We start from the raw sequence: 230686 nt of genomic DNA, 5'->3' as shown, positions 1-230686 counted from the left end.
TTCAAGCTTGGAGAGCCCGATCACAACATGTTTTTGTCTGGGATTATTTAACACAGTTTACCAACTACCTAGCCCCATTTCCAGTTCAGGGGACTTTGCAGAAAAATTTGGAATATTTAAAGGGAAATGGTGTTGAAGGCCTTTTTTTGCAGGGCGGTGGTTCAACGTATAGTGATATGGCAGAATTAAATTCTTACGTCCTCGCTCATTTGTTATGGGATAGCAATGCCTCGGAAGAAAAACTTGTTGACGAATTTGTGCATGGTTATTACGGAAAGGCTGGTTCGCTCGTAAAAGATTACCTTATCGAAAGGCGAAAAGCTTTACCGCCACCCTCGTCAGCATTATCAATCTACGGAAATCCTATTGATAATAGAAAGGATTTTTTAAGCCCATCCGCTATGGATCGGTATAGCACGATACTCGAAAAAGCAGAAATCTTGGCGGAAGGTAATTCTCAGTTGGCACAGCGTATTCGTAGGATAGGCCTAGGTCTGGATTACACGTATTTACAGCAAGCAAAGTTCTATGGACCACATAAGCACGGCATCTTTGAGAAGGTCGATGGACAATGGTCGGTAAGGCCAAGTGTTAAACGTAAAGTACAGCAGTTTGTTGAAGACACAAAAAGAATGGGCATTCTCGAACTGGCGGAGGGCGGACCTAGTCCTGATCAATATGAACGAGAATGGGAGGACATCTTTAGGGCTGGCGTAAGGATAAATAAAGCTTCTGGCGCGAGGGTGAGTATAAAGCAACCTTTTGACACATCCTTTCCCGCCAATGGAGCACAAACACTCACTGATTGCGTGCCGGGATACCTGGATTATAGCTATAATTGGTTGTTGTGGACTGGCACCTCCTTTGATGTTAGCATTGATTTAATAAAAAAACAACATATAGATACCATAGAACTTAATTTTCTGCAGGATGCACGGCATTGGATATTTGCCCCTAAACAGGTCCGAATTCGTATTTCGGAAGACGGGAAAAATTATAAGGAAGTGTTGGCGTACCATGGTGAATCGCTTGATGAAGATTACAACGTTCAAAAGGTACGGTTTAGTGCTCCCGTTGGATCGCCGGTGATGAACATACAGATTGTGGCTGAACCATTTCCAGAATTGCCTGAATGGCGGTACCATCCTACACGCAAGCTGTCCATAGCCTGTGATGAAATCTGGTTAGACTAACTTGGCCTGTACTATGATACCTACGTAGATATTGTTCTACAATAATTTATTCGTTTTTCGTCTTTTATACGGAAAATGATTAAATTAGAGTTAACTAAATTATAAACAGATTCATATGGAAATTAAAACATCTTCAAAATTTGTGGCTGAATTAATCGGCACATTTGGTTTGGTTCTATTTGGCTGCGGGGCTGCTGCAATTGCTGGCGCTAATACCATGGGCGGGCTTTCTGGTCTGGGACTACTGGGCATAGCCGTGGCTTTCGGCCTTTCAGTGGTTGTATTCGCGTATGCTATCGGCGGTATTACAGGCTGTCATATTAATCCTGCTGTAACTGTAGGAGTATTATTGGCGGGCAGGATGTCTGCTAAGGATGCGGTGGTCTATATTGTAGCGCAATTCATTGGAGCTCTCTTGGGCGCCTTTGTGCTGCAACAGCTTTTAAATGGTCAGTTGGCAGGCTTTACAGCAGGTGAGTGGGCTTACGGATCCAATGGCTGGGGAGCAGGCTACCAGAATGAATATGGAACTGCCTCTGCTTTTCTTATCGAAGCTATTTTAACATTTCTTTTTTTATTTGTCATACTGGCGACGACTTCAAAAGTAGGAAATAGCACGATGGCAGGCTTAGCGATCGGTTTTACCCTGCTTCTGATCCACCTTGTTGCCATCCCAGTTACGGGTACATCTGTTAATCCTGCCCGTTCCTTCGGACCAGCTATCCTTGCAGGCGGCAAAGCGTTGTCGCAGTTGTGGTTGTTTATCGTTGCGCCAGTAGTCGGTGCTGCTGTGGCTGCGATTGTGTGGCGCGCTGTCGAACCAAAGGATTAGTCCACTCAGCGAGATAGCAGAGCGTGCCGGGAAATACCCTCCGGTGCGCTTTGTTGCTATATGCTATTTCCTCTATAACAGTGCTATCTTTTGACAACTAGACCCCATTTAAATCCTCAATAAAGGCTGTGACCATCTCTTCATCAGTGGCCCAGGACGTAATAATGCGAACTGCTGCGCGGTCCGAATCGATAGATTTCCAGATGTAGAATTGATACTTTTGATTTAAATGCTCAATCACCTCATTGGGCAGTATGGGGAAAATCTGATTGGTCGTGGACTCCGTTAGAAAGCTGTACCCTTTGTCGCTGACGGCCTTCGCGATACGCGCGGCTAATGCATTTGCCCGTTGCGCCAGATCAAAATAGAGATTATCTTTGAAGAGCTCTAAAAATTGAATGGAAAGCACACGTCCTTTAGCGAGCATAGCCCCTTTTTGCTTAATGGCATAATCAAAATCAATAGCCAGATCCGCACGGTTAAAAATCACAGCTTCACCCAAAAGTGCGCCGTTTTTGGTGCCTCCGATGTAAAAAACGTCCGTGAGGTGCCCGAGTGCTTCCATGGTGAGGTCATTATTTTTGGCCGCAAGTGCGTGCCCTAAGCGGGCTCCATCCAGATAAAGCAGCAGATCATGGGCATGGCAAAACTTAGAGAGCGCTTCGAGCTCTCCAAGGCTATAAATGGTACCAATTTCTGTGGAATTGGAGATGTAAACCATTTTTGGCTTTACAACATGTGGTGCCAACATGTGCGCCTTTAAGACATTTTCAATATCCGCTGTCCGCAATTTACCATCTGCGGTTTCAGCGGTGATCACTTTATGCCCTGTTGCTTCGATGGCTCCCGTTTCGTTTGCTGCAATATGTCCGGTCTTTGCGCTGATTACAGCTTCATGTACCCGCAAAAGAAAGGAGATAACCAACAGATTTGTCTGCGTGCCGCCCGAGACAAAATGAATTGCGGCATCCGGATTTTGAAGCCTGTCTCTCAAAATTGCCTTAGCTTGCTGTGCATATTCGTCTTCACCATAGCCAGCCTGCTGCACCAGATTGGTCTGGATGAGTTTATCTAGAATCCTTGGATGTGCACCTTCGGAATAATCGTTTTTAAAATTATACATATTTATTATTTCTTATTGCTGCGTTCTTACTTCACATTTGTCGCCGGATATGGCAGAGCCTGCTGCTATGTTTCAAAAATAGGTATACAGACTTAATTTCTTACTTGGTGTATGTAAAAAAGTGGTATCACCATCGATGTACTTTTAGCATATGAAAAAACGTGAAGGACGCACCTTTCAGAATCAGATATCTGAAATGAAGCTGTAGATAAACGGTAGAGTTGCTTAAAAACGGGGCTATCGAACTTTTTGGGCCCCGTGTCGATGCCGGAAATTACCTTAAAAGCTCGTACACGCGTACATGGTCGATTTCAAAAATAGCGGGAAATACCGAGTCGTCCACTCCTTCTTTTCCACCCCAGTTGCCGCCCACGGCCAAGTTGATCAGCAGGTGAAACTTCTGATCAAAGGGCCATTCGCTAAAACTTTTATGCTCATTGTCAAAGTGGAAGATCTCAACATTATCGACAAAGCCCTTGATATAGGATGGGGTCCAGTCCACGCGATAAAGATGGAAATTATCGGTAGCACCCAGTACGCGCTTATTTCCCGTTTTTTGTGTATTTATACCATGATTGTAAGCTTTGCTGTGTGTAGAAATATGCACCATATCCTGATCGTATCCGACATGCTCGATTATATCAATCTCGCCAGAGTTGGGCCAACCTCCGTAGGTACAGTCTGTAGGCAGCATCCAGACAGCTGGCCATGTTCCGCGGCCTTTAGGGAGTTTGGCGCGGACCTCAAATCTGCCGTAAGTGAAGTCACCTTTATTTTTGCTGACTAATCGGGCTGATGTATATGCCTTACCTTCTCTGCTTTCTTTGATTGCCCTTATTTTCAGCACGCCGTTCTCCATGATCGAATTTTTGAGTGAAGCGTCCATATAATATTGCAGTTCATTGTTTCCCCAGCCGTTGTGTAACGATCCTACGTCGTATGACCATTTGGTCTTGTCAGGCAAACCTTTGTCATTGAATTCATCAAACCATACAGGAGAGTCCGAAAAGCGGAAGACGAGAGCCTTGGTTTTGGTCGTATCACCGGTGACGTAAAAGGGGATGTTGGCGGTAGCTACGTTATTGTGACCATCGCTTGTATACACAAAGATGCGGTAGGCTCCTTCTTGTAGGGGACTTGTTAAGATGGCCCTCTGTCCGGACTGTTTTTTGATATGTCCTCCGAGCGAGTCAGGGCGTTCCTCACGGTCGCCTCCTTCTTTTAAGTCGGTACTTTCATGGAGCAGTTCCCAGCGTGTTTGCAACTGATCGCCATCAGGATCGCTGACAAATACCTCCAATGGGTAGTCCCTGCCGGGCTGCAAATAGATGAAGTCTTTCGCCTTTCTATTATCCAGAATGAGAGAATCCAGTCTCGGAGCTTTATTGGCAGGCCATTGGCCAGACCAAAGAAATTGCATCACATCCACTACTTCATTTTCTTCCCCAGCTTCTGTAAATAGACCGTACCATGTGGGTGTACGTTCCTGTTTCTGCCCCCAGAGGAAGACGTAGGCCCCTAGACAATTCTTGTCCTTGCCTACAGAAGTCTCATATCTATTCTTATAAACGGTGGCTTTCTCGTGGCTGCTCTCCTCTATGGCGGCACCCCAAGGGGTTTGTATGCTTTCCCAATGCCCAGTAGGCCCCCATTCGGTTACAATATAAGGCTTGTCCCAGCCTGCTCTTCGTAGCTGCTGAGGTACAGCAGCGAGTCCACCGTAGACCTGTACGGCGATCAGGTCTAACTCGGGACATTTCTCCTTGATATAATCGATTTCTTTTTGATTGACCCCAGCCAGCATTGTAGTAATCAGATGATTTGGATCGATCTCGCGAATCATTTTCGCAATTGCATTGACAGCGTCCCAAACTTTGGGATTGCTGTAGTGCAGGTTGAGCTCATTACCGATTCCCCATGTCAACAGTGCAGGGTGGTCCTTATATTGGCCAACTACGGTACGCAGGTATTCCAATTGCCTGGCGACTGCGACTTCATCGTTATAGTCAAAACCATGCCGTTCGGTTTTTACATCAAGCCCCAAGGTCACAGTGAGTCCCAGCTGCTGCGCCTTGTTCAGGATTTCTGTGCCATTTTGTGGGCTCCAGGTGCGTATGGAGTTTCCTCCATACGCTTTCAGTTTTTCCATGTTACTGGTACCGCCGGCACCTCTAATAAAGTACGGCTGTCCGTCACGCATGATGGTGTAGCCCTCCTTCAGTTTGACAATTTCTGTCTTGACTGCCTGTTGTTCCTGCGCCCATGTCCAGTTTAGCAGCAAGAGCTGTATCGCTGCAAAAATTAATATTCTTCCAGATATCATCATTTATCTAAAATTAGGGTTAGCATCAATCTGTGTTTGTGGAATAGGCAAATATTCACTTACGCCGGGTATAAATTTACCGCCGAATACATCTTTTGCACGCCCTGTGCGCACGAGATCATTAAAACGTTCGCCCCACCATTCGCAGGCGAATTCAGCTCTGCGTTCGTCTAAAATCTGGGAGAGTGTAACGTTGTGTATCGGTGCTAACTTGGCCCGCTCCCGGACCAGTCCAAAAGGTTCGTCGCCATTTTGCCCTTTTCTGACTTTCGCTTCGGCGTTGAGCAGCAACACATCTGCATAGCGCAATATACGGACATTATTGTTGGCCCCATACTCCATCCTTCCGGGCGTCATCTGCGATTTTGGCAGATAGGCTTTGCCATTAAAATATTTGATGCCAAAGGGGTTTCCATAGACTACATCTCCGCTCGGAGTTGTGGCGGTCGTTGCCGGATTGCCATTGATGCCACAGTGGAGAATAGTCGTCTTTAAACGTTCGGTCTCGCCACGGCCGGTCAGAAAATCCACAACATCCTGCGAAGGAGGCACCCAGCCGGCACCAGAAATCGGACTGCCTTTCTGATCCCCGGATGGACCTTGCCATTTAAAGAAGGTGCCCCAATCCACCCCCGGCCGTACGATGTCACCGGCCCCTAGTCCGAAGTCCGAATATTGTAATTCAAATAATGATTCATTGGCTAATTTCCCTGGTATTTTGAAGAGTTCATAATAATTAGGATACAGTGAAAATTTGCCGCTTCCTATAATTTTGTCTGTTGCATCCAATACCTCATTCCAGTAAACACTGCTATTGTCATTAGCTGCCAGATCTGCAGCAGCTTTCGCTTTTAACAGTAACGCAGAATATTTTGTGACAGCGCCAGCATGCTTGGATTGGTTGGGACGGGCATCTTCGAGATCTTCTGCACAGCTGTTCATTTCATCAATGATAAACTGTCGGACTTCCGCTGCGGTACTTTTGTTGATAGTAGCCAGACGTCCTATATTGTCACTGTCGGTCAGTATTGGGACATTCCCAAAAAGACGCGAAGCCATCAGATGAGCGTAAGCTCGAAGAAATCGCACTTCGGCTTTATACTGTTTGTTGAGCTTAAGATCCGCTGTATTTGTTGCTGGAATTTTAGCGGCAAACTGATCTAGTTCAATTAAGGCGTTGTTGGCCGCGATGACTAAACTATAATAGCTGATCCAAGATTGATTGAGTCCCCAGTAGGACTGTACGGTGACATCATTCTGAAAATTCTTGATGGCCATCAGTTCAGGATTATCGTTCGGACTTGGAGCGCCCTGCTGATAGTCGTCGTCTCGCATGCATCGGATGGAAAGATCGATCCACTGAACGAGGTTATCATCGGCAGCAGAACGGTAGACACCTGATACAGGACCATACATCAGTGCGGTGTTGCTGTAATCTATTTCTTCGGAACGCTGTTGATTTTCCAACGGTTTATCTAAAAAGTTACTGCAGCTGTTCATGCACAATGAAAGGCCTAAGCAACTTGCGATCAAGATATATCTGAAGTTTTTCATATGATTAAATTTAGGGTGTAATTAAAAAGACACTTTTATACCAACACTATACGTTGACGCCACTGGATAGACGTTAGCATCGAATCCCATCCCTCTGACGTCAGGAGCTAATCCAGTAGCGTTAATTTCAGGCGTAAATCCATTATACTTGGTAAAAATAAAGGGGCGGTCAGCTGTTGCAAAAATACGAACTGGTATTTTATTGAGATCAAAGCTATACCCGAGCTGGATATTCTGTATCCGCAGATAGGCACCACTTTCCACAAAAAATGAACTCGCTTGCAGATTCCAGGAGGCCACCGAACCTCCGGCAGAAGGATGTGTATTGCTGCTGCCTTCGCCTGTCCAGAGACTTTCGATAAACGCAGCGTCAGCATTCATCTGATTATACTTTCGGCGCATGGCGCGGTTCAGGTTGTGGATCTTATTGCCAGCTACGCCCTGAAAGGCAATACTAAGGTCAAATTTCTTGTAATCAAATGCAAGATTAAAGCCGTATGTGATTTTCGGAAGATAGCTACCAAGGTTGACCCGGTCTTTTTCATCCAGTTCACCATTATTGTTCTGATCCTTGTATTGGAGGTAGCCCGGCAGGATGGGTGAATTGGGGTTTTGCTGATTGTATTTTTTGGCAATGGGGTCAGCGTCAATCTGGGCCTGATTTTGATACACACCCGCTACTTCGTAGCCATAATAGAAGTTGATTGGTTGGTTGAGCTCGATGCGCGCTGGAAATTCAGCTGACCATTCGGGGTAACCATTCATGATATTTTCCAGTCCTCCTAGATCCTTGACGCGATTCTTGAGCGTCGTTGCATTGGCTGCGATCGCATAGCCGAAATCACCGGTTTTGTCTTTCCATTGTAGCCCAAATTCCCAACCACTGTTGGCCACACGTCCCCAGTTACCATAAACACGGTCCCAGGAGAATGGGATCGGCCTGCTGAAAGCGAGATCATTAGTTGTACGGTGATAGTAGTCTATGGTACCGTTCAGGCGATTGTTGAACATTGCAAAATCAATACCACCATCCCATTCTTCAACAACTTCCCAGCGTACTTGTGTGAAAAAACGGCCGATACGATAACCCGGTACACGGGTTCCATTTGTTGTGCCCTCGCTTCCAAAAATTCCGGAGAAATTATTGCCAGAATACACGGTCGCGTAACCTGCATTGGGCTGTATGCCGTCATTACCCAGTTTACCCCAGCTCCCGCGAATCTTCAACTGGTTAAAAAGATGCTGATTTTCCATAAACTTTTCACGGGTCAGCACCCAACCTAAACCTACCGATGGAAAATAGCCCCATTTAGTTTGGTATTTTGAACTTCCATCGGTACGGAAAGTGGCCGTTAGCAGATATTTGTTGTCATAATCATAAGTGCCTCTGGTAAAGTAGGAAATACCGGCATTCCGGGAGCCGTTTTCACCATAGCCAGTCGCAGATCCAATACCTTGAGCGCCTACACCCACATACCAGAATTCTTCCGATGCCGGAACGTCATTAGCTTGTACCCACGTTTCGCGCCAGCGTTCCTCACGGGAGGATTGCCCCAGCAGTACGGACCAGTGATGCTTGCCGGACTGATCTTTGTACGTCAGGAGATTGTCTAGTATATAGTTGTTGTTGCGTGCCTGGGCGGAGCGTAAGAAGGAGCGATCATTGCGTTGGTCATTATCAATATAATAGACGGGATCGTAATTAATGTTATGGGTAGACTGGTAACGTTGGCTAAGCTGTGAACGAAATGTGATCTTGTCTTTCCACAATGCGGCTTCTAGGTAGATGGTAGGCAAAATCTGAAAGCCTCTGGTCTGATTTGTGTTATAAAATGCCGTGGCAATGGGGTTGTTGTACCAGAATCCCGACTGCATACCGATCGCTGTACTGGATCCAAATTTCTCCGGTTTAGCGAGTTCAAGTGACGGATCGTAGACTGGATAGAGGGGCGATGCAAAATAGGCCTGTCTAAAAGCGGCATTGTCGGGCGAGTAAGTCTTGAAATTGTTAAAATGTGCCGTAAATCCTGCTTTTAGCCAATCGGTTACTTTAGCATCCATCTGCATTCGGATATTGTACTTTTGATTCATATTGCTGGCATCCATAATTCCTTCCTGCTTGCTATAGTTGAGCCCCATGGAATAGCTTATTTTCTCAGCACCGCCCATGATGTCGAGGTTATGGTTAGTAAGGAGAGCTTTACTGCGCAGCAGTTCTTTAAACCAATCTGTATCCATTGCTGGATGGGATTCGGTGCCCCCAAACTTTTCCACCGAGCTTTTGACAAAAGCTTCATTTCCTGTCGCGACTGCGTAAGCTGCATACTGCTGTGCGTTCGCCATCTTTAGAACATTGGTGGGCGTCTGAAAACCGGCAAAACCGTTGTAGGTAATTCTGGGTTGCATATTTAGGCGGCCTTTTTTGGTGGTGACCAGGATAACGCCATTAGCTGCTCGTACACCATAGATCGCGGCACCGGATGCATCTTTCAGAATGGAGATATCAGCAATATCATTTGGATTCAAAAAATCGATGTTATCCATAAACATGCCGTCAACGACATATAACGGACTATCATTATTAAACGATCCAACACCGCGAACACGCACGGATGGACTCGATCCGGGGGCTCCGGAACTGACAATCTGGACGCCGGTGACTGCTCCCTGGAGAGCGTCCATAGGATTTGTAACCGTTCTTTTGCTCATCTCTTCCATATTCACAGTGCCGATGGGTGCTGTCAGATCTCCCTTGCGTTGGGTGCCATAGCCTACGACTACCACTTCCTCCAAGTTGAAATCTTCTTTAGGTTTCAGCTCAATGTTCAAAATATCGCCACCGATGGATACTGTTCTTGTTTCGTACCCTAATGAAGAGATGACAAGATAGCCGTACTGCTGAGCAAGCGACAGCGTGAACTCCCCGTTTTCGTTGCTGCTTGTACCAACTTTGGAGTTGCCCTGTACAATAATACTGGCCACGACAGGTGCCCCCTGTTCGTTGGTAATCCGCCCCCTGATCGTCCTGCTCTGCGCGTTTACATTGTTGGTCAGGCAGGAGAATAGGGCAGCACTGGCAATAATACTGATTGTATTTCTCATGTGTAACGAATTAAAATTTAGGAATTGTTTATAATTATCAATTTCAAAATTAAGTGTAGTGGCTGCAATATCGAATTTTAGTGGTACTTCAACACTACATCATATCTTGGTATCTCTCAAAAATCAATATATTTGGGGTACGTCAAGTTTACGTCAGCCAATTGAAGGGAATTATTATGAAGTATTTTGTCATCCTTTTTTTCATCCTCTCGACTTTGTTTTCATGCCGGCTCTGGGGCCAGGATCTGCTTGGTCTTCCCCTTGTCTATAATTATGGTAAATCTGTCTATCAGGGAGGGAGCCGTACTTGGGATATTAAACAGGATAGTCACGGTATCATGTATTTTGGCAATAGTGAAGGTCTGCTTACCTTTGATGGAAGATATTGGAAGACTTTCCCTCTGCCCAATCATACGAACATCCGCTCGCTATGGGTGGATGACAACGATCGCATTTATGTTGGAGGGCAGGGTGATTTTGGGTACTTTGAGCGCTCGGCACAAATGGGGCTGAAGTATACTTCACTAAGACATTTGGTCCCTCAAAAGTATCGTAACTTTGCCGATATCTGGAATACGGTTGGGTTGGGGCAATCTATTTTTTTTCGGGGTACAGATGTTATTTTTGAATTAAAAGGGCAAACAATACAATGTCATCCTGCTGCTGCTGAATGGTTCTATATCGGGAGGTCCGGAGACAGGTTATTTGCACAGGACAGGCAGCATGGTATTCTGGAATACCATGAGAATAAATGGATTCCTTATCTGCCGGATCTACCGTTTAAAAATACTAAAATAGCATCTATATTACCTTCGACAGCTAACCGTATGCTATTGTCGACTTTAAATAATGAGAGCTATGCCCTTCAAAATGGAAAATTAACTCCTCTCAATTTGTCGTCCTGGGATGGTAGTTATACACCATCCCTGGCGAAAATAGATGATTCTACCTTTGTATCCGGCAATGCGAAAGATGGTTGCCATATTCGAGATGTTCATGGCCATACCCTACAACGGATCGGTATTCGCGAAGGCCTGCACAACAAGAATGTCACAGCAGTCTTTGTCGACCGGCAAAAAAATATCTGGGTGGGGACAGATAACTTCATTTCCGTTATCAGCCATGGTAGTGCCATACGTTATTTCAGACCAAATTTGGAGAACGATGTGACTGGTTATTCGTCCCTGATTTTTAATCAACGGCTTTATCTTTCTTCTTCAAATGGCGTTTATCATGCAGCGATAGAACAGGGGATATCGGATCATAGCCGGTCTCCGGCCTCATTTTCGCTGCTCCAGCGGAGTGACGGGGGTGAGGCCTGGCGCCTCGAACAGCTTAATGGACGTCTGCTTTTGGGGCATAACAAAGGCCTTTTTGAGATCAGGGAAGGACATCTGCTACCGCTCTCACAGGACATAGGCACTTGGAGGCTTTTGCCCCTTAGCATGGTTTATCCTGTTGAAAATACATTGGTTGGCACTTATCAAGGGCTGGGATTACTGGGGTTTAAAGAAGGAAATTTTTTTTCAAGTGGACTGTTGAAAGGATTGTCAGACTCATTTCGTTTTCTTGAACAGGATGAACATGGAACAATTTGGGCTTCACATCCTTATAGAGGAATATATCGTATCCTGCTATCGTCGGACCGACGGTCGTATCATACCAAGCTTTATACAAAGAAGCATGGTCTGCCAGCCGACTACCAAAATTATGTATTCAAAGTTAAGAATCAAGTTGTGTTCGCGACCGAGAAAGGCCTATATCGATATGACTATGACCAAGAGAAATTTGTGCCTGCGGAACACTTTGCCGCCTTTAAAAATTTGACGATACGGTATTTGCAGGATGATCAGGATGGTAATGTTTGGTTCTGCACAAAAAAAATGGTGGGCGTTGGGAAATTTGACTCCAAACGTGGAAATTACCAGCTGATTAATTTTCCCGAAATTGAAGGTATGAACACCTCCGGATTTGAACATATTTATTGTTTTAATAGAAACAATATCTACATAGGTGCTGAAAAAGGCGTTATTCATATCAATTTTGATAAGTATATTAAACAGCCTTCTAAACCAGTGGCGATGTTGTCACGGGTCGTGGCGACCGGCAAGAAGGACAGTCTTATTTTTGCCGGCTACTTTTCGGAAGCGTTAACTACAAACGTAGAAAAATCTCCGGAACTGCCTTCTGAATTTAACGCTTTCCGATTTAATTTTTCTTCGCCGAGTTATGGGATTTATCAGCACCTGGAATTTAGTTATAAGCTTGTCGGTTATGATGAGCAGTGGTCCTCCTGGTCGTCCCAATCTGATAAATCCTATACGAACTTACAGGAAGGTCAATATACGTTTCTACTCAAGGTGCGAAACAATCTGAATCAGGAGTCAGCAGTTACATCTTACCGCTTTGTCGTACTACCACCATGGTACAAGACCATATGGGCAAAGATGCTGTACGGTCTACTTGCCGTTCTCTGTGTTATTGGACTTATGCGCTGGCAGCAACTACGGTGGACCAGACAACAACAGAAGCATGAGCAACAGATGGAACAGCTTCGTTATATCCATCAGCTGGAAATAGAAAAAAATGAAAAAGAGATTGTGAAACTGAATAACGAGAGGCTGGCAAACGAAGTGATCAATAAAACCAAGGAATTGGCAAGTACCAGCATGCAGCTGCTTGAAAATTCAGGTGCCCTAATCAAAATCAGGGATGAGCTGGCAAAACTTGATACTGGAGATGACGAGGATTCTAATTTGAGGCGCATCAATAACCTGCTCAAAGATATTGATAAAAACAGTGCGAACTGGAATCAGTTTGCCTCTCATTTCGACGAACTCAACGACGGTTTTTTGAACAAATTAAAGGCGAGACATCCTGGCTTATCGCGAAATGATCTTAAAGTATGCGCTTACCTCAAGCTTCATTTTACTTCCAAACAGATTGCGCAATTGCAGAATATTACTGTCAGAGGAGTTGAGATCCACCGCTATAGACTTCGAAAGAAACTGCAGATCGGTACGGAACTGTCTTTAAGTGATTATCTGAACACGCTTTAAGGATATGGGATATGGATGGAGCAGCAATACCCAAAAAGGAACTTTAGGAAGGAATCTTAGGATAGTTATATAAACTAATAGCGTCTTTGGCGTATTTAATGATAAGCAAAAGCTGCGCGTTATTTTAAAAAATCAGCATACCAGCGTCCGGAGGACTTTAGTATACGCTGTTGGCTTTCAAAATCTACATACACGAGTCCAAAACGTGGTCTATAGCCTTCTGCCCATTCAAAATTGTCTAAGAAAGTCCAAACGAAGTAACCGTCTACTCGTACACCTTCCTGTTTGGCCCTGTAAACCTGTTGGAGGGCCTGTTGTAGATATGCTGTTCTTCTGGGATCATTGACGAGGCCATTTTCAACGGTATCTGCAAATGCGGCACCATTTTCCGTAATGATGAGGGGGGGCATATTAGGGTAGGCGCCAAACTTTTTTAACACTTGATAAATCGATTCGGGATAGACTTCCCAGTTCATCTCTGTCATATCGACTTTCCGTTCTTTGGCGGATACAATCTTTGCCTGAAGGTAGGGGACAAACAGAGCATAGCGGATGATTTCGCGGGTATAATTTTGGATACCGATAAAATCCATGTTAAATCGTAATTCCTTCTCATCGTTTGGCTTCATATATTTTTCAATGCGGCGAAGAATGCTGATCTCCTCGGTTGGATACCCGAGCCCCAATAAGGGCTCTATAAATAGTCTATTGAGGAGTACATCCGCCTTTTTTGCTGCCACGATATCTTTACTTTTGTCGGAAAAGGGCTCGACATGAGAACAGGAGAACGTTGTACCTACATAGCTATCCGGCAATATAGATTTGATTATATGGCCTCCATAAGCCTGTGACAGCGCTGCATGATGCGTAGCGGCCAGAAAGTTGCCCAAGCCTTTCCGCTCCGGTGCATGTACACCAAAAAAATATCCTGCCGCAGTGAATACGGTGGGTTCATTCAACACCATCCAATGCTTCACACGATCGCCATAAGCACGGACGCACTTGGCGACAAATTCCCCAAACCACTCTTTCACATCGCGGTTTACCCAGCCTCCTCTTTTTTCGAGTGCATGCGGGAGATCCCAATGATAAAGGGTGACCCACGGCGTGATACCCAGTTCAAGCGAAAGATCAATCAGCCTATCGTAAAAATCTAACCCATAAGCGTTAATAGCTCCAGTCCCCTGTGGAATTATGCGACTCCAAGAAAGTGAAAACCGATAATTCGGGATATGCATATTTCGCATCAGCGATAGATCATCGCTGTACCGATGATAAAAGTCGCACGCTATATTGCCATGCTGATTCTGAAATATACGGTTCCTTTTTTGTACAAAGACATCCCAGATCGAAGGCCCTTTCCCATATAGATCATGTGCCCCCTCGATCTGATAAGCCGCGGTAGATACTCCCCAGATGAAATCTTTGCCAAAGGCATCTTTGGTTAAATGCATTTATCGTTAAAATAATTGCCGAATTACTTATCCAGCTTGATACGTTTACGTTTTATGGAATCGAAGCGGTGAATAGAAAGAACTGAATCGGCGTAAGAACATCCGTAATATCATCCGCTGGAAAAAATAGCTGATCGTCTTCATTTGTTTTTAATTATTTCCTGACTATATGAATTCTCCTATAATAAAGAAACGAAAACGGTATTACTTGGATATGAATTAATTATTAAAAGTAAGTAAATTCACTTTATATGCAATCAATACGCGGTCATGAAAAATTGGATTATTTTTGTACTTGCCCTTCAACGGCAGGTAGAAGCATGTCTCACAAGGTCTGTAACATAGGTTTCCCAAAAGAAAGCAAGGCGTTTCCCATCTGAACGCCCTGCTTATACTATAAAATCTTACCCTATTTAGAATATGCTTTTTGAGTACGTCTTGAGTTGCTTCTGAAGGGATTTCCGGGCCATATGTATACGTGTTTTCACTGTTCCTTCCGGAATCTGCAAGTGCTCGGCAATCTCATAGTATTTAAAACCTTCCAAAAACATTGCAAATGCGTTGTAGTGATCTTTAGGAAGACAATGGAGCGCATGTTGAATATCAGAAGCAACAAAATTGTTCTCACCTCTATTGCCGGTAATTTCGTTAGCATAGCCCATACTTATATATTCATTTCGGTAATTTTCCAGCCGTTTGTTGCGCGTATACTGATTGATATAGGTATTCTTCATGATGATATAAAGCCAGGACATCAATTTTGGGTGCTTCAAGAACTTTTCTATGGAAGATAGCGATCTCACCATGGTCTCCTGTACCAAGTCCTCTCTTTCGTCTGGATCATTGGTAAACTGCGCCGCTAAATATTTTAATGCAGGTCTTTTTTCTTTAAACAGTTGATCGATTGTGATATTTTCCATATGCTCTAATTTTAGTGTATATCAGTGCGTAAGTAACTACAATTAAGGTGCTAGAAAATTCAGCAAGCACCCACTGGACAAACTATAAAAAACTCAGCCAACTGAGTGCTTGAACTGTGTAAATGATTGTGTGACAATTTATTAATGGTTTGTTTCTTGCTCGTATGAGCATGAGGTTAAATCCGAATTAAGGTGTTTTTTACTTTAACAACAAGTGTTTTCCCAGAGTTTTATCCCCACCTTAATGGAGGCGAATACGTATTTATACGTAGTCCTTTAAAGGAGACAACTTTATGATTTTTTAAAAACAGTTGCTGCATGAAAACGGTTATTAGTTATAACATGAAAGCGAAATACTATGGGGGACGATAACAAAGGTATCTATATAGATCCGTCGCGGGCAGAACAGCGTCTGCAGGATACAAATCAACTATGGGAGGGAAGCCAGGAAGATTTTTATAAATCTATTATACGCAGTCAACAGGATGATCTGGGCCGGATAGGTCGTTACTTTCGTGATGAGCTTGCCCAAGAATTATACGGAATGCGGATCTCATTGCAAAATTTTACCAATAGACATGGTGACTTTGAAGAATTACGTTGCCTTCGGGATGCGTTGACCACGCTCGTAATAGAACTGCGCAACAAAGCTGTTTTACTGTATAATCCGATTTTGAATGATCTGGGGATCTTTCATGCAGTAGACGAGGTCGTGGCGTCTTACAAGCAGCGACTGGGTTTATCTATTGATATCCTGCTTGATCCAAACCTTAAAGAAATGCCACATTATATGCAAGTTCATCTTTTCAAACTTCTGACTACATTGTTTGAATATCTGAAAGATGAACTTACCGTACAAGCCATTTCCTTATCGGTTCAGCTTATCGATTTTGCAGTCATTATCAAAGTACTTCCTTATTTTCGAAAGGATGGCTCAAGAGCTAGTGCCAAAACGAGTAGTTCTCCTTTGCGATTACGAAAAATCGCGGAGCTATACAGCGCAGATATCCTCAATGAAACGGTAGAAACAGGTATTTTATTGAAATTAACGATTTAAAAAAACAATGATAAAAATCTTATTGGTGGAGGACCACATGGTGGTACGTAACGGCATTAAGTTACTACTGGAATCGCAAGACGACTTTGAGGTAGTAGGAGAAGCGTCAAACGGTCGTGAAGCACTGAACTTCTTGTATACCCATACTTCTCCCGATATCGTTTTAACAGATATCAGTATGGAGGAGATGGACGGCATGGAACTTTTGCAGCAGTTGAAAGAGGCTTATCCGGATGTCAAAGTCGTTATCCTATCTATGTTAAACCAAATTAACTATGTGATCGAGGCGTTTGAATATGGCCTTGCGGGATATTTGGTCAAGAATGTCGGTTATAACGAGCTACTATTTGCTTTGAAGCACATTGCCACCGGAGGGCGTTATATGAGTGAGGAGATTTCGATGTTGTTGCTAGAACAAGTGCGTTCAGGGCAAACGTATATACAATCATCTACGGTTTTACAAATGGACTTCGATATTTCCGAACGTGAACTGGAAGTTCTGAAATTAATTGCCGAAGGATACACGAATATAGAGATCGCCGATAAAATATTTTTGAGCAAGCGCACCGTCGAAGGACATCGCCAGAATTTAATAGAAAAGGCTGGGGTGAAGAATACAGCACATTTGGTAAAATTTGCTTTTGAACACGGCATTTTAAATTAAAAGTCTATTCGTATTGGTTGTCTAAGATAATGGTGCTACGTCAGTAGTTTGTTGCAGGCAATTGCACAAGCCTCACAGGCCTTGGCACAGGCCTGACAATGGATATTCTTGTGTTGGTAACATTCTGTTGCACAGTTGGAACAGATCTCAGCGCAAATGCTCAGCAGCTTCTTAGCATAGAAACTTTCCATGGACATCAATTGTGCGAGCATGGAACAAATGGTTGAACACTCCATACTCAGGGCAATGCATTGGGCCAGGACCGCGATATCTTTTTCCGCTGTGCATCTCATAACACAGTGCTGACACGCCGTTAAACACCTCCAGCAAGCTTCGATGCAATCCTGATGTAATTGTATATTCATGACTGTCTTTAGTTATAGATAAAAGCTAACGTGTCGATTGCGCAGCCACAAGGCAGTCAGCAAGATACTTCCGTATCTGATCAACATCTTCCTGCGTGATTTTTCCCGATTGCAATTTATTTAATAGCTCGTTTTTAATGTCAGTGATTGCGTGCTCTTTATCCATTGCTTCCGCGGCTGTTTTAACGTTAATACGGTCCACAATTGTGCGTCCCAGCTTTCTGTATAGTTTTTTTGCTTCCTCATTGGACAGTACCGGTGCAGGTATATTAGCCACAGCCTCATTGGCTGCAGCGATATTCGCGTAAACAACGGCCTCTGTGTTTTTTGCAGCTGCGTCTTCAGCCGTCGCCATTGCATCTTCGGAGGCTAGGGCAGCTTTTTCTTCAGCATGTTGCATCCGGTCTTCAGCTTTCTGTTGTGGAGTCTGGTTATCACATGCCATTACCAACACGATGCTGGTGACAAATGGAAGAATCATAGAAATTCGTGTCATAACACATGCATTTAAAGTTTTATAAATAGTCCATATTATTTTAAATAGAACAGGTGTAGACAGTAAAACGTTTTTTATTTTAGTCCAACTAACATCGTCCGGCTATGGTTCTTTGGGTAAATATTGTTTCATATTTAAAAATCAGCTCATGAAAACACAAACTAATTTCAAGACTACACGTACTGGTAAAGGCAATACGGTGCTCAATAAGAATAATCTTGATAGCAGAGAGTCGACCGAAAATATGTTTAAAGGCGAGGATATAACACACAACAAAAAAGAAATCAGAAGCGAAAACAAGAAAAAAGATACAAAATGATTATTAATTGATACGATTGTACCCCGTGCTACTGAAATAATTTAGCCAATTTAGGGTATGACTTATATCCTTCAGCAAATAAAAAAGATCGTTCCATTGCTTTTCATTGGTTACGCACTGGTGTCCTTGTGCTCTTCAAAAGATGCTCAGCCGTTTGACTTTGCCACATCGCATGTGTCGGGACTCTCTTCTGAAAAAGAAAACGGGATTTTTCAGGCAGATCCCACCATTTTCTATTACAAAGGCTATTATTACCTTTATGGTACAAATGGCGACGCTGATAGCCTTAAAGGATTCAAAGTCTATCGATCAGCAGATCTACACCATTGGACTGGTCCAATAGGAGCGAACGCGGGTTTCGCTTTAATTAGTAAGGATGTATTTGGGACAGTAGGATTTTGGGCTCCGCAGGTTTGGGAGGAAAACGGACGGTTCTACATGGCTTATACCGCAAATGAAAACATTGCGATTGCAGAAAGCGATTCACCGATCGGCCCCTTTAAGCAAGAGACAGCCAAACCTATTATTGCGGAAGGCAAGCAGATTGATCCTTTCGTATTTGTAGACAAAGATGAAAAAAAGTATTTATTCCATGTCCGGCTCACTGATGGAAACCGAATATTTATAGCCGAACTAAAAGATGATTATTCAGGTATTAAGGAAGAGACGCTTAAAGAGTGTCTTCATGCGGAACATGGCTGGGAAAATTCAGCCGCTGTGACGTGGACCGTGAGTGAGGGACCTACCATACAACGTTTCGGTGAACTATACTACATGTTCTATTCAGCTAATGATTTTAGGAATCCCGACTACGCTGTGGGCGTGGCTGTTGCGAAGCAGGTTTATGGGCCATGGACCAAGCTCGAAGGAAATCCTTTCCTAAGCCGAAGGAACAGTGGTTTTTCTGGAACTGGTCACGGTGATTTATTCCGAAGCGGAGAACAGTGGTATTATGTTTGCCATACCCATTATTCGAATTCTCTGGTAGCCCCTCGGCGGACCGCGATCATACCAGTTGATTTTGTGGCAAATAGTAGAAACCTATTGGTGCCGAAGTTTAATGGTGAAAAATTTAGACTGTTGGAAGCCGAGGACCGTTGAACTCTCAAAGATTCCACGCTGCTATTACCAGATGAAGAGCAGAGAAATTCTAATTGGAAAAATATTATTCAACAATGGGACTGGGGTGATTTCGAAGAAACATCCAATCATCCCCGAACTGCCCCGCAAGACCGAAGCTGAGGTACAATCCACCGGATAATAAATGAGTTTGTCTTCCAATTGTTAGATCAGGTAGACAGAGATCCGGTCTATGCGGCTTAGATCGGAATATGAATCCAACTAAGGTAAGCTAATCAGTCTTTTTGGGAATTGCCGGATTTTCGACATTTTCGTCCCAATCCAAATCATCGTCTTGACGATTACGGCTGGCCTCCTGAGGCGCCTCGCGCTCCATTTTCCCGGGCTTGGAGTTCTCGGCTTCTTTGTCATTTGAGTCCTTTGTTTCAGGTCCGTTGAATAATCGCTTTCCAAACCACCTATTGCTGAAATAGTATGCAATAATTAAACCTTGTTTTACTATCGTATGCTTTACAATGCTTTCCATCTGATATTGAATTTTGATAGGGGTGCGCTTGATGCAAGCCTTCACTTATCCATAGAACAACTTTGATTGGCGATTGGTTTAACGTAGTCGTGTCTGATAACGGCAATTTTACATATTCATAAAAACCACATAGCAGGAACGGCGGTGCTCATACTGATGTTCTGAAACGGAAGAAGTTATGCAAGTAAGACTTATATTGAGTGTTATCGCGCTGATTGTTGATGTACAAACAGAAAAAACGACCGAAGCGCTGAATACTGGTAATTCCAATGAATGGTATACAGAGCCAGGGGTGTGGCTTTTTGTATTCATTTTTATTTTTGTCATGACACTGGTAATTGTAAGAAAGTACCAGAAGAAAAAAGAGTGATGTAAAATAGAGGATCAAAATCCATTTTGCTGTTTATTATAAGTCATTCAGCATATGATCCGGAAAAGGTTTGACGATAGGAAAGTAAAGGTGTACTATTGTGCCTTCGTTTACTTGGGAATTAATTTCTATACGTCCACCCAGCCGTTCCATGATGCGTTTGACAAGGGACAGACCGATTCCTGTTCCCTGTATATTACCCACATTATCGGCTCTCGAAAACATCTCATAGATATGTGGCAAATGTGCAGAAGGGATGCCGATGCCATTATCAATAACACAGTAATGGGTGTGTTCATCCTCAAGGATACTTTCGATTCGGACAGTGGGATTGTCTGCCTGAGCTGAGTATTTAATGGCATTCACAATCAGATTGGTGAATATTTGATAAACCGCACTTTTTTCACCCCACACTGGGAAGAGCTGTCCGAAAGATGGCTGACAATTGGTAGCGTTGTAAAGGGTTTTGTTTTCCTGAAAAATCCGCTGAATGGTATATGAAAGTGGCAGAGGCTCCTTGTCCAGAGCATTGGCACGGTGCTGGCTGAGCTGGACCATATTGTTGATAATGTCTTCAATATTACTGATGCTGCGATTAAAATTCTGATACCATTTATTGGATTTGGTCCTGTCCATATTGTCAGTATGCTGTTGCAAAAACTGTATACCCATTTTCAGAATCGAGAGTGGATTTTTTAAATCATGTGATAGCGTATAGGTAAACATTTCCAGTTCGTTGTTTAAGCTGAGTAGCTCTTCATTAAGGAGCTGTCGCTCTTTAAGCTTTCTGAATATCGACTCTTTAATGATGTGGTTGAGTCGAAGCACAAAATTGATTTCGGCATCATTCCACGGTCTGGCTGTATCATATTGGATATCTTCCGAAATTCTGAGCCCCTGACTGTCCTGCATTTTGAGTTGAATGACACGGCTCTCCTCTTCTTTTCTGAACCAGACCAGATAATAATCATTTTCCAAACCTATTTTAAGGTACATTAGACCAGCAAAATTCAGTTTTTCACGAAACGTAGGCTGATGGTTTAGTCTGAAATTATAGTCTTTAAATAGTGCTTTATCTGTATGTTGCTGTAGGAAATGGACGATTTCATAAAATTGTGACTTCGGAGGTACCTGTCCGTAATGAAATACATCCCCTTGGTTGAAAATCGCCAGTCCGTCGGCATGAACAAGCTGGGTCAGGATATCCATATGCTGTACTAGTGCGCAGTTGACCATCATATTTTCTGACAGACTTTTCTTTAATTCATCCTCAGCAATTTTGAGCAGCTCTGATCGCTCGAGTAGATTTTGTTTGATATGGCTTTCATACTTGCTAGCCGCTGCTTGTATCGCGAAAGCGCAGAGTTTACGTTGTTGTAAGTCGATCTGTTTTTTCTTCGTATGCCGTGCGATGACCAGGCCCCAAAATTGCCCATCGATACAGATGCGGAAAAAGAGTGCACTTTTGGCATTGATCTGCTGGAGGAAAAGCTGATGGAGAGCGGGGATCGGCTGGAGCAAACTCGAAACTGTGTCTAGATCTTCTTCTATATAAATAAAGTTCTGTTGATTTTCGTCGATATGCGGGACATAGCGATAAGAATAAGCGCTGTAATATGCTATCACATCAGGAGGCATAAAATCACGGGAAAACGCCTTATTTCTATAGCAGGCAGTGCCGTCTGCTGTGTGTTCTGCAATGACTTTGCTGAAACCAGTTTCTTGGATCTGTAAAACGAAAACATGGTCGTAACCTAATAGTTTATTGATTGCGAAACATACGCGCTCCCAGCTATCAGGATGAATTGTATCGAGCAGAAAGTTGAACTCGTTTATCTTTTTGGCTGATATGTATTTTTTATGTTGCCTTTCCCATTCAACATATAGAAAACTCTGATGGTTTCGAAATTTAAAATATAAACGTTCGCCATCTACCTTTAATGGTAAGATATGCCGAGACTGGCCGCTTTCACGGAACTCGTTAATAGCGTTTTGGATTTTTACAGCATTGTCACCAAATACATTTGAAAAACCAGCCAGGAACTTTCTGCCTAATAGCGCAGTACTAGCGAATTTTGTTTTCTTTGCCGCTTGGTCACTAACACCGACAATATGGTCATGTTGGTCTAAGACCAGGAGACAGCCGAAATGCTGAAGTTTGATGGTCTTAAGATCGCAAGTTTGAAAAATAGTCTCCATATTCGCCAAAAACTCCTTGTACTATCATAAATGTACAAAAAAATTACAACAATACCGGATTATTTTCCAACCAGTTGTCGTATTTTTTATTATAATGGGGAATAATTTGACGTCAAATTAAAATCAGCAGGCAGCGCCTGATAGTCTAACAGCGATGTGAAAACTATCTTTGACTGACGCTATTGGCTAGACCTTTAACCAGCGATTTCCATTGCGGATATGATGCGCCAACTTTAGCCCCCAAACCGATAATAAAGTTTCTGATGTTGTCTGTCAGATGGCTATTTTCAACATTAACAATTTCATTTCTTCCTGCATATTGTATGAGAATACTGTTTCTCCGCTGCTCGATTAGAAAGGTGGACGAAGAAACTCCTTCAAAAAAGTGGGCTGTATCTCTATTGTCGGGATGTCTAGGATCCGGGCATGGTTTGAGTGTTAGCGCATAAAGCTTTAATTCTTCGGTACCCTCATCGACAATATTGACCACAGTTACCCAGTCGTAACCATCGCTGCTCGGTAATCCAGGGCCAGGTATATCTAACCGGATATAGTCATGTAGTTGGATAGGGCGGTCTATAGGCTGCCCGCTTCGGTCGGTCAGTTGAAACGTAGTGGCTGGGATTTCTGCCAGTTCATACCACTGGTTGACACGTGCGAGATGTGCGCAGACAGTGTCAAAGGCATGGCTTGCTGCCGCTGTACTCTCAAAATCGACAGTTTCAAAACAGTCGAGCTTTTTACCTTCTTTTTGTTCCGGGATGATATTTTTCATGTTTTTTGTAGAGAACATAGCTCGCTTAGATTTAGTTTGGCGGAGAATCGCCAGTGTTGTATTAATCATACACTCTTTGTGTAGATCCCACATCAGGAACCAGAAGCTTTATCATTGGGATTCCAATAGATTGAGGTTTTCTCAGTACGTTAACCTAAACTAGCCCGTAACTTTGCAAGCAAATCGTCTGCCTTTGTATTTTCGACTTTAATTTTTCTGATTGTCGGTCGCTTACCTTTATCTTTTTGTTTGATGATCTTCATCAGATCTTCCATGTATTCATTTTTGTATTTGCTGATATCAAAACTAGAACTGTGCTGCTGGATCAATTGTGTAGCCATATCCATTTCCGCTTTCTGAATTTTGACTGAGGTGGGCAATTTAAGTTCATCGAGCTCCCTGATTTCTTGTTGATATCTTATCTTATTGAGGACAAGTGCATTCTGGTATGGTTTGATGATAGCAAGATGTTCGACATTGCGCATGACAAAAGCTCCGAGGCCCGCGGTCTTTGTTTTGTCCAGAGCTTTGACCAGCAGCTGATAGGCTTTTTCACCGCCCTTTTGAGGCTCTAGATAATATGGAGTCTCGAAATAGATGCTATCAATATCTGACAATTTAACAAATGTATGCAGATTGACCATCTTTGTTTTTTCTGGACTGGCATCTTCAAAATCAGCGTCCTCAAGGACCACATAATGATCTTTCATAAAATACCCTTTGACGATATTATCCCATTTTACTTCCTTACCTGTCTGTTCGTTTACCCGTTTGAATTTAATATTGGCCAGATCTTTACGGTCGAGCATATCAAGATCCAAACTGCTGCTTTCCGTTGCGCTGTATAATTTTATTGGAATGTTTACCAAGCCGAATCCGATTGCTCCTGTCCAAATTGCTCGCATATTTAGCTTCGATTTTAGTTAATAAATCTTTGATAGTGATGTTTAGACTAATAACTCGTATAAACCCCGAAAAGTTTAGACTTTGAAAAAAAACTTTTCCGTTGTGAAGTGGTTATAATGACGATTGCTGAATTTATTATGGACTTGAAATCACATGAACCATTTTGGATGGTTAAAAATGGCCTGTTGGCAAGCTACCCCTCGTTGCATGAAAACAAATCCTGCGATATTCTGATTGTGGGCGGGGGCATTACCGGTGCTTTAATTGCCCATCAATGTGTGTCAATGGGCAAAAAATGTATTGTTATTGATAAGCGAGAACTTGTAAACGGAAGTTCTGCCGCCACAACATCGATGCTACAGTATGAAATCGATATGCCACTTTACAAATTGAAGGAGCTCATCGGCGCAACTGGAGCACTCGCCAGTTACAGGGCATGCAGCGAGGCTATCGATACCCTCGGACAGCTTTCGAAAGAGATCGGATCCAAAGCAGGCTTCCGCAGAAAAGATTCTCTTTATTATGCCTCTCGCAAGAAGGATGTCGCTTGGCTAAAGACAGAATTTGAAGCGCGGAAAGCTGCCGGATTTGATGTGCAATGGTTATCGGAAGAGCAGATCAGATCTCGTTATGACCTGACGGGAGCCTATGGCGGAATTATATCCAAGCAGGGGGGCAGTATGGATGCGTTTTGCTTTGCCCATGAGCTATTCCGCCATAATGCAGAAAAAGGTCTAGAAATTTTCGATAAAACAGAGCTTTTGTCAGTCCAATGTAATGCACGCAGCAATTTGGTCCGTGTGTCTACCGGTGTGGAGATCAGTGCAAAAAAAATCGTCTATTGTACCGGTTTTGAGACAGTACAATTGATTCCGGAGCGATTTGTGAAGTTGCTGAGCACTTTTGCTATTGTCTCTGAGGTCGACCCTATATTGTATAAACAGTATAATGATTTGTTGGTCTGGAATACCTCAGACCCGTATTTATATATGCGGACAACGGATGACTGTCGATTTTTGATAGGAGGTGAAGATGAGGAATTCCAGGACGCAAAAAAAAGAGATGCATTGATTGAACAAAAGTGTTTAAAACTGGAGAAGTCTTTTCATAAGATTTTTAACAGGGATTTTTATCGCGATTTTAACTGGGCGGGCACTTTTGGTGCGACGAAAGATGGTCTACCATATATTGGAGAGCACAAAAAATATAAGAACAGCTATTTTGTGTGTGGCTTTGGCGGAAACGGTATTACGTTTTCCGTTGCTGCGATGGACATGGTGTGTCACTGGATAAACAACAAAAAACATCCGCTTTCTGAATGGTTTCGTTTTGGTCGGTAGTGCTAACTATATTTGAGCAGGAAGCGAAATAGCTTAAATTCAAGCTTTTCCAAAGGAATCTCTTTGTTTATTACTGGAAATTTACTTTCCATGTAAACCCGTTGGATTGTTGGATGGACATAGTATTTTTCAGAAACAGCTTTGGTGTTGCCCAATTCCTTCGCGACGGCTTTTATGACAGAGTTTAATTGTCTTTTGCGTGCCTTAGGCTCATCAGGCTGTTTAGCTTTGCAAAGTAGTTTGAATGCTTCCCTGCTGGCCCCCCATATGCGGATGTCCTTGCAGCTGATATTTCCGGGACAATGTGTACGCAGGTAACTGTTGAAGGTGCGCCCGCAAAAGCGGCCTTCACAATTTGTTTTGTCAAGACAGAAGACCGTTTTCCCCTTAATTTGCATCAGTTGTCCTAATAAACACGCGAGTTGTTTGTTACGCCAGGTCTTCTCCTGAAAGACACCTTTCTTTCCTTTATAGGCGAGCGTGATGGTGTTACCGCTGATTTTAACGTGTCTTTTTTCCAATGTGCTCAGGCCATATGATTTATAAGCCAACGTATAGCGTTTGTTGCCTATGCGGATGAGGGTGCTGTCCATTATTTTGAAGGCTACAGCACATAGCTTTTCCATATTCCAGGTCTCCTGTTTGAGCTGGCGTGAACTGATCTTCCGCAATTCCTGAAGATACTGACCCACGTATAGAATCTGTTTAAATTTTTCGGATTGCTGTTGGTTGACAAACTTTGGATGATAAATGTATTGTTTACGGCCCTTTTGGTCGTAACCATAAGCCTGTAAATTACTACGCGGGCTTCTAGAAATCCAGACCTCCTTCCAGTTGGGCGGGATGACAAGGGCACCAATCCTTTTTAAAATCTTGGCATCCTCGATCACCTGACCCGATGGATCGTAATATTTGAATTTATTTCTGATTTTTCGTCTTGTATAACCTTCGGTATGCTTCGTCTTCATAAGGCAGGGTAACGTTATAATAGTATAGAAAGTCAAGTTGACCGTTAAGCGTTGTCCCGTAATGTCTTGATATACTCATGTGCTTCGAGCTGTATACCGAGCTGTTTTTCGATCAGTAGCAAGAGATCATGGGTAATTTCCCAGTCTTCATTGTCCACGACGTCCTTATAAGTCTTTTTAAAAGCATCTTCACCTTGTTCGCAGCTAGCCAGTAAGCTTTTTGCATCGTTGCCGGAAACCGCAACTCTAATTTCCATCCAGATTCTAAATAATTTCCCGCTGATCATGGTTCCGTCTGTAGCTGCTTCGGACTGCTGTTCGAGATAAGGTGTAAGTTCTTCAATAAACATCTGAGATTGGTTTATATAGGATGAGAAAATGTTATTCAAGCCCCCCTCGAGGTGATGACGGTTCGCAATCTCTATTGCTTTTTGGTAACCGGCAATTCGGTCATTGTTGATCTGGATTAGATCGTTGATCAGGCTGCTGTCATTTATTGTAGTGGATTCCATGGTTCTATTTTTTTGTTTTATATTATTTTCAGATTTCAATATGTTGTTCAGGGAAAGAACCTGTGTGGTAAGCTTTCAGTTTACCAAGGACTGGAAAAATGTGTTCCTGAAAAAAAGAATGGGCTGTCCAATTTTTGAACAGCCCTAGCGACCTGACGGGCCTGATTATCTTAGCTAGCTATTTGGTCTTGACTGCTAAAGAAGGCTTTTTTTGTTTCTCGTTATTGCCTTCCATTTGTTTCTTTGTTATTGAAGTCACCGCTGCGTCCCGGGGAATTTCTTTGTTGCTATTTTTTCCAATAGGTCCGCCGCAGATTATTAATAATATCGGCATGTGCCCGGCATTGCGTATTGTTATTTCGGATTTCATATATGTGTTATTTTTTGATGTATGTTGTTAGATCTTTAGTAAAGTAACGTTAGCAGTAGCATTTTGGTTTTAATCAAGTCGATATACTTTTAATTGCCGTTGCAGCTTCTTGCGTAGAATATGTATTCGTGTTTTGACAGTGCCTTCAGGCATCGCTAAATGAGCGGCTATTTCGTGATATTTATAACCATCAAGAAACAACCGGAAGAGCTGGTAATTTTCGTCGGACAGACTACACATCGCTTTTTCGATATCATCAGCGATAAACCTATTCTCTGCTTTGTTATTTTCAATGGTATTGCTTGATTCAAGATCAATATAGGTGTCATGTATTTCACTACCGCGCCTCGCTTTCCGATACCGGTTGATATAAACATTTCTCATGATGACATACAGCCATGACATAAGTTTCGGGTGCTTGACGAGGTCATCTATAGATCGCCATGCTCGGATCAGCGTTTCTTGGACGAGGTCTTCCTTTTCATCAGGGTCGGCGGTAAACTTGCTCGCAAAATGCTTCAATAAACATTTTTTTTCTTCGACAAGGATGTTTATTACTGGAATTGTTCATAATAGCATTCATTTTTGTAGGATGTTCTCTCCTTGAGCTTACCACAATTAAAATGCTAAAATTGTATAGCGAAATAGAGCTTAAACTTGTTTAGACACTTAAATGTGGAAAATACGTGGCACGGAAACTTGGCTATGTCATCGCTAAAGCGCTGCAGAAATGACTTGTTCAAGACCTATCTTTTAACCCTCAGAAAATTATACGCTTACAAAAAGGGTATTTAACTCTGGATAAACGTCTGAATTACGGGTGTGGCGATTTCTTGGCGGTGAAGCACTTTGCTCAGTTTTTTAAACAGTAAAAGAGTATTTTTAATTTTTTTGAACGAAAGATATACTAGATCCGTTCCTTCTATAAAATGAACACAATTCAAATTACTATGAAACAGATAAATAAAGTTTTACTGGCAGTTTGTCTGACTGTATCCTCTGGCGCGTCGATGTTATCTTGCACAGATTCAAAAAATAATCCTGAAAAAAGCACTCAGTCCGATAATATTCCACCAAGTGATGTTGACGAGACGAGATACAATTTGAGCGAACAACAAAAACTGAGTATGCAGAAAGATACCACATTGGTAGATACTGCCAACAACAAAGATAGTATATCCGGTCCGACCCGCTAATTGATATAACATTCGCTGAAATGTCCACCGACTACAGGCAGGGCAATATGATAATCAGGATTGAATAAAAGAATTAAGGGCCATTAATAAACGGCCCTTAATTCATGTTACAGACCTCGTTCCTCAACGTCTTCGTCAGGATCAGATTCTGGCGTATAAATATCTTCATCAAGATGATCAATCTGCCCATGATCTCTTTCGTGATCTGGATCTATGTCTTCAAGCTGATCTCTGTCCCGTTGTTCCTCTTCAGTAGGGTCCGGACCTTCGGCATTTTCGGGATAGTACCGATCAGGTGTGACTTCATCCAAGTCCGGAACTTTAGGCGGCCTGCGTGTTGGAGCGCCATCATCGGTACCGGGATTATTGCCTAAAGGGTCTATTTCGTTTAAAAGTATGAATGCATCCTCCATTGTTAAAGGCATGCCGCTTCGAAATTGGATTGTCGTTCTCATAATCTTTTTTAAGGTGAACAGTTGGCAAAGAAATTTGGTTGTTTTTTTTTATAAAATTGACGGCCTTTACTATATCTATCGAAGACAATTGAATACACACTGAATCACAGTAATTAATAATAAATTCAAAACTTTTCTGCTATTAATCTTGTTGTTAAGTTAAAGTAATTATTAAACAGTATATGATGAAAAAACTAACGCTATTTTTATTAATTGCCACTGGTGTTGGACACGCCAGCGCCCAGAAAATTGAGACGACACCACAAATGGTATCCGAGGTGGGTATCGAACCGATCCGCCAAGGAAATTGGATGGTTGGTGGATCAATCGGTAGTATCGGATATAGTTTCGAAGGTAAGTCGTTCAACGCCGCTCTACAGCCAAGGGCAGGATATTTTGTCTCAGACGGCCTTGCTATTGGTGCACAAGCTAACGTGGGGCTTATCACAGTGAAGGATGCTAAAGACAACTGGACATATGGTATAGCTCCATTTGTGCGTTATTATTTCCCTAATGCAGGCTCATCGACTGGCCGTTTTTTTGGCCAGGGAGACATTGGTATATCTGGGAGCTCTGTCGGTAAGGGTGCATCGCTAGCGGTTGGAGCGAATCTCGGCTACGCTCATTTTATCACCCGTACGGTCGCATTGGAAGCTACCTTCGGATATAATTATAGTAAAGCGAATATCAATACCGGCAGTGGTGCAAGTGGTCTCGGCGTAGGTGTCGGATTCCAGATTTACTTACCTGGACGCCGGTAAGCTGTGTATGCGTCCGTATAAATACGGAATCCGGAAAATAAACACTGATTCCGTGGAGGAGAGTGGTGAAGGTCGAAACTTTTGTATGTCCAAAACTGTTTTTATTTAAAAGATCAGGAAAATGAGAACGAGAAAAGACATTGGGTTGGTTCTACGGGACCGCATGGGGAAATGGTCTTCTTACAACATTCCCTTGTTGAAGGAGTGCCGCTTGCAGGATAAGGTCGTCCGAAGTAATGAGCATGAAGGTATCTTCGTCATCGGAAGTCTTACAACGGGGATGTATATATTCTCGCTTTATAAGAACAAATTCATTGATCTAATGGGCAAACGGATTGGTATGGAAGAGGTATGTGAGCATTTTGACAGGTATAAACAAACTTTAATTTAATTATATAATTCACTAAAACAAAGGAGTATTATGAGTAATTTAACTTGGAAAGGACGTTGGAACGAATTAAAAGGAAAGGTGAAACAACAATATGCTGATCTGACCGATGATGATTTGCTCTATGCCGAAGGCAAAGAAGATGAGCTATTGGGCAAGCTGCAACAAAAGACTGGTAAGACAAAAGACGAGGTGGAAGATTGGTTAAACAACATGTAAGCAATTCCACTAATTAAACTTAAATAGGAGAGAAGCGATCAATATGAATTATTGATCGCTTTTTTTATGAATTCTTACAAAGAAAAGATGGGCTTATCCAGTTTGATTGCGAGGCGATAGACGGCGTTCATAAGACCCACATGACTATATGCCTGCGGGAAGTTGCCCCATTGGCTACCATTATCCTCGGTGACATCCTCACTAAATAAGCCCAAGTGGTTGCTGTACGTCAGCAGGCGGTCGAGTATTTCCTGCGCTTCGCTGACTCTTCCGACGCATGCAAGGGCTTCCACGTACCAGAACGCACATACAAGGAAAGTAGATTTCGGTTTGCCAAAATCGTCCTGATGTTTGTACCGATAAAATAATCCGTTTTCACCTTTCAGTTCTTTTTCCAGCATTGCTAAATGGGCCTGTGCCCGTTCCGACTTCGGATCCAGATAATCCATGACAATCAGTTGCAGTGTACTGGCATCCAAGTTTTTACTGTCAAGTGCATTTTGGTATACTTTCCGTTCTTCATCATAGCATGCTTCGATATAAGCCTCGGCTTTTTTGAGCAATACATTGGCCCGTTCCTCCATATCTTGATATCCATTCTGACGAGCAATCAGCAAGGCTGCTTTACAACCGACCCATTGAAATAGGTTGGAATAACAATGATGGTTGGCAAAATTTCTGAACTCCCAGATTCCCGCGTCTTTTTCATCAATAGTCGCTTCAATCTTTTCCAGAATAAAGTTTACCCAGCCTAAGACATTCTTATTTTCATGAATCTTGAAACGCTGGTCCGTAAATAAGGGAAGAAGAGCTATCATCGCCTGACCATAGACGTCGTTCTGGATATGTTCAAATGCCTGATTTCCGATGCGTACAGGTCCATTATCCAGATAGCCTTTTAGATACGGCAGTATCTGCTCGGTGAGTTCAGAAGTGCCCAAAATGCCATAAAGCGGTTGCAGTCTTCCGGGATTGTGGTGGGTAATACCAGCAATATAATTAGCGAAACTCTCCATCTCTTCAAATTGACCGATATGCGCTAATGCGGTCAGGACGTAATAACTGTCGCGTACCCAACAGTATCGGTAATCCCAATTTCTTCCAGAGCCAGGATGTTCGGGCAAGCTGGTGGTTGATGCCGCTATAATGGCGCCAGTGTCTTCATATTGGTGCAATTTAAGCACTAACGCAGAACGAATAACTTCAGCCTGATAGATGTTGGGGATACTGCAACGCTTAATCCAACGCTGCCAGTAGCTGAGTGTCTTTTGTAGGAAGTCCTCACAGGTAGTGGCGATAGCGGATTCAAAAGCAGCGTCGTAGGTGAGAATCAAATATTTGTTCTCACTGATAATTGTCCAGCTGTCCAGCTGAAAAAAATGTGATATCGGAACATCGGTTGTCAGACGGATACGGTCGCCGATACCATCGCTACTATACATTATATGATTGCTCCCACGAGTAGCTTTTAGACTTTTGCGTCCATAATCCGCAGTCGGCTGACAGCGGATATTAACGCTAGGTGCACCGCGCAGCGGTTCAATTTTGCGGATTAACATTAACGGTTTAAAGTACCGACCAAATTGTTCAAACCGGGGAGCGAAGTCAGTAACGCGATATGCAAAGGACTCGGTGTGAATTTCTGTACAGAGGATATTAGAGTTTTTGATGTAATATTGTTTTGTTTCGACTACCGCTTCTTCGGGGCGTATAGCAAATGAGCCGCCACTGTTTTGATCAATTAAACCACCAAACACAAAACTATCTTCAAAAGAGGGCCAGCACAGCCAGGATATATTTGTATCAACGCCGACGTGCGCAATATAGGAGCAATTGCCGATGATACCTGTTTGGTATACGTGCCTATTTGTTTTCATATTTTCCGCCATTACTTTAGTATAAGTTGATTTAAAAATTGAATGACATCCTCCTGTTGGTCCAGGTAATATTTTGCTGCCGACTTGTTGCTGCCCACCTTAATGCTTATTGTCGAGGCGGGAAGATAACGAAAGAGATCTTCATCTGTGACATCGTCGCCGATGGCCAGTAAAAAATCAGCTTTGATATGGCCTGCGATTTCGAGTGCGGCTTTGCCTTTATTAACCTCAGTATTCTTTACCTCAATGACAGCATTCCCATCGAGAAGTTGCAGTCCATAATCGTTCAACATCGGATTCAGGCTTTCCTTTAGTGCGGCCGCTTTCAGTTCGCCGAGACCGAGTTCTACCTTCCTGTAATGCCAGGCCAGAGAGTAGGGTTTAGCTTCAATATAGGCGCCGGGCGTCTGATCGGCTAATTTCTCCATGAGTTTTTTGACTTCAGGCATCCAATGTAAAGCCAGTCCTTTTTTATAAGACCAATTGAAGTTTGGAAAGTTGGACCAGATTCCATGCTCTGCGACCAGGTAATAAGACCGGCCATCGAACCAAGAGGATAGACTTTCCTGTGATCGTCCGCTAATGATTACTAATGTGTTGAGCGGATCGGAGATAATATTGTCCAGCAAGTTATATAAGACAACAGTTGGACTTGCCTTTTGGGCGTGGTTCTGAAATTTGACAAGTGTCCCATCATAATCTAGAAAGAACAGCCTATTATGGCTTTTTCGATAGCGGTCTGCAATACTATTGAAGACCTTGTCGGAAATACGTCTAGCCCATTCATCACGTTGAATGGCTTTGGTTTCAGCAAGTCTGCTGGTAAACAGCTGTACCCAGTGCTGTATATTAAATTTACGTATTATCTGAAGGTTGGCTTCTGTGCGTTCACGAATTTCCTCGGGCGACATCCGTAGCGCATGGAAGATGCTGTCTGCTGTTTCCGCCCTGTTAAATGGGTTAATGATTAGGGCGTCGACTAGTTCCTTTGATGCGCCGGCAAACTCGCTCAAGATTAACACACCTTCTGAGGCTGTTTTACAGGCAATATATTCTTTGCTGACCAGGTTCATGCCGTCCCTGGTTGACGTAATCATACAAACGTCCGAAGCCACATACAATCCGACCAGTTCCTCGAAAGGAAGTGATTTGTAGAAATACAGAACCGGTGTCCAGCTTAGATTACCATAAATGGAATTGATTTCACTTACTTTGCGGTTTATTTCATCTTTGAGTTTTTTATATTGAGAGACTTTGTCTCTTGAAGGAACTATCAGCATATAAAGGACGACCTTACCATGCCATTCAGGGTATTTTTCCAAAAAAGTCAAGAAGGCACGCAAACGCTCCAGAATGCCTTTGCTGTAGTCTAGACGATCAACGGAAATGATGATTTTTTGATGCGGAAAATGACTTCGAAACTGTTCGGCAATCGCCGTCACTTTGGGTTCAACACTGGCGGCAACAAATTTGTCATAATCAATCCCCATAGGGAAGGACTCGATAAATATATGCCTGTCTTGATATTTTAATTGGTTGTGACCGGTGGGAACGTTCAATATCTTTTTACAGGCGTTTAGGAAATTCTGACTGTCAGCAAACGTATGAAAGCCGACTAGATCCGCTCCCAGCAACCCTTCTACGAGCTCCCGTCTTTGGGGGATATTCATGAACAGTTCTTCGGAAGGAAAGGGAATATGATGAAAATATCCGATATTGAGATCCTTATCTTCTTGTCGAAGGAGCTGGGGGAGAAGCATCAGCTGATAATCTTGCACCCAGATAAAGTCTGATGCTGCACGGATAGCTAACGCAGCTTCGCAGAACTTTTTGTTGACAAATACATAGGTTGACCAATATTCGCGGTCAAAGTGAATGTAGCTAGGCTGATAGTGGCAGATGGGCCAAAGTACTTCGTTGGAGTACCCTTCGTAGAAGTTCCGTATCTCCTCCTTTGAAAGAAAGACGGGTACAAGGTTCAAGGGTTCGAGCAACGCAATTATCTTGTGCTTCTCGGCTTCGTCTTTTGGAACAATGCCTGGCCATCCGACCCAACGGATTTCGTTCGAATCAAAAGCTGAATTTAGCCCTGTTGCCAGGCCTCCCGCACTTGGTCTGATGATCAGTTTATCTTTTTTTCGTTCTATTTGTATCGGCAGTCTATTTGAAATTATTATTTTCTTTTTGTTCTTCATAAAACTATTAGATCGATTTACTTGTAGTGGAAGAGTTATATAAAACTATAACGATGGGCTTGCAATCCATATAGTTGAACAACTACTGATGGGAATAGTTTTCATTAATTCAAATTAACACCGGACTAGGGCTTCAGTGGAGAGCGTTATACTTGCTGGAAAAGGAGATCACCGTCGTACGCAAGAGGGGAGAATATGGATACAAAAAAGACCTGTAATTTTTACAGGTCTTTTTTGTATCCATAATGAGTCTTAGGAAATATTAAAGGTGCTTAATTTGGCAGCCCCAAGTCTTTCTTTCATAAATTTGTCAAGAATGATTCCTAGGCGACCGGAAATCTCAAAAAGAATGCTCTCCCAATCTTTCACTGTCCCATCACAGTTGTCGGATACTATTTTAATGCTATGAAAAGACAGATTCTTATGGAAGCAGAAGCTGGCCAGCGCATAAGACTCCATGTCGAATGCCAATGGATTAAAGTGTTTAATATCTTGATAAAAAGGGGTATTGATATTGACAAAGCGATCCGAAGTTAATATGGCGTCTTCGTAGCGAAACTCATCACGAGGGACTGATTCTATCTTTCCCTGCCCTTTTAAGAATAAGGTATTTTCCAAAAAGAAGCCGTCTGTATACGCATCACCCTGCGCATAATAGGCGGGGTACAACACATGGCCAATGGGATGTCTGGTACAACCTACAGTGCCAACATTGAGTAGCACCGGATTGATACCCAGTGTTTTGATTTCTTCATATAACGTAGCAACTGACAATAGTGCGTTCACCTTGCCTACACCTATTTCATAAACCAGAGAAGAACTGTCAGTAGTAGCGAAAGCCAATTCGTTCTTATTTGCTACCAGGATAATCGTTTCAATATCTTTGTTTAGGATCATCTAGTTTTCTTCAATGTAAGGGTATTCGAAATCAAGCTGGCCCGCATTGATCAGCTGCAGGAAGTTAGTACAAGCTTGCTTTGAAGAAGCGAAATCCATAAAGGTATAGTTACCACAGCTTACCGGATTTTGGAAAGGCACCTCGTAACCTTCAGTTAGAATGATCTCGAGCACCTCTTTCATTAGTACAGCGATATCCTGTGGTGTTTTGTCCGTCCCTGCCAATACCACATAAAAACCTGTACAGCATCCCATCGGACCAACATAAATTACCTCGTCGCCCAAGATCGTCCTGATTTCCGTTGCAAAGCAGTGCTCCAGCGTATGCATCACTTCGGGTGACAACATACGTTCTGCCGAATTAGGCCTGATCATACGAATATCATAGGTGGTATAGTTGTCTAGATGACTAGTATTGGTACTCGAAGTTTTAGCGTAAATCCCTTGTTTTAGCTTGGTATGATCTACCGTAAAACTGTTTACTTTTGCTTTTTCTTTTGTATACATCTTATTTTGTTCATTGCTCCAGTGAGAGAGACCCTAGAGCAGGTTAAAAGTTGCGTTTAAATTTCTACAAAGATAGTAGATATTCGGAAAAAAGACGGATAAAACTGCTATTTTAACAATTCATAGTGTTCGACGGTCGGGAAAGGATCGTAGTAATGATGTAAAAGCTTTTCCCATTCTTTGAATAGTTCTGACTCCCTGAAGCCTATGGTATGGTCCTCCAGTGTCTCCCACTCCACCAATAAAATGTACTGATTGTCTTTCTCAATACATTTGCGCAGTGAATGTGTGATATAACCTTTGCTGGCGCTTATATACTGACAGGCGGTTTTATAATCACGTTCGAAATTCGATTGTTGACCTTCAATAATTTGTAATACAGCGACTTCTAAAATCATAATTTATTCTTATTTATATCTATTAGTGTAAGTAAATATATTAATAATTTTCACCGAAAAAAAATTAGTCAGCGTGCAGCCGTCCAAGGAGCCGATGTAGCAATAATGTCGAGCACATGGGGTATACCGGGGTTGCGGTTTTCAGCGTTCCAGGCCAAGTAAAGTGTAGTGCGCTGAGGCAAATCGTCCAGCTCAAGAAAAGCGACGTCAACATGATATCCATTTTTAAGGGAGGAGGGAACTATGGCCACGCCGAGCCCCTGTTTGACCATGTTAAAAATCGTCAGGGCATTGACTGTACGTAGCGTTACCTTGGGTATAAACTGATGATCCTGAAAAATACTCATGACCAGATCAAAATAGGAGTGGCTGTAATTTTTGGAGAATAAGATAAAGGATTCGTGCTTTAGCTGGTCCAGACTGGGCTTGGCACTCTTCAATATGGGATGCTCTTTAGGGACAACGAGACTAAAATGTTCGGTATGGATAGGTAGCCCGCACAGCCCAGGCGGAACCTGAGACGTGCGCACGAAACCAAGATCGAGTTCTTTTCGCTGCAACAGTTCCAGTTGCGTTTCGTTACCCAACTCATGGAGGGAGAGTTCGATATCAGGCTGCTGCTGTTTGATGCGGACGAGCAGCTGTGGAAGTATAGTCTGTACGGCAGAACCTATGAAGCCGAGGCGAAGTGTACTTATCTTGCCATTTGCCAAGCTCTGTAGCTGAACTTCGATCTGGTCCAGATAGCGAAAAAGTCGGGTTACTTCTTCAAAGAGATATTTTCCTGCCTCGGTAAGAGACACGTTTCGTTTATTACGCTCCAATAGCCTTACCCGATAATACTCCTCCAGCTGTCTGATCTGACGGCTCAATCCGGGCTGGGCGATGTAAAGGCGTTCGGCTGCTTTGCGAAAATGCAGTTCTTCGGCCAGTACTTTGAAATACAAAAGGTGTCGGAGTTCTATTTGATAATTCATAGTTATCAATTGATGATCAAAATGGTATTTCTAATTATTAAATGTAGCCAGTAAATTTGAGAAAAGCTTACGACGATGGAAAAATTTTTATATGGCAGTGGATATTTAACGTGTTCTACTGCTTTGGCAATAGCAGCAGGAAGGGTACGTGGCGAAATATCGGACTCAGTGAAGGCTACGATAGAAAGAAGTGCGGGGTATGTTCGACACATTGTCGAGAAACGGCAGGTGGTCTACGGTGTAAATACCGGTTTTGGCCCCTTGTGTACGACACTGATCGATGCCGACCAGACGCAGCTGCTACAGGAAAATATTCTGAAAAGTCATGCTGTTGGCATGGGTGAACCGATTGCCAATGATTTGGCCAAACTCATGCTGATATTGAAAGTTCACGCGCTAGCCAAAGGTTTCTCGGGCGTTCAATACCCGACTGTTGAGCGTATTATTTGGCATATTGAACAGGATATAATACCCGTAGTGCCCAAGCAGGGCTCAGTAGGTGCCTCGGGCGATCTTGCTCCGCTATCACATCTCTTCCTACCGCTCATCGGCTTAGGCAAGGTGCAAGTAAAAGGAGAGATATATCCAACTGCCGTCGTATTAGAAGCGCATGGACTACGACCGCTACAATTGGGTGCTAAGGAAGGACTTGCTTTGATTAACGGAACACAATTTATGGCCGCCCATGGGGTAAAAGCGGTCATCGAGCTCTATCGTGTGCTGCAGAACGCGGATATCATTGCAGCTTTGATGATCGAAGGATTAAACGGTTCAATTAAACCATTTTTTCCTGAGCTTCATCAGCTGCGAGCGCATGCTGGAAACCGGTTTGTGGCGTCCAATATTTATGCCCTGTTAAATGGGTCGGCTATCTTGAATAGCCATAAAGATTGCTCACGTGTGCAAGATCCCTATTCGTTGCGCTGTATCCCACAGGTGCACGGTGCGTCTCGGAATGCTTGGCTCCACCTGAAAGAAACGATGGAAGTGGAAATTAATTCGGTAACTGACAACCCAGTCATCATTAATGATCAATTAACCATAAGTGGCGGTAGTTTTCATGGACAGTCCATTGCTCTACCTATGGACTACGCGACGCTGGCGGCTTCGGAGATCGGCAACATATCAGATCGCCGCGTTTATTTATCCTTGGAGGGGCAAACCAATGGTGTCCCTAAGTTGTTAATGCAATCGACCGGCCTCAATTCGGGCTTTATGATCCTCCAATATAGCACGGCAGCGATTGCTAGTGAGAATAAAGGCTTGTGTTTTCCAGCTAGCGCTGACAGTATTCCCACCTCATTGGGGCAGGAGGACCATGTCAGTATGGGATCTATCTCCGGACGCAAATTGTTACAGGTCATTGATAATGTTGATAAAATTCTGAGCATTGAGCTCTTGTGTGCGGCGCAGGCTAAGGACTATCATCATCCATTACAGTCTACTGATGCGCTTGAAGCTATACATCGTCGTATCCGGCAGTCAATCCCCCACATTGAGCAAGATCAGCCCATGGAAGCCTTGTTGACCGATGCACAGATGCTGATAAAATCGGGAGAACTGATTTACTTAAGACAGCAGTTCAATCCGCAGCTTCATGTCGCCGATCAACTTGCCACCGCGTTCGAAACTTATTAGAAGCAGTCATATGGAAAAAAAATTAAAACTCATAGGGCCATTTAGCCAGTTGTTGTCCATGGACAATTTGCCATTGAAAGGAGCATTAAAGGATGTGCAACTTGAAATTGTCGAAAGGGCAGGACTGCTCGTTTCGGACGGTCTTATTCAAGAAGTGGGGAACTTTGACAGTTTATATAAACGATGGCATCATGAAGCAGATTATATTGCCCAGAACGGAGATTATGTTGCTTTACCCGCTTTTGTGGATTGCCACACACACATTTGTTATGCGGGCAACCGGGCAAATGATTTCGCGCTGCGGAATGCAGGTTCATCCTATCTTGAAATAGCCGAGGCAGGGGGGGGTATTTGGAATACAGTCAGCCATACACGCGACTGTGAAGAGGCTGAATTAGCTCGCTTGACTGTCGACCGCTCAAACAGTTTGCTTCGACAGGGTGTTACAACTATCGAAGTAAAAAGCGGTTATGGGCTTCGAATTGAAGAAGAACTTAAAATCTTACGAGCGATAAAGAGGGCCAACAGCGACACAGCGGCAGATCTAGTTCCAACCTGTTTGGCCGCTCATATGCTACCGAGGGACTTTGCAGGATCAGAAGATGAATATCTTGATCTTATGGCGGAAGTTCTTCTGCCACAATTAAAAGCCGAGCAGCTTGCAGCACGCGTAGACGCTTTTGTGGAAAAGACGGCTTTTCATGCCGGATCCATAAAACCTTATCTGCAAAGAGCGCGTGCATTGGGCTTTGATCTGACTGTGCATGCCGATCAGTTTAGCACATCAGGAAGCCGGCTTGCTGTTGAGCTGGGCGCAAGATCTGCAGACCATCTAGAAGCTTCCACAGCAACTGAGATCGCACTTCTTGCAGCCTCTGATACCATTGCCGTTGCCCTACCAGCAGCTTCGATAGGTATAGGTTGTGCATTTAGTCCTGCACGAAAGTTGCTCGATGCAGGTGCCTCTTTGGCAATAGCCAGCGATTGGAATCCGGGCTCGGCACCAATGGGACAGCTACTGACCAGTGCATGTGTATTGGCCACCATGGAAAAGCTGAGTAACGCGGAGGTTCTTGCGGCAATGACGTTTCGTTCGGCATATGCGCTAAACCTCAGGGATCGTGGAAAGTTAGCAAGCGGCATGCGCGCCGACTTTATTTTATTTCAAACAGACAACTACCAAAATATCACCTATTATCAAGGAAGCATGCAGCCTTCTGCTGTTTGGAAGAACGGTAATAAGGTGTTTTCAATCGAATAATAATGGATAATACGTTCAAGACTGCAATTACAGCCGGAATTCCGGCAAAATTGCCAAAAAAAATGGAGCGGGATGAGAATGTAAGCCATGCGCCAAAGCGTAAAAATATACTTTCGCTTCGGGAAGAGAAGCTTGCCCTGCGGAACGCCCTCCGGTATTTCCCCAAAGCATGGCATGCTACGTTGGCTCCTGAGTTTCTCGAAGAGCTACGTGATTACGGACGAATCTACATGTATAGGTTTAGGCCAAATTATGCCATGTACGCACGACCAATAGAGGATTATCCAGCAAAAAGCAAACAGGCAGCAGCCATCATGCTGATGATACAGAATAATCTGGATCCCGCTGTTGCCCAGCATCCCCATGAGCTGATCACGTATGGTGGTAATGGGGCGGTATTTCAGAACTGGGCACAGTATTGTCTAACCATGAAATATCTCTCGCAGATGAGCGATACACAGACCTTACATATGTACAGCGGTCACCCTATGGGACTGTTTCCCTCCTCCGAGCTAGCCCCAAGAGTAGTAGTCAGCAACGGCATGATGGTTCCGAACTACTCCAAACCCGATGATTGGGAACGTTATAATGCATTGGGAGTAACCCAATACGGACAGATGACAGCGGGATCCTACATGTACATTGGGCCCCAGGGCATTGTTCATGGTACGACAATTACAGTTATGAACGCGTTCCGCCGACACCTAAATAATGGGGAGGATATTAGCGGAAAGGTGTTTCTGACATCTGGGTTGGGGGGTATGAGTGGTGCACAGCCAAAGGCAGGCAATATTGCGGGTTGCATCACCGTATGTGCGGAAGTCAACCCTGTGGCTGCAAGGAAACGGTACGAGCAGGGCTGGGTGGATGTGCTGATTGATAATATGGATCAGCTGGTTAAGGAAGTACGCCAGGCAATTGTGGCAAGGGAAGCGATTTCTTTTGCATTTATTGGGAATGTCGTCGAGGTATGGGAGGCCTTTTACCGCGAGAATATCCACGTTACTGTAGGATCTGACCAGACCTCGTTGCATAATCCTTGGTCAGGAGGTTATTATCCAATGGGCCTTACGTTTGAAGAAGCAAATGATTTGATGGCGTCGCAGCCGGACAAATTTAAAGAATTTGTGCGTGCCAGCTTGGTCCGGCACGTGCAGGCGATCAACAACCATGCTGCCAGAGGCACTTACTTTTTCGATTATGGAAATGCCTTCTTGCTGGAGAGCAGTCGAGCTGGAGCAACTGTATGGAATGATGCTGGAGACAAATTTCGCTATCCATCTTATGTGCAGGATATTTTGGGCCCCATGTGTTTTGATTTTGGTTTTGGCCCATTTCGATGGGTTTGTACCTCTGGTAAGCCTTCCGATCTGGAAAAAACAGATAAGCTGGCGATCGCTGCCCTGCGCGAACTGCAAACGATTGCACCTGAAGAAATACAGCAGCAGATGCGTGACAACATCCAATGGATTCAGGAGGCCGGTAGAAATAAATTAGTTGTTGGATCACAGGCTCGTATTCTATATGCGGACTCGAACGGACGTATTGCTATCGCAAAAGCATTTAATGAAGCAATCCGGAAAGGGGAGCTAGAAGGCCCTGTTGTCCTTGGACGTGACCATCACGACGTTAGCGGAACAGATTCTCCCTATCGGGAAACGAGCAATATTTACGACGGAAGTCAATTTACGGCGGATATGGCTATTCACAATGTCATTGGAGACAGTTTTAGAGGTGCCACGTGGGTATCCATTCACAACGGTGGAGGTGTTGGCTGGGGCGAAGTCATCAATGGTGGATTTGGAATGCTTTTGGACGGGTCAGTGGCCTCTGATGTAAGGTTGGAAAGCATGCTATATTTTGACGTTAACAACGGTATCGCTAGGAGGGCATGGGCGAGAAACAAGGAAGCAAATCATGCACTGGATAGGGCGATGGCGGCCAATACATCGCTTATGGTAACTCGGGCGCAGCTGGTCGACGATACGATCATTGATAATTTATTTAAGGAATTGGAATGAGCCATTTGTTTAAACAAAAACAGTTATATGTTGCCGCAGACCGTTTCCGATGGAAAGGACGTGTAGACGGTGAAGAAAAGGACTGGATGCGCTGGCACCAATGGGTCAGCTGCGTTGATCTGCTGACAGTGCCAGATCTGGCTGGCGCATACAGCATTCTGGGCTTTTGCAGTGACGAGGGCGTGTCCCGTAACCAAGGACGGGCAGGCGCAAAAGATGGACCGGCTACGCTCAGAGATGTTCTTGCAAATTTACCTGTGTATTTTTCAGATGAAGTAAAAGTAAAAGATTGTGGCGATATTTTGGTGATGGATAGTGATTTAGAATCTTCTCAGGAAGCATTGGGTCAAGCGTTGGCGACAGTGCTTCGTAGCGGCGGATTTCCGATCGTCTTTGGTGGCGGGCATGAGGTCACTTATGGACATTATCTTGGTATAAAGCAACACTTAGGGGGGAGCAGCCACAAAATCGGCTTTATCAATTTAGATGCGCATCTTGACATGCGCCCACTGCCTGGCGGTTTTGGGAACTCGGGCACTGGGTTTTATCAAATCGAACAGGATCTGAGAGCTATGGGAGCATCGTTTCATTATTTAGCGATCGGAATACAGCAGATCAGTAACACCAGAGGACTTTGTGACTATGCACAGACTAAGGGCGTACAGCTGATCCGGAGCGATGATCTGATTCCATCCAACTTGGAAAAACTACAAAACCAGGTACGAGCATTTGCTGCCGAAGTAGACTATCTTTACTTGACAATCGATCTGGACATGTTTGCTGCTCCGTACGCTCCAGGGGTGAGCGCACCGGCGTTCAATGGCGTTGTTCCGAACGAAATTTTTTTCGGTTTATTTGAAACACTCATCAAGCTGCCCAATTTAAGATCACTGGATATCGCAGAGTTAAATCCGCGCTATGATATTGATGGACGTACAGCTAAACTAGCTGCGGATCTGCTTTTTAAATTTGTGAACGGCGCCACTGATCGGCTATAGCATGAAGTACCAGTAATCTAAAATCGACAAACGCCGGTAGGGACAGTATAGTGCTTTCACGGCGCTTGTCGGTTTGTTTAGCTGCCCAGTTAGCAGCTACTTTTAGAAAAGTACGTCTGCAAGGTCGGCCTCCTTATCAAAAACGGACTTTGCAAAAGGACAGAGTGGGAGTATTTTTAACCCTTTCTCTCGGGCGAAGTCAACTGCTGCAGAGAGCATTTGCCTACCTAGCCCTTTGCCGGTATAGTTCTCACTAACCTCGGTATGGTCAATAATAAATTTTGTGGGACCAGCCCAGGTATAGGTCATCTGGGCCACAGATCTTCCTTGATCCGTTACTTCGAAACTCCCATGTCTCTCCCCATCTTTTTGTATGACTTCCATTGATTATAATTTTTTGGTGTATCTATAGTTGATACAAATTAAGTAAATTCTGCTTAACACTTTCCCATGGCGTCGGCATTTTAATCGATATTACGTAGAACTGACCGAGTTGTAGCTTTTCCGTACTCCCTTTTGGCATTATTTGGTGGTATATTGTGACGTTCTGAAATTTTGTTGGTAGACCTTTGTTTCGCTAAGAAAATTAGTATATTTGTTCAAGAAGTACTATGAATGAAAGCAAAAGACAAGAATTTGCCATTGTAGATATAGAAACTACAGGGGGCAATGCAAAATCGAGCCGCATTACCGAAATCGCAATCGTGGTACACGACGGCAATCGGGTGCTGGAACGCTGGGAAACATTAATAAATCCAGGTAAGGAAATCCCCAATTCTATTTTTGCGCTGACCGGTATCAATAATGATATGGTGAGGGATGCGCCATTGTTTGAAGACGTGGCATTACAAGTCTACACACTGTTGAAAGATCGTATTTTCGTGGCACACAATGTAAACTTTGATTATTCTTTTGTCCGCTTTCAATTGCAGGAAGCAGGGATAGAATGGTCGGCTATTAAACTGTGTACGGTACGTTATGCCCGAAAAATTAAGCCTGGGCTTTTATCCTATAGTTTAGGCCGTTTGTGCGACTATCTGGATATACCAATCCAAAACCGGCACCGTGCAGGTGGCGATGCTGATGCTACCGCAATTCTTTTTGCTTTTCTTCGGGCATTGGACACCGAACAGGTGTTTCAGGAGATGATTAAACATAAAGCAATCGCGCAACGCTTTCCGCCACATCTGGATTTAAAGGAGTTCGAACAGTTGCCAGATTCGCCAGGGGTATATTATTTTCATAATAAAGAGGGCAAAGTAATTTACGTCGGAAAAGCAATCAATATAAAAAAACGAGTACAATCGCACTTCGCTGGCAATAATATTCAGGCACAACGGCAAAATTTTCTGAAAGAGATTTACCACATCAGTTTTGAATGTTGCGGTACAGAACTGATGGCACTGCTGTTGGAGTGCGCAGAGATCAAACGGCTCTGGCCTAAATTTAATCGCGCCTTAAAGCGGTACGAACCTAAATTTGGACTATTTTGCTATGAGGATCAAAATGGTTATTTACATCTTGCTATAGGCAAAATAACTCGACAACAAGATTGTATTCAGTTATTTCATCGGGAATACGATGCAATTCAATTACTGCAGTCATTTATACGAAAAGGCGCCTTAAATCCCCGTTTTTGTCAATTTGGCAGTGCAGGTATGGCGGGTCGGATAGCGCCATTAGGAGATCTGCCAGACCGCGAACTGCATAATACGCATGTAGAGCGCTGTGTGGCCGAATGGTTAAAGCTACGGCCTTCCTATGTCTTGGTGGATAAAGGTAGGAATGCAGAAGAGAGAAGCTGTATCGTAGTCGAAAATGGACGGTTTTATGGCATGGGATACATTGATGAACATAGTCAATGTAATGATCTGGAAAGTGTCAGAACGCAGGTAAAAGTATATCAGAGTAATTATTACATGATGGAATTAATCAGCCAGGCGGCAGAAAGGTATCCTGATAAAGTTTATCCGTTAACTATGTCGGCCTCATTGTCAGTGGCAGCAAAAGGTGACAGCGAATATGACAAACTGACTTCCATGCGTCTTTTTTGATTTCTAGTTGCGTTGAATTTGAATAAATATCATCCAACATAGAGCATTCGTCATAATAATCTCACTAATGTGTTAAATAAATGTGAAATGGATAGTAGTCATTTTTTTTGGTCCAAAAGTTGAAATACTCTGTACGTAGAATATTAGATAGACTTTTCATAATTTAGGTTAATAATTGGTTAGTTTAGACCTGGGGCTCCCAACCTCAGGTCTTTTTTGTGAATGAAAAAGTCCTCTCGCCACAATTCTCGACCAAAAATGCGCAAACGAATTATACAGTTATTTTAAATATGTGAATTTTTCTCTGCTGTATTTTTATATATCAATTTGCTCGTTATCAGTCGGGTATGATTTGTCCCTCTTTTGTCCCCCCTTTCGTTTTTTCTCTGTGGAGTTAATTTATGTATTTTAGTCGATACATACTGTAACAGCGGAATTAGCAAAACGGGTATGGGGTGTTTTCTAAGAGTAGCTACGGTATATCTTATCCATATCTTTATATAAAAAGGGCTTAGGCCCTTTTTTTGGATATATGCAGCCCAAACTACGCCGCTGATTGCAATCAGTATTGGTACAGGACGATCAACAGGCCGGATTGTATATCCATAAAAAAGAGCGTACAGAGTTTTTCTGGACGCTCTTTGAGCATATCAGTTTTCAAGCTAATTAAAAATTTGGCTTCAGCAGATATTTGTCGTAAAAACGGAATATATGATCAGCAGCTTCTTGTGCAGTATCAACAATACGATATAGCTTTAGATCTTCTTCGCTGATATATTTGTTGGATAACATAGTGCTCTGTACCCAATCCATCAGCCCCTTCCAATATTCGGAACCGACCAACACGATTGGAAAGCGAGCGATTTTTCCTGTCTGGATCAAGGTGATCGCTTCAAAGAGTTCATCCATTGTACCAAATCCTCCCGGCATAACAATATATCCCTGAGAATACTTCATGAACATTACTTTTCGTACAAAGAAGTACTTAAATTCCAGTAACTTGTCCCTGTCTATATATTTATTGTGAAATTGTTCAAAAGGTAATTCAATATTGAGACCTACTGATTTTCCGCCGGATTCATAAGCCCCTTTGTTGGCTGCCTCCATAATGCCGGGGCCGCCACCAGATATTATACCATAACCACGCTCAGTTAACAAGGCCGCGATATCGGTGGCCATTTTATAATATTTATGTTCTCGGGGTGTTCTTGCGGATCCAAATATAGATACACAGGGACCTATTTTAGCGAGTTTTTCGAATCCATCTACAAATTCTGACATGACCTTAAAGATCTGCCAAGAATCTTTTACTTTGATTTCCTGCCACGTTTTGTTCTCAAAGGCACGGATGATTTTATCTTCTTTTGTAATGTCCATAAATTACTTTATACATTAGTTTCTAAACCCTATTTTTTTCAAAAGGAATACAAGATAGCTATTTTTTTAAAACTAGCTACTTTTTGCGATTATTCTTACATTTGCATTATGAATTTTTCTTCGAAACTTCTTGAAAACGCGGTCGCGGAATTTGGTAAACTTCCTGGTGTGGGACAGAAGACTGCTTTACGGCTGGTGCTCCATTTATTAAAGCAGCCGGATCCAGACGTAGCACGTTTTACAGCGTCCATAGACCGTCTAAAGGAAGATATTCAGTATTGTCAGGAATGTTTTAACATTTCGGACCAAGCGATTTGTGACGTTTGTACGTCCTTCAAACGCGATAAGAGTTTAATTTGTGTGGTGGAGGATACGCGTGACGTAATGGCTATAGAAAATACGAATTCTTATCAAGGTGTCTATCACGTCTTGGGCGGGCTTATCTCGCCGATGGACGGGGTCGGCCCTGCCGACCTGAAAATAGAGGGATTGCTCAACCGTTTGCAGCGGGGCGGAGTGGAAGAGGTGATTTTAGCCTTGTCCGCTACTATGGAGGGAGATACAACCATATTTTATCTTTATCGTAAATTACGGGAATTTAATATCAAAATCACAACGATCGCACGCGGCATTGCTTTTGGTGGCGAATTGGAATATGTTGATGAACTGACTTTGGGAAGATCTATCGCCACGCGGGTGCCCTACGAGCGTCATGTAGGCTGATCATTGTAGTTCAGATAGATCTGTTTGATATCTTCGTGCACTTTTCTGCCTTTGTCAATCTGCAGCCGTCTATATGCTCTATCTAGTATATGACTATTGGTTCTTCTATTTTTTAGTAGTTTAAGATAAGCTATTCTCCCAATTAGTGTTTTTTTGAGCCCCAAAAGCTTGCAAGAATAGCTGCCCAGCAAGTAATTATTATAATATAAGTGTATTTCACGCATCAGTGCTCTCTTAAATTTGCTTCTTGGATAAGCGGCATCGACCGGTTCTTGCATCAGCGCTCTAGCTAACGCTATGCTATCTTGGTCACCTTCTTTTTGTGTCATCGTCCAATAGTAAAGTGATTGGATGGCTTCTTCTTCTGTATCAGGTAATAAGGCCGGCGGTATCCCTAGCAATGTTCCAATATATTTCCATAGATGAAATACACCTTCGGTTTCATTATTTAAAACACTGAATTTCATTATCTTCAATCCAGTTATATAAACTAATGAAAAACCTAAATTTGTTGCGAGCATATCCCAAGTGTTTAACGGAATACCCCATTTGTCGATCGACCAATTTTTTTGCTTTACAATGAGCAACCGCGAAAAAGAATGAATGCAGCGAGTCATTAGGATAGCTTCAATACCGATACCGCCCGGCTTTAAAGCATTGTCGCCGGTGATGTCAACCCAGAACCTCACTGTCTCCGTCAGCCGTTTTACAGCACCCTTTTTTAACGCGCCCGTAAAAATGAGCGGCTTATTGATCGCACTCGACTCATAACCACCCATTAAGCAGTAATCTCTTAATACGATAAGTCCTGAGAGTCCTGAGCGTTGACATAGTTCGATGCCGTGTTGGATTTTTTTCCAGTCTAGCCATTTAGGTTCAAAAACCACGGTATCCAAAAATTCTGAGATCAACGTCCGATAAAGACTATCAACAGGTTTACCACGAAGATAATCACGGACAAGCTGCTGTCCTTTCGCAAAACCTATTTGCAAATGCAAGCGTTCGACAAGCTGGTCACAGACCTGGTCTCTTTGGTACAGGAGCGGTACAAGTTTATTTGCGTCGGAAAGAAGAGGTTTCACTTTCAACTTGCTTAGCAATTCTCTCCCTGTACCTTTGGACCAGTAGAATGCAAAAGATGTAGTATTGATTTGATAACGTTCGGGTTTTTTCATCCAAAGAATTGTTATTTCTATTGAGTGCTCCAGTAGGTATAATTTCCTGTTAAATAGATTGTTTTGCTTGACTTTGTAAATTTAAAATCGATATAATCAGTTTGACAGGAAATACTATCGCTGCAACAGAACTGCCGAGCAACCACAAAATGTAAACGGAAGGAACCTGTGCCAGAAGCTTCGTCATATTGCATATTATTTATACGGTAATCAGTCAGCATCGGAGCTCCATCTTTGTCTATGTACGCGATGACATGGTCGGCAATCTTGTCCGATTGTGTGCTTGTCAATAACCGCAGAAAATACGAATGATCCGATAGGTTATTAACCTCTTGGTCAATTTGAAGTCTGAGTTGTAGAGCTGTAGTCGTCATTAGTATATTTAGGAGAGGATAAGCGTTTTCCACTTTGGAATATATAGATTCAAAATGGCTTCCGTTTCTCCCTTCGTTTTTTTGGAGAATTTACAGAAAGCTTTTAAAATAATCAAATGCAACTGTCCGCTATCCGCGTCAATGAGGCAATTTGAAAAATAAAGTTCGGTACCCACAATTTTATAATGACGTTTGCTCATCCTACTGATATGTATAGCGGTAATTGCATAGCAGTCTAGCTGTTCTTCCCAAAAAGCGACACGTTTGCTGATTTCCTGATATAGTTGTTCCTCGCTCCACTTTCTGAGGAGTTTATAAGTGTCAGCATTTTTACGCTGATAAATGCAGATACTGCTCGACTTGAGTTGCACATGTGTGTTACTTTGTCCGTGATACACTTTCACGAAGTACGACTTTCGGAATAATTGGTATGGAGCGTCGAGATAGAAATAAGGAATATCTTCGTCTTTATGTTTTGGCGGATGCAACCTGATATATTGTCTTAACGAATCGATATCCTGATAAGGCGGTGCAAATACCTGGTATGGGGCGCCACTGCCGGTAATCTGAATGTAATCCCTGTCCCAGCTAACAATTTCATAATAACGATGATCAATTTCGATCTGCATGGCGATGTAAAGCTATTGTCAAGTTTGATGTTGTTTTTTTTATCACAATTTTTCGATCCTGCTTCTGACAACAGGAAACAATTCTCGATCTTTTGCACGAAGTCAAAATAGCTATATTTTTGCTAAATACCTCGATAAGTTTACAATTAATAAAAACTTTAGTTTCGGTAGTCGAGCCGGTTCTGCGACGAAGACCTTGTCATTTACCTTCGCCACCATATTTACAAATGTTGTGATAATATTTACAAGCTTAGCAACTTCGAAACGACTAGTTTTGAAAAAATGAATGTCAATATGAAAGAATTGAATGATAAGACTAGCTATACGCTTAAAAATGTCCGGCTTGAGACAGGGTTCCAGTACGATGAGGGAGAAGTAACGGGGACGCATACCGAATTATTTGACTTATCGATAGAAGCTGGAATAATAAACGCGATTCAGCCAGCTCATAGTACAGGAACTGGGGCAGTTTCGGAGTTCGACGTAGGTGGTAGATTGGCTCTGCCATCATTTAGGGATATGCACATTCACCTCGATAAAACCTTATATGGTCTGCCCTGGAAAGCGGTTTACCCCAAAAACAGGACTGTAAAAGATATGATTGCCCGTGAACAAGAAATTATTCCCGAATTACTGAAGACTTCGGTTGCACGGGCAGAACAATTGATTATGCTTTTACAGGGCTACGGCACAAATTTCGCGCGTACGCATTTCAATGTGGATCCGACATCTGGCATACGATCATTGGAACATTTATTGCAAGCAATGCAACATGTCAAGGACACATTTGCCGCTGAGCTGGTGGCGTTTCCGCAGCATGGTTTATATTATACGGATTCGTCTATGCTGATGCGCGAAGTCGCCGCTTGGGATCAAGTGGATTATATTGGCGGTTTAGACCCTTATACGATCGACGGAAGTATCGAAAAACCAATCGATTTTACTGTACAGCTCGCATTGGAACATAAAAAAGGAATTGATATCCACTTGCATGAGAGCGGGCAGTCTGGGTACAAAACGATCCACTATCTGGTCGACAAGGTCCTTGAGAATCCGCAGCTGCAAGGACGTACATTTATCAGTCACGCTTTTGCGCTGGCGCATATGTCAAAAAAAGAATTACAGCATACTGCTGAACAGTTGGCGGCTGCTAAGGTTGGAATAGTGAGTTCTGTTCCTTTTAGGAATATACTGATGCCATTTCCGGAGCTGATGCGAGCCGGCGTAAAAGTACTGACCGGGAATGACAACGTACAGGACCATTGGGGAACTTTTGGTAGCGGCAATATGTTGCAAAAGGCTAATCTTGCGGCGCAGCTTTATGGCTATGAAACAGAATTTGAGTTGTCTCGTTGTCTGCAGTATGCCACGAATGGCCATATGCCACTGGACGATAACGGCAGCAGGACATGGCCAAAAGTAGGCGATGAGGCCAGTTTGATTTTGACTGATGCCATCTGCTCTGCTGAAGCTGTATCGCGCATCTCTAATATCGAAGCTTTATTGCATCGGGGAAATATCGTTACATGGCGCAATACTGCTAAACTATGAATGAAGGGCCTGTTTTTCTAAGCAAAAAAAAGGCCCTTCATTCAGCTTTCTGTAAATGTGGTTCGGCAATAATCGATTTTAAACCGGCCGTTCACAAAAACTAACTGTACCTCGTTTCGTGTTTTTATGCCCTCGCCATAGTCAATATTAACCATATACCTATCAGACGATATCTTTGAAATGATCACGTCTTTGATACTGATAGCATCATCATTTCCGCGGCCAAATAGCCATACTTCCTGCGTAAGGAGCGGATAAATGCTTTTCCATTTTGCTTTATACGCCGATTCCGCCACTGCCAATTCAGCTTCGCTTAGATTTGATGGTCCATAAATAGCATTTGCGTCTTCCAGAAATGCTTTGAACCTTGCTGTACATATACTGTCCTCTTGGTCTAGGTAATAGCAATAAGGGCCGGTCTCACTTCCATGACACTGGAACAGGCTTTCCAGCCAATCTTTACCGGGGTCACTTCTTTTGGATAACAACAGCTCGGTGTCTTTGGCGAGCCCAATGGATTCACTATGTACAGGATTGCCGTGGGCAGTTGTTTCCTGAATATGGCCGTGCCGATTGTTTGTACAGGCTGAAGCAGTTATGGCGACGATACATAAAGAATAAAGCGGGGTGGTATTCATCATGTTATGTAATATAATATTTAAAGCGTTAAATTAGCTCTTTTTGTTTTCGGTCCATATAGCGGAATATAGTGATATTTTCTGATGTTAGCTAAAGAGAAGTGAAGATGTTCTCTTTTCGAAACTTGGAAAATGATATCAAAAAAAATCGTATAACGTAATGTATACGCAATCTAATTGCGTACATGGCTTGTTTACGATATGAGCTGATCGTGAATTGTGAATTTTAATACTTATAATCAGATTATTATAGCTTACTTAAGAACTTTTTCTTCTGCTTAATGTATTACGCAGATTACTTGCGTTATGAGGTCACGATCTTTGTCATGTCAATGATAACAATTCTTTGATGGCACATATGAATATCTGGCCATCATGAGATGTTGGCTAAAAAGAGGCGCAGGCGGTAATGGTAAAGAGGTATTGCCGCCTGCTTTGGGAACTTAGGTTTTCCCCTTAATTTTAAACGTTGAGAAATATGGAAAATAAACGAATTAATGGTAATGATATTGTTGCTTTGGGCTACAAAGAAAATCATACAGTAGGTATTGCGTTAAAAATCAACAGTAAACGTCATGGTTTCACCCGTACGGAAATGCTCGCGAAGTTTAAGGCCGTACTTGACAACCCTTCGGAATATCTTGAGGATGCTATCTTTCAGGTACTTGCTGCAGCCATTTTGGATGAAGAGGCTATTGATGCTTCGTTGATACCGCTCAATGAACGCCCGCTGGCCTTCACAATATATGGCGAATCAGCGATAGAAACGGGTGCCAAGGATCAGATGCATATCGCCATGAAGCTACCTGTCACAGTGGCTGGCGCATTGATGCCCGACGCCCACCAAGGATACGGGCTTCCGATAGGAGGTGTGTTGGCCACAAACAATGCCGTCATCCCTTACGGAGTTGGCGTGGATATCGGCTGCCGTATGGCACTTTCGATCTTTGATCTCCCAATAGGCTTGTTAGAGACGCATCAGGCTTTTTTAAAGGACGTCATTATGAAGCATACACGGTTTGGAGCGGGCAATGGCTATCTGAAACACGAGCGCGTGGACCATGTCGTTTTGGAGGACCCCTTATTTAAGGAGAATTCTTTGCTGGCGTCCCTGAAAGATAAGGCGTGGACACAATTGGGATCTTCGGGTGGAGGCAATCACTTTGTCGAGTTCGGTATCGTCGAATTTACTGAGCGAGATGAAAGGCTCGATATTGAAAAGGGGCAATATTTGGGTTTACTTACCCATTCGGGATCGCGTGGATTGGGTGCGACAGTTGCTGCACATTATACTAAATTAGCAAAAAGCTTGTGTAAACTACCCTATAAGGCGGAAAACCTAGCTTATTTGGACTTAAACAGCGCGGAGGGGCAGGAATATTGGTTGGCCATGAACCTTGCAGGTGATTATGCGTCAGCTTGTCATGAGGTCATCCACGAAAAGATCAGGCTGGCGTTAGGGGCGGGGTTACTTGCCAAAGTAGAGAATCATCATAATTTTGCTTGGAAAGAAAAATGGAACGGACAGGAGGTTATCGTTCATCGTAAAGGAGCTACCCCGGCCGCCAAAGGTGTCCTGGGCATTATTCCCGGGTCCATGGCTTCGCCTGGTTTTTTGGTCCGTGGAAAAGGCGCGACCGCGTCGATTGCATCTGCATCACATGGCGCGGGCCGTTTGATGAGCCGTACACAGGCGGTTAAAACTCTTTCTGTAGATGACCTTAATAGATTGCTTGCTGATGAAGGAGTTACACTACTTGGAGCTGGGATGGATGAGGCGCCAATGGCATACAAAAATATCCATGAGGTGATGGCTGCTCAGAAAGACTTAGTGGATGTAGTCGCACAGTTTGCTCCTAAAATGGTACGAATGGCTGACGACGGTAGCCGAGAAGATTGACGACGATGTCATGCAGCGCTGCGTCCCCAACTTCGTCCCTCAGTAAGCTGGGGCGGAGCGCTATATTCAGATTCGGATGTTTAGCTGTGAGCAACTTCTTTATAGGTATATACGTTGTACGGGTAAATCCTTTTGGCGAGTACTTTCGCAATAAGGCTTGCGACCAAGAGCGGAATAAGTAGTAAATGCCCTGAAGGAACAATACTTGCTATAATAAATATGGCTGTAAAAGGAGCGTGGATAGCAGCTGAAAGCATGGCAGCGGCACCAAATAACGCAAAATTGATCACAATCAGATGGCTTCCTAAGTAATGGTTGCACAGCTGTGCGAAGCAAATACCTAAAAAAGCTCCGGTCACAATGCTCGGAGCGAAAACACCTCCATCACCACCTGCACCTAAAGTCAATGAAGCAGCAAGCGGCTTTAAGAAAATCAATAGAACTACAGGGACAAAATAGACGAGCTTGTCCGGCGTATGCATTCCCTCTTCTAGTATTTTGCCGAGACCATGATAGCTATCTCCATATAACGCGGGTAAGAAAAAAATAAGTAAACCTACAGTAACCGCACCCAAATTGACCCGTATAAAATTGTTTTTTATACCACCGAAAAACGTTTTGGCGTAAATAACGATTTTAGTGAAATAAAGCGCAAACACACCACCTATTACACCTAAGATAATCACGTAAGGCGTAGTCTCCCACTGCCATTGCTTCACCTCAAACCCAAATAGCGGGCTGGAATCCACGTAGTGCACAAATACAGATGCAACAAGCATCGAACTTATTCCGCTGATTAATAAGGTTCTATTAAGCTTTCTGGCGATTACTTCGAAGGCAAACAGTAGGCCGCCTAGCGCGCTTCCAAACAGCAATGTCACTCCAGCGATCACTCCCGCACAGATCAACTCGGTCTTATAAGCCCAGGAGGTATGCAAACGTTTGTAAGCCTGGTTGCCCACAGTAGCGGTGGCAACAACAGTAGAAACTTCGACGCCAGTGGAGCCTCCAAAAATCACGGTCAGGAAACCGTTGATGTAATGTGAGGGAATTTTGAAGAAGGGCAGATGGTCCTTGCGCGTTTCCAGTGTCGTGTAGATCTCTTTGATCCCTTTATTTTTTCTATTCTGGAAGACGTATTTACGTAAGAAATAAATTGCTGTGACGCCTATACTCGGAAAGATAATCAGAAGATAGCGGTCCCATGAGTTTACCCATTCGAATAGCTGATCCTCTACATGCCCTGTGAAATGTTTTAAAGAATAAGCAAGTACACAGCAAATTATACTTACAAAAATTGAACTTCCGATAAGTTTTAAATAGCTATATTGAATAATTTTTTTCCGATGTGCGGTATTGCCCTGCATAGTATATTCGTTTTAGACCGCCACAAAGGTAAGTGTTATTTTATTTAAAATAAATGCTCCATCGCTATGACTTAAGATTTGTTGCTCAATCGCCCCTAGTACGCAACATAACGCCAAGGCGACGCGTCACGTCACCTTGGCGGAGAAGAAAGGGTATATTATTCCTCAATAGCGATGAAAATATCAACTTTCGCATCCTTTGGATCTTTTGAGTCTGATCCGTAAACTTCGAAATCTGCGGTATAAGCACGAGGCAAATCTGCCGTCCATATTTGTTGCCATGTTTGGTACACCGCACCCTGTTGTAGATTTCCTATTGCCTCGAACCGCTTGTAATGGCTTTCTAAAATGCGGATTCCATCCATATCTTCTGGTACGTCGTCCAATGAGGCTACTTTACAGCCAAGTATTGTCGTATACGGCGCCGTGTGGTCTTTTTCATATTCAGTGTATACACAATACACATCATCGCCGATCCTATTGGGAATCCTGTGTATCAAATTGTTTTGGAAGAACTCGTTCCAAAGCGCAGCGATATCGCTGGCTGCTTGTTCGCCCTGATTCCAGGTGCGAACCGAAATACCGATGATGTTAAAAGAAGGGATAAGCGTATTTTCCATATATATTAAATGATTGTTGTCATGACGGGTACTGACATCCTTGCCGGTATTTGCCGTCTGTCTAATTGCATCAAAAATAAACCCTATCAATGACAAACCTATGTCATCAGTGGGAGGCAATCAATTAATTTAATACATGAGACTATCTCTTCCTCAAACCGGTCCTCCCGGCTTGATAAATAGAGAGCGGTGAAGACCGTTGTGTCGACAGAACAGGCCTACAGAAACTTAAAAGCTGGCTAAGCTCATTTGCCATATACAATTTCCTGAAATGAGGTGTATATGGACTACACAAATAGTATAGCCCTAAAACCCCTAGCCGCATAGTAAGAAGTAGCACCGTTATGATAGGTGAAGACATGATCATAGCGTCGATCACAGAAAAGAGCGCCGCCCAGTTTACGAATGTCCGGTGGAGTCAAAATCCAGCTTGACGTTTTGAGATCGAAATTTCCTAAGCTCTGCAGCTGACGGTATTGTTGTTCTGTAAGCAATTGTACGCCCATTTTTTCTGCAATTCCCAAAGCACTATCGTCGGGCCGATTTTCCTTTCTTTCTTCCCAGGCCCGCTGGTCATAACATAGGCTACGGCGCCCTTTGGGACTTTCCGGAGCACAGTCCACAAAAAGGTATTGACCGGTATCATTATCTATACCGATGACATCTGGTTGTCCGTCAGTATCTTCCATTTGTTGCAGGCTCCACAGTTTGGGTGGGGCCGCCTCCAGCCGTCGCTGAATGCTATCCCATTTCAGTCCGACATGTCTGGAAAGGTTCGCTTCGAATCTTGATCTTAGCGTTAGGAGTAAGGCTAATTGTTCTTCAGTGGAAAGGTTTTTTTTCATACGCGGTCTATTTTATCTCTAAAATACGCAATTATAGCCAATCTATTCGAAGCTAATTTTTAAAGTTTAATTAAATCGTGAGTTCAAAATTGGATTTAATTTATATTTTTACGTTCAGAATTTTAACATATATGGCTTCAGGAATATTTGCAATTTTAGATGATATTGCCGCACTCATGGATGATGTTGCTGTGGCGAGCAAGATCGCAACCAAGAAAACCGCTGGAATACTGGGGGATGATCTCGCTGTAAATGCGGAGAAAGCGACCGGTTTTTTGGCATCACGTGAGCTACCGGTCCTGTGGGCCATTACCAAAGGCTCGCTTGTCAACAAACTGATCATTGTGCCGATTGCCTTATTATTGAATGTCTTTTTCCCCATAGCCATCAAGTATATTTTGATTTTGGGAGGATTTTACCTGGCATTTGAAGGTGTAGAAAAGATCATAGAATATCTATTTCACCGCAAGCACCATGAGGGCGAGACCAAAGTAGAGGAAGTAATCGAGGAGAATACGGCGGAGGCGGAGAAAGCAAAAGTTAAATCAGCCATTACCACCGATTTTATACTATCCGTGGAAATCGTCATTATTGCTCTTGGCACCGTGCTGGATAAGAGTCTCACTTTACAGATTATTACCGTCTGTGTAGTGGCTCTTTTAGCAACAGTGGGGGTATATGGCATTGTAGCGTTGATTGTCCGAATGGATGATGCCGGATATAAATTGATTAAGACCGCGAATGAGAAAGGGCCAGTGGCCAGTGTGGGAAGGTTGCTGGTTCGTGCTTTGCCATTAATTATAAAGCTGCTCGCTGTCGTAGGGACGATTGCACTGATCTTGGTTTCTGGTGGTATTTTCTCCCACTATATTGATTTCCTTCACCATGTGCTGCCCAGTTTTCCAGGAATAGTCAAGGAATTATTATTTGGTCTTGCCGGTGGTATTATTGCCGTCGCATTATTCACAATCGGTAAAAAAATAGTCGGTAAAAAGAATGTGGTGAGCCCGCATTGATCGTGCCGCGCATTCTTGGGATATGGGCGGGCATATCGTCTGCCCGCCTACCATTAATCAACTTCTTCCTCGGCAGAAGCATCTATTTCCACTTGCTCGCCTTTGATATTAATCAGGATCACATCATCGGAGCCTTCGACGGTAACAGAGGCCAATCCGTCATAAAATGCAGTGGCACCTTCGTAAATAAAGGGGATAGCAACTTGTCCCTGTCCATCTAGATAACCATACTTACCATCTTTGCTGGCTAGAAAACGTGTCGGTTCGTCAGTGATGGAAATAAAATCGTAGGTAGAGGCAACGACTTTATTGGATTTCAGTTCGACCAGGCTGTATAGATCGTTGTCAATGCTGATAAAATGAGTACCATTGTTTTCAGAGATATAACTATAGTGGGCCGGAACAATAATTTTACCAGATTGGTTTATTATCCCATATTTTTCCTGTTGCTGGAATACTGCATATCCGTCTTTGATAAAAGAAATCATATCATATTTTGCTGGAATAATGGTTTTGCTGTCGTTGCCAAGTATGCCGTATTTTTCATTTATCCCAAAAATATATTGTCCTGTATTGTCATCATAAGCTAAATAATCATATTCAAAGGGGACGGTTACTTTACCAGCAACATCGATAGCACCATATTTGTTATCTTCAGATTGCGCAATGCCGGTCGCTCCGACAAATGGAGCAATATAACGGTATATAGCTGGCACAATGATATCCTGCTTACCATTTTTTAGGCCGACGCGACCTGACTCGTCTTCATATAAAAATCGATCTTCTGCGACCTGATTATCTGTCAGATCGCTCTGTGCATCCTGAGAAGTGGATTCAACCTGAACGTAATCCTCTGGTATAATAAAGTCCTTATCGTCTAGCTGGCTACTCTCAACACTTTGCGCGACGAGATCCGTGCCAAAGGGCGTAGTGACCTGCAATACGGCACCAGGAATTTTTTTGAAAATATCGGCTCCTTCCCAATAGGTGACAGGAAGTTTATCACTATACCAGACCGAAAGGATCGTATTGTCTTCAGCATCGTTAATATTTGTTAGCTCAAGTTGTGCCAGCTTGCAGGGATACTCTGCGATAGTTTTCGTTTCGCCATCAATTAATTTCAGTTTATATGACACGGCCTGCTCTGCATTCACGATATACTTTGACAATGCAGGGTAGACAACGATAGATTTGTCTTCTTTCTTTTTCGCGAGAAAAATTGATTCTTGTGCAAGAGAGATGACTTTGATCTTTTCAGTGTTTACATATGCTTCAAATAGGGTAACGGGCGCCTCCTCACCACGTTCTTGACTACCCTCAGTCAAGACAAACGCATAATTGATTTTAAATGCTTTTTGGATTTGAGCAAATGATAAATTATTTGCTGCCAATAGAACCGATAGGGATAGAAGTGTTTTTTTCATCAGAACAAGTTTTGTGAGCAATCAACTTTGAGTGGCAAAGATGCACATTCATAGTAGCCTCTTTTATCCCTGAAATCCGTTATTTAATAAGGCTAGCTGGCTGACAAAGATCGGATGGGCAGCATGTCCGAAATGAAATTGTTCAATGGCTATGGGGCTACCGTTGGCAAAGGGAGTACCTTATACCTCTTTTACATGGCTTCAAAGAGCGATCTTTAAAAAATGGCGGTTTTCAGGGAGTAAATATAGTGGTTGGCAATACTATTTTTGTGCAGCCATACAGTAATATATAACAGATATATGTCCATAGCATGCTGGAATACTGTCTGATGAGACTCTGGTAGGTTTATATAGGTTATAAGGGGCGCTACTGTGTATAGCGCCCCATTTTCTATTTATATCGGAGGTGCTCCGTGTTAATTATTTTTCAAATATTGTCGCAGTACATATTGCAGGATTCCGTCATTTTTAAAATACTCAATTTCTATCGCTGAATCCAATCGGGCTTTAACTTGGAATTCCGTAGTCTTACCATTTTCGTGTGTCGCTTTTACCTGCAACAACTTGTGTGGTGTCAGATCTTCTGCGAGGCCTGTAATATTATATTCTTCAGTTCCATCAAGCCCAAGTTTCTCTGCATTTTCACCGTTGACAAAAACAAGCGGCGCCACACCCATGCCCACGAGATTGCTTCGGTGGATACGTTCAAAACTTTCGGCAATTACAGCACGTACACCGAGCAAGAATGTGCCTTTGGCAGCCCAGTCCCGTGATGACCCCGAACCGTATTCTTTGCCGGCTAATACGATCAGTGGTGTGTTTGTTTTACGATACTCCATTGCCGTGTCGTAAACAGTTTTAACTTCGTTGGTCGGCAGGTAACGGCTGAATCCACCCTCGCGATCGCTAATTTTATTTTTGATTCGTACGTTAGCAAAAGTACCCCGCATCATAACTTCGTGATTACCACGTCTAGATCCATAAGAGTTGAAGTCTTCCTTGTCTACCTGATGGGCTTTAAGATACTGTCCCGCTGCAGTATTCTCCTTAAATGAACCGGCAGGAGAAATATGGTCCGTCGTTACCGAGTCACCGAGATAAAGCAATACCCTCGCATTCTCGATGTCCTGGATTGGTTTTGGAACCGCTTGAAGGTTTTCAAAAAACGGCGATTCCTTGATATACGTTGAGGCCGGATCCCATTGGTAGTTTTGGTCCAAATTGACCTGAAGTTCCTGCCAATCCGTAGAGCCATCAAAGATGACATCATAGACTTCCTGAAAGTCCGACTGTTTAACACAATCGGCGACAGTTTTTTGAATCTCTTCGCGGCTGGGCCAGATATCCCGAAGGTATACGGGCTGGCCATTTGGGTCGTAGTCGAGAGGTTCTTCCAATAAGTTGACGTCAATGCGACCGACAAGCGCATACGCTACGACGAGCATTGGGGACATCAGGAAGTTCATTTTTACTTGTGGGTGAACACGGGCTTCAAAATTGCGATTGCCTGAAAGTACCGAGGCGACGATCAGTTCGCCCTTCTCCACAGCTTCAGCAATTTGAGGGGGCAATGGTCCGGAGTTTCCAATACAGGAGGTACAGCCATAACCTACCGTATGGAATCTCAGCGCATCAAGGTCTGCACTAAGCCCTGACCTTTCCAAGTACTGTGTAACCACCTTTGAGCCAGGAGCCAGAGACGTTTTAACCCAAGATTTGGTCCGTAAGCCACGCTCTATAGCATTTCTCGCCAACAGACCCGCCCCAATCATAACAGCAGGGTTCGACGTATTCGTACAGCTCGTGATGGCCGCGATCGCAATGCTGCCATCACTGACGACATATTCTTTATGATTGTGTTTTATTCTCACGGCATGTATCGATTCGGCAATCACTTCATGCGGTGATGCATGTTCGACCGGAACTTTCCCGAAGGTAAATTCTGTGCCAGAACCGCCTTCCAAAAGCCAGGCAGACTCCGATCGTTGAGGGATAGGCACATATTGCCTATGGTGCTCGCTATCCAGCAGTTCTGAGAACTTGTCTTTTAGCTCGCGTACCAGAATTTTATCTTGTGGCCGCTTTGGACCCGAAACTGTAGGTTCCAGAGTGGATAAGTCAAATTCTACAACCGACGAATAGGTGATCTGCTCGTGCCCCGTACGCCAAAGGAGGTTGCGCTTACAATATTCTTCCACGATTTTGATCTGCTCCGCGGTTCGGTTTGTACTGTGCATATATTCCAATGTACGGTCATCTATGGGAAAATAGGTGACTGTACATCCGAATTCGGGTGACATATTTGATATGGTAGCCCGATCCGTTACAGACAAACTGTCCAGTCCATCACCAAACACTTCTACAAATTTGCCGACAACACCCTTATCGCGTAGGATTTTGGTAATTGAGAGCACCATATCCGTGGCAGTGCACATCGCCGGGATTCTACCCGTGAGCTTGAGTCCGATGACCTCTGGGCAGGTAAAGAAAACGGGCTGCCCAAGCATAGCGGCCTCAGCCTCGATACCGCCCACACCCCAGCCTAAAACGCCTATTCCGTTGACCATCGGTGTATGGGAGTCAGTACCGACGAGGGTGTCTGGAAAAAGCCAGTTGTCTCGTTCAATAACCCCCTTCGCTAGATATTCCAGATTTACCTGATGACATATGCCCATACCGGGAGGTACCACCGTGAAATTTTTTAGTCCTTTTTGCGCCCATTTGAGCAGTTCGTAACGTTCGCGGTTACGCTGATATTCGAGCTCCACATTTTTATCGTAAGAATATTCTGTTCCAAAATAGTCAACCTGTACAGAATGGTCAATCACCAAGTCAACAGGTATGGCAGGATTGATTTTCTGTCCGTCTTTGCCATGACGGACAAATTCGGCACGAAGCGAAGCCATGTCTACAACTGCTGGTACGCCTGTAAAGTCTTGCATCAGGATACGCGCCGGTTTGAATGGAATATCTTTGTCAACAGGTTGCGGAGACCAATTGATTAAGGTGCTAATATGTTCATCAGTAATACTGAAGCCATCATGATTACGTAATACATTTTCCAATAGTATCCGAATACTGAAGGGGAGGTGGTCAATCTTGCCCTCAGAAAGATCTTTGATGGAACTGTATTGATAGACATGTCCATTAATTTGCAATTCACGGATCGATTTTTCTTTGCTCATATTGAATAACTTGTTTTATTTATATAATACGATTAGGGGCGAATTTGTTTGTAATAACTTTTTCACAGGCCGGTCTCGGTGCTTGAGAACTTACCGATAAAGTCCGTGATAGAGGATTCCAAAACGATTCTGGATGATCTGTATTTCGGATAGAACGGAATTTATCTTATTTTTGATCCACCCAATGGGATCGAATAATAGGATAATTCAATGAAACATAAGTTCAGGTGTGTTGTCGGCACGATCTTTTTCTCTTTGCATTGCTACGTAGGCGGTCATGCGAAGCCGACTGGCGCAGCGGCAGCTATAACAGCGCCGGTATCTAAAAAATATGAATTGAGCTTTAAGAACAGCAGGGGGCATAAGGTGAGCTTAGCGCAACTACGAGGTAAAGTTGTCGTCATCAACCTTTGGGCAACCTGGTGTCCGCCATGTTTGGCCGAAATGCCATCATTGGATCAGTTGTACAAAGACTTTCAGTATAATAATCATATTGTATTTCTGGCCGTAGATATGGATGGTAACCTAAAAAAATCAGCTAAATTCTTAAAAAATAGAGGGTTTAGCCTTCCGTTGTACCAGCTGCATACCGGCCTGCCGCAAGAACTGAATACTCGGAGCATACCGACGACGATTATTCTTGATAAGGCGGGGAAACTGGTCAATAAGCATGTGGGGGTGATGGACTTTGGTTCGAAGAAGTTCAGGAAAGCTCTTCAGCAGCTAACAAATGAGTGAGTGTGGCAATAATAAAACGTAAACAAATACCTTGTTAATTTAAGGTTTTGTTTAATTTTCTGTTATATTCTTGCTAATTTTGTACATCATTGTACAAGGAGAAATTATATATGCCAGTCAAACTTCCTAATAATCTTCCCGCGATTGAGCTTTTAAAAAAGGAGAACATTTTCGTCATGAGTGACCTTCGGGCCAATGAACAGGATATCAGGCCGCTTCGTGTCCTGGTCCTTAATTTGATGCCATTGAAGATCACGACGGAAACCGATTTTATCCGTCTGTTATCCAACAATCCTTTGCAGGTCGAGATGGAGTTTCTGCGACTGGAAACGCACGTTTCCAAAAACACTCCAGAGGAACACCTAGAGATGTTTTATAAAAGTCTTAGTGAAGTAAAAGAGAATTTCTATGACGGAATGATTATTACTGGAGCTCCAGTAGAGATGGTCCGGTTTGAAGAAGTGACCTATTGGGATGAAATTCGGACTATTTTTGACTGGGCCAGGACGCACGTGACTTCGAGTTTATACATTTGCTGGGCGTCACAGGCAGCGTTATATCATTTTTACGGAGTGGAGAAGAAACCATTGGATGAGAAACTTTTTGGTGTTTTCAAGCATACTGCACTCGATAAGCGACATCCTTTGTTCCGTGGGTTTGATGATGAATTCTTTATTCCTCACAGCAGACATACCACTGTCGAAAAAGAAGATTTATTGGCAACGGAGGGCATAGAAATTCTCTGCGAATCTCCCGAAGCGGGGATTGCCATTGCTTCTTCCCGTGGCGGTAGGGAATTCTATTTAACAGGACACTCAGAATATGCTCCGTTCACGCTTGATGAAGAATACAGGCGGGATCTGGAAAAAGGACAGAAAATTCAGATGCCAGTCAACTACTATACTGACGATAACCCGGAAAACAGACCGTTGGTCCGTTGGACAAGCCATGCTAACCTGTTGTTTAACAACTGGCTTAATTATTTTGTTTATCAAGAAACGCCATTTGATTTAAAGGATGTAGTGCACTTAGGCGAGATCCGGCAAAATAATTAAGCAGGTATAGACGCTGCCATAAGTCTTGCTCATAAAATCCACTTCCTAAAAACAAAAATAGTTAGAAAGGTATTCTAACTAATAAATCTGGAGTGATATGGAAAAGATATTATTAGTATGTTGTTTGTTGCTTCCTCTGTTTCAGCTGGAAGCGCAGGTGCCGATTAAGGAAGAACAGAAGCTCAAAGAGGCCAGCGGCACCTTATGGTATGCCAACCCTTGGCTGTGGATCGCCGGTGCAACGTTATTTTTAGTTGTCTTTCTCCTCATCCTACGTAGAGCTACCAGAAACCGGAGAGAAACCTAAACCGGATGGACAAAGGCGTTATCCGCAAAACAATATTTTTGTTGCAGAAACTATCGCAGAACTTTTCTTAAGTTTGTACCGATTGATAACAAACTAATATTATACATGAAGAGAAATATACTGTTAGCCGCTTTGCTGGCCTGTAGTGCATTGTCAAGCCAAGCCCAACATCAGGCTATCAATGTCAGTTACATGGATAAAAGCGTCCGTCCTCAGGACGACTTTTACAACTTTGTAAACGGTCAGTGGATGAAAACCGCCAAAATACCATCTGATAAAGCGCGCTGGGGTTCGTTTGACGAACTACGTGAGAATACGGACATCGCTACATTGAAGGTATTGCAAGAGTCGCTGACCGGCAAGTTTGAAAAAGGTACTGATAACCAAAAAATTGGTGATTTGTATCGTTCTTTTGTCGATATGAAAACCCGTGATCAGCTTGGGTTGGCACCTGTGAAGCCTTATCTAGAAAAAATTGCGGCGATTAAAAACTTCGATGATCTCTATAGCTACCTCGTTGAAGCTGCACCTAGGGGAGGTAATCCTTTCTTCGGCGGTTATGTATCGGCGCATCTTAAAAATTCTGATGTGAATACTGTCTACTTAGCTGCTGCCAATCTTGGACTGGGGCGGTCTTATTATCAGGTTAACGATCAGAAGAATGAAGAGACTTTAAGAGATTATTCGGATTATATCTCCGCATTGTACAGTAAATCCGGCCAACGCACAAAGGATCTGAAAGGACCGGCTATCGTTGCTTTTGAAAAGCAGGCTGCTGCCCATCTTAAGACTGTTGAACAGTCCCGTGATGCCAACGGTCGCTATAATCCGGTTGCGGTAGCCGATTTGAAGAGAATGGTAAAAAACATTGACCTGGCGAAATATCTACAGGATGTGGGTTTCAAAGCAGACACCGTCATTATATCTGAAATAAAGTACTATCAAAATCTCGATGCTTTTTTCAATCCTCAGAATCTTCCTATTATCAAAGATGTATTGACCTTCCATGTGTTGAATACCGCAGCCTCTTATACGACACAAGAGCTCAATGATTTGTACTTTGACTTTTGGGGCCGCAAGCTGAAAGGACAGAAGGAGCAGAGAGCATTGGATAAACGAGGTGTAGAATTTGTCAACTCCATTGCGGGCGAGCTCCTCGGGAAGTTATATGTTAAACAGAATTTTCCGCCACAGGCCAAGGCTGATGCGGAAGAACTTGTCCGCTATCTGATTAAAGCCTTTGGGCAGCATATTAATGGTCTTGCGTGGATGTCTGCTGATACGAAGGTGAAAGCACTTGAGAAATTATCGAAATTTAAGGTGAAGATCGGTTATCCGGACAAGTGGAAGGATTATAGCAAACTCGATATTGGCACTTCGTTATATGGTAATGTAGTTGCAGCAAGCAAGTGGTCATTTTATGAAAATCTTGCAAAGCAAGGGAAACCTGTGGATAAATCCGAATGGGGCATGACACCACAGACCGTAAATGCTTATTATAGTCCACTTTTCAACGAGATTGTATTTCCAGCCGCCATTTTACAACCTCCTTTTTACGATTACAAAGCTGACGCTGCTGTTAATTTTGGTGGAATTGGCGCTGTGATCGGTCATGAGCTTTCACATGGCTTTGACGATCAGGGAGCAAAATATGATGGGAACGGTAATTTAAACAATTGGTGGACAGACGCTGACAAAGCAAAATTTGAAGCGGCTGCAGATGCGTTGGTGAAACAGTTTGAAAGTTATGAGCCTGTACCGGGAGTCTTTGTGAACGGGCGCTTTACACTCGGTGAAAATATCGGTGATCTAGGAGGGTCATCGGTAGCGTTCGATGCGTTGCAGCTTTATTTAAAAGATAAAGGGGATCCAGGCCTGATCGACGGATTTACGCAGAATCAACGCTTCTTCCTTTCGTGGGCTACGATCTGGCGCACGAAAACAACGGATGAATTTGTGGTCAATCAGGTAAAAACCGATCCACATTCTCCGGCGCAATACCGGGCATTTGCACCTATCATCAATCTGGATGCTTTCCATGAAGCCTGGAATACAAAGCCTGGCGACAAGATGTATGTGCCAATGGACAAAAGGATCAAAATCTGGTAATCAGTTGCTGACATTTAAAGGGCTTTGTTCTCTTGTGACAAAGCCCTTTTATTATCGCATCCATTTCAATACCACGTAGAAACCCAAGGCTGTCAGTGATAAGGTAAGTGCAGTTGCCCACCAGAGGGTAGTGAAGCCAAAGGAATCTACAATTGAAGTGCCAAGGATCGGAGAGAAGATGTTTGCAGCAGAGAATGCCAATGAATTGAATCCCATATATGCTCCCTGCGTTTTTGGGGTAGACCGGTTGACCGAGACCGTCGCCATAAAAGGCAGGGTAAGCATTTCGCCAAGACCAAAAATAAGAAATGTAAAATATAGCCAGCCCAGCCCACCCATATAATTAAGCATGGCATACGAACTTGCGCATAAAAATGTTCCGAATACCAGTGTACTGATCAGAGAGAATCTTTTTTCGGCGATGTGAACCACGAACATTTCCAAAAGTACGATCACAAAGCCACTCCAGCCCAACAGAAAGCCAATCTGATGATCATCTAAATGATGCACCTGTCTATAAAACAATGGTAATGTTGTAATAAGCTGAAAGAAGCAGAACGAGAAGATGCAACAGAAAATGTTAAACAGGATAAATGGGATGTCGGTATAGGGGTTTCTGCTCTGCACGGTATCAGTCGCTGACAGTATTTCCTTGTTTGTTTTGACGACTGTCCGTTTCTGTCTTTTATGGAAAAACATAAAGAAAATAATTGCGGCGGACATAACGGCAAAGGAATTTCCATAGAAGATCCAGTCGAACGAGATGGTAGCGAGAAATCCCGCAACTGCCGGGCCAATGGAAAATCCCAAGTTTATCGCCAGACGGTTAAGGGAGAATGCACGTGTAATATTTTCTGGTTTGGCGTAGCTTGCGACAGATACAGAATTCGCTGGCCTGAATGCGTCAAATATAAGGCTGAGCGTGAAAATCATTGCCGATAAGGACTGAACCTCCTTAAACCAGGGAATCAACAGGAACAGTGGGGCAGCCAGGACCAAGCTACCAAACTGTACCTTAAAGCTGCCAATGCGATCGGTAAGCCAACCACCGATATAGGACCCACATACGGAACCGATGCCGTAACTCATCAGAACTATTCCGATCTGCTTGATGTTAAAATGAAGGACCTGCGTCATATATAAACCCAAAAAAGGGATAACCATACTCCCCATTCTGTTGATCAGCATAACAACAGCCAAAAGCCAGGCTGCTTGTGAGAGTCCTTTAAAGGAGTCTAGATAAATGGATATAATTTTCTTCATCCAAATGATGTTTTTGCGCTAGTGAACAATCTTCCCTTATACATCTGATACGTATTGAAAACGGTTCCAGGAATAGTTGGTTCAATTTTCAGAAAAATGCCAAATTGATTTGGTCAATTTGGCATCTGTTATCTGCAATACTTATTATTAAATAATCCTATGCCAGCAGCGTATCCTGTATTGTTGGATCAACCTGATATGTAGTGGCTACCATCTGTTTTTTACGGGACCCAGCCTCCAAAATAAAGTCAATACGTCCCAAGTTGATACCAGCGAAGCCCACTTGGTTAACGACAGTCTGTGCGCCTTTGAGATTAGTGACCAACGTTGGTTCTTTAAGGAAAGTGTGTGTGTGCCCGCCGATGATTAAGTCAATATCTGCTGTTTTGGCTGCCAGTATCAGGTCCGAGACCTTGTCATTTTCATACTTGTAACCTAGATGCGACAGACAGACGATAAGGTCACAATGATGCTTTTCTTTCAGGATTTTGACGATTTTGTTAGATACCGCTATAGGGTCTAAATACTTCATCCCCTTATAGTTGTTGGGGTCCACCAAACCTTCAATATCCACCCCGAGACCAAATACTCCGATTTTGATCCCTCCCTTATGGAATATCGTATAATCCTGGGTTTTTCCTTCGAGCACCGTGCCTTTAAAATCGTAATTTGCGGTAAGGAAAGGAAACTTGGCATGGTCCAGATATTTTACGAGTCCATCCAGTCCGTTGTCAAACTCGTGATTGCCAAATGTGCCGGCGTCATAGCCCAGTTTGCTCATCAGGTCCAGCTCTAATTTTCCACCGAACAGATTAAAATATGGGGTTCCCTGGAACATATCTCCTGCATCCAGCAATAGCAGATGCTCTTCTTCATTGCGTATTTTATTGATCAATGTGCTACGCCGTGCCACACCGCCCAAACCCTGATATTTGCCGCCGTCCATAGGAAAGGGCTCGATTCGGCTGTGCACATCGTTGGTATGCAAAATGGTCAGCCTTATTTTTTTACTTCTGGCCTCCGTATCGAAAGGCAGCGAGCTCAATGCAAGAGCCGTAGACAGCGCGCCAGCCTGCTTAATAAACGCTCTTCGATTAATTGATTTTAATTCTTCCATCTAATACCGCATTTACTTCTTTACCTTCTTTCGTTAATTGACTCACATATTCGATCAGTCCTTCGCGCATCCGCTGTGGATAGTTTATCCGTGACACTGATTGCGTCAACAGGGTAAGGTTGTCACCACCGTTGGCAAGGTAATCATAGGTTACCAGCTTGTATAGCTTATTATCATCGATAGGTTGCCCTTTGATTTTGATATCCTGCGCCCCGTTAGCTGAGATCATCAACGTCATACCCGCTATAGGCTGTCCATGTGTCTTTGCGATATAGTCAGCAAGTTGACGTATTTGGCTTCCTTTTAGCTCAATGACCGTCAGCGTATTTTCGAACGGCATTACTTCAAAGATATGTCCAACCGTAATGTCGCCCGCTTTAAGATCATTACGGATTCCGCCTTTGGTTGCAAAAGCCAGATCAGCCGGATTGTGTGCAAAGTGATCACTCATCCATAACAATGCTTCACAGAAGAAGTTTCCCATCAAGGTTTCGGGAGTTTTGTCTTTTGTCAGCGCTTTACCTGCGTGACCGATGACACGGTTCATCTCAGCTTCCATTTTTTGTTTAAAAGGCTCATATATCGATACCACTGTGGGATCTGCTTGCACCTCGCTATTGATGGAGTATTGCCGAAAATCTTTTTGCGTAGGATAAAGCTGTTTTGAGCAGCTTGAGGCCATCAAAACTGAGATAATCCCGATACTACCTATAAAGGCAATTTGTTTTGATAAATTCATATAGTTAGTTAACAGATATGCTGGCAAAGTTAGCCATTTAAAAATGAAGATATCTTATCGGCGAGTGGTAATTTCGCAGAAAACATAAAAAAAACAAAAGCTTAACATAAATCTACATTAAGCTTTGTCATATAATTAGAAAAATAACAACCTAAGGCACGAGCTCTGCTTCGGGAAGATGATCCAGAGATCTCCGATCAGCATTATTAGGTGGAGTATCCGGCATTGCTCCATCGAGCTTCTTCTTATTTTTGTTTTTGTCAGCCAATTTGCTACGGTATGCCTTCCAGTTCATCAACAATACAGAGAATAAAATTACGGTTAGCCCGATTATCTGTAATGAAGTGACCGCATGAGAGGTGAAAAAGTGACTGAGTATAAGTGCAATGATGGGATTTACATAGGCGTATGTACTCACCTCCATTGCCGGTCTGACTTGCAGAAGCCAGATGTATGAGCTAAAGGCCAGGATAGAACCGAAAGTAATTAGGTAACCCAGATTAAACCAGTCCACAGGCGCTACATTTCTTACCTCAAACGATGCATATTCACCCGTAAGGAGGGCGGTCACATTAAAAAGGATACCTGCTGTAACCATTTGCCAGGCCGTTTTAACCATGACGTGTAAATCTTCTTTTTCTCCTTTTGCAGGTTTCTTGAAATATTTGGAGACCAGCGACCCTACCGTCCACGCAATAGAACCCAGAACAAGGATGCATAGCGCAATTACTCTTAAAGTGCCGTTTGCATTATTTTCGGAAGCGACGATCTGTTCGGCGAACAACATCACAACACCCAGGAATCCCATAACGACGCCGGCGACTGTGGTTAGGCTACTGAAATTCTCTTTCCATTTTGGTTTGTCTAAGATAATAAACCAAATGGCAGCCGCTGCTGCAATAATTGCCGCAATACCGCCGGAAACATATTGCTCTGCCCAGATCACACCAGCCATATCAATAAATAGGAGGAGGAAGCCAACAAATGCCGCCTGCAGGATGGAGCGCTTATTAAACAGTTTATAACCTTTTAGCGCGCAGATCGTCATCAGTATAGCACTGGCAGTTATAAAACGGAATGAACCTAAGATAAACGGTGGAAAACTATGAAGGGCTTTTTCTATAAAGAAAAACGTTGAACCCCACACCACATAAATAATAAAATATGCAATAATAACCATTAATGGGTTTGCAGACCTCTTTTGTCCTTGCAACATAACTAAACCTCCTTTCTGTTATTCAGGTATAACAACCTGCTGATCTTCTTTTACTGTTTGAAGTACGATGGTAGTACGAGTAGAAATAATTCCCTCAATTTTACTCAAAGTGTTTCGCATCAAGTCCACTAAGCCTGTTGAATCGGCGGTTCTCACTTTAATAAGATAACCATCGTCGCCGGCGATATCATGAACCTCTTGTACCTCAGGGATTTCAGCAAGTGCCAGGCCCACGCGTTGCTCGCCGATAATATCATTGGCTTTAATAAATATAAACGACAAAAGTTTTTGATCGACCGCTGCCGGATTGATCCTCGCACTGTACTTTAATATAACATCCTTCTGTTCAAGCTTTTTCACCCGCTCTAATATAGCAGAAGGTGCCATTCCAAGTTCTCTCGCAATGTCAGCGTTGTTGATTCGTCCGTTATCCTGCATTAAACGCAGAATTTTGTAATCAACTTGATCCAAATTATATTCTACCTTTGTCATTTCGAGTGCAAAGGTAATAAATATTGTACAATATTCAAAATATTTTTATATATAATGAATATTATTCTGACTTACTAGGGTTGATACAAAATTATGTTCTGTCTAAGCTAATTGATAACTGAGGATAGGCTACTAAGTTGCTGATCAAAAGAGATTTGTTTGATTGATTCCCTGGAACAATCAACAATTATACCTATTTCTGAGCTGTATGATAATATTTCGCGTCGAAAGGATGACTGCCAGTCCGATGAGACAACCAACGCATACACAGCCGAATCGATCTAAAGCAGCAAAATATGATCGGCTTTCCTGCTCGTGCAGATAGACTATAATTAGTGCAACCATGGATGTGCGAGCTACAGCCATGATATTAAGTGTTTTACATATGATTAACGAAGCGATAATGCCGATGATCATGGCATATAGCTGCGAAATAGGAACAAAATATAAGCTAAGGCCAATAGCTGATCCAATAAAATTAGATTTAGCTCGGTCGATCGCAATTTTTTGGGATTCGTTCTCCTGAGGAGAGATCACCAAGATGATGGAGATAAGTGTCCATGAAACGGAATATTCTGGAAATGAAACGAAAAGAATATAACCCAGTAAGAAACCGATGAGCACCCGTATCGTATAGATGATGAAGTCCGAATGTAATGTGTACCGCAGAATAAGATTACGCATATAAAAGAAATCAAATTAATAATCACTTCCCCGCAAAAATACATCCAATCATTGAACACAAAAAAACTAAAATGAGGTTTAACTCTATGTTTTTGCGCTTTTATGCGTTTTTTGTATTTTATACTGCATGTTTCTTGCAAATAATGCTTCTCATGAATGATAAATTTAACTAAATTTGTTTTCTACTTTAAATGCAAATTCAGTGAAAGATAACAATCAATTAGCCTTATTGGCAACTCAACTGAAAGGTGAGTTGTATTATCGTGATACCGCTTCAGACCAGACGATGTTGCTAGCATATTCGACGGACGCTTCTGTTTATCAAGAAAAGCCATTGGCGGTGGCCATTCCATCTGATATCAATGATCTCAAGTATCTAATTGACTTTGCACGGGAATACGAGACGACTTTGATTCCGCGTACAGCCGGTACTTCCCTGGCCGGACAAGTGGTGGGAAACGGTATCGTCGTCGATATCTCTCGTCATTTTAATCGCATTTTGGAACTGAATGTAGAGGAAAAGTGGGTACGTGTACAACCTGGAGTCATACGCGATGACCTGAATAATTACCTCAGGCCATTCGGACTGATGTTCGGGCCCGAGACTTCAACAGCCAGCCGGGCCATGGTAGGTGGAATGATAGGTAATAATTCGTCGGGTCTGCATTCAATCGTATGGGGTGACACTCGGCACAATCTGATTTCGGCCCATGTGATTCTGGATGATAAATCTGAGGCTATTTTTGAACAATTGGATGAAGCGGCTTTCTTTAAAAAGCTATTACAATCTGGTCGTGAAGGTGATATCTACCGGCAGTTGAATGAACTGTTGACAAATAAGCAAAACCAGGCTGATATTAATTCTGGTTATCCCAAACGGTCTATCACACGTCGTAATACGGGATATGCTCTCGACATCCTCAGCGACCAGTCCCGGCCGTTTAATTTGTGCAATATCCTTGCCGGCTCCGAGGGCACGCTCGCCGTTGTAACGGAGGCCAAACTGAGGTTAATGCCGTTGCCGCCTCAGGAGCTCGGTCTCCTATGTGTGCATTTTGCGGATATGGTTGAGTGTATGCAAGGTAATATTGTAGCTTTAAACCATCGGCCGGAGGCCTCCGAACTGGTTGACAAATATATCTTGGATTTTACGGTAGGGCACCCAACCTATAAATATAACCGTTTTTTTATTGAGGGTGACCCACAGGCGCTATTGATTGTCGAATTCCGTGGACGCGACGCTAACGAGGCTGCGGCGAAGGCAATGGCCTTGAAGGCGGAACTTATAGCAAAAGGCTTAGGCTATGCTTATCCTTATATTACAGGAGCTGAAGAGACAAATATGGTCTGGGATGTTCGAAAAGCAGGACTTGGACTTATCCGTAACCTTCCCGGGGATAGCCAGCCGGTCAATTTGATCGAAGACTGCGCGGTGTCGCCTGAAGATTTACCTGCTTATGTCAGCGATATCCAGCAACTACTAAAAGAGGAGGGAGTACATGCCTCTTATTATGCTCATGCTGGCGCTGGCGAGCTCCATATTGAACCTTTTGTAAACCTGAAGACAGAAGCTGGTAAACGTACTTTCCGTTCTATACTTGAAAAGACCAGCAGTCTTGTGTTAAAATATAATGGATCACTTAGTGGCGAGCATGGGGATGGACGTCTGCGTGGAGAATTTATTGGGAAAGTGCTTGGAGAGAAGGTGTATAAACTTCTGGAAAAAGTAAAATTTATCTTCGATCCCAATGGAATATTTAACGCCAATAAGATCGTGAATACCCCCCCAATGGATGCTAATTTGCGGTATGATAACAATCACAACCGAGCAGAGATCAAGACTTATTTTGATTTCTCCAAAGAGGAGTCGATCCTGCGCCTGGCAGAAAAGTGTTCAGGCTCGGGAGATTGCCGGAAAAGTGAAATTACTGGTGGTACTATGTGTCCCTCTTTTATGGCTACACGGGATGAGAAGGATACAACAAGGGCCAGAGCCAATATCCTGCGACAATTTCTGACTAATTCAACCCAAAGGAACCGTTTTGATCATGAAGAAATCAAGGAGGTGATGGATCTTTGCTTAAGCTGCAAAGGTTGTAAAACCGAATGTCCATCGAGTGTGGACGTAGCCAAAATGAAGGCAGAATTCTTACAGCATTATTATGATGTGCATGGGGCCAGTATCCGGGCAAGACTGATCGCTAACTTCACGGATTCCCAAAGATTAGGGTCACTTGTCGCTCCCCTATACAATTTCGTTATAAACAACAGGTTTTTGTCCGGCTTGGTGAAGAGGGCAGTAGGTTTTGCACCTAAACGTTCGCTGCCTATGGTCAATGGTACCACATTAAGCCACTGGGTAAAAAAGCAGCGCTCAGGCTCCATGGGTGGTAAGCGAAAAGTATATCTTTTTTCTGACGAGTTTACCGAATATAATGACGCTGAAATTGGCATTACTGCTTATAAATTACTTACTGCCTTAGGCTATGAAGTCGTGATTCCAAACCATGTCCAGAGCGGCCGTACTTTTTTATCTAAAGGTTTTGTAAAGGAGGCAAAGAAGATTGCACATAAAAATGTCATGTTTTTAAAAGATCTAATCACGGATGAAACGCCATTGCTGGGCATTGAACCCTCGGGTATTATCACATTTAGGGATGAATACTTAAGCTTAGTGGACAAGGATATGCAACAAGATGCGCAGCGGCTTGCGAAAAACGCCTTAATGATCGATGAATTTCTGCTCGCCGAAATAAAAGCTGGCCGGATTCATCAAGAGCAGTTTACGGTAGCCAGCCGCAAGATTAAATTGCATGGACATTGTTACCAGAAAGCTTTCCATTTGGTCGCAGTGACTGAACAGGTGCTTTCTTTTCCGTCGAATTACAGTGTGGAGGTCATTCCATCTGGATGTTGCGGTATGGCCGGATCGTTCGGTTACGAAGCCGAACATTACGATGTTTCCATGAAAGTGGCAGAATTGGTACTGCTGCCCGCAGTGCGAAACACAGATGAGCAAACTTTGATTGCCGCAGCTGGGACTTCATGCAGGCACCAGATTAAAGATGGTACAGGCAGAAAGTCTTTGCATCCCGTAGAAATTTTGTACGATGCTTTATTGAAATAAGATAAAAACATTGGTCATAGTTGTTTGTTATCAGTAATAATGGTAATATTATAAAACAATATCTCAATAATTACTGATAATAAACAATTCACCATGTACAAGATCCAATCCATAGCCTTACTTGCGACAGCTAGCATGATGATAGCTGCTTGCGGAAACTCCAGCCAGAATAAAACTGACGGTAGAGACACTGCGACAGAGAGTACGATTGAACGGGTAAGAATAGAAAAATTAACGAATGGCAAACCCGGACCGGATAAGAAGAATTTTTTCCTGCGAATCACCGATGAGGTCAAAACGGATTCAAGCCGCATCTATACAACCAAATCCTTGTATAATCAGGATACGGTAGGTATTAAAGTGGAAATAATTGATTTTATTCCTGCTGGTATTATCGATGGCCAGCCTAGTGACGATGTAGGCTTTACCAAAGGTAAAATCAAGATCAAATCCCTTGGCACACAATCCAACAATTTGGTTAAAGCTTTAGGAGATCTATTCGAGATGCCCACCGAGGAAGCATTTACAAAAGATGTCGTTCTTCCCAACGTTTTTTCGTCCAATAAAGTGAATGTGGACCTATCAAAGAAAACAGCGTACAGCTTTAAGCTGTTTCTTGACAATAAAAAGGCAGCGCCAGCAGAACTTTTCTTTAATGTAGATACCTATAAGCATTCCATTGAGTTTTCCGAAAAAGATCCTTCCTTCCGTGCCGGACTGCTATCAGCATTGACGGGGAAATAACAGTTGTACCAAACGGACTACTTAAAGAGCAGAAAGCAATCTCGATGCAAATTGTAAAGAAATGAAAAAGGTTGGGTGATGCCCAGCCTTTTTTTGACAGATCTCAACGTTGATGAACGTCTTAATGCTATAGGAAATTTGCATACTCATCCAAAATACCCTACATTTGTACTAATAATTTTAGTTTTTTTTTAAAATGAAGCGTTCCGGTACAGCAGATTTGCCTTTACATTATGGGAAAGTACCTCCTTGGCTTTACGAGCGCATGAGCGCTTTAGGTCGTTCAATTATTGAGGTTATTCTTTCGGATTATGGTAAGGAGGAAGTTTTGAGGCGGCTGGCAGATCCATTTTGGTTCCAGAGTTTTGGAGCAGTTTTAGGGATGGACTGGCACTCATCGGGGATTACGACATCGGTGATGGGGGCACTAAAACGCGCCATCAATCCGGACTCACAGACCTTTGGTCTATATATATGTGGAGGCAAGGGCAAGGCATCGAGGGAAACGCCACAAGAACTGGTTGATCTGGCTCACAGAAAGGGGCTGGATGGCACAGCGCTGACTAGGGCGAGCAGACTGGTTGCTAAAGTGGACAGTACAGCGATCCAAGACGGGTATCAATTGTATTTGCACAACTTTATTGTGGCCGACAATGGCTGTTGGGCTGTGGTCCAGCAGGGCATGCACGAGCGTGATGGGACAGCGCGGAGGTATCATTGGCATTCAGAGAAGATAAAATCCTTTGTTGAGGAACCGCATGCGGGTATCAACGGACGTTCACAGGGCATTATTTTGAATCTGACCGATTCTGCAGCAGCTCCAAACAGGAAGGGCATTATGCGGCTTGTTAGTGACGAATCGGCGTTGAGGCCTACTGATCTCCCTAAATTGATTATGCCTAAGCACCACGACGTGCGTGCATCAGATGTGAATTTAAAACGATTGGGAGCAATGCTTTACATTGCGCGTGAAAACCAGCTGCAGCAATTTGAAGATCTATTGTTGTTGAAAGGCATGGGACCGCGTGCCTTGCAGTCGCTCGCGTTAGTGAGTGAAGTCATTCACGGCGCTCCCGCTCGGTTTATGGATCCCGCGCGTTTCTCTTTTGCACATGGCGGAAAAGATGGGCATCCTTTTCCTGTTCCTCTTGATATATACGACAAAAGTATTCAGATGCTTCAGCGGGGAATCGAGAAATCAAAATTAGGAAATCAAGAGAAGCTCAGATCAATCAATAAGCTTCATCAGATCGTACTGCAAACTGAACCTGATTTTACGCCACAGTTTGACATCCAGCAGGTAATAGAAGAAGAGCGGCGGAATTCGTGGCAATATCGTGGACGTACAGTTTACGGATTTGTTAACCCGCCAACTGGAAATGTGGCCGCAAGCGGGACACAGTTGTCTCTTTTTTAGTCAATATCGCTCTATTGTAATCATTTTGTTAAATTGTGTTAAACCTATTCGAAATTATTTATACGCTAGTATATTTGCCTCGAAATGAAAGCGGTCATTGCGATTATATGTTTTATAGGCTTCTTGTTGATCAGGAGTGGCAACAGTCATGTCGTACGCAACGATTCTGATCGTCCAGCGATCAGTTTTATGTACCAGCACGGCGATGATCAGCACAAGGACAAAATCGCTTCGGCTGTCTACCTTGATTCCCGCACAGAGGGAAACTTACCCACGGAGAATCCCCTTATCGAAGATTTTGACAGTGAGAACTTTCAATTGACAAGAAACCTGCAGATGGCCAGTGATTTTGTGACGTTGGTATTTTTTGCTGTAGTGCTTTTCATTTTTGTATTTCGGTATGCAAAGAAAATCCCTTTTTGCAATTTCTCTGCATACCTGCATCCACACCTCTATCTCCTGCAACGTAACTGGAGAATTTGATAGCTAACCCCTGAAATGTCTCGATTTTAGTCTTTCTGAACCGTTGGCGGTTTAGGATGATGCTATTCCATTTTTATTAGTAGCTCCCTAGCGCCTTTGGTAGCTCAAATTGAAGGCATTTAACCACTCACATAAACAAACAATTCAACTTATTTTTAATTAGTCGTTTTTACAATGAAAAGAGTATTTATGCTCATGAGTTTGGCTGCTTTGCTATGCCAAATTGGGTGCACTTCCAAGAAGGAAGAAAAAGAAGAAAAGGAAAAATTTAATGTGACATCGGCAGTTGAAATGGATACCATCATCCGGAAAGACTTTGTGTCTCAGATCCGGTCGTTCCGGAATATTGAACTGCGTGCACAAGAAAAAGGTTATCTGGAGCAGATTTTCGTGGATGAAGGCCAATTTGTACGTAAAGGCCAACTTTTATTTCGCATCATGCCTAAGATGTACGAGGCGGAATATAGAAAATCGCTGGCAGAGGTCAATGTAGCAGATATCGAGGTTCAGAACACAAAGACTCTTGCCGACAAAAATGTCGTTTCCCCAAATGAACTGGCAATGGCCAAAGCCAAGCTTGAGCAAGCGAAAGCTGCTGCTGCCATTGCCAAGCTACATCTTTCTTTTACAGAAATACGGGCTCCATTTGATGGCACGATCGACCGGATACCATTGAAACTGGGCAGTCTGGTTGACGAAGGCGAGCTGCTGACAAGTCTGTCTGACAACAGTCAAATGCTTGTGTATTTTAATGTGTCAGAACCCGAATATCTTAGTTACCAAACAAATGTCAGTAAACGTGGCGACACTCATGTATCGTTACAACTTGCCAACAATGAGCTGTTTACCGAACAGGGTGTGGTCGAGACTATTGAGAGTGAATTTGACAGCGAAACGGGTAACATTGCATTTAGAGCACGGTTTCCGAATCCCAACCGGCTTCTCAGACATGGCGAAAGCGGTAAAGTCGTAATGAGCTTTCCGTTAAAACAGGCGTTGATCATTCCGCAGAAAGCAACCTATGAATTGCAGGACCGCAAGTATGTCTACATAGTGGACAAAGACGGGAAACTTAAAGCACGACATATAACCATCGGCAATTCACTGCCCGACCTTTATATAGTAACGGGCGGACTTGAGAAGGAAGATAGATTTCTACTTGATGGTATCCAGAAAGCAAAAGAGGATGAGAAGATCTCCTATAATTTTGTGCAGCCTAGAAATGCGATCTCTGATTTGAAGTTAAAAACTGAATAACCCTTTTACTTGTAATTACTATGTTTAGTCGTTTTATAAATCGGCCGGTTCTGTCCATTGTCATTTCGATGATTATCATGTTTCTCGGCATTTTGTCAATGGTACAACTGCCGGTGACACAGTTTCCTTCTATATCACCGCCCAAAGTAAACATCACAGCCGAATATCCCGGGGCTAATGGCGAACTTATGATCAAGTCCGTCATCATACCACTTGAAAGAGCTATCAATGGAGTACCCGGGATGAAGTATATGGCTTCGGATGCCGGCAATGATGGGGAGGCCAGCATACAGGTTGTCTTTAACCTGGGGACTGATCCTAATCAGGCTTCTCTGAATGTACAGAACCGCGTGGCTTCCGTTGTGAATAAGCTGCCACCCATTGTCGTGCGTGAAGGGGTAAAGATAACCCGCGAGGAATCCAATATGCTAATGTACATCAACCTGTTCAGTAAGGATAAGGAGCTTGATGGCAATTTTATGTACAATTATGCCGATATGAACATTGTATCAGAGCTGCGCCGTGTAGATGGAGTAGGGGTTGCCAATATCTTAGGTACACGGGAGCTGGCCATGCGCGTCTGGTTGAAGCCTGACCGAATGACTGCCTACAAGATTTCGGCAGAGGAAGTCATGAAGGCCTTATCGGAGCAAAGTCTGGAAGCCTCGCCCGGCAAAGCCGGTGAGTCGTCGGGTATAACATCCCAGTCATTTGAATATGTACTGAAATATCCGGGACGTTTTACTACTCCGGAAGGCTACGGAAATATCGTGCTCCGGACGAATAGTAACGGGGAGATGCTCCGTCTGAAGGACGTGGCTGATATTAAATTTGGTTCAGCGATGTATGATATTTACTCAACGTTGAATGGCAAGCCTTCTGCAGCCATTGTACTCAAGCAGTCCTATGGTAGCAATGCATCGCAGGTGATTCAGGACGTAAAAGATAAAATGAAAGAGCTTAAAGCCTCCTTTCCGAAAGGGCTGGATTATGAGATCAGCTACGATGTGTCTAAATTTTTGGATGCATCTATGGAGAAAGTGATCCATACGCTGATCGAAGCATTCGTCCTTGTTGCCATTGTCGTCTTTTTATTCCTCGGGGACTGGCGCTCAACACTTATTCCGACGATTGCCGTCCCGGTGTCACTCGTGGGTTCGTTTTTGTTCATGCAGTTCTTTGGTATCACGATCAACTTAATCACTTTGTTTGCACTTGTTTTGGCCATAGGCGTCGTGGTAGATGATGCCATTGTGGTTATCGAAGCCGTGCACGCGAAGATGGAAGAGCTCCATATTTCGGCTTACAAGGCCACAAAAAAGGCCATGCATGAGATCAGCGGTGCAATTATCGCGATCACTTTTCTGATGGCAGCAGTATTTATTCCGGTGGCGTTCATGTCTGGTCCTGTGGGGATATTCTATCGACAGTTTTCCATTACGATGGCTACCTCCATTATACTTTCAGGAGTGGTAGCCCTGACGTTAACTCCTGCGCTCTGCGCCATAATGTTACAGAACAATCACGGAAAAGCACGTAAACAATCGGCCGTGGACCGTTTTTTGGAAGCCTTCAACAGACTTTTCGATAAAATGTCCAACAAATACGTGTATTTGCTTAAAGGTATTGTTGACAAAAGATTATTTACTTTCGTAGTATTGATCAGTTTTTGTATCGGTGCCTATTTTTTGAACAATTCGGTACCCGCGGGCTTTATCCCAAATGAAGATCAGGGGATGATCTATGCTATTATCCAGACGCCTCCGGGATCTACACTTGAGCGAACTAATCTCGCCGCACAGACTTTACAAAAAGAGGCAGAAGACATCGATGGTGTCCAATCCGTATCCTCATTGGCAGGATATGAGATATTGACAGAAGGAACAGGTGCAAATACCGGCACTTGTCTGATTAATTTAAAGAGCTGGGAAGAGCGCAAAGAATCCTCGCAGGAGATTATTGAACAACTTGAGCAAGCTGCGAAAAATATCCCCGGTGCTTCTATTGAGTTTTTTCAGCCACCAGCGGTACCGGGCTATGGAGCGGCTGGTGGATTTGAGCTGCGTCTGCTTGATAAAGCAGGCTCGGGTGATTATAAAAGAATGGAGACCGTAAGTAAAGAGTTTGTCCAGGAACTGAATAAACGTCCCGAACTTTCCTCCGTATTTACCTTTTACAGTGCAAGTTTCCCACAGTACATGCTACATATTGACAACGATATGGCGCAATTGAAAGGTGTTACCATCGAAAATGCGTTGAATACCCTTTCTACCCTCGTCGGCAGCAACTACGAGACTAATTTTATTAAGTATGACCGACAATATAAGGTTATGGTGCAGGCACTGCCACAGTACCGGGCATTGCCCGAAGATATCCTGAAACTCTACGTGAAAAATGACAAAGATGAGATGGTTCCGTTTTCGGCTTTCATGCACATGGAAAAAGTATACGGCCTTTCAGAAATCACCCGCCATAACATGTATCTGGCATCAGAAATATCAGGATCTGCGGCGGCAGGCTATAGCAGTGGAGAAGCGATTCAGGTCGTCAATGAAGTCGCAGCCAAGACCCTGCCCAACGGGTATGGTATAGACTGGGCTGGTATTTCCAAAGATCAGGTAAGCCGAGGTAATCAAGCGATTTATATCTTTTTGATTTGTCTTGGATTCGTTTATCTGATCCTTTCGGCTCAGTACGAAAGCTTCATTATGCCATTTGCTGTATTGCTTTCGCTACCCATTGGAATTTTCGGAGCGTTTTTTCTCCTCAAATTACTAGGTCTCGAAAACAATATCTACGCACAGGTCGCATTGGTTATGCTTATTGGCTTGCTTGGGAAGAATGCAGTGTTAATTGTCGAATTTGCCGTACAGCGGCACAGCCAAGGGTTGAGCATTATTGAAGCTGCGCTGGAAGGAGCTAAAGTAAGGTTTAGGCCAATTTTAATGACTTCGTTTGCATTTATCGCCGGCTTAATACCTTTGGTACTGGCTTCCGGTCCCGGAGCAGTGGGCAACCGAACAATCGGCACTGCCGCGGCGGGCGGGATGTTATTCGGCACGGTGTTCGGCATACTTGTCATACCGGGCCTCTATTTTATTTTTGGAACTCTGGCGTCCAGACGTAAACTTATTAAACACGAGGATGAAAATCCCTTAACAGAAGAAATAGATCACAATGTTTAGTCAACGAAATATACAATGGGGATTAGGGATATGGCTATGTGCATCAGCCGCTGCCTGCAGTGTGCCTAAGGCGACCCAGATCCATGAAAACAATACGATGCCCCAGCAGTTCGGCGGGACGGTAGCTACTGATACGGTCAACTCGGCATCAGTAAAATGGCGTGAATTTTTTACTGATCCCAATCTTGTGGCCCTCATAGATACCGCCCTCAAAAATAATCAAGAACTGCAAGTGACTCTGCAGGAGCTGGCAATAGCCAAAAATGATATTCTATTGCGTAAAGGGGCCCTGAAGCCCACAGTTGGATTGCGTGCTGGTGGCGGGGTTGAAAAGGTGGGCCGTTATACCAGTCAGGGTGCCGGCGACGCCAGCACCGAAATCGCGCCCGGGAAAGAAATGCCCGATCCACTCGGCGATTTGACTATAGGTGCCTATGCGAGCTGGGAAATAGATGTCTGGAAAAAGCTGAAAGACTCTGAGCAGGCTGCATTAAATCGTTACCTTGCTACAGTGGAGGGTAAAAATTTTGTATTGAGCAGCTTGATCGCTGAAGTAGCCCGTTCATACTATGAACTGTTGGCACTAGATAATCAACTGGCGATAATAAGGGAGAATATCGCCGTACAAGATAATGCGCTAGGAGTCATTAAATTACAGAAACAGGCAGCTCGGGTAACTGAGCTGGCTGTTCAGAAGTTTGAAGCGGAGGTGTTGAAAACTAAGGGAATGGAATATGAAACACGCCAGCAGATCAAGGAAACAGAAAACCGCATTAACTTTCTACTGGGCCGTTTCCCGCAGGAGATAAAACGTGACAAAGAGACCTTTGCCAATTTGATTCCCAACAAAGTCCAGACAGGATTACCAAGTCAGCTACTGAGCAACCGACCCGACATCCGGGAGGCTGAATATGAGCTGGCAGCTGCGAAGCTCGATGTGCAGATTGCACGGAAGGAGTTTTATCCCTCGCTGGAAATCTCAGCGGCTCTGGGGCTTCAGGCTTTTAAACCATCTTACCTGCTGAAAATGCCAGAATCGATATTGTATAATATTATTGGAGAAATGGCGGCCCCATTGCTGAATAAGAACGGATTGAAAGCAGAGTTCAACACAGCCAACGCCAAGCAGATACAGGCCGTATACAACTACCAAAAGGTTATTCTGAATGCCTATCTGGAAGTATCGACCCAACTGTCCAACGTAGAAAATCTCGGTAGAAGCTACGATTTCAAAACCAAAGAAGTTGATGTGCTCAATAACTCTGTGGGCGTGTCAAATGATCTCTTCAAATCTGCACGAGCAGATTATATGGAGGTATTGATGACACAACGCGATGTGCTGGACGCTAAATTGGAACTAATTGAGACAAAGAAGCAGCAGCTCAATGCTGTTGTGAATATCTATAAAGATTTGGGAGGAGGCTGGAAATAAGTTGTTTGTTTGAATGGACCCCGCTAGGCGGGGTTCTTCCATGATCTGTTTGGTGGAAAAGCGCATTCTGCTAGGGAAGAAGGCCAGCTGATGAAACAAAAATGCCCCAGCAGGGGGGGCATTGAGGTGATTGTAGCACAAGATCTCTACTTCAGTAATTCAAGATGCGTGCTAATACCGATCCTGTTCCAGGCATTGATTGTGATGATGGCCAGGATAATCTCTGCAATTTGCTTTTCATCAAAAAACTCTTTCGCTTTTTCAAAGGTTTTGTCTGTAAGACCTTGTTGGTGAATCAAAGTGATCTCTTCCGTCATTTTCAATAATACCCGCTCTTCGTCAGAGAATAATTCCGTCTCCCACCAAGCACTCAGTAGGAATATGCGCTGAGCAGTTTCGGCGAGTTTTAAGGCATCTTTGCTGTGCATGTCCAGGCAGAAGGCACAGCCATTAATCTGAGAAGCCCTGATTTTGATCAGTTCTTTCTGTATGGGCGTCAAGGAAATTGTTTCGAGGTAAGTTTCGAGTCCCATCATTGCCTTGTAGGCTGCAGTATCTACCTTCGCAATATTTAGTCGTGTTGCCATAGTAATATATTTTGATAAAGCAAAATTGGCACAAATCCAGAGTAATAAAGTTAAACTGGTTTAAGAAAGTAAGGTATTTTACAATGTGGCTATATCATTCGGAGATAATTAAGTAATAATTGTCAGGGTCACGTAGAATAAACTGGTGTTTTAGCGAATTCTCATTATAGTGGATTTCTTTTTCGAAGGTAGCATCCAGGGCAATAGCCTGGTCAAATATTTCCTGTAGCTTATCGGTCCGAAAAAACAGAATCAGTCCATTCCCGGCGTGTTCTGGACGCCGCATTGTTGGATGATCATGCTCTCCCCATTTATGAAGGCAGAGTAACACCCGTTCTTCATCAGTGAGTATATCAAAAGTATCACCGCCATGTGCGCTGGTGCAACCGAGCAGCTTTTGATAAAAGGCGGAACTTCTGGAGACACTTTCAACTGCGATAATGGTTTCCGTTCTGATCATGGTGTATTTGATTTGGTTTAATCAGGAATTTTTGGGACTAAATAGGAAGCTCAACTCCTTTCCGGATAAACACGCTTGCCCTTGATTCCGTTTCGTTTATTTAAGATAATGAGTTTTATTGGAATATGCTCAGGTGCCTCGACCTTACCAAATCAAGGATCATATGGTACCCTGCGAGCGAGTTGCCGTGCTGATCCAAAGCAGGGCTGTAAGCACCAATTCCCATTTTCCCCGGAACGCTTACGGCAATGCCGCCGCCGACGCCGGATTTGCTAGGCAAGCCTACCGTGCGGGCATATTCGCCACTGAATTCGTACATGCCGGAAATTAGCATTTGTGAAAGGATCAGCTGTGCAAGATCGGCGTCCTCATAGGAGTTATTTCCGTCATAACGAATACATCGGTTAGCAAAGAAAAAGCCTATTTTAGCAAGGTCTTCCACAGTGATCTCGATAGAACACTGTCTGAAATAATTGTTTAGTTGAGTCTCATCTTCACACTCAATTAGACCGCTATTGCGCATCAGGTAGAACATTCCTCTATTCCGATTGCCAGTTATTCTTTCCGAATGGTACACGGCGGGGTTATAATTTATTGCTTCATTTTTGGTGATAAATCGGATCATCTTAAGAATTTTATGGAAGGGTTCATCAGCTTTACCCTTGATCAGCGAAGTCGTCAGAATAGCACCTGCGTTCATCATGGGATTAAGTGGTTTCCCAGTCGTTTCGAGATTCGCAAAATGGTTAAAAGGCTTGTCTGTGCCATAGTAGCCCATTTTGTTGAATACAGTTTTTTCGCCATTTTCCTTAACTGCAATCATCAGCGCAATTATTTTTGATATGCTCTGGATGGTAAATTTCTGATCCACATCTCCTGTGCTAATGATTGTCCCATCGCAATTCACGACCGACAATGCAATATCTCGCGCATTTGCTTTGCCTAGCTCGGGAATATAGTCAGCTACTTTCCCTTGATTAAACAAGGTCCGGTTATTCGATAAGATCTGATGGAGAGAAGCTTGATCAATTGGCAACGTATTCTTTAACGTTTTGGGGCGTGTGCATTGCTGCGCATAGGAAATATGGACCGCTGACGGAAACACAAATATCAGCAGGCAAACAGTAATATGTAGGGTTTTTGTCATTGCTTCATTTTTAATAAACGTCGAATATAGCAGAGTAAAGCAATTAATTTAGCTATTTACCGGAGCCGGATCAACGTTCCAGCCCGACAGGATCCCACCATAGAAAAAGAATGTTACGAAGAATTTCTTTTTACTAACCCTATCCTGAACAACATATTTGGTGGTAACATCATATTCATCAACTTTTCTATAGGCCGATAATACAATGGGCTTGGCCGCGGGATTTTCAACCTCAACCAGCTGTTGTATCTTCGCAGTAATTAACTGCATCACGCCATTTTTCTTGAACGGATTGTTTTCGACCTGTTTTTTTGTAATGTTCAATGTAACATTATACCTATCTCTCTTGGCTTTCGCTGCTGCTGTATAAGCTTTAAAACGCTTTTTTATATCAGAATCTTGAAGACTATTTATTGTAAAAATGGAAATGCCTTGTGCACCATGTCTGAAGGCTTCGTCCATGTCGGTAAACATATCTGCATTGTTTTTAGCCATTAAACCGCAGTATAGGATCGTATTTGCTCCTTTATCGCGGACATTCTCAAGAGTGCAATCCTGTATAAAGCTGGGGTCCTCTGTATAAAAACTACTGTATACCATGGGGAATACGATATCGAGATTCCATTTGCCCCAATCCTGGCGGACCATCCTCGAAGCCATTTTTGGTGTAGGGAAAGGAGAAGCAGCCATGGTTTTGCCGTTGGCATGCACCACTTCGGCAATCATATTTGCCACTTCGGTAATCTGATCACAACGAAATTGTCGCCAGGTCAAATCTTTTGAAGGGTCTTTTTGTTCACGCGGGTCGTAACCATATTGCTTTTTAAATTTTTCGATAGATAGGGGGTGGTAACCATAATCCCAGGCAGGGTACTCCCTGTCCTGCACAATATCATACTTCGGCCATAGGGTCGTAGGTAGCACTACATCAACATAACGGTGGTAATCGATAGAAATTCCCGCCAGTCCATCGATTTCACAATAAGACTGTATTTTTCGCTTAAGGTATTCCCTTACTTCAGGTACTACCGGTGAGAGAAACTTATAATAGTCTACGTAAGCCGTAGTGTCCGCGAGGCTTTTGCCATTTCGGTTGACGCTGAACCATTCCGGATGTTCACGAAGAATTTTATCCCGATCATGTTCCAAATTCATCGTCCATAGCCAGGCAATAACCTGGATCCCATATTTCTGCGCAATGGGTATGGCAGTACGATATTCATCTGGACTTGCCGCATTCAACATGACGCCCTCTATCCCCAAATATTTCATGTCACGACATACGGAATCAAACTGTTTTGGCGACTGATAACCCAACCATGTCCAAAACATAGGATATTCCTTCTCATCGGTCGTTTTGGGTGCCGCGAAGCATAGGCCGAAGGCAAAAGTGAAGAGGATGCAGGTCCAGCATATTCTGATTAATTGTTGATTCATACAAATTATTAATGTTAAAATTTATCTTACTTCATTCATAAAGGATACATTCAAGTCGAGTTCTCAATCTAGGCCATGCGAGTAAAAGCTACACATAGCTAAATTGCTAGCTGTGAAAATACACAAAAGAAGCATATTTGGCGCAAAAAACTTTCTGTGTAAACCATTTTCCTTTAACACTAATAGCAGAGAAACTTGGTCTTTAGTTATGAAATTCCCACGTGGCAAAGTCCTGTTAGAGCAAGTCGATGCGACCTACATCGGGACTATTTTCGGCAATTGTTCGGCTTCACTTCAGACCTTTCTCGAAACCGTCTCGAATACTTACCGAAGCTGGCACGAAGCAGCAACAAAAAACCAGTTAACTCCCGAACTTCTTCTGCCTTTTATGCTACTGGCATCGAGTTTTCATCGGGAATTCATCGGGTGTAGTCGATGAATTCCCGATGCCATCCCGATGAAAACCCGATGAACGGCCGAAGTTGGTTGGAAGTTGGTTGGTACTTATATTGTAGCTATTTATCACTGAATTTGGGGATTTATAAAATTTTATACATTTTAAGCAGGTTTTTATAGTAATTTTGAGCATCGAAAGATCACATAGGATTAAAAAAGATATGAAGAGTAGAAGGTTGATGGCAGCATCGCTCGCATTTGCTGTAGTTTTGGGATCGGTTGGATGTAAGGATTTCTCCAGCAAAGTATTAGGTAGCGACAGGGAGATCAGCAATGACACATTAAATACAAAGCTGATTGACAAAGCGCGCGTTCCGGTTTTACTAAACAAGTGGGATTCGCTTCAGAAAAATCAGATCCATTTTACCGTGGATAGTCTGCACCCTATTTCTATAAAACAACAAAAGCGTAGTCTGAAAGACTCATTGCGCCGGGCATTTGATGCACATCCCAAACACATTTATCTTACGTTTGATGACGGACCCTTGATCGGGAGTGCAGCAATCGATTCCATCGCAAAAGAAAAAAACGTCAAAGTGAGTGTCTTCCTAATCGGTAAACATGCCAATATGAGTAAAGGCCGAAAGCGTGATCTTGCAAAATATGAGTCTAACCCTTTGATTGCCTGCTATAATCATAGTTACACGCACGCCAATAATCAATATTCAAGATTTTATAATAATCCACAAAAAGCTTTCGCCGACTTTGAAAAAAATGAGAAGGACCTCAATCTAAAACACAAAATCGTGCGACTGCCCGGCAGGAATATCTGGATGTATGATGATGTGCGGAAGATTGATTTAAAGAATGGTGCAAGCACAGCGGACATCCTTCATAAAAATGGGTACAGTATTTATGGCTGGGATGTGGAATGGCGGCTGAACAGCGTCACGGGCAGCCCAACCCAAAGCCAAGAAGTGACTGTGAATGAGATTCGCCACTTTATGAACAATAAAAGTTCGATGGTGCCAAATAACGTGGTATTCCTCATGCATGATGATATGTTTCAGACGAAAAAAGGACAACAACAGTTATCGTCTTTGATCGACATTTTAAAAAGTGAAGGCTATCAGTTTGAGTTTATGCAGGATTATCCGATAAAATATTAGATGATTACGCGTGATCTGAACAGTCCAATTACCATTGGTACGAGATCCGCGTTCTTCGTGACGTACTCCAAAAAAAAATATATTATCTGTTCAACGGTGTTATTTAACAAACGAACGAAAACGCATATTTGAAATAAAGTTTTAAGCAGCGGATTAGCGTATGACCTTCATATTAGTCTATTTTACTTTCTGTAAAAAGAATAGATGGATATTCTTCTAGGTAAATGGCTTATAGTTTGTCGGTGAACCGCTAATTCGCCTGTCTCGTTGCTTTGGCAGATCTCGTAAAATGCAGCCAGAGATACAATGAAATAATTCAGTTAATTGTATCTTTTTGGTATTGAGCTAATTACTTTTTATAAATCAAATAGTGTAAAAATAACACTTGTAATGTTTATTTATTTTTGTATTTTCAACAGAAATAAAACAATTATAAACCGCCTACGGCAGGGGACCCTAAACCATGAAACTTGCCTGGGCAAAAAATAACTAATAAACATACAATTTAAACCATTAAACAGCTTTTATGATTAATTGCCATTTTTTTTCGAATCAATGGAAGAAGGCGTTTTGGACGGGTTCATTGTGCTCACTGGTTGCACTCAACCCGAACATTGGCTATGCTGAAGCTTTAGCAGCTTACGGTATGATCTTTCAGCAAGAAGTAAGCGTCACGGGTGTCGTGCGCGACGAGTCAGGTATGCCGATTGCAGGCGTTACAGTTTCGGTAAACGGTACAAGTCTGGCCACCAAAACAGACAATGAGGGACGTTATAAGCTGGAAAAAGTTCCTCCTGCTGGAACCCTCAATTTCAGGATGGTGGGTAAGCAAGCTATGGATGAACCCGTGAATGGGCGTCGCACTATCGACGTTAAGTTATTGAGTTCTCAATCCAGTCTCGATGAGGTTATCGTGGTCGGCTATGGAAAGCAACGGAAAGAGACTGTTACCGGTGCCGTAGCTACGGTCAAAGGCAGTGATCTCGCTCAATCTCCGGCACTGAACGTTTCCAATGCAATGACAGGAAGGATTCCCGGGGTGATCGCTACCAATGGCAGTGCCGAACCAGGATACGACGGATCTACCATCAAAATTAGAGGCACCAATACCTTAGGAAATAGCAGCCCTTTAGTGGTAATTGACGGAGTTCCTGCTCGTGAAGGCGGTATTGAACGACTCAATCCACGCGATATCGAAAATATCTCTGTGCTTAAGGACGCTTCTGCAGCGATCTATGGTGCACGCGCTGCAAACGGTGTGATCCTTGTGACCACAAAACGTGGAAAAACAGGAAAGCCACAACTTTCATATACCTTTAACCAAGGATATTCGCAGCCTACCGTCATTCCGAAATTGACTGACGCAGCGCAGTTTGCAGAAATTCGTAACGAGCTCGAGATATACAATCTCCCAGTAGACGAATGGTCATCGGCTTTGACAGCCATAAATAGTAAAGGGTCCTACACCAAGAAAGATGGAACTGTTTTAGATGCCCCGTTTAAACCAGAAGATTTTCAAAAGTTCAGAGACGGTTCGGACCCTTGGGGTCATCCAAATACGGATTGGTACAAATCTACACTGAAAGATTGGTCTCCACAGCAACGTCATAACTTACAGGTAAATGGAGGTACGGAAGATGTGAAGTATTTATTATCGTTGGGTTATCAGAATCAAGACGCTTATTATAAGAATTCGGCAACGGGATATAAGCAATATGACTTGCGTATCAATTTAGACGCCAACATTAGCCAGTATATCAAAACACAGTTTGGCGTACTTGGTCGACAAGAAAACCGTAGTTTTCCAACTAAGAGTGCAGGAACGATTTTTAGGATGCTCATGCGTGGAAATCCGACCCAGCCGGCTATCTGGCCAAATGGCAAACCGGGACCTGATATTGAGAACGGCGAGAATCCAGTGGTCATTACAACCAATGCTACCGGCTATGACCGCGACAAACGTTATTATTTTCAAACCAATGGGCAAGTGGATATCACCAATCCTTGGATAGAAGGACTTAAATTGACTTTGAATGCTTCCGTAGATAAATACGTCAAGAATCAGAAAACCTGGGTGACACCATGGACATTATATTCATGGTCCGGTGGTTATGAATCGGACGGTAAGACACCCTTACTACAGCCCGGGCGCCGTGGCCCTGCTGATCCAAATTTGAATCAGAGCAATGAAGATCAGTTGAATATTCTCTTGGGAGGTATTTTAAGTTTTGAGCGGAAATTTGGTGATCATCAGGTCAATGCAATTGCTGGTGTCAATAGAGAGACCATTGATAATGATAAGTTCAGCGCATACCGCCGCTACTTTTTGTCAAATGCTATCGACTATTTATTTGCAGGCGGCGAGCAGGAGAAAAATAATGATGGAACGGCGTGGAAAAGAGCGAGGTTGAATTATTTTGGTCGTTTTGGATACAACTATAAAAGCAAGTACATCGCCGAGTTTCTATGGCGTTATGATGGATCGTATATGTTCCCCGAAAGTGAGCGTTTCGGATTTTTCCCAGGAGCAATGGCCGGGTGGGTGGTTTCTGAGGAAAATTTTTGGAAAGAGAATATTTCGGCAATCAATTACTTCAAGATTCGGGCGTCCTACGGACAGATGGGCAATGATAACATCTATTGGGAGGATAAATTACAGGAGTACCAGTACTTCTCCACTTATTCATTTGGAACCTACATTGTAGATGACAAGTTAGCCAAAACATTGTTTGAAAGCCGTGTACCAAATGAGATGGTCACTTGGGAGGTAGCCAATAACTACAATTTAGGTTTTGACTTTCAATTTTTTCAAGGAAAGCTAAATTTTGAATTTGATATTTTTAAGAATCGTCGGAATTCAATTTTGTGGCGGAAGAATGCTTCTGTACCCCAAAGTACAGGCATGACGCTTCCGGCGGAAAATATTGGCAAAGTTGATAATAAAGGATGGGAGTTTAATCTTGGATATAAAGGTAAGGTGGGCGAATTGGGATATTCTGTTGGGGTGAATGGAGGTTATGCCAAAAATAAGATTATCTTTTGGGACGAAGCACCTGGCGCTCCGGAGTGGCAGCGAAGTACGGGCAAGCCGATCAAAACAGATATATATTATATCTACGACGGTGTTTTCAGGGATATGGACGATATTGCTAGCAATAAACTTGATTATAGTGCGATCACCAAAACGCTGCGTCCTGGTGATATGAAATATAGAGACTATAATGGGGATGGTAAAATAACGCCGGATGATAAAGTTAGACGAGACAAAAATAGCGATCCGACATTTCAGGGCGGATTCAATTTTAGTCTGACCTATAAAGACTTTGATTTATCTGTGCTTTTCCAAGGCGCAACCGGTGGTGAAATCCGCGTTGGTACCGATGAGTCCGGATCCATTGGTAATTTTCTAGAGGAATTTTATGATAAGCGCTGGAGTATTAGCAATCCAAGCAGTGTCTATCCACGTTTGACCGATCGTAGTAATCAGTATTATTCCTATAACAACACATATTGGATGCGGAGTACCGATTACCTACGTTTAAAAAACGTTGAGCTAGGTTACAATTTACCGTCGACTATCTGCGATAAGATTGGTATTGGTTCATTGCGTGTTTACGCCAACGGTATGAACTTGATTACTTGGAGCAAGATCAAAATGTATGATCCCGAAGCAGTTAATGCGTTAGGGCAATACTATCCGCAGGCGAGATTGATTAACGCAGGAGTGTTGCTGTCTTTTTAATTTGTATCATCCAATGATATTTACTAGGTAATTATACCTATATGGAAGATAGATAGCATATCAAACCTTCGGACAGCCTTTGTTAGTATCATCACAAAAAAATGAAAAAAATGAAAAAAATTATAAATCTTTCCCTAATTACGCTCGCATTATCATCAGGCTTACAGTCTTGTAATGATGATTTTGTTAGTACTAAACCGCTTAATGAGGTTCCTCAGGAGCTGGTCTGGTCAGATGCGGGTTTATCGGAGGCTTTTGTAGTCGAAATATATAATGGTTTTGGCGTTGGCGGCTTTTATGAGCAGCAGATGGCGTCAATGACAGACGAAGCTCTTTTCACGCACCCAAACCGTGGTATCAACACCGTCACGGAATCCAGATCCAACCCAGCTGATCAAGGGTATATCATGGACACTTACGAATATGGACGGATGTATGTACGTATTCGAGCCACAAATATTGCTATCTCCAATTTAAGAGAGGCCAAATTTGATCAAGCGAAGGCCAACAAACTCCTTGGAGAGGCTTATTTCCTGCGTGGATATTATTATCAGCAACTTCTGCGTTTTTATGGCGGTATTCCAATTGTTAATAAAGTATATACACTTAACGACAAAGAGTTTATGGTTTCCCGCAACAGTTACGAAGAGTGTGTAAATGCGATTGTCAGTGATCTGGACAGCGCAGCATTACTTCTAAAAGGTACTCAGATACCCAAGGGGCGTGCTGGCGAGGCTGCTGCATTGGCATTGAAAGCACGCGTGCTCCTCTATGCCGCCAGCGATCTGCACGACGCAAACAAAGCCGGTTCAAAGTCTTCGTTACTAAAAGGCTATGAAAAGCCTGAATACCTCATGTATACGAGCGGTAATCAGCCTGCCCGTTGGACAAGGGCTAAAGAAGCGGCCAAAGCAGTACTAAATCATGCAGAATTTGCTTACAAACTGGACTTGACTAGTCCTGCAACGGCAAATGAGGGTACGGCAAACTATATGGCATTATCTCTGGGAGGCGGAAGCAAAATGGCAGACGCCGCAGCTGCCAAAGACATTATTTTAGGCCGATTTTTTATTGACGAAAAAGATGAACGTGGTGGATGGGTAGGAAGAGATAATGGGCCTAACGGCTACCATAACTGGGCAGGAAATACGCCAATCCAACTGTTGGTGGATGACTATGAAACCCTTAGTGGACAGAAATTTGACTGGGCAAATCCGATCATGGCGGCCAATCCGTACCAAAATCGTGACCCCAGACTCAAAGCTACGATTTTATATGATGGTGCAGAGTGGAAGCCCCGTACAGCGGATGTAGCGCAGCGGGATCCCAACAATCAAATACAGACAGGACAATACGAGATTATCAATGGCGAGGGGCAGAAGACGATTCATTTTGGATTAGATACCCGTAAAAGTCCAATTGAAGATTGGAATGGTTCTAGAACAGGCTATTACATGCGGAAGTTTATCGATCCTGATCCAGCGCAAGAAGATCAGAACACAAGGCAGCGTATTCCTTGGCCTATGTTGCGTTACACAGAGGCTGTATTGAACTACGTGGAAGCATGTATCGAGCTCGGTGAGGAGGAGGAAGCGAGAACCTGGCTAAACAAAATTCGCTTCAGGGCGGGTATGCCGGCAATTACTGAGACAGGACAAGCCCTCAAAAACCGGTATAGAAATGAGCGTCGGATCGAGCTTGCCTATGAAGAACATCGCTTTTTTGATGCAAGACGATGGATGATTGCCGAGGAGACACTTGGTCGCAAAGCAAACATCATCAATATTACGGGTACATTAAAAGACAATAAGAAAGTCACATTATATAAATACGATCCTAACAGCTATAGTTATAAATACGTTGTATCAAACATTGATCCGGGGATCGAAAATCGGGCTTGGAACGACAAGATGTATTTTACGTCATTACATCGCGACGAAATCAACCGAAATACGAAGTTAATCCAAAACCCCGGATATTAACGAAAGCACTTATTGACTAACGAGGCAGCATTGAAAAATTTAAAATTTGAAAAGAAGCGTGTTGGAAAGCTACGGAAGTCACGATGGAGAGGGCCGGTCAAGAAGATTAAGCGGCCCTCTTTTGTTTACAGAGTGTTTTTCTTGACATTCGGAAGCAGTCCCGTAACAATGCCGATTAAGGGTAGGTAGACACAGATGTTGAACACGTGCTCTATGGATGTGCGGTCTGCCAGCCAGCCTAATACAGCCGAGCCGATGCCACCCATACCAAATGCCAGACCAAAAAAGAGACCTGCAATCATTCCTACTTTTCCTGGAATGAGTTCGGTGGCATATACTAAAATAGCTGAAAAAGCTGACGAGATGATCAGTCCAATCAAAATAGCTAGCAAAATTGTCAATTCCAACCCCACATGCGGTAGTAAGAGCGTAAAGGGCGCAGCTCCGAGGATAGAGATCCAGATAATGAGTTTACGTCCATAGCGATCTCCCAATGGTCCTCCCAAGATGGTCCCTGCAGCCACCGATGCAAGAAACATAAATAGGTAAACTTGTGACTCCTGTACCGATACATGGAATTTATTGATCAAATAGAAAGTGAAATAACTCGTCATTGAAGCCATGTAAAAATACTTCGAGAAAATCAAAACCAGGAGAATGGCTAACGCAAACATTACTTTGGTCTTTGAAAGGCTTGGTTTACGTGCATCCGAAACAGCGGCCTTATCTTTGGGTTGCAGATGTATTTGATACCAGCTACCTACGTGCATTAAGATCAGAACTGCGATAATTGCCAGCACGCCAAATATCCCAATATACTGTTGACCAAAAGGAATCACAATCAGTGCGACTAATAAAGGACCTATAGCACCACCGGCATTGCCACCAACCTGGAAAATTGATTGCGCAAGACCTTTTTTTCCCCCCGAAGCTAAATGAGCTACCCGTGATGCTTCCGGATGGAAAATAGAAGAGCCCATGCCAATAAGGCTCACTGACAATAAGATGTAAAAGAAATTGGATGCAAAGGAAATACAGATTAATCCAGCCAGGGAGAATAACATGCCTATCGCCAGTGATCGGGGGGTCGGTTTTTTATCCGTATATAAGCCGACAAAAGGCTGTAAAATAGATGCTGTTAACTGAAAAACTAAAGTAATAATACCGATCTGCGTAAAATTGAGCGCATAGTTCGACTTCAATAATGGGTATACCGCCGGTATTACCGATTGTATCAAGTCGTTAAGCAGATGCGAAATGCTAATCGCAAATAGAATGGGGTAGACTGTTTCGGAACTGTTCCAAGTGCTACCGGAAGTTAAAGATTGTGTTTTCATAATTGATACATCAGGTCATCTGATGTTTATTGTGCTGATATGTTTAACGTTTATTTTTTTTACTATAATAATAATGGATTATACTTTGGTCGCGAAATTTTATTTGTGCAAGATGATTCGATCAGCGATCTGTTTGGCCCTCTCGACATCTTTATCCTTGATTGCTTCCATCAATTCTTCGTGCTGTTTCTGCGATTGTGACAGCGCCGTAGTGTCTTTATAGATCTCCATAAAGAATTTATTTACGTGCAGCGACAACGTCGTATATAGCTCTGCTAAAATGTTGTTAGCACAAGATGCTGCGATTGCAGTATGAAAAGCGATATCGGCATCCACACAGGCGCTCAAATTACCAGATTTAGCATATTCCGCTCGATCTTTGAGTGCACGTTCCATAGCCTTCAGATCCCTCTGACTGCGATTTATAGTGGCCTTTTCAATAATTTTAAGTTCAAGTATATGCCGAACTTCAAAAATTTCATTGAAATTACCTTTTTCAATTTTTGCATCGAGAACACGATTGTCTCTAACACTCTTGACAAAAGTACCCAATCCCTGCTGTACATGTAAATATCCCGACTGACTTAAATACTTGACAGCTTCACGTATCGTTGATCTCCCAACGGCGAATTGTTTCATCAATTCGGGTTCAGTAGGCAACTTGCTGTCTATCGGAAATTCCCCCGATTTAATTTTTTCTTCAATTGCAGTCGCTACCTCCTCCGCCAGGGAGCGCCGAATAATCGCTTCATTTCTCATGAGATCATATCATCTGATGAATGCAAAGTTAAAATAAATTTGTTATTTTCAATAGCGTTTTTAAATTTCTTTCTTGCCAGCGCCCTTCGCATATTTCTCGATGAAAGCAAGTGAAGGAATGCCAATAGAAACCAGTCATATTTTCCGAAGATCAAGAAATAAAAAAGAAATATGTTGTAAATCTGAAGATTAATTTCTTACTTTGAATATCAAAGTACTTTTAATATTTAAAAATTATGAAAATATCGAAACACAGGTTAGTTATCATGTTGGGGGGTATTGCCCTTCTATTATGCATACCGCTAATCGCTATGCAGTTTACTGAAGAGGTGAAATGGACAGGCCGGGATTTTGTGGTCATGGGTGCTTTACTCACGCTCACGGCACTATTATGGGAGCTTGTATGGAGAGGAGTGAGGACTTTCGGATATCGAGTCCTGCTTTGCAGCTTTATCGTCGTCGGATTTTTATTGATATGGGCTGAATTGGCAGTTGGTATATTCGGGACCCCTATAGCGGGGTCCTGATGTATCATTTGCAGATTGTATAGCGCGGGTTACTCAACTTCGAAAATCGCCTGTATTTCAACGGGAGAGTTTCCGGGGACTGACGATGCACCGAGAGTTGCCCGTGCATGCTTGCCTTTATCGCCAAAGATTGTAACGGTAAGATCAGATGCTGCATTCATCAACTTAGCATGGTCCTTAAAATCCTGAGGAGCGTTGAAAATTCCTGTTAATTGCACACATTTTTTGACTCTGTTCAGGTCTCCATCAACCGCGTCTTTCAATACACTCAGTACATTAAGCATCGTGACCTCCGTTGCTTCCATTACCTGTGCTTCGGTGACATCCACACCAACTTTTCCGGGAAAAATAATGCTACCATTTTTCAACGCATATTGGTTAATATAGACAAGGTTTCCGCTACGTACATAGGGTTGATAATTACCTGCAGGAGCAGGCACATCCGGCAAAACGATCTGTTTATCTTTGAGCACCTCGTTGATATCAATACCTTTGGTTATAGTAACTCCTTTAGACCTTTGACCGAAGGTGCCTTGTAGCGCTGAGGCAATTTTGGCGAAATGCTTGCCCTGTTCCTGCGCCAGATAGCGTTCTCCGTCCGAAGGTCGCGGAACCTGCTTCAACGAAGCTAGACTAGTTGTACCTAATACCGTATTTCCCTGTGGTATGCTCTTATCAATGTGTTCATATCCCCGTATCCCGTTCGAAACGAGCACCATACCGTGCACCGCCAAAGCGTTCCAAAAAGATTGTAAAGCGAGCTCTCTTCCTGCACCACTTCCGGAGGACATAAATACCATTGCCGGCATGCCTTCCAAGGCATGCTCTGTCCATAGAGAAGTCGTCTGCGCTAGAAATTCACTCATGGCAGTGCTGATATTGCCAAAATAAACAGGTGAGCCGAAAGCGATGCCGTCATAGAAAGGCAGCTCTTCAACACTGGCCAAAGGGACATCTTTTAGAGCGGGATGGTCAGACTGTTTCACCTTTTTAATAATCGCAGTTGCCCGACCTTCAACTTCTATACCTCGGGCTACTTCATTCGCCATTTCGTAGGTGCCCCCTTGGTCGGAGTGTATGAGTACAAGGATTTTAGTTTGTTTCTCTTGTGCCATTGTAGGATTCATTAAAATCATTATCCATAAAAAAAGAATAGCTCTTACTATTTTGTTCATATGCCATTTATATTGGAGAATAGGACAAAGGTATGCGATGCATTTTTATTGAAATTGCCAATAAGTATATGTATATCGACAAGTAAGCAGCACGCTAAGCACTCGTCTTTATTCATCATAAGCACACATTATAAAATAGAAGTATTCAATCCTCCCGAGTCTACCGACAATGATGGAGGACAGCTTTACGTATAAACAAAGGTTGATAGACTTTGTTTCTGATAAGATCTCACTATTCGGCCTCGGCCGAAACTTTTCAAGGGCGCAATGTCAAGACCCAACTACGGTACCAGTTCGAAATCTATTTCACCCATTTCTCGTCCATTTACAATAATCGAAAGCTTGTGTTTACCAAGATGAAATTTTCGTGTTGTTATCTGTTTAAACGATTGTCGACGTAGGATAGAATTTGTTTCCGCAGCTGCATATGTCCGTTCACTTATTTTAAAAACTTTTTTGGATAATTGCGCGTTTAATTTTTTGTAATAGACAGCGTATTCCAAACGTAACAGCCTCGACTGACCGCTTTTATTTTCGATCCGAAAAGAAAAGACTACGTGCTCGCCAATTTTGACGATTGGCGTTTGAATAGTCAGTTGCGACACTGTAAAATCGGAGCTTTTCAATCCGTAAAAATGCAATATTTCCGGATTACCTTGTTTGAGTAAGGTACGGCAGCCATGTTTAATGATCCCGTTAGTATGTATACTGTAATCCTTCCAACGCCGTGCAATCCCCAGCACGAAATCCGGATGATCTTTGGAAATATCATTGAGATTATTGGCTACGCTTCTTCTGACAGTTTCGGCGAGATCGTCCTTCAAATTTTCGAGAATTGGCAGGACAGGGGTGGGATCCTTCTTAAGAAATGGAATTGCCATTGCCCAGGGGAGCCGGGGTCTGGAGCCCTCGCTGGCGAGCCGTCGCAGCTGTGGATGCGGGTCCCGCGACCACTTTTCCATTTCAGCAATCATGCGGGAATGATATCTAATGATAAAGGGACGGACAGCAAACTCGCAGCTTATAAATTTTGTTATAACTTCAAATGAGCGTATTGCGGTATCAAAATCATTTAAACCATAGCTCTCAATATAGTCAGGAAAAATAGCGTACTCCAGACCGCCGGAGACCCCGTGATCAATCAGATGCTGTATTACCTGGCAGATCAGCGAGGCCGCTGTCGGGAAATGACCCGGCAAAGACTCATGTAATACCGAAGTACTATGCTTCATTCTTTGTTTCCATTCCATGTTAGTGAAATCAGCATCGAAAATACGCTTGATAAATAGTTGTTTATTAAAATTTGAATCGACGCGCTGAAATTCATCAGCAATAGTTTGATAAAAGGAAACTGAGTAGATGTCTTTGATGAGTGCCATTACTGAAAAGGATAAGTTCATTGTCTGTTGAGGACAAAGCTACTAGGTGACATTGACAGCTGATTGTCAATAGCCGGTGTTTACTTTGGAAGTCAGCCAGTCTTTAGACGAATGACTGACCGTTTCTGTTGTCAAAAGCGGAATATAGCATCAAAAGGACTGATCGTTTGCTTAACTGCAAGCTATGATGTCAGTACTTCGTCAATAATACCAAATTCTCTTGCCTCCGAAGCCACCATCCAATGGTCTCTGTCACTTACATCATGTACTTTCTGATAACTCTGACCACTATGCTTGGCAATGATGTCGTATAGTTCTTTTTTGATCTTCAATACTTGTTTGGCTGTAATCTCAATGTCCGAGGCCTGTCCCTGCACACCACCAAGTGGCTGGTGTAGCATGACACGGGCGTGAGCGAGCGCGCTCCGTTTACCTGGAGCTCCACCGCAAAGTAAAATCGCTCCAAAAGATAAAGCCATGCCCGTACAAATCGTTGCTACGTCAGGACTTATTAATTGCATGGTATCGTATATACCTAGCCCGGCATACACCTCACCGCCGGGCGAATTGATATACATATGAATATCCTTTTTGGGATCAACGGACTGCAGAAATAATAATTGCGCCTGCACAATATTCGCTATATTAGCTTCGACGGGTGCACCCATAAAGATAATCCTGTCCATCATCAGCCGCGAAAAGACATCCATCTGCGAAACACGCATTTCGCGTTCTTCTGTAATGTACGGAGTCATTGCCAAGGGGATAGACGAGCGTTCGATCCCCCCGATGTAGTGATCAACCCGATTTGTTGGGACATAGCAATGCCCTACCGCAAATTTGCGGAACTCATTTTTGTCAATATTCATGATTTGTGATTTAAGTTGTCTTAAAGAAACGTTTTATTTTTTCCTTAAATGGGATGTGCTCAGGCTGTGTGAATAGCGTTTGGTGCACGGCTTCGATTTCCTTTCTCAGTTCTTTACGTCCAAATTGCCATACCATCTCATACACCTTCTGTTGGGCAGCTATTCTCCCAGTCATTTCGTCATCTAGCAGTATATGCGCTTCAAATAATAAAGCGTCAGCAGGAACCTGTGTACCCATCAAATGTGCCTCTATCTGTTGTATCTCATTCCAAGAAGTCTTCATATAGCAATGCTTTTTCTTTAACAGTTTCACGTATTTTCTTCAGGCATTTATACTTTTGTACCGTCGCGCTCCGTATTCCTGAAAAACCAAAATCGTCGGCGATCTCCTGAAGTGACATTTGGTCATAGTAAAAGCTCTTAAGCAAGCTCATACATTTACGACCTGCTGTCTCCAAGAAGCGGAAAAGGCGCTTGTTGCAAGGTAAACTTTCGTCGGGTAAAACTACATCCATCTGATCCAAAGGTAGTTTCTGCCTACCTTGATGATAACGCTTCAGCCAGATATTTCTTGCCGTGCCAAATAGGTAAGCAATGTCATTGTCCAGTACGAGGGAAGATAAAACAACTTTTTCATAATACGCTATCAAAGCATCTTGAAATACGTCCTTGGCTTCATCAAAGCTGCCGCCCATGCTGCTGATATATCTGGCTACTGCCGGAAAGCCTTTTTGATACAGTTCCATAAAGAGCGCCTGCCGTCCTGAGCCTGCATTTGAATTACTAATAGTCTGCATATGATTCTCTTTTATAACAATGTACTTAATTTCGACAAAGTATCACCCTGTTTCCAAAAAAAAATAAGGCGATGAATAACGAAAGGCTGTCTTTAATACCTTCAAGCGCTGAGCCAAGTAGTTGTATATGATTCGCGGACTAAAGACATATAGTAAAAAACAAAAATAATTATTATTTCTTTACCTACTTACTAGTAGGTATGTGTATATTTGTGCTATGAATACACGTGAAAAAATAATTTTAATAGGTGATGATCTGATCCGTAAAAAAGGATACAATGCCTTTAGTTTCAGTGATATTTCCAAAGAGCTAGGTGTAAAGAACGCCTCAATACACTATCATTTCCCGACCAAGACAACATTGGTAATTGCTATCATTCAAAAGCACATGGCATTACTGGAAAAGTTTAAGCGGCGTGTGGAGGATCAGGACTCCGTACAAAAAATGATTCTATTTCTTTCTGTTTATACGATATCCAAATCTGGCGGGCGTATCAGTATCTTGGGTGCATTATCTAATGATTACTACTCGTTTGAGCCCGAAGTCCAAACAGAGCTTAAAATATTAACAGACAATACGCTCAATTGGCTTACAGATACACTCAAAGAGGGTAAAAAAGAAGGATTGTTTCGATATAGTACCGATGATCGAACCAAAGCGTTGATGATTATTACCAATATCCTTGGAGCAGAGCATTTATCAAGGATCACATATCATCACAATTTTCAGGAAATTAAACATATTATTATTGACGATTTAACTTCATAAATATGAGACGTGTAGTTGTAACAGGTATCGGAGCCCTGACACCGATAGGAAATAATACAGATGAATTTTGGAACGCATTAACCAAAGGGAAAAGTGGCGGAGCCCCGATTACAAGATTTGATGCTTCGAAGTTTAAAACCAAGTTTGCTTGTGAGGTTAAGGGGTTTAATCCCTTAGATTTTATGGAAAAATCCGAGATCCGCAGATTTGATTTATATACGCAGTATGCGTTGGCCACCGTAGCAGAGGCCATCAAGAACGGTAATATAGATTTCGATAAAATGGACAGAAACCGTATAGGCGTAATTTGGGGCTCCGGTAACGGTGGGATTGAGACTTTTCAACAGCAGGTTACCGAGTATGCGCTAGGCGACGGAACGCCTAGGTTTAACCCTTTCTTTATTCCGAAAATGATCGTGGATATTGCTTCAGGGGTAATTTCTATTAAATATGGACTACGGGGTGTAAACTTTACCACTGTTTCTGCCTGTGCAACATCCAATACGGCAATTATAGATGCATACAATTATATCAAGTGGGGAAAAGCCGACATGATTATCACCGGTGGATCTGAGGCGGCTATCACTGAGAGCTCAGTTGGGGGCTTTAATGCATCGAAGGCGTTATCTACCAACAATGATCATCCACAAACTGCATCAAGACCTTTCGACCTAAGCCGCGACGGTTTCGTCATCGGCGAAGGCGCCGGCGCAGTGATTTTGGAGGATCTGACAAGTGCAAAACAACGAGGAGCAACAATATATGCCGAAATCGTCGGTGGTGGTATGGCAGCAGATGCCTATCATCTTACCGGTACACATCCTGAAGGTGAAGGAGCCTATCTTGGGATGCTCGCGGCTCTCGAAGATGCCAACATTGGTCCTGAAGTAATCGACTATTTGAATGTGCACGCAACCTCGACGCCTCCGGGCGACTTAAGTGAGCTGAAAGCCATTGAGCGAGTATTTGGGCAGACCAGCGATCTCAGTATTAGCGCTACCAAATCGATGACCGGCCATCTATTGGGTGCAGCAGGGGCTGTTGAAGCAATAGCTTGCATAAAAGCAGTTAACGAAGACATCGTTCCACCAACCATAAACACCCAAATACTTGAGCCGCAATATAAAGATATGTTTGATTTTACTTTGGGGAAAAGCCAAAATAAGAAAGTCAATTACGCGATGAACAATACCTTTGGTTTTGGTGGGCATATTGCCACTAGTATTTTTAAAAAATATTCTGAATAAGAATCGATAGTATTCTGTCAAACGAGTTGATGATAACTGCTCTAACTTCTTCCGAATCCGACAGTTTCAATTGAGCATTGGCTGGAAGGATAGAAGTACACAACACAAGTTCCGTATGTTAAAGTCTTCTTCATTAGTTAATCTTGTCGACAGGCAGCTGCAAAGTAGTTTTGACTGGAAAAATAAAGTCAAACTTTTGCCTTTCAGGATTTGTTACATCAACATAAGGAAAACAATAAAGATATGAACTTAAAACGCACCTTTGGAGCCATTCTTACCATTCTAGGTATTGTTGGCTTAGTCTACACAGGATATCACTTGATAAACCAAAGCGCTGGCTACACGACATTGGCGGTTGTGGGCGTTTTGGGGTTAATATTCTTTTTCGCAGGAATCGGCTTGGTCAAGAATACAAAAGATGAATCCTGATATATCATAGTTTCGTCTGGTCTAATAAAAGGGAAGCAATACTTGGAGAATAAATGCGAACAAGTAGCCTATTAGCATAGGCAGGTATATAGTTTGAGGTTGCTAATAGTGAGAAAACATGAAGGAGATATTGCAAGTGGTGGAATACATGAAAAGTTGAGGAGGGCCTGTTGCTCTCCTCAACTTTTCATGTTCAATCGTTCCTCTTGAAGGTCCAGTAGGCGGAGATGTTTCCGAATAATCTCTTCGTCCAACAGTAGCTCCTCACGGTTTTTGTTGATAAGCCAAATCCGTTGTGTTTCCAGGATATCAATATAGATTTTCCGGTATTCAGCATAATTAATAATAATTTCGGAACTCCTCAACTGGTTTTCGTATTTTTGCAGCTGATCTTTTAGGGTCGGGAAGCTTTCGATTTTATCTGCATAATCGCGTTGAATTTTATCGACCGCTACCTGAGCGAGCATGTGCTGAATTTCGTAATCAATTTCCTTTTCGCTCCGTACCAAATCGCGGTCTATTAATCGGAACTTTCGGAGTAAAAAAGGTAGAGTAAGGCCTTGAACCAGCAATGTCAAAAGGATAACGGAAAACGTTATAAAAAGGATGAGGTTGCGTTGGGGGAAGGGGGTACCATCCTCAAGGGTTAAGGGAATCGAAAGTGCAGCGGCCAAAGAAACGACACCTCTCATCCCGGTCCAACCTATGATCAGAGGCGTCTGCCAGCCTGGGCTTTGGGGATCTGCAACCGTGATGAAATTTCTCATGATCAATGTGGTGATTACTGCCGCATATCCCGCAAAAATCCGAACCAGTATTAGCACGGCAGTTACCGCCAGTCCGTAGCCCATTGCGGTGTAGATATCGGTATCGCCAAGACCAGATACTATTTCAGGTAAATCCAAACCGATGAGCATAAAGACCACTCCGTTCAGGAAAAAACAAAAGGTTTCCCAGACAGTGACCGTACGGATCCTCGATCCGCTGCTCAAAAAGTCATGACTACGATAAGAGAGAAACAGCCCCCCACTTACTACTGCAAGAACTCCGGATGCATGCAGTTGTTCGGCCCCAAGATACATCGAAAATGGAGCGATAAACGTCAGTAAGATATCTGTATTGGGGTCAGTGGGCAACAGTTTGTGCATTTTCAAAAAGATATATCCGATCACCAGCCCAATTCCGACACCACCAATACACATCCACAAAAAACTTGTAGCGGCCTGATACCAGACAAATTGACCTGTAGCTGCTGCAATCATCGCAAAGCGGAAAATAATTAAGGATGAGGCATCGTTTAGCAGACTTTCACCCTCTAAGATGGAGGCGAGTCGTTTGGGTACTTTGACAAATTTTAATATAGCGCCAGCACTTACCGCATCCGGTGGAGAAACAATTCCACCCAATAGGAAGCCCAAGGCCAACGAAAACCCCGGAATAAAATAGTTGGCGAAAATAGCAACCGATAACGCCGTAAAGAACACCACAACGAAAGCAAAACTGAATATAATCCTCCGCCATCGCCAGAGCTCTTTCCAGGAAGTTGACCAGGCGGCCTCATACAGTAGTGGAGGTAAAAAAATGATAAAAATTAACTCGGGTTCTATTTTTATCACCGGCACGCCGGGGATAAAACTGATCATTAGCCCCGCCAGCACGAGCAAGACAGGATACGCAACCTGAACGCGCTTGGCTAGCATGATGAGCATGGTGATGAGCAGAACTATAAAAAGATAAAATTCAAAATGTTCTAACATCGGTAATTTTTAGATATATAAATATATATTAAATTCCGAATAACACGGATAACCGACTTAAATTTTAATGAGCTCAGGGATAATGGAATAGATCTGAACGAAAGTAATGAACATTCGCTGCTTGCATCGATTTTGCATTCCGAGCGTTAGCCAGCAAACCTTCATCATTAGCAGCTGTTCTATTGTACAAACAATTGCCATCTAAGAGCGAGACAGTGGTGAGTCAAATTATTTCACGAATTTCTAACATGAAATGGAACAGTTAAGTTTATTTGATAATGAAGGGTACCAGTTCCCCGAGGAACTCTTGGAGTATGAACCACATTTTCTTTCCAATAAAGAGGCTGATACGTTATTCAAGCTACTGTTACAGGAAGTACCGTGGCAGCATACTGCTCAAAAAATGTACGACAGGATTGTCACGACGCCACGACTGACTGCCTGGTATGGCGAAGAGGATACTTCGTATCGGCTGGGAGGCAGAAATATTATTGCCAACCAGTGGTTACCGCCGCTGTATGATTTAAAGGTAAAGATCGAAGAAAGGTTTAACTGCCAGTTCAATTCTGTTTTGCTGAATCTCTATCGTGATCAAAACGATTCCGTTGCTTGGCATCGCGATAGGGAAAGTGAGCTTGGAAATAGGCCTGTCATCGGATCACTGAGTTTAGGGCAAGCCCGCTATTTTGATTTCCGAAGAGTAGACGATCACTCGCAAAAGCGGTCTATACTTTTAAAACATGGTTCCCTATTGCTTATGAAAGGCGATTTGCAGGAGTCTTGGGAACATCGGATTGCAAAATCTTCGCAGGCGATGACTCCGCGGATCAACCTTACCTTCCGATTGATCCGAGAAGAATGATCACTTAAGGTTGCCCGCCACCACCAGCGGCTCCATAGATCTGTCCGTTCGCATAGCTAGCATCAGCTGCTGCCAATTGAACATAGATGGATGCCAGTTCCGCTGGCTGCCCGGGACGACCTAAAGGAGTATCGCCACCAAAATTCACCAATTTCTCCTGTGTGGCACCACCGCTGACTTGCAATGCCGTCCAAATGGGGCCCGGAGCTACTCCATTGACCCTAATGCCTTTGGGGCCAAGCTGCTTGGCCAAGGAACGGACATAATTTGTGGTGGCAGCTTTGGTTTGGGCATAATCGTAGAGGTCGCCAGAAGGATCGGTAGCCTGCACTGAAGTAGTGCCTATGATGACAGATCCCGGTTTAAGGTGGGGAAGTGCCGCCTTAATAAGCCAAAACGGCGCATAAATGTTGGTTTTCATCGTTGCATCAAATTCTTCTGTGCTGATATCTAAGATTGACGCTTTCGTTTGCTGCCGGCCCGCGTTATTAACTAATATGTCCAGTCCACCCAGTTGCTGAGCTGCATCTTCAACTAGTTTGGTGCAAAAATCTTCATTGCGTAGGTCTCCAGGAATGGCTATTGCTTTACGACCAGCTTCTTTGATCAAGGCAATCACTTCCCTTGCATCGGGCTCCTCTGCCGGGAGATAATTGATAGCAACATCGGCACCTTCGCGCGCATAGGCAATAGCTGCTGCGCGCCCCATGCCTGAATCACCGCCTGTGATCAGAGCTTTACGACCTTTTAGTCTGCCTGACCCCTTATAGCTTGTTTCGCCGTGATCGGGACGTGGGTTCATCTGGCTGCAAAGCCCCGGCCAAGGCTGCGACTGCTTTTTAAAAGGCGGTTTGGGGTATTCTTTGACAGGATTAGCCACGTCCTCCTGCTGTTGCGATTGGGCAGGTTGCCAGCCACCGAGTAAGGTAAAGCCCAAAATACCTGCCCCCATTTTGCTTATTGCCGTCCTTCTACCCATGTTAGTTAAATTTTTCATATGCTATTTTATTTGTCTATTGATATTCGCCTTACTTTCTTCCAAAATAACAGGGCTTGAACGTTCTTGGTTGAAACATCTTTCTCAAATTTCTAAAAACGGGTATATACCACCTTAAATGAGTAGAATCACGCCGACGAAGTCATTAATGCTGAAACAATGGTGTCTATCGTACAACACAGCACTATGTGCTCACCAGAATGAGCTGTGCGCAGATTGGCGGTCAACCGAAACTTTTTCCAGTTGGTGGTTGTTCTCATTTTATCATAACAAGCAATTTTAAGTATTTTAACCTACCACGATTTAGTGATGAAAGATGTTGTATGTATGGTGGAGACACCGAAAAACTCCAATGCAAAATACAATTATGACCCCGGGCTTGGTGGTCTTGTAGTAGCGAAATACTTGCCTTTGGGATTTGTGTTTCCCTATGATTTTGGTTTTATTCCGGGGACCATGGGCCAAGATGGTGATCCGTTGGATGTCATTGTCATTGCGGAACAGGGCAGTTTCCCGGGCAGCTTTCTGAAATGTAGGGTTATTGGTGCTATAAAAGCAGTACAGCGGGAGCGAGACGGTTTAATAATCGAAAATGATCGATTTCTCGTCGTTCCAGAAAACTCAAAGGTATTCGCCAATCTGACACGGGCAGTACAACTGCCAGATGATATCCTGGCCGAACTGCAATACTTCTTTAGCTGTTATAGTCAAATAGAAGGCAAAGATTTTGAACCACTAAAAGTCATCAGCGCAAAAGACGCGGTTAAAGCAATAGCGACCGCAAAGAACAACATGGAACCGATCCGGAAGATTGAGATTTTCGTGCCTTTATCGGATGACAATGGAAAACCTTTTCCAGCTTATCTCTACAGAAATGTAAAAAAGAAATTAATTAAAGACTTTGGCGGCGTGACTGCCTATACGCAAGCTCCGGCGGAGGGGGTCTGGTCCGATGAAGATCAAAAGGAAATCAAAGACCGCATCATTGTTTATGAGGTCATGGTCGCTGAGATCGATAGAGACTATTGGGCTTCCTTTCGGGAGCATCTAGAACAACAGTTTGATCAAAAACAACTGATTATCCGGCAGAGTACAGTAGGCTTGTTATAAGCTAAGTGGATATCGGAAGCTATTGGCTTTGAATGTCCTTATATGAGCATATTTTATTGTTCACGACGCCGTCCGTGAGCCGAGTCGGCAAAAGATGGTTTAAAAATATAATAGTATGAAAAAATCACTTCAGACCACGAATGGAATCGCGCTGGTAACAACAATTATCATTAGTTATCTATCCAACAAAGGAGTTTTTAATGGTGAGACCATGGGCACAATATCTGCAAAATATGAGAATTTATTCACACCAGCGGGCTATGCATTTTCCATCTGGGGCCTAATTTATCTACTTCTCTTTGGTTTTATCATCTATTTTGGTCCTATAACGAGACAGACACAAGAAAAAGAATGTGTACTGAAACAGATTGGCTGGTGGTTTGTAATTTCCTGTTTTGCCAACAGCCTTTGGGTACTAATCTGGCTATATGATTTCACCTTCTGCAGTGTATTGTTCATGATCTTACTTTTGCTATCGCTTCTAACGATCATCGAAAAGACTGAAGAAGGACGCCATCCGCAGTCTGCCGCTATGACTATTTTTTTAAGACTACCTTTTCAGATATATGCTGGTTGGGTCTCTGTCGCATTAATAGCCAACGTTGCGGCATATCTCAAGAAAATCGCATGGAATGGTTTTGGCATATCAGAAACAAGCTGGACTATCGCGCTATTTGTCTTCGCGCTGGTCATCCACCTGTTTATGATTTGGAAACGCGGCATGCCGGCATTCGCTTTGGTCGCGGTCTGGGCATTACTGGCTATTGCAGTTGCTAATCACATCATCGATTATACCATCTATATTGCAGCTATCGTGTCAGCAGTTACTATTTTCATAAATATCATTATTTTCTTTGTGAGAAAATCAAAAGATCCATTAACCCGATAACAAAAGAGAAGATTACGTTGCCATATACAGTTATCGTTTTCAAGACTGCACACGACGCGCTTGTAAGCAACGATAGATAAACATACCACGAATAATAATAAATTGCCACCATATTTTAATTTACAATTATCGGGAAGAAAAAAAAACATACATTTAAGTGTAAATAGCATAGGCGGCATCGATTGAAGAAAATTTGCGCTTCTACTAGTAATCGGGGAGACGTACAAACAAAAAGGTGTTATTGCGAATTGAAATTGGATGTGCACTATAATACACAATACTTAGAAATATATGGGGAATATCATATTTAGGTTCTGGTTGGTAAACGTCCTGTTAAGTATACTTTTATTTGTACTATATCGTTTCTTGATGCTAGATAGTGAGCTTGTTGATTCAACATTCTTTGAAAAAGTCCTTGGTATAGTGGATGCGTTTTTAAATGCTTATCTTTCAACTGTCTATGTTGTAGTAATCACTTTAGGGTCAGTTTTATTCTTTTTGAATCAAATCGAGAAAATTAGGAACAGTTATTTCTTATCGTTAATCACCTTTTCCGGTGTACCATTCATTAGCGTTATTTTTCTTACAGTCATTATTTTGGGAGATACATACCAATATGGCGTAACAGCAGCTCCATTAAAGTTACTATTTGTCTTTTCAGTACTTTATTTGCTATGTACTATTGTCGAATTTCTGCTCTTTAGAAGGAAAATATCGCTGATTCATAAATTAAGATAAAAATGAAAAAAAGTTATTCTAATAGAGCGTCTCAGTTGATGCGTCCCTTAGACCTTTCAACAGCCTGAGTCGTCACTGGCGTAAAAAAATTGATCAGATTTCCGTCGGGATCTCTGAATAGTAGCGATCGGTTCCCCCACGGCATCGTTGTAGGCGCCTGTACAAGATGCGGCGCAATGAACTGTTTTATCCGATCGTAATCGTTATCTACATTTGGTGAAATAAATTCAATGATTGCAGTATGGTTTTGTGCGGGTTTGGCTATATGATCTCCACCGAACAATTCCAGGGTTTTGGTACTGCCAAATGCCAGTGTGGCTGCATCAGTTTTCAGTTCAGCAAAGTCCTGCGTATACCATACTGCCTTCAGACCTGTTATTTTTTCATAATAATCAGTTAACTGCTTTACATTTGCTGTAATAATCCTTATAGAAAGAAGATTCATCATATATAATATCTATTGAACATTAATTTGAGCTACATCGTGTTGAGCAAAAATCGGATTACTATTGACAACAGTTTGTCATGACGAAGATTAAATATCAAAAAATCTATTATTCGTTGAGTCCATTGTTCAAAATCGCTATCCAATGCCAAGAGGCGGAAAATAGCCATCCCGCAAACGGATAGCTACTTTTAATATTTGATGATGTATTAACGGTTTGTGTAAGTTTAATTATGTGGTCGCAAACACGCTAGCAAATTCTATAGCGTACTCTTCCAGCTTTACTTTCCCCATCGTCGGCGTGTGCCTGTCGTAATCTTCATGGAGCGTGCCATTATGGATCGCTTCGCTGAGTTCAACGAGATTGGCAGCATGTTCGTTCGAAAGCCCATTTTCCAAAAGACTATTAAGTACCAAGTCCTTCGGTAATCTTACCCATTTCAGATCTGGATTGCCGACTGCATGGCCGATTACCGCTGCGATTTCATTGCAGTTTCTATCATCGCTACAGATATAACGGACAGCACAAATGTTCTGTGTCTTAACCAGTTCTTCTGCCGCAGCTTCGGCGATATCTTGTGGAGAGACCATTGGTAATCGGTCTGTGTCTCCATAGACTGCTCCAATGTTGCCAACTGCTTTAATCAGGGGTATGAAGGCGAGTAAGTTGTAATAAAAATAGGTCGGACGTAGATGAGTCAGATAAATATCAGGAACGCTGTTCAGGATTTGTTCCACATGATATGCGCCTGTTATAAAGCCTGTTCCGTACGGCAAATGAGCTCCATAACTGCTTAAATATACCACTCTTCTAATTCCTGTTTTTAGAATAGCCTTTTTGTATTTTTCGCCCAATCTCCTATAATAGGCGATCTGATCAGGCTGTGTATAGCTCGGTGGAACCATACAAAACACGGCATCCTTTCCAGCAAAGGAACTACTTAAAAATTCGTCATCATCCAAAGAGCCAATCAACGAAGTAGCTCCTATTTGCTGAATCTCTATCGCGCGTTTATCAGTGCTGCTGATCACCTCCACCGAATGTCCACTTTTTACTAATGCCATGCTTAATGGTCTTCCGATGTTCCCAAGAGAACCTGTAACAACTATGTTCATCGTAAAATTATTTTGTTACCCAAAGTTCTGCAAGGAGCGGATTCCGCTTGTATCCATATCCACTTTTTTTGTATCCAGATACCCAGATGCATCTGTATGTGCCGATATTCTAGATTCCTTTCTTCAGGCCACATTTCACAGAGTCCTCAGTGTCGCTCACTCTTAAAGTTAAGCCATAAGCGCCTAGTATCTTTTTTGATCTTTCAGACAGTAGAAACACCTTCTGTTAGTTTTACCCAGGTGCTTTCGGATCAGTCGTTCCCCGCAAATAGGACAGTTGGATTTAGTATGTACCAACCAATGTTTCTTCAGCACAAAATCTCTCTTCCAGTTTAGAAAATCGAAGCTATAATTACGCGCTTCCGCGATTAATTGATTTAACTTTGCTGTTGGCAGGTTGCCGATCAAACTTTCTGGCTGAACTCCGATCCTGAAGAGTACTTCATTTTTGATGATATTTCCAACTCCAGAAAAAATTTGCTGGTCCAGAAGTGCATCGCAGACCAAGGTGTCCGGCAAAGATATCAACTTCCTGACAGCCTTTTTAGGATCCCATATATCGCTCATTACATCTGCTTGCCAGTCGATTTCTGTTAAATAACTATGCTCAACTTCCTTTACTGAGCAGGTATAGAAAAATATGCTACCGCTGTCAAACCAGATCCCCAAGCGTAGGCTTTTTTCAGGTTTCGTTTGCTCGTCGATACTATAAGAACCAAACAGGAGCAGGTGAATTCTTAATACCGCCTTCTCAAATACGAGATAAAATTGCTTTCCGAACGTTTTTATACCCAAAAGCACTTCATTTACAAGCCAATCCTTTTCGAATTTGGCGTTTCCTGAAACCGCAGTGATGGTGTGACCGACAAACCTTTGCAGATTCTCTTTTATCAGAACTATGGATGGACCTTCTGGCATATTCGACACGATAATTTAAGCGCATTCGCGTAATGGACATTTCGTCATTGACGTTTATTACTATGAGCCATAATCACATTTATGGCACTCTGACTTAGAACAATACTTCCGCAGGCATAGTTTTACGCTAGTGTGGTCATCCGGTAGTTAAAGGCTCGTCTCATTAAAAATGAGACGTCGTGTCTGATAAAATCTTGAACACCTTTTCGAAAAGTACGTCAATGCATCGCTAGCTTAGCAAAGAACTTTAGTCGCCTCGCCAAGAACATATTCTAGAAAATATTGTTTCCTAATAAAGTAAGAGAACAACAAATATAAAGACTGTTTTATATTCTAAACATCATAAGTTTTACTTACATAACCTTATACTATGGAATACAATATCCCCAGTCATCTCAAAGGCCTTAGCCAGGAAGAGGTAAGTATAGCTCGGGCGCAATATGGCTATAACCAATTGGAAGAACAACAAAAAAGTAGTTGGCTTGATCTTCTTATCAGCATTTTAAAAGAACCCATGCTGATTTTGCTTATCGCCATTTCCCTTATTTATGTCATTGTGGGGGATTATGCCGAGGCAGCTTTTATGGCCTTGGCGATTGTAGCAGTCACAGCTATTTCTTTTTATCAGGATAACCGAAGCAAGAGGGCGCTGCAAGAGCTTGAGAAACTCAACGAGCCGTTGAGCACAGTTATCAGAGATGCGCAAGTAACTAAAATCCCTACCCGTGAAATTGTCGTTGGCGATCTGTGTATTACAGAAGAAGGACGTGTCATCAATGCAGATGGACGGATTTTGCATAGCAATGATTTTTCGGTTAATGAATCGTCCCTCACCGGAGAGAGTTTCTCCGTTTTTAAAGATAGTACGACGGAAGATAATTTGGTGTATAGTGGTACAGTAACAGTGTCAGGCCTTGCTGTTTTTGAAGTATTAAAGATAGGTAAACAAACACGTGTAGGCAAGATCGGCGAATCCATTCGTACCATAAAAGAAGAGATTTCACCCCTGCAAGTGCAGATCCAAAAATTTGTTAAGTCGATGGCAATCGTTGGAGTAATTATTTTTTTGTTGGTCTGTCTATATAGTTATTTGGATACCAAAGATGTAATTGTTAGTTTACTCAGCGGACTGACCCTAGCAATGTCCGTTTTGCCCGAAGAAATACCCGTTGCATTTACCACTTTCTTGGCTTTGGGCGCATGGAAACTTATGCGTGAAGGTGTTATTATAAAAAGAAGCAGCATCGTTGAGACCCTCGGAAGTACAACGGTGATCTGTACGGATAAAACAGGTACAATAACCGCCAACATGATGCAGTTAAAACAACTTTATGACTATCGCTCCGATACCACTTATTCGGAAGATCAATTTGATAATGAGTTGCTTGAGGAGCTGATTGCTTACGCCATGTGGAGCAGTGAGCCGGTACCTTTCGATCCTATGGAGATCACGTTACATAAGATATATCAGGAAACGCACAGCAAAGATTTAAGAAAGAATTATGAATTATTTTACGAGTATCCTCTTGAGGGCAGACCGCCGATGATGACACACCTTTTCGAAAGCAAACAGAAGGAGAGGATTATTGCAGCTAAGGGAGCCCCCGAAGCCATATTGAGCGTCTCTAAGCTTTCCGATAACGAGAGGCTGCGGATCAGAAATATTGTTGAGCGCTTTGCCCAACAGGGGTATCGCATTTTGGGCGTTGCCAGATCAGATTTTTTTGGCGATCAATTTCCCGCTAAGCAGCAGGATTTTAACTTTGAGTTTTTAGGGCTAACTGTGTTCTACGATCCACCAAAGATTGGAATAGAAAAAGTCTTTCAGCAGATTTATGCTGCTGGGATAAAGGTGAAGGTGATCACGGGAGACAATGCTGCAACAACTAAAGCCATCGCCTTACAATCGGGCATCACCAATGATACGCCAGCAGTCAACGGAAGTGAAATCATGGGCCATACAGAGGACGAAATTGTAGCGATAGCTGATCGCACCACATTATTTACACGCATGTTTCCTGATGCCAAGCTCGCCGTTGTCAACGCGTTAAAAAAGAAAGGTGAGGTGGTCGCCATGCTCGGAGACGGCGTTAACGACGGCCCCGCACTAAAAGCTGCTCATATCGGTGTGGCCATGGGGAATAAAGGGACTGAAATTGCTAAATCAGCTGCAGCGTTGATTATTACAAATGACGATCTGGAGAAGCTTATTGTAGGCATAGCCGCGGGCCGCAGGATTTATGCGAATATTAAGAAAGCGGTTCAATACATAATTTCTATTCATATTCCCATTATACTTACAGTCTCCTTACCCTTGTTCTTAGGATGGATCTATCCGCAGATATTCACGCCGGTACACGTCATTTTTCTGGAACTTGTCATGGGCCCCACCTGTTCAATTGTCTATGAGAATGAACCTATTGAAAAAAATACGATGAATCAGCCGCCGAGAGCTATGGGAAAGACATTTTTGAATATCAAAGAACTTGGTATAAGTATCGTTCAGGGGCTTGCCATTACAATTGGGGTATTGTTTAGCTATCAACTTAGCATCATGGAGGGCGGTGACCAAGAAAAAACAAGGGCAATGGTTTTCACTACCCTGATATTTGCGAATATCTTTCTGAGTTACGCAAACCGATCATTTTATTATGGCATTATAGAGAGTTTTAAGAATCGTAATTTACTGCTCGTTAGTATTACGTTAACCGTGCTAATTCTGCTGTTGTTTATTCTTTACTGTAAACCAGTAGCATCATTTTTTGACGTTACTGCACTTCGTATATCTGAGTTGCTAACTGCATTGACTATTTCGGCGGTATCCGTACTTTGGTTTGAAGTTTATAAAAAGATAAAAAGAAATTCTGACAAGTAAAAAATCAACGGATTTTTAAAGGCTGACTTCCATTGATACCGTAAAATTTACCATTCAAATAAATTATTTAGGTAAAGCTCCGAGAGCCAGTACATTCGTAAACAACTATTTTACGAATATGAGAAGAGCAACTATCTTTTTGGTTTTAACTATCGTCTTGCTACTATCAAGAGTCACCCATGCAAAGAAACAATACACATCACAGGATACCATCCGGGACAAATCTATTATACTGAGCGGAGTGACTATTACCAGAAAACTCAACCCTGTTAAACTTTCGCCCGATAAAATAAGCATACGGGTTTCCAATAAGTCACGCAACACTTCAGGTAGCGTTTTGGATCTGCTGCGGAAAATGCCAGGCGTAACGATTTTGCCCAATGGAAGCATAAGCCTAAATGGACAAGAGGGTGTACAGATACTTATTGATGAAAAGACAAACTTTCTTACCGCAGAAAATCTGATTACCTTTCTGGCTTCGATGCCTGCGTCATCACTGGAAACAGTCGAACTGATTACACAGCCCAACGCGGTATTGGATGCCAACGGCCATGGAAGATTTATCAACCTAAAAAGGGCAAACACAGCACAAAAAGATCTAGCGCTCATTATTTCAACAAATGCCGAGCAAGGTAAATATCACAGAAATCACCATCATTTAAATGTTGTGTTTACGCGGAACAAATTCAGTCTTTCAAATACATACGCATTTAGAAGAGGAAGTGAACTAGTGGACGTTATGTCCACCCGAAATATAATTGGCCTTGCAGGTCGCACCCCGCTACAGATTGATATGAATGCTATTAGGCATAAGAACTATAAGAATCACTACTATAATGGTATATTGGATTATACAGCGAGCAAAACTATAAAACTAAGTACATATTTACTTATTAGCGATAATAAAAGGAGCAAAGATGAAATAGCGGGCTCACTATTTTTTAGCGATCAATCGGTGGTCGATTCAACTACAGAGGCCAGAAATGCGATGAGACAAAACTTTAGAAATTTAGGAGCTGGCGGTCAGCTGATTTTCCATATGCAAGATCATTCCAAATGGGAATCCTCATTTGATCGGCAATACTTCCAACAATCGGAATGGCAGGACCAAATGATAAATAAATTTACAGATGAAAGGTCTGCTGCGGCCCTGCATACATTAAATGGGACGGCGCAGGGAGAAGTCCGAATCTCGACATTACAGTCCAAATATACGCTTGATTTCGGACCAGACATCACCGCCATTCTGGGCGCCAAACTTACACATGTGGCTATGTCGACGGCGTCGTTTTTTCATGGCTTCAATGGAACGGATTGGAAACAGCGCAGCGATCTTAACAGTGAATTTGAGCATCATGAAAATTTGAAGGCTCTATTTTCACAGGTGCGATATGCGGCATCTGCCCGCATGCACTTAAGTTTTGGGTTACGTTATGAGGACGCATCTTTCGATAGCCAGACACGCAACGCGTCAGATCGGAATATTCTTAACAGGTCGTACAGAAATATTTTTCCAAACTTGACTATGACCTACGCTTTACGGAAAAAACATCAATTGTCATTGAATTACAACAGGCGGGTTAACCGGCCTAACTTTCGGGATCTGAGCCCCGCTGTTGAAGTCAACGACCCCTATCTTTACGAGCGCGGAAATCCCGAGCTGAAGCCAGATTTTACAAATACTATCGAACTTGGCTGGTTATACCAAAATTTATACTCCTTACACTTATTTCATAGCTTAATAAAGGATGCGATCAGTAAAAGCTATCATCTCGACCCGTATGGTCGCACGGTCGTGCAGCCCATGAATATACAATACGTATCCATCTTAGGGCTGCGGTTAAACGGAACAAGTATGACTCCCATAAAGCAATGGAATATACAATTAAACGCTAATCTCATTTACAAGCAATTTGAATGGCGGGCAATGGCAGGAAACCGAAGGAACCGGCAGTTGACCCCAACGCTACAAATACAAAATAGTGTCAATCTTCCTGGCAAAATGAACCTCGAAATCAACTGTTTTTTTAATGGACCGAAGGCTGAAGGGCAGGCAACAATTTCGCCATTATGGTTTATAAACACGGGACTACATCGTAAATTCCTTCAAGACAAATTAACTTTGTATATTTATACCAATGACATCTTGCAAACAAATAAGCCTAGGATAATTTTTAACGGAGAGTCTATGAGAGGAAGATACCGTGAGCTATATGATAGTAGAGCCGTTGGCGTCAGTGTATCTTACAACATATTTAATAGCAAAAAAGTTAGTAAAAATGCTCAGTCAGGCGATCGCTTAAAGGAAAACGATAGAATTATCTTTTAATCTTAGTATGAGTATTATTACAAGATCAAATCCGTTACGTTATCTAGGCCCCGCAATTTGGGGGATAGCTTCTTTCAATATTCTGCGTGTGGTTACCGACTTAACTAAAAAAGATCAGTTTTGGTCAGGGGGTATACGGATCCACTCGATAGGTCTTTTTATTTCCATAGCTTTCTGTTATGTTTTGACAGCACTGTGGCGCAGGAGACTTGATAAAATCTTTGGTGACGTGTCCGTCTTTTCTGTTAGTGTGGCGAGAGAATATTTAGCCGTTATCATTCAGATTGTTATCCTGCTTAATCCTGTTATTTATAGTGCCGAGCATTTTGGATGGGTATATATGGGGGATGGCTATATCGATTATATCTTGGTCAATGCTATTTATATACCGCTATTTTTACTTTATTATACACTGATGCGAAATGAGCAAATTGACCATGCCATGGCCAGTAACCGTATATATGTAGAAAAGATAAAATCAGATAAATTAAGTGCTGAACTTCAATTATTAAAGAGCCAGTATCACCCGCATTTTTTATTTAATGCATTGAATACGGTATACTTTCAAATTGAAGATACCAATACGTTGGCGAAAAGGAGCATTGAACAACTTTCAGAATTATTGCGTTATCAAATTTATAATGTTGACGAAAAAGTAAGCATGGACCAGGAAATTGTCTATATCAGATCTTACGTATCGTTTCAACGACAGCGGTTACCGGAGAGATTAAATGTCCAAATGAACATTGATCCGGACTGGCAGGAAATACGTATCTTTCCGCTACTTTTTCAGCCATTGATAGAAAATGCTTTTAAATATGTCCGTGGTAAATACGAAATTAAGATCGATATCAAGCTGCGGGATCGGGAAATAATTTTCGGTATCTCGAATAGTCTGGACGATCGTTTAAATCCTGACAAGGGAAAGATAGCTAAGAAGGCCGATTCAGGATCAGGTCTGGCACATCTCGTCAGGAGATTGGCGTTAGTCTACCCTAATGCTCACAAGCTATCTACAGAAATGCAATTTAATCAGCAGGAAGGACATTGTTATCTTGCTGAATTAAGAATAAAAATCTAATTATATGCAAATGGAGATAAAATGTGCTATAGTCGATGATGAGCCATTCGCGCGAAAAGGATTAGCATCATATATAGAAAAAATAAGTTTTTTGAAATTGGTTGTCGAGTGTGAAGACGTAATGGCGTTAAATGAGTATTTAAGACAACATCCGATAGATCTTCTTTTTTTGGACATCGAAATGCCCGAAATGTCTGGGCTGGACTATGTTGCCACACTCAGAAATCCGCCTAAAGTCATTGTCGTTTCTGCGTATGAACAGTACGCCCTCCGAGGTTACGAATTGGAGATCGTCGATTATTTATTGAAACCTGTTTCTTTTGAAAGGTTTTTTAAAGCCGCAAATCGTGCAGGAGAGAGCCTTGGCTTCGCTTCTCTGACTATTGGTGGCCAACATAGTGTTCAAGAGCAGCATATTTTCGTAAAAGTTGACAAAAAACTAAAAAAGATTCAATATAATGATCTACTTTTTATCCATAGCCTCGGTAACTATATCGTTATTCAAACAACTTACTCGCAAGAAATTATCTACTCTACACTCCAGCAGATGATCACCATGTTACCTTCAAATTTATTTATATCCTGTCATAGATCTTATATTATCAATAAGCAAAAAGTTACGATGATCGAAGGCAATCAGCTTCAAATAGCAAATCATAAAGTGCCGATAGCAAGGAATTTAAAAGATGAAGTGTTGCGATTGATCATAGGTGATAATTAGTTGTACGATACATAGGCATGAAACAATATGGCTATAAAAGAGTACTTAGCAAACAATGTGGAATGATGTTTAGTATAATTCGGATGTAGCCACGTATCCTCTCAATAATAGGTATGCTTCCCTTGCTTGCATTTGGCCAGTTGCGGGCAGTTCCCCAATCAACGACTATAAAACCGTGCCGAACGACAATTATTAGGCCTGATTTCGACAAATATTTTCGTGATTGCCAAGTGAACGGCGCTATTGTTATTTACGATAATGCCAAACAGATGCTAATCGTGTCAGATACGCTAAGCGTAAAAACACCAGTGCTACCGGCATCCACCTTTTAGGTGGTCAACATGCTTATTGCATTAGAAACAGGCACTATCAAAGATGAAAATGAAATCATGAAATGGCCGGGGAAGACAGATACGGTCAAATATGGTTACCGTCCCGATATCTATCGCGATATAACGGTGAAAGAGGCATTTGAAGTTTCAGCCGGTTGAGCGTTTATTGAGCTCTCCAAACGAATAGGTAAGAACAAGTATCTTAAATACTTATCGGAATGCAATTAGGGAAATGTACTGAATTAGCGCAGCAGTATTGAATGATTCTATTGAGCTTATTATGATTAGCTCAGTCTATCGTTCTGCAATGATCACCTGTGGGTGAGTATTAAATTATACATCATTAGGTTGAATTGCACTCAACAGCTGAAAATTTTCGTCGTCAAAACAAACAATTGTTATCTGTTTGATCGTATTATCCGATTCCAGAAATTGATTTATAGCTTGGACCGAGAGTTCCGCTGCCAACTTTTTTGGGAACCTATATATACCTGTACTGATGTTTGGAAAGGCAACAGTAGAGCACTTATACTCTGCAGCTAATAGGAGAGAGTTTATGTAACAGTTTCTCAGCAAAAGCTCTTCATCTTTTTTGCCGCCATTCCAAACCGGGCCGACAGTATGGATCACATACTTAGCAGGTAGGTTACCAGCTGCAGTAATGACTGCTTCGCCTGTTCTGCAGCCACCTTGTCGAGCGACGATCTTTCGACATTCCTCTAAAATAGCCGTTCCGCCAGCTCTGTGAATAGCACCGTCCACCCCGCCACCGCCTAATAAAGAGGAGTTCGCTGCATTCACGATGGCGTCTACCTCTATTTTTGTGATATCTCCTTTGATGACTTTAATTATTTGAGCCATACTTTATGGAATTATGTCCGTGAATATTGATACGTTTATTATAGGATCACGTATATGTTCAATAAACATCAAAATTAGTAAATATCCTTAAATTGGCTACAAAATTTCCCGATATGACTACAGTTAATGACCTGTGATCTGGCAACTTTGTTCTACAAAATTTAAATATTCAAGTTATGCAGACAAACCAAACAAAAGTGGCCCTCGTCACTGGAGCGAATACCGGTGTAGGATTTCAGATCGCCAAAGCGTTGGCGGAAAACGGCTATGTTGTTTACGCTGGATCTCGGAACCTAGAAAAAGGGGAAGCGGCCGTATCGCAGATCGGCGACAAAGCTAAAGTTATTCAGTTGGACATTACAGACAATCAGTCAATTAACGCAGCGGTTGAGACCATAACAGGTACGTATGGACATCTTAACCTTTTGGTTAACAACGCTGCGATCTCGCATGCCGGAAAGCCCGGCCGTACCATGGAAGAAATTTTGGGCTCCCAGCGTGCTAGTATTGCATCCATTAGTGAACTTAAAACCGTGTGGGAGACGAATGTGTTTGGAACACTTGCCGTCACCCAGGCCTTTTTACCCTTACTCCATCAAACAGCAACTGCACGTATCGTGGTGGTTTCAAGCGCATTAGGATCTCTTGGAATCAACTCCAATACCGAAAATCCATATCGTGTTCATTTTGATGCAGTATATGGCGCTTCTAAGACCGCGCTCAATGGGATATTTCTGTCTTTGGCAATAGAACTGGAGCATACGGGTATCAAGGTTCACCTCGTCAGTCCGGGATTCGCAGCAACAGCGCTCAATAATTTTCAGGGAACGGATACCGTAGAGGAGGGAGCAAAGGAACCCATCCGCGTTTCACTGGCTGAAGACCTTCCGACAGGTAGTTTTACCGGCCCAGCTCCTTTCAGTGCAAAGGGCAACATTCTGCCGTGGTAGTTTTTTTGAGATCAAAACCTATGATCATTTATCATAGGTTTTTTACATTTATAGCATGAAAGGCAAAGACAGTAAATTGGTCCGTTTTATATCCATATCGGAAAGCCATGAGGCCTTCGGCCTCCCCGCACCACAGCATCCGCTGATTAGCCTCGTTCATTTCAATAAGGATAATCCTTTCAATACGGAGATGGCACCCATTTATGATGTCCTGAGCTTCTATAAGATCACTTTTATCACACGAAACAAAGGACGGTTGAAATATGGCCGCAATTATTACGATTACAATGAAGGTAGTATGTTGTTTCTGGCCCCGAATCAATTGGTCGGAAGCACAGACTATAACAGCGAAACCTATTGTTACATTCTGCTGATCCATCCCGATTTTTTTCGGGGCTATCCCATAGCTAATAAGATTAAGCAGTATGGCTATTTTTCGTACTCATCTAATGAAGCCCTGCATTTGTCAGAGTCCGAAAAGGAGATTATCCTTTCTATTTATAACATCATGGAACAAGAGCTCAACAGCCGCGTTGATGAATTCAGCCACGAAGTTGTGATCGCACAGTTAGAGCTGCTATTGAGCTACGTCAATAGATTTTACAAACGCCAGTTCATCACCAGAAAAATCATTAACAACGATATTCTTCAAAGAACTGAAGCTATTTTGGATGAATATTTCAATAGTGAGAAGTCTTTAATTGAAGGCATTCCTACTGTACATGATCTATCTAAGCAGTTAAATCTTTCGCCGGGTTATTTAAGCGATATATTACGGTCGCTCATCGGACAGACTGCCCAGCAGTATATTCACCATAAACTAATTGAAAAAGCAAAGGAGAAATTAACAACTACACAGTTGACAGTCAGCGAAATTGCATATGAGATGGGTTTTGAACATCCTCAAAGCTTTAGCAAACTATTTAAAAAGAAGACATCGAGAACACCATTAGAATTCCGTTCTTTATTTAATTAATTTAAGAACGATTTGAGTGGGCAGATATTCATCATTTCGTCTTAAGTTGATTTTAAGGCTTATCAGTGGTAGAGGAAAACGGTTGGATATCTAGTAACGGGGGAGCCAATATCATATCGACAAGACCTACCTCCAGAGAGCTCCATTACAACAGAGAGGAACCATGGATTTGGAAATATAAATTTATTTTGAGCGCTTATGACTTTGATTTAGTAAATTTATCATTAAATTCATCGTCCGTATCAATTATGAATTTGCCAAATGAAATCTCCTAAAGAAGCTGCGATCCTGGAAAAACTTAAAGATGGAGATCTTAATTCATTTAATGAAATTTATTTCCAATACTCTCCAAAGATCTATGTCAGATTAATCCGATTAGTAAAAGATCAGACTATTGCTGAAGAAATCCTTCAGGACGTATTTACGAGAATATGGCTCCATCGCGAAAAAATCGATCCTACTAAAGGATTTGTCTCATTTCTTAACCATATTTCAGATAACCTGGCCATGGATTTTTTCCGAAAAGTGCAAAGGGATAAAGCGCTTCAGCTGGAAATATGGGCCTCGGCGATAGAATTGTACTACCATACAGAAGAAAAACTGTTTTTAAAAGATAAGCAACAGATTCTATCAAAAGCAATTGACTCCTTGAGCCCTAAACGGAAGGAGATTTTGATGCTCAATAAATTTGAGGACAAAAGTTACAAAGAGATAGCTGATCTGCTTGGTATTTCAGTTTCTACAGTCAGCAATCAATTGGTCAGCGCACTCAAGGATATCAAAGAATATATTCAAAAAAACTATCGAGACGAGTACATAATCAGTTTTTTTGCAGCTTTTTTATTCACTTTATAAAAAAAGATAAAAAAGCGATAGTGTGATTCTCTCTGACAAACGTATAGAAGAGTAAATACAGCATTGTATTGAACTAATTATAGACAATTTTGAAAGAGCAGTCCTTTAAAGATCAGTTGGTAGCATATATCCACAATCGGCTGGAAGCCCAGTATTATGAGTCTTTTTTTGATGAAATGACTAAGATTGATACTGCGATTCTTGAATCATGGATCGCCGATGTATTGGATCAGGACGAAGAACAAAACATAAAGCAGATCCGTGTGCCTGACTTACAAAGTGTCCATCAGAAAGTGCTTGAGAACATTTACGCTGTTGATCCACCCAAACGTCCACTAATAAGAAGAATAGGCTTTTGGACCTGGGCATCCTGTGCTGCGGTACTGCTTTGTGTACTGTCAATCCTCTATCTGAAAAATCTCCCAATATCACCGGAAGGCCATATTACATGGTATGAAAATAACAATGCATATACCATGTCCATACAGCTTCCTGACAGTACCACCGCTATTCTCTATCCACACGCTAAGATCGGATTCGAATATGCCAATCAAGGCCGCCATGTGCAGCAATTGCAAGGGCGTGTGGTCTATAGAGTACATAAGAACAAAGCGGCACCATTTCGGGTAGACTACAAAGGATATCTGACAACTGCTTTGGGTACAATATTCAGTATCGATCCAAAAAACGCAGATCAGGTATTGATAAAATTATTGGAGGGTAAAATTTCTGTGGGACCAGTTGGTGCAGACAGCCGACGGGTCATTTACCTTAAACCAAAGGAGGAAGTATTGATTAACCTACATTTGCAGCAGATGCACAAGTTTTCCGAACCCGAGTTGGCAACCACGCATTCGTCCCGCGTCGATAAAGACCTAAGGAATTTACTGCCAAATTTAGCCGCTAATGTAGAGTGGACCAACCAGTCTGTCAAATTCAACCAAACTAAGAACATTCAGCTTTTACGGGTCATTGAGAGCCTTTATGATGTTTCGATTATTTGTGATAGTCCTGATTTACTTAATAATTCATTCACGGGAAGTTTAAATAACAAAGAACCTTTAACCAATTTCTTGACAAGTTTCTGTCAGCTAAACGGTTGTATGTTCCAAATGGACAATGGCATTGTCCATATTAGTGATTCGGGAAGAAAGGAGGCCAAACAATAGGATAGGAACATCTCAACAAGGAAGAACAAAACAATATATAATCAGAATAACCAACTGTAAACAATTATGAAGCATATTCTAATCAAATTAATGCTCGTGGGATTGCTATTTCCATACTTTTCCGTAGGATTTGCGCAATCTAATCTCAGAGTAAATGGTAAAATAGTAGACACCGAAGGTAATACATTACCTGGAGCAACCATTGATCTTGTCCACGAAAAGACAAACAAAAAGCTACACTTCGTGGCAGACAACAACGGATTGTTTGTTTTGTCTCCACTTATTGCTGGTGAAAATTACAATATCTATGCCCATCATCTCGGATATGATACCGACTCGGTCAAACATTTTGTAGCAACAGCTACCAGCAAGAATACAGTACTCATTCGGCTTAGATCAAATACAGGTCTAATAGACGAAGTTGTGGTCGTCGGGTATGGGACGCAGAAGAAGGTCAATTTAACTGGTGCAGTATCCGCGGTATCGGGTGATGACCTAAACAATAGACCGGCCGGGCAGACCTCTTCAGCTCTTCAGGGGATGGCGCCGGGAGTCACTGTTACCCAGCGTTCCGGTAAACCCGGGGCCGATGGTGCAGACGTCCGTATTCGCGGTATTGGTACACTTGGCAACGCAGCCCCCTTAGTGCTGATTGATGGAATTGAAGGCTCTATTAATAATATCGACCCCAATTTGATAGAGAATATTTCGATATTAAAGGACGCTGCGTCATCATCAATCTACGGTTCTAGAGCTGCCAACGGTGTAATCTTGGTTACCACCAAAAGAGGAAGCTCCGATAAAGTCGCTATAGCTTACAATAACTATTTTGGCTGGCAGTCGGCGACCAATATGCCAAAGATTGTCAACGCGCTGGACCATATGCTGCTTACAAACGAGGCCTACACAAATGTAGGTGCGAGCCCGCTATATCCCGAAGACGTCATTGCTGCATATCGTAGCCAGGGAGATGGAAGTTCGGACGAATATCCAAATACCGATTGGCAAAAAGAATCATTGCAGGGGAGTGGATTCCAACAAAGTCATTTCCTGACCATTAATGCGGGGACAAACAAAGTAAAAATGTTGACGTCTGTAGGCTATTTCGACCAGAAAGGCCTGACACTAAATAGTTCATTTAAGCGCTATACTGTACGCAACAATGTAGATGTTAAGTTTTCAGATAAGTTAGCCGCAAAGTTTGATCTCCAATATGTCAATCCTATTGTGACCTCGCCGGCTGCAGGAATCGAAGAACTTTTTCAATGGATGAACAGTATTCCAGCCAATCAATCTTTCAGAAACTCCAATGGAACATGGGGCCTGGGATGGAATGGAAATAATCCTGTATCAGCAGCTGCGGACGGAGGTATCGCCACTAACAAAAGCCCTTTTGGAAGTATCAATGCCTCATTGATCTATAAACCCACGGGCTGGCTGACCGCGGAGGTCAACTACGCGCCAAAATACGCTACACAGGTAAATAAAAATTTCAGAAAAGCTGTTCAATCTTACTTCCCTGATGGCACACCGAGTTTTTCTGTCCCTGTCCGGACGGCACTTACGCAATACAATAGCCAAGAGCTTTTTAACAATATAAGAACGACTTTGACTGTAGACAAGGATTTTGGACAACACCAGTTGAAAGCACTGATCGGTGGTTCGCGGGAAGACTACAAGATTGATTACTCCCAGGGTTTTAGAGATACGTATGTGCTACCTGACTACGAGGTACTCAATGCAGGATCCGCTTTGAATCAATCCGCTACAGGAAGTGCATCTGAATGGGCGTTACAATCATTATTTTCCCGTATCAATTATGTATTCAAAGACCGCTACCTATTGGAACTCAATGCGCGTTACGATGGTTCATCCAGGTTTGCCAAGGGCAATCGCTACGGATTTTTTCCTTCTGCGTCCGCAGGATGGCGTTTTTCAGAAGAAGAATTCTTGACAACAACCAAAAGCTGGCTTACAGAGGGAAAAATCAGGGCTTCCTGGGGTAAATTAGGAAATCAGAATATCGGAACATACCCAGCCGTGGCGTCATTAAATCTCGGCTCATACACTTTGGGCAATGGCATCGTCAATACGGCAGCCCTAAATGATATGTCCAACCCTGATATCACCTGGGAGTCTACAGAGGAGAAAAATATTGGTATTGATCTCACCTTATTTAAAAGATGGACGATAACTGCAGACTTTTACAATAGGAAAACCAGTGATATATTGCTACAATTGGATATCCCACTCATTATTGGTCTAAATAAGCCATATCAGAATGCCGGCGTCGTCGAGAATAAAGGCTGGGAGGTTTCCATGGGCTATAGAAGTAATCCCGACAAAGAGTTTAAATACAATGTTACGCTCAACATCTCTGATGTCAGAAATAAAGTTCTGGATATGCGGGGCATAAATCAGAGCGGACTTACTGTCAATCGAGAAGGATATCCTATCAATTCAATCTTTGGCTATGTGACAGAAGGATATTTCCAGACTGCGGACGAAGTCAAAGCACACGCTACGCAATTCGGTACAGTGGCTCCGGGCGATCTCAAATATCGCGACCAAAATGATGATGGCGTGGTTAACGAATCCGATAAGGTCATCATTGGTAGTACGATTCCTCGATATACCTATTCACTAAATTCCAATTTCAGTTTCCAGGGATTTGACCTCAGCTTTCTAGTACAGGGAGTTGGTAAAGCTGATGGCTACTTGTATGGAGCCGGAATCCAGCCTTTTACAACTACTGGGGCAATCGGTGGCACCATCCGCGAGGATAATAAAGATCGGTGGACGCCTGACAATACAAACGCTAAATATCCGAGACTAGCTTTTGGGCAGAACAACAATCAACAGTCCTCTCAATTTTGGATGAAAAACGCAGCCTACCTTCGGCTGAAAAATTTGCAGCTCGGCTATACGTTCCGGCCTGACTTTGTCAAGTCGTTGGGAGTGAGTAGACTTAGGATATTTGTCAATGGATCCAACCTTTTCAGTATTGATAAATTCTGGGATGGGTATGATGTCGAAGCACCAATAGGCTATGGCAATTTTTACCCGCAAGTAAAAGTGTATTCTTTCGGATTGGATATAACCTTATAGACTTTAGTATTTATGAAAACGTTAAATAAATTCACACATTATATTGCTTGCATCGGCCTTCTCCTTATGATGGGCGCTTGTGAAAAGTACTTGGACAAATCGCCCCTAGACGGTCCTTCAGATGAAAATTATTTCAAAAACCAGGATGAGCTCACATTAGTTGTCAATGGCCTATACAGTGCCCTGGCATTTCACCCCACCGATGATATGCCCATTAATTTGACACTCGATGACGCCACAGATATTGGCTGGGATCGCAATACCTCCGATCTACAGGCTATCGGGAGAGGAGATTATGACAGCAACAATGGTTACATCAGAAATATCTGGACAAATTCCTATAAGGTGATTGGCAAATGTAATTTTATCTTGGACAATATCCATAAGCTTGACGGAAAAATGGACGCAAACCTTCAGAAACGCTATAAAGCGGAGACACAATTCATTCGGGCCTATGTCTATCAATATCTGATTGACTATTTTGGTGGCGTACCATTGGTAACCAATGGCCTAAACCTTGCCAATGCAAATCTGCCTAAGACGACGAAGGCTGAAATTGCTGCCTTTATATTAAAAGAGCTTGACGAGGCAGCAGCAAGCCTACCTATAAGCTATGGTGCAGCCGATGTAGGAAGGGCGACCAAAGGAGCAGCGTTGGCCATACGAGCTCGGGCGGCACTCAATAACGGCCTATGGGAAGAAGCGGCGCGCTCCGCAAAAGAGGTTATGGATCTTAAGATATACCAGTTACATCCCGATTTCGGTCAACTGTTTACTTACGATGGCGAGGCCTCCAAAGAGATTATATTTGCTTTTCAATACCTACGATTACAAAAAACCAAGACTCACAGTGCCACACGCGCATTTCTGTCACGGAATGCACAGGGCACTTCCAATAAGATACCATCACAATCAATCGTTGACAATTACCTGTGTACCGATGGGCTACCCATCGATAAGTCTTCATTATATGACCCTAAAAAGCCGTTCGTCAACCGCGATCCGCGTTTAGCGTATACGATCGCCCTTCCCGGTACTGATTTTTTTGGTTTTCAGTTTGAAACACATAAGGATAGCATATCTTGCTGGAACTATTCCTACAATACATCTACAGCTGTCCGCATCCAAAATCAGGATGCCATCAATGCCTATGCGACCTTTTCAGGCTATTGTTGGAAAAAATATGTCGATATTAAGGATAAGGACTTTACGATGGAGTCCGAGTTAAATATTATTCAAAGCCGATATGCAGAGGTCCTATTAATCTATGCAGAGGCGATGATCGAGAGCAACAAGATTGACCAGTCAGTTTATGATGCGATCAACAGCATCAGACAACGCCCCACTGTGGCGATGCCTGCCGTTTCCAGCGGTAAAACACAAAATGAACTCCGCGAAGTCGTGCGAAAAGAAAGGCTTTTTGAACTTGCAAATGAAGGCTTCCGCATGGTTGACCTCAGACGTTGGAAACTCGCCGATAAATTAATGAATTCGACTCTGTACGGCCGCATTCCCAAGGGACTGCTTGCCAATGCTCCGATCATCGACACAGATAGCCAAGTAAATTATAATAATGTGGCCAATAAGAAAGATATGCGCATTATCGAAATCCGTAAGTTCGATGCCAATAAAAATTACTTATGGCCCATTCCGAATATTGAAATTGTTACCAATAAGAATTTGGAACAAAATCCAGGTTATTAAATCGAAAACGAGATGAGAAAAACACTAATAGTTGCTATCGTACTGTTGACAGCTTTCGTGCACATTGTCAGGGCGCAATACGACAAACAGGTAGATTTATGTATCTATGGGGCAACCTCCGCCGGAGTAATTGCCGCTTATACCGCTTCGCAAGCTGGCAAATCAGTATTGCTCATTGATCCCGGCACTAGGGTGGGCGGCCTCAGTTCTGGAGGTCTAGGACAGACCGACATCGGGAACAAATACGTGGTAACCGGATTGGCCCTAGATTTTTATCGCAAGATGGGGAAGCATTATGGCAGTTTTGAACAGTGGATCTTCGAACCAAAAGTCGCGGAATCCATTTTCAAGGATTATTTAAAGTATTCACAGACGCAGCAGCTTTTGGGCCACCGACTTACCGACGTAAAGATCGAGAATCGGTCGATCAAATCGATCGCTCTGCTACCAAGTGAAAGTAAGGACGGCAAAAAGCTGCTTGTCTCAGCCAAAATATTTATGGATTGTAGTTACGAGGGCGACCTTATGGCCAGAGCAGGCGTGTCCTACCATGTGGGCCGCGAATCAAATAGCACCTATGGAGAGACTCTTAATGGGGTACAATTGCTGAGTGGGCACCAGTTTCCGAACGGTGTGGATCCCTATAAAGTAAAAGGAGACGCCGAAAGCGGAGTTTTATGGGGCATTAATACGGAGCCGTTGAAGCAAAATGGAACAGGAGATCAGAAAGTGCAAGCCTATAATTATCGGATTACCTTGACCAATGTTCCCGAAAATAGAATTGAAATTACCGAGCCTGAAAACTATGACGCATCCAGATATGAACTATTAAAGCGTCAAAAGGAGATTCAACCTTGGAAGAGCATACAGGATGTCTTTATCTGGAGCTTGATGCCTAATGGAAAAACTGATATAAATAACAGGAATGGATTTTCAACGGATATGATTGGAATGAATTGGAGTTATCCCGAAGCAGATTATTTCCAGCGGAAAGACATTATCAAAGCACACGAAGATTACACTAAAGGATTGTTATATTTCGTAGCAAACGACAGCTCGGTGCCAGAGCCGATCCGCAAAGAATTTAAAAAATGGGGCTACCCCAAAGACGAATACCTCGAAAACAGGCATTGGTCACCACAATTATATATTCGTGAAGCTCGGAGGATGATTAGCGACGTCGTTATGACACAACATCATTGCCAAGGCCGTGAAGTCGTAACCGATGCTGTGGGATTTGCAGCCTACACGATGGATTCACATAATTGTGATCGTGTGATCGTAAACGGTATGGTCAAAAATGAAGGTAACGTCGAGGTGGGCGGATTTTCTCCCTTTCCGATTTCCTATAGGTCCATTGTGCCAAAGAAAGACGAAATCAACAATCTTTTTGTTCCTGTATGTATGTCGGCGAGTCACATCGCTTTTGGTTCGATCCGTATGGAACCGGTATTTATGGTGTTAGGTCAGTCAGCCGCAGTGGCCGCCTGTGAAGCTATTGACCATAAAATAGCCGTTCAGGACGTAGATGTTAAACGAATCCAAAAAATATTGCGCGACAATCCAAAGGCGGACGGTCGCCGAGCCGATTATATCATTCATGTTGAAGATAAGGATCGTGTTAGGTTGAAGGGCGCCTGGCGCAAATCTTCCAAGAAAGGGTATGGCATGAGCTATCAGGAAGTGGAACACGATCCCTTGGCCGTAGCGCGGTTTGCACCGGGGAGAGAGTTTGCGGCTGGAAAATATAAGCTCTATAGCTATTTTCCGAAGACAGCGGAAAGTACGGCGACAGGCAGATTTATTATCTATACTGGAAAGATAACGATGGAAAAAACTATAAATTTTAAAGAGGTTAACATTTTGGGACAGACCACGAGCACCTGGGTAGAATTGGGCGAATATGAGTTTGAGAAAGGAAGTAGCAAACCTTTTGTCGAGATTACCTCCAGTGCTGAAGGCGTATTGGCAGCCAATGCCATGCTGTGGGTTCCTGTCTCAGACCAAAAGTAATTGTATGCAAAAAATAAAAATAACGTTAAAATTGGTGCTTGCCTTAGCCTTTTTTCAGGTTGAAGCGCAGCATTTAACCAAGAAAGTTGATGTTTTGGTTTATGGAGGAACACCAGCAGCCATTACCGCTGCGTTACAAGTGAAGCAAGGAGGCAGATCTGTCGTCGTCGTATCTCCAGACAAGCATTTAGGAGGCATGAGCTCGGGGGGTCTTGGTTTTACTGATACTGGTAATAAAACAGTTATCGGTGGCTTGGCAAAAAAGTTTTACCAAGACGTATACGAACATTATTCCAGAGAATCCAGTTGGCATTGGCAATCCCGGGCATCCTTTGGCAACAGGGGGCAAGGTACCGTGGCTATGGATAGTGAGCATAGCACGATGTGGATCTTCGAGCCCCATGTTGCCGAGAATATCTTTGACTCGTGGGTTCGGGATCATGAGATTGAAGTAGTTCGCGAGGCATACCTGGATAGGCGGGAGAGTTCGATAGAAAAACAAGGCACTCAGATCAAATCGATTAAAACTTTAGATGGAACGATCTATGAGGCGAAGATATTTATCGATGCGACATATGAAGGTGACCTGATGGCTCTGGCAAAGGTAACGTACACCATTGGCAGGGAGGCAAATCAAACCTATGGAGAACGATGGAATGGTGTCCAAACAGGTGTATTTCAACATCGGCATCATTTTGTTGCACAGATAAGTCCATACAACAGGGAAGGTGATCCACGCAGCGGTTTGGTTTTTGGGGTTTCCGATGAAGATCCCGGATTGTACGGCACTGCAGACAAAAAGCTTCAAGCCTATTGTTTTCGTATGTGCTTGACCAATGATCCCCGGAATCGTAAGGCGATTCCTAAGCCGTCCAACTACGATCCACACAATTACGTCCTGCTGCAACGTTTGTTCCGTTCAGGCTGGAATGAGCCTTTTCAAAAATTTGATATGGTGCCCAACAATAAGACTGATGCCAATAACCATGGACCCTTCAGTACTGATTTTATCGGGATGAACTATTCCTATCCGGAAGCAAGTTATGTGCAGCGAAAAGCCATTGTCGAAGCACATCGCAATTATCAAATGGGACTGTATTATTTTATGGGAAATGATCCGTCCGTACCCGCTCCAATCAGAGAGAAAATGGCTGAATGGGGTTTAGCAAAGGACGAGTTTCAAGATAATGACAATTGGCCCTTTCAGCTATACATACGTGAAGCTAGGAGAATGGTAGGGCAATTGGTAACGACCGAGCAGCACATTTTCGGCAAACGTAAAGTCGAAGATCCCATCGGGATGGGCTCATATACCTTAGATTCACACAATGTACAACGCTATGTGACGGAAGAGGGGTATGTACAGAATGAGGGAGATATCGGTGTTCATGTACCCCAGCCTTATGCCATTTCATACAGATCAATAATACCAAAAGGCCGCGAATGCACAAATTTGCTTGTTCCGGTCTGTTTATCTAGTTCACATATAGCATTTGGTTCGATTCGTATGGAGCCGGTATTCATGGTGCTGGGACAAAGCGCAGGCTGTGCTGCTAATTTAGCTCTTGATAATGATGGTGTTGTACAGCATGTCGACTATGGCCTGTTAAAAAAACAGCTGCTGGATTCGGGGCAGGTATTGGAACAAAAATAATATATTGCAATAGAATTTTACTTGGAGGTACGATGGATTTAGACAATATGAATGCGCTTACACTAGTTTTCGCGTCAATACTAATCTTCGCGATTGCATACCGTTGTTACGGGATCTTTATGGCACAGAAGGTACTCCGACTCAATGACGCCATAGCGACGCCTGCCGTCGAGTTTGCAGATGGCCATGATTATGTCAAGACAGACCGCAAGGTTCTGTTTGGACATCATTTTGCTGCCATAGCGGCAGCGGGCCCATTAGTAGGTCCAGTACTGGCTGCGCAATTTGGATACCTGCCCGGCGCACTATGGATTCTGATCGGCTGTGTATTGGGTGGAGGTGTACACGATATGGTCGTGCTTTTTGCATCAGTTAGGCACAAAGGTCAAAGTCTTGCTACGATTGCCTCCAAGGAGATTGGTCCTGCAGTTGGTGGAATAGCGGGGATAGCCGTTCTGTTTATTTTGATCCTCACTTTAGCCGGCCTTTCCTTAGCCTGCATCAGTGCGATGCACGAAGCACCATGGTCATTATTTACGATTATTTTAACGATGCCGATTGCGATATTTATGGGACTGCTAATGCGCTATAAAGCTGGGTCTGTCACGTTGGCAAGCATATCGGGGGGTATTCTACTGATCGCCGGCATCATTGTCGGGCATCGGTTGATGGAGGTTTCAGTGATTCACAACCTTTTCAACTGGGATGTGAAGACCATTTCAATAGCAATAGCGATCTATGGATTTTTGGCTTCCGTGTTACCTATCTGGCTACTTCTGGTCCCTCGGGATTATCTGTCCACCTATCTCAAAATCGGCACGATACTTATGTTGGCTATAGGCATTCTCTTTGTGCATCCAACGATACAGATGCCAGCTTTGACCGATTTTATCGGCGGCGGAGGCCCAGTCATCGGTGGGCCCGTGCTTCCCTTTATTTTTATCGTGATAGCATGCGGAGCAATTTCGGGTTTCCATGCCATTATTGCTACCGGCACTACACCCAAAATGTTGTCTACTGAAAATGAGATCCTTTTTGTGGGCTATGGAGCCATGCTGGTCGAGGGATTTGTCGCATTGATGGCATTGATTGCTGCCTGTACACTAATGCCCGGTGACTATTTTGCAATTAACACCCCAGTGGGTGACTATGCACATTTTTTGACGCAGCATCCCGAGTTAAAGGCTGTGGATCTACAGCATTTCTCCGATCGGATTGGTGTAGATCTCCACGGACGTACTGGCGGTGCCGTCTCACTGGCCGTGGGGATGGCCCATATTTTCGATAAGGTGCCATTTATGGATAATGTCATGGCATATTGGTATAATTTCGCCATTATGTTTGAAGCTGTATTTATTCTTACAGCCATCGATGCCGGGACGCGTGTGGGACGTTTTTTTCTACAAGAAATGCTGGGAACTGTCATTCCTGCTTTTAAGGAGAAAGAATGGAAGCCCGGTGTATGGCTATGTAGTGCAATTTTCACCTTTTCATGGGGATATCTTGTTTTTACGGGCAACGTAAGCAGTATCTGGCCACTTTTCGGAATCAGTAACCAGTTGCTGGCAGCTTGTGGACTTATCGTCTGTACGACGATACTTATTCGGATGAATAGAGGAAAATATGCTTTATTTACCGCGATACCAGGCGTACTTATGGCAGGCATTACGTTTTGGGCGGGGTACCTTCAGGTGGTTGATATATATTTGCCTGAAGGGCAGCGATTATTAGCTTTGTTGGCCATATTGGCTATGCTGCTGATGCTACTCGTATTTATCGGTACGTTCCGAAAATGGTATCAATTACTAAAAAAGGAAGCTGATTTTGTTGACCAGAACGGCGAATCTGTGAAAGCTCTAGTGGAGCGCTAACCAATCCGCTGTGATTATACAGTAAAGACGATTATTTTAAATTTCTTATTTGTTTCTAAAAATATATATCTTTATTGCCTATAGACCTTATTTTATATTTTCGTTATGCAGGGTTTGAACCAATCATCTTTTGTATGGACTGAATTACGCTATGCTATTGCGTTCGATCGGAGCCAACCTGCATTTAAAATTTTGTTCAAATATTTTCACACCGACTTATATGAATTTGGGCTAGCTATCCTTAAATCTCCCGAACCCGTTGAAGACATCATTTCAGAAATTTTTTTGAAACTATGGCTATTAGAAGATCGGCTGATGGATATAGATAACATCAAGACGTATCTTTTTAGGTCCATTAAGAACAATACAATAAAGTATCTGGAGAGGCAGGCTTCACATATTGATATCTCAGAGATCATCGACTTCCATTACCATGCGCCAAGTGTCGAACAGGAATATATTTCCCACGAGAATCTAAAAATTATACAGCAGGCTATTGACGGACTACCTACCAAATGTAAAATGGCTTTCACATTAGTAAAAGACATGGGCTGTACCTATCACGAGACCGCTGCTATTATGGAAATTTCTACCAACACAGTTGACCGCCATATACAGCTGGCACTTCGTCGTTTAAGAGATTCCATTCTTTCAAAAAAAATAAAAGACTAATATTCAACTACTTGAGCATATATATTATTTTCTATTGGTGATTTGTACCTTGTTTTGGCTCTTATGTAAAAGAACCAAAGGAATATGGATCAAGATCACTTTCTAGATTTATTAAATAAACAGATTCAGGGAAAACTCAGCCCTGATGAAAAAAAGCTTTTAGAGCAGCTGATCGACGACAATCCGTATCATGAGGTTCTTTATAAATTTGTCAGCAATAGTCGAGTCTCATCCACGGACGCCGCACAGGCTGACCGAGCGTTTGCTGACACCTGGCAAAGGATTCAAGAGACCGAATCGGGGGCATCCGAAAATAGATTCGCATTGGAGCGTGTTAACCCCTTGCGGAACCTAGGTAAACAGGCTATTAAACGTCCTTATCCATTTTATTTTGCCGTAGCATGTCTACTAATGGTACTGCTTATCGGTATTTTGTGGTATTCAACCCAGTATAAAACGTCAACTTACGGCATATATTATAGCAGTGCAAAAGGCGAAAAACGGATACTCAGCCTTCCCGATGGCAGTACAGTTTGGTTGAATGGGGATAGTAAACTGTATTTGGCGACAGACTTCAACAAAAGAGAACGTCGGGTCAAATTGGTCGGCGAAGGTTTTTTCTCCGTTGTCAAGGACAAAAAGCACCCCTTTGTCGTATCCTATAAAAACGCAGAGGTAAACGTGCTTGGGACCAAGTTCAATATTAGAGCATATCCAGACGAAAACAAAGTACAGACCTCCCTTGTAGAAGGGGCCATTGAAATGACGAGCCAAAAGGATGGTCATGTATTCAGTATGGCGCCGGGAGAAAAAATAACAATTCCTTCTATTGAAACTAGAAGTGATAGGAGCGAAAAAGGCCAAGTTGGGCCCGTAAGGCGAACATCACTGAAGGTCCAGGAAGGACAGAAATTACCTTCTGAAATTTTATGGCTTGAAAATAAGCTATCCTTTGATGCAGATCCAATGTCCATTGTTGTCTCCAAAATAGGGAAATGGTATAATAAAAGCATTTCAATCGAAAACCCTGAGCTGGAGAAAACTACCTTCACTGGTACAATGGAAGGGTTTAGTCTGGACAAGGTTCTAAAAACCATCGTTCTAGCTAATCCAGGCATACATTTGAAATACGACAACGAATCAATTATTTTATATTAATCCTAAATAAAGATGAAAACAGACTATAGTTAAGATACAGAAAAAGGATACACCACCTGGCGTATCCTAAATGTTCATGAAATGAAGAGTACAAAGTCCCTGAGAAAGATTAATGTACTCTATGGTTCCATAATCAATTTAAAACTATGAAAAAAAATTTACATGGTCAGGTATTTTTTGCACAAAAGCCTGGTACCATTAAATATGCATTAATGACTAAATTAACATTAGCGCTAACCCTTGCATTCACGGTAAAAGCCTTCGGCATAAGCACCAGAGCACAAGAGAAAGTATCTATAAAAATCAAGGATACCGACCTTAAAACTGTTTTGAGAACAATTGAGAAGCAGACCAAGGTGAAGTTCATATATTTTGACAACGTGTTAGAAAACAAGCGTCTGCCATTTATTTCCGTTGAGAATCAGAATTGGAATAATGCATTGGCTCCGTGGCTGAACAAATTTCAGCTTAAGATGGAGAGCATGAGTGAGGACACCTACGTGATCACAGCCAGTCGCAGCACATTACAAGGACTAGATATCAGAGGAAAGGTGTTAGATCGACAGGGCCTCCCATTATCAGGGGTTACAATCGTTGAAAAAGGTGGTGATCGTGGTACCAGCACCAACGATAAAGGGGAGTTTTCTCTTAAAGTCAGCGGTCCTAACGCAATTTTACTGATCAGTAATGTCGGTTATACAAGTCAGGAAGTCAAAGTGAGTCAATCTTTTATGCATATCAGGTTGCTGGAGGATCTAACATCTCTCGAAGAGGTAGTTGTCGTGGGCTTCGGTACCCAGAAAAAGGCCAATCTTACCGGTTCTGTTGCCTCCGTTGACATGGAAAAGGTATTGGGGGACCGGCCAATTAGTAGCAGTTCACAGGCATTACAAGGCGCGCTGCCAGGCTTACAGATTACCTTTGGAGGAGGCAGACCGGGTACGCAAACAGATCTGAATATCCGGGGCGAAACGTCCATTAACGGTGGGGCGCCTTTAGTGCTGGTTGATAATGTCCCAATGAATATGGATGATGTTAATCCGAAAGATATTCTCAATGTCACTGTCTTAAAAGATGCGGCGGCATCTTCGATATATGGGGCTAGGGCCGCTTTTGGCGTGATCTTGATCACAACAAAAAAAGGTTCCCGAAATCAACCTACCAGTGTCAATTACTCCAGCAACCTAACTTGGAGCCGTCCATCCACCTTGCCTGAAAAAGCAAGCCCCATAGAATTCGTACAAGCTTTAAAAGACTTTGGCAATACATCAAACTGGGCGGGACAAAATGTAGACACATGGCTGGAATTACTCAAAGATTACCAGGTCAATCCAGGTAAATATATCGATGGAGTAGCTGAGGTGAACAATACCAAATATCCCTTGAAAGAGTACGATCTGTACAGTGAGGTATTCCAGACAGGATTCGAACATTTGCACAATCTTTCGGTTAGAGGTGGTTCTGAGAAAATCGCTTATCGACTGTCGGGAATGTATAGCAATGAAGATGGGATTATGATGACCAAAAAAGACAGTTATAGCCGTTACAATTTCAACGCGTTTGTCAATGCTGAACTCTTCAAAAACGTTAATGCGAGCGTCAATGTATTCTATAAAAAAGATAATCGGCTGACACCAGCAAATATGGGAGAGATGTTTTATAGGGCACTCACGTTTGGTTCTTATCTTAATCCGGGCGAAACTGTTGATAATGATGGCAGATCCATACCGTATGGTACACCGAACAATTACCTGAAATACGAAGACGCGGCGCGGCGATATGAAGAAAATCTCCGGCTCTTTGGCAAGTTAGAATATAATCCCTTACCGGGCTGGAATATCACGGCGGAATATACCTATAGTAAAACTAACCAGAATACTAAAAATGCCCAAAATAGAAATCGATATATGAATCCCAACAACTTCAATACCGAGTATCTATTCAATCAAGATTTTTATACCCGTTCCAATGCATTGACAGATTATAACGCCTTAAATCTATACACAAGCTACAATCACACGGTCGAAAACCACAACATCAAAGTGCTGGTGGGTACAAATTATGAGAAAAGTTATTCCGAATACTTCTCCGCAACCAGATATGGCCTCTTAAGTCCTGATTCTCCATCATTGGGTACGAGCACCGGAACACAGAATACAGCCGACAGCTTTGGGCAGTATGCTGTGCTGGGCTATTTTGGAAGATTGAACTACGATTATAAAAACCGATATCTTTTGGAACTTAACGGCCGCATAGATGGGTCTTCACGGTTTCTTAAAGATAATAGGTTTGGTTTTTTTCCGTCGGTCTCTGCCGGCTGGAACCTGACAGAAGAAGGGTTTATGTCCAATTTAAAAAATCATCTTTCGTTGTTGAAGTTTAGGGCTTCTTATGGCGAGATAGGTAATCAGGTCGTATTGGATACAGATAGAAACCAAGTTTATTTTCCTACAGTTCCGCAGATGAATGCAAGCAATGCAAACTGGATAGATCCTAATACAGGAATTCGTTATCTGACAATTAACCCACCTAATTTAATCAGTTCGAATTTTTCATGGGAAAAAGTCCGCACGCTTAATCTAGGGCTTGATTTTGCATTGTTCAGTAGCAAGTTGAACGGAAGTTTTGATTGGTTCCGCCGTCAGACGATTGGTATGCTCTTTCGAGGGGCCGACCTACCCGCGGTACTGGGAGCGGAGCCACCCTATCAGAACATCACCGATCTGGAATCCAAAGGATGGGAACTGGAGCTCTCTTGGCGAGATAAAATCAAGGATTTCAAATATTCGTTTACCTTTAATCTGTCCGACAACAGGGCATTTATTACCAAAATTGATAATAGCGCAGGCCTGGTCAATAGTTATTACAAAGGGAAAGAGCTACATGAAATATGGGGGTATGTCACCGAGGGTTACTACACAGTCGATGATTTCAAACCAAATAGCCTCGACGCCAGTCTGATGAATGGTCAGCTCAAAGACGGCATTCCATACTTCAAAGGTGTAGCTCAAAATCCAGGCGACATCAAATACGCAGATCTGAATCATGACGGCATCATTTTTAATGGGACCAACTCCGTGTCTGACCCAGGAGACATGAAAGTGATTGGCAACAGCAATCGTCGTTACCAGTTTGGATTAAACAGCAATTTCTCCTATAAAAATTTCGACCTGAGTGTGTTTATACAAGGCGTGGGTAAGAGGGATCTCTGGTTAAGCAATTTCTTGATGTGGCCATATAACAATCAGTTTGGCACCCTTTATAAGAACAATCTGGATTACTGGACACCAGACAATATCGATGCAACCTATGCACGGATATATGCCAACGCCGGTTTAAATACAGGAGCAAATAGGCGGGTGCAGACAAAATATCTTTCCGACGGATCCTACCTTCGTGTACGGAATATTACGCTGGGATATACCGTTGACAATAAAATGTTGCGCAGTAAAGTAATTAATAATATCAAGTTCTTTTTGTCAGGCGAGAATTTGTTCAAAGCAGATCACTTGCCTAAGGGAATGGAAGCCGATGGTGAAGATATCGGATCGGGTGGAATATACCCCTTCCTAAAAAAGTACAGTTTTGGTATTAATGTCACTTTTTAACCATTCAAATCGCAGACTAACATGAAAAAAAAATTTATACACTATATTATTTGTCTTGGGTTGCTAACCTCTTCGTCCAGTTGTAGCAATTTGCTGGACTTAACTCCCGAAGGCAGCTTAACAGAACAGAGTACGTTCACCAACTATAATAACTTTATTTCATATGCTTGGCAATTTTACAATACCTTTACAGGGTACACCAATGTTGCACTAGATTCGGAAGTTGATGGTGATCTATTTGCAAAAGCTCAAGCCAACAGTACATCAGACTGGATCTGGCAACGTAAGGTGGTGCCTTCCACTAGTGACGATTATAACAGGCCGTTTGTGCATATACGTGCAATTAATGTCCTTCTGGACGCGATTGATCAGGCCAGTCAATTGTCCGATTCCGAAAAGAAACATATCCGCAGCATAGGGTATTTTTTTAAAGCTTATCAATACATGGATCTGCTCAATAAGTTTGGTCAGGCCATTTGGGTGGAACGTACCATTGATGACGGAGATAAGGATATTCTTTATGGGAAACCGAGCAGTCGTGATCAAATTGCAGCACATATAGCCGACATGCTCAGTTATGCCATCGAAAATATCAAAGAAAATGGTGATGGTCCCAATACCATTAACCGTAAGGTGGTATTAGCTTTGACGGCCCGATTCGGATTACGGGAGGGGACCTGGCGAAAATATCATAAGCTTGGAGATGCCGAAAAATACTTAAGTTTATCGGCTGTAGCGGCAGAAAAGGTGCTCGCCAACAACATTCCATTAATCAGTAATTATGATTTGCTTTTTAATAGTGAATCATTGGCCAACGTACCGGAGGTTTTTCTATATAAGCAGTATGAGATGAACCAGATTACCCATAGTCTAGCGTCCCTCGCTCGCAACTCGGCTGGCCGATGGGATTTAACCAAAAAGGCAGTGGATATGTATTTGATGAAAGACGGGCAGACACGTTGGACAAGTCCGGTATTTGCCGGGGATCAAAATGCGTATGATGAGTTTCGCAATAGGGATACCCGTTTATATTATACGATTCCACCACCCTATAAGGTTAAACTCGGAAAAACGAATATGTTATGGGAGTATACGGATGATCCCAGGGACCGGCAATACATCGACTTAATGGCAACCTTATCCGACGATAAACATAAGACATTACCTTGGATGAACTGGGAAGGTTTGATATTGAGGGAAGAGCCCCATTACGTGGATTTTAATAATGGCCAGCCATTCAGCGTAAGTTACACGGGATATCGATTGTATAAATTCAGCAACAAGATCAACCGCATTCAAAATGTTGATATCAATGATGCTCCTATCTTCAGGCTGGGCGAACTGTTAGTCGGTTATGCCGAAGCCAAATATGAATTGGGTGAAATCACTCAGTCAATTATTGATCAAACCATCAATAAATTGAGGGCACGCGGAGGCATCGCCCCGTTGCAGCTTGCGTCTATTCCCAACGATCCGAAACGCGATCAAGAAGTCGATCCCGTACTGTGGGAAATTCGAAGAGAACGTGCCGTGGAATTGATGGGAGAGGGCTTTCGCTTTGATGATCTCCGGAGATGGAAAAAAATGCAATATGCTGTTGCGACAAAATTGGGCCGATATATCACAAAAGGTGTAGACGTACCAGCCAATACACCAATACCACTTGAAAATGGGCAGACAAAGGGTTATATTTCTTATGAAGGGAAAGCGCCATCGCCTTTTCCCGACTACTACTATCTGTACCCTATACCGTCGGCAGAACTGGTCCAAAATGAACATTTAAGACAAAACGAAGGATGGTAAAATACAGAGTAATTTTAATTTAATTTTATATATGCAAGCACTCAAAACATTGAATATCAGAAGAACAGTGACGGCTATTTTTCTAATGCTCTTGTCTGGAGCAACAATTGCACAGAATTTGGATAGAAGGCCCAATATCGTATTTATTATGGCAGACGATCTTGGATATGGAGATCTGGGCGTCTACGGGCAGAAAAAAATAGAAACCAAGCGTATAGATTCTCTGGCCAGACAGGGTATGAAGTTTACCAACTTTTATGCGGGTACTTCAGTCTGCGCGCCATCACGTTCATCGCTTATGACTGGGCAGCATACGGGGCATACCTATATTAGGGGCAATAAGGAAATTGAACCAGAAGGCCAGCAACCATTGGCAGATTCGGTGCAGACTATCGCAATGCTGCTGCAGAAGGCGGGATACGTTACAGGTGCCTTTGGTAAATGGGGCTTGGGCATGGTCAACACCAGCGGTGCACCAGATCAGAAAGGATTCGACGAATTCTATGGTTACAATTGTCAACGACAATCGCACCGTTACTATCCGACCCATCTTTGGCATAATAATCAGCGTATAGAACTTGAAGGTAACGGACTGATGGCAAAGGGCCAGTATGCGCCGGCGTTGATACAAGAACGGACACTTGCATTTATCGATGCAAACAAAGACAAACACTTTTTCCTCTTTGTACCCACCGTACTGCCTCATGCCGAACTTTCAGGACCGGAAGATGCGTTTTACCAGCAATACGCAACTAAGTTCGAAGAAAAAGTCCACAGAGGAAATGATTACGGTCTCAAGGCAACTGTGGCTGGCTATGCCAGTGTAGATAAACCACGAGCCATGTACGCCAGTATGGTCAGCCGCATGGATGCATATGTTGGTCAGATAATCGATAAGCTTAAGCAGCACCAATTGCTTGACAATACCATCATCATTTTTACTAGCGATAATGGTTCACATAAAGAAGGGGGGGCAGATCCAAACTTTTTTAACAGTTCCGGAGGTCTACGTGGCAATAAACGCGATCTATATGAGGGCGGTATCAAAACACCATTCATAGCCTATTGGCCGGGTAAAATTGCCGAGGGAAAAACGTCCACCTATCTCGGGGCGTTTTGGGATATCATGCCGACGCTTGTAGAACTCGCCCAGGCAGAACAACCACATTATACCGATGGTATTTCCTTTGCGCCGACGCTATTGGGTAATAACAAGCAACAGAAGCACCACGACTACCTTTATTGGGAATTTCATGAAGACGGCGGGCGTCAGGCCGTACGAAAAGGAGACTGGAAACTCATTCTACAAAAGGTCATCAGTGGTAGTCCAGTTGAGGAGTTGTATAATCTCAGACGCGATCCGAAAGAACAAACGAACGTAGCGCAAGATAATCCGAAGAAAGTGAGAGAATTACGTATTCTGATTGAACAAGCACATGTGGAAACGCCTATCTTCCCATTGACGAGTAAAAAATAACAAAAGAGGTTAGTAAAAGCTCTTAAAGCATAAAGTGAGACCGCCTAGAAACAACTTCAGGCGGTCCTTTTTGTTACGTCAAAAATAAACACTGGACCATGTGAAATTTTCAAAGCTGCACCAATCGGGTAGCCCAATATTCATTTACCTTTACGCTATCTTAAAGACAACACAGATACATTTATCTGCTGATATTCCAAATAGATAATATAGTAAATGACTTGGTATAACGACAAAGATATGAATCAGGACATCGTTAAAAATATAGATTCTGTACAAAGAAGAATAGTAAAGGCATGCGCTGCCAGCGGCCGTAATCCAGACGAAGTGAAGCTATTGCTGGCGACCAAAACAGTGCCTGTCGCTCGTATAAAGGTTGCCTTGGAAGCTGGATATACTTTAATTGCCGAAAATAAGATTCAGGAATTGAAAGAGAAATTTGAGGGCCTAAAGGAACTTCCACACGTCAATCATTTTATCGGGCACTTACAGAGCAATAAGATTAAAGAAGTTCTAAAATATGATGTGACGTGCATTCAATCTCTGGATCGATATGATCTTGCGGAAAAGCTACATCATAGATTGCTACTCGAAGGAAGGCAAATGGAGGTTCTCATACAGGTCAACACCTCCTACGAGGAGAGTAAATATGGGGTAAGTCCGAATGACGTTTTAGCACTCGTCGAGAAAGTTTCCAAATTGAATACGATAAGGATTAAGGGGCTGATGACAATAGGCATGCTGAGTAATAAGGCAGAAAAAGTCCGGAAGTGCTTCCGTCTGTTAAAGGAGATACAACAAAAGATCATTTCTAATAACTTTGATCATGTTAATATGCATGAACTGTCAATGGGTATGAGTGATGATATGGAAATAGCGATTGAAGAGGGGGCGACAATGATTCGCATAGGAACAGCTATTTTCGGGCACAGGCCGACACCAGATAGCTTTTATTGGGACGAATAATAGAGTTTGAAAGATAGACAGTTTAAATGCGTTGTGTTCTTGATATCGCCCTCAAGATTAAATCAATTAAAAATGAACGTACATTTTATACGATTAAAACTCTGGTGACATTTTTAGACCGTGCGAAGAATAAAAAGACCTAAGGCAGCTTTTTCACATACTATCTAGTCAGCTGTGGTTCACACCAGATCGACCAAGCATTAAAGTTGTTTCCTGTCCTATCTTGTGTGCAAAGCTCGAGATCATCGATTTCTGTTACATCTAGATCAAAAAAATGCTGTTCGCCTGGTTTGACATCGTGCGAAGACAGTATTTTTCCATTACCTCGAATAAAAAATTGAATACCTTCGGGTTTGTCTGCTCCGTCCCGTAAAGCAGCCATGATATGCAGTTTTTTCCACTTTCTTGCTAGACTGTACTTATAAACAGAAGGGGAATGTGCATATAACCCTTTATTAAATATCTTACCATTGCTTTCCAGGAAAAATAGTTTGTTCGATTCAGTAGTGTAAAAATTTCGTGCGGGGTTTTCCCAGCCTACAGATGCGTCATCCCATTTTGCATCCGAAAGAAAAATGCTGTCAAGATTTGTGTTGTCAAGGCTTACTGGTGTTTGGTCTTGCAACAATTGGTGTAATAGTTTTAGTTTTGTCTGTCTTTGACTATGTTGGTCATCGCGTTCTATTAATCTGATAAGGTCATTTACAGTTGCTTGACCATAATTATCCAAAGTCAAAAAATGACCACCATCGTTATGCAGTATCATTTTTCGGTATTCTTTAATAGATCCATTGTTAAACAAAAATAATATCCTGATTTCATGAGGTGTATTAAGCTCAAAACCAGAAATGTCAATCTCTGCTGAGTTTCTTTGATCGATGACCGTGATATAGCTGCTGCTCAGATATTCTGAGATATGGTAAGGACGAACTAACGTGACAGCGCCGTATGGTATTGTGTCTGCATGGTAATACAGTTTTAGCTTCGTATTACTTTCGGAAAGAGATAAGTTGTAGGATTGCAGTAGAAATTCATTCTTATTGTAAATAGATTTTGGCCTTTGAGTAAAAATCGGATGACTACTCAACTGAAACACCGAGGCCCGGGATAACTTAGAGGAGACTATACCACCCCATTTTTCTTCTTTGTAATGTCGGCTACCATATTCTCCCATTAAGGAGATTTTATTTTTATTGAATTCGCCAGGAAAGCCGTTGTCATGTGGTAATCCGAACAAATGGCCCATTTCATGAGCTATTCCCCCTAAATACCAACTGTTGAACTCTCCGACAGAACATTCTTTATCCGTGGCAAACATTTCTGTAAAAACCATTTTTGTTGTTGAGTCGCTTAGGAATTCCGGGTCCAAAAGTTCGCAGTCTGCAACCATGCACAACCCAGAGGAAGCAGATCCCCTTCCGTAGTATGGCGAATGAAATACATAGGTACCTTTCTCATTTTTATAGTTTAATGAAGTAATTACAAGGATATGCTCTATACTTGGATTCATAACAGGGGCTAACTTTTCGAAAATTTCCTTTTCTATTTCTGTCCCAGAATTTATGTTATAATCAGCTGACGGCTTACAGCCTTGAACGAGGTGGTATCGATAGCCCGAATTTTCCGTTTCAAATGGAATTCCGCTACTTTTAACGCCTGAATTTTCAAGTTCCTCTTTGTAATAGGACGAGATATCTCTAAGAATTCGATCTAGGCGGTTACTCCAACCTTGAGGCGCCTCTACGTCAGCAGCGTAAAAATAAACAACCCGAACTGTGTTAACATGTTTATTGTTGCTGGTTTGTATAGACGCGTGCACGAAATGGCTAAACGTTAATAACAAAATGGACAGCCATATTTTTCGGAAAATTTTCTTAGCTACTTGTACGTTCAATTTACACTATTTTGGGTTGCCTAAAAAACATATTTGTCTAAGGAAAACTGCAAGATTGCCTTACGAATGTTTGTCTCACATAACATCTTCAATTTTCTACAATTCTCGTGTACTTCAAAATGAGGATTATTTTCGAGATTCAAGGACAAAGCCTGCTTGAAATCTTCACAGACATTTTACTCATTACCAAGGTGCAAAAAATTGCGGTCCGATTAAAATATGCATATCATAATTTTGATTAACTTTCAAAGCATTATCTATTTCGACCAATGCTTCTGTCGGTTTATTAAATTTTCTGCAACATGTGGTAATACTACGGTTGCACGTAGCTAATGTAAGAAAAATTTAATTAATCACCTATTTTAATATATCAAGCACATCGCCGATATCCTAGCGAATGTTATCTTCCGATGTATGATAAATACCGTTTTTATTACCAAATCGTTTTATCGGGCAAAACAAAAACATGTCATATTATATTACTAGGTATATAAACTTAATTCAATGAATGGTTCAAGACGAGATTTTATCAAAAAAGCAAGCTTGCTTGGAGCAAGTCTGTATACTGGGGCTAATGCTTTCAGTGCCTCCAGTTATCGCAGAATCCTTGGTGCAAATGAACGCATAAATATCGGTGTAATTGGATTTTCTGACCGCCACAAGGGAGCTCACGCGCCCTCGTTTCTGGCCGCTTACAAAGATTTAAATTTTGACATCATTGCTGTGAGCGATATCTGGAGACTACGTCGGGAGGAAGGAACTGACTTTTGGAAACAAAAGCTGGGACACGATATCACCTCTTGTCGGAACAATGAAGAGCTTTATGGACTGAAAGACATTGACGCTGTAATGATTTCAACGGCGGACTTCCAGCATGCGCTGCATGCAATTGAAGCCGTTAAGGCCGGTAAAGATGCGTTTGTCGAAAAACCGCTGGCAGAAACCATGGATGACGCACGAGCCGTATTAAAAGCGGTAAGAGATAGTGGCAAGATTGTACAGATTGGATCGCAGCGGAGGAGCGGAGCGAATTATTTTGCCGCGGATGATTTTATAAAAAGCGGAAAATTCGGCGATATTGTGATGGTAGAGCTTACGTGGAATGTCAATCAGCCTGGCCGTTGGCGCAGACCATCCTTAGTCGCCAAGCTTCGGGAAGAAGATGTGGATTGGCGGCGCTTTTTGCTCAACAGGCCGTATGAAGCATTCGATGCGAGACATTATCTCGAATACAGGTTATTTTGGCCATACTCATCTGGTATTCCCGGACAATGGTTATGTCATCAGATCGACACGGTACACTGGTTTAGCGGCCTTCCCCATCCACGCAGCGTAGCAGTCAACGGCGGAAATTATGTATGGAAAGATGGACGCGAGAATGCCGATACATTTACTGCAGTATTTGATTACGGCCCATTTGATGATAAGACCAAAGGGTTTCAGGTGTTGTTCAAGTCGAGACAGACTAATTCCGGTGTTGCAGATGGGGAAGAGGTAAAAGAAATATACTACAGTAATGGCGGGACACTTAACCTCGATACGAATAAAATCACGCCTTTAGGAGGCCTTACCGAAAAATATGCCAGCATGATGGGCCTCAAGCCCAATCTATTACCCGAAACAAGCTTAAATGATATTCGTGTAGCGACATCGGCTGATACCGGAGGTGATCCCGTAACCATGGCCCATATACGCAATTGGATGGAATGTGTACGCAGCCGTAGGGAACCCAATGCGCCCGTCGAGGCGGGCTATAATCATTCGATCGCCGTCATTATGGCCAACGCTGCCTACCGTACGGGCCAAAAAGTAATCTTCGACCGTGAACGACAGGAAGTTATCGCCGGTGATAAGGTATTCAAATATTAAGTTTAAAATAGCTAACCAACATGAAACATTTTATCCTATCTCTTTTACATTTAGCAACCATGGTCGGGCCCATATATGCACAACATAAACAAAAGATCACCGTCCGACACGATAAATTGCACAAAAGCGTTACTGTCGAAGCAGATGGCCAACCTTTTACTGCTCTTATTTATCCTGATGATCTGGAAAAACCGACGCTATTCCCCATCCATGCCGCCAATGGAGAAGTTATTACACGTGGCTATCCACTTATGTCACGAGCGAATGAACCCACCGACCATCCGCATCACGTTGGTCTATGGATGAACTATGAAAGTGTGAACGGACTCGATTTTTGGAACAATTCCTCTGCCATACCACCGGATAAAAACAACAAATACGGCTGGATTAAGACGACTGCCATCAACGAAGCTAAAGGTGGCGATACGGGACTCATAAATTATACCGCGAACTGGTGCGATATAAAACAACAGGTTTTGTTGAAAGAAAGTACCACGCTAGTCTTTCAGTCAACAGGAAGGGTCCGAACGATTGACCGTACTACCATCCTCACTGCTCAGCAACCAGTATCTTTTACCGATGTTAAAGATGGTCTACTCGGCCTGCGTGTTGCTCATGAACTGGAATTACCGTCCGATGAAGAACGTCAGTTTACCGATACGCATGGTGTAGTGACGAGAGTAAAGAGCAATCCTAACACGGTTACCGGCAACTATTTGACCAGCGAGGACAAGACCGGAGATGCAGCATGGGGCTCAAGGGCCAGATGGTGTATGCTCTATGGGAAGAAAGGGGGGGATACGATCAGTATTGTTATCATGGACCACCCCGACAATATAGGATATCCAACCTACTGGCATGCGAGAGGCTATGGGCTTTTTGCCGCCAATCCATTAGGACAGAAAGTGTTCAGCAAAGGTGCTGAAGCCCTAAATTTGACATTGAAACCGGGAAAGTCTGTCACATTTCGATATCGCATCGTGATCGCGTCGGATAATAAAAGACTGTCTACAAAAGAAATCGGCCGGTTGTCCGACAATTTTGCTAAGTCCCGATGATTTCATTTACAAGTGGTTGCCGGACCGGAGGGGTCGGCAACCTAAAAGCGATCCTTTTTTTATCTTTGATTTTCGTAAGCAAGAAGTTCTTCCACGCAAATTTTACCAAATTTATCCGCGGCAAGTGGGCTGTCTGCTGTAATTAGTTTTCTGTCCACATGACAATCGCCGCTGATCTTCTTGTTTAGAATTTCCACACCAAGCTTTTTTAATTTTTCTCCATAAAACCAAGGCATCTCTCCGGGTTGGTATCCACTTTCTGGCAATGTAAGGTCCATTTCATCAGGAAAAGAATTGATCTTATATCCTTTATACGGAAAGTTGCCCTCGCTGCTAGCATCCGCTGCACTTAAGAGCACCGCAGGGCCATGGCAGATCGCCAGCAAGTATTTGTCTTCAGCAACCACCCAATTGATCAGCTCCTTTACATCTTTGCTTTCTGGCAGCCCCAACATTGCTCCGTGCCCTCCCGGAATAAACACAGCCACATAGTCCACATAAGATTTCCGGCTGTCAGCGATAAAGTCTTTGAGGCTATGAGGATTTGAAAATTGCGTATTGTACTTTTCGAGGATCTTACCGATGTGTTCATCTTCATAGGGCATCGCCCACATTTCAAACTTAACTGAATCGCCATTTGGCGTGTAAAAGTCAACTTCAAATCCCGCCTGCTCAAAATGAAGAATAGGTACCAGCGTCTCTACAGGGTGATTACCTGTAGAGAATTTTTTTCCGTTTTTCATTGTCATATAGCGTTGTTCTGTACAGAGAACGAGGATCTTTTTTCTGGTATCCTTGTTGGTGTCGTTGTACTTTTTTTTGCTGTAATCTGTTTTGGTCGAGACCATTGCCTTTCTCGAAAAGAACGACGGTTCATAACCAATGCCGTCAAATACCGGCTCTTTGCTTAAATCGTTTGAAAATAATGCCATAATATATTTTTTATGATTAGCGATTCTTTTAATTGTGCAAACTGCGTGATACTTAAGTCGAAAGCTGAGAAGATTTCGCTTGTAGACCGTCTTCAACTATAAAACATAACAATTTCGAGAACTATGCCGTTCACGAAAAAAGATATTTATATGAAAAGGTGAATAAATAGCTATCGCGTTTCGCGTGGTTTAAGCTCGGTGGAAGATCTTCGCAAGGATTTTATCCAGTTTTCAGCGAAAATTGACATTAAAAACATACTATATAGTATGTTATTGTTTTACATTTGTGCCATTGGTCCAAAACGAGTCAACATTCATGAATAAGGCTTATATCGTATTATTGGGTATTATCTTTATACCGGCACTTTTGATCGTACTAAACGACAATGGCATAAATTCAAATATTGAAGATAATATTGAGTTCAAGAAGAAGCTTTCCCAATACGGATTATTTCAGGGTAAGTTGTCAGACCTTACGCCAATAGCAGAGGCTGAGCAGCTAGAAGTTTCGTCAGCGCTCTTTACCGATTATGCTGAAAAGCAACGTATTCTTCTGCTTCCCCAAGGTGGAAAGATGGTTGCCCTAGGGAGCGGGCTTCCCGACTTTCCGGACGGTACGATACTGGCCAAGACCTTTTTTTATGTCGACACCGTTAGAAAACCTGGAGCCGGAAAACGTATTATAGAAACGCGACTGCTGATTAAGCATAAATCGCAGTGGAATGCAGCTACCTATAGATGGAACGAGAGGCAAGATGACGCCTTCTTACTGACCAGGGGCGATACCGTTGCAGTTACGTTCTGGGATGAAAAGCGAAGGAATAGGAAAACTGCCTACAAAATTCCATCCAGGGCGGACTGTATCGCATGCCACCGGCAGGGTAGTGGTCTCTTTCCGATCGGCCCCAAACTCAGAAATCTCAATGTCCAAATCGACCGAGGGGATAAGCGAGTGAATCAGCTGGATTACCTCAGACAAAGGGGGAAGCTGGAACTCAAATCGTTAGCGGCAATAGACAAGATGACCGACTATAAGGCTCTTTCCACACCGCTGGACCAGCGGGCACGGGCTTACTTGGACATCAACTGTGCACATTGCCACAGTCCCGGGGGTATTGGCGGCATTACCCAACTTGACCTGAGGTATGAGACTCCAGTGAATGAGACAGGTATCTTGTTCAAGCAAGCGAAAATTGCCGGCAGAATCACCATTTCCGGTGAGCTTCATATGCCCAAGATCGGCACGACCGTTCCTCACGATGAGGGCATCAGGCTAATCTTAGATTATATTGAGCAGCTTGACAAGAAGAAATGAAAATTAAAACGCAGAGAACACCCAATTATGGGTATCTTTCAAAGGACAATAACGAACACAGCGTATTTACCATGAAAAAGGCAGAAACAACCCGGTTAATGATCCTTCGTAAAGCTTTTGAGCTTATCTATGCAAAAGGATACCGAAACACCAGCATCGACGAAATAATTGCCACCACAGCGGTGACCAAGGGAGCATTCTATTATCACTTCAAATCGAAAGATGCAATGGGCCTAGCCATCATAAACGAAATACTAAAACCGACTTTAAACGGAAGTTTTATCGAGCCTTTACGGTCTGGGGCAGATCCTGTCCATAGCATCTACGGGCTGATCCGTTATCTATTGTTGGAAGATGAATTCTTACAGGTCGAATATGGCTGTCCCGCAGCCAATTTCACCCAGGAAATGACGCCCTGGGATTCCAAGTTCACTAAAGTACTGGAAGAGCTTGCGGATGAATGGGCAAAGGTCATGGTGGCGGCACTTGAAAGAGGGCAGCAGGATGGGCTGATTCGCGCCGATGTGGTGCCTGGGCAAGTTACGCTTTTTGTCATATCTGGCTATTGGGGCATCCGGAATTTCGGAAAACTGGCAAACAGCAAAACCGTTTATTTGCCCTACCTGAAAGAATTAAAGAATTACTTGGCGAGCCTCAGATAACTGCATTGGGCTATATTGCAGGCAATGCTGAACGTAATGCTCAATTTGCCGCTACAGCTAACCGGAGTAATTTTTTTACATTAAAAACATACCATATAGTATGTTTTTAATGTATCTTTGAAATCGGGAGCCGCGTTCACAAATTCGGCGCGTATCCATTCCGCAAATAATGTATTACAAAGACAAATATCAACATACAATGCACTCCACATTATTACTTTTACATTCATGGACACGATGGCTTGTACTGGGCTTTTTGCTTTATGCGATCTACAAGGCATCCATAGGGTATTTCAAAGACACCCCGTTCACCAAGGCCGATGACAGCGTCAGGCACTGGACGGCAACTATTGCGCATGTCCAACTGATGCTGGGAATCATGCTGTTTACGAATAGTCAGATCGCCAAGGGCTACTGGTCATCGGAATCATTTCAGGATTTCGACATGACCTTTTTTGGGCTGATCCATGTGATCCTGATGCTGGCCTCTATCGTGATACTTACCATCGGGTCGGCCCTCGCCAAGCGCAGGACTGCTGATCGGGAAAAGTTTAGGACCATGCTCCTCTGGTATTCAATCGCTCTGTTAATCATTTTTATCGCTATACCTTGGCCATTTTCACCACTGGCGAATAGACCCTATTTAAGAATACACTAAAGATGAAACACTATTTTATTACATCTGTCGGCCGGCTAAGGCTGCTCGCTTTTTTGGAAGGCGTTTCTTTGCTCGTACTTGTTTTTGTAGCAGTACCGATGAAACATTTTTTTGACAACCCTGCAGCTGTAAAGGCTATAGGTCCTGTGCACGGCGCATTGTTTCTTCTTTTCATTTTCAATGCACTTCGGGTTGGCGTCGAAGAGCGGTGGAAATTTCGGGAAACGACTTGGAAGGTCCTTTTGGCCTGTTTTGTGCCCTTTGGCACATTTTATATCGATTACAGCATTCTTCGCAACCTCGATTCGCGGGACTAAGCCATTGAATAAGCCATTGAATATTTCATGGATGTTTACCGCCTGCCTTTTTTGGGGCACGGCGGTAAATGTATAGTTAGTTTGACTATCCTGCTGACATCACTAGCGTAAGGGACGTAACAAACTCAAGACCTGTAGTTGTCAGTGCCTTAATCGTTATCTTGTAACTACCAGCCATTAAGCTTTCACTTTTCTTCACGGTAATCTCCCCTGTTTGGGTATTTACGCTAAACAGCTTTTCCGTATCAGCAAACGCGAGCCCATCCTTTTGTATCGAAACAAGCTCAAAAGTAGATTTATATTTCTCGGGATAAAGAGTAGGTGCTGCAGACACATAACCGTTTGAAAGACCAATATGGAGGAGACTGAAATCGATGGTCAGATTTAGGTCGGGGTAATATTGCCCAAACAAAAATTTAATTTGTGGAATGAGGATGACCCTTAAGGTTGTCGAAGCCACAGGAAAACCATCTTTCCTAAGTTCTGGAGTTAGTTCGAAGGATTGTTCAGCTTTCTTTTCCGGATCGCCGGCATCTTTGGAAAGTTTGATATTCGCGCCCACGATGGAAGCTATATGTTCCTGCCCATCTTTCATTTTTAAATGAAAGCTAGCGCCAGCAGTAGGAAGCCCAAGAGGATCGATTTCAAAAACAGTCGCTTGGTCACTATACAGCACGTAGGAATAAGGTAACCCGCTGTCGCTTTTTAGCCCCTTGATACCAATCATTCCACTACTTATTTTTAATGAAAAACTTTCCTTGGCTACCACCGCACCATGCGATTCTTTAGCAACCAACGTGATCCTATATTCATCAGGAATACGCGCATCGATGGACTGAGCACCATTTGGATACAGCAGTGCACTGTTAATCTGTATACTTTGGCTTTCGCTATGATATTTAATAGCCTGGTTTAGTCTGTCGCTGAGTTTATATCCGTTACCGATATTGACATCCTGGGTCTGGGAAAAGTCAAAGCTGAACGTCAGTCCAGCAGCTGAGAATAGGTTATCCGACAATTTAATCTCCCGGGTCTCGCCGTAGCGAAGACTAACCTGCGAAGGCAACGACAGCAGGATTTCAGAAGGAGCGGGGGTTGTTTCCTTTTTACAAGATGATAGACCGCTGAACATAAGGATCAGGGCAGCTGTGATAGCAGATCGTGTGTTGATGTATTTCATATCGTTTGAAAAATTTTGACGAAGGTAATGATTGTAAATTATTAATGCAACATTATTGCATTTAATACTTTCTTTTCTATTTTTGCAGCACACACAGGAATAGATTACAATATGGTACCCCATCAGAAAAGAATATTTTTCGCATCCCTGGCTACGTTGGTGACTGCAGGATCTGTACAGGCACAAAACGAAGCATCAGTCGATACATTGCGAAACATCAAGCTGCCGACCGCGCGCGCGACCGGCCTTATCATGGATCAATGGCAGAAGACAAAGCTTGATCGAAATCAGCTGGACCGTGCCCAAGCACAGACGATTGGCGAGACTTTGAGCCATATTTCAGGCGTGCAGAACGCTTCTTTTGGGCCCAATGTGGGGATGCCCATGATACGCAGTCTTAGCGGAAGCAGAGTCAGTGTGTTGAACAATGGTCTTTCGATCAATGATTTATCGGGAATCAGTCCAAACCTAAACCCCAATATTGATATCCACAATCTACGTGAAGTAGACCTGTATAAAGGAGCTTCGACTGTATTATTTGGCGGAAAAGCGATCGGTGGGGCGGTAAATCTGCAAGATAATACGATTCCTATAGCTCGTTTAGAAAAGCGGATCAAAGGCCAGGCGGTATCAGAATTGGGTACGAATAGCGGAAATATCCAATCGCTCTCTCTGAACACCAATATTGGAAATTACTGGGCGGCACATATCGGCGCTATGCGACAAGCGCATGGTCATCTCAAAATACCCGGTAATACTAAAGCTCCGATTGCCTATGATCCAACAATTGATCCACTAACCGCCGCCATGGCACAGGTAAACGTCGAGCGCGAGACCGTTCAAAATCTGACCTTATATCCGTATTTGAGCCGGTTTGTACTCGATAACATGGGCGATCCAACCTGGGGCTTGTCCGAAGCTGATCTATATACCTTCGAAAGTTATTCGTTTATCAATGGCGAAAGGGTACCGAACCCTAAAAATGACAAATATATCGCGGGACAAGATCCAAATACGCCACTTTATTCCGAAGTTGTCCATGGGATTACAGATTACGCTCCTGTGAAAAAGGGCATAATGCCCAACAGTCATGCCGACAGACGTTCGGTTAATGCAGGAGCTAGTTACCTCAGGGAAAACTTTCGGATAGGTCTGGGGTTATATGCCCTTGAAGGTTATTATGGTGTCCCCGGATTTGCTCAGCTGAATAGGCCTGTCCACAGCCATACAGCGGCCTGGATTCCGGTCTATGAAGCAATCAATACACGTACTTATTCCTATGCCTGGCAATTGGAATCTGCCTTAAAAACAAAAACAAAACTGATGTCAGAGATCAAACTGAAGTATAGAGGTGAACTATCCGATGATCGCGAACTTCTGGGCAAATATCGTGTCAATAAGTTTGATAGCCAGCGCCATACGCTTCGTACAGAGCTAACACAGCAATTCAGTTTTTTTTGGCATAGTGTCAGCGGATTTGACTTTTCCTATCTGGAATTAAAGGGACAAGGTGAGCGGCGCTATATTCCCAATAGTTCGAGTTGTGAAGGTGGGATGTTTACGTTGCAGTCGCTTGATTTTTACCCGATTGCTTTTAAGCTGGGCTATCGTCATGATTGGGCTAGCCGCCGTGCGCTGAGCGATCCCACTTACCAGCGGAGCCGGGGGCTTTCCGGAGGAAGTCTCTCTGACCGGCATTTTCAGTTAAACCAGCTTTCTGGAGATATGCGATATACCTTATTTGATATTGCTTATGTACAAGCTACATTCTCCCATGCGGAGCGCGCTCCAGGGGTTAATGAGCTTTACGCTGGTAATGATCATTTTGCAATGTTGGTAGAGGAGAATGGGGACGACCGGTTAGTGAAGGAGCTTTCAAACTCCTATGAGTTTTCTGGGGGAATAAAACATGGTGGGTTTAAATTATCGGCCGCCCGTTATCGAAGCTTTTTTAAGAATTATTTATATCTTGCCCATACCGGCATTTCTCGCTCCGGTGGATTCTTGGTAAAAGAATGGCGGGCATCGGACACGGAAATTCACGGCTGGGAACTGGAAGGCGGCTATATGCATACATGGTCTGCAAATCGCCAGGTAGAAATGAATGCTTATGCTGATCTTGTCAAAAATATGAATACCTCCGATGACAGCATGCGTAAATGGGCAGAAGGCGACTACATGCCAAATCTACCAACAAGCCGATATGGAATTTCATTGTCAGTACAATTCAAAAACTTCTTCGGAAGTGGCAATTTCGAACGGTACTTGAAACAACGATATTTAGGTAAAAATATCAATATGGAACCGGCAATGCCTGCTTACTCGCTGGTAGCAGGACAATTGGGTTATAAAATGAGAATTAAAAGCTATGAAATTATGTATTTCATTAGTGGAACAAACCTACTGAATACCGAAGCACGTCCGCAAAACTCAACCCTTAAATACTTGGCGCCACTTCCCGGCCGTAATATTTCGTTCGGTTTAAAATTAATCATATAATAAATGCCGCATGCGTCAGCTACTGGCGGGCGTCATGCCGAAGAATTCGTTCGCTACGTTTTTTTGCCTGTACGATAATTGCTAGATTTGGAGACAGGATCTACCATATAATCCGTAGACAGCAAATGAACGAAATAAAAGATCGAAATAACACATAATGGCTGATGTATTAACAAGTTATCTATTTTCAACGGGACAGCTATCAGCTGAGGAAGTCGAGTGTTCTATACCGTTCTTCCGGCGGATCATCTTAAAAAAGGGCGACTTTTTTATGCGTGAAGATGAGTTCTGTCGCCACATAGGCTTTATTGCCTGCGGAGCTGTAAAAGCCTATGCTACCGACGACGAAGGGAAGGTAAATATCACCTGCTTTAAGTTTGAAAACGAATTTGTCACCTCGTTTGCTGAGTTTGTGGCGCAGGAAAAATCCTGCAGGAGTATCCAGGCGATAGAAGATAGTATAATCTATGAAATAAACTATCCCGGCTATCAGCATTTGCTACTTAATGTCAATGCTTGGAACAGCATTATAAAGTCGATATTGGAGCAGGAGTATAAACAGAAAGAACGTTATCTACTGAACTACAACAATCGGTCTGCAGTGGATAAATATCGCCATGTCCTGTGCAGTGAACCGATGCTCGTCCAGCGCGTAACTAATCAAGATCTCGCATCCTACCTCGGCATCACCCAGCGGTCGCTTACACGTGCCAAAGGACAAATACATAAACTCAATGTATTATAGGACAAATGTCCTTATCAATGAGAAATCAGTGCTGTACATTTGCGTAAAAAGAACTATGTTACGTCAAATTGCTCCTGAAGTGTACCAGCTTTCACTGCTGCCCCGCGATAGCATTAATTGCTATATTATAGAAGGTGTATTGGTAGACTCCGGTATACGAAGTTCCTATACGGCCATAAAGCAAGCTCTCCAGAGCATTCACGTTTACCAACATATCCTGACGCATGCACACGCAGATCACCAAGGCTGTAGCGATCGGGTATGTGCGGATTTTGACATTCCCTTATTCTGTCATCCTGCTGAAGTATTCAGAACCGAATCAGGCTTGGTAACCAGCGACTACCCAGCTCCGCATCATTGCGTCGCCAGACTTCAACAAAAATATTGGGCAGGGCAGGGGCATTCCGTCGCAGGGACGGTCGTAGAAAACGATAGGATTGGAAACTTTCGGGTCATAGAGACACCCGGACATTCGGCCGGGCACATTTCTTTGTTCCGTGAACGAGACGGTGTTCTCATACTCGGTGACGTAGCGACGAATATGAATCTGCTTACCACAGCCACAGGCCTGCGGCTGCCACCAAAGCTATTTACTTCAGATCAGCAACTCAATATCAAATCATTGCAGAAATTAGCAAAACTGAGTCCTGCTATCATATGTTTTGGACACGGACCCGTCATGCGAAATACCGATCATCAGTTTGAGCGATTTGTGGCTACGCAGCTGCTAAAATCGGATCGTTGGTACAAAGGTCACTCGAGTATTAAGTTTAATGAGTGATACACATGGATGTTATTTCTTAATGTACATTAATCTTTAGAGCAGTTATATAAGGTAAATTTGTATACACCGTTGATGTAACGATGAAATATATTCTCAGCCTGATCAACGATGCGATAAAGGTGTAAAATAGGAGTTCATAAAATGAAAAAATCAATTGAAAAAATCTTTCCTCGTCCAGCCCGCCCAAGTATGGTGGGTGACGGTTTCCGCGTGTTTAATATGGTGCCGGGTAGGGGTATTACAAAGGAAAGAATGAGTCCATTCTTGTTATTAGATTTTAACGCTGAGTATGATTTTGGCCCTTCTGACCATCTTCGCGGTGTTGATGTCCATCCCCATAAAGGATTTGAAACAGTGACAATTGCTTATAAAGGAAGCGTTGCTCACCATGATAGTTCCGGCAATAGTGGAGTTATCCATCCGGGCGATGTACAATGGATGACTGCTGGCGCGGGAATATTGCATAAAGAATATCATGAGGAAAACTTTTCGAAGACAGGTGGTCCTTTTGAAATGGTACAATTATGGGTGAATCTGCCTGCGAAAGATAAAGTCACATCGCCACATTATCAGGCGATCGCGGCTGACCAAATGGGTAAAGTGAAGCTGCCTCAGGGAGCAGGGCTCGTCAATGTAATCGCAGGAAATTTTGAAGATACAAAAGGCCCCGCGAGTACGTATACGCCGGTGAACGTGTTCGACATCAAACTGGAAAAAGGCGGTCGCACTGATTTTTCGCTTCCCCGAACGCATAATTCGGCTATACTGGTCGTTAATGGTGAGATCGAGGTGAATGAAGAATTAGTCAAAGAGCATAGCTTTATCCTGTTTAGAAATGACGGAGAAGAGATTTTTATTCGGGCGACGGAAAAAGCCGTATTGCTCGTTTTGAGTGGTGAACCTATCAATGAGCCCATTGCAAGTTACGGTCCTTTCGTGATGAATACTCAGGAAGAGATCTATCAGACCTTTGAAGATTATCAGGCTGGGAAATTCGGGACACTCGATTAAGCTATCATCATAGCAATCGATAATACGGTTGTTCAAAAAGAGAATTGCCCCTCAAAAGTTGGACTAAAACTTTTGAGGGGCAATATTTTTGCAATAACACCCATTTGAGCATCAAATACCCATCCCGCGAACTTAGTATCCATGAAGGCATGATATCCGAATGGGTGAAGAGGACAAGATTACCACGGGACGAACGATTCAATATCATCCCGCGGTAGAACATGCGACTAGAACGCCAATTTATTTTTCAAGAGCGACTTCCTGTGCTTTATAATAACTTTCAATCAAGGCCTGATAATTAGGCATCACCAAAGAAAGTGCGTTGGCATATCTTTGAGCTTTCGTATGTTTCCAGCTCTTCAGTATCTCACTGATTACAGCTGTGGTAGTAATTGGGATGACGCCAGCCATTTGTAATCTTGCTACTGTAACCTGGGTAGACAACGAGCTCATATCGCCGGAAGCATCTATGACAGCGAAAACATCATAACCCTCGGCAACTGCGGAAATTGCAGGGAAAGCCACACAAACACTTGTTAATACACCGGCAATAACCAATTTTTTCTTACCAGTAGCTTTTACAGCTTCAACAAAGCTAGGAGTATCCCAAGCATTTACCTCGCCTGTGCGACCCACATATTGCGCATGAGGCGCAATCTCGTGGATTTCAGGCATCAAAGGGCCGTTAGGCCCTTTTGGTTCAGAGGCCGTCGTGATCACAGGGATGTTTTCGACTGCCGCGATCTGAGCGAGTGCAACAACATTACTCCTTAACGTGGGTACTTCAATGTCCTTCACTGTCTGAAATAGACCACTCTGATGATCAATTAATAGAAATGCGACATCATTCGCATTTATCCGTGTTGTAAGTGCCATAACTTTTAAATTTGATACGAGTGTTTAATTATTTAACTAATTTGTTTAACATTTAAAAGGTCGCAAATAGTTCCTTTCACTTCAAACAGTACGGGTGTGTTATAAACTCCCAAAAGGATAGGTGCGCCGTTTGCTTTCGTTAGGTAAAGTTAAAGAGAGAAGTTATGGCGAAGAATAAGGTATATTAAGTATTAAACTTAATATACCTTAAGTATTCCACATTGTGATCAATGGGACTCTATATATCAAAAGAATAAAAACTATAGCTATTAGACTATAGTACTTAAAAATTCAGGGGTCACACCAATATAAGAAGCAATATGTTTTTTGGGAAGAGACCTGATCAAGTCAGGGTAATGCTTGCAAAATTGCTCATAACGTTCTTTTGCCTGCATATTCAACGTTTCGACCAAACGTTGTTGGCTTCGTATATAAGCTCGCTCGGTAATTAACCGAAAGTACCGTTCCATCTGAGGTATAGATTGATAAAGCATTTCTTGGTCCGAGTTTGCGAGCATGATTATTTCACTATCGAATATCGCATCTATATACAATATGCTGGGCTGTCTATATTTTAGGCTATTGAGGTCTCCGATCCACCAACCTGAAGGGGCAAACTGCAGATTACGTTCAATTCCGTTTTTGCAGGCCGAAAAGCTTCGTAGACAGCCGGAGTTAACAAAAATACCATGTCGTTGAATGTCTCCTGCTTCAAGTAAATATTGCCGACGTCTTACCTTTTTGACTTTCAGAAGTGAAATTACAAATTCCTGTTCTTGCAGGTTTAATGTAACATGCTCGGCGATACTTTTTAATATGAGGTCTAATTCCATTGATTTAGTAAATTTAATAGAAATTTACTAAATCAATGGTAGATCCACAGATTTTTCAGATGATTTATTCGCTCCGAAAGGATAAGTACTGACTGAAAATATGTGGGGTCGAGTGGCCTCATATATTGGAGATTCCGGAAGAACCTGAGAAAAAACTAAATCCCAGTAAGAGAAATTATCTGCAAGAAGTATAAACTATTTTAGTGACGGTAGCACAAGATGGAAAGCGACATTTCGGCTTAAACTTGGTAGACCAATGACTCGTATCTAAAAATTTTGGAAGAAATGCAAATAGAAGGATTACGGTTAGGCCCGCATCAGTACTTCGAAACTGAACGGGTAACTTGTACCGCATACCGCGCACATTTACATTCTTTTGACTGAATTTTTCGGATAGCCAAGCAGAGAAGAAACGAAAATAATAAAGCCATGGCTACCGTATTGCCGTTTTTCGATACGTATTGGGTGTTACACCTGTGTATTTTTTAAAAAAGAAATTAAAATTGGGCTGATCCGAAAATCCCACGGCATAACTTATCTGTTCTAAGGACCATGATGTCTGCAGCAAAAGAGCTTTACTTTCATCTAACAACCTTGCCTTTATGTGCGTACTCACATTTTGCCCGGTTCTTTTTTTTAATATTCGATTCAAATAATTTGGATGCAGCTGCATGGAATCGGCAAATTCCTGAGCGGTCCTCAGCTTAATTGAATTCTCATAATTGATCTTAGCAATCTCTTGCTCAAGCAGTCCGAAAAAGCGGTGGATATGATCATAATCATCTTCTGTATGTTCGGGAACGACAGTTTTCGACATTCTTGCACTATCAATCATCAACAATTGGATATATGCTTGGATAGCTTCTGCACCCAATTGATTTTCCTGTTCCTGATACATACTTTCCCAGAGCCGTTTAAATCCGGGTAAATCACTCTCTTCAACACAGATTACACTTTTGTTTTTGTCGCTAAACAAGGCCAATCTGTCAATTGTAGACTTCAGCATAGGATGATGATTGATAAAATCTTTCTTAAACAATAGGTAGTACCCAGCGGATTCACCTGATGTTTTCTGCCAGGAGATAATATCATTTGGATGAATATAAATAATCGTAGGTCTGTCAATCTGATACTTGTTTAGCCCCAGCGTAAACACTCCGTAGCCGCCCGTGATCATTAGTATTTTATAGAAATCCCGTCTATTGGCCGAAAGATAATTTCTACAATCCTCAATTTCTCGATTAAATACTTTGATCTGCTTAGAATCAAGGGATTCCCTATAAATAGGCGTCAACTCAGGAAAGTTTCGAAGAAGGTCAATTTCCTTGTGGTCCGAACGGGTTTTCATAGATCTAATATCTGGTTTTGTCCTATAAAGATAGGAAAAGTGGGAAAAAAGGACAACAGGTTTGATTTTCATAATAACAGGGATTTTTTTCCTATAAGGAACCGGTTAAATGTGTTGCAACTTTGTCATAGCAGAATGAAAAACTTACAACATTATGGAAATCAATCTTGATGAAACACGACAAGTTGTACAGATGGCCAGAGCCAAAGCGATACAACTGAATGTAAATGCCAACATTGCTGTCTTAGATACAGCGGGGCATTTGAAAGCGTTCGAAAGAATGGATTATGCTTTTTTAGGGTCAATGGATATTGCCATAAAAAAAGCGAAGACCGCCAGTCTTTTCAGAACGAGCAGCGAAAACGTGGGCGAATATCTAAAGCCCCAAGCCGCTACCTATGGGATGGTAGACACAAACGGCGGATTAGTCGGTTTCGCGGGTGGTCTGCCTATTGTAAAGGATAACGAAATCATTGGATACATCGGAGTTTCAGGGGGAGCAGTTACCGAAGACCTTCAAATAGCGACCGCAGGAGCGGAAATTTTCCATCAAAGTGCAATTTAATAGTTCAAAAAAACACAAAGGCAATAACCAATAATAATTACTAACTCAAAATTTACAATAATGAAAACTAAAACAATTTTAATTACAGGAGCAGGTTCAGGCTTCGGCAAAGGAGCAGCAATAGGGATGGCTAAAAACGGACATAACATCATCGCCACAGTGCATGTATCGTCACAGGTGACCCCACTTCGCGAAGAAGTAGCAGCATTGGGTCTATCCGATAAGATCCGTGTGGAGCGTCTGGACCTTACCGATCAGTATGACATCAAGCAAGCTTTAAAATGGGATTTTGATATACTCTGGAACAATGCAGGTATGGGAGAAGCAGGACCAGTGTGGGAGATTCCTGTGGATCTGGTCAGAAAAAATTATGAGGTCAATGTCTTTTTACCCTTAGTTCTAACTCAGGGCGTCGTCCAACGATGGGTAAGAGAAGGTAAAAAGGGAAAAGTGGTATTCACTTCATCCATGGGAGGTTTGTTTACACCGGCCAACTGGGGAACCTACGTGTCTACCAAGCACGCACTGGAATCCTTTGCAGAAGCCTTGCAGCAAGAACTTCAGGCATACGGGATCAAAGTACAGACTATCAATCCGGGAGCCTATTACACTGGCTATAATGAAACCATGGCAGACAATCCGTTCCGTTGGTTAGATGATGAAGTCAACTTCACCAAACGAGCTGACCTGCGCAAAGGATTTGATGACTTCTTTGCAACTCCAGAGGGCAAAATGGATCCGCAAGAAATGATCGACCGTATGATCGATATTGTACCTTCTGATGAAGGAAAATTCAGAAATGTCGTTCCTAAGGTAATTGAAGACATGTTGAAAGATCATCAGTTAAAAGCTTGGGAAAATACAATTTAATTACAGGAAGGCGCCAAAAGGGCGCCTTTCTTCTTACGCTGAGAGCATCCGTCCCCATAATCCCATTCTGTTGTCGATAGTGGTACATGTCCAATTTTTTACTGACGGTTTACCTAATTTGTGATCGGAATTCTTTAGTTTTGGTTGTACTAACTAGAGAAACATCAAGATATTGTCTCCTCTACAAAGGGAATGTTTGGAAAACTCAGAAATACGGACGAACAATGATATTGAAAGAAAGAATCAGCCACAACTACCTGAAATACCTGCTTACCGGGGTACTTTCGGCAACGCTGGTTACAGGATATGCGCAGGAAGTGGACAAGCAGCGAAAAGAGAAGAAAGAGAAGCCACAGTCCAGTGAGCAACGGAATGAAGGGCAAGTGGCCACTATGGATTCCATTGATGTCGTACGCGACTACCGGCCGTTGTTGGCCGATGCCGTTAAGGTTCGCAGAAGTCCCGATATGCGCCATATCAACCGGGAAGCCATTGAAGCTGAACTGCGCCAAATCGCTACCGCTACCTATTTTTCAAGAAAGGGATTCAGGCAAGCTTATTACCACGAGTTACTGAAACGGCATCCCAATGCTTCACGCAACAATATTGATAATTATCGCATTAGCTTTCTGGCCTACCAAGCACACGAATACGAAAGAGCGGCCTCTATCTTGCGGTCGCTAGTGGCTTCAGATGCTTTTTATCAAGGTTCCATAATGACTTTAGGTCATATTGCGATGGAAACTGGCGATAAACAAGGCGCACGAAATGCATTTGTTAAGGCGATGAACTTGGATTTCGACCCACAATTAAAAGTAGATGGACTATATAACTATGCCAAGATCCTGTTCGAATTGGACTCTACCCAGGCCGCACAGCAAGTTCTCACGAGATATATCACTCAAGAATATGGTGATCTTGATCCGGGTACCCAAAAACAAGAACGTCCCGAAACACTGTCAGCTCAAATCTTACTGGGCACCAGTAACTTTCATGCTGGGGTAAGTCTACTGGAATCGATAAAGGATCGGGCAAGGGAAACAGATGCGACCTATCAAAAGGCAACGTACTACCGTGGCTTGGAGTTTTATAACGAACGTGCTTTCGAAAATAGTATATCGATGTTCATGAGATCGGAAAAATTTCCGGTTGATGCAGAAATGGCTGCATTGGCCACCTATTGGAAAGCGGAAGCGATGTATGAAGTGCGGAAATACGGCGAGGCGGTGGAAAATTTCTCCCGTTTCCTTCGGTTGCCTGCCGCCCGAAATACTGAAGTATACAATTATGCAAATTATGGCCTGGCATATGCAGCATTCCGCAATAACAGTTTTGGTATGGCGGCCGATTATTTTGAACGTTTCCTGGCTGCCGAGGGAAGTTCTGTAGATCAGAGCATACGTTATGACGTCATCGCACGTTTGGGCGATTCTTATTTGTGTCTACGCAACTATGGTCGCGCCAACCAGTACTATGATCAGCTGATCAACAGTAAAGCTCCCAATCAGGACTACGCTTTGTTCCAAAGAGGTGTTATCTTTGGATTGCAGGGAGACAATGAAACCAAATTAAGTACCCTGCGGTCTGTCGTAAAACAATTTCCAAGCTCCAACTATGCAGATGACGCGGCTTTTGAGATCCCATACACATACTTCACTATGGGAGATTATGACCGGGCTATCGAAGGCTTGCAGGCTATGATAGACAAGTATCCACGTAGTAGCTATCTTCCCCGGGCATTAATGACGATAGGACTCGTGCAGTACAACAACGATCAGCCCGAGGCAGCAAAAGCGACCTTCCAAAAGGTCGTGGAGAGATATGCCAAGACCGATGAGGCACAACAAGCAATGCGTTTCATCGAGAACATCTACCTCGATCAGGGCGATGCGTCGAGCTATATCCGTTATGCGATCGGCACTGATGTCAGTAACCTGAGTCCTTTGGAGCAAGATGATATGGCGTTCAAAGCAGCCCATTCTTTGTTTACCAAGGGAGAGTATGCAGCAGCTGTGGAAGCGATCAACGCCTATTTTGATAAGTTTCCAAAGCCCAAACAAGAGAAATACGCGCGTTACATCCGCGGGGTCAGCTCATATCGTACCGGGCATCCGAAGGAAGCGTTGCACGACCTAAATATCATCCTGAATGACTGGACGAGCAAATATACAGAGAATACCCTTCTGACGGTTGCTGCGCTATATCTGGAGCTCAAAGAGTACAATGAGGCCATAGTACACCTCAAAAAATTAGAGCTCAATTCAGAATATAAAAAACATTATGGCTACGCTGTAACTAACTTGATCGCATGTTATTTCGAACTCGGCGATATGGAGCAGATGGCCAAGTATGTAAAGTTGATAAAAGATTACCCTGGCGCTTCTGAGGAGGAAATTGCCAAGGCATACTTATATAGCGGAAGAGCCTTATTACAGGAGGGTAACAAAGAGTCCGCCATGAAAGAGCTCAGTCTCGCCGCTCTCAAGAGCCAGGGAGCGGTCGGTGCAGAGGCACGGTATCGTGTTGGACAACTGCAATATGAAAATAAGCAATACGATAAAGCCCAAGAAACGGCCTTTGATGTGATCAATAATAGGGGAGCACACGAGTACTGGGTGGCCAGAAGTTTCCTATTGTTAGCAGATATCTATACCCGCAAGGGCGACACTTTCCAGGCAAAGAGTACATTGAAAAGCTTAATTGATAATTATGAAGGCAATGACGATATCGTTCCATCTGCCAAAGAGCGTTTACAGAAATTGAGCAAAAAGTAGTTGGCAACTTATTCTTACCGAAAAATAATGGGATTGCTATAGGAATGACGATGTAAAGACGTAAATTTGTGTATCATCAATCAAAATTTAAGTTATGATATTTTTAGGAGTTATCGTCTTTTTCGGACTTATCACATTATTTGCATCTTTTTTTACGGTAAAACAGGAAACCGCCGCTGTGGTTGAGCGATTAGGCAAGTTTTTAAAGGTAAGCCACGCCGGCTTGCATTTAAAAATTCCTTTTTTGGATCAGATTGCCAAACGTTTGAATCTCAGAATACAGCAATTGGATGTGATCATCGACACCAAAACATTGGATAATGTTTTCATAAAGATAAAAGTCTCTGTTCAGTACCAAGTGATCAGAGAAAATGTGAAAGACGCCTATTATCGTCTGGAAAATCCTGAAAATCAGATCACATCCTATGTTTTTGATGTTGTTCGTGCGGAAGTGCCTAAAACAAAATTGGATGATGTTTTTGTACGAAAAGATGATATAGCAAACGCTGTAAAAAGCGAGTTGCAGGACGCCATGCAAAGCTATGGTTACAATATTATCAAAGCTTTAGTGACGGATATTGATCCCGATGAACAGGTAAAACACGCCATGAACAGGATTAACGCTGCAGAGCGTGAAAAAACAGCTGCAGAGTATGAATCTGAAGCACAAAGAATACGAATTGTTGCGGTTGCGAAGGCCGAGGCAGAATCCAAAAAACTTCAGGGGCAGGGGATAGCAGACCAGCGGAGAGAGATTGCCAAAGGACTGGAGGAATCGGTGAAAATGTTGAACGCCGCTAATATTAACGCTCAGGAAGCCTCTGCTTTAATTGTCGTTACTCAACATTACGATACGTTGAATGCCATTGGAGCCAATAGCCGAAGCAATTTGGTGCTGCTGCCCAACTCGCCGACAGCGGCGAGCTCCATGTTGAATGATTTGGTCGTTTCTATGGCAGCAGCACAAAAAATCAATGAAGACAACAAAGTCCAATCGTCGGACTTCCCCAGAACCAGAGGCCCTCAGGAATAAATAACTGTTAAATTTAAATTCCAGATCAGGTGGGCATCCATCGGCAGCATAGGAACATAAAAAGAGTCCAAGTTTGCCTAATGAGATCAGCTGTTGGAAGAATATTTGATTTTGATAAGGAATAAAATTAAGATGAAGCAGATATTATTTATTTTAGCTTGGTGTCTAAGTATGAGTTGCAACAGCCAGATGCAGCAAGATGCTAAGCTGCTCGGTAAGTGGAGCGGCTTGATGAAGGAATCAGAAACAGGAAATCCGGTCGAAAAGATTATTCTTGAATTTAAAGAAGATGGACAATTTATTCAGTATCTGGGAGAAGGTAAAATGCAGAATAAGATCGAGGCCACCTATAGAATTCACAATAATAAATTAATTACCGTGGAAAATGAAACCAAAGACGAGACTGAGGGGATATATACGGTGAAGAATGATACATTGACGGTTCTGTATGAAGGTATAGAGAATAAGTACGTAAGATTTAAATAAAAGTTATACTCGCTTGCCTCTTTGATCAGCAAATGTACAGAGTGGCCTTAGGATTTCGTTTAATCAGGTTGCTCTAGACAACTGGTTACTAAAGCAATAAAAAGCATGGGATTTTTCAGTAAGATTTTTGGGGCAACAAGAGAGCATAAGGAACCGCAAAAAGTAAGGGCCCAGTATAAAGATAGTAAATACTTCAATAAGGAGCTCGAAAGAATAAATCTGTGGATTAGCGATGACGATGAAGACTTCCAACGGTATGAAGAGAAAAACGGTAGGCTAGAAAACCATCATTTTATTGAAGCCTGCAATATCAGGCTTCAGAAACTTCAGGTTGACTACGCTAAAGGAGAGCCGATCGATCAATTAATTCCCACTTTAGATGCAGCGATAGACTTTCTCCTTAAGGCAGATCCCCAAGAGTTCAAAAATAATTCACTATTTATTAAATGCTGTTCATTGTTATTTCTTGTTGACAGGTTACAGGAGCACACTGCAGCGGTGCATCGTTTCATAAACGCTTGGGAGAACAGTCCTATAGAATCATCATTTAAACCAGTCCGATTGATTTATTTTCTTACAGGACTTGATAATAAAGGCATAAGTACCAATGATTACAAACCATTTGTTGTCTTACAAAAAATTATAGATCTTCCTATTCGAGAAGCAGGAGCAGCCCTTGTTCAATATCTTGAAGAGTGGTATTCTCTTCACAACGAAGAAGCGTGGTACGATTCACATCTAAGAGAATGGGGCTATACCGGTTACTGGTCATGGGAAGCCGCTGCAATTGCCAAAAAAATGGAATTGGATAGCAGTCGTTTCAAAGACAACCCATATTTTCCATACGACATATTTTTATCCAAGTAAAAGGGCTGAAACTAATTCAAATAGATGAAAAAGATTGAAAAGGAGTTTAATAATTCGGTCCATCAAAATTTTGATGAGATACAACAATCGTTAATTCGCTTGTTTGACCGGGTTATGGCCGCCGCTTCTAATCATGAGTATTGCGGTTTGTTGAACTCCAATACCTGGGGCGATCACTATCATAAGCTCTCATTCTCAGAATTATTTTTGATGAACCTAAATGACAAGGAGATACTGGGAATATTGAATATCGCCATTTACCAAGCGGTCGTTGACAACGACTATAAGCAGCTGTTAAACGGCATATTTACCTATTCACGACTGAGGCTGTTGAATCGGGCATACCTTTCCGGACCTGCTGACTGGATCATAGTCGAAGGTGCAGTCAACAAAGACACCGAACTGCAAGGTTTAGTATACACCAAGTCACTTGCTTTGGATAATACGGTTTCCTATGACAAAACACTGCTGTTAAGTAGAAACCTACTCAGAGCAATAGTGATCGAGCCTGATTTGAAGAATGAGACAAAGGAACTCTATTCAAAATTAATCGGCGAGGTTACATCAAAGTTTGACAGAGCGTTTTTAGAATACCTATATGGTGTGATTACAGGAGATTACCAGCTCATTAGGGCGAACTTCGAAGAAATGGAACAGTGTTATAGCAGGTGCCAGTGGCTGTCTTCCGGCTGGTATCGGGAAGCAGGGCTGAATAAAACCGTCCCGGTGTTTCTTTTGGGTCTTTACCAGCTAAAAAATGTTGTTAATAATAGTATCGAGCTTCCATTAAAAAACGAGTATTTAAGGGAAGCTAGCCATGTTATACGTGAGTCTCCAGACTATAAACCGCAAATTTTTAAACCATTTGAAGGTAGTCTCCAGTTTTTAAACGACATATTAATCAGCGATTTTGTTCCTTTTTATCGCGGTTACAGAGCAAAAATAGAAGCAATAAGGAAAGTCGTCGGGAGAAGCAACTAAGCAGCGTATGATTTGATCATTTCTATGGCACACGACAATCACTAAAGAAAGTAAAATTCAACAACTGAACTTCCGCTGATAGAAACAATTGTTTTGAAGAACCAGAATTTCACAGCGATAAAACAGCAAAGAACTGTATGCATAAAGAGAAGGCTCCATTATATAGAAGAGTCAATGCCAAGACTTACGGCATTAAACACAATCCGCTTACTTCAAATCACCAATCCGACATTAACCGCTAAGGATATGAAGCCGTTCTGTTCTTGTTGTACGCATACTTTCAATGGCGTATTGTTCGGAGCAGATCAGATCAATTTATAATTTGGATTCTTGCCCAATAGCTGATAGCTTAGTCAATTATAGGTCTATTTCAAAAATGATGAGAAAACCAGTCAAATTAGCTTTGGTTCCGTTACTATCAATCCCTTTGATCACAATAGGGCAGACCGATGAGACCTTTACTATTCATGGTAAGATCGACACCATTCCGAATGCAAAATATCGGATCATGTATAAAAATAATGATAAAGTAATCCGTGATTCACTACAGTTGTCGGCTGATCGAACCTTTACTTTTAGAGGCAGTATCGGAGAACCGACACACTTTAATTTAATTATCGGCAATACTTTCAATCCCCGGCTGGTAAAAGATCAAATTGTATACGCATTTTGGGTTTCTCCGGGTGACAATTTAATTTTCCATGGCCTTACAGGTTGGCTGTCGGGCAGTAAAGATAATTTGTATACAGACGAGTCCAAATATGAATTGAAAGGTTCGGCGCTGGATAAATCAGCCTTAGACTATGTTGAAAAGCAAAGAACCCTATATCTTACCGATAAAGACCAAGACAATAAAACGAGACAGGTAGATAGCTTAAAAAGAAGATTTATTCAAAATAATCCGAACAGCTTTTACAGCCTCTACCTACTGAACAGATCGTTTCGAACCTGGAAAGATCAACCTGAATTATTGGACTCATTGTATAACGGCCTGTCTGCCCAGCTCAAAAATAGTTATTCCGGTATATTACTGTATAAAAAGATGATGGCATCTGCTCAGTTGGAGATTGGAAAAAGTCTTCCCACGTTTGAACTGCCCAATGCTGATGGAAAGCTCATTAGCCTCGACGATTTCAAAGGAAAATATGTCTTGGTAGATTTTTGGGCGAGCTGGTGTGGCCCATGCCGCCAGGAATTCCCTTATTTACGGTCACTGTATAACGAATATCGATCGAAAAATTTTGAGATCTTAGGAATATCCATCGATGAAATAAGAAAAGATTGGCTTCAGGCTGTCCATGACGAAAATTTGACTTGGACAAACCTATCCGATAGTGGAGGCTTTAAAGGTGAACTCTTCCAGATCTTTGGTCTCAACGGTGTTCCAGATAACTTTCTGTTAGATAGGAACGGAAAGATTCTGGCGCGCAACCTTAGAGGTCATGAGTTAAAAACAGTATTGGAAAAACTAATTGCGCAAACTAAGTAAGATCGTCTACTTTTTGCTTTGTCGCCCGTGATCTTAACCGAAAACGCCACGGGCCCCTTTAACCCTTAGATTCGCGCCATGAAGGAATCATTCCTGGTTGTTGTCAAGTCGAAAGTGCTTACGAGCGTTCAATTATGGATATAGTAAATACTTTTCACGCATCAGCTTGTATCTATCAAGGCCGGGCTTCCAGCTTTTACGGATATCATCTTCGTTCATGCCTGATATTATCTGCTCTTCTAACAATTGGCCTCCTGCCAACTTATCGAAAATGACAATTTCCTTGCTCTGTTTATTATCAAAGAATATTTCTTTATTAGGAAAGTTGCGATAGGTTTCAATTAGCCATGACAGATTTATTTTCTTGTCACTTCTAACCTTCTTTAGATCCACATTTCGCAAGTCCAGTCCAAAACACACTTTTCCTAGATGAATCGGCGTAGCACTCATGTTCGCGATACTTTGAGGCGTGAATGAGAAGTCATAGATGCCCTTGAAATGCGGCGCTCCAATTACCGTGAACGGAAATTTTGTACCTCTTCCTTCACTCAATACCGTTCCTTCGAATAAGCATGTAGACGGGTACAACAGAACAGCCTGGTAGGTGTTGATATTAGGCGACATATGAACAGGTGGAATATATTCCATGTCATGACTATAGTTGGCGACCGGTATAATCTTTATATTACATTTGATGCCATTTGCCAGCCAGCCTTCACCATTGATCATCTGAGCATATTCGCCAACTGTCATACCATGAGTAATTGGCACCGGGTGCATGCCAATGCCCGATTGATATTTCATGTCGAGGATAGGACCGTCGATGAAGTATCCGTTCGGATTCGGCCGGTCCAAAATGAGCAGTTCCTTGCCATTCTCCGCACAAGCTTCCATAACACGGTGCATGGTTCCTATATAGGTGAAATACCGCACTCCAATATCTTGTATATCGAAAATCATTAAGTCAACATCCTCTAACATCTTCTTCGTGGGCTTGTTCGTTCTTCCATAAAGGGAAACTACTTTTATTCCCGTTTTGGAGTCAACATCGTCTTTTACCTTGACACCAGCTCCAACGTCACCACGAAAACCATGCTCAGGACCAAACACTTTAATTATGTTGACTCCCAAGGATAAGAGACTGTCAACACTTAATTTGTTTCCAATACGAGAAGTTGGGTTCACCACCATCCCAATTCTTTTACCCTTCAGGTAGTCAATATATTCCGGTATTCGATCTGCCCCCGGCGTTATCTGTGAAATTGCAGATTGGGCAATCAAAAAGAAGAGGCAGATAAGGGCGGTGAATTTTTTCATTTTCATAAGGATTTATGTTCTAAATAAAAAGGTGCTGTACATAAGTTTATAATGGATATAAGCTTTATCAGAAGTTGATATACACTTTTTCTAAAGTTTAATATAAGAATATAGATAAAAAACCAAATACGCAAGAAAACGCAAAAATAATCTATAACGTATGCGTTTTGAGCTTATATAAATGTTAGTGTGCCGATAAATAAATCCACAAACAAATCCATCCTGCATTTAAGTTCTAGCGTTAATTTAATCTATTCTGACAGAGGTGTCGACTACCAAAGAGAACATAGAATAATAATGATAAAAATCGGCAACAAATTGAAACAGAAAGGCTGTTCATCTCTTTGTTTTTAAATTATCTTTCAAAAAATATAAAACTTTAAACGATATTGCATAATATTAAGCATTAAAGGCGGGCAGTTCCATTTTTGGTTGATAATCCAATAGGGGGCAGTCTAGATAATAAACCAGGGTGAAAATCAATTATAAAATAAATCAAGATCAAAAATAAACCAAAAATGAAAAGAAGAACCTTCCTGCATACTTTAAATCCCGGCATCGTAAGAGCAAATTATATCATGGTGAACGAAATGCCACATCTTTTACAAGTATCTTGAGTGATGCCTCTCAGGAAACGAATGCTCCATTGATCAAAAAGTAAATTAAATGATAAAGAAGATGCTCCTTGTTTTAGTCATGTCAATATCCACATGGGTTATTTTTCAGGCGAAAGGGCAAACAGAAAAAAATAGCAAATACGATTTTTTTGACACTGTCGTAAACAATCACAATCAAGTCTTTGAGGTTTCAGGCATCCCCTCAGCCATAGAAATGACGCTAAAGTATTGTAAAGCCGTGGGTTTTAATTTTTATGACCTGCAATATAAATGGCAGAATAAAGCCGACGGCTCTTTCCACGACTTTGACAATAAGGAATTTTATGGTGTTACATTTTCGCACAAGTTTGTGATGCCACGAAATGAAAATTTTCCGATCGACAGCCTTTTCCAAACGATAGAAAATGAACTGAAGTCTGGAAAAAAGGTTATTATCGCATTGCAGCTGGAAAACAGCTGGCCTATTTTTGTTGTCCACAAACAAACTCCAGACGGAGAATTTGTTTCTTACAGCAAATTAGGAACCCATACGCTAATACTTAGGAATACAAAAGAACTGGTGAGACGGTCTAGGGGTACAGAAATCATGACCTATAGCAATGCGTCTGGTCTGTAGGGTGATGTCAGCATCTCCTGTGTTATAATCATAAAATAAGTTAACTGATGAAAAAGATCCTCCTTACTTTAGTTGTGTTAATAGCCACACCATTTGTTCTTCATTTGAAGGCGCAAACAAGAAGAAGTGATAATCCTGATTTTTTTGATACTGTCATCAACAATCACAATCAGCTTTTTCCAATGTCGTGCATTCCATCTGCTGTCGAAATGGTGTTAAAGTATTATAAAGTAGTAGATTTTGACTTTTACGACCTTCAAAACGCATGGCAGAACAAAGCAGACGGTTCTTTTCGCGACTTTGACAATAAAGAATTATACGGTATTACTTTCTCCCAAAAATTTGTTTTGCCCCGGGATGCCAGCTTTCCGATAGACAGCCTTTTTCAAACGATAGAAAATGAACTGAAGTCTGGAAAGAAAGTAATCATCTCACTTCCAGCAGAAAGGGACTGGCATATGTTTGTTATATGCAGACAGACGTCGGATGGAGATTTTATATCCTACAGCAAACTAGGAAGTCATACATTAATTCTTAGGAATACAAAAGAGATCGTAAGAAATTCCAACGGCACGGAGATCATGACCTATAGCGTGCCTCAGGGTTTATAGAACAATGTAAGTTCTTAAAAATTCATCCTGCTTCTGACTGTAACTGTGAGAAATCTTGTTGTTTAGTTCGTCTGGATAAATCCGAACCTGAACACTATTGTACGTGTTTATTTTGGCAGAAAAACCAATAATGAGAACGAACATAACTACATTCCTTGCCCTTCTTCTTACGGTCTTATTGTGCAATTTATCTAAGGCCTTTACCCGTCACGACAGTTCTTCGGACCCTGAAATGCAGCGTTTATTAAAAAAGCTTGTCACGGTGTTAGAGAAGGAACACATTCCCGGTCTGATGATTTCGATCGTTAAGAAAGACAGCATCCTCTTTTCGGGGGGATTGGGATACGCCGACTTGGAGCAAAAAATCATGGTCAATGCAAATACGCAGTTCCATCTGGCATCCGTTACAAAATTTTTCGTCGCTATGGGTATCCAAATATTGATATCTGAGGGTAGGTTGGACCTCAATGATCGATTGCACGATATAGCCCCAGAAATTCCATTTACTAATCCCTGGGAATCGACTAATCCAGTCCGGATCGTCCATTTATTGGAGCATACAGCAGGCTTCGAAGACATCCATGTGAGCAAAATGGTCAATACCGAACGAATACCGCAAAAAGGAATAGATGCCATCCAGTCCGTAAAGAGTTCATTTACCTCTCGATGGAAACCGGGAGAGAGAACATCATACTCAAACCCCGGATATAATATTCTGGGGTATATCATAGAAAAAATTTCCAAAAGGCAATGGAACGAATTCTTAAAGTTAAGACTACTTGATCCACTTGGCATGCAGCACACTACTTTTGACCTAAGTGGCAACAGCCACATTTCGTTTGCGAAGGGTTATGATTTTAGCGCCGTCAAATTTAAGCCTCTTCCGCTATATGGGCCAAGTTCCAATGGAGCCAGTAGCGCTCTGGTCTCAGACGCCTCGGATATGTCCAGGTTCCTGCATTATCTACTCACAGCCGACGAAAATAGCAACATCCTTAAATCCAAAGATCTCGATGAGATGGAAAGAGTACACAGCACGCTGGCGAGCAAAAGAGGGCTGCAAACGGGATATGCTTTGGGTAATGATCTTTTTCCCAATAACAAAAAGATACCGTTGAGGGGGCACAACGGTAAAGGAGAGGGGATAGTATCGTGGATTTTTTTCAACCGGCAAAAGGGCGTTGCCTATGCCATCTCTGCCAACGCCAATGTCAACCTATATCCAGTATCGCAGCTTATCGAAGAGTATCTGATTCAGGATGTTTCCGCGCCGATACTGAGCAGCGTAGAGCTAGATGGCCATGAGATAGAACCGATGCTGGGATATTATCAATTTTTAAATCCAAAAAATGAACGATGGGAGTTCCACAAAAGAATTTTTGGAGGAATACGTCTCCTTTCTGTGGCTGGTGACAAACTGATCGTTGATAGAGGCCATGGTCAGATTGATTCATTGATCCATATGGGTAATAAGATCTTCCGGGTCAAAGGTGACATCATCCCCTCAGTGGTTGTGGGAACTGACGATGACGGAAGGCCTTTCTTCCATGGATATGGCAACGGTTTCTATAGGAAGGCTCCCTATGGTCCAGTGCTGCTGCAGAAGACACTTATTTACCTTGGACTGATCGCTGCACTACTTTCGATGATATACACAGTTGTAGGTATACCGATGGCGCTACTACGTAAAATAAGTGTTATAGATCTCTGTTTGGTACTTCTGCCCAGCCTCGGAATGATCGCATTTTTTGTTTCTTTTCGTCTGTTGGGAAAGACTGAAGCCGTAAGCAAAGAACTGTTAACCTATATGAATATGACAAGCTTTTCCATTTTCGCTGGGATGCTCTTTTTAGGAATCAGTGTTGCGGTGGCAGCCTGCCTATTATATAGGCGCTGGATGAAAATAGGAAAGAAATGGATAAAAATCGCGCTTGCATTCAACACCATTTTCCTCTTCTACCTTGTTGTGCTTTTTGCCGTGCACGGCTGGATCGGCATCCCCGTCTGGCTAATGTAATTCATAGATTCAAAATAAATACCCTAAATTTACGTAAACCGTCCAACGTATTCAATGTCTCAAATAAACACCTTTGCTGCATTTTACGCTTTTTCTTCGGGTGCCTTGATCTTATTGGGAGCCATGCTCTTATTCAAGCCCGACACAACGAGTTCCCGAGCCAATCGATGGCTCGGGCTATTCTATTTTATTCTTGCCTGCACCTTTGCACAACTTTTTCTCGAAGAATTTGGCATCGGAGGAAATTTTTTAGTCCACCTGCTCGAGCTTCCCCGATGGGCGATGTTTCCCTGTCTGTTTATGGCAGTCCGGCATTATACTTCACCTTCTTCTTCGGTCAAAGACTGGATTTTCCATTTCGTGCCTTTTCTGCTGTTCCTGTTGTTTTCCATCGTCTACCTTATGCCGGTTCTCTTTGATTATGAAAACCATATCCCCCGGCTACCATATTGGATGCGTTTTACCATTAAGTACTTTTTCTTTGTCCAGATGGTCTTTTATTGGGTCGTTTGTTTCTCTTTGTTCCGCCGACACCAAAAAAACATAAGGAAGCTCGCTTCATTTACTGAAAAAATTGACCTGGGATGGCTAAAATTTCTATTGATGTCCGTGCTTCTGCTCATCCTGATCCGCATTTGGGGCCTATGGAATATTCACTCAGCCAACTTTGCACCAGCTCTGTATTTTTTCGCAATTATACCTTTGGCGTACTCAACACTGACCCAAAGGTCCATCTATTCCGTCGAGCTGTACCAGCAGCCTGATGATAACGAAATACAACCCAAAAGAGAGCCCCATGAACGACTAACCACAGAACAGGTCACTGCACTCAGGGACACCGTATTGAGAGATACCCTATCCAAAAAAATATATCTTGATCCTGCGCTGACGCTATCGGCGCTATCGGCTCAACTAGGTATCAACCCCCATGAACTATCTTATGTGTTGAATAATGGGCTAGGAAAGAACTTTTACCAGTTTATCAATGAACTGCGTACTGAAGAAGCGAAAGTACTTCTGTTGTCGGATAACACCAAGCACCTGGATATGCTCGGCGTGGCTATCATGGCAGGTTTTAATTCGAAAACAACCTTTTATACGACATTTAAAAAAGCGACAGGACTGACACCAAAAGAATACATCAGAGCAAATTCAAAAGAAACGGAAATTAAATAAGTTCATCTGCATCCAAACGAACTTTTTCACACTATCTGATCCTTATCATTGTTTCAAAAAGATAATTATGAAAACAATGAAATCAGTCTTGTGGGCAGTTCCGACAAAATTTGAGGCAGTTATCTGCAGCTTCATGCTCGCCACCCTTTTATTTACGACGCACTGTTTTGCACAGGCTTCCGTCACTTCAAGTCCCAATCTAAAAAATGGGAAACAGCGTTCTCAAAAGGTAGTAAAGGAAGAGCTCGTGGGATTTTATCAATTCCCTAACAAAGTCGCCTTTATCGAATTCAATTTAGAGGATGGTGTTCTGAAAGCAAGACAGCTTTGGGATGGCAAAGAATACCAGTTGAACCAAGTAAGCGAAACGAATTTTGAAACAAAGCAGGAGGGGCACAAGATCGAGTTTCTCAGCGACAATGACGGCCATTTTACCAAAGCCAAGTTATTGGGCAGGATAGTGGCATCAAAAGTTTCTTTCAATCCTAAAATCGTCAGGAGGCTATCGGACGTCCAGCTCAAAAGGCTAGAAGGCAACTACGTCCTGGCAGATGATAACAACATTAAGATGCAGGTACGTTCGGTAAAAGACGAGCTGATAATAAAACAGCTATGGGACAATAAGGAAATTTCATTTACACCCAGATCAGAAACCTTTTTCCTAAATGCGGACGGTACGTTCCCACTGACTTTCGAGCTGACAGATGGAAAGGTAACAAAGGTCATCTGTTTTGAAAATGATATATGGAAAATATCGAAGTAAGATTAACACTAAAAGTAGACGGCGAATTTGTCTCTGACTCAAGACCAATCTATTCAAACATGATGAAACTATTGTTAAATACTCTAATTTTAAAATTAGCACCTTTTTCGGTTCTGATCTTGTTCACTCTTTGGGCCAACGTGGGTGTCGGGCAGCAGGTATCTGACGAAAATTTCAGCTACTCAATTATGGATCCCAAATATAGTTTAGGAAGCGGTCCACTGCTATTATTCGACGAGGCACACAGTAATGCCTCGACTTTAAAAGGTGCATATTCTGCATTCTACAAATTGCTTACAACAGACGGTTACACTGTGGTCGCAAGCAAGGAAAAGGTGACTTTGGAGATGCTCAAAAAAGCTAAGATCTATGTAACAGTCAATGCCATGTACGACCTAGAGGATTGGAATCTGCCCGCGCGATCGGCCTTTTCCAGGCGGGAAATAAACGATCTTTCAGAATGGATTGCCGATGGCGGCAGTTTGTTCTTAGTTACAGATCACATGCCCTGTGGAGGCTCTGTCAGCGAGCTGGCAGAAAGGTTCGGAATCAACATACTGAACGGATTTGCCGTTCGCAGGGATGGTCTGCCGGAAGTATTCTCGAAGAAAAGAAAGACGCTTTTGCCTAACGAGATCACAAGTTATACCGGAATGGAAATCGACAGCGTCATGTGCTGGGGCGGAACGGGTTTTATCGTTCCGCCGCATGCCCGGGTTATTACCGTACTTGGTGAAAATTATAAGATATACCTTCCCAGTGATGTCTCCCAGATCAAAAAGAGAGTAGCAGATACCGTTCCCCATATCTCAGGTATGGGACTGGTTAACGGCGCATATCTCAAATTTGGCAAGGGCCGGATTGTCATATTTGGGGATGGCGCACCGTTCTCGGCGCAGCTTCAGGGCATTAAAAGTGAAAAAAGGGGTATGAACCATCCCAATGCAGGACAGAATGCACAATTTTTATTGAATATCATTCATTGGCTGGACAAAATTTATTAGCGCTATTCGTGCCCTTTTGTATACATCGGAAGCCTATAAATAGCTGTTGAAGCTGTGATAAATAGATCGGTCCGCTCTTTTCCGCCAAAACAAACATTGGCGGTCCATGGTTCATTGATCTCGATATGTCCTATCAGTACCCCTTTCGGACTATAGATAGATACCCCTTTGCCCGTCAGGTAAATATTTCCCTGATTGTCCAATGTCATCCCATCAGATCCCTGGTCTATGACCGACGTTTGTCCGCTGAGCTCACCGTCAGATTCAATATTATATCTGTAAATTTTATTCCGCTCGATATCTGCTACAAAAAGATATTTACCATCCGCCGATCCTATAATACCGTTGGGCTTCGTTACATCATCAGCCACGACCTTTGCTCTTTTCCCTTTTCCTGGAGGGAGGTAGTAAACATTCTGTCCCTTCATCTCCGGTTTTTTTCTGCACCAATAGTCACGCTGATAATAGGGGTCTGTAAAGTAAATGCCTCCATTCTTATCCACCCATAGATCATTTGGACCATTCAGTTTCTTTCCATCTACATTTGATAGCAGCACGGTGACTTTGCCATCTTTGCTTATTGACCAAATTTCGTTTTTTTCATCCGCACAGGCAAGTAGCTGACCGTGATGATCAAAGTACAATCCATTGGCACGGCCTGCTGCATCTTTAAAAAGAGAAAGCTCACCTGCTGTACTGTATTTCCAGATTTTGTTATTAGGTTGGTCAGTAAAATAGATATTACCTTCTTTGTCCACTGCTGGTCCTTCTGTAAAGGCAAACTGCCGGGATATTAATTTCAGGCTGTCCTGACTAAACAGTTGCGCTCTTACATCTAGCCCTTTTAATGAAAGGATTAATAATAGTAGGAGTGTAAGACAGTACTTGCTGCAATTAACTGAATGTGACATAGTAAAAGTGCTTAACTAAAATTATGCTGTTTCCAAAAATCGAGCCATTGACATGATAACCTCATCCGCACACGACTTACCACCGCTCAGCACGTCGCTTGAAACCTCCGGTTCATCCACATCCAAAGATTCTTTAGGTGAGAAAAATACTTGTTAATTTTTCGGTTGTGGATAGGTTCTAACACTGGTAAATTTGTTTCATAAATCATAGGTAATTGTATTATGGAATTAAGTTTTGAGCAGATGTATCAGGCAATATTAGACAAAGACATCAAATATGAAGGGGTGTTTTTTACTGCCGTGAGGACAACAGGTATTTTTTGTCGGCCATCCTGTACCGCAAGAAAGCCGAAACCTGAAAATATCGAATTTTTCAGGTCTACTAAGGAATGCATCCTTCGCGGATATCGGGCATGTAAAGTATGTCATCCACTTGAGCTGCTGAGCGAGACGCCTTCCTATATCAAAAAGATTATCTCCGAGTTATCTGCAGATCCAAGCTTAAAATTCAAAGACTATGATTTACGTCAGCGTGGTGTCGAGCCCCATCAGTTGAGACGCTGGTTTTTAAAAAACCACGGTATGACATTTCATGCTTATCAGCGGATGTACCGTATAAATTCAGCATTTAAAAAGATCCAAAACGGTGAATCTGTAACAGACGTCGCTTTTAAGTCAGGATACGAATCCCTTAGCGGTTTTGCGGATTCTTTTAAGCATATTTTTGGAGTTTCTCCTAAACATAGCAAGCAACAAACTATAATTGATCTAAAAAGGATCGAAACTCCGCTGGGCACAATGTATGCCTGTGCTGTAACGCAAGGCATATGTCTACTCGAGTTTACAGATCGAAAAATGCTGGAAACAGAGTTTAAAAATTTAGCAAAAACACTTAACGCAACGGTCGTGCAGGGCGACAATCCCCATTTTCCCTTATTGGAAAAGGAACTCAGAGAGTATTTTGAAGGAAAGCGGCAAGAATTTACAGTGCCTCTATATAGCCCCGGAACGGAGTTCCAGAACCGGGTATGGGAAGCGCTCAAAAACATTCCCTATGGCGAAACTAAAACCTACAAGCAACAAGCAATTGCCATAGGCAGCGCAGATTCGGTGCGGGCGGTCGCAAACGCGAACGGATTGAATAAAATTTCGATCTTAATACCCTGTCATCGCGTCGTTGGGACAGACGGAAGCCTGACCGGTTATGGAGGCGGTATCTGGCGTAAAAAATGGCTTTTGGAACTGGAGGGCAAAAAATCTTAGGCACTCCCTCTACCGATCTACAATACTAAATCCCTTATTCTTATGAAAACCGTTAACAAATGGTTTGCACTATGTGTAGTGCTTACTGCACCCTTGCTATATGTAATTGATATCTTTATTATCAATATCGCGATTCCGACCATCAAGACAAATCTATACGCTTCCGATGGTGAAATACAATTAGTAATAGCCTCATATTTGTTAGGCAGCGCCTGCTTTCTGATAACTGGCGGGCGAGCCGGTGACTATCTAGGTAAAAAGAAAGTTTTCTTTTGGGGAATGCTGGCATTTACAATCACATCCTGCATTTGCGGATTATGCCAAAATGCGACACAATTAAATATCGCACGTTTTTTTCAAGGCGTTAGTTCCGCATTTATGGTAACTCAGTCTATTTCATTAATTCAAATTTTGTTCACAGACAACAGGGAAAGAGCAGTTGCAGCTTTATTACCATTCAACAAAGGAAACTGGCACGCAAACAAGATCCTTTGATTGATATCTCATTATTCAAATTAAAAGATTTTAAAGTAGGTTTATACGCCGTACTGTTTCATTTTATGCTTCACACGGCCTATTTATTGATTGTTGCTGTTTATTTACAAAGTGGATTGGGCATATCAGCCTTGGCCTGCGGTATGTATTTTATTCCCCATGCTATTCTATTTATGATTTCATCGGTCTGTGCGGGAACACGCCTGCCTCGATATGGCAGGCGTGTTCTTCAGCTGGGCCTCTCGATCATTTTAGTATCCTTTGTTTTACAAATGATATTCTTTTCGCACAGAGACCATCCATTCATTTCTATGCTGTTGATAGGACTGTATGGATTAGGCAACGCTTTAGTTCTTCCGTTTCTATTAAACGTGGTATTGGATAGTATTGAGGAAAAAGATGCAGGTGCAGCTTCGGGAATATTCTCTACATTTCAGCAGACAGCTTCTGCATTAGGAATAAGTATCATCGGCGGAATTTTCTACTCAGTTTTGGAGCATGAATACTTCAAGAATAATTATCTTTTTGCTCTACAAGTGGGATTGTCGGTGGGCATCTTTTTTCTGATCATAGTGTGGCGCATGTTATCGAAACTACCTCATTCTTACAAACCGAAAAAAGCAATCTTACATAAATTTGAATAAAGCTTTCGAAGTAGTGTGTTGGCAGCCGTCCGTGACAGGTACGATGCCAACACGTTCAATCAAATGCAGTCATCAATGGCGGCATGGTCTGAAATAGAACCACACACTTTACGTTTCCAAAGTACGTAGTGCCCAGTCCTCAAAATACACCTTCCCAGCACTGTACTGTCCTGCAGGTACCAGCAAGAATGCCGGAATCAACAGATGCATATATTTGCTCTCCTCATCAGATACCACTCTTGTGGGCTTTCCAGTTATCTCTATATATTTAGCAACAAAATCATCCATACTTCCTCTCACGGGTCCCGCAATTTCTACAGTACCATTTTTTGGCTCTTCCAGCGCGTACCGAACAATAAAATCTGTGACGTCTTCCAGCGCAATAGGCTGATACTCGACCTTGGAAACAAATACCTTGTCTCCGTTTCCCTGTACCGCGATGATCGCGTCCGTATGCTCATGAAACTGTGTTGAGCGGACGACTGTAAACGGTATTCCTGAATGTTTAATATGATCTTCCTGAAGTTTCTTTGCACGCAGATAACCGATATCCTGCCCATCGTCTGTCCCGACAATGGAAAGAACGATATGATGTTTAACACCTGCTGCTGATTCAGCTTTCACCAGATTCTTTGCTGCCGTTTCAAAAAACCTGATGGCATTTTCTTCCTCCGGAGACGAGGAGTTCGAGAGGTCGATCACGATCTCTGTCCCCTCCAGGGCGATGGAAAGACCTTCTCCAGTGATGATATCCACTCCATGCGAGGGCGAACCAATGATCACTTCATGGCCAAGATTTTTCAATTTCTTTGTGACTAGTCTTCCGGTAAGACCTGTACCACCGATTACTAAGATTTTCATATATATATTATTTAAGTTTCATACAATTGATTACAATAAGTTACGTACCCGCACACCAAACGGGTTTCCAAACCAGCATCTCCAGTATCCGTCAATTCCTTTCTTCGCGTAATCATTGGAAGTCCCGGATATATTTACAATATCACCGTTCTTTTTTGTCCCGATAATTTTCCAGTCCAATATCAATGCAGCCAGGTTGCCCGCAGCATAGATATTTCTAACGTTAATTCTTATTGGCAGCCCGAATCCGAAAGAATGCAGTAGCTCGGCGGCAATTTCGTTTCTTCCGCGCTTTGGTTCTCCTTTGCTATTGATAACGACTGCATCATCCTCATAGAAGCTAAGCATGGTTTCAATATCTCGGGAGTTAAAATGATCCACAAGAGAATCAACAATTCCTTCAGGGGTGGCCGACAGTCTATAAGTTGGGCTTCCCGCGATTTCACAACCTTCCATACGATCAAAAAATTACATTAAACACAATGCACTATGGCATTACTTATCATAATGCAAAATTGATCAATATATGGATGCCCCAACACTCACAAACGACGGTAAAAGGTGGACAAAAAAGGGAATAGGCGGTAAAAGCTGAATGCAGCAGTGACCTAGGGCTGATTGGGCTGCGGGCGATATGTCTTACGGTAATCACCTGGCGATCTTCCGGCTTTTTTTGTGAACAGCCGGATGAAGTACTTTGGATCCTTATAGCCCAGTTGATAGGAAATTTCCTTGACAGTCATTTCCGAGTAATAGAGCAAGCGCTGTGCTTCATTCAATAGCTCCTTTTGGATGAGCTGGGACACAGAATGGCCTGTCACCCTTTTTACTACATCATTAAGGTGTGCCACAGAGATGTTTAACTTTTCTGCATACTCCGAGGGGCGCTTTAATGTGCGAAAATCCGCCTTTACAAGATTTCTGAATTTTTTTGCGATGCTGATGGCCCGCGTCCCTGCTTTGCTGGAGTCGTCCAACATGCTACTCTCAAAGGATAGGGCCGCCTGGGCAATAAAGGCTGAAAGAAGAGGCTGTTCTACTTCCATCCGGGAGCCTCCATTCAGGCCTTTCAATTTTATCATTGAATCAAGAGTTGATTTAAACCACCCGTATTCAATGCCGGATAGGGGGACTATCCACGTGTCTGCTAAAGAACTTTCAAGCGCTGTCTTTGCGGATTCGGTAAGATGGCGGCCTTCAAATGAAATGTAATAGCCTGCTGCACCTACGACCTTGATAATCTGATGAACCTGGTTGGGTGGGCAAACAAAAAGAGTTCCCGCAGGCATCGTTAAGCGCTCAAAATCGAAGATAACTTCCAGCGTTCCAGATCCAACCAGCATGCACGTATAGTGGTCATGCCTGTGCGGATTTAGAGCTTTTATAATGCCCGGTGTGGATCCGTCCCAAACTCCAACAACAATATTACTGCTGTAGTCCATACTGTTCAATAAAATAGCACCATGTTTCGACATATCAAGTACTTTGATCTCCTAAGTTAGTGTTTTTTTGTCGATTAACCTTATCTACCAGCAGTCGGTGCCTTTCCAAATTTCTTTTTAAAGGCGTTAGAAAAATGGGAGAGGGTTTCAAACCCAAGATCCAGATAGATAGATGAGGGCTTTTTGTTCTTACGTTCAATTAGATGCCGCGCCTCGTCCAACCTTTTGTGCTGCAGCCACTTCCGTGGGGGCATGCCAAAGGTCTTCTGAAAATCTCTTTTGAAGCTGGAGAGGCTTCTCCCTGTGAGCTGAGCGAACTTTTCAACAGGAACATTGAAATGATAATTACTGAGCATAAATCTTTCCAGGTCTATCTTATAAGGTTCAGAGAAATCAAACAAAAAGTTGCGGAGCGCCGGAACAGCAAGCAACATCAATTTGATTCCCTCTTTCACCTTCAAAAGTCCCATTTCATCAGTCATTTCAGCACCAGAGCTGCGGGCGTAGGGAAGGATGGATTGAAAGTACCCTTTCAAAAAATCATTATTCGGAAGACATAGATTGAGGAGCCCCGTATATTTACCCTGAGCCTCCAATTTTTCTTCAAGAGCGATTTTGCGCATCAGGTCCTCCTGAAGCGATATGACCACCGTTTCATAATAGCCACCATTTTCTGGTGTTTTGGTGAGTGTCCCTAGCTGATTTTTGTGGACAAGCAGTACTTCTCCGGCACTAATGACGATATTCTGCTCCGAAGTCTCCAACGTCATCTGACCCGAAACCTGCATGACCAACGTGTGGTGGTTCCAGACACAGGCCTTTTCTTTCCGCTGTGAAGAGAGGTACGAATAAAATATAATGCCGGGAAGGATTTCTGCTGGGCTTTCCATTTATCGTTCTAGATAGGTGCTGCCTTTGATGGCCCCTGCTGCAAAGGTACTGTTTAAAATGTTCATTTCCTCCGTTGTAAAGACAATATCCATAGCCGCTATGTTTTCAGGCAGTCTTGATCTTCGGCTCATGCTGACCAATGGCATGAAGTTCTCGCCCTGTTCCTTAACCCAGGCTATTGCCAGCTGTGTAGGTGTGGCACCTTTGCTGCGAGCCATCTCCTTCAGAACGTCGACTTTTTTGAGATTATGTATGAGATTATCGCCCTGAAAACGGGAGAAGTGATTTCGGTAATCCTCCAGCGGGAAAGGTAATTGCAGGTCACCCGTTAAGAGTCCTTCAGCCGTATTGGCAAAAGCTACTACAGCAATTCCCAATTCTTTAGCAGCGGGCAGCAGCTCACGTTCGATCTGACGGTCTGCCAAAGAATAGCCGATCTCCAATGCACTGATCGGATAAACACTGTTGGCTTCCCGAAGCTGCTCGGGAGTTATCTCCGACACGCCGATATGGCGGACTTTGCCTTCCTCAACAAGTCCGGCGATTGTTCCGATGATATCTTCAGTCGGAACGCTGCCATCCATTCTGCACGGCTGGTAAAGATCAATCGTATCAATTCCCAGCCGTGTCAGCGAGTAATTCACAAAGTTTTTGATTGATGCAGGCCGCAGATCCAGACCGATCCATTGACCGTTGTGGAACATAGCGCCAAATTTGACACTGATAAAAGCATCATCCCGTCTTCCCTTAATCGCTTTTCCAATGAGCATTTCGTTGTGACCTGCACCATAAAAGTCTCCCGTATTCAGGAAGTTGATTCCGTAATCCAAGGCTTGATGAATAGTAGCTATACTTTCCGTTTCATCCGCTGTCGGGCCACCCCATACTGATGACATCCGCATGCATCCCAGACCAAGTTTTGAAACCATAGGTCCGTTATGACCTAATTGAATTTTCGTAATTTCTGACATGTGATCGATTTTAATGTTACAGAACAAAGATCTCAATTTATAAACTTCCCAGCTTTCTCCTATGGTCCAATTTACTTGTCTGTACGGTCCAGTGACGCCGAGCCGATGAAGTCGTCGTCTAGACCGTGCATGTAACAGCACTTTGGATGATCTTTTAAGAAGCGCGGTTTGAAATGGCTTTTGTAAATTTGGTAAAAATCTATTTTATCCGATATGGCTGTACCCGTTAATAAAGAAGAATTAAAAAAAGCTATTGAAACGAATTATGATAAGCTGAAAAATGAATTATCGACCATTCCTGATGAATTAACGACCGTCACAGATCTAGAAGGACACGCAAAAGGTACCACAATGAGTATTAATAATCTTGTTTCTTATCTGATTGGATGGGGAGAATTGGTACTGAAGTGGAATTGGAAAAAAGACAATAATGAGCTGGTAGATTTTCCAGAAACTGGATATAAATGGAATGAGCTCGGCAAGCTCGCACAGAAATTCTATAAAGATTATGAGCACCTTGACTTTCGTACATTATGTGATAAACTAGATGAGACAGTTTCTCAGGTTCTTAATCTAATTGAGCAAAAATCCAATGCTGAACTGTATCAGATCTCCTGGTATGAGAAATGGACTTTAGGAAGAATGATCCAGTTTAATACCTCTTCGCCTTATACTAATTCAAGAAGGAGGATTCGTCAGTGGAAAAAACAACATAACATTACATAGGGTTCGCTGAAACAACGTCAGATAGGAAACATCAGTTACGTATACCGATGCGATAAGCTTTGAGGCTCAATCCTTTGTGTCTTTTGAAAAACTTATTGATGTGACTCTCATCTGCGAAACCAAATTCAGCTGCGATCTCATGCACCCTTCGGTCGCTGAACCGCAAACGGTGTTCAATCTGTCGAATGCGGTAGGAAGAAATATATTGCTGTATGGATTCATTGCACTGCTTGCGAAAATAGTTACCAAGATAAGTTGGCGATAGGTTAAACTGTTGGGCGATTATTCCAATTTTCAGTCGGTCCGGGAAACGGATGTGCTCCTGTATGTAATTCAGGATATTTAATATACGCACATCAGCATGAGCTGAAAGATTTTCAGGTTTTGTAACCGATATATTTCTCGCCGCAACAACAATAATTGCGTTGACAAGATGCCTTAACAGATCTTCTTGATAAACATTGTGCTGGCCAACGGCACGTTGGATAACAGCAATTAAAGAAGCAACCGCCTGCCTATCATCTGCATTAACCAAAATAGATCCGGAAAGGTGGGATGCATAGTATAATAAACATTCGATATGGTCTATGCTCCGCCAGCTGTAAGTCTTGACATAATTTGGGGCAAATCGGATGATCATAAATTCACAAATACCATCGAGATCAAATGCGTGACAATCCTTAGGTGTGATCAGAAATAAATCTCCGGCAGCGAAAGCCACATGGTTACCATTAATCACGTGGTATCCCTCGCCCGATATAACATAAACAAATTCAAAGAAATTAAACTGGCGGTCGCGTAAAGGACAGCAGTCAACTTTCTCATAATATACCTCCAACGATTCATACAAATTCTCTCTGGCCATAGGTGCAAAGATACCCAAATACACTTTAAATGTACCTGTTTTCATAGCATTTATCGGTCTATTTTTGTATCAAACAAATAATTAAACATGAAAGCAATTGTCTTGAAAACATTTGGTGGCATCGAAAATCTATCCTATGAAGATATTGAAAAGCCTAAAATTGAAGCCGATGAGGTATTGATTAAAGTAAAAGCGCTAAGCATTAATCCTGTTGACGTCAAAGTGCGTGGTAGACAGGCTCCATTGGCAGAAGATCTCGTAAGCTACCAGCCCCTGATCCTGGGTTGGGATATATCAGGAGAGATTATTGAGAAAGGGGGGGGCGTAAGCCACCTAGCCATTGGAGATGAGGTATTTGGGATGGTCAATTTCCCCGGTCACGGCAGAGCCTACGCGGAGTATGTCGCAGCACGAGCAGATCAGCTTGCCCTAAAACCTCGTAATATAAGCCATACGGAAGCTGCTGCAAGCACACTCGCAGCTTTGACCGCATGGCAGGCATTCGATAGTTATGGTAAACTGAGACCGACTGATCGCGTCCTAATTCATGCAGCATCAGGCGGAGTGGGGCATTTTGCCGTACAGATCGCAAAATATATCGGAGCGCATGTTATTGCAACTGCATCAGCAGCTAACAAAGATTTTGTTTTAGGTTTGGGGGCAGACGAATATATGGATTATACAAGCACAGCCTTTGAGGAGGTGTTGGAGCCCGTTGACTTTGTTCTTGAAGCCATTGGTGGTAGTAATTTTCAAAAATCCGTGCATGTGCTGAAGCCATTTGGGACAATAGTAACCTTACCTTCGGGGCATGTTAAGGCCGATGAATGGAAAGCTCAGGAGAAGAAACTTCATGCCTGTTATTTTATGTCGGTGTACTCCAGTGGGGATGATATGCGTTCCATTGCATCGCTACTGGAGAGCGGAGTGCTGAAACCGCACATTTCCCATGTTTTCAGTTTTGACGAAGTGGGTAAGGCACATATGCAGATTGAAACGGGCCATACAGTTGGTAAAGTTGTCGTCAAGTTATGAGCAAAATACATGCAGAAATAAAATTTGAATATAACTGAATATAAAGACGTATAAACTAGTTTAAACGCAAAAAGCTGAGGTTTACACTTCAGCTTAAACTAATTAGAACTTTGCTATGCTAAGTCGTTATTTTCAGGTAATTAATTTGGCCGTTAGACAATCTGAAATGATATTTCAAAACAAGAGGACTACCGGGAAATAAACCTGAAATCTCTGCTGATAAGATGCTTTCGCTTTCATTAAAATCCAATGGTTTCATAGTCGCCCTGTACTCTCTGTTGGCTATGTTAATCCAGTTTTCAATTTCAATTTTTCCATTGTGGGTTTTTCCCTCATCAAATACTTCCGCATCTTCAGTAAAACAATTTGCGTAAGCTGCACTGTCAAATTCATTTTGTGCCTTCACTAGGTCAGAGATAATGTTTGGTAAATTCATATTTTCTATTATTCTAGATGATTGTTAAATAGTCGGTACTGTTCCGCCGTCAATTACATATTCTGTTCCTGTTAGATAACTGGCTCTTGGCGAAACAAGGAAGCCGACGAGTTCAGCTACTTCTGCAGGTTCAGCAGGTCTACCGAAAGGAATACCTCCCAACGCATCCATTACGTCTTGTTGCGCTTCTTCTATGGTACTGTTGGACTTTCTTGCAATTTCGCCCAGCCAGGCCTCCGATGCGGTGGTATTGATCCAGCCGGGAGAAACCGTCAGCACACGAACGCCTTTAGGAGTAACCTCGTTCGATAAGCTTTTGCTATAGTTTCTCAATCCTGCTTTAGCCGCTGCGTAAGGTAAAGTTGAATCGTATAGAGGTAGTTTGCCCTGAATAGATGCAATGTGGATGATCACTCCGTTTTTGCGTTCTATCATCTGCGGTAGAAAACCCCTGTCCAGACGGATCGGAGCCAAAAGGTTAGCCTGCAATGTCGATTCCCAATCCTCATCGCTGAGTGCAGCGAACCCGCCAGCAGGCGTAGATGATCCACCGAGGTTGTTTATCAGGATATCTAGTCTGCCATAGCTCGAAAGCACTTCGCTCACTACTTTTTGGGCCCCCTCTGCTGTACTCAGATCGGAAGCAATGAAATGCAGCTTGCTGTTTTCTAGTTCAGGTGAATTTCTGGCGGTAATCACCACTGTTGCACCAGCCTGTAGCAGCCTTTCCGCAATAGCCCTTCCAGTACCTTTAGTACCACCTGTTACCAAGGCAATCTTGTCTGATAACTCATTGTTGAAATTAAATTGTTCCATTTTTATGAATTGTTTATAGGACAAAATTGGGCTATAAAAACAGCCTGTACAAGTACGGAGTTACGATTCAAATAGGGATAAATTCTTCCCCTATTGTACAAATCGGAACATACCTTTAATTTTGAAATATGTATGAGAGAAAAATAATTCCGAACCTGAACTGCGGTCTTGACCTGATAGGTGAAGTGCTTTATGGCAAATGGAAAATACGGCTGCTCTGGTTTATTGAACAAGGGCACAAAAGACCCAGTGAATTGCAGCGTAAAATACCGGATGCCACTCGACGGGTACTGAACATCCAGCTGAAAGAACTGGAGGATCACGAGCTTGTCATCAAGAAAATATATCCTGTCGTGCCACCAAAAGTTGAATATTCGCTCACAGATTTTGGGAAGAGTTTGATTCCGGTGATTTCCGCATTGGGGCACTGGGGTGATCAACACGAAGAACGACTGAGAAGAGTAATTTTAAAACGAATTCCAGGATAAGTGGAAGGAAATCTCGTCCATGTCCGTTCCCCAGCCAAATTTAGGAGCTGCTTGCTCGAGCCATAGTTCCACCATGGGATTGATGATGGCTCCGGGTGATACGATATTAGAGGTGATACCCGTATCTTTAAGCTGCCTCGCCAGCGAAGCGGACATATTATGCCGCGCGGCAAGAGTAGCATTATAATGTGGCTGTTCCTTTATGGGCTGTGTTGGTATTGTACAGCTCAAGCCAGTCCTGCGTACTTGCTTCACCCCACGCTTTGTGCGAAGTAACTCCGGCATTATTGACCAGTATATCCACCGGTCCGCATGAGAGTGCTGCTGCAGCTACGGCATCGGCGCCTTCATCTGTCGTAAGGTCTCCGATAGCTACTGCTACTGATCCACCGGAAGCGTCAATCTCCGCAGCTACAGCTTCGGCACGTTCAACGTTACGCCCATGTATAATTACCATGGCACCTTCACGTGCGAGCATTTTGGCAATAGCTTCGCCCAATCCGGAACTAGATCCGGTTACCAAGGCACGTTTACCCTTTAATTGTATGTCCATTTTAAATGATTTTTTGTTATGAATGTTTTTTATTTGGCGCATAACCAAATTCCTTTTTGTAGGCAAAGGAAAAATGGGAGAGGTCCTCAAACCCCAGATCCAGGTACACATCGGATGGTTTCTCTTTTTGCTGTTCGATCAAGAAACGGGCTGTATCCAGACGCTTCTGCAACAGCCATCTGCCCGGACTAGTATGAAACTGCTTTTCAAAATCGCGCTTAAACCCCGAGAGGCTGCGGCCCGTAAGAAAAGCAAAACGTTCCATAGGTACATTGTAGCGGTAATGGCTGTTCATAAAAGCTTCCAGATCTATCTTACCCGGTTCATTAAAATCAAACAACACATTTTTAAAGGCAGGATTATGCTGAATAAGCAGCAAAACAAGCTCTCTAGCTTTTAGAGCAACAATGCGTTCATCCATTTGCTGCTGCAGGTAAGGAACCAAAGAATCTACAAAACCTTTCAATAATGCGCCTGACTGGATCAGCATTGCTGTATGGGGATTAATTATGCTATCGGCTTTCAACCCGTACTGCTCGCTCATTTCCTTTAAGGTGCATTGATCGATATGCACAGCTATAGACCTGAAACTTCCGTCTGTAGTACTTTTCACGTATTTGGTGAGCTGGTTGCGTCGGAAAAACCGGAAGTCTCCTTCATGATACGAGTGCTTTTGATCAGCAAGCCAGACATCCTGTTTACCCTGGAGGATATAGCTGAAGATATGATCTGCTACAAACGCTTCGCCCTCGATCGTATTGCCGGAATACGAATTCAGCACTATTCTAGGGCCTGTAGCAGCATCTTTTGCTTTTTCAGAAATATCATTTTTGCATTCCATAGCGATTAGCTTATGATTACTTTTGGTTCTAATTGTTCTTCGAGGCCATATAAGCCTCCTTCTCTTCCCAGACCCGATTGTTTAAATCCGCCGAATGGCGCCAGTGCATCGTGAGAGATCGTATTGATCGCGATCCTGCCTGCATTGATCTGTGCAGCCACTCGCTGCGCCCGCTCGATGTCTGAACTGCTTACATAAGCATGCAGTCCATATACGGTATCGTTGGCAATGGCAATAGCTTCTTCTTCAGTTTTGTAGGTAATAACGGATAATACAGGCCCGAAAATTTCTTCCTGTGCAATCGTCATATCATTACTTACACCTGTAAATATAGTGGGTTTGACGTAAAATCCGTTCTGAAATCCATCCGGTTTGCCCAGACCACCAACTAAAACTTCCGCTCCCTCGTCGATGCCACGTCTGATGTAATGCTGTATCCGGTCAAATTGTTTCTGACTGGCCATCGGCCCGATGACCGTATGCTCATCTCTTGGATCACCTACTTTTTGTGTAGCCATCGTTTTAAGCAAGATATCTTTAACCTCTGGCAAATCTGCTTCCGGTACCAGCAGTCGTGTACCAGCAATACAGGCCTGACCACTATTCATAAAGGCTGCATTTATCGCCAGTGGTATTGCAGTATTGAGATCAGCATCATTGAGAATGATGTTGGGTGATTTTCCGCTGAGTTCCAGTGTGACCCGCTTCATCGTGTCCACTGCATTACGGGCGATGATCTTGCCGACCATTGTAGAACCTGTGAACAGAATCTTGGCCACGGCAGGGTGGGTAGACAACACCGTACCCAAAATATCTCCGCGTCCATGGACCATATTGATTACGCCGGCTGGAAGGCCTGCCCTGTCGAAGCACTCGACCAGAACCTGAGATTGCATCGCACTCATTTCACTGGGCTTGATCACGACGGTACAGCCAGCTGCAATCGCCGCCGCCAGCTTCACGCATATGGAACCTGAATTGGCATTCCAGGCCGTCATGATACCAGTTACGCCGACCGGCACCATAGCCATTGCCGACTGGCCTATGCGGCGTTCGAAAGAAAAATCCTTAAGGATTTCCTTAAAGTAGAGGAAGGTCTCTGCGGCATACTGGTTTGACCAGCGCGACCGTTGTACTGTTGCACCGTACTCTGTTGTGGTTACTTCCTGCAGGTCGTCGAGACGCTCCATCAGCGCATCGTGTAATCGCTGTAGGTAGCCCATGCGCTGTTCTCTGCTTGTTTGAGAAAAAGAAAGTAAAGCTGTTGATGCAGCAACTATTGCAGCCTCCATATCCTGCTCATTGCCCAATACGACTTGACCGATGAGGCTTTCATCCGAAGGATTAATTATATCCATCTTGTCGGTACCTGTCGAAGGCCGAAATTGGCCGTCGACATAATGCTGGTTGATTATTTTCATTTTGCTGTCTTTTAAAACTCCGCTCAAGAGCATTGTTATCATTAACACAAAATTACTTCGCTACCGTCTTCGAAGGTTTGTTAGAAAGTCCAGATTACTTTGCTGAAAGGCTCAACTATAAGGGCATCTGTCTTTATATGAAAGATATAAGTAGTTTTTAATTTTCCCTTAACACCCAGATATTTGGGTCAATTTTTATTTCTTTTTAATTTATCAACAATAAAACCTATCAACCATCCCAATCCGCCTCCTATCAAAATATATACTACCATCTTTTTGATAAAGAATTGCCAGGAAATAATGCTAATTCCATATTCATCTATAGGAGCAGTATCCGAGTAACTTACTACTGAGTCCAAAATTGAAAATAATAAGCCTATGCTTCCACCTACTATAGTTAATACCTTTTTCATAACTTAATCACTAAGAACTCACGCAAGCTCACATTATCCGATGGATAGTGGATCGTCTTTATTTCAGGTTCAATATATGAATTTTATGGAGATCAGAAAATCATCCCGTCCCTTCAACAAAGGAGGCAGTCTTTCCTTCGTTACCGAGATGAATTGCTAATTATATTAGTAATTTAAATTTTATTCACTTATCTTTGTAGTATTAACCAATTTAAAAACAATGTATTATGATCGAGTTAAAGCAGTCGAAATATATCGATATCACGACAGATTACGGGTTTAAGAAAATTTTCGGATTAGATACGAATAAAGATCTTCTCATCGCTTTTTTAAACGAACTCTTCAGGGGGCGTAAAATCATTGCTGATTTATATTATAACAAAAACGAGCATGTTGGCGATACCGAGGATGTCGGTACCGTTATTTTTGATCTGACCTGCACGGCAGACAATGGCGAACGTTTTATTATTGAAGTCCAGCGCACGGCACAGGTTAATTTGAAAAAGCGCATGCTTTACTACAGTAGTAAGTTGATTGCGGACCAGGCCCCCAAAGGCAACCGCAGGGCTTGGAATTATGCAATTAGTGAAGTCTATATCATTGTGTTAATGGATGGATTTCGGATGCCTGATGCGGTTGAGGAAAACTATTTTTTGCACGATATTTGTCTATGTTACCGGGATCACGGTAAAATATTTTATGATGATCTAGGCTTTATTTATATTGAATTGGTTAACTTTGTTAAAGCTGAGGCAGAGTTAGATAATGATTTAGATCGTTGGCTTTATATACTCAAAAATATGTCCTCGCTAAAGGGACTTTCAAAATATTTGCGGAAACCGATATTTGAAAAGTTATTTCAGTTAGCAGAGTATGGCAAACTAAAACCGGAGGAACGAGAAATGTACAACATAAGTTTAAGGAATAAATGGGATGCGGAGAGTATCCGGAGTAGTCAGGAAGAGCTCTTGAAACGGGCGCGCGAAAAAGCAATGGCAGAAGGAAAAGCAGAAGGAAGAGCTGAAGGAAAAGTAGAAGGAAAAGCAGAAGGAAGAGCTGAGATAATCAAAAAACTTTTGCCGTTGAATAAATTTTCGATTTCGGATATTGCCGAACTGGCGAATGTCACTGTAGAGTTTGTAAAACAGATCGAGGCAGAGATGTCTAAAGGAAAATAGAACAAATTATTATTTAGGGTTTTGTGGCCGCTTGGACGATATCCAAGCGGCCTTTATTTTTCCACATTGCCTAAGAAAAGGAAGAAAGATTGCTGAAATCAAACGTATTATGAATGAAATAATATTTTTTTTGCTTTATCAATTTTTATTATCTAATTTTATGTAGTACATAACAACTATTCTACATAAAGAGAATAACCAATAGAGGGATACGATGGCTGATCCTAAGCCTTAAAAATAATGGAATATCGTGCTGGGCTGTAATAATTAGGATAGGTCATCGTCTGGAGGAGCGTCTGCAGGAAACGCTCATTTCCATTTTTGTTTTTTACACTTAAAAACCATAAATTATGATTTGGACAAGCAAAAAAGCGAGCTTATTTGTAGGTACCCAAATTTTCCTCGTATCATCCTTGTACGCGCAGCAGCGTGTCGAAGGTACGGTTCGGGATCAACAGGGGAAACCTTTACAATCCATTACTGTTTCGGGTCGGCATTCGGGCAACCGGACGCAGACCGATGCCAATGGAAAATTCCAGCTTGACCTGCAGCGGCTGCCGGACACTCTGCAGTTTCGCTCGGTCGGTTATCAGCCTTTGGACCGACAGGTGTCGGCCGGCGGCCCGCTGACTGTCGAACTCACCGCCACAAACCGGAGCCTGGATGAGGTGGTGGTGGTTGGCTACGGTACACAGTCACGCCGTACGCTGACCACTGCCATCAGTAAAGTGGATGGCAAGGCACTGGAAAATGTACCGGTCAGCACGGTGGGCGAGGGTCTGAAAGGAAAAGTGGCCGGCGCCCGTGTGTATCAGTCGAACAACAGTCCCGGGGCTGATCCCGTCTTTCGCATCCGTGGTGGCTCTTCGATCAATAAAACCAACGATCCCCTGGTTCTAGTAGACGGCGTTGAACGTTCTTTCTCGGGTGTCAATCCCAATGATGTGGAATCCATTGAGGTGCTCAAAGATGCGGCATCAACAGCGATCTACGGCTCCCGGGCATCAAATGGCGTGGTGTTGATTACCACAAAAAAAGGAAAAACAGCTGAACAGGCGACCATTACCTTCGACGCCACCTATGCTTTCCAGCAGCCGGAATCAAAGATGAATATGATGAGTGCCCGGGATTATATCCAGATCGTGCGGCCTGCGGTGGCCTTGAGCCCCAATCCCAATTACAATACGAGTTCGGGCTATTCGGCCAGTTCGGGCAACGATGCCAACTCCATTTATTCCACCCGTTACCTCCAGGCCGGTGAGGCTGTTCCTACGGGCTATCAGAGCATGCCGGACCCTTTGGACCCGAGCAAAACGCTGATCTTTCAGGACAACAATTACCAGGACCTGCTCTTTCGGAATGTGGGCTGGCAAAATTACTACGTGGGTGTCAATGGTGGCAGCCAGCTTGTCCGTTATGCAGGGAGTGCAGGTTACACGGATGACGGCGGTGTAGCCCTGGGTACAGGATACAACCGATTCTCCGCAAGAGGCAAGGGCGATGTAACCCTCTCCAGGAAGCTGTCTGTCAACACAGCCTTTGACTATTCCCTCACCAATTCCCAGGAGTTTGAAAATCAGACAAACGTCATCGCCCGGGGACTGGCGACTCCGCCAACACAGAAGATGTACTTTGACAACGGCCGGCCGACACCGGGTTACAATGCCACCTCGCCAAGTCCGCTATGGTGGGACTATACGCGCGATTATGGTACCAAAGACCGACGTTTATCGTTGATCGGCGGTCTTGACTATGAAATTGTTGATCGGCTTAAAGCGCAGATACAGATATCCAACTATTCCCATCTCTCCAACTATCACTATTTTGAAAAGGCACATGAATTTTCGGGATTGCGCAGCACCAAGGCGAGTCAGTCCCAGCTGGATCGCAGCAAAGTGGATGCCCTCTTAAAATATGATGCCAACTGGAACCAGGAGCATACCTTATCCCTGCTGGGCGGTTATTCGTATCAGCAGACGGATTTTAACTCCTTTAGTGCCACCGTCAACGGCGCCAGCTCCGACAAGGTGCCCACGCTTTCCGCCGGACCGAACAAAACGGGTGCCGATGAAGACGTTTGGCAACAGGTCCTGATCGGTTATTTCGGCCGTGCCAATTATGCCTTCAAACAAAAGTACCTGCTGATGGGTACCTTCCGTTATGACGGTTCTTCGCTCTTTGCCAAGGAAAACCGCTGGGGATTTTTCCCGGGTGTTTCAGCGGGTTGGGTGGTCAGCCAGGAGCCTTTTATGCGCGATCAGCAAACGGTCAACTACCTAAAATTCCGTACCAGTTATGGACAGACAGGAAACAACTCCATTGGACTATACGATGCGCTAGGCAAATTTACCACCGATATCCGTTACGATGGCGCAGCTGGCATTTATGCTTCCACGATGCCCAACCGCGACCTGACCTGGGAGACCTCAACGCAGTTTGACCTTGGTTTTGATCTTGCCTTGTTCAGCAACCGGATTAATATTCAGGCGGATTACTTCAATAAGACCACCAAAAATCTGCTTTTCAGCGTGCAGCTACCCAATACCTCGGGCTTTTCCACGGTACAGACCAATGTGGGTAAAGTGCGGTTCCGGGGATTTGACTTTGAAATCGCTAGCGACAATATTCGGTCGGGCAAATTCCGATGGGACAGCAAGCTGACCTTGAGTTTTGTAAAAAACAAGGTACTGGAACTGCCTGACAATGGCCGCGACAAAAATCGGATCGGTGGGATTCAGCTGGCCGATGGTACAGCTTTTGGTGGCACCGCAGAGGGCGAATCGTTGTACCGTTATTTCGGCTACAAGGTGGACCATATCCTGCAGACGCCCGAGGAGGCTGCCGTGGCCCGTTACGATGAGTCGGCCCGTGGCTGGAGTCCTACGGACAAAAAGAACGTCAAAGGGCGCAAACTTGCTGGGGACTACGAATGGCAGGACCGCGACGGCGATGGCGTCATCAGCAGCAAGGACCAGTTTGAACTCGGTGTTACCGTGCCACATACCACGGGTGGACTGGCCAATAACTTTAGTTATGGCTCTTTCGGACTCAATATCTTTGTCGACTGGGCACTGGGACATTCGATCAACCATACGGCCTACATGCGCTATTTCATGAATACCTTTGCTAACAACTATACCTTGGTGGAGGAGGTCAACCAGACCTGGAAAAATGCTGGAGATCAGTCGAAGTATGCCCGGTTTACGGCCAATGATCCCGATACCGGTAACAGCAATTTCTCGCGGACCTCTGACGTGTTCAACTACAAAGGCGACTACCTCTGCCTGCGCGAAGTGTCCTTTCTATACCAGCTGCCGGATACTTGGAGCAAACGCATCGGGATCCGCTCCATGCAGCTGTCTGTTTCGGGACAGAACCTCTTTTATTTTTCTGCCCTGCGGGGAACAGGAATATCGCCCGAAGTGGGCGCATCCACGACCTATAGCAACGATTATTATAACTATCCGGCCATCCGTAAAATCGCGATCGGCGCTAAGTTAACCTTATAAACGAAATGAAAATGAAGACAAAAAGATTATTATACGGAGCGATGATATCCTTCGGCCTGCTATCAGCTGTGGCCTGTTCGGACAGACTGGATGTAGACCTAAAAGCCGCCATCAATGCCAATTCGATGTGGCAGGACGAAAGCGATGCCCAAGCTGCCGTAACAGGAGCCTACGTGCGCATGCGTAATACCTTCGCGACAGCTTATATTTTCTGGGGCGAATACCGCACCGCTTATTGGGGGCCCGGTCTCGAAACCAACGCAAACTACAGTACAGCTTTCTTAAATCAGCTCAACAGCACCCATACTCATGCCAACTGGAATAATTTATATACCACGATCAACGACTGCAACCTGATCCTCAAGCATGTGCCAGAAATCAGTTTTGCTACACCCGAAAAGAAGAATGAATACCTGGCACAGGCATATTTTATCCGCGCATTCTGCTATTACTGGATCGGCCGGATCTGGGGCGATGCTCCGGTGCTGACCGCAGGCTTTGAGTCGCCCAATCAGGAGGACCTATATCCCTCACGCCAGCCTGTTCAGGCTGTATTCCAGCTGGTCAAACAGGATCTGGACCGGGCAGAGGAACTGATGCCGGCGACAGCAACCAGAGCGCAGTATGGCAATCTGGACGCCATCCGTTTGCTCAAAACGGATTATTACCTGTGGATGGCAAAACAGCAGAATGGGGGCACAGCCGCTCTGAACCTGGCGAAACAGTCGGTTGATAAAGTGTTGACAGGCAAGCATGCCCTGATGCAGAAATTTGCAGATGTCTTTACCACGGAATTAAATCCCGAACTGATCTTTTGCTGGCGTATGACACAGGATGAATTTACGGGCGGATATCCTTCGGACTTTCTGGTTCCGATCCAATATATTTCACCGGGCCTGGTTGAAAACCCCATTAAGGTTGGCTCGCATCAGCAGTGGATCTTTCTGACGAATAATTACAAAACATTTTTGACGGAAAATGCCGCCGACACGAGGGCAAAAGTTAGTTTTGATACGGCCTTCGACAAAGATAAAAATCTGACCTTCCAATGGATCAATAAATATGCAGGCAAATGGGTCAATGGCACACGGATCTTTGAGTCGGACCTGGTTGTCTACCGCTATGCGGATGCCCTGTTGTTCAGCGCCGAAATCGAAAACGCGCTGGGGAATGAGCAGCTCGCCGTGCAGCAGCTCAACAAGATTGCAAAACGGGCCTATGGAATGGACAATTTTTATGCAGCCGGACTGCCGGCCGATGCGATCAATACTGCCATACTCAGCGAACGGAAAAAGGAATTTGTAGCCGAAGGCAAACTTTGGTGGGACCTGATCCGGCTGGGTGTCGTATTCAACGAGGTGGAGAGCCTGAAAAATCAGCAGTCCAAAAAGAATATCCTTTTATGGCCTGTACATGACAGCTCGATCAACACCAATCCCAATATCAAACAGACCGAGGGTTACAATTAATGCACTTGGATTGCTATTCTTTTTTTGTTAATTTGTAGAACATAATAAATGATTTATTTGCTTAGTATATGATAAACGACCTCACTCCAATAGCGACGAGTACCCGCGCTGACATAGTTGAAATACGCATAAGAGAATATCTTTCCAACAAAAAATTAAAAACGGGCGACACGCTGCCGACAGAACTGGAGCTTGCCGAGGCACTCGACGTCAGCCGCAACGTGCTACGTGAAGCCCTGAGCCGCCTGCGCATGCTGGGCCTGATCGAAACCAAAAAGAAGCGCGGTATGGTGCTGTCCACACCGGATATCCTCGGTTCGTTTGAACGGGTACTGAATCCGCAGCTGATGGACGACGATACCATGAAGGATATCTTCGAACTGCGTCTGGTCCTCGAACTGGGCATGGCTGAACTGCTTTACCTGCGCAAGACAGATCAGGATATCGCCGAACTGGAGCAGATTGTCAAGAAAGATAAAAATGCCAATGCCGAGGAGTTTAGAATCAGCCAGGAAATTGCTTTTCATGGCAAACTTTATGAAATCACGGGCAATACCACCCTCAAACGGTTCCAGACCATGTTGATGCCGATCTTTGGCTTTGTGCTGAGCAAAAGCCACCATAGCATTAAGTCGGAAGTCACACATAGCGATCTGCTGCAGATACTTAAAAACGGTAACCGCGATTCTTTTTCAGATGCCATGCGCGAACATCTGCGCCCACATCTTGAATTTCTGAAGGAGCGTTAGCCCCTTCTTTCTATTTTTTTAAATTTTTATGTAGTACATAAGTACCTAAAATATGCAAATAACCACAAAAATAAAAGACAGCCTGTTCACCCTGTTCCTGCTGCTGGCCGCTACGGCGGCAGTTGCACAAGTTCGGATTACCGAGCGCCACTATACCTTACCGGTATTAGCGGATCAGCCAATCAATATTCTCAAACGGCTGGAATTTACAGCCGACAAGCAACAGCAGGTTGAAGTCGAACTTACCCTAAAGGCCGACGCACTGGCAGCGGAACAGCTGGATAGCCTAAGCTGCTGGTTTGCCGGTACAGACAGTACCCTGCTGACGCATACGCCGAGCGCCGCACATCAGCGCGTAGCTGCACAAAAATGGAAGGGGAGAACCGGAAAAATAAAGGTGCCGCTGAAACTGGAAAAAGGTGTCAACTACCTGTGGGTAACCGCCAAGGTTCATCCATTCAAAAAGCTGGATCAGACTTTTGAGCTGGCCATAACGAAGGCCTCCCTAGCGGGGCTACCGTCCCAATCCCAGCTTTCGGGCAGGTTTGCGCGCTACAGACCGGCTGTTGCCGTACACCGGCAAGGTGCTGAGGGAGTCCATACCAGCCGTATTCCGGGGGTAATTACGGCCAGAGACGGCAGTCTGGTCGCGGTATACGATGCCCGCAGAGAGCTGGGCAGGGACCTGCAGGGTGACATCGATATCGGCGTATCACGCAGCCTGGATGGTGGCCGCAGCTGGCTGCCCATGGAGATTGCGATCGATATGGGCACATTCGGCGGGCTGCCGCAAAAATTCAACGGCGTCTCTGATCCCAATATCCTGCTCGACGAGCGAACCGGGACGATCTATGTTGCAGGACTGTGGATGCACGGTGTGCTGGACGAAACAGGCACCTGGTACCCCGGGGTCAAAGACGGCCGCGAGATCCACAATCATCAATGGAAAAATAAGGGATCGCAGCCGGGTTTTGGGATCAAACAGACGTCCCAGTTTCTACTGGTAAAAAGCGAGGACAATGGCCTGAGCTGGTCCAAACCGGTCAATCTCACCCATCTGAAACGGGCGGAATGGTGGCTCTGGGCTCCAGCCCCCGGACATGGCATCAGCCTGCAGGACGGCACACTGCTGCTGCCAAGCCAGGGACGTGATGAGACCGGCAAGGCATTTTCCAATATCACCTACAGCAAGGATGGTGGCCAAACCTGGAAAACTTCCAATCCAGCACTCGCGGAATCCACAACGGAATGCATGGCCGTACAATTGGACAATGGGGACATTATGCTAAATATGCGGTCAAACTACAATGCCACACACAAGGGCGATGACAATGGCCGTGCCATCGCCCTGACCAAAAATCTGGGCGAAACATGGACCGAGCATCCCACTTCACACAAGGCGCTGATCGAACCGACCTGTATGGCCAGCATCCACAAACATGTCTATCAAACAGAAGGGAACAGCAGCTCTGTCTTGGTCTTCTGTAATCCCGATTCCAAATTTGTCCGCGCCAATATCACCCTCAAGGTCAGCAAGGACAACGGTGATTCCTGGCAGCCCAAAGTTCTGCTCGACGAAGGCAAGGGGCGGGGATACTCCTGCATTACTTCCGTGGATCAGCAGACACTCGGCGTGCTGTATGAAGGTAGCCAGGCGGATCTAATATTCCAGCAGATACCACTAAAAGAATTGTTATAATCTCAAATATTGCTAGATAAAATGAATAAAAAGCATAAAATAAAAGGCTTGATCGCCGCGGCATTTGCCAATTATGACCAAGCCGGAAATATCGACCTGGACGGTATTCCAGCCATGACGGAGCACCTTGTCCGACAGGGGCTGCGGGGGATATTTATCTGCGGAACCAACGGGGAGGGACCGAGTCTCTCCACGGCCGAGCGCATGGCAGTTGCCGAACGTTATATCAAGGCCATTGACGGGCGGGTTCTTTCTTTTGTCCATGTGGGGCATAGCTCCATTGCCGAAGCCAAACACCTGGCAGCACATGCCGAAAGCATCGGTGCTGATTATATTTCAGCGGTCTCGGCTTTCTATTTCAAGCCCTCATCCGTGGAAAATCTGGTCGATGCCATGGCCGCCATTGCGGCCGCGGCCCCCAATACACCTTTCTACTACTATCATATCCCTGCTGTTACAGGCCTGCAGATCGATATGCTCCACTTCCTGGCCTTGGCAGAGCAGAAAATCCCAACCTTCCAGGGGATCAAATATACAGCGGCCACCTTACATGAATACCAGGCCTGCCTACAATATAAAGAGGGCAAGTACGATATCCTGTTTGGTTACGATGAACTGCTCTTGCCAGCACTGGCAGTGGGAGCGACCGGTGCCATTGGCAGTACCTACAATTACGCTGCGCCCCTTTATCTGGAGGTAATCCGCCGGTTTGAGGCTGGTGCCCATGAAGCGGCACGTAACCTGCATTTTGAAGCCGTGCAGATGGTGCAACTGCTGGTAAAATATGGTCCGATCCCAGTGCAGCGGGCTATTATGAAAAAGATCGGATTAGATCTGGGGCAGCCCCGGCTTCCATTGACGCTGTTGGATGAAGACAATGAGCAGCAGCTGCTTGCCGAATTGGAACATTCTAAATTCTTGGAGCATGTGGCATTATATCAGTAAACTTCTCTTATTTTATTTTTTGTTTATGGGATATCGTGATGGAATGGCACAGGCTCTGAGCAATCGGATGGTTTGGGATACAGCTGCTCAGGTCCCTGATCAGAGGGGGTATGCCGGGGCTTATGTTGGTCATGCACAAGGACATATGTACGCTTTGGGCGGAGCCAATTTTCCTTCGGGGATTCCACCTTGGGAAGGTGGGAAAAAGGTCTGGACCGACCGGATCTTTATCCTGAATAGCGACGGATCTTCGCAGGAAGCCTCCTTTCAGCTGCCCCGTCCAATGGGTTACGGAGCCTATGCTTCGTATCAGGACTGTATCTATCTGGCGGGTGGGAGTGATCAGTCGGGCCATCTCCAGACCACCTACCGCCTTGAGCTTTCGGTGGATAGCGGCAGGTTCACACGCTTGCCAGATCTTCCTGCTCCGATCGCCAACTGTGCCTCGGTCCGGATCAAAAACTATTGGTATGTCCTCGGTGGCATCAATAGCCCTGATGCCCTGACGGCAAACAATAATTGCTGGCGGCTGGATCTCGATCATCCCGAAAAAGGCTGGACGGTATTGAGCGCCATCCCTGGTCCGGGACGCATGCTTGCTGTCGCGGGTAACGCCGACGGGGAGTTGCTGATACTTTCAGGTGTAACACTGATCAATGGTAAGCGGAAGTATCTGAAAGACGCCTATCTGCAGACAGCGGATGGAGCGTGGCAGCAGTTGCCAGAGCTTGTCCATGCTGTCGCAGCGGCCCCCAGTCCCGCCGCCCTTGATGCCGGGGCGGGACAGCTCCTGATTTTCGGCGGTGATGACGGCACATTGGCTGCGGCAAGCCCAGTGGGGCATCCCGGCTTTTCAGACCGGATCCTGGCATACGATATCCGGCAGCGCAAATGGACCGATGCCGGTCAGATTCCTGTCCGCAAAAACAAGGGGCGAGGGGAGAGTCCGGCAACAGAGCTGCTGCCTCCGGTGACGACGGGGCTGCTGCAGCAGGATGATCAGATCCTTATCCCCATGGGTGAGGTGCGGCCCGGTGTGCGGACCAACCGTATATTAACGATCCATTTTAAACCTTGATACCCTAAACGATCGCAGTTAAAAGAACTTGTATAAACCTAAAATAATGATAAACACGACATCAAAACGTTATGCCTGGCTAATCGTCATCTTCCTGTGGGTGGTCGCCTTTCTAAATTATTTTGACCGCCTGTTGATGACTTCGATGCGGGATCCGATTCTCAGCGAATTTCAGTTAAACGATGCGCAGTTCGGCTTGCTGACGGCCGTCTTTTTATGGTGTTATGGCATTGTGAGTCCCTTTGGGGGCTATATGGCCGATCGGTACTCCCGCAGGAAAGTAATTCTTTTCTCGGTATTCGTCTGGTCTGCGGTTACGCTTTGGACGGGCTATGCGCGCTCATTTCCCGAATTATTGCTGACACGGGTGTTGATGGGCGTCAGCGAGGCCTGTTATATTCCTGCTGCCCTGGCATTGATCAGTGATTACCATAGTGGCCGTACGCGTTCCCTGGCCACGGGGCTACATATGTGCGGACTCTATACGGGAATGGCCATGGGCGGTCTGGGGGGATATATCGCCGAATATTGGGGCTGGCGCCAGGGATTTCATGTCTTTGGTCTTTTCGGTGTTGTGTACGCACTGCTACTGGCCTATACCTTACGCGACCGGGTTGTTCCTGCTGCACCGAACGAACCGGCACCAGAGCAGCGAGAGACGGTGCAGCTCAAAGCCATTTTGCAAAGCCTATTTCGCCTGCCTTCCTTTTATGTCATTATGATCTATTTTGCCGTTCTGGGCATGGCAAACTGGCTGATCAACGGTTGGCTTCCCACATTTCTGAAGGAACAGTTCAGCCTTGATCTCGGCCAGGCGGGCATTTCGGCCACCGGATATATGCAGATCGGCTCTTTTGCCGGTGTCGTTATGGGCGGTTTATTGGCGGACCGCTGGCAACGCCGGAATAAGCGCGCCCGGCTGTATGTGATCGTCCTGGGCTTTGCGCTGGGCGCCCCCTTTTTGTTCTTTATGGCCTGGACCCATGTTTTTACCTGGGCAATTCTCGCGATGCTTGTCTTCGGACTGGCACGCGGATTCAATGATGCCAATCTGATGCCGCTCTTACGGCAGGTGGCCGACAGCCGCTACAGCGCCACGGCCTATGGCTTCCTAAATTTTTTGAGCACCATTGTCGGCGGACTGATGGTTTACGTTGGGGGCGCCCTGAAAGATGCCGACGTGAGCCTGGCGATTACCTATCAGGTTGTGGCAATCGGGCTGCTGCTGGCTGCGCTGTCCCTGCTGCTGGTAAAAGTTAAAAACGATACGATACAATAAAATAAGAGCTATAGCCTTTCCCTGCACGAAATGAAAGCAAACAATAAACTCGGCAGGAGGGTAGGGTTTACAAGCGACAAACTGCGTCTCGCTGGCGCATAAACAAAAAAAGATGAAAAAGAACGTAGGATTTATAATTGCCTGTTACTTGATAATCTGTACATCGCGGGCGAGGACCGTAAGTTTTACCCTGCCAGACATCAGCTGAGGGGGGCTCAGTTACTGGTATTCGCCGATCAGGTAAAGGTACCGAAGGCAGTGCGTTTTGGTTTTACCAACAGCGCTACACCCAATCTTTTCAATAGCAGAGGCCTGCCGGTATCACCATTCCGTACCGATGATTGGCCGGATTTTGAATAAGGGAAATGTAAGCACATAACATAGCATATTCTTAGCTGAATATTCAAATGGAGATTCCATAGAAAATATAGCAAAGGAATACCAGGAATCACTGAGATTTTATGTTTTTAATCCGACAAATGCATTTGGCAAAAATTTTATAATTTTGTTTTACGAGATTTGGCTCTAAATATATCTTATTCAAAACAAGTTGGTAAATATTTTGTATATTTAGATCAGGGAGGTTATTATGGCATCATTATTAAAATCAAGAGAAGAGCGCAAAAAGTTAAATCAAGCAGCAAAACAGGCTTCCGAAATTGCAAATAAGGAGAACAGAGCTTTAGATTTATCTATTCAGGTTGTAGAGAACGGATATGTCGTTGAAAAACGTGTAGATGGGACTCGTCAGATTATAAAAAAGATAGATCGGATTAAGAGTAAAGTGAAATTAAAAAAAGGTATTGTTTTATGCCTAGAGCCAAAAGGTTAAGAGTGTTTGCCGGTCCAAACGGTTCGGGTAAATCAACTTTATATAAACAAATCAGTAGCCAGTTTAATACTGGCTATTTTGTTAATTCAGATGAGATTGAACAGGAGATCAGTAAAGCAGGCTTTATAAATCTTAGTCGCTTTGGATTGAAGCTTACTCAGGAGGACTTGGAGCAATTTTTTGGCCGGGATCAATCAATAACACTTTTAGAAAAGGCTGAAGCTTCTGGGCATTCGATATCTATTGCTATTCGCGAAAATATGATCGTGGACAAGTCAAAGGATACACATAGTTACGAAGCGTCGCTTATTACCTCTTTTATACGGTATCATTTACTCGAATATGGTATTAGTTATTCATTTGAGACAGCAATGAGTCATACATCCAAACTGGAAGAAATTGAAGAAGCAAGTGAAAGAAAAGAAACTATTTTGGTAAATTCATAAGTAGCTCCTTTGCAGGCACTTCTTGTATTTTACCATCAACCTTTACCACCAAGCTCTCACCCTTTGCTGCGCTTTCTTCTGCTAATTTTCGTAAAGCCTTTTGCACTCCTAAACGAATTCGTTCAGCAAGATTGATATTTTCAATATTTACCTTATCGTTCATTATGGTATTTAGATTTTAGTGTTGACCAAATTTCGCTATTTGCAACGAATTCTCCAAATTTATCACCCTGAGCAATTATTTCAGGTATTAAATCCATGTTGTCAAAGACCAACCAGCGATCACATATTGGAATATAAATGTTAAACAAGTTTTCTAAACCACGTTGATATCGTCTTTCTATTACATCAGAAGGAATATTGTGCCCTCCGTTTTCTACCCTTTTCTTTACACGTTGTATAGCCAGCAAAGGTGAGTCGAGCCAAAAGTAAAGTACTGTGACTGAATAGCCGATTTTTTGAGCATCTATTACTAAATTTCTATAGCTCCTAGTAGAAAGTGTTGTTTCAAATGCGAAATCAACTTTGGACTTTATTAATTCCGCTATACGTTCCAACATAATACGCCCAGCTGATACGGCTACACTTTGTGGGTTAAATGGAGAAATACCTGCGGCTATATTGTCAGCATTTACAAATTCTCGGCAATCTAAAATCTCTGGTAATACAGTATAACTCGCAGTTGTTTTTCCAGCTCCATTGCATCCCGAGATGATATAGATATTTGGCATATGATTTTTTTTGTCAAAATAAGGAAAATTGGCTGAATTATAAGACACCAGCTATCTTTTAAACTCATATCTGCATATTACTTGGGCCAGGTGTATTCTCCACTTACGGTAATACGCGATATTTCTGCGGCAGAGATCTCCATTGCATACATTTCGCATATAAACTCGCTTATCGCCCGTGTGCTCATTCCTTTGGCGTAGACCAAAATCCATTGTCTTTGTGCGAAAGGAATCTTGGCACCCAATAGCGAGGATAGTAAAGGCAGAAATATAGAATACTTTTATGAACTGTTTCATACTATGGCTTATGCATTGAATTTACAAAATCCGTTTGAAAAAGCACAAGACGTGGTCAATTTAAAAAAAGTGATTTATACTTCTATAACAAGATTATTTTTAAATCCATTATACGTTTCATTGATATAGCCGTGTGGATTGCATATTATTTCGGTGTTACCGATTTTATAATTTACAGGAGTATGTATATGGCCATGGATCCAGTAGGAGGGTTGATGCTTTATTATAAAGTCTTCCATATCTGAGACGTAGGCGGCGCTTATCGGATCGTCCAAATACTTCATCGGCAGGGATTGAATGCTCGGCGCATGGTGCGTCACGACGATATTACATTCCGCTGCACTATAGCTAAGACTTTCCTCCAGCCATTGCCTCGAAGTTTGATGGATTCTAAAGGTATCGATACTTCTCAATTTGGCATAATTGTCTCCTAATCTGATCTTCTTATAATCATTCATCCGGCTTTGGCATAGCGATCCATATGCGGCGGGATTGCCCTTTAAGGAAAAATCAGTCCAGAGTGTACAGCCATGGAAACAAACGTGGTCGATCTTCAAAGATTCATTTTCCAACACATGGATATTTGAGTTACTTGCTGCATCTTTGATTTTATATAATGTTTTCGGATACGCTCCCTTATAATATTCATGATTGCCCAGCACATAAATGATCGGTATATCCAATGAGAGTGATTTTAGCCAGCTGATCCCTTTTACTCCTAGATCAGTATCTCCAGCCAATACAAGTACATCTGCTAATTTCAGATTGAAATCGTTGTATCCAAATTCTCTGTGCAGATCGCTAACTATGTGGATTTTCATCTTTGTCTTTTTGTATCATTATCTAATTTTATCTCACCATTACTAAATGATAGGGGAAATGTATAGCCGCATTTTACCGCACTGCCATTTTGATATCCTGGTTTCCACAGACTTGATTTCCTAACCAATGATATTAACGTTTCACCAGTTTGATAACCAATATCTTTGGCTATCTGGAAATTACTGAGCTTACCATCTTCCCCAACCGTAAAAGTGATGATCAGTTTGCCGTTTACTTTTGCTTTCCTGGCTTCCATTGGAATCTTATAATTCTTAACAACCCAATTTTTAAATCCGTTAGTACCATAAGGTGGCTCAGGAAATACTTCGTTCATGTGAGGCGGAAGTTCCGCTATTGAGTCCGAAATAAGGGATTGTCCAAAAGCTTGCGATAACAGGCCTATTGATAAAATACATATAAATGATAACTTACGGATCGAGAAAATTCCCATAGTATTAATAAATATAACTCAGTAGCTAATTTACATATCTATTTTGTATCAAGATACAAAATGATTAATCTAATTATAAGGCAGATATTGATTGATTATATTACGTTTATAAATGACTTCAAACATCAGTTTTCTCCAAATATGGAAGAATTTGAACAAAAAAGCGGTGGAAATCGTTCGGGATACATCAATGGATGCAATTACCAAAGTTTAGGGGATGCATCCCCTTTCAAAAACATGAAATATTTTTCTCAACTTTGTGGTACCCACACAGCCATTTGGATTTTCGGGAGTCCGAAAATCCAAATTCTAAAACTGGTGAAATAAAAAAGATGTGGAAGCAATATCCTAGAAAATCGGGGTGATCACTTTTTCTGATGCTGTTGTTCCGGATAAATTATGAATTCCATATCTCTAATATTTGTTTTTTATAACGATTTGGTTTTAATAGTTTGTTTTTCTTCATTTTGGTTAGGATAATCCTCATTTTAGCAACGTAAGTATATCTATTTAGAACCAACTTTGCAGATATACTTATACAGTTAAAACATGGAAAATAAACAGAAAGAAAAAGTTTGGTTCATTACAGGATCTTCAAGAGGTTTTGGAAAAATATGGACAGAAGCCGCTTTGAAACGAGGAGATAAAGTCGCCGCTACAGCACGCAATATCAATAGTATTGTCACATTAAAAGAAAAATATGGCGATCAGGTCTTGATTCTTGAAGTGGATGTAACCAATGCCTCACAAGTACAAAACGCTATTAGCAAGGCCAACGAATATTTTGGAAGATTGGATATTGTGTTTAATAATGCCGGATATTCTTTGGTAGGAACCATCGAAGAGGGCAGCACCGATGAGGTAAAAGCCATGTACGAAACCAATATTATGGGACCTATCCATGTGATTCAGGCAGCATTACCTATACTGCGGGCCCAGGGTCATGGCCATATTTTGGGGACATCCAGCGCAGTTGGTATTTATAGCAATCCTCTTATTGGGTATTATTGTTCTTCAAAATTTGCGTTTGAAGCCATTTACGATAGTTTATCTAAAGAAGTTGCCGGATTTGGCATCAAAGTAACGCTGATTGAACCGGGAGCATATAGTACAGAATTTGGCAGTGCTGAATCGCTAAAAATAGCCAGCAAAAAACTAGCGGATTATGATGATTTGAAAAGCAGTTTGATGGAAAATTTACAAAAACTGGAACGAGGAAATCCTTTAGCCACTTCCGAAGCTATATTTGCTGTTGTCGATGCTGACAATCCGCCGTTGAGATTACTTTTGGGTAAAAACGATCTGCCACATATCCAACAAATCTATTCTGAACGCATTCAGGAATGGGAAACTTGGAAAACTATTTCAGAAGCAGCCCAAGGGTAATCCATCTAAGATATTTTTGACACGCTTTTATTCGCTTTTCTTTTTTTAATGAAAAGCGAATATTGCTTAACTTGTAATCTCGAATTTTATAACATGGTTTCAAAAAAATCGAATCATTCTGTAAAAAGATTTAATACGCTGGCTGACGTAATGGAGGCATCTGGTTTTCCACCCCCAAAGCATCCATTAATCGTTTTGTTGAACGGTGTAGACAAACCACTTAAAGGTCGAGCTCCTAACAAATCGCATGTATTGAACTATTATAAAATAGCTTTTAAACCGGATGCTGGAGGTAAATTAATGTATGGTCATACCAAATTTGATTTTAAAGAGGGTGGTTTGTTTTTTGTGGCTCCTCAGCAAGTTCTCTCATCTATTAAAGAAGATAAGCAAAAGGAAACTGAAGAACAAAAAGTGCTTAGCTCACAGATTACACTGCTTATAGATCCTGATTTTTTACTGCAATATCCGCTAGCACAAAAGATCCATCAGTACCACTTTTTCTCTTATGCTACCAATGAAGCGTTGCACCTTTCGGACAAAGAAAAAGAAACCATTCTGTCACTTTTCAGAAATATAGAAGATGAACTTGAGAACCGTATAGACGAGATGAGTCATCATGTGATCATCTCCCAGATTGAACTTTTGCTAAATTATGCCCAACGATTTTATAACAGGCAGTTTCTGACCCGAAAACAAAACTATCCGAGTATAGCCGAGCGCATCGATCAATTGTTGGAGGATTATTTTAATAGCGATAAGGTCCTGAGTGGGGGAGTTCCTACCGTTAATTATCTCGCTGACCAGCTGCATATGTCAGCAAGTTATCTAAGTGATCTATTAAGAAATCTTACAGGGCAAAACACTCAACAAATCATTCATAATAAAATGATTTACCGTGCTAAAAATAAGCTATCTTCCACAGCTCTCAGTATTTCTGAAATTGCATTTGAATTGGGTTTTGAACAGCCTCAATCCTTTAGCAGATTATTTAAACTAAAAACCAAACAAAGCCCACAGCAATATAGAGCTCAATTCAATTAATTTTTACAATTGATTAAACTCACCGGTATTTTCACCTACTGCATCCATCTGCATTATGATAAAAAATTTCAGTTTCCTGATCATTATGTAACACTGTTTTTATTATATCCCAAATTGATGGCTGTAAAGTTTAAACTTAATTATTAGCTTAGTATCATATTATTTTCTTTCTCGACATAGCATGGTGTCATGGTGCACGCTAATCAGCTAGGAAATTGATTCGGGAATACCACAGCAAGAATGTGAGATCTTGAATGAAAAGTTTGCGGAGTATCTTTCGATACAAAAATAATTTAAGAAGCATAATTTCTATAACTTTATTATAAGCTTTACTGCTGTTACAAAACTTAATTTAACAAAGGATTTTATTTTACCAGTGATGGAAAGAATGACAGTTTCAGCCATTGAAAATATTGGATTTATCATATTTCTTGTAGTATTTCCCCATTTCGTTCCTTTACCTTTTTATTCCTATGCTATTGTGTGTCTCACAGCAATCTACCTGATGCTGAGAAGAGATAAGAAGACATTTCGAGATATAGGGCTACTAAAAGAAAAGTTAACCTTCAAAGCATTTTTCTTAGGTGCAGTTACTGCAATAGTCTGGGTTGCCTTTATGCAATTAGTTTATATACCTACCATAAAATACTTTTTTCAAGTTCCAGAATATTCAGAATACAATTACATCAAAAGTAGTTTGGCAAGACTCGTGATAACTATCGCTGCAGCTTTGATAATTGGCGGGTTTTACGAAGAGGTCGTATTTCGAGGTTATATACAAAATGTGCTGGAGAATAGAATATTCAAAAGGTACCGTCCTATTGTCAGCGTGCTAATAGCAAGTGTGCTTTTTGGTCTTTATCATTTGCAACAAGACATCTTTGCTGTTGTTGCCGCAGCGATGGGCGGACTTTATTGGTCTATTTTGTATAAAAAGTCTGGCAATCTTTGGGCTGCAATATTTTCCCATGCATTATTTGATACTATTACCCTTATCCTTATCTATAAGAATGCATTGGGAGTTTTCTCCTTTTAAACCATTTCTGTGAACAGGATTATGTTCGCCTGCTATTCAAGACCTTACTTCATCCCTCCAACGCCTTTTGTCAATTCTCCTGACATTATCAACATTTTTAAATTTCTTCAAATAGGAAGCCAATAGGAGTAACTCATCATCGTTAGCGTTCCCTGTAAATTCAGGTATTCGGATCGCATTGCCATAGTTTAACATTGATTTTTCGGCAGTATCATCTATGATAAGCGTTCTTTCCAATAAGAAGCCTTTGCGTTTTACTTTGGATAACCTTTTAACGTAATAATACTCATCAGTCACACTCATCCGTTTTTTTGTCGTGCGAGATCGTCCCCAGACAAACTCAAAATTGACAGTGGCTGGTTTTATTTTATCAACGAGTTCTTGCACGTACTTATCATCCGCAGAGCTCCAAATGGCCAGTTTAAAATCCCCAGCCATCTCTGATAAAAAATAGGCTAAATTTGGACGGACATACACATAATACTGCCCTACAACAAAGTCTTCATGCTGTACCAACCTATCTTTTGTTGCGTACAACAATGTCTCGTCCAAATCCAATACTAAAAGAGCTTCTTTCATATTATTTATACAGATTCAGTTGCGGGATTCTAACTTTAATATCCAAATTCCTCGAAGAATCCGACTCCAATAAAGATCAATGCTAAAACAATGAGGTAACCATATGTGAAAACTACAATCAGCAATCCAAGTAGGATTGTCAATAAACCTAGTATTTTGGTGAACTTATGAGTCGTTTCATTATTGGCTTCTTTTTAGTACTCCCCAACATTCCGCCAAAGTACAATATCAAAGTCAGTCAACAGCTGACAAATTCTACCCTCGCTGTCCCTTCCGAGGTAAGTAGCATAAAAACCATCTCCATACCCCGTGGAGAAAAAGACGGCATTTTGATTCTGAAAGCTGTAATTTAAATAATCCTCAAATTTTTCGGAAAACATATTGTCCCAGTTTTTATCGAGCAGCGTATTCAGACTATTCTTTGCGACTTGATCGACGAAAAGACCTAGTCCTGCATCTACTCCATATCCATATATTTCCTTGGATTTGAGGGGGAGTGGTACCTGTCCCGGTAATAACGCAAACTCCCATTTATGGATGGGCTTATCGGAGAATTTTACTCGTGCAAATGCGACCCGTCGATCGTTATTGGCATTGATATTTGCCATTGCCAATTCGACCGGAAACTCACCAACCGGAAAATTTTCACTAAAAGCTACCGCATCGCTTAACATAACAGGATCAGTAGCGATAATCTGGCCTGACGATATCTTTAGGTTTCCTACAGCTATCTTCTCAAAGGTTATTTCCGTGCCGAATTGGGCTACTTTTGTGCTGTTCACGAAACTTCCCTCGAATATATGAGGGAATGCCAACGACGTGTCCCTAATGGTTATTTTCGGTATGGTATCTGTTAGGTCAAGTTCATCTGTTGTTCGGAGGATGTCGTTAGTACTACTTGGAACTTTGTTCTTCGAAGTACATGAAAATAGTGTCACGGCCATCATACATATTGTTATTGATCTTTTGTGCATAGGGAATGATTCTCCTTGTTTAATTCATGACTCTACCGAATGACCTATATTTTAATGATCACCACCGGAATAGATCCACATCGGCTCTGTTTGCCCTGCTCGTTCAAAGCCGTTCTTTTTATAAAAGTCAATAGCCTTTCCGTCGGCGGTGAGCATCTGCATATGGAAACCCTTATAAATCTCTTGCATTTTATCCATAATCAAACGACCAATTCCTTTCCCTTGATAGGAGGGTAGTACTAGTAGATGAGGATAATATACCACGAGATACCCATCGGAAATGGCATTCCCTAGGCCTACCAATGTCGTACCATCCCATGCTGTAACCAGAGAATGCGAATTTGAGAGGGCTTTCATCAGAAGTTCTGGTTTTTCGGCAGCACTCCATTTATTGGCTTGGTAAAGTTGCAGTATGTCATTTTCGTTCAAATCTCTACTAAGGCTAATGGTTATGTTCATATATTATTCCGTGGTTTTCGTCAGTATATTTAAGTAAATGTTCTTCGTTTGTAAATATGCGAACATGTGAAATGGCAGATTATAAACCGTAAAAAACAAATTCATGATCTATTGGAAACATAATGGATTTGTATAGCTTTTTTGATACATGTTCAAATATTGCTTACATATGCTAGTTCATAAGTCTTCATTCTATTGGATTAGCCGGGCAATATAGCGATTATAAGCTTCCCCCATGGGCAGTTCCATATCAGTGGTCAATTGTCTCCGGGTAACCTCAACTGTTTCATTCGATAAGGGATTAACACCTGTTGACTTAACATTTTCCCAATATATTCCAATTCCTCTTTTTTGCCAGGTCGGCAGGTCGTTGAAATTTATGCCATAGGTCGCTTTCCGTTCGCTTGAATCCCGCAATAAATGACCATTTCCATCTAATAATAACTAAATTTTTTCCATAATGAAGCGTCCAATAATAGTAATTTTTAAAGGTTATCCTTTCGTCTTCCATGAAATATGGCTCACTATTTTTTGAATTTACAAAACAGCACTCAAAAGACAAAATATATAACTCAGTAACTATAATTTCTATATCTATTTGTATCCCAGATCTTATCCAAATTCTTATTTTTACTCCCATCTGAAGATCCATATGAAGCCATTAGAAGAAATTGATATTTTTATTTTTGATACATTAACAGGTGTGTTGTTTGATAAAGTACCAGAGTATAAGGAAATCGTTGAAATGGGAGATGATAGTCCTTTCCTAGATCGCTCAACATATTTATTTATGAATGAATTTGCGACATATCTTGGAGGCCAGATCATAGCAGACCGCACAAGCCCTTTTGTCGAAAATTCCTTTGATTATATCAATTATATTGGGCAAAGTCATAACTGTGAAATCATCAACATCGTGCATGTTGGTATACTTGAAATATTATACACGGCGGAGGGAGTTGATCGAGAATGGGTTAAGATGAATCTCAGCGAAAAGCTACAACCTTATTTCGAAGCTTGGTCAAAATATTATAGGTAAGATATTATATTAAAACAGCACTTTGTATCATATTTATATGTAATGAGAAAAATAGTATTTCAAAACATAGACGAGAAAACAAAAAAACTTATGCTTTGTCAGGCAGATGGAGGAGTTTATCTTTTTGGTTATTACAGCTTACAGGACAGTTCTGCAGATTGGGATCATTTCTTTTACACTATGGAAGATGCAATGGAATGTTGCTTTGAAGAATATGGTGTTCATGAAGAAGATTGGATAATAATTGAAGATCAACCTAAAAATTGTCAACAGGACTTTATTATTCCGACAAGGATAAAAGGCAGAGAAGTTGGAAAGCCGGCGTTTGGACAATTACAACAATTAATTAAAGAACAGCGGGTTGACTATGAGATATCAGCGAAATGTATAAGTTTTGACGGCCTTACAGTTGACCAGAGATTACTGACCACCGGACTTATATTTGAGTATGAGAAAGCATTAATTGAAGATAAGGAAAAAGCAATAAAAATTTTGACAGCATTAAACTTAGAAAGACCTTCGATTGATCAATTATTGGATAAACATAACACGAATCAGCACCTATGAAATTAAATGAGATAAAAAATATACAAGATTTCCAGACTTTCCTATTCCAACAAAAGAATGAAAATTTTGTTCAACCAGATGATTCTGATTATTCAAAAACAGTTTGCGGAACCGATTTCAGATCTTAAATTCTATATATTTTACCATCGACTCAAACATTGGAAAATATCCGGTTTTATGACAACCTGAAGTTTATCACCATCAATAACTATATGATAATATCAAATATGAAAATAACTAACAAATGCGTTTGAATAAAATGGCAACAGAAGCGAACAGGCATGACAATATAAGGCTCGAACAATATTTTGACGAAAAAAGTAAAATCGCCTGGGATAATATTGTGTATTGGGCTGAGAGTTACTGGGCAGAATCCGCAGATCAGAAGCTATTGATGGAAAACCTGGATAACAAGCCCGATATAGCTAAGGTAATCTTCGCAAAATTAGGAGACAAAGGTCTGGATTGGATCGATCGGAAAATTCCTGCACTTGATAACCTGAGTCCGAAAGAATGTCTGAACACGAGCGACGGTATAAAAAGATTAAAAGAAGGACTATTAAGAATGGATATATAGGACATTTTATTTTGAATGATTTTAAAAGGAAGTGTATCGGGATATACCCAAAAAGGCCATGATTACGTCATTTACAGACGGTAATAATTTACAACTTTAAAAAAACTCCCAAACTTTGATATTAATTTTATGACAGACAAAAACTTACAGAAATTAAGACAGCCGATAGTCGATGAAACAGATGGGGGTAAATTTTCCAAACTGACAGAAAAATTATTGAAAAGGTATTCAGCAACTGACAGAGAATATGTTTTAAATACCTTAATAGCTTAGCCCTACAGTTGTAATAATCTTGAAAGTTAATATCTGTAAACATATTCATTCAGCATAAATAATGTATATTAGGCTGGGTATTAACCTTGGCCGATTGAAAAGTAGTATTGCATGATAGTAGCCACGACCAATTTCAACATTCCAATAGCTGTCGATGTAGTTGTCGGCGCTAATGTCTTTAACTAAATAGGGGCTGGGTATGTAGATTTCTTTGACGGTGACATTGGGCTAAGTGTAGATATCGACGAAATTTCAGGAAAAGTGAGTCATATGCTTATCTAGCGGTTATGAAGTATAAAATATAGAGCTACCAACCCTTAAAAAGATAACCAATATATGAAGATACAATTGACAATGATTGTCCTGCTGACAACATTAACATTGACCAGCTACGGACAAAATAATGATCATAAATCTGTACATAGCTTGGCAGATACCACTTTTATAAAATCATTGGAAGAAAGGCAATTAGGGGAAAGTAAGTATTCGATTTCTTTACCCACAGATTATGCTATACGTGAAACCAATGGAGAAGATTTTTCCGTTTACTATTTTTATCCTGCTGACACTACAAATCATACTGGTTTTTCGGGAGGCTTATATTTCGGTAATCATCCTAACCAATTTCCAGCTAAAAGCAAAAGTTGCAAAACCGAGCATCTGAAAAATGAAATATTTGATCAAGATGTAAGCTGGACCATTTATAACTGTAATGGAGACTATTCAATTCAAAGCATAATGTATAGCAAAAGCGGCGAGGGGTGGAATGAATTGATTCACATTTTTGGCAAGGCAAAATCAACTAAAGATCTCGACAAATTGCTGTTTATTTTTACGACAATGAAAAAAAAGAAATAATATGCATTACCGTCCGGAATTATCCATGCACAATCTGAAATGCAACGGAAATTGAGCGAATTGCTCAAGCAACGTGCACAGGCGATTCGAATTGATGCAATTATAGTGCTTAGTATAGATATCAACGAAATCTCAAGAAATGGGAATCAGATGTTTCTTCCTAGCAATATGATTATGAATCTTCTAAGGCAATTGAAAAATAACGTCGTATTATTTAGAAAATCTATGAAGCTTAGTGTAGCTATGAATAAGTTAACAGTTTTAGAATCAGAATTGCTTTCTGTTTTCGCTCAGAAATATCAGGCTTTAAATAGCCATATTGAAAAATTATATGTTGTAGAGAGGGAATGTACCCGTGTAGGGCAGTATGTATTTTTCAAGTATTTTGACGAAGAAGATATCCTCCCAATTTCAGAGGATATTTTGTCGGTCGACAAAATCATAATAACCAAAGGAATTGATCTGGGTATTGGATTTGTTGGAAATATAGCGGATTTTAAACTGCATAGTTTAGAATTGTTCGTTTACGGTTCCGATGAATGGGACTGTACTATTCAAAATTTTACTTTAGAGGATCTAAAACAGTTATGATAAAAAAATCGTAACATGGATCAGCCCAAGCCAGCTTTCATATATTGAGGTGCTTCATTAGATCTGAAAGGAACTAAGCTGGCTTTAATAAGAATTGGCGGAAATGGTAAACATATCGATTATAACGTTGACGAATATGCACATGATTTTTTTATTTTTGGTTCCAATGGTGGTGGTACAGCTTATGCAGTTAAAAAAAGCACAAGTGATATTTATGAAATACCATTTATTGGAATGTCAAATGAAGAAGCTGTCTTTAAAAATAAAACCTTTTCAGAATTTATTGAGGGGCTTACCTAATGTTTAGAAACAACTTAAAGTTTAGTTATATGGATTAATATACATAGGTATCAGGAGTTTTAACGGCATATCCAATTGATCAAGAAATGTCCAACAATTTATTTCCGCAAAAAAAGAGCTTATGAAAGAAATCAAAAAACATCAAAATATGCGTACGCTAGCTATTGCACTATTTTCGGTGGTATTTATTTTTTCGTGTATCTCTTGTACTTCCATATCGCCCAAGTATTTGGCACAAACTGCTGCGGCACATAGCGTTTCGAAGGTAGAATTGAAGGAAACATACATCTTTGATAATTATCCCCAGAAGATATTGGGCCATAATCATAGCAGCCAGGAGAAAAGCCCTGCTTATAATGAATATTGTCTATGGAACTATATCGAACCCAATTACTATAAAAAAGACAGCCTGCACTATCTATACAAAACTTCATTGGAGCTCACCCAAAAAAATAAAATCCATTTCAAACTAATTGATACCTTAGGAAATGTCGTACGTGAAAGAACGAGGAAAGTTGAGCCCCAACGGCAAAACTTTGTTTCCTTCAGAAATACCGACTTTGAGATCTATGTATTAGTCAATAGATTCTTTACCGAGACTATTTGCTTTGCACTGGATAAACATGGTGATTTAGTCGTGCCCAGTGAGTCGACAGCAGCCGGTTTTCTTATTCTCTTTCCGCTCGCCGGCGCCCTTAACCACGATGCATATATTTATCGCCGTGTGGATACAGTCGCCAATTGAGACTATATAGATTGGAAAGAAATAATTTTATCGGATTTGCTCCATAGTGCAACTTTATGATATGTGTATGCGCAGTATCCCTATAAATTCCCGATTCAAGTGAGCGATTTCAAATAGTTTTATAAAGAGGGCTGGTTACGGTTTCCCATAACCAACCATTCCTTCAAACCAATACCTTAGCCTTATCAATTTGTAATAATCTTGAAAGTTAGTAACAACAAACATATTAATTCAAAATAAATAATGTATATTAGGCTTGGGTATTAACCTTACCCAATTGAAAAGTAGCATGCCATGATAATAACCACGACCAATCCCATCGAAGGGAGAGAGATTTCACGATATAATGATCCAATAGCTGCCCATGTTGTCATCGGCACCAATATCTTTAGCGATATAGGGGCGGGCTATGTAGATTTCTTTGGCGGCCGCTCCGCCGGCTATGAGAAGAAGATGCAGGAAATGTACAAGCGTGTTACCGAAACACTCAAACGAAGTGTATTATAATTGATTATTTACATCAAGAAAGGGTTAATATCTACACATTCCGTATCATAAATTGAAATATAAAACTTACTATATTTACTAATGTCGCAAAAAATAATTGCACTTGAATTTCTTGAGGAACTTGAAAGCATTCATAAAAATGAGGCTTTATCTTTATCAATAAAATATCCGCAACTCAGGACGTTGTTGGAAAAAGTTTGTAAGAACCTTACCTCGAATAGTTCAACACAGTTTTCCGATTTTTTTTCTAGATTGGTTTATGTTTGCAATGAGTACAAAGTAGATAGGGGAATACACGGATTACGTATTGCGGCCAATAAAGTATTGCATGAGGGGCTTAAACCTGATTACGATGATTATAAAACACATGTATCCCTTTTCGCAGGGTTTCTTAAAGTTATTTACGGCATTAATATTCCCGCGACATTATTATTTGAGAGAAAACAGAGCGTCGATTATGCATCTATCAAAAATGTTCGGTTAAGTGAGGCAAAGGTTTGTATCGTTGAAAAACGTGAGAATCACTTGGTTTGTCACATTGATCCTTTGAGTGTTAAAGAGAAGTATGAGTTTGCTCCCGATAAACTAATAACCATCCAAATATTTGAATCGGGAGTGAATGATGCTATTACATCATGCAATAATTTTTGGGTTGGTGCTTTGTTGTATCTTATTGATATTGAAATTGATAGTAATGGAGTTTTTCACCCCAAGATAATTGTTCTAGAGCCGGATTATCTATTAGATGTATCCTCTATTGCTGAATGTATCCAAGACTATGGAGAAAGCGAACTTTTATTTTTTAAATCAAAGTTTGAAGAAAAGCCTGATTCGAAACATCTCTTATTGGGAAATTTTGCCAACTTAGTTGTTGATGAAGTCTTTTCAAATCCACAGACACCGATAGAATTTAGCAGTGTATTCCGGAAACACTTCAAAACAACCCCACTTGAATATACAACCTGTAAAGATATCAACGATATACAAGAATTTAAAAGCTATCATGAAGATTGCCACAAGCAGTTTTTAAAAATTAAAGATGTTATCGAAAACGGGTTTTCCAAATTAGACATAAATTTAGAGAATATCTCACTTGAGCCATCTTTTTTGTCCGAAAAGTTCGGCCTACAAGGTCGATTGGATATGCTCGATTGGCGAAAAGGTGTTGAGGTGTCCAAGATTATCGAGCTTAAATCTGGAAGCACACCATTTCCTGATGATGGAGCTAGTATTAAAGGCAATCATATTGCCCAATTATTTATGTATTATATTCTTTATTCTCAGGTAGGGAAATTAAGTCTGAGCCAGGTGAATAGTCGGTTACAAGGTTTCATACTATACTCGAAACCTAATGAAGGTAATCTAAGAAATACCGGAGGATATTTAAGAGGATTTCAAAAGGTTATAGATCTTAGAAATAGAATTGTAGCTACTGAACACCTTTTAATTGCAGACAATAAACAAACTACTGAAAATATTCTTTATAGGATAACTCCGCAAAACTTGATCAATAAGACGATTCATCCTAATTTTCGAATTAGGATTGAACCTCAAATAATCGATTTTTTAACTCCCATTTCTTCGGCTACGGATCTAGAGAAAAGTTATTTTATTTCATTTGCAAACTATGTCTCATATGAACATTTTTTAAGCAAAGTTGGAGGACCCGACAGAGATAGGGAGGGGGGATCAAATGGTTTAGCAAGGCTATGGCTGGATAGTTTTGAGGAGAAGAAAAGTAAGTTCGAGATATTATACGACCTGGAAATTGTAGAAAACAAAATTGACAGTGAAGAGCAAGTGATCGTATTTAAAAGAGCCAATCTTGAAAATAAACATGTTAATTTTAGAAAGGGAGATATTTGCGTCCTGTATCCTCGCAATACAGACAGTGAAATTGTATCTCACAGTCAGATCTTTAAGTGTACAGTAAAGGAAATTGTAGGTGACTATGTGACTGTTTATTTTAGATACAAACAGCGCAATAAGGCTTTCTTTGATTCGTTTGGACTGAATGGAAAGTGGGCTTTAGAAAGTGATTTTATGGAGACCTCTTTCAATTCTATGTATAGGAATCTTTATGGTTTTTTAAAAGCTCAACAATCATTTAAAGATTTAATATTGACGCAAAGGCACCCTAAGAAAGAAGGAGATTACGGTTATAGAAATCCATCTCTGTCTTTAGAACAAAGAAAAGTGATCAATAAGGCATTATCAGCCAGTGACTACTTCTTACTGAATGGCCCTCCTGGGACAGGAAAAACCTCGATTATTATTAAAAATCTCGTTAAAGAACTGATTGATGCTCAAAAAAGCATTTTAGTTTTGGCGTATACAAATAGAGCAGTTGACGAACTTTGCGAAGCTATTGATAATGCCTGCGGTGGTCGAGAGAATTTAAATTTTATACGTTTCGGCTCAAGGTTGTCTACTAGCGATGAATACCACGATAATCTTATAGATATTGTGATGGAAGACAAAGAAAAGGAACTCCTTTCATTGAATAAAAAATTTGACCGTGCTGAAGTAAGGAATGTAATTGTTCAGAACAATGTATACGTTTCTACCGTGGCTTCTGTCGGAGGCAAACAGAATATTTTTCAAGTAAAGACTTTCGACTATATTATAGTTGATGAGGCTTCTCAGATCTTGGAGCCGCAATTGGTGGGCATTTTGTCTAAGGCATCTAAGTTTATTCTTATAGGAGACCATAAACAATTGCCTGCAATATCTTTACAGTCAATAGAAAAATCCAAAACAAATGATAAGTTGCTCGAGTCGATAGGACTTTTTAATAGAAAAAATTCCTTATTTGAGCGTCTTTACAAATTCTGCGGAGATCAAGGCTTAACGGATTCGTACGATACATTAACATATCAAGGGCGCATGCATAAAGAGATCTCTTTATTTCCCAATTTTGCATTCTATAAAGGTCTGTTGCTCGAAGCTTATGATACGCCAGATATTAATATTGAAACCAAAAATTTGCTAAAAAGACAGGTTTCAAATTTGGATTTTCACGAGTCTAGTGTAAATACCATATCAAAACTGCTAAGTCAAAAACGTTTGATATTTTTCAATAATAAAAATGTTGATGATCTTTATGCTAAATCCAATTCATTCGAAGCTGATTTTGTCGTTAAAATCGTTAAAGATATTATCTCTTTATATAAATCAAATAATAAAGTATTCGATCCCTATAAAACCATAGGTATTATAGCACCTTTTAGAAGTCAAATAGCCTTTATTAAACAGAAGTTGGAGGAAGCAGTGGTTCCAAACTATGAAGCGATTACTGTGGACTCTGTTGAGCGTTTCCAGGGGAGTCAACGAGATATAATTATTTATTCCTTTTCAATTAATAATCCTTTTCAGCTAAGAGGTATGATAAATTTGAATGACGAAGGCGACGTTGATAGGAAGCTAAATGTCGCGCTTACTAGAGCTAGAGAACAAATGATACTAATTGGTAATGACAATATTTTATCCAGCAATCTGATATACTTGCGCCTGATAGAGTACTGTAAGTCAAAGGGAGGATATATCAACAATTCGTTGCCAGATATCATAAGTGGAGCACCAATCTATTTCCCTGATGATACTATTTCTAAACGTCATGTAAAAACTGTTCAGATTGCCGAACCTTTTAAAGGAGCATTTGAAAGCTTGGTGGAGACCCCGCTTCGAAAAGATAAGCGAACCAACTGGCCGAATCAGATATTAGGGTTGAATACTGATTTTGCCCGTAATAATCTAATACGATATGGTATGGCTGACTTTGACCAGCAGGTCGATTTAAACTACGAGCAGAACGTAGGCGATTTAATAGGTAATCAGGGGCTTCTGACCTATTATACCGCGCGCGAGAATGTGTTGCTATATTGTTATTGGAATATGAGAAAGCAATTTCTTTCCTTGGAAAATATCTTTCTAAATCACAAAGGAATCTTTTTGTCAAAGTTTCAAAAAACGAATGATAGAGTAATGTTTGTAGACTTTGGATGTGGACCTTTGACAGCCTCCTTAGCATTCAATAATGTTTTCAAATCCCATATTGGAAGGAAAGTACATTACTTGGGAGTCGATATTTCTAAGACTATGCTTTCGAAGTCCCAGGAATTCATTGATTCAGGAATCTTTAAACCAAATGATACTTTTGATCTCTGTAGCGCCATAGGCGAAAGTAACTCCAGTTATTATAGGGACGAGTTTATCTTGCCTCATACAGTTGTTATAACTTGTGCTAATTCTCTTTCCAGTCTCGATCTTGATAAAATAGGGAAATTGGCTAACTCTTTAAATGATTTCATTAACCAATATCCTTTGAATAGCTATGTGCTAGTTTATCAAGACCCTGTGAATAGAGATCAGAACCTCAGAAAACTTTTAGAGAAAACACCTAAGTTGAATAAGGTAATAGTTTCAAGGGAAGATGCCGTTTCCTTCGAAAATCAACATCAAGACTGGTATGCAACAAATGAGCATTTCAAATATGAGTTGATTGAGAATTGATTATACGTTTTAAATAATTAATTATTTCCAACAGGCGATCTTGACCAATGTTTTTTAATTTTTGGTAGGAACTTCTGTGGCAGTACCGATATTTTTTATTACTACGGCAAAAACACTTCGATGTGCGTGACGGAATTTCATTTTTATAGATAAATTTTAGTAGTTGATATGCCTTATTTAATTCATTCACGTTTAATAGAGCATATATAGATTCTAAGATCCCTTCTGAGCCATGGGATCTTTCGTTAAGAAAATATCCTTCTTTCTCTCGGAAACTTTGGTTGTGTAAGTACGGTATAAGGTGTTCTTTAATAAAGCTTAAAAGTGTAATTTCTCCAGCGCAGTGGATGTATTCCTCGACGGGTGTACAAATACAAAAATGTCCGTCGGAGTATACGTGCCAATCTATATTATGGGGTAACCGCTTTCCAGTTTCATATACATAGGGGAAGCTGTTGGGATAATTGTCAATACATTCTATTTTTATAGAATATATGTCATATACGGCATTTTTTTCGTCTCTGAGTACAATACTCCCGGTTAAAAACGGAAGTGAATCTTCCCGAATACATAACTGTAGTTCGGGAAATTCACTTATTGTTTCATCAGCATCAGTCGTAAATTTAATGTATGCGTTATTCATGGCCAAATGGATATGATGTTACTGCTCCGACAGCCGCTGCAGCTGCGCCATATGACTTCTTTTCTTCGTTGTCTTCACCAAGAGGAAATCTTTCACCCAAATGTTTGCGCCATTGTTTACTAGCGTCTTTATGATTGGTTCCACGGATTGCCACATCAGCATCTTCGATAAATTTATCCAATGCATCTAAGAACTTTTCTTTGTTGGCATAGTTTTCTAATAGATCATCATTTGGTACAGCAGGTACGATGCATTTAAAAGCTCTATTCAGTTCGTTTTTAATCTCTTTTGCAATGTCTCTTAATGTAATATCATCACGCTCGTTAAGGACAATCTGATCTTTAGCACTGCTTGCTAAAATAGTTAAGGCTAATCCGCTGGGCATTTTGAAGGATTGTTGATTAGCCCAGCCCTTTAGATATTTCACAATTCTAACAAGTCGCCCTTCTTTATCTTTTTTCGCAATAAACCAGTTTACCATGGCTTTGGGATCACTGTCTTCAAAACCAACTCCATTAACTGCGATTTGATACTCTTTTCCCTCTTCTTTATAATAGACAGGATGGTCAATTTCGTAGTCATTCGAAAATATTGAGCGAACACATTTTTTACGATTCTCCGCAGCAGTATTGGTGTAACCGTCAACCGCTTGCCGAACCCATTCTTTAAGTGTTGATGCGGTGACATCTGGTGCACGGAAAAAATAAATTCCATCGTCTAGATCGCAAATATCTTCTGACGTGCGAATTCCATTTTTCATTTTGTAAGATCCCTGGATGTAAAAATATGGGATATACTCCGGGTGGTTTTCCTTGAACCATTTTCTTATTCTGGTACGAAGGCCTTCTTTTGAATTCTTCATTCTCTCATTCTTTTTTGAGCCAATGGATATCTCTGAGTGATAATCCTGAAATAAATTGTGACAGTTTGCCATATTGTTATTGTTTTAAAAAGTTTAAAATTTCTGTTAATCTATTTTTTGCTAACTCCTCCCCAATAGATTTCATTCGGTCTATATGCTTTTTTTTGGAAGAATTAAGTTCTATATTGTCCCCTTTCATATCGTACTGTATCCGCAGATGTTGAAATGTGTTTCCAATTTTCCCCAAAGCACGCTGCAAGAAATTAAGATATTGCTCCGTGATTTGTGCTTGTGTATCTAGCACTATTTCTACGAGCTTCGGGTTTGGAAACAACCAGTCAAATACATTTTTTGGTCGCCAAGAGCGTTTAATAATTTGCTTTCCTTGGCCTGTTCCAAGTGATAGTAAAATTATATTTCCAATTGGAATATCTAGTTTGTCCGTTGCTTCAAACACGCCTATCAAAGCAGGATTATTCGCAAAAATTCCCCCGTCAATCATATTAACATTTGTTCCTTCGCCAAACTCATTTTTAAACGAAAATGTATGAGGAGGGAAATAGACAGGAGCAGAGGCACTCGACATTGCTACATGATAAGCAGGAAGTTTATAATCCCTTCTGTACTCTGGATGATGCTTGGTCTTTAGTACGTTTATTGCTCCGTCATTTCCATTGAAAGCTGGAACGCATACTTTAGTCTTCAGATCATTCATTAATGGGTCTCTTCCTCCGTTAGCATCAGCATATACATCCTTCAATTTCTTCAATAGCTTTTTGTTGCTATATATAGCGTTAAAGAAAGCTCTACTTTTTCGTGGTAAAAAGCGAAATACAAACCGAGGAAAGATGATATTGGCATGGTCTTCGTAAAATTTAGCCAAATCTTTGGCAGGTATCCCTAGGGAGATGCCAATTGCGAGAATCGCTCCAGTTGATGTACCACAAATCAAATCGAAATGTTCGTATAATTTCTTGTCCGGGTCTTCCTTTTGAAGTTCTGCCTCCAACTCAGCCAAGACTTTGGCTGGGATAAGTCCCCTTATCCCGCCTCCATCTATGGAGAGTATTTTAAATTTAGTTTCTCTCATTCTAATTTAACTAAAAGGTTCTCCGCATATAGCATACCAGCTGTTCCACTCTGTCGACACACATCTAGTCAAAGAGATGCTTAGTTGTTTGCAAACCGATTGAGCGTCGTTTACTGCATTACTAGCAGATTTGCTTTCGTGATAGAGAGTTGTGTTTGGAAAGTAAATTGTTTTACAAATTGTTATTCCGGGAATACTGTCTTTGTACCCTAGTTTAAACATCATTTCTTTGAATTCCCGATGTTTAGACGGAATGTCGTAAGTAATTATTATAGCCATATTGTAAAGCTTATAAATTGTTTAAAAATGGAGTCACCTTGTCCAAGATAACTCCTGTTAATTATTTGATTTTTTTGACTGTTTCCTTAACAGTTGTTTTAGGATGTTTATCCGCATAAGTTTTTGTTACGAATTGTCCTGTTCCTGCGTCGCGGTGCACTGATGTTTTCTTGCCATTTTTATATACCTCCTTTCTTTTTCATTTACGGTATACAAGTCTAATCGTGTGCCAAATGAAAAATATTTGTTTTTGGTTTGTTTTAATCATTAATTATATCAATATTTGATTTTTAACTATCAAATATTGATATGAAAACACTTATTTCATGGGTGGCAACTATGCATGATTTTCAACAAGAGAATAACGAGAGAGGTAACAAAGTGAATTTAAGTGGGCCGACGTTCAATTTTCATAGAGATTTCTATAATCATGATAGACATATCATATTATGTAGGGGCAAAGCAGAGGAACCTGATCAAAAAGCTGAATTACTATGTACGGAATTAAGAAAGGAGTTTATCAATCATATTGTCCAGGTCTATTACATCGATATTCAAGATGTTATTAATATAGACGAGATACGAAGTAAAGTTGAATACTACCTTTTAGAGAATCATCTTGACGATGATATCGAGATCTTCTTTTCGCCGGGAACCTCTGCTATGCAGATATCTTGGTACTTGATAAATGAGTCGTCTGCATTTAATACTCGCTTATACCAAGTAAGACCAGGAAAGCATACTAAGAATGGTAAACCAGAATTGCTGCAAATAGCTACGGAAAAGTCAACTATTCCATTGAGTAGCTTAATGAAAGAAAGGGCTTTGAGCAAATATTTTGAGGACTATAAGATAACACAATCGCTGGAGCCTACTTATGAAAAAGCTAAAATGATTGCAGCGGCAGATTCTGTTACATCGTTGATTTATGGAGAAAGCGGCGTTGGAAAAGAACATTTAGCAAACTTCATCCATCAAGAGTCTGCTCGCTCTGGAAAACCTTTCGTCGCCATTAATTGCTCCGCCTTAACGGATGAATTGCTGTCTTCGCAGTTATTTGGCCATAAAAAGGGGGCTTTTACAGGCGCTGTTGAAGATAAAATAGGTTTGTTTGAAGAGGCTAAAGGAGGTACAATCTTTTTGGACGAAATAGGTGATATTTCTCCTTTCATGCAACAGGCATTACTTAGGGTTATTCAAGAGAAAAAAATATTAGGCGTAGGTTCAAGTAAGGAAAAGAAAATAGATGTACGAATTATAGCTGCCACCAATAGGAATTTACCATCGTTATGTGCAGAAGGTCGTTTTCGTTGGGACCTATATTATCGATTAACCGTAACTGAGTTATCATTACCGCCCCTAAGAGAGAGGAAAGAAGAAGAAAGAAGGGAATTGATCGATTTTTTCGTTAAAACTAAGAAAAAAATCTTTAAAAGATCGAAACAGTTGATATTGGATAAAGAAGTTTATCAATTGTTGCTGAATTATCAATTTCCCGGAAACGTCCGTGAATTAGAAAATGTTATCGAAAGTTTCTATGTTTATAATGAAGAAAATGTTGGTATAGGTTCAGTTCCTCATAGAATTTTAGAGCCAAATGAAGACAATAAGTTAGATTTGGCATCCGTTGAAAGACGACATATTACCAACGTTTTAAAGCTTGCAAAGAGCAATGCCGAAGCCGCTAGAATACTTGGCATTGCTGTAAATACGTTGAAGGCTAAAATCAAGATTTTTCAGGACACCGTCTCATAAAGTGTGTAAGTTATAAAAATGCGGAGTTGGAAAGGACTTCGCATTTTTTATTTAATTAACTTTATAAGAGTATGATTGACAAAGAGTCACTATTAAACGACAAGGAGTTCTTAAAGAGTTTTAAG

General features: G+C 42.4%; 202 protein-coding genes and 2 pseudogenes (1 of these 204 cut by a window edge). 117 read left to right on the top strand and 87 right to left on the bottom strand.

Features of this window, described 5'->3' with window-relative positions:
* Both K7A41_RS18860 and K7A41_RS18855 read left to right on the top strand, forming a co-directional pair.
* On the top strand, positions 1 to 1193 hold the 3' portion of the coding sequence (locus tag K7A41_RS18860) for a DUF4838 domain-containing protein (RefSeq protein WP_265714915.1). It extends 1018 nt beyond the left edge of the window; only the last 1193 of its 2211 coding nucleotides appear in the window; the start codon falls outside the window, past its left edge; the stop codon is at positions 1191 to 1193.
* A gap of 115 nt (positions 1194 to 1308) precedes the next feature.
* Positions 1309 to 2025: an MIP family channel protein gene (locus K7A41_RS18855; protein ID WP_028069537.1), complete on the top strand. Its 717-nt coding sequence runs from the start codon at positions 1309 to 1311 to the stop codon at positions 2023 to 2025.
* Between the two features lie 97 nt (positions 2026 to 2122).
* On the opposite strand, the gene K7A41_RS18850 is transcribed toward K7A41_RS18855, so the two are convergent.
* The 4 genes from K7A41_RS18850 to K7A41_RS18835 form a co-directional block, all read right to left on the bottom strand.
* Positions 2123 to 3148 (bottom strand): threonine aldolase family protein, encoded by a 1026-nt coding sequence (locus K7A41_RS18850; protein ID WP_265714914.1) that lies wholly within the window; start codon positions 3146 to 3148, stop codon positions 2123 to 2125.
* A gap of 274 nt (positions 3149 to 3422) precedes the next feature.
* Complete coding sequence (locus K7A41_RS18845; RefSeq protein ID WP_265714913.1) at positions 3423 to 5474, bottom strand: family 16 glycosylhydrolase; 2052 nt, start codon at positions 5472 to 5474, stop codon at positions 3423 to 3425.
* A complete protein-coding gene (locus tag K7A41_RS18840; protein WP_265714912.1) occupies positions 5475 to 7025 on the bottom strand; it encodes a RagB/SusD family nutrient uptake outer membrane protein in 1551 nt (516 codons plus the stop codon). It lies immediately after the preceding gene.
* A 21-nt stretch (positions 7026 to 7046) separates the two neighbouring features.
* Complete coding sequence (locus K7A41_RS18835; RefSeq protein ID WP_265714911.1) at positions 7047 to 10127, bottom strand: SusC/RagA family TonB-linked outer membrane protein; 3081 nt, start codon at positions 10125 to 10127, stop codon at positions 7047 to 7049.
* A gap of 176 nt (positions 10128 to 10303) precedes the next feature.
* Between K7A41_RS18835 and K7A41_RS18830 the strand changes: the two genes are divergently transcribed.
* Complete coding sequence (locus K7A41_RS18830; protein WP_265714910.1) at positions 10304 to 13186, top strand: two-component regulator propeller domain-containing protein; 2883 nt, start codon at positions 10304 to 10306, stop codon at positions 13184 to 13186.
* A 119-nt stretch (positions 13187 to 13305) separates the two neighbouring features.
* Here the strand turns inward: K7A41_RS18830 and K7A41_RS18825 are convergent, their stop codons facing one another.
* Together K7A41_RS18825 and K7A41_RS18820 are read right to left on the bottom strand one after the other, a co-directional pair.
* Positions 13306 to 14640, bottom strand: coding sequence for a GH1 family beta-glucosidase (locus tag K7A41_RS18825; RefSeq protein WP_265714909.1), 1335 nt, complete (start codon positions 14638 to 14640; stop codon positions 13306 to 13308).
* A gap of 413 nt (positions 14641 to 15053) precedes the next feature.
* A complete protein-coding gene (locus K7A41_RS18820) occupies positions 15054 to 15560 on the bottom strand; it encodes an RNA polymerase sigma factor (protein WP_028069543.1) in 507 nt (168 codons plus the stop codon).
* Positions 15561 to 15918: 358 nt separating this feature from the next.
* Here K7A41_RS18820 and K7A41_RS18815 point away from each other — a divergent pair, with 358 nt between their 5' ends.
* On the top strand, positions 15919 to 16617 hold the full coding sequence (locus K7A41_RS18815; RefSeq protein ID WP_028069544.1) for a hypothetical protein: 699 nt from the start codon (positions 15919 to 15921) through the stop codon (positions 16615 to 16617).
* 7 nt (positions 16618 to 16624) lie between these two features.
* Positions 16625 to 17281: a response regulator transcription factor gene (locus tag K7A41_RS18810; protein ID WP_028069545.1), complete on the top strand. Its 657-nt coding sequence runs from the start codon at positions 16625 to 16627 to the stop codon at positions 17279 to 17281.
* 390 nt (positions 17282 to 17671) lie between these two features.
* Here the strand turns inward: K7A41_RS18810 and K7A41_RS18805 are convergent, their stop codons facing one another.
* A complete protein-coding gene (locus tag K7A41_RS18805; protein ID WP_265714908.1) occupies positions 17672 to 18142 on the bottom strand; it encodes a hypothetical protein in 471 nt (156 codons plus the stop codon).
* Between the two features lie 148 nt (positions 18143 to 18290).
* On the opposite strand from K7A41_RS18805, the gene K7A41_RS18800 reads away from it, so the two are divergent.
* From K7A41_RS18800 to K7A41_RS18790, 3 genes are read left to right on the top strand one after another with little or no spacing between them, the layout of a single operon-like run.
* Positions 18291 to 18461 carry a hypothetical protein gene (locus tag K7A41_RS18800; RefSeq protein WP_160169482.1) on the top strand — a complete coding sequence of 57 codons (171 nt, stop codon included), beginning with the start codon at positions 18291 to 18293 and terminating at the stop codon, positions 18459 to 18461.
* A 57-nt stretch (positions 18462 to 18518) separates the two neighbouring features.
* Complete coding sequence (locus K7A41_RS18795) at positions 18519 to 19562, top strand: glycoside hydrolase family 43 protein (RefSeq protein ID WP_265714907.1); 1044 nt, start codon at positions 18519 to 18521, stop codon at positions 19560 to 19562.
* A 31-nt stretch (positions 19563 to 19593) separates the two neighbouring features.
* Entirely contained in the window at positions 19594 to 19722 is a 129-nt protein-coding gene (locus tag K7A41_RS18790; protein WP_262709473.1) for a hypothetical protein, read from the top strand.
* Positions 19723 to 19812: 90 nt separating this feature from the next.
* Here K7A41_RS18790 and K7A41_RS18785 read toward each other — a convergent pair whose 3' ends face one another.
* Positions 19813 to 20067, bottom strand: a complete 255-nt coding sequence (locus K7A41_RS18785; RefSeq protein WP_265714906.1) for a hypothetical protein — start codon at positions 20065 to 20067, stop codon at positions 19813 to 19815.
* A gap of 178 nt (positions 20068 to 20245) precedes the next feature.
* On the opposite strand from K7A41_RS18785, the gene K7A41_RS18780 reads away from it, so the two are divergent.
* Complete coding sequence (locus tag K7A41_RS18780; RefSeq protein WP_028069548.1) at positions 20246 to 20437, top strand: hypothetical protein; 192 nt, start codon at positions 20246 to 20248, stop codon at positions 20435 to 20437.
* Between the two features lie 36 nt (positions 20438 to 20473).
* Here K7A41_RS18780 and K7A41_RS18775 read toward each other — a convergent pair whose 3' ends face one another.
* The 3 genes from K7A41_RS18775 to K7A41_RS18765 form a co-directional block, all read right to left on the bottom strand.
* The gene (locus K7A41_RS18775) at positions 20474 to 22636 is read right to left on the bottom strand and encodes an ATP-binding protein (protein WP_265714905.1); all 2163 of its coding nucleotides are present in this window, start codon (positions 22634 to 22636) and stop codon (positions 20474 to 20476) included.
* Positions 22637 to 22799: 163 nt separating this feature from the next.
* Positions 22800 to 23411 (bottom strand): hypothetical protein, encoded by a 612-nt coding sequence (locus K7A41_RS18770; RefSeq protein WP_138096972.1) that lies wholly within the window; start codon positions 23409 to 23411, stop codon positions 22800 to 22802.
* A 149-nt stretch (positions 23412 to 23560) separates the two neighbouring features.
* Positions 23561 to 24316 carry a Ku protein gene (locus K7A41_RS18765; protein WP_028069550.1) on the bottom strand — a complete coding sequence of 252 codons (756 nt, stop codon included), beginning with the start codon at positions 24314 to 24316 and terminating at the stop codon, positions 23561 to 23563.
* A 138-nt stretch (positions 24317 to 24454) separates the two neighbouring features.
* Between K7A41_RS18765 and K7A41_RS18760 the strand changes: the two genes are divergently transcribed.
* Complete coding sequence (locus tag K7A41_RS18760; RefSeq protein ID WP_265714904.1) at positions 24455 to 25657, top strand: NAD(P)/FAD-dependent oxidoreductase; 1203 nt, start codon at positions 24455 to 24457, stop codon at positions 25655 to 25657.
* Positions 25658 to 25659: 2 nt separating this feature from the next.
* On the opposite strand, the gene K7A41_RS18755 is transcribed toward K7A41_RS18760, so the two are convergent.
* From K7A41_RS18755 to K7A41_RS18740, 4 genes are all read right to left on the bottom strand, one after another.
* Complete coding sequence (locus tag K7A41_RS18755) at positions 25660 to 26625, bottom strand: DNA topoisomerase IB (RefSeq protein WP_265714903.1); 966 nt, start codon at positions 26623 to 26625, stop codon at positions 25660 to 25662.
* 44 nt (positions 26626 to 26669) lie between these two features.
* Entirely contained in the window at positions 26670 to 27137 is a 468-nt protein-coding gene (locus tag K7A41_RS18750; RefSeq protein WP_028069553.1) for a PA2169 family four-helix-bundle protein, read from the bottom strand.
* Between the two features lie 178 nt (positions 27138 to 27315).
* A complete protein-coding gene (locus tag K7A41_RS18745; protein ID WP_028069554.1) occupies positions 27316 to 27507 on the bottom strand; it encodes a hypothetical protein in 192 nt (63 codons plus the stop codon).
* A 69-nt stretch (positions 27508 to 27576) separates the two neighbouring features.
* Positions 27577 to 28056, bottom strand: coding sequence for an RNA polymerase sigma factor (locus tag K7A41_RS18740; protein ID WP_265715164.1), 480 nt, complete (start codon positions 28054 to 28056; stop codon positions 27577 to 27579).
* Between the two features lie 401 nt (positions 28057 to 28457).
* Between K7A41_RS18740 and K7A41_RS18735 the strand changes: the two genes are divergently transcribed.
* Entirely contained in the window at positions 28458 to 28703 is a 246-nt protein-coding gene (locus K7A41_RS18735; protein WP_138096974.1) for a hypothetical protein, read from the top strand.
* Between the two features lie 107 nt (positions 28704 to 28810).
* Here K7A41_RS18735 and K7A41_RS18730 read toward each other — a convergent pair whose 3' ends face one another.
* On the bottom strand, positions 28811 to 29158 hold the full coding sequence (locus tag K7A41_RS18730; protein ID WP_138096976.1) for a hypothetical protein: 348 nt from the start codon (positions 29156 to 29158) through the stop codon (positions 28811 to 28813).
* 182 nt (positions 29159 to 29340) lie between these two features.
* Between K7A41_RS18730 and K7A41_RS18725 the strand changes: the two genes are divergently transcribed.
* From K7A41_RS18725 to K7A41_RS18715, 3 genes are all read left to right on the top strand, one after another.
* On the top strand, positions 29341 to 29919 hold the full coding sequence (locus tag K7A41_RS18725) for a porin family protein (RefSeq protein WP_232048744.1): 579 nt from the start codon (positions 29341 to 29343) through the stop codon (positions 29917 to 29919).
* Positions 29920 to 30040: 121 nt separating this feature from the next.
* Positions 30041 to 30310: a hypothetical protein gene (locus K7A41_RS18720; protein WP_265714902.1), complete on the top strand. Its 270-nt coding sequence runs from the start codon at positions 30041 to 30043 to the stop codon at positions 30308 to 30310.
* Positions 30311 to 30340: 30 nt separating this feature from the next.
* The gene (locus K7A41_RS18715; protein ID WP_028069560.1) at positions 30341 to 30526 is read left to right on the top strand and encodes a CsbD family protein; all 186 of its coding nucleotides are present in this window, start codon (positions 30341 to 30343) and stop codon (positions 30524 to 30526) included.
* A gap of 74 nt (positions 30527 to 30600) precedes the next feature.
* Here the strand turns inward: K7A41_RS18715 and K7A41_RS18710 are convergent, their stop codons facing one another.
* The 6 genes from K7A41_RS18710 to K7A41_RS18685 form a co-directional block, all read right to left on the bottom strand.
* On the bottom strand, positions 30601 to 32403 hold the full coding sequence (locus K7A41_RS18710; RefSeq protein WP_265714901.1) for a glycoside hydrolase family 15 protein: 1803 nt from the start codon (positions 32401 to 32403) through the stop codon (positions 30601 to 30603).
* A gap of 11 nt (positions 32404 to 32414) precedes the next feature.
* Positions 32415 to 34598 carry a bifunctional alpha,alpha-trehalose-phosphate synthase (UDP-forming)/trehalose-phosphatase gene (locus K7A41_RS18705; RefSeq protein WP_265714900.1) on the bottom strand — a complete coding sequence of 728 codons (2184 nt, stop codon included), beginning with the start codon at positions 34596 to 34598 and terminating at the stop codon, positions 32415 to 32417.
* A gap of 252 nt (positions 34599 to 34850) precedes the next feature.
* The gene (locus K7A41_RS18700) at positions 34851 to 35495 is read right to left on the bottom strand and encodes a hypothetical protein (RefSeq protein ID WP_265714899.1); all 645 of its coding nucleotides are present in this window, start codon (positions 35493 to 35495) and stop codon (positions 34851 to 34853) included.
* On the bottom strand, positions 35496 to 36002 hold the full coding sequence (locus K7A41_RS18695; protein ID WP_265714898.1) for an S-ribosylhomocysteine lyase: 507 nt from the start codon (positions 36000 to 36002) through the stop codon (positions 35496 to 35498).
* A gap of 107 nt (positions 36003 to 36109) precedes the next feature.
* Entirely contained in the window at positions 36110 to 36400 is a 291-nt protein-coding gene (locus K7A41_RS18690; RefSeq protein ID WP_028069565.1) for an antibiotic biosynthesis monooxygenase family protein, read from the bottom strand.
* A gap of 68 nt (positions 36401 to 36468) precedes the next feature.
* Positions 36469 to 37377 carry a LysR family transcriptional regulator gene (locus K7A41_RS18685; protein ID WP_265714897.1) on the bottom strand — a complete coding sequence of 303 codons (909 nt, stop codon included), beginning with the start codon at positions 37375 to 37377 and terminating at the stop codon, positions 36469 to 36471.
* A 75-nt stretch (positions 37378 to 37452) separates the two neighbouring features.
* On the opposite strand from K7A41_RS18685, the gene hutH reads away from it, so the two are divergent.
* Genes hutH through hutG form a run of 4 tightly spaced genes read left to right on the top strand, consistent with a single transcriptional unit; the run spans position 37453 to position 43295 of the window.
* The gene (gene hutH, locus K7A41_RS18680) at positions 37453 to 39015 is read left to right on the top strand and encodes a histidine ammonia-lyase (RefSeq protein WP_265714896.1); all 1563 of its coding nucleotides are present in this window, start codon (positions 37453 to 37455) and stop codon (positions 39013 to 39015) included.
* 10 nt (positions 39016 to 39025) lie between these two features.
* Entirely contained in the window at positions 39026 to 40276 is a 1251-nt protein-coding gene (gene hutI, locus K7A41_RS18675; RefSeq protein WP_265714895.1) for an imidazolonepropionase, read from the top strand.
* Positions 40277 to 40278: 2 nt separating this feature from the next.
* Positions 40279 to 42297: a urocanate hydratase gene (locus K7A41_RS18670; protein WP_265714894.1), complete on the top strand. Its 2019-nt coding sequence runs from the start codon at positions 40279 to 40281 to the stop codon at positions 42295 to 42297.
* Positions 42294 to 43295, top strand: a complete 1002-nt coding sequence (gene hutG, locus K7A41_RS18665; RefSeq protein ID WP_265714893.1) for a formimidoylglutamase — start codon at positions 42294 to 42296, stop codon at positions 43293 to 43295. Before K7A41_RS18670 ends, hutG begins: the two co-directional genes overlap by 4 nt.
* 102 nt (positions 43296 to 43397) lie before the next feature.
* Here hutG and K7A41_RS18660 read toward each other — a convergent pair whose 3' ends face one another.
* Positions 43398 to 43679 carry a GNAT family N-acetyltransferase gene (locus K7A41_RS18660; protein WP_028069570.1) on the bottom strand — a complete coding sequence of 94 codons (282 nt, stop codon included), beginning with the start codon at positions 43677 to 43679 and terminating at the stop codon, positions 43398 to 43400.
* 227 nt (positions 43680 to 43906) lie between these two features.
* Here K7A41_RS18660 and K7A41_RS18655 point away from each other — a divergent pair, with 227 nt between their 5' ends.
* The gene (locus tag K7A41_RS18655; protein ID WP_265714892.1) at positions 43907 to 45349 is read left to right on the top strand and encodes an exonuclease domain-containing protein; all 1443 of its coding nucleotides are present in this window, start codon (positions 43907 to 43909) and stop codon (positions 45347 to 45349) included.
* 666 nt (positions 45350 to 46015) lie between these two features.
* Here K7A41_RS18655 and K7A41_RS18650 read toward each other — a convergent pair.
* On the bottom strand, positions 46016 to 46720 hold the full coding sequence (locus K7A41_RS18650; RefSeq protein ID WP_028069571.1) for a TIGR00730 family Rossman fold protein: 705 nt from the start codon (positions 46718 to 46720) through the stop codon (positions 46016 to 46018).
* A 114-nt stretch (positions 46721 to 46834) separates the two neighbouring features.
* On the opposite strand from K7A41_RS18650, the gene recR reads away from it, so the two are divergent.
* Positions 46835 to 47449 (top strand): recombination mediator RecR, encoded by a 615-nt coding sequence (recR, locus tag K7A41_RS18645; RefSeq protein WP_028069572.1) that lies wholly within the window; start codon positions 46835 to 46837, stop codon positions 47447 to 47449.
* On the opposite strand, the gene K7A41_RS18640 is transcribed toward recR, so the two are convergent.
* Genes K7A41_RS18640 through K7A41_RS18630 form a run of 3 tightly spaced genes read right to left on the bottom strand, consistent with a single transcriptional unit; the run spans position 47437 to position 49627 of the window.
* The gene (locus K7A41_RS18640) at positions 47437 to 48624 is read right to left on the bottom strand and encodes an oxygenase MpaB family protein (protein WP_265714891.1); all 1188 of its coding nucleotides are present in this window, start codon (positions 48622 to 48624) and stop codon (positions 47437 to 47439) included. The two genes, recR and K7A41_RS18640, sit on opposite strands and share 13 nt — an antisense overlap.
* Positions 48625 to 48641: 17 nt before the next feature.
* Positions 48642 to 48998, bottom strand: coding sequence for a hypothetical protein (locus K7A41_RS18635; RefSeq protein ID WP_265714890.1), 357 nt, complete (start codon positions 48996 to 48998; stop codon positions 48642 to 48644).
* An 8-nt stretch (positions 48999 to 49006) separates the two neighbouring features.
* Positions 49007 to 49627, bottom strand: a complete 621-nt coding sequence (locus K7A41_RS18630; RefSeq protein ID WP_265714889.1) for a hypothetical protein — start codon at positions 49625 to 49627, stop codon at positions 49007 to 49009.
* 294 nt (positions 49628 to 49921) lie between these two features.
* On the opposite strand from K7A41_RS18630, the gene K7A41_RS18625 reads away from it, so the two are divergent.
* Complete coding sequence (locus tag K7A41_RS18625; protein ID WP_265714888.1) at positions 49922 to 51178, top strand: amidohydrolase; 1257 nt, start codon at positions 49922 to 49924, stop codon at positions 51176 to 51178.
* A 41-nt stretch (positions 51179 to 51219) separates the two neighbouring features.
* Here the strand turns inward: K7A41_RS18625 and K7A41_RS18620 are convergent, their stop codons facing one another.
* Entirely contained in the window at positions 51220 to 51819 is a 600-nt protein-coding gene (locus tag K7A41_RS18620) for a hypothetical protein (protein WP_265714887.1), read from the bottom strand.
* A gap of 475 nt (positions 51820 to 52294) precedes the next feature.
* On the opposite strand from K7A41_RS18620, the gene K7A41_RS18615 reads away from it, so the two are divergent.
* Positions 52295 to 53716, top strand: a complete 1422-nt coding sequence (locus K7A41_RS18615; RefSeq protein WP_265714886.1) for an RtcB family protein — start codon at positions 52295 to 52297, stop codon at positions 53714 to 53716.
* 80 nt (positions 53717 to 53796) lie between these two features.
* On the opposite strand, the gene K7A41_RS18610 is transcribed toward K7A41_RS18615, so the two are convergent.
* From K7A41_RS18610 to K7A41_RS18600, 3 genes are all read right to left on the bottom strand, one after another.
* Entirely contained in the window at positions 53797 to 55083 is a 1287-nt protein-coding gene (locus K7A41_RS18610; protein WP_265714885.1) for a chloride channel protein, read from the bottom strand.
* Positions 55084 to 55241: 158 nt separating this feature from the next.
* A complete protein-coding gene (locus tag K7A41_RS18605; protein ID WP_265714884.1) occupies positions 55242 to 55703 on the bottom strand; it encodes a GyrI-like domain-containing protein in 462 nt (153 codons plus the stop codon).
* 287 nt (positions 55704 to 55990) lie between these two features.
* On the bottom strand, positions 55991 to 56548 hold the full coding sequence (locus K7A41_RS18600) for a DUF4256 domain-containing protein (protein ID WP_265714883.1): 558 nt from the start codon (positions 56546 to 56548) through the stop codon (positions 55991 to 55993).
* Between the two features lie 131 nt (positions 56549 to 56679).
* On the opposite strand from K7A41_RS18600, the gene K7A41_RS18595 reads away from it, so the two are divergent.
* Positions 56680 to 57564, top strand: coding sequence for a DUF808 domain-containing protein (locus K7A41_RS18595; protein WP_265714882.1), 885 nt, complete (start codon positions 56680 to 56682; stop codon positions 57562 to 57564).
* Positions 57565 to 57617: 53 nt separating this feature from the next.
* Here the strand turns inward: K7A41_RS18595 and K7A41_RS18590 are convergent, their stop codons facing one another.
* Together K7A41_RS18590 and acnA are read right to left on the bottom strand one after the other, a co-directional pair.
* On the bottom strand, positions 57618 to 58988 hold the full coding sequence (locus K7A41_RS18590) for a WG repeat-containing protein (RefSeq protein WP_265714881.1): 1371 nt from the start codon (positions 58986 to 58988) through the stop codon (positions 57618 to 57620).
* A 416-nt stretch (positions 58989 to 59404) separates the two neighbouring features.
* A complete protein-coding gene (gene acnA / locus K7A41_RS18585; protein WP_265714880.1) occupies positions 59405 to 62173 on the bottom strand; it encodes an aconitate hydratase AcnA in 2769 nt (922 codons plus the stop codon).
* 210 nt (positions 62174 to 62383) lie between these two features.
* Between acnA and K7A41_RS18580 the strand changes: the two genes are divergently transcribed.
* From K7A41_RS18580 to K7A41_RS18565, 4 genes are all read left to right on the top strand, one after another.
* Positions 62384 to 62911 (top strand): TlpA family protein disulfide reductase, encoded by a 528-nt coding sequence (locus tag K7A41_RS18580; RefSeq protein WP_265714879.1) that lies wholly within the window; start codon positions 62384 to 62386, stop codon positions 62909 to 62911.
* 110 nt (positions 62912 to 63021) lie between these two features.
* Complete coding sequence (metA, locus tag K7A41_RS18575) at positions 63022 to 63966, top strand: homoserine O-acetyltransferase MetA (protein ID WP_265714878.1); 945 nt, start codon at positions 63022 to 63024, stop codon at positions 63964 to 63966.
* 97 nt (positions 63967 to 64063) lie between these two features.
* Positions 64064 to 64273, top strand: coding sequence for a hypothetical protein (locus tag K7A41_RS18570; protein WP_265714877.1), 210 nt, complete (start codon positions 64064 to 64066; stop codon positions 64271 to 64273).
* A 105-nt stretch (positions 64274 to 64378) separates the two neighbouring features.
* Positions 64379 to 66382 (top strand): M13 family metallopeptidase, encoded by a 2004-nt coding sequence (locus K7A41_RS18565; protein WP_265714876.1) that lies wholly within the window; start codon positions 64379 to 64381, stop codon positions 66380 to 66382.
* A 51-nt stretch (positions 66383 to 66433) separates the two neighbouring features.
* Here the strand turns inward: K7A41_RS18565 and K7A41_RS18560 are convergent, their stop codons facing one another.
* The 6 genes from K7A41_RS18560 to K7A41_RS18535 all read right to left on the bottom strand — a co-directional run bounded on the left by K7A41_RS18560 (position 66434) and on the right by K7A41_RS18535 (position 71893).
* Positions 66434 to 67645: an MFS transporter gene (locus K7A41_RS18560; RefSeq protein ID WP_028069588.1), complete on the bottom strand. Its 1212-nt coding sequence runs from the start codon at positions 67643 to 67645 to the stop codon at positions 66434 to 66436.
* 157 nt (positions 67646 to 67802) lie between these two features.
* On the bottom strand, positions 67803 to 68762 hold the full coding sequence (locus tag K7A41_RS18555; RefSeq protein ID WP_028069589.1) for a bifunctional metallophosphatase/5'-nucleotidase: 960 nt from the start codon (positions 68760 to 68762) through the stop codon (positions 67803 to 67805).
* Positions 68740 to 69501, bottom strand: coding sequence for a 5'-nucleotidase C-terminal domain-containing protein (locus K7A41_RS18550; RefSeq protein ID WP_265714875.1), 762 nt, complete (start codon positions 69499 to 69501; stop codon positions 68740 to 68742). The genes K7A41_RS18555 and K7A41_RS18550 overlap by 23 nt, the downstream gene beginning before the upstream one ends.
* Positions 69502 to 69652: 151 nt before the next feature.
* Entirely contained in the window at positions 69653 to 70681 is a 1029-nt protein-coding gene (locus tag K7A41_RS18545; protein ID WP_265714874.1) for an EamA family transporter, read from the bottom strand.
* 54 nt (positions 70682 to 70735) lie between these two features.
* Complete coding sequence (locus K7A41_RS18540) at positions 70736 to 71209, bottom strand: Lrp/AsnC family transcriptional regulator (RefSeq protein ID WP_028069591.1); 474 nt, start codon at positions 71207 to 71209, stop codon at positions 70736 to 70738.
* A gap of 180 nt (positions 71210 to 71389) precedes the next feature.
* A complete protein-coding gene (locus tag K7A41_RS18535) occupies positions 71390 to 71893 on the bottom strand; it encodes an FUSC family protein (RefSeq protein ID WP_265714873.1) in 504 nt (167 codons plus the stop codon).
* A 202-nt stretch (positions 71894 to 72095) separates the two neighbouring features.
* Between K7A41_RS18535 and K7A41_RS18530 the strand changes: the two genes are divergently transcribed.
* From K7A41_RS18530 to K7A41_RS18500, 7 genes are all read left to right on the top strand, one after another.
* On the top strand, positions 72096 to 75020 hold the full coding sequence (locus K7A41_RS18530; RefSeq protein WP_265714872.1) for an FAD-binding and (Fe-S)-binding domain-containing protein: 2925 nt from the start codon (positions 72096 to 72098) through the stop codon (positions 75018 to 75020).
* Between the two features lie 93 nt (positions 75021 to 75113).
* Complete coding sequence (locus K7A41_RS18525) at positions 75114 to 75764, top strand: hypothetical protein (protein ID WP_265714871.1); 651 nt, start codon at positions 75114 to 75116, stop codon at positions 75762 to 75764.
* A 196-nt stretch (positions 75765 to 75960) separates the two neighbouring features.
* Positions 75961 to 77181, top strand: coding sequence for a DUF763 domain-containing protein (locus tag K7A41_RS18520; protein WP_265714870.1), 1221 nt, complete (start codon positions 75961 to 75963; stop codon positions 77179 to 77181).
* 84 nt (positions 77182 to 77265) lie between these two features.
* A complete protein-coding gene (locus K7A41_RS18515) occupies positions 77266 to 77664 on the top strand; it encodes a hypothetical protein (protein WP_028069595.1) in 399 nt (132 codons plus the stop codon).
* Positions 77665 to 77838: 174 nt separating this feature from the next.
* A complete protein-coding gene (locus K7A41_RS18510) occupies positions 77839 to 78921 on the top strand; it encodes an efflux RND transporter periplasmic adaptor subunit (protein ID WP_265714869.1) in 1083 nt (360 codons plus the stop codon).
* Positions 78922 to 78941: 20 nt separating this feature from the next.
* The gene (locus K7A41_RS18505; protein WP_265714868.1) at positions 78942 to 82106 is read left to right on the top strand and encodes an efflux RND transporter permease subunit; all 3165 of its coding nucleotides are present in this window, start codon (positions 78942 to 78944) and stop codon (positions 82104 to 82106) included.
* Positions 82099 to 83538 (top strand): TolC family protein, encoded by a 1440-nt coding sequence (locus tag K7A41_RS18500; RefSeq protein ID WP_028069598.1) that lies wholly within the window; start codon positions 82099 to 82101, stop codon positions 83536 to 83538. Before K7A41_RS18505 ends, K7A41_RS18500 begins: the two co-directional genes overlap by 8 nt.
* Before the next feature lie 146 nt (positions 83539 to 83684).
* Here K7A41_RS18500 and K7A41_RS18495 read toward each other — a convergent pair whose 3' ends face one another.
* From K7A41_RS18495 to K7A41_RS18480, 4 genes are all read right to left on the bottom strand, one after another.
* On the bottom strand, positions 83685 to 84125 hold the full coding sequence (locus K7A41_RS18495) for a carboxymuconolactone decarboxylase family protein (protein WP_265714867.1): 441 nt from the start codon (positions 84123 to 84125) through the stop codon (positions 83685 to 83687).
* A 94-nt stretch (positions 84126 to 84219) separates the two neighbouring features.
* Positions 84220 to 84585 (bottom strand): VOC family protein, encoded by a 366-nt coding sequence (locus K7A41_RS18490; RefSeq protein WP_028069600.1) that lies wholly within the window; start codon positions 84583 to 84585, stop codon positions 84220 to 84222.
* Between the two features lie 115 nt (positions 84586 to 84700).
* Entirely contained in the window at positions 84701 to 85732 is a 1032-nt protein-coding gene (gene glsA, locus K7A41_RS18485; RefSeq protein ID WP_037533012.1) for a glutaminase A, read from the bottom strand.
* Positions 85733 to 85780: 48 nt separating this feature from the next.
* Positions 85781 to 87169: a family 10 glycosylhydrolase gene (locus K7A41_RS18480; RefSeq protein ID WP_051606754.1), complete on the bottom strand. Its 1389-nt coding sequence runs from the start codon at positions 87167 to 87169 to the stop codon at positions 85781 to 85783.
* A gap of 208 nt (positions 87170 to 87377) precedes the next feature.
* Here K7A41_RS18480 and K7A41_RS18475 point away from each other — a divergent pair, with 208 nt between their 5' ends.
* The 4 genes from K7A41_RS18475 to K7A41_RS18460 all read left to right on the top strand — a co-directional run bounded on the left by K7A41_RS18475 (position 87378) and on the right by K7A41_RS18460 (position 94458).
* Positions 87378 to 87608, top strand: coding sequence for a hypothetical protein (locus K7A41_RS18475; RefSeq protein WP_265714866.1), 231 nt, complete (start codon positions 87378 to 87380; stop codon positions 87606 to 87608).
* A gap of 178 nt (positions 87609 to 87786) precedes the next feature.
* Positions 87787 to 88734 carry a polysaccharide deacetylase family protein gene (locus tag K7A41_RS18470; RefSeq protein WP_265714865.1) on the top strand — a complete coding sequence of 316 codons (948 nt, stop codon included), beginning with the start codon at positions 87787 to 87789 and terminating at the stop codon, positions 88732 to 88734.
* A 526-nt stretch (positions 88735 to 89260) separates the two neighbouring features.
* Complete coding sequence (locus K7A41_RS18465) at positions 89261 to 92476, top strand: SusC/RagA family TonB-linked outer membrane protein (RefSeq protein WP_265714864.1); 3216 nt, start codon at positions 89261 to 89263, stop codon at positions 92474 to 92476.
* 110 nt (positions 92477 to 92586) lie between these two features.
* On the top strand, positions 92587 to 94458 hold the full coding sequence (locus K7A41_RS18460) for a RagB/SusD family nutrient uptake outer membrane protein (RefSeq protein ID WP_265714863.1): 1872 nt from the start codon (positions 92587 to 92589) through the stop codon (positions 94456 to 94458).
* A gap of 125 nt (positions 94459 to 94583) precedes the next feature.
* Here K7A41_RS18460 and K7A41_RS18455 read toward each other — a convergent pair whose 3' ends face one another.
* Complete coding sequence (locus K7A41_RS18455; RefSeq protein ID WP_265714862.1) at positions 94584 to 95795, bottom strand: MFS transporter; 1212 nt, start codon at positions 95793 to 95795, stop codon at positions 94584 to 94586.
* A 99-nt stretch (positions 95796 to 95894) separates the two neighbouring features.
* Complete coding sequence (locus K7A41_RS18450; protein ID WP_265714861.1) at positions 95895 to 96554, bottom strand: FadR/GntR family transcriptional regulator; 660 nt, start codon at positions 96552 to 96554, stop codon at positions 95895 to 95897.
* 236 nt (positions 96555 to 96790) lie between these two features.
* On the opposite strand from K7A41_RS18450, the gene K7A41_RS18445 reads away from it, so the two are divergent.
* Positions 96791 to 97081: a hypothetical protein gene (locus tag K7A41_RS18445; protein ID WP_265714860.1), complete on the top strand. Its 291-nt coding sequence runs from the start codon at positions 96791 to 96793 to the stop codon at positions 97079 to 97081.
* A gap of 29 nt (positions 97082 to 97110) precedes the next feature.
* Here the strand turns inward: K7A41_RS18445 and K7A41_RS18440 are convergent, their stop codons facing one another.
* From K7A41_RS18440 to K7A41_RS18420, 5 genes are all read right to left on the bottom strand, one after another.
* A complete protein-coding gene (locus tag K7A41_RS18440) occupies positions 97111 to 98196 on the bottom strand; it encodes an Atu1372/SO_1960 family protein (protein ID WP_265714859.1) in 1086 nt (361 codons plus the stop codon).
* Between the two features lie 341 nt (positions 98197 to 98537).
* Entirely contained in the window at positions 98538 to 99635 is a 1098-nt protein-coding gene (locus tag K7A41_RS18435) for a DNA alkylation repair protein (protein ID WP_265714858.1), read from the bottom strand.
* 182 nt (positions 99636 to 99817) lie between these two features.
* A complete protein-coding gene (locus K7A41_RS18430; protein ID WP_265714857.1) occupies positions 99818 to 100504 on the bottom strand; it encodes a ClpP family protease in 687 nt (228 codons plus the stop codon).
* Positions 100505 to 100514: 10 nt separating this feature from the next.
* On the bottom strand, positions 100515 to 100787 hold the full coding sequence (locus K7A41_RS18425; protein ID WP_265714856.1) for a hypothetical protein: 273 nt from the start codon (positions 100785 to 100787) through the stop codon (positions 100515 to 100517).
* Complete coding sequence (locus tag K7A41_RS18420; protein ID WP_265714855.1) at positions 100768 to 101301, bottom strand: RNA polymerase sigma factor; 534 nt, start codon at positions 101299 to 101301, stop codon at positions 100768 to 100770. The genes K7A41_RS18425 and K7A41_RS18420 overlap by 20 nt, the downstream gene beginning before the upstream one ends.
* 217 nt (positions 101302 to 101518) lie before the next feature.
* On the opposite strand from K7A41_RS18420, the gene K7A41_RS18415 reads away from it, so the two are divergent.
* The 3 genes from K7A41_RS18415 to K7A41_RS18405 all read left to right on the top strand — a co-directional run bounded on the left by K7A41_RS18415 (position 101519) and on the right by K7A41_RS18405 (position 103746).
* On the top strand, positions 101519 to 102070 hold the full coding sequence (locus K7A41_RS18415) for a TetR/AcrR family transcriptional regulator (protein WP_265714854.1): 552 nt from the start codon (positions 101519 to 101521) through the stop codon (positions 102068 to 102070).
* Positions 102071 to 102072: 2 nt separating this feature from the next.
* The gene (fabF, locus tag K7A41_RS18410; protein WP_265714853.1) at positions 102073 to 103317 is read left to right on the top strand and encodes a beta-ketoacyl-ACP synthase II; all 1245 of its coding nucleotides are present in this window, start codon (positions 102073 to 102075) and stop codon (positions 103315 to 103317) included.
* A 243-nt stretch (positions 103318 to 103560) separates the two neighbouring features.
* Positions 103561 to 103746 carry a hypothetical protein gene (locus K7A41_RS18405; protein WP_265714852.1) on the top strand — a complete coding sequence of 62 codons (186 nt, stop codon included), beginning with the start codon at positions 103561 to 103563 and terminating at the stop codon, positions 103744 to 103746.
* A 179-nt stretch (positions 103747 to 103925) separates the two neighbouring features.
* On the opposite strand, the gene K7A41_RS18400 is transcribed toward K7A41_RS18405, so the two are convergent.
* The gene (locus tag K7A41_RS18400; RefSeq protein ID WP_265714851.1) at positions 103926 to 105503 is read right to left on the bottom strand and encodes a Na+/H+ antiporter; all 1578 of its coding nucleotides are present in this window, start codon (positions 105501 to 105503) and stop codon (positions 103926 to 103928) included.
* Positions 105504 to 105756: 253 nt separating this feature from the next.
* On the opposite strand from K7A41_RS18400, the gene K7A41_RS18395 reads away from it, so the two are divergent.
* Positions 105757 to 106365: an alpha-ketoglutarate-dependent dioxygenase AlkB family protein gene (locus K7A41_RS18395; protein WP_265714850.1), complete on the top strand. Its 609-nt coding sequence runs from the start codon at positions 105757 to 105759 to the stop codon at positions 106363 to 106365.
* Positions 106366 to 106369: 4 nt separating this feature from the next.
* Here the strand turns inward: K7A41_RS18395 and K7A41_RS18390 are convergent, their stop codons facing one another.
* The gene (locus K7A41_RS18390; RefSeq protein ID WP_265714849.1) at positions 106370 to 107362 is read right to left on the bottom strand and encodes an SDR family oxidoreductase; all 993 of its coding nucleotides are present in this window, start codon (positions 107360 to 107362) and stop codon (positions 106370 to 106372) included.
* A gap of 309 nt (positions 107363 to 107671) precedes the next feature.
* Between K7A41_RS18390 and K7A41_RS18385 the strand changes: the two genes are divergently transcribed.
* Positions 107672 to 108472, top strand: coding sequence for an inorganic diphosphatase (locus tag K7A41_RS18385; RefSeq protein WP_265714848.1), 801 nt, complete (start codon positions 107672 to 107674; stop codon positions 108470 to 108472).
* Positions 108473 to 108587: 115 nt separating this feature from the next.
* Positions 108588 to 109361: a hypothetical protein gene (locus K7A41_RS18380; RefSeq protein WP_265714847.1), complete on the top strand. Its 774-nt coding sequence runs from the start codon at positions 108588 to 108590 to the stop codon at positions 109359 to 109361.
* A 769-nt stretch (positions 109362 to 110130) separates the two neighbouring features.
* Here the strand turns inward: K7A41_RS18380 and K7A41_RS18375 are convergent.
* The 3 genes from K7A41_RS18375 to K7A41_RS18365 all read right to left on the bottom strand — a co-directional run bounded on the left by K7A41_RS18375 (position 110131) and on the right by K7A41_RS18365 (position 112578).
* Complete coding sequence (locus K7A41_RS18375; protein WP_232048749.1) at positions 110131 to 110547, bottom strand: VOC family protein; 417 nt, start codon at positions 110545 to 110547, stop codon at positions 110131 to 110133.
* A gap of 228 nt (positions 110548 to 110775) precedes the next feature.
* The gene (locus K7A41_RS18370) at positions 110776 to 111660 is read right to left on the bottom strand and encodes an NmrA family NAD(P)-binding protein (protein ID WP_265714846.1); all 885 of its coding nucleotides are present in this window, start codon (positions 111658 to 111660) and stop codon (positions 110776 to 110778) included.
* Positions 111661 to 111843: 183 nt separating this feature from the next.
* Positions 111844 to 112578 (bottom strand): DNA-formamidopyrimidine glycosylase family protein, encoded by a 735-nt coding sequence (locus tag K7A41_RS18365; RefSeq protein WP_265714845.1) that lies wholly within the window; start codon positions 112576 to 112578, stop codon positions 111844 to 111846.
* A 370-nt stretch (positions 112579 to 112948) separates the two neighbouring features.
* Here K7A41_RS18365 and K7A41_RS18360 point away from each other — a divergent pair, with 370 nt between their 5' ends.
* The 5 genes and pseudogenes from K7A41_RS18360 to K7A41_RS23770 form a co-directional block, all read left to right on the top strand.
* A complete protein-coding gene (locus K7A41_RS18360) occupies positions 112949 to 115453 on the top strand; it encodes a cation-translocating P-type ATPase (protein WP_265714844.1) in 2505 nt (834 codons plus the stop codon).
* A gap of 118 nt (positions 115454 to 115571) precedes the next feature.
* On the top strand, positions 115572 to 117782 hold the full coding sequence (locus K7A41_RS18355) for an outer membrane beta-barrel family protein (RefSeq protein WP_265714843.1): 2211 nt from the start codon (positions 115572 to 115574) through the stop codon (positions 117780 to 117782).
* Positions 117783 to 117789: 7 nt separating this feature from the next.
* On the top strand, positions 117790 to 118863 hold the full coding sequence (locus tag K7A41_RS18350; RefSeq protein ID WP_265714842.1) for a sensor histidine kinase: 1074 nt from the start codon (positions 117790 to 117792) through the stop codon (positions 118861 to 118863).
* Between the two features lie 4 nt (positions 118864 to 118867).
* Positions 118868 to 119584 carry a LytR/AlgR family response regulator transcription factor gene (locus tag K7A41_RS18345; protein WP_265714841.1) on the top strand — a complete coding sequence of 239 codons (717 nt, stop codon included), beginning with the start codon at positions 118868 to 118870 and terminating at the stop codon, positions 119582 to 119584.
* 113 nt (positions 119585 to 119697) lie between these two features.
* Positions 119698 to 120141 (top strand): annotated as a pseudogene (locus tag K7A41_RS23770) (penicillin-binding transpeptidase domain-containing protein); the annotation flags it as partial.
* Between the two features lie 108 nt (positions 120142 to 120249).
* Here the strand turns inward: K7A41_RS23770 and K7A41_RS18335 are convergent.
* Positions 120250 to 120777, bottom strand: a complete 528-nt coding sequence (locus tag K7A41_RS18335; protein WP_265714839.1) for an O-acetyl-ADP-ribose deacetylase — start codon at positions 120775 to 120777, stop codon at positions 120250 to 120252.
* Positions 120778 to 120953: 176 nt separating this feature from the next.
* Here K7A41_RS18335 and K7A41_RS18330 point away from each other — a divergent pair, with 176 nt between their 5' ends.
* The 15 genes from K7A41_RS18330 (at position 120954) to K7A41_RS18260 (ending at position 144761) form a co-directional block, all read left to right on the top strand.
* Complete coding sequence (locus K7A41_RS18330; RefSeq protein WP_265714838.1) at positions 120954 to 121727, top strand: SDR family NAD(P)-dependent oxidoreductase; 774 nt, start codon at positions 120954 to 120956, stop codon at positions 121725 to 121727.
* A gap of 55 nt (positions 121728 to 121782) precedes the next feature.
* Positions 121783 to 122703 carry a helix-turn-helix domain-containing protein gene (locus K7A41_RS18325; protein WP_265714837.1) on the top strand — a complete coding sequence of 307 codons (921 nt, stop codon included), beginning with the start codon at positions 121783 to 121785 and terminating at the stop codon, positions 122701 to 122703.
* A gap of 261 nt (positions 122704 to 122964) precedes the next feature.
* Complete coding sequence (locus K7A41_RS18320) at positions 122965 to 123558, top strand: RNA polymerase sigma factor (RefSeq protein WP_265714836.1); 594 nt, start codon at positions 122965 to 122967, stop codon at positions 123556 to 123558.
* 89 nt (positions 123559 to 123647) lie between these two features.
* A complete protein-coding gene (locus tag K7A41_RS18315; RefSeq protein ID WP_265714835.1) occupies positions 123648 to 124727 on the top strand; it encodes a FecR family protein in 1080 nt (359 codons plus the stop codon).
* Between the two features lie 66 nt (positions 124728 to 124793).
* Positions 124794 to 127835 carry a SusC/RagA family TonB-linked outer membrane protein gene (locus tag K7A41_RS18310; protein ID WP_265714834.1) on the top strand — a complete coding sequence of 1014 codons (3042 nt, stop codon included), beginning with the start codon at positions 124794 to 124796 and terminating at the stop codon, positions 127833 to 127835.
* A gap of 12 nt (positions 127836 to 127847) precedes the next feature.
* Positions 127848 to 129539 (top strand): RagB/SusD family nutrient uptake outer membrane protein, encoded by a 1692-nt coding sequence (locus K7A41_RS18305; protein WP_265714833.1) that lies wholly within the window; start codon positions 127848 to 127850, stop codon positions 129537 to 129539.
* Positions 129540 to 129551: 12 nt separating this feature from the next.
* Positions 129552 to 131552 carry an FAD-dependent oxidoreductase gene (locus K7A41_RS18300; protein WP_265714832.1) on the top strand — a complete coding sequence of 667 codons (2001 nt, stop codon included), beginning with the start codon at positions 129552 to 129554 and terminating at the stop codon, positions 131550 to 131552.
* 4 nt (positions 131553 to 131556) lie between these two features.
* A complete protein-coding gene (locus tag K7A41_RS18295; RefSeq protein ID WP_265714831.1) occupies positions 131557 to 133206 on the top strand; it encodes an FAD-dependent oxidoreductase in 1650 nt (549 codons plus the stop codon).
* Between the two features lie 32 nt (positions 133207 to 133238).
* Positions 133239 to 135077, top strand: coding sequence for a carbon starvation protein A (locus tag K7A41_RS18290; protein ID WP_265714830.1), 1839 nt, complete (start codon positions 133239 to 133241; stop codon positions 135075 to 135077).
* Between the two features lie 105 nt (positions 135078 to 135182).
* Positions 135183 to 135749, top strand: a complete 567-nt coding sequence (locus K7A41_RS18285; protein ID WP_265714829.1) for an RNA polymerase sigma factor — start codon at positions 135183 to 135185, stop codon at positions 135747 to 135749.
* A gap of 84 nt (positions 135750 to 135833) precedes the next feature.
* On the top strand, positions 135834 to 136907 hold the full coding sequence (locus K7A41_RS18280) for a FecR family protein (RefSeq protein WP_265714828.1): 1074 nt from the start codon (positions 135834 to 135836) through the stop codon (positions 136905 to 136907).
* Positions 136908 to 137053: 146 nt separating this feature from the next.
* Positions 137054 to 140515, top strand: a complete 3462-nt coding sequence (locus K7A41_RS18275) for a SusC/RagA family TonB-linked outer membrane protein (RefSeq protein WP_265714827.1) — start codon at positions 137054 to 137056, stop codon at positions 140513 to 140515.
* Between the two features lie 21 nt (positions 140516 to 140536).
* On the top strand, positions 140537 to 142318 hold the full coding sequence (locus K7A41_RS18270; protein ID WP_265714826.1) for a RagB/SusD family nutrient uptake outer membrane protein: 1782 nt from the start codon (positions 140537 to 140539) through the stop codon (positions 142316 to 142318).
* Positions 142319 to 142349: 31 nt separating this feature from the next.
* Positions 142350 to 143795 carry an arylsulfatase gene (locus tag K7A41_RS18265; protein ID WP_265714825.1) on the top strand — a complete coding sequence of 482 codons (1446 nt, stop codon included), beginning with the start codon at positions 142350 to 142352 and terminating at the stop codon, positions 143793 to 143795.
* A 216-nt stretch (positions 143796 to 144011) separates the two neighbouring features.
* A complete protein-coding gene (locus K7A41_RS18260; RefSeq protein ID WP_265714824.1) occupies positions 144012 to 144761 on the top strand; it encodes a YggS family pyridoxal phosphate-dependent enzyme in 750 nt (249 codons plus the stop codon).
* A 160-nt stretch (positions 144762 to 144921) separates the two neighbouring features.
* On the opposite strand, the gene K7A41_RS18255 is transcribed toward K7A41_RS18260, so the two are convergent.
* Positions 144922 to 146655 (bottom strand): NPCBM/NEW2 domain-containing protein, encoded by a 1734-nt coding sequence (locus tag K7A41_RS18255; RefSeq protein WP_265714823.1) that lies wholly within the window; start codon positions 146653 to 146655, stop codon positions 144922 to 144924.
* A 504-nt stretch (positions 146656 to 147159) separates the two neighbouring features.
* On the opposite strand from K7A41_RS18255, the gene K7A41_RS18250 reads away from it, so the two are divergent.
* Together K7A41_RS18250 and K7A41_RS18245 are read left to right on the top strand one after the other, a co-directional pair.
* Positions 147160 to 148524 carry a Gfo/Idh/MocA family protein gene (locus K7A41_RS18250; RefSeq protein WP_265714822.1) on the top strand — a complete coding sequence of 455 codons (1365 nt, stop codon included), beginning with the start codon at positions 147160 to 147162 and terminating at the stop codon, positions 148522 to 148524.
* A gap of 20 nt (positions 148525 to 148544) precedes the next feature.
* Entirely contained in the window at positions 148545 to 149582 is a 1038-nt protein-coding gene (locus K7A41_RS18245; RefSeq protein ID WP_265714821.1) for a PmoA family protein, read from the top strand.
* A 59-nt stretch (positions 149583 to 149641) separates the two neighbouring features.
* Here K7A41_RS18245 and K7A41_RS18240 read toward each other — a convergent pair whose 3' ends face one another.
* Complete coding sequence (locus K7A41_RS18240; RefSeq protein WP_265714820.1) at positions 149642 to 150514, bottom strand: DJ-1/PfpI family protein; 873 nt, start codon at positions 150512 to 150514, stop codon at positions 149642 to 149644.
* A gap of 316 nt (positions 150515 to 150830) precedes the next feature.
* On the opposite strand from K7A41_RS18240, the gene K7A41_RS18235 reads away from it, so the two are divergent.
* The 4 genes from K7A41_RS18235 to K7A41_RS18220 all read left to right on the top strand — a co-directional run bounded on the left by K7A41_RS18235 (position 150831) and on the right by K7A41_RS18220 (position 153466).
* The gene (locus tag K7A41_RS18235; RefSeq protein WP_051606763.1) at positions 150831 to 151829 is read left to right on the top strand and encodes a hypothetical protein; all 999 of its coding nucleotides are present in this window, start codon (positions 150831 to 150833) and stop codon (positions 151827 to 151829) included.
* Positions 151826 to 152491, top strand: coding sequence for a TetR/AcrR family transcriptional regulator (locus K7A41_RS18230; RefSeq protein ID WP_265714819.1), 666 nt, complete (start codon positions 151826 to 151828; stop codon positions 152489 to 152491). Before K7A41_RS18235 ends, K7A41_RS18230 begins: the two co-directional genes overlap by 4 nt.
* A gap of 199 nt (positions 152492 to 152690) precedes the next feature.
* A complete protein-coding gene (locus tag K7A41_RS18225) occupies positions 152691 to 153149 on the top strand; it encodes a hypothetical protein (protein ID WP_028069634.1) in 459 nt (152 codons plus the stop codon).
* A 2-nt stretch (positions 153150 to 153151) separates the two neighbouring features.
* A complete protein-coding gene (locus tag K7A41_RS18220; protein WP_028069635.1) occupies positions 153152 to 153466 on the top strand; it encodes a DUF3817 domain-containing protein in 315 nt (104 codons plus the stop codon).
* Between the two features lie 85 nt (positions 153467 to 153551).
* Here the strand turns inward: K7A41_RS18220 and K7A41_RS18215 are convergent, their stop codons facing one another.
* Positions 153552 to 154646 carry a hypothetical protein gene (locus K7A41_RS18215; protein WP_028069636.1) on the bottom strand — a complete coding sequence of 365 codons (1095 nt, stop codon included), beginning with the start codon at positions 154644 to 154646 and terminating at the stop codon, positions 153552 to 153554.
* 111 nt (positions 154647 to 154757) lie between these two features.
* Between K7A41_RS18215 and K7A41_RS18210 the strand changes: the two genes are divergently transcribed.
* The 4 genes from K7A41_RS18210 to K7A41_RS18195 all read left to right on the top strand — a co-directional run bounded on the left by K7A41_RS18210 (position 154758) and on the right by K7A41_RS18195 (position 159685).
* The gene (locus tag K7A41_RS18210) at positions 154758 to 157145 is read left to right on the top strand and encodes a TonB-dependent receptor domain-containing protein (RefSeq protein WP_265714818.1); all 2388 of its coding nucleotides are present in this window, start codon (positions 154758 to 154760) and stop codon (positions 157143 to 157145) included.
* A 157-nt stretch (positions 157146 to 157302) separates the two neighbouring features.
* Entirely contained in the window at positions 157303 to 157890 is a 588-nt protein-coding gene (locus K7A41_RS18205; protein WP_265714817.1) for a Crp/Fnr family transcriptional regulator, read from the top strand.
* Positions 157891 to 157945: 55 nt separating this feature from the next.
* The gene (locus K7A41_RS18200; RefSeq protein ID WP_051606766.1) at positions 157946 to 158671 is read left to right on the top strand and encodes an MBL fold metallo-hydrolase; all 726 of its coding nucleotides are present in this window, start codon (positions 157946 to 157948) and stop codon (positions 158669 to 158671) included.
* 144 nt (positions 158672 to 158815) lie between these two features.
* Entirely contained in the window at positions 158816 to 159685 is an 870-nt protein-coding gene (locus K7A41_RS18195; RefSeq protein WP_265714816.1) for a pirin family protein, read from the top strand.
* 240 nt (positions 159686 to 159925) lie between these two features.
* Here the strand turns inward: K7A41_RS18195 and K7A41_RS18190 are convergent, their stop codons facing one another.
* The 3 genes from K7A41_RS18190 to K7A41_RS18180 form a co-directional block, all read right to left on the bottom strand.
* Positions 159926 to 160561, bottom strand: coding sequence for an isochorismatase family protein (locus K7A41_RS18190; protein WP_265714815.1), 636 nt, complete (start codon positions 160559 to 160561; stop codon positions 159926 to 159928).
* A gap of 269 nt (positions 160562 to 160830) precedes the next feature.
* Positions 160831 to 161394 (bottom strand): Crp/Fnr family transcriptional regulator, encoded by a 564-nt coding sequence (locus K7A41_RS18185; RefSeq protein ID WP_265714814.1) that lies wholly within the window; start codon positions 161392 to 161394, stop codon positions 160831 to 160833.
* Between the two features lie 433 nt (positions 161395 to 161827).
* Positions 161828 to 162742 (bottom strand): helix-turn-helix domain-containing protein, encoded by a 915-nt coding sequence (locus K7A41_RS18180; RefSeq protein ID WP_265714813.1) that lies wholly within the window; start codon positions 162740 to 162742, stop codon positions 161828 to 161830.
* 154 nt (positions 162743 to 162896) lie between these two features.
* On the opposite strand from K7A41_RS18180, the gene K7A41_RS18175 reads away from it, so the two are divergent.
* The 8 genes from K7A41_RS18175 to K7A41_RS18140 all read left to right on the top strand — a co-directional run bounded on the left by K7A41_RS18175 (position 162897) and on the right by K7A41_RS18140 (position 171807).
* Entirely contained in the window at positions 162897 to 163307 is a 411-nt protein-coding gene (locus tag K7A41_RS18175; RefSeq protein WP_265714812.1) for a GlcG/HbpS family heme-binding protein, read from the top strand.
* Positions 163308 to 163367: 60 nt separating this feature from the next.
* Positions 163368 to 164177 (top strand): SDR family oxidoreductase, encoded by an 810-nt coding sequence (locus K7A41_RS18170; RefSeq protein WP_265714811.1) that lies wholly within the window; start codon positions 163368 to 163370, stop codon positions 164175 to 164177.
* A gap of 224 nt (positions 164178 to 164401) precedes the next feature.
* Complete coding sequence (locus K7A41_RS18165; protein ID WP_265714810.1) at positions 164402 to 166951, top strand: tetratricopeptide repeat protein; 2550 nt, start codon at positions 164402 to 164404, stop codon at positions 166949 to 166951.
* 94 nt (positions 166952 to 167045) lie between these two features.
* Positions 167046 to 167984, top strand: a complete 939-nt coding sequence (locus tag K7A41_RS18160) for an SPFH domain-containing protein (RefSeq protein WP_028069646.1) — start codon at positions 167046 to 167048, stop codon at positions 167982 to 167984.
* Between the two features lie 171 nt (positions 167985 to 168155).
* Complete coding sequence (locus K7A41_RS18155; protein WP_265714809.1) at positions 168156 to 168470, top strand: hypothetical protein; 315 nt, start codon at positions 168156 to 168158, stop codon at positions 168468 to 168470.
* Between the two features lie 105 nt (positions 168471 to 168575).
* Positions 168576 to 169337, top strand: a complete 762-nt coding sequence (locus tag K7A41_RS18150) for a PoNe immunity protein domain-containing protein (RefSeq protein ID WP_028069648.1) — start codon at positions 168576 to 168578, stop codon at positions 169335 to 169337.
* 24 nt (positions 169338 to 169361) lie between these two features.
* Positions 169362 to 170318: a hypothetical protein gene (locus tag K7A41_RS18145; protein ID WP_265714808.1), complete on the top strand. Its 957-nt coding sequence runs from the start codon at positions 169362 to 169364 to the stop codon at positions 170316 to 170318.
* Between the two features lie 376 nt (positions 170319 to 170694).
* Positions 170695 to 171807, top strand: a complete 1113-nt coding sequence (locus K7A41_RS18140) for a TlpA disulfide reductase family protein (RefSeq protein ID WP_265714807.1) — start codon at positions 170695 to 170697, stop codon at positions 171805 to 171807.
* 132 nt (positions 171808 to 171939) lie between these two features.
* Here K7A41_RS18140 and K7A41_RS18135 read toward each other — a convergent pair whose 3' ends face one another.
* Positions 171940 to 173124 (bottom strand): exo-beta-N-acetylmuramidase NamZ domain-containing protein, encoded by a 1185-nt coding sequence (locus K7A41_RS18135; RefSeq protein WP_028069650.1) that lies wholly within the window; start codon positions 173122 to 173124, stop codon positions 171940 to 171942.
* Positions 173125 to 173790: 666 nt separating this feature from the next.
* Between K7A41_RS18135 and K7A41_RS18130 the strand changes: the two genes are divergently transcribed.
* The 6 genes from K7A41_RS18130 (at position 173791) to K7A41_RS18105 (ending at position 179928) form a co-directional block, all read left to right on the top strand.
* Positions 173791 to 174357 (top strand): hypothetical protein, encoded by a 567-nt coding sequence (locus tag K7A41_RS18130; protein WP_265714806.1) that lies wholly within the window; start codon positions 173791 to 173793, stop codon positions 174355 to 174357.
* Between the two features lie 47 nt (positions 174358 to 174404).
* The gene (locus tag K7A41_RS18125; RefSeq protein ID WP_265714805.1) at positions 174405 to 174968 is read left to right on the top strand and encodes a hypothetical protein; all 564 of its coding nucleotides are present in this window, start codon (positions 174405 to 174407) and stop codon (positions 174966 to 174968) included.
* Positions 174969 to 175098: 130 nt separating this feature from the next.
* Entirely contained in the window at positions 175099 to 176985 is a 1887-nt protein-coding gene (locus tag K7A41_RS18120) for a serine hydrolase domain-containing protein (protein ID WP_265714804.1), read from the top strand.
* A 54-nt stretch (positions 176986 to 177039) separates the two neighbouring features.
* Positions 177040 to 178161 carry a helix-turn-helix domain-containing protein gene (locus tag K7A41_RS18115; RefSeq protein WP_265714803.1) on the top strand — a complete coding sequence of 374 codons (1122 nt, stop codon included), beginning with the start codon at positions 177040 to 177042 and terminating at the stop codon, positions 178159 to 178161.
* 67 nt (positions 178162 to 178228) lie between these two features.
* Positions 178229 to 178924, top strand: a complete 696-nt coding sequence (locus K7A41_RS18110) for a hypothetical protein (RefSeq protein WP_265714802.1) — start codon at positions 178229 to 178231, stop codon at positions 178922 to 178924.
* Between the two features lie 59 nt (positions 178925 to 178983).
* On the top strand, positions 178984 to 179928 hold the full coding sequence (locus K7A41_RS18105) for a hypothetical protein (RefSeq protein WP_037533022.1): 945 nt from the start codon (positions 178984 to 178986) through the stop codon (positions 179926 to 179928).
* A 2-nt stretch (positions 179929 to 179930) separates the two neighbouring features.
* Here K7A41_RS18105 and K7A41_RS18100 read toward each other — a convergent pair whose 3' ends face one another.
* The gene (locus K7A41_RS18100) at positions 179931 to 180839 is read right to left on the bottom strand and encodes an SMP-30/gluconolactonase/LRE family protein (protein ID WP_265714801.1); all 909 of its coding nucleotides are present in this window, start codon (positions 180837 to 180839) and stop codon (positions 179931 to 179933) included.
* Between the two features lie 222 nt (positions 180840 to 181061).
* Here K7A41_RS18100 and K7A41_RS18095 point away from each other — a divergent pair, with 222 nt between their 5' ends.
* Genes K7A41_RS18095 through K7A41_RS18085 form a run of 3 tightly spaced genes read left to right on the top strand, consistent with a single transcriptional unit; the run spans position 181062 to position 183241 of the window.
* A complete protein-coding gene (locus K7A41_RS18095; RefSeq protein WP_028069658.1) occupies positions 181062 to 182102 on the top strand; it encodes a bifunctional transcriptional activator/DNA repair enzyme AdaA in 1041 nt (346 codons plus the stop codon).
* Between the two features lie 42 nt (positions 182103 to 182144).
* Complete coding sequence (locus K7A41_RS18090) at positions 182145 to 182597, top strand: MFS transporter (RefSeq protein ID WP_265714800.1); 453 nt, start codon at positions 182145 to 182147, stop codon at positions 182595 to 182597.
* Positions 182594 to 183241, top strand: a complete 648-nt coding sequence (locus K7A41_RS18085) for an MFS transporter (protein ID WP_265714799.1) — start codon at positions 182594 to 182596, stop codon at positions 183239 to 183241. Before K7A41_RS18090 ends, K7A41_RS18085 begins: the two co-directional genes overlap by 4 nt.
* Positions 183242 to 183349: 108 nt before the next feature.
* On the opposite strand, the gene K7A41_RS18080 is transcribed toward K7A41_RS18085, so the two are convergent.
* The 5 genes from K7A41_RS18080 to K7A41_RS18060 form a co-directional block, all read right to left on the bottom strand.
* Positions 183350 to 184102 (bottom strand): SDR family oxidoreductase, encoded by a 753-nt coding sequence (locus tag K7A41_RS18080; RefSeq protein ID WP_265714798.1) that lies wholly within the window; start codon positions 184100 to 184102, stop codon positions 183350 to 183352.
* Positions 184103 to 184132: 30 nt separating this feature from the next.
* Positions 184133 to 184558, bottom strand: coding sequence for a YybH family protein (locus K7A41_RS18075; RefSeq protein WP_265714797.1), 426 nt, complete (start codon positions 184556 to 184558; stop codon positions 184133 to 184135).
* Positions 184559 to 184710: 152 nt separating this feature from the next.
* Entirely contained in the window at positions 184711 to 185577 is an 867-nt protein-coding gene (locus K7A41_RS18070) for a helix-turn-helix domain-containing protein (RefSeq protein WP_265714796.1), read from the bottom strand.
* A 47-nt stretch (positions 185578 to 185624) separates the two neighbouring features.
* A complete protein-coding gene (locus K7A41_RS18065; protein ID WP_028069664.1) occupies positions 185625 to 186434 on the bottom strand; it encodes a helix-turn-helix domain-containing protein in 810 nt (269 codons plus the stop codon).
* A complete protein-coding gene (locus tag K7A41_RS18060) occupies positions 186435 to 187406 on the bottom strand; it encodes an aldo/keto reductase (RefSeq protein ID WP_265714795.1) in 972 nt (323 codons plus the stop codon).
* Between the two features lie 213 nt (positions 187407 to 187619).
* Here K7A41_RS18060 and K7A41_RS18055 point away from each other — a divergent pair, with 213 nt between their 5' ends.
* Positions 187620 to 188132 (top strand): ClbS/DfsB family four-helix bundle protein, encoded by a 513-nt coding sequence (locus tag K7A41_RS18055; protein WP_028069666.1) that lies wholly within the window; start codon positions 187620 to 187622, stop codon positions 188130 to 188132.
* A gap of 31 nt (positions 188133 to 188163) precedes the next feature.
* Here the strand turns inward: K7A41_RS18055 and K7A41_RS18050 are convergent, their stop codons facing one another.
* On the bottom strand, positions 188164 to 189042 hold the full coding sequence (locus K7A41_RS18050) for a helix-turn-helix domain-containing protein (protein ID WP_232048751.1): 879 nt from the start codon (positions 189040 to 189042) through the stop codon (positions 188164 to 188166).
* A gap of 42 nt (positions 189043 to 189084) precedes the next feature.
* Here K7A41_RS18050 and K7A41_RS18045 point away from each other — a divergent pair, with 42 nt between their 5' ends.
* The gene (locus tag K7A41_RS18045) at positions 189085 to 190032 is read left to right on the top strand and encodes an NADP-dependent oxidoreductase (protein WP_265714794.1); all 948 of its coding nucleotides are present in this window, start codon (positions 189085 to 189087) and stop codon (positions 190030 to 190032) included.
* Between the two features lie 118 nt (positions 190033 to 190150).
* On the opposite strand, the gene K7A41_RS18040 is transcribed toward K7A41_RS18045, so the two are convergent.
* The gene (locus K7A41_RS18040) at positions 190151 to 190468 is read right to left on the bottom strand and encodes a nuclear transport factor 2 family protein (RefSeq protein WP_265714793.1); all 318 of its coding nucleotides are present in this window, start codon (positions 190466 to 190468) and stop codon (positions 190151 to 190153) included.
* A gap of 24 nt (positions 190469 to 190492) precedes the next feature.
* Positions 190493 to 191284: an SDR family oxidoreductase gene (locus K7A41_RS18035; RefSeq protein ID WP_028069670.1), complete on the bottom strand. Its 792-nt coding sequence runs from the start codon at positions 191282 to 191284 to the stop codon at positions 190493 to 190495.
* 128 nt (positions 191285 to 191412) lie between these two features.
* Between K7A41_RS18035 and K7A41_RS18030 the strand changes: the two genes are divergently transcribed.
* Positions 191413 to 191772: a winged helix-turn-helix transcriptional regulator gene (locus K7A41_RS18030; protein ID WP_265714792.1), complete on the top strand. Its 360-nt coding sequence runs from the start codon at positions 191413 to 191415 to the stop codon at positions 191770 to 191772.
* Here K7A41_RS18030 and K7A41_RS18025 read toward each other — a convergent pair.
* The 5 genes from K7A41_RS18025 to K7A41_RS18005 form a co-directional block, all read right to left on the bottom strand.
* Positions 191752 to 191928 carry a hypothetical protein gene (locus K7A41_RS18025; RefSeq protein ID WP_265714791.1) on the bottom strand — a complete coding sequence of 59 codons (177 nt, stop codon included), beginning with the start codon at positions 191926 to 191928 and terminating at the stop codon, positions 191752 to 191754. The two genes, K7A41_RS18030 and K7A41_RS18025, sit on opposite strands and share 21 nt — an antisense overlap.
* Positions 191929 to 191953: 25 nt before the next feature.
* Positions 191954 to 192325: an SDR family NAD(P)-dependent oxidoreductase gene (locus tag K7A41_RS18020; RefSeq protein WP_265714790.1), complete on the bottom strand. Its 372-nt coding sequence runs from the start codon at positions 192323 to 192325 to the stop codon at positions 191954 to 191956.
* Between the two features lie 16 nt (positions 192326 to 192341).
* Complete coding sequence (locus tag K7A41_RS18015; protein WP_265714789.1) at positions 192342 to 193166, bottom strand: helix-turn-helix domain-containing protein; 825 nt, start codon at positions 193164 to 193166, stop codon at positions 192342 to 192344.
* A gap of 5 nt (positions 193167 to 193171) precedes the next feature.
* Positions 193172 to 194587, bottom strand: a complete 1416-nt coding sequence (locus K7A41_RS18010) for an aldehyde dehydrogenase family protein (RefSeq protein WP_265714788.1) — start codon at positions 194585 to 194587, stop codon at positions 193172 to 193174.
* A 188-nt stretch (positions 194588 to 194775) separates the two neighbouring features.
* Positions 194776 to 195000, bottom strand: a complete 225-nt coding sequence (locus K7A41_RS18005) for a hypothetical protein (protein WP_265714787.1) — start codon at positions 194998 to 195000, stop codon at positions 194776 to 194778.
* Positions 195001 to 195227: 227 nt separating this feature from the next.
* On the opposite strand from K7A41_RS18005, the gene K7A41_RS18000 reads away from it, so the two are divergent.
* The 10 genes from K7A41_RS18000 to K7A41_RS17955 all read left to right on the top strand — a co-directional run bounded on the left by K7A41_RS18000 (position 195228) and on the right by K7A41_RS17955 (position 208184).
* Positions 195228 to 196178 carry an Rpn family recombination-promoting nuclease/putative transposase gene (locus tag K7A41_RS18000; protein WP_265714786.1) on the top strand — a complete coding sequence of 317 codons (951 nt, stop codon included), beginning with the start codon at positions 195228 to 195230 and terminating at the stop codon, positions 196176 to 196178.
* A 350-nt stretch (positions 196179 to 196528) separates the two neighbouring features.
* Entirely contained in the window at positions 196529 to 199687 is a 3159-nt protein-coding gene (locus K7A41_RS17995; protein WP_265714785.1) for a SusC/RagA family TonB-linked outer membrane protein, read from the top strand.
* Positions 199688 to 199698: 11 nt separating this feature from the next.
* Positions 199699 to 201156, top strand: a complete 1458-nt coding sequence (locus K7A41_RS17990) for a RagB/SusD family nutrient uptake outer membrane protein (RefSeq protein WP_028069676.1) — start codon at positions 199699 to 199701, stop codon at positions 201154 to 201156.
* Between the two features lie 68 nt (positions 201157 to 201224).
* Positions 201225 to 201905, top strand: a complete 681-nt coding sequence (locus tag K7A41_RS17985) for a FadR/GntR family transcriptional regulator (RefSeq protein WP_028069677.1) — start codon at positions 201225 to 201227, stop codon at positions 201903 to 201905.
* 52 nt (positions 201906 to 201957) lie between these two features.
* Positions 201958 to 203604 carry a sialidase family protein gene (locus K7A41_RS17980; protein WP_265714784.1) on the top strand — a complete coding sequence of 549 codons (1647 nt, stop codon included), beginning with the start codon at positions 201958 to 201960 and terminating at the stop codon, positions 203602 to 203604.
* Between the two features lie 21 nt (positions 203605 to 203625).
* Positions 203626 to 204549: a dihydrodipicolinate synthase family protein gene (locus K7A41_RS17975; RefSeq protein WP_265714783.1), complete on the top strand. Its 924-nt coding sequence runs from the start codon at positions 203626 to 203628 to the stop codon at positions 204547 to 204549.
* The gene (locus K7A41_RS17970) at positions 204530 to 205627 is read left to right on the top strand and encodes a galactose oxidase (protein ID WP_265714782.1); all 1098 of its coding nucleotides are present in this window, start codon (positions 204530 to 204532) and stop codon (positions 205625 to 205627) included. The genes K7A41_RS17975 and K7A41_RS17970 overlap by 20 nt, the downstream gene beginning before the upstream one ends.
* Before the next feature lie 46 nt (positions 205628 to 205673).
* Positions 205674 to 206906, top strand: a complete 1233-nt coding sequence (locus K7A41_RS17965) for an MFS transporter (protein ID WP_028069679.1) — start codon at positions 205674 to 205676, stop codon at positions 206904 to 206906.
* 589 nt (positions 206907 to 207495) lie between these two features.
* On the top strand, positions 207496 to 207738 hold the full coding sequence (locus K7A41_RS17960) for a hypothetical protein (RefSeq protein ID WP_028069680.1): 243 nt from the start codon (positions 207496 to 207498) through the stop codon (positions 207736 to 207738).
* Positions 207717 to 208184, top strand: coding sequence for a hypothetical protein (locus K7A41_RS17955; RefSeq protein ID WP_265714781.1), 468 nt, complete (start codon positions 207717 to 207719; stop codon positions 208182 to 208184). The genes K7A41_RS17960 and K7A41_RS17955 overlap by 22 nt, the downstream gene beginning before the upstream one ends.
* Here K7A41_RS17955 and K7A41_RS17950 read toward each other — a convergent pair.
* The 5 genes and pseudogenes from K7A41_RS17950 to K7A41_RS17935 all read right to left on the bottom strand — a co-directional run bounded on the left by K7A41_RS17950 (position 208165) and on the right by K7A41_RS17935 (position 210368).
* Positions 208165 to 208347 (bottom strand): hypothetical protein, encoded by a 183-nt coding sequence (locus K7A41_RS17950; RefSeq protein ID WP_028069684.1) that lies wholly within the window; start codon positions 208345 to 208347, stop codon positions 208165 to 208167. The two genes, K7A41_RS17955 and K7A41_RS17950, sit on opposite strands and share 20 nt — an antisense overlap.
* Entirely contained in the window at positions 208337 to 208915 is a 579-nt protein-coding gene (locus K7A41_RS17945) for a zeta toxin family protein (protein ID WP_028069685.1), read from the bottom strand. Before K7A41_RS17945 ends, K7A41_RS17950 begins: the two co-directional genes overlap by 11 nt.
* Before the next feature lie 101 nt (positions 208916 to 209016).
* Positions 209017 to 209118, bottom strand: a pseudogene (locus K7A41_RS23765) (transposase); the annotation flags it as partial.
* Between the two features lie 168 nt (positions 209119 to 209286).
* Entirely contained in the window at positions 209287 to 210033 is a 747-nt protein-coding gene (locus K7A41_RS17940; protein WP_265714780.1) for a metallophosphoesterase, read from the bottom strand.
* Positions 210030 to 210368 (bottom strand): energy transducer TonB, encoded by a 339-nt coding sequence (locus K7A41_RS17935; RefSeq protein ID WP_265714779.1) that lies wholly within the window; start codon positions 210366 to 210368, stop codon positions 210030 to 210032. Before K7A41_RS17935 ends, K7A41_RS17940 begins: the two co-directional genes overlap by 4 nt.
* A 666-nt stretch (positions 210369 to 211034) precedes the next feature.
* On the opposite strand from K7A41_RS17935, the gene K7A41_RS17930 reads away from it, so the two are divergent.
* The 3 genes from K7A41_RS17930 to K7A41_RS17920 all read left to right on the top strand — a co-directional run bounded on the left by K7A41_RS17930 (position 211035) and on the right by K7A41_RS17920 (position 213951).
* Entirely contained in the window at positions 211035 to 211871 is an 837-nt protein-coding gene (locus K7A41_RS17930; RefSeq protein WP_265714778.1) for an SDR family NAD(P)-dependent oxidoreductase, read from the top strand.
* A gap of 93 nt (positions 211872 to 211964) precedes the next feature.
* On the top strand, positions 211965 to 212915 hold the full coding sequence (locus K7A41_RS17925) for a helix-turn-helix domain-containing protein (protein WP_265714777.1): 951 nt from the start codon (positions 211965 to 211967) through the stop codon (positions 212913 to 212915).
* A 379-nt stretch (positions 212916 to 213294) separates the two neighbouring features.
* On the top strand, positions 213295 to 213951 hold the full coding sequence (locus tag K7A41_RS17920; protein ID WP_028069691.1) for a CPBP family intramembrane glutamic endopeptidase: 657 nt from the start codon (positions 213295 to 213297) through the stop codon (positions 213949 to 213951).
* Between the two features lie 36 nt (positions 213952 to 213987).
* Here K7A41_RS17920 and K7A41_RS17915 read toward each other — a convergent pair whose 3' ends face one another.
* From K7A41_RS17915 to K7A41_RS17905, 3 genes are all read right to left on the bottom strand, one after another.
* Positions 213988 to 214530 (bottom strand): HAD family hydrolase, encoded by a 543-nt coding sequence (locus K7A41_RS17915; protein WP_037533042.1) that lies wholly within the window; start codon positions 214528 to 214530, stop codon positions 213988 to 213990.
* A 194-nt stretch (positions 214531 to 214724) separates the two neighbouring features.
* Positions 214725 to 215477: a DUF4241 domain-containing protein gene (locus K7A41_RS17910; protein ID WP_265714776.1), complete on the bottom strand. Its 753-nt coding sequence runs from the start codon at positions 215475 to 215477 to the stop codon at positions 214725 to 214727.
* Positions 215478 to 215555: 78 nt separating this feature from the next.
* Positions 215556 to 215963, bottom strand: coding sequence for a GNAT family N-acetyltransferase (locus K7A41_RS17905; protein WP_265714775.1), 408 nt, complete (start codon positions 215961 to 215963; stop codon positions 215556 to 215558).
* A gap of 652 nt (positions 215964 to 216615) precedes the next feature.
* Here K7A41_RS17905 and K7A41_RS17900 point away from each other — a divergent pair.
* From K7A41_RS17900 to K7A41_RS17865, 8 genes are all read left to right on the top strand, one after another.
* Positions 216616 to 217002, top strand: coding sequence for a hypothetical protein (locus K7A41_RS17900; protein ID WP_265714774.1), 387 nt, complete (start codon positions 216616 to 216618; stop codon positions 217000 to 217002).
* Positions 217003 to 217044: 42 nt separating this feature from the next.
* On the top strand, positions 217045 to 217569 hold the full coding sequence (locus K7A41_RS17895; protein ID WP_265714773.1) for a hypothetical protein: 525 nt from the start codon (positions 217045 to 217047) through the stop codon (positions 217567 to 217569).
* 259 nt (positions 217570 to 217828) lie between these two features.
* Positions 217829 to 218146, top strand: a complete 318-nt coding sequence (locus tag K7A41_RS17890; protein WP_265714772.1) for a hypothetical protein — start codon at positions 217829 to 217831, stop codon at positions 218144 to 218146.
* A gap of 609 nt (positions 218147 to 218755) precedes the next feature.
* Positions 218756 to 219277 carry a hypothetical protein gene (locus K7A41_RS17885; protein ID WP_265714771.1) on the top strand — a complete coding sequence of 174 codons (522 nt, stop codon included), beginning with the start codon at positions 218756 to 218758 and terminating at the stop codon, positions 219275 to 219277.
* A 39-nt stretch (positions 219278 to 219316) separates the two neighbouring features.
* A complete protein-coding gene (locus K7A41_RS17880) occupies positions 219317 to 219868 on the top strand; it encodes a hypothetical protein (RefSeq protein ID WP_265714770.1) in 552 nt (183 codons plus the stop codon).
* A gap of 421 nt (positions 219869 to 220289) precedes the next feature.
* Complete coding sequence (locus K7A41_RS17875) at positions 220290 to 220913, top strand: hypothetical protein (protein WP_265714769.1); 624 nt, start codon at positions 220290 to 220292, stop codon at positions 220911 to 220913.
* A gap of 294 nt (positions 220914 to 221207) precedes the next feature.
* Entirely contained in the window at positions 221208 to 221420 is a 213-nt protein-coding gene (locus tag K7A41_RS17870; protein ID WP_265714768.1) for a YbjQ family protein, read from the top strand.
* 81 nt (positions 221421 to 221501) lie between these two features.
* Entirely contained in the window at positions 221502 to 225932 is a 4431-nt protein-coding gene (locus K7A41_RS17865) for an AAA domain-containing protein (protein ID WP_265714767.1), read from the top strand.
* A 635-nt stretch (positions 225933 to 226567) separates the two neighbouring features.
* Here the strand turns inward: K7A41_RS17865 and K7A41_RS17860 are convergent.
* Both K7A41_RS17860 and K7A41_RS17855 read right to left on the bottom strand, forming a co-directional pair.
* Positions 226568 to 227509, bottom strand: a complete 942-nt coding sequence (locus tag K7A41_RS17860; RefSeq protein WP_265714766.1) for a CBASS cGAMP synthase — start codon at positions 227507 to 227509, stop codon at positions 226568 to 226570.
* Between the two features lie 4 nt (positions 227510 to 227513).
* The gene (locus K7A41_RS17855; RefSeq protein ID WP_265714765.1) at positions 227514 to 228527 is read right to left on the bottom strand and encodes a CBASS cGAMP-activated phospholipase; all 1014 of its coding nucleotides are present in this window, start codon (positions 228525 to 228527) and stop codon (positions 227514 to 227516) included.
* Positions 228528 to 229115: 588 nt separating this feature from the next.
* Between K7A41_RS17855 and K7A41_RS17850 the strand changes: the two genes are divergently transcribed.
* Positions 229116 to 230561, top strand: coding sequence for a sigma 54-interacting transcriptional regulator (locus K7A41_RS17850; protein WP_265714764.1), 1446 nt, complete (start codon positions 229116 to 229118; stop codon positions 230559 to 230561).
* The last annotated feature ends 125 nt before the right edge of the window (positions 230562 to 230686 follow it).

Source organism: Sphingobacterium sp. InxBP1 (genome assembly GCF_026191775.1).
In the GTDB taxonomy this organism is placed as follows: Bacteria; Bacteroidota; Bacteroidia; order Sphingobacteriales; family Sphingobacteriaceae; genus Sphingobacterium; species Sphingobacterium thalpophilum.
The sequence above is the reverse complement of the archived record's forward strand: the minus strand, read 5'-3'. Positions and strand labels throughout refer to the sequence as shown.

Bases quoted from the DNA above. Each gene is read 5' to 3' on its own strand.
- K7A41_RS18365 (WP_265714845.1), bottom strand. From the start codon at position 112,578: ATGCCAGAAGGTCCATCCATAGTTCTGATAAAAGAGAATCTGCAAAGG.
- K7A41_RS18230 (WP_265714819.1), top strand. From the start codon at position 151,826: ATGAAAATTAAAACGCAGAGAACACCCAATTATGGGTATCTTTCAAAG.
- K7A41_RS18615 (WP_265714886.1), top strand. From the start codon at position 52,295: ATGGAAAATAAACGAATTAATGGTAATGATATTGTTGCTTTGGGCTAC.
- K7A41_RS18275 (WP_265714827.1), top strand. From the start codon at position 137,054: ATGAAAAAAAATTTACATGGTCAGGTATTTTTTGCACAAAAGCCTGGT.
- K7A41_RS18655 (WP_265714892.1), top strand. From the start codon at position 43,907: ATGAATGAAAGCAAAAGACAAGAATTTGCCATTGTAGATATAGAAACT.
- K7A41_RS18705 (WP_265714900.1), bottom strand. From the start codon at position 34,598: ATGAAGAACAAAAAGAAAATAATAATTTCAAATAGACTGCCGATACAA.
- K7A41_RS17875 (WP_265714769.1), top strand. From the start codon at position 220,290: ATGAAAGAAATCAAAAAACATCAAAATATGCGTACGCTAGCTATTGCA.
- K7A41_RS18335 (WP_265714839.1), bottom strand. From the start codon at position 120,777: ATGGCTCAAATAATTAAAGTCATCAAAGGAGATATCACAAAAATAGAG.
- K7A41_RS18025 (WP_265714791.1), bottom strand. From the start codon at position 191,928: ATGTCCGCTTCGCTGGCGAGGCAGCTTAAAGATACGGGTATCACCTCT.
- K7A41_RS18160 (WP_028069646.1), top strand. From the start codon at position 167,046: ATGATATTTTTAGGAGTTATCGTCTTTTTCGGACTTATCACATTATTT.
- K7A41_RS18170 (WP_265714811.1), top strand. From the start codon at position 163,368: ATGAAAACTAAAACAATTTTAATTACAGGAGCAGGTTCAGGCTTCGGC.
- K7A41_RS18595 (WP_265714882.1), top strand. From the start codon at position 56,680: ATGGCTTCAGGAATATTTGCAATTTTAGATGATATTGCCGCACTCATG.
- K7A41_RS17940 (WP_265714780.1), bottom strand. From the start codon at position 210,033: ATGAAAATCCACATAGTTAGCGATCTGCACAGAGAATTTGGATACAAC.
- fabF (WP_265714853.1), top strand. From the start codon at position 102,073: ATGAGACGTGTAGTTGTAACAGGTATCGGAGCCCTGACACCGATAGGA.
- K7A41_RS18640 (WP_265714891.1), bottom strand. From the start codon at position 48,624: ATGAAAAAACCCGAACGTTATCAAATCAATACTACATCTTTTGCATTC.
- K7A41_RS18380 (WP_265714847.1), top strand. From the start codon at position 108,588: ATGAAAAAATCACTTCAGACCACGAATGGAATCGCGCTGGTAACAACA.
- K7A41_RS18060 (WP_265714795.1), bottom strand. From the start codon at position 187,406: ATGTCAGAAATTACGAAAATTCAATTAGGTCATAACGGACCTATGGTT.
- K7A41_RS18010 (WP_265714788.1), bottom strand. From the start codon at position 194,587: ATGAAAATAATCAACCAGCATTATGTCGACGGCCAATTTCGGCCTTCG.
- K7A41_RS18210 (WP_265714818.1), top strand. From the start codon at position 154,758: ATGGTACCCCATCAGAAAAGAATATTTTTCGCATCCCTGGCTACGTTG.
- K7A41_RS18600 (WP_265714883.1), bottom strand. From the start codon at position 56,548: ATGAAAAAAAACCTTTCCACTGAAGAACAATTAGCCTTACTCCTAACG.
- K7A41_RS18440 (WP_265714859.1), bottom strand. From the start codon at position 98,196: ATGGCACAAGAGAAACAAACTAAAATCCTTGTACTCATACACTCCGAC.
- K7A41_RS18435 (WP_265714858.1), bottom strand. From the start codon at position 99,635: ATGGCACTCATCAAAGACATCTACTCAGTTTCCTTTTATCAAACTATT.
- K7A41_RS17880 (WP_265714770.1), top strand. From the start codon at position 219,317: ATGCAACGGAAATTGAGCGAATTGCTCAAGCAACGTGCACAGGCGATT.
- glsA (WP_037533012.1), bottom strand. From the start codon at position 85,732: ATGACAAAAACCCTACATATTACTGTTTGCCTGCTGATATTTGTGTTT.
- K7A41_RS18350 (WP_265714842.1), top strand. From the start codon at position 117,790: ATGAGTATTATTACAAGATCAAATCCGTTACGTTATCTAGGCCCCGCA.
- K7A41_RS18310 (WP_265714834.1), top strand. From the start codon at position 124,794: ATGAAGCATATTCTAATCAAATTAATGCTCGTGGGATTGCTATTTCCA.
- K7A41_RS18840 (WP_265714912.1), bottom strand. From the start codon at position 7,025: ATGAAAAACTTCAGATATATCTTGATCGCAAGTTGCTTAGGCCTTTCA.
- K7A41_RS18100 (WP_265714801.1), bottom strand. From the start codon at position 180,839: ATGTCACATTCAGTTAATTGCAGCAAGTACTGTCTTACACTCCTACTA.
- K7A41_RS17950 (WP_028069684.1), bottom strand. From the start codon at position 208,347: ATGAACGATAAGGTAAATATTGAAAATATCAATCTTGCTGAACGAATT.
- K7A41_RS18735 (WP_138096974.1), top strand. From the start codon at position 28,458: ATGAAACAGATAAATAAAGTTTTACTGGCAGTTTGTCTGACTGTATCC.
- K7A41_RS17910 (WP_265714776.1), bottom strand. From the start codon at position 215,477: ATGATGGCCGTGACACTATTTTCATGTACTTCGAAGAACAAAGTTCCA.
- K7A41_RS17890 (WP_265714772.1), top strand. From the start codon at position 217,829: ATGGCAACAGAAGCGAACAGGCATGACAATATAAGGCTCGAACAATAT.
- K7A41_RS18710 (WP_265714901.1), bottom strand. From the start codon at position 32,403: ATGAAAACAAATAGGCACGTATACCAAACAGGTATCATCGGCAATTGC.
- K7A41_RS17855 (WP_265714765.1), bottom strand. From the start codon at position 228,527: ATGAGAGAAACTAAATTTAAAATACTCTCCATAGATGGAGGCGGGATA.
- K7A41_RS17975 (WP_265714783.1), top strand. From the start codon at position 203,626: ATGAATAAAAAGCATAAAATAAAAGGCTTGATCGCCGCGGCATTTGCC.
- K7A41_RS18470 (WP_265714865.1), top strand. From the start codon at position 87,787: ATGAAGAGTAGAAGGTTGATGGCAGCATCGCTCGCATTTGCTGTAGTT.
- K7A41_RS18415 (WP_265714854.1), top strand. From the start codon at position 101,519: ATGAATACACGTGAAAAAATAATTTTAATAGGTGATGATCTGATCCGT.
- K7A41_RS18270 (WP_265714826.1), top strand. From the start codon at position 140,537: ATGAAAAAAAAATTTATACACTATATTATTTGTCTTGGGTTGCTAACC.
- K7A41_RS17900 (WP_265714774.1), top strand. From the start codon at position 216,616: ATGAAGCCATTAGAAGAAATTGATATTTTTATTTTTGATACATTAACA.
- K7A41_RS18505 (WP_265714868.1), top strand. From the start codon at position 78,942: ATGTTTAGTCGTTTTATAAATCGGCCGGTTCTGTCCATTGTCATTTCG.
- K7A41_RS18260 (WP_265714824.1), top strand. From the start codon at position 144,012: ATGACTTGGTATAACGACAAAGATATGAATCAGGACATCGTTAAAAAT.
- K7A41_RS18200 (WP_051606766.1), top strand. From the start codon at position 157,946: ATGTTACGTCAAATTGCTCCTGAAGTGTACCAGCTTTCACTGCTGCCC.
- K7A41_RS18830 (WP_265714910.1), top strand. From the start codon at position 10,304: ATGAAGTATTTTGTCATCCTTTTTTTCATCCTCTCGACTTTGTTTTCA.
- K7A41_RS18115 (WP_265714803.1), top strand. From the start codon at position 177,040: ATGTCTCAAATAAACACCTTTGCTGCATTTTACGCTTTTTCTTCGGGT.
- K7A41_RS18040 (WP_265714793.1), bottom strand. From the start codon at position 190,468: ATGAATTTACCAAACATTATCTCTGACCTAGTGAAGGCACAAAATGAA.
- K7A41_RS18855 (WP_028069537.1), top strand. From the start codon at position 1,309: ATGGAAATTAAAACATCTTCAAAATTTGTGGCTGAATTAATCGGCACA.
- K7A41_RS18035 (WP_028069670.1), bottom strand. From the start codon at position 191,284: ATGGAACAATTTAATTTCAACAATGAGTTATCAGACAAGATTGCCTTG.
- K7A41_RS18455 (WP_265714862.1), bottom strand. From the start codon at position 95,795: ATGAAAACACAATCTTTAACTTCCGGTAGCACTTGGAACAGTTCCGAA.
- K7A41_RS18670 (WP_265714894.1), top strand. From the start codon at position 40,279: ATGGATAATACGTTCAAGACTGCAATTACAGCCGGAATTCCGGCAAAA.
- K7A41_RS18305 (WP_265714833.1), top strand. From the start codon at position 127,848: ATGAAAACGTTAAATAAATTCACACATTATATTGCTTGCATCGGCCTT.
- K7A41_RS18500 (WP_028069598.1), top strand. From the start codon at position 82,099: ATGTTTAGTCAACGAAATATACAATGGGGATTAGGGATATGGCTATGT.
- K7A41_RS18690 (WP_028069565.1), bottom strand. From the start codon at position 36,400: ATGATTTTAGAAGTCGCTGTATTACAAATTATTGAAGGTCAACAATCG.
- K7A41_RS18835 (WP_265714911.1), bottom strand. From the start codon at position 10,127: ATGAGAAATACAATCAGTATTATTGCCAGTGCTGCCCTATTCTCCTGC.
- K7A41_RS18750 (WP_028069553.1), bottom strand. From the start codon at position 27,137: ATGGAATCCACTACAATAAATGACAGCAGCCTGATCAACGATCTAATC.
- K7A41_RS18545 (WP_265714874.1), bottom strand. From the start codon at position 70,681: ATGGTTATTATTGCATATTTTATTATTTATGTGGTGTGGGGTTCAACG.
- K7A41_RS18400 (WP_265714851.1), bottom strand. From the start codon at position 105,503: ATGTTAGAACATTTTGAATTTTATCTTTTTATAGTTCTGCTCATCACC.
- K7A41_RS18420 (WP_265714855.1), bottom strand. From the start codon at position 101,301: ATGCAGACTATTAGTAATTCAAATGCAGGCTCAGGACGGCAGGCGCTC.
- K7A41_RS18555 (WP_028069589.1), bottom strand. From the start codon at position 68,762: ATGGAAGAATTAAAATCAATTAATCGAAGAGCGTTTATTAAGCAGGCT.
- K7A41_RS17930 (WP_265714778.1), top strand. From the start codon at position 211,035: ATGGAAAATAAACAGAAAGAAAAAGTTTGGTTCATTACAGGATCTTCA.
- K7A41_RS18385 (WP_265714848.1), top strand. From the start codon at position 107,672: ATGAAAGATGTTGTATGTATGGTGGAGACACCGAAAAACTCCAATGCA.
- K7A41_RS18405 (WP_265714852.1), top strand. From the start codon at position 103,561: ATGAACTTAAAACGCACCTTTGGAGCCATTCTTACCATTCTAGGTATT.
- K7A41_RS18285 (WP_265714829.1), top strand. From the start codon at position 135,183: ATGCAGGGTTTGAACCAATCATCTTTTGTATGGACTGAATTACGCTAT.
- K7A41_RS18145 (WP_265714808.1), top strand. From the start codon at position 169,362: ATGAAAAAGATTGAAAAGGAGTTTAATAATTCGGTCCATCAAAATTTT.
- K7A41_RS18695 (WP_265714898.1), bottom strand. From the start codon at position 36,002: ATGTATACAAAAGAAAAAGCAAAAGTAAACAGTTTTACGGTAGATCAT.
- K7A41_RS18525 (WP_265714871.1), top strand. From the start codon at position 75,114: ATGTACAAGATCCAATCCATAGCCTTACTTGCGACAGCTAGCATGATG.
- K7A41_RS17955 (WP_265714781.1), top strand. From the start codon at position 207,717: ATGCCTAGAGCCAAAAGGTTAAGAGTGTTTGCCGGTCCAAACGGTTCG.
- K7A41_RS18765 (WP_028069550.1), bottom strand. From the start codon at position 24,316: ATGCGAGCAATTTGGACAGGAGCAATCGGATTCGGCTTGGTAAACATT.
- K7A41_RS18490 (WP_028069600.1), bottom strand. From the start codon at position 84,585: ATGATCAGAACGGAAACCATTATCGCAGTTGAAAGTGTCTCCAGAAGT.
- K7A41_RS18125 (WP_265714805.1), top strand. From the start codon at position 174,405: ATGAAAAAGATCCTCCTTACTTTAGTTGTGTTAATAGCCACACCATTT.
- K7A41_RS17945 (WP_028069685.1), bottom strand. From the start codon at position 208,915: ATGCCAAATATCTATATCATCTCGGGATGCAATGGAGCTGGAAAAACA.
- K7A41_RS18155 (WP_265714809.1), top strand. From the start codon at position 168,156: ATGAGTTGCAACAGCCAGATGCAGCAAGATGCTAAGCTGCTCGGTAAG.
- K7A41_RS18000 (WP_265714786.1), top strand. From the start codon at position 195,228: ATGATCGAGTTAAAGCAGTCGAAATATATCGATATCACGACAGATTAC.
- acnA (WP_265714880.1), bottom strand. From the start codon at position 62,173: ATGAGCAAAGAAAAATCGATCCGTGAATTGCAAATTAATGGACATGTC.
- K7A41_RS17865 (WP_265714767.1), top strand. From the start codon at position 221,502: ATGTCGCAAAAAATAATTGCACTTGAATTTCTTGAGGAACTTGAAAGC.
- K7A41_RS18225 (WP_028069634.1), top strand. From the start codon at position 152,691: ATGCACTCCACATTATTACTTTTACATTCATGGACACGATGGCTTGTA.
- K7A41_RS18610 (WP_265714885.1), bottom strand. From the start codon at position 55,083: ATGCAGGGCAATACCGCACATCGGAAAAAAATTATTCAATATAGCTAT.
- K7A41_RS17970 (WP_265714782.1), top strand. From the start codon at position 204,530: ATGTGGCATTATATCAGTAAACTTCTCTTATTTTATTTTTTGTTTATG.
- K7A41_RS18550 (WP_265714875.1), bottom strand. From the start codon at position 69,501: ATGAATTTATCAAAACAAATTGCCTTTATAGGTAGTATCGGGATTATC.
- K7A41_RS17935 (WP_265714779.1), bottom strand. From the start codon at position 210,368: ATGAACGAAGTATTTCCTGAGCCACCTTATGGTACTAACGGATTTAAA.
- K7A41_RS18220 (WP_028069635.1), top strand. From the start codon at position 153,152: ATGAAACACTATTTTATTACATCTGTCGGCCGGCTAAGGCTGCTCGCT.
- K7A41_RS18250 (WP_265714822.1), top strand. From the start codon at position 147,160: ATGAATGGTTCAAGACGAGATTTTATCAAAAAAGCAAGCTTGCTTGGA.
- K7A41_RS17870 (WP_265714768.1), top strand. From the start codon at position 221,208: ATGATAATAACCACGACCAATCCCATCGAAGGGAGAGAGATTTCACGA.
- K7A41_RS18355 (WP_265714843.1), top strand. From the start codon at position 115,572: ATGAGAAGAGCAACTATCTTTTTGGTTTTAACTATCGTCTTGCTACTA.
- K7A41_RS17885 (WP_265714771.1), top strand. From the start codon at position 218,756: ATGAAGATACAATTGACAATGATTGTCCTGCTGACAACATTAACATTG.
- K7A41_RS18345 (WP_265714841.1), top strand. From the start codon at position 118,868: ATGCAAATGGAGATAAAATGTGCTATAGTCGATGATGAGCCATTCGCG.
- K7A41_RS18520 (WP_265714870.1), top strand. From the start codon at position 75,961: ATGAAGCGTTCCGGTACAGCAGATTTGCCTTTACATTATGGGAAAGTA.
- K7A41_RS18120 (WP_265714804.1), top strand. From the start codon at position 175,099: ATGAGAACGAACATAACTACATTCCTTGCCCTTCTTCTTACGGTCTTA.
- hutI (WP_265714895.1), top strand. From the start codon at position 39,026: ATGGAAAAAAAATTAAAACTCATAGGGCCATTTAGCCAGTTGTTGTCC.
- K7A41_RS18590 (WP_265714881.1), bottom strand. From the start codon at position 58,988: ATGAAAAAAACACTTCTATCCCTATCGGTTCTATTGGCAGCAAATAAT.
- K7A41_RS18015 (WP_265714789.1), bottom strand. From the start codon at position 193,166: ATGGAATGCAAAAATGATATTTCTGAAAAAGCAAAAGATGCTGCTACA.
- K7A41_RS18370 (WP_265714846.1), bottom strand. From the start codon at position 111,660: ATGAACATAGTTGTTACAGGTTCTCTTGGGAACATCGGAAGACCATTA.
- K7A41_RS18105 (WP_037533022.1), top strand. From the start codon at position 178,984: ATGATGAAACTATTGTTAAATACTCTAATTTTAAAATTAGCACCTTTT.
- K7A41_RS18065 (WP_028069664.1), bottom strand. From the start codon at position 186,434: ATGGAAAGCCCAGCAGAAATCCTTCCCGGCATTATATTTTATTCGTAC.
- K7A41_RS18165 (WP_265714810.1), top strand. From the start codon at position 164,402: ATGATATTGAAAGAAAGAATCAGCCACAACTACCTGAAATACCTGCTT.
- K7A41_RS17990 (WP_028069676.1), top strand. From the start codon at position 199,699: ATGAAGACAAAAAGATTATTATACGGAGCGATGATATCCTTCGGCCTG.
- K7A41_RS18070 (WP_265714796.1), bottom strand. From the start codon at position 185,577: ATGTCGAAACATGGTGCTATTTTATTGAACAGTATGGACTACAGCAGT.
- K7A41_RS18080 (WP_265714798.1), bottom strand. From the start codon at position 184,102: ATGAAAATCTTAGTAATCGGTGGTACAGGTCTTACCGGAAGACTAGTC.
- K7A41_RS18190 (WP_265714815.1), bottom strand. From the start codon at position 160,561: ATGGCACTTACAACACGGATAAATGCGAATGATGTCGCATTTCTATTA.
- K7A41_RS18560 (WP_028069588.1), bottom strand. From the start codon at position 67,645: ATGAAGAAAATTATATCCATTTATCTAGACTCCTTTAAAGGACTCTCA.
- K7A41_RS18110 (WP_265714802.1), top strand. From the start codon at position 178,229: ATGAAAACAATGAAATCAGTCTTGTGGGCAGTTCCGACAAAATTTGAG.
- K7A41_RS18395 (WP_265714850.1), top strand. From the start codon at position 105,757: ATGGAACAGTTAAGTTTATTTGATAATGAAGGGTACCAGTTCCCCGAG.
- K7A41_RS18360 (WP_265714844.1), top strand. From the start codon at position 112,949: ATGGAATACAATATCCCCAGTCATCTCAAAGGCCTTAGCCAGGAAGAG.
- K7A41_RS18475 (WP_265714866.1), top strand. From the start codon at position 87,378: ATGAAATTCCCACGTGGCAAAGTCCTGTTAGAGCAAGTCGATGCGACC.
- K7A41_RS18775 (WP_265714905.1), bottom strand. From the start codon at position 22,636: ATGGAGACTATTTTTCAAACTTGCGATCTTAAGACCATCAAACTTCAG.
- K7A41_RS18280 (WP_265714828.1), top strand. From the start codon at position 135,834: ATGGATCAAGATCACTTTCTAGATTTATTAAATAAACAGATTCAGGGA.
- K7A41_RS18055 (WP_028069666.1), top strand. From the start codon at position 187,620: ATGGCTGTACCCGTTAATAAAGAAGAATTAAAAAAAGCTATTGAAACG.
- K7A41_RS18730 (WP_138096976.1), bottom strand. From the start codon at position 29,158: ATGAGAACGACAATCCAATTTCGAAGCGGCATGCCTTTAACAATGGAG.
- K7A41_RS18215 (WP_028069636.1), bottom strand. From the start codon at position 154,646: ATGAAATACATCAACACACGATCTGCTATCACAGCTGCCCTGATCCTT.
- K7A41_RS17915 (WP_037533042.1), bottom strand. From the start codon at position 214,530: ATGAAAGAAGCTCTTTTAGTATTGGATTTGGACGAGACATTGTTGTAC.
- K7A41_RS18755 (WP_265714903.1), bottom strand. From the start codon at position 26,625: ATGAAGACGAAGCATACCGAAGGTTATACAAGACGAAAAATCAGAAAT.
- K7A41_RS18445 (WP_265714860.1), top strand. From the start codon at position 96,791: ATGAAAATATCGAAACACAGGTTAGTTATCATGTTGGGGGGTATTGCC.
- K7A41_RS18180 (WP_265714813.1), bottom strand. From the start codon at position 162,742: ATGAAAACCCGTTCGGACCACAAGGAAATTGACCTTCTTCGAAACTTT.
- K7A41_RS18805 (WP_265714908.1), bottom strand. From the start codon at position 18,142: ATGACACGAATTTCTATGATTCTTCCATTTGTCACCAGCATCGTGTTG.
- K7A41_RS18265 (WP_265714825.1), top strand. From the start codon at position 142,350: ATGCAAGCACTCAAAACATTGAATATCAGAAGAACAGTGACGGCTATT.
- K7A41_RS18795 (WP_265714907.1), top strand. From the start codon at position 18,519: ATGACTTATATCCTTCAGCAAATAAAAAAGATCGTTCCATTGCTTTTC.
- K7A41_RS18465 (WP_265714864.1), top strand. From the start codon at position 89,261: ATGATTAATTGCCATTTTTTTTCGAATCAATGGAAGAAGGCGTTTTGG.
- K7A41_RS17980 (WP_265714784.1), top strand. From the start codon at position 201,958: ATGCAAATAACCACAAAAATAAAAGACAGCCTGTTCACCCTGTTCCTG.
- K7A41_RS18075 (WP_265714797.1), bottom strand. From the start codon at position 184,558: ATGGAAGGTTGTGAAATCGCGGGAAGCCCAACTTATAGACTGTCGGCC.
- K7A41_RS18005 (WP_265714787.1), bottom strand. From the start codon at position 195,000: ATGAAAAAGGTATTAACTATAGTAGGTGGAAGCATAGGCTTATTATTT.
- K7A41_RS18320 (WP_265714836.1), top strand. From the start codon at position 122,965: ATGAAATCTCCTAAAGAAGCTGCGATCCTGGAAAAACTTAAAGATGGA.
- K7A41_RS18630 (WP_265714889.1), bottom strand. From the start codon at position 49,627: ATGCAGATCGAAATTGATCATCGTTATTATGAAATTGTTAGCTGGGAC.
- K7A41_RS18660 (WP_028069570.1), bottom strand. From the start codon at position 43,679: ATGGAAGTCATACAAAAAGATGGGGAGAGACATGGGAGTTTCGAAGTA.
- K7A41_RS18095 (WP_028069658.1), top strand. From the start codon at position 181,062: ATGGAATTAAGTTTTGAGCAGATGTATCAGGCAATATTAGACAAAGAC.
- K7A41_RS18845 (WP_265714913.1), bottom strand. From the start codon at position 5,474: ATGATGATATCTGGAAGAATATTAATTTTTGCAGCGATACAGCTCTTG.
- recR (WP_028069572.1), top strand. From the start codon at position 46,835: ATGAATTTTTCTTCGAAACTTCTTGAAAACGCGGTCGCGGAATTTGGT.
- K7A41_RS18760 (WP_265714904.1), top strand. From the start codon at position 24,455: ATGGACTTGAAATCACATGAACCATTTTGGATGGTTAAAAATGGCCTG.
- K7A41_RS18390 (WP_265714849.1), bottom strand. From the start codon at position 107,362: ATGAAAAATTTAACTAACATGGGTAGAAGGACGGCAATAAGCAAAATG.
- K7A41_RS18050 (WP_232048751.1), bottom strand. From the start codon at position 189,042: ATGAAAACAGGTACATTTAAAGTGTATTTGGGTATCTTTGCACCTATG.
- K7A41_RS18290 (WP_265714830.1), top strand. From the start codon at position 133,239: ATGGATTTAGACAATATGAATGCGCTTACACTAGTTTTCGCGTCAATA.
- K7A41_RS18460 (WP_265714863.1), top strand. From the start codon at position 92,587: ATGAAAAAAATTATAAATCTTTCCCTAATTACGCTCGCATTATCATCA.
- K7A41_RS18825 (WP_265714909.1), bottom strand. From the start codon at position 14,640: ATGCATTTAACCAAAGATGCCTTTGGCAAAGATTTCATCTGGGGAGTA.
- K7A41_RS18425 (WP_265714856.1), bottom strand. From the start codon at position 100,787: ATGAAGACTTCTTGGAATGAGATACAACAGATAGAGGCACATTTGATG.
- K7A41_RS18605 (WP_265714884.1), bottom strand. From the start codon at position 55,703: ATGGAAAATACGCTTATCCCTTCTTTTAACATCATCGGTATTTCGGTT.
- K7A41_RS18510 (WP_265714869.1), top strand. From the start codon at position 77,839: ATGAAAAGAGTATTTATGCTCATGAGTTTGGCTGCTTTGCTATGCCAA.
- K7A41_RS18205 (WP_265714817.1), top strand. From the start codon at position 157,303: ATGGCTGATGTATTAACAAGTTATCTATTTTCAACGGGACAGCTATCA.
- K7A41_RS18535 (WP_265714873.1), bottom strand. From the start codon at position 71,893: ATGCGTAATCTTATTCTGCGGTACACATTACATTCGGACTTCATCATC.
- K7A41_RS18300 (WP_265714832.1), top strand. From the start codon at position 129,552: ATGAGAAAAACACTAATAGTTGCTATCGTACTGTTGACAGCTTTCGTG.
- K7A41_RS18540 (WP_028069591.1), bottom strand. From the start codon at position 71,209: ATGACAAAGGTAGAATATAATTTGGATCAAGTTGATTACAAAATTCTG.
- K7A41_RS18515 (WP_028069595.1), top strand. From the start codon at position 77,266: ATGAAAGCGGTCATTGCGATTATATGTTTTATAGGCTTCTTGTTGATC.
- K7A41_RS17850 (WP_265714764.1), top strand. From the start codon at position 229,116: ATGAAAACACTTATTTCATGGGTGGCAACTATGCATGATTTTCAACAA.
- K7A41_RS18130 (WP_265714806.1), top strand. From the start codon at position 173,791: ATGATAAAGAAGATGCTCCTTGTTTTAGTCATGTCAATATCCACATGG.
- K7A41_RS18820 (WP_028069543.1), bottom strand. From the start codon at position 15,560: ATGGAAAATATCACAATCGATCAACTGTTTAAAGAAAAAAGACCTGCA.
- K7A41_RS18240 (WP_265714820.1), bottom strand. From the start codon at position 150,514: ATGGCATTATTTTCAAACGATTTAAGCAAAGAGCCGGTATTTGACGGC.
- K7A41_RS17985 (WP_028069677.1), top strand. From the start codon at position 201,225: ATGATAAACGACCTCACTCCAATAGCGACGAGTACCCGCGCTGACATA.
- metA (WP_265714878.1), top strand. From the start codon at position 63,022: ATGCCAGTCAAACTTCCTAATAATCTTCCCGCGATTGAGCTTTTAAAA.
- K7A41_RS18620 (WP_265714887.1), bottom strand. From the start codon at position 51,819: ATGATGAATACCACCCCGCTTTATTCTTTATGTATCGTCGCCATAACT.
- K7A41_RS18295 (WP_265714831.1), top strand. From the start codon at position 131,557: ATGCAAAAAATAAAAATAACGTTAAAATTGGTGCTTGCCTTAGCCTTT.
- K7A41_RS18175 (WP_265714812.1), top strand. From the start codon at position 162,897: ATGGAAATCAATCTTGATGAAACACGACAAGTTGTACAGATGGCCAGA.
- K7A41_RS17925 (WP_265714777.1), top strand. From the start codon at position 211,965: ATGGTTTCAAAAAAATCGAATCATTCTGTAAAAAGATTTAATACGCTG.
- K7A41_RS18850 (WP_265714914.1), bottom strand. From the start codon at position 3,148: ATGTATAATTTTAAAAACGATTATTCCGAAGGTGCACATCCAAGGATT.
- K7A41_RS18195 (WP_265714816.1), top strand. From the start codon at position 158,816: ATGAAAAAATCAATTGAAAAAATCTTTCCTCGTCCAGCCCGCCCAAGT.
- K7A41_RS18140 (WP_265714807.1), top strand. From the start codon at position 170,695: ATGATGAGAAAACCAGTCAAATTAGCTTTGGTTCCGTTACTATCAATC.
- K7A41_RS17995 (WP_265714785.1), top strand. From the start codon at position 196,529: ATGATTTGGACAAGCAAAAAAGCGAGCTTATTTGTAGGTACCCAAATT.
- K7A41_RS18330 (WP_265714838.1), top strand. From the start codon at position 120,954: ATGCAGACAAACCAAACAAAAGTGGCCCTCGTCACTGGAGCGAATACC.
- K7A41_RS18785 (WP_265714906.1), bottom strand. From the start codon at position 20,067: ATGGAAAGCATTGTAAAGCATACGATAGTAAAACAAGGTTTAATTATT.
- K7A41_RS18725 (WP_232048744.1), top strand. From the start codon at position 29,341: ATGATGAAAAAACTAACGCTATTTTTATTAATTGCCACTGGTGTTGGA.
- K7A41_RS18745 (WP_028069554.1), bottom strand. From the start codon at position 27,507: ATGAAATCCGAAATAACAATACGCAATGCCGGGCACATGCCGATATTA.
- K7A41_RS18635 (WP_265714890.1), bottom strand. From the start codon at position 48,998: ATGACGACTACAGCTCTACAACTCAGACTTCAAATTGACCAAGAGGTT.
- K7A41_RS18720 (WP_265714902.1), top strand. From the start codon at position 30,041: ATGAGAACGAGAAAAGACATTGGGTTGGTTCTACGGGACCGCATGGGG.
- K7A41_RS18375 (WP_232048749.1), bottom strand. From the start codon at position 110,547: ATGATGAATCTTCTTTCTATAAGGATTATTACAGCAAATGTAAAGCAG.
- K7A41_RS18135 (WP_028069650.1), bottom strand. From the start codon at position 173,124: ATGAAAAAATTCACCGCCCTTATCTGCCTCTTCTTTTTGATTGCCCAA.
- K7A41_RS18800 (WP_160169482.1), top strand. From the start codon at position 18,291: ATGAAAACACAAACTAATTTCAAGACTACACGTACTGGTAAAGGCAAT.
- K7A41_RS18495 (WP_265714867.1), bottom strand. From the start codon at position 84,125: ATGGCAACACGACTAAATATTGCGAAGGTAGATACTGCAGCCTACAAG.
- K7A41_RS18790 (WP_262709473.1), top strand. From the start codon at position 19,594: ATGAAGAGCAGAGAAATTCTAATTGGAAAAATATTATTCAACAATGGG.
- K7A41_RS18185 (WP_265714814.1), bottom strand. From the start codon at position 161,394: ATGGAATTAGACCTCATATTAAAAAGTATCGCCGAGCATGTTACATTA.
- K7A41_RS17960 (WP_028069680.1), top strand. From the start codon at position 207,496: ATGGCATCATTATTAAAATCAAGAGAAGAGCGCAAAAAGTTAAATCAA.
- K7A41_RS18450 (WP_265714861.1), bottom strand. From the start codon at position 96,554: ATGAGAAATGAAGCGATTATTCGGCGCTCCCTGGCGGAGGAGGTAGCG.
- K7A41_RS18770 (WP_138096972.1), bottom strand. From the start codon at position 23,411: ATGAAAAATATCATCCCGGAACAAAAAGAAGGTAAAAAGCTCGACTGT.
- K7A41_RS18570 (WP_265714877.1), top strand. From the start codon at position 64,064: ATGGAAAAGATATTATTAGTATGTTGTTTGTTGCTTCCTCTGTTTCAG.
- K7A41_RS17895 (WP_265714773.1), top strand. From the start codon at position 217,045: ATGAGAAAAATAGTATTTCAAAACATAGACGAGAAAACAAAAAAACTT.
- K7A41_RS17920 (WP_028069691.1), top strand. From the start codon at position 213,295: ATGGAAAGAATGACAGTTTCAGCCATTGAAAATATTGGATTTATCATA.
- K7A41_RS17965 (WP_028069679.1), top strand. From the start codon at position 205,674: ATGATAAACACGACATCAAAACGTTATGCCTGGCTAATCGTCATCTTC.
- hutH (WP_265714896.1), top strand. From the start codon at position 37,453: ATGGAAAAATTTTTATATGGCAGTGGATATTTAACGTGTTCTACTGCT.
- K7A41_RS18715 (WP_028069560.1), top strand. From the start codon at position 30,341: ATGAGTAATTTAACTTGGAAAGGACGTTGGAACGAATTAAAAGGAAAG.
- K7A41_RS17905 (WP_265714775.1), bottom strand. From the start codon at position 215,963: ATGAACATAACCATTAGCCTTAGTAGAGATTTGAACGAAAATGACATA.
- K7A41_RS18815 (WP_028069544.1), top strand. From the start codon at position 15,919: ATGGGGGACGATAACAAAGGTATCTATATAGATCCGTCGCGGGCAGAA.
- K7A41_RS18700 (WP_265714899.1), bottom strand. From the start codon at position 35,495: ATGATCCTAAACAAAGATATTGAAACGATTATCCTGGTAGCAAATAAG.
- K7A41_RS18810 (WP_028069545.1), top strand. From the start codon at position 16,625: ATGATAAAAATCTTATTGGTGGAGGACCACATGGTGGTACGTAACGGC.
- K7A41_RS18685 (WP_265714897.1), bottom strand. From the start codon at position 37,377: ATGAATTATCAAATAGAACTCCGACACCTTTTGTATTTCAAAGTACTG.
- K7A41_RS18020 (WP_265714790.1), bottom strand. From the start codon at position 192,325: ATGGACATACAATTAAAGGGTAAACGTGCCTTGGTAACCGGATCTAGT.
- K7A41_RS18580 (WP_265714879.1), top strand. From the start codon at position 62,384: ATGAAACATAAGTTCAGGTGTGTTGTCGGCACGATCTTTTTCTCTTTG.
- K7A41_RS18090 (WP_265714800.1), top strand. From the start codon at position 182,145: ATGAAAACCGTTAACAAATGGTTTGCACTATGTGTAGTGCTTACTGCA.
- K7A41_RS18150 (WP_028069648.1), top strand. From the start codon at position 168,576: ATGGGATTTTTCAGTAAGATTTTTGGGGCAACAAGAGAGCATAAGGAA.
- K7A41_RS18625 (WP_265714888.1), top strand. From the start codon at position 49,922: ATGAAAGAATTGAATGATAAGACTAGCTATACGCTTAAAAATGTCCGG.
- K7A41_RS18245 (WP_265714821.1), top strand. From the start codon at position 148,545: ATGAAACATTTTATCCTATCTCTTTTACATTTAGCAACCATGGTCGGG.
- K7A41_RS18235 (WP_051606763.1), top strand. From the start codon at position 150,831: ATGAATAAGGCTTATATCGTATTATTGGGTATTATCTTTATACCGGCA.
- K7A41_RS18045 (WP_265714794.1), top strand. From the start codon at position 189,085: ATGAAAGCAATTGTCTTGAAAACATTTGGTGGCATCGAAAATCTATCC.
- K7A41_RS18565 (WP_265714876.1), top strand. From the start codon at position 64,379: ATGAAGAGAAATATACTGTTAGCCGCTTTGCTGGCCTGTAGTGCATTG.
- K7A41_RS18430 (WP_265714857.1), bottom strand. From the start codon at position 100,504: ATGAATATTGACAAAAATGAGTTCCGCAAATTTGCGGTAGGGCATTGC.
- K7A41_RS18780 (WP_028069548.1), top strand. From the start codon at position 20,246: ATGCAAGTAAGACTTATATTGAGTGTTATCGCGCTGATTGTTGATGTA.
- K7A41_RS18480 (WP_051606754.1), bottom strand. From the start codon at position 87,169: ATGAATCAACAATTAATCAGAATATGCTGGACCTGCATCCTCTTCACT.
- K7A41_RS18030 (WP_265714792.1), top strand. From the start codon at position 191,413: ATGTATGAGAGAAAAATAATTCCGAACCTGAACTGCGGTCTTGACCTG.
- K7A41_RS18325 (WP_265714837.1), top strand. From the start codon at position 121,783: ATGAAAGGCAAAGACAGTAAATTGGTCCGTTTTATATCCATATCGGAA.
- K7A41_RS17860 (WP_265714766.1), bottom strand. From the start codon at position 227,509: ATGGCAAACTGTCACAATTTATTTCAGGATTATCACTCAGAGATATCC.
- hutG (WP_265714893.1), top strand. From the start codon at position 42,294: ATGAGCCATTTGTTTAAACAAAAACAGTTATATGTTGCCGCAGACCGT.